Here is a 230,686-nt window from a genome sequence, read left to right as displayed (position 1 = left end):
CCGGCCCCGCCCGCCCCGGTCTACGCGGACAACCTCGACGGTTGGATCCGTCAGGCGCTCGACATCATGGCCGACAAGGGCATCCCGGGCACCTATCAGGGCATCCACCGCAACATCATGCGCGAGTCCACCGGTAATCCCCAGGCCATCAACCTCTGGGACTCCAATGCCGCCGCGGGCATCCCGTCCAAGGGCCTGCTCCAGGTGATCGACCCCACTTTCGCCGCATACCATGTCGACGGCACTCCGTTCGACGTCTGGAACCCGGTCTCCAACATCGTGGCCGCGTGCAACTACGCCGCCCACCGCTACGGCTCGATGGACAACGTCAACTCCGCGTACTGAGTCCGACCGCACGAGCCCCCGCGCCATCGACCGATCGGCGACGGGGGCTCGCGGCGTACGATGCCGGACGTGGCCGATTACGCGCACACCGACGCGTCGGTCAGCCGCCGCGCCGAGAAGGCCCGCCGTTTGGCCGCTTACCTGTGGGACCGCGATATCAGCGGCCCGGAACTGCTCGGCTTATCCGCGGCGACTCGGCGCAAACTGGCTCGCGCGGCGGGCGCCAACCCGCCGAGCACCGAAGAGACGTGGTCGGCGGTGGCGGAACTGCTCGCGGCGAAGCTGGCGTGGTCGGCACGCAATCCCGGACATCCGGCCGCGCGCCGTCCGCACGCCGAGGAGAAGATCCTCTGGGTGAAGCCTCCGGTCACACCGTGGACGTCGTGACCTGCTCGGCCTGCGGGATCACCCGGTCGGCGAGGGAGCGCAGCGCGGTCGCCTCCGCTTCGGTCATCGGCTCGATGAACAGCGCGCGCACCAGTTCGACGTGATTGGGCGCGGCGCGTTCGATGGCTTCGCGCCCGGACGGGGTGAGCTGGATCAGCACGCCCCTGGCGTCGTCGACGGCCTGGCTGCGGTCGACGAGGCCGCGAGCGGCCATGCGCGCCAAGTGTTTCGACAGTCTGCTTTTCTCCCAGCAGACCTCGGCGGCGAGGTCCTTGGCGCGCAGGCGGTCCTCGGGCGCGGCCGAAAGCGCCACCAGCAGTTCGTAATCGGCGAGGGACAGGCCGTCGCGCGCCAGTCCGGCGGTGATCGCCGCGTCCATCCGCTGGCGCAGCCGCACGTATGCCTGCCAGGTCCGCTGCTCGTCATCGCTCAACCACTGCACCACGGGAATGATCCTAACCGTCAATTAGTTGACATGGACACCAACACGCTCCCAGGAGGTGCGCATGCCCGCCGTCACCGTCTCCGATACCACGATCCTGCCTCGCCTGCCGCGACCAGCACGCACCGAGGCCGAACGACCGGTCACAAAAGTGGTCACCGCGCACCGGCAACTCGAAGGCGCGGGCTTCGAGGTGCGCAGACCCTTTCCCAGCGCCGACCTGCGCTCGGCCGACCCGTTCATCCTGCTCGACCAGATGGGTCCGGTCGCCTATGAACCGCACGAAGCCAAGGGCGCGCCGTGGCATCCGCACCGCGGCTTCGAAACCGTCACCTACATGCTCGACGGCGCGATGGTCCACCACGACTCGCACGGCGGCGGCGGAACCATCCGCGAGGGCGACACCCAGTGGATGACAGCGGGGTCGGGCATCCTGCACGACGAGGTGCCGCCGGAAGATCTGGTCGTCACCGGCGGGCTGTTCCACGGCATCCAGCTGTGGGTGAACCTGCCGCGCGCGTTGAAGATGGCCGCGCCGCGCTACCAGGATCTGGACGCCTCGCGACTCACCTTGGCGAGTTCGCACGACGGCAGCGCGCTCGTTCGGGTGATCGCGGGCGAGATCGGCGGCCTGCGCGGCCCCGGCTCGACCTACACGCCGATCGCCTACGCGCACGCCTCGATCACTCCGGGCGGCAGGCTGGAAGTGCCGTGGCCGCAACACTTTACAGCAATGGCATACGTTTTATCCGGTGCCGGAACCGCCGGTCCGCAGCACCGTCGGATCGCCGAAGGACAGCTCGCCGTCTTCGGCCACGGGGCCGCTATCAGCCTCACAGCAGACAAGGAGCAACAATCATCGACCGGCGCTATGGAAGTTCTGCTGCTCGGTGGCCAACCCATCCGTGAGCCGGTGGCACAGTACGGTCCCTTCGTGATGAACACCCGCGACGAGATCATCCAGGCCGTGGAAGACTTCCAAGCCGGACGAATGGGCAACATTCCAGCGGAACACCTCGGGGGCACTCCGATCGGTGAATGAGACCCGCGCGCGGGCGAGTCGGTCATTCCGAATCACACTGCGCGCGGTTGACAACGGGCAAACGTGTCACGAAGGTGGATGCGGCGTCGCCCGACAAGACGCCAATTCCACCGCGCAGACATAGAGGATTACATGAACGTTCGACGGCTCACCGTCAGTGCCGCCGCCGCAGGTCTGGCCCTTTTCGCGGCCCCGGTCGCGATGGCCGCACCCACCGGTTCGGCGGGTACCGGCTCCTCGGCGATCGACACCGGCGTGGCCGCCACCGGATCGGCCGGTCTCACCCAGACCGGTTCCGCCGGAGGCGCCTTCAACAACTGTGACGACGCCAGGGCCGCGGGTCGCGCACCCCTGTTCCGCGGCGAGCCCGGGTACGGGCCGCACCTGGATCCCGACGGCGACGGATTCGCCTGCCCGACGGTCTGATACCACCGAAACGAAGGCACCCGGTGCGGCCACTGGCCACACCGGGTGCCTTTTTGCACCAGCACCGCCCGAAACAGCACCGCTCGAACCGGCGCCGTTCGAACCCGCTCAGCGGAAAAGCTTGAGCAACACCAGTCCGACGACCACCGCACCCGCGCCGATCAGGCTGTACTTCACCTTCGGCTCGTTGAGCTTGGCCAGGACCAGGTGTTTGGTGTCGTCCGCGATCCGCTGCGGATCGGCACGTGTCGCGAGCTCGTCGAGTGTGCCCGCGAGGCGGGTACGGGCCTCCTCGATGTCCCGCTCGATCCGCTCGGTATCCCTTGCCACGTAAATGTCCTCCTGTCGGATTGGCGGGCCGCCGGGCGCGGACCGGGCGCTGACCCGCGTCCTCCGCGCACACCGGGGCTCGCGCACGAGTGTATCCGTCCGCGCGATACGCACCGCTCGGGTCGTGGCCAACGCCGAATGTCGGTCGGTTCGATTACCGTGCATGGCGTGACCGACAACCAACGACTCTCCCCCGGAGACACCGCCCCCGCGTTCACACTGCCCGACGCCGACGGCAAGGAGGTCTCGCTCGCCGACTACCGCGGCCGCAAGGTGATCGTGTACTTCTACCCCGCCGCGAGCACCCCCGGCTGCACCAAACAGGCCTGCGACTTCCGCGACAGCCTGGCCGAACTCGACGGCGCGGGCATCGACGTGGTCGGCATCTCCCCCGACAAACCCGCGAAGCTGGCCAAGTTCCGCGACGCCGAACAGCTCACCTTCCCACTGCTGTCGGACCCGGAACGCAAGGTACTCACCGCCTGGGGCGCGTTCGGCGAGAAGACCATGTACGGCAAAACCGTCACCGGCGTCATCCGCTCCACCTTCCTCGTCGACGAACAGGGGAAGATCGAGGTCGCGCAATACAACGTGCGCGCCACCGGTCACGTGGCGAAGCTGCGTCGCGAGCTGTCGGTTTAGTCGCGTCGAGGATCGAGTAGTCGACGATTCGGATCGGGCCTGAGCAGCATCTGTTCACACATATGGTCGCTCGAGAGACTATATGTGCGGATGGGCGAGACGACCGCGGTACCGGCAGCCGAGGTTCTCGAAGCATGCCTCGGTTCGGTTCAGCGGCGGGTGCGGATGAAGTGTTCGTAGCCGTCGAGCAGGCGGTCGAGGCCGAATTCGAAATCGGCTCGGTGCCAATCTATTTCGTCTTCGGAAGGGTGTTCGGTGGCGAAGGCGGCGATCACGTTGGGGTAGCGGGCGGGATCGACGAGTTGGCTCATCACGTCGGCGAAATCGTCGTCGTCGACGGAGTCGGTCAGCATGCCGCGCGCTATTCGCATGCGTCCGATCACGTAGAACGACAGGTTGAGGACCAATTGCAGACGTAGGGGCTGCGCTATCTCGGTGGCGGCGATCCTGCTCAGGCCCGCTTCCAGCCAGGCCATGTTGTTCGGTCCCATGGGTGGGCCGATGAGCGGGATCTCCAGCCACCACGGATGGCGTTCGATGGCGAGGTATTCCGCGACGGCCCACTGGCGCAGGCCCTCTCGCCAAGTGGCGCCGGGCTCGATGTCGGGGGGTTCGCCGATGACCCAGTCCAGGAGTAGATCGATCAAGGTCTGTTTGCTGTCGACGTATCGGTAGAGCGACATGGCGGTGAAACCGAGTTGCCGGGCGACCCGGTTCATCGACAGCGCCTGATATCCCTCGGCGTCGGCCACCTCGACGGCCGCGTCGAGTATCCGAGCCAGGGTGAGTCCGCGTTTGGGGCCGCGCCCGCCCGGCTCCTCGAGCCCCCACAGCAGCGCCAGGGACTTGGGCACCACCGCCCGCTCGGATTCCGCGGGCCTCCCGGCGACCACGGCCTGGACGCTCGCCGCCTGTTCGGACTTCGCCATGGCGTTCCCGACTCCTCTCCGTAGCCCGCGTTCCTCCCATTCTCGCGGGTCGCCCCCGCCGCACCGCATCTCGGCGTCTCCTCTTGCGCCGAGGAACTGTTTATCATATAAACTCAGTTTATAGTCTAAACAGTTTCGAGGAGTGCTCATGCCACCCGAACCGCAGCCCGCCCTCACCACGCGCGGCCTCACCAAATCCTTCGGTGACCAGCCGGTACTCACCGGCATCGACCTGTCGGTGCGCGCGGGCACCGTCTTCGCCCTGCTCGGGCCCAACGGCGCGGGCAAGACCACCCTGGTCCGCATACTCGCCACGCTCAGCAAGCCCGACGGCGGCGAGGTGCGGGTGTTCGGCCACGATCTACGGCGCGAACCGGCCGCGGTGCGCGCTCGTATCGGCGTCACGGGGCAGTATTCGGCCGTCGACGATGTGCTCACCGGCGTCGAGAACCTGCGGCTCACCGGCAGGCTGCTGCATCTGGATCGCGAGGTGATCGCCGCGCGCGGCGCCGAACTGCTCGAGCGCTTCGACCTCGTCGATGTCGCGGACAGACGCGCGGGCACCTACTCCGGCGGGTTGCGCCGCCGCCTCGACCTGGCAATGAGCCTGATGGGCAGCCCGGATCTGATCTTCCTGGACGAACCGACCACCGGACTCGACCCGCGCAGCCGCCGCGACCTGTGGCGGGTGATCCAGCGGCTCACCGCCGACGGGGTCACGGTCTTCCTCACCACCCAATACCTGGAGGAGGCCGATCAGCTCGCCGATCGCGTCGCCCTGCTCGACCACGGCGCCATCGTCGCCGAAGGCACCCCGGAGGAACTCAAACAGCGCGCGCCGGGCGGGCACATCCGGCTGCGATTCGGTGACCAGCGGGTACTCGCCGCCGCCGCGCGAGCGCTCGAAGGACGCGCCGCGGTCACCGATGTCGACCAGCTCACCGTGCAGGTGCCCTCCGACGGGAACGCGGGCGATGTCAAACGCCTGCTCGATCACTTCGAGGACCTCGACATCACCGTGGAACAACTGACGGTGCACATCCCCGACCTCGACGACGTCTTCTTCGCACTCACCGGCCACCCCACCCAGCCCGCGCCGGTCGCCTGACCGCCCGAACGATCGAGAACCCGCGATGACAACCCTGTCCCCCGCCCGCCGGACCGTGCGCGCCGCGCAGGACGCCGCCACCATGCTCGACCGCAATATTCGCCACACGCTGCGCAGCCCGGACACCATGATCATGACGATCGCGCTGCCGGTGATGATCCTGCTGATGTTCGTCTACGTCTTCGGCGGCGCGATGAACGTCGGCCCCGGCGCCTACATCGACTACGTGGTGCCAGGCATCATCCTGCTGTGCGCGGGTTTCGGCGCCGCGACCACGGCGGTGAGCCTGTCCACCGACCTGACCGACGGCATCGTCGACCGGTTCCGCGCCATGGACATCGCCCGCTCGGCGGTGCTCACCGGCCACGTCGTGGAGAGCCTGATCCGCAATATGATCACCACCTGCCTGGTGATCGGCGTCGCGGTCGCGCTCGGATTCCGTCCGACGGCCGATCCGGCGCGCTGGCTCGGCGCGCTCGCGATCATCGCGATCTTCGTGCTCGCGCTGTCCTGGCTCGCGGCGGCGCTCGGGCTGCTGGCCCGAAATCCGGAGGCCGCCAACGGATTCACCTTCGCCTTCATGTTCCTGCCCTATGTCAGCAGCGCTTTCGTGCCGACCGAATCGATGCCGACCTGGCTGCACCGATTCGCCGAGAACCAACCCGTCACACCCGTCATCGAAACCGTGCGCGGTCTGCTGATGGGCACCCCGATCGGTGACAGCGCGATCACCGCGATCATGTGGTGCGCCGGTATAGCGCTCGCCGGCTATCTGGCTGCGGGCGCGCTGTTCGCACGGCGCACCGCGGACTGACCGAACGCGAAAAGTCCGGCCGGACGCAGGTGTCGGGCCGGGCGCGAGAATCGAACCGTGGACCATATCGAATGGATGCATCTCGATCCGGTGGCGCAACCGAGAGTCCGCCTGCACCCAGCGTCGGGCCGCACGCCGGAGTCGGCCATGACGCCCGAGTCCACACGCACGCGAGAGTCCGTCACCATGCACAAGTGGCCAGGACGCGAGAGTCCACACGCACGCAAAGGACCGCACGCACGCGAGAGTCCGGTAGCCGCATGGACTACCGGACTCTCGTGCATCACCTGTTCAGTGGTCTCGACGCGCCCATAATCCGGACACCTCAGCGAATTCGTCCGTGCTTCCCCGGCGCATCCCCGAGCGAATACGACCGATTCGAATCTCCGACAACCACCGGATCCCCGAACTCACACCGCCGCAGCGTGCCGACCCGCGGCGTGGCGACCCGACGCAGTGTGTATGGCGGTGCGCTGTTCGAGCGTCGACTGCTCGGACCGCGCGGGCGCCTGGTCGACCCCTCCGGGCGCGGGCGAGGTCGGAGCAGGCACCGCCGCGTCCGGCGCGGGCGGATCGGTGACCGTCTGATCCGCGGTGAACTGTTCGGACGCCCACTGCATGAGCAGCCGGAAATGGTTGTCCCACCAGTGCTGGGCCTCGGGGGTGAACGCGGCGGGCGGCGGGGTCTCGCCGGGGAACAGCATTGAACCGTCGGGCGCGCCGACCTTGGTCGATTCCGGAACGCCCGCGCCCGGCAGCAGCGCGGCGGGCACTTCCTCGGCGCCGCGGGTCGGCGTCGACTGGTCCAGCGGCAGCGCATGCGCACCGCGCGGTGCGAAACGCGGCGTGGAGACGCCGGTGTCGATGGTGCTCGGCGTGAAATCGCCGAAACGCGGTTCGGGGGTGAGTACGACCGGAGCGCGACCCGCGTCGAATCCAGGCAGCGGCGCGGTGGCCGGCTTGCGTGCCGCGGTGTCCTCGGCGGGGCGGCGCACATCGGTGATCGGATGCGTCTCGACGACGGCGGCGGTGTCGGTGGTGGTCATCGAGTCGATGGTGTAGACGCCGCCCGCGATCATGCCGCAGGCCAGCACACCGGCGGCGGCCAGCAGCGCGGCGGTGCCCCGCCCGTAGCGCATGGGCTCCTCGGACGAATCGATGGTGTCTTCCATGCCGGGCACATCCGACATCGCCGACATGGCGGCGCCCGCGGCGGGCGCGGCGATCGCGATCGGGCACGGCAGCACCGGCGCGCCGAATCCGGCCAGCGCCTCGCGCACCACCTCGCCGTCGGCGGCGGAACCGATCAGGACCACCGCGTCCGGTTTGGCCGCGGCAGCCTCGAGCTGATCCCAGGCCGCCGTCACCGCGATGGCCAGCGAATCCGTGGTCGCGACACCCGATTGCGAGGTCGCGGCGAGCACCCGGCTGCGGTTGCGATCCACCAGCGTGAAGGACTGGTAGCCGGGCACGATCTCGCAGATGAGCAGGTGGTCGTAGCGGTCGAGCCTGCTCATCATGCCCGCGAGGCTCAGGTGCGCGGATTTCGTCGACACCATCGAGGTGGAATGCCACGGCCCCGAGGCCAACCGGGTGACGATGGCGCGGCGTTCGGCGGCGTCGCGGTAGACCACGGCGGTGCCCGCGATCCACTGGCGCGGACCGATTTCGGCGGCGACCTCGTCCATCGCGGCCTCCACCGCGGCGGCGACGTCGGCTTTCGAGTCGCCGCGCGGGCGAGCGACGCGGTGCATGAGCACGCGCTCCGGTAGCTGTTCGCCGGAGTCGGCCAGCACCACCGCGTGTACAGCGCCGCGTTCGGTCGAGACGCCGAGAGTGACCACAGATCGAGCTACCACAGATATGCCTTCCGTGTGCGACGTAGAGGACGCCATCGGTCGGTGTCCTTGCCCAGCTCGAGGACAGGTGAAACCCCGAGACCCTTCGCTTTCGACCCCGCCTGCGCGGGATGCCCCGTGCCACGCGCGCGCGGGATGCGAATCCACGCACGCTCGGTTGTGTGTTCGACACCAGGACGGTTACGGATGGGTCGGGAAATGTGACAGATCCGAACGGGCTTGGCAAGTGCGCGTGTCCTGTGCGTGTCGGTACCGCTAGCCTGAATGGGTGGATGTGCACACGGAGGCCAGGGCGAAGCGGCACCTGGACCCCGCGTTGGAGCTGCAAGACGACCCGCAGGAGCTCATGCCGCGACGCCGCCCGACGCAGGAACGCAGCAAGCGGAAATTCGACGCGCTGCTGCAAGCGTCGCGGGAACTGCTGGTCGAGGTCGGTTTCGAATCGTTCACATGTGAGGAAGTCGCGGCGCGGGCCGAGGTGCCGATCGGCACCCTCTACCAGTTCTTCGCCAACAAGTACGTCATCGTCTGCGAGCTCAATCGCCAGGACCTGGTCGCGGTGTCCCAGGAACTCGCCGACTTCCACGGGGAGATCCCGTCACTGGACTGGCTGCGGCACATGAACCAGTTCGTGGATCACCTGGCCAACCTGTGGTTGACCGACCCGTCGCGGCGCGAGGTCTGGCTCGCCATGCAGTCCACCCCGTCCACCAGGGCCACCGGCGCCATCCACGAGAAGGAATTCGCCGAGGTGGTGTCGCAGATGCTGCGACCGCTCACCCCGCGCACGCCGCGCGCACGCCGCACCATGATGGCCGAAGTGCTTGTCCACGTGGTCTATTCGATGCTGAACTTCTCCGTCCAGGACGATCAGAGCAACGCCGAGGCGGTGTCGGAGCTCAAACGCCTGATGGTCGCCTATCTGCTGGTCGCCGAGAAGGAATCCCGCACCGCCAGCCAGGGCTGAATCGGCGGACGGACCTTTCGGTCCGCCCGCCGTCGATGGATGTCAGCCCGCGCGGCCCTCGATGAGGTCGGCGAGTTCGCCCGGGTCCTCGAGCACAACCATGGCCGCCGCCGTGTCACCGTCGTGGGTCAGCGACAGATGCACCCGCACGCGCGGCAGGAACTCCGCGGCGAGGCCGTGCAATTTGATGCTCGGCCTGCCCCACGCGTCGTTCACCACCTCGATCAGCGGATACGGGTTGTCGCCGATCTGCGGGCTGCGGGCGAACCGGGACGATGCCCAAGCCTTGAGCACCGCCTCCTTCGCCGCCCACCGCGCCGCGTAACTGCGTGCCGGATCGGTGCCCTTGCTCTGACAGTATCGCCGCTCACCGGCGGTGAAACTCTCCCTGAGCATGGTGGTCCCGACACGTTCGAGCTGTTCGGAGAACTCGGAGATGGTCACCAAGTCCAATCCGATACCGAGGATCGTCACAGACCGGCAGCCTACGACGCCGCGGGGCCGACCGGGGCGGAACCATCCACCCCGAGTTGTCCGGCGCCGCACCCGAAACCGTCCGCCCGGTACACACCTTCCCCGGACAACCGCGCCCGCGCCGACAACAGCACATCCGCCTCGAGCTGCCTGCTCGTCGCGGCGGGCGTGCCGTCACCGCCGAGGCGACGGTCGGCGGGACGCTCGTAGAGCGCGGAGCCGCCGCACATGGCCTCGGCGAAGCGCTGCCTGCCCGCGAGCTGCCGCTCCTGCGCCCGACGCTGGTACTCCTCGCGCCGCCCCGGCTCGATGGCCCGCACGAACGCCTCGGGATGCACGATCGCGAGCAGACCCGACACGTGGCCGAAGCCGAGCGAGGTCACCAGACCCGCCTTCAGCGGGAACCGCGCACCGAAGCGCAGCGGTTCGCGCGCCCACACCAGGTGCGGGTAGGCGAGCATCTTGTCGTCCACGCAGTCCAGGCTGCGGTTCGGCGGCACCACGCCCTGTTCGAGCACCTGGCACAGACCGATCATCTGGAACGCCGCCGCGCCGCCCTTCGCGTGTCCGGTGAGGGACTTCTGCGAGACGACGAACAGCGGGGCGCCCTCGGAACGACCGATGGCCGTGGCCAGCCGCTCGTGCAGTTCCGACTCGTTCGGATCATTGGCCGCGGTGGAGGTGTCGTGCTTGGAGACCACCGCGATATCGTCCGGGCCGACCCCGAGTTTGCGCAGTTCGGCGGCGAATCGGGAGTCACGCCCGCCGCGACCCGCACCGAGCGCGCCGAGTCCGGGCGCCGGGATCGAGGTGTGCACGCCGTCGGCGAAGGACTGCGCGTAGGCCACGACACCGAGCACAGGCAAGCCGATCTCGAGCGCGACGTCGCCGCGCGCCAGCAGCACCGTGCCACCGCCCTGCGATTCCACGAAGCCGCCGCGACGACGGTCGTTGGCGCGGGAGAAGTACCGGTCACTGATGCCCTTGGCGCTCATCGCCGCCGAATCCGCGGTCGCCGACATGTCGCCGAAGCCGACGATGCCCTCGATGCCGAGATCGTCGAAGCCGCCCGCGACCACCACGTCGGCCTTGCCGAGGCGGATCTTGTCCACGCCCTCCTCGACCGAGACCGCCGCGGTCGCGCACGCCGCCACCGGATGCACCATGGCGCCGTAGGAGCCGACGTAGGACTGGACCACGTGGGCCAGCGCCACATTCGGCAGCGCCTCCTGCAGGATGTCGTTGGGCCGCGACTCGCCGAGCAGGTTGTCGATGTAGAGCGAGCGCATCGAGGACATGCCGCCCATGCCGGTGCCCTGGGTGTTGGCGACCAGGCTCGGATGCACCCAGCTCATCAGCTCGGCCGGACTGAATCCGGAACTCACGAACGCGTCGACCGTGCAGGCGATGTTCCACAGCGCCACCCGGTCCACCGAGGACGCCATGTCGGCGGAGATGCCCCAGATGGTCGGATCCCAGCCGGTGGGGATCTGCCCGCCGACGGTGCGCGACAGCTTCGCCTTGCGCGGCACCTTGATCTCGGTGCCCGCCTTGCGGGTCACGGTCCAGTCGCCGGAGTCGGCGACCGGGGTGATCACGGTGTGCTCGGGATCGCTGGCGTGGAAGGCGCGCGCCTCGGCCTCGCCGCCGACCGTGAACGACAGGTCCTGATCGAGGAAGACCGAGGTCATCAGCGGCGCGGTGTTGTCGACCATGGCACCGTCGTCGACGTAGCGGCGCACGCCGCAGCGGGTGACCACCGCGTCGTGGTAGCGCTCGACCAGTTCGGATTCGGGGACGTAGTCACCGGATTCGGCGTCGTACCACCCCGGTTTGGGATCGTTCTCCCAGGTCACCATGCCGGTGGTCCACGCGAGTTCCAGCACGCCCGCCGCCGAGAGCCGGTCCTCGACCTCGACCTCGAAACGGGTGCGCGAGGAACCGTACGGGCCGAGTTCGCCCGCGCCGACGATGACGACCATGTCGGACAGGTCGACGCTCACCTCGCCCCATTCCGGAACGGGCAGCGCCGAACTCAGGGTCGGCGGTGCTGGCAGCGCCGCGATGGTCGCCGCGGCGGACTCCGGCGCGACCTCATCGGCCGCTTCCTCGGCGGCCTGCTTGGCCAGCGCGGGCAGGTCGAGCTTGGCCCTGGCGAGTCCGCCGGTCAGATCGATCTGCTGCGGCCCGGACGAGGTGACGAGGCGGGCGCGTTCGGTGCACCACTTCAGCAGTTCGTCGGCCATCTCGACGGTCGACCAGGTCTGCACGCCCGCCTTCTCGACGGCGTTCACCATCGGATCGTTGTGGCCCATCAGACCGGTGCCGCGCACCCAGCCGATCAGCGCGTGCACCAGGGTGACCCGCGCGGACCACGACTTCTCGGCCCGCCACTTGGCGACCACCGCGTCCAGCGCGGCCTTGGACTCGCCGTAGGCGCCGTCACCGCCGAACATGCCGCGGTTGGGCGAACCCGGAAGCACCACATGCAGTTTCGCGTCGACATCGTGGTCGGCGCCGAGCGCGGACAGTCCGCCGATGAGGCGTTCCACCGACCACAGCAGGACCCGCATCTCCATCTCGGCGCGCGCACCGGCGTCGGACAGGTCGCCCGCGACCCGCGGCGCCGCGAACGGCAGCAGCATGGTCGGCGTCATGGCGTCCTTGGTCTTGACCTTCGCGCCCCCCGCGTTGTCGACCTGTTCGGCCCCGACCCACTCGATGAGCGCGTCGATGTCCTGGTAGGACGCCATATTCGCGGGCACGACCCACAGCGCCGCCCCTTGCCTGGCGTGCTCGCGGTACAGCTTGCGGTAGAAACCGAGCCGCTCGTCGTCCAGCCGCGAGGTGGTGACGATCACGGTGGCCCCGCCGCCGAGCAGCCGACCGGTCACCGCGGCCGCGATGGATCCCTTGCTCGCGCCGGTGATCACGGCGATCTCGCCTGCCCACACGCCGGGCGCCTCGGTGCTCGTCGCGACCTCGGCGATGCTCTCGTAGACGCCCGCCAGTACCGACCTGGCCTCGTGCTTGGCCCGCTCGCGCCACCAGTTCGCCTGCGCGGCAACGGCTGCACCCGCACCGACGAATCCGTCGATCGCAGTATCCACGGTGTCCTCGCCGAGCCACAGCCGGGCGAGGTCCTCGCGGGCGGTGGCCCAGCGGTCGTCGATCAGCACCGCTTTGCGCGCGTCGAAGGCCGGGGCGACCAGTCGCGGCCAGTCCGAGCCGAGTTCGGCCGAGACCAGGTCGACCAGCGACTCGTCGGTCTTCTCGCCCGCCGAGACCTGCTCGGCCAGACCGAGTTCGTTCAGGATCACGCGGGCCGCCTTGGCGAGCACGCCATCGCGCCCGGTGATCTGCTCGGTGAACTCGCCGAGCGCCGCGGCGTCGACCGTGCCGCCGCCACCGCCACCGGCGGCGGGCAGGGTCACGGTGACACCGCGCCGCGCCGCGACCGCCTGCACCGCGGCGTCGATGGCCGCGTCGACGCTCGCGGCGTCGGCGAGCGCGCCACCGACGAGTCCGCCGAGGTCGCCGCCGCGCACGCTGGCGCCCTCACGGGTGCCGAGCGACACTTCGGCGGTGACGTGATGTCCCCATCCGTCGCCGAGCTCCCACACCTTCTTGACGCGTTCGGCGATCGCGGCCGGACGCTTGCCCGAGGGGCCGAACACCTTGCGCAGGTGGTCGCCGATGGAGTCCGACAGCACCGAACCGAACGGCTTGTAGGTGCGGGCCAGACGCTCGACGGTGACCGAGAGCGCGCCCATGTCGGCGTCGGCGGCGCCGTCGATCGCACCGAGCGACAGTTCCGCGCCGAGGTCGACCAGCAGCTGGTTGCGGCGCGACGACACGCCGTCGCACAGTCCTTCGATGGTGTCGACCGGGCCGATCTGATCGAGCCGCAGCTTCGTCCACAGCGCGATCAGCACGCGGGTGGCGTCGGCGGCGCTGAACACGATGTCGTCGGGACGCGGACCACCCGAGGCGGCCACGGGGGCCGGGGCGGGAGCTGTGGCTGCCGCGGGAGCGGCGGTGGCGGTGGGCTCGACAGTCTCCTCCGGCTCGTCGGCGGGCGCCGGATCGGTATCGGTGGAGTAGACGACCCCCGCCTCGCGCTCGATATTGAGCACCTCGACGGTGACGGTGCCGAAGCTCGGCAGCTTCAACGTCTGGCTCGCCAGGTTCGCCACGGTCGGGGTGGCGCCGAGACCGATCTCGACGAACCGCTCGACCCCGAGTCCGCCGTGCGCGGCGTCGGTGAACAGCAGGTCCTGGGTCTCGATCCAGCGCACCGGGCTCGCGAACTGCCAGGCGAGCAGCTCGATCAGCACCACGCGGCACAGCTCGGTCGGGCGCGCCGACCAGCTGTCGAAGTCGGCGAGCACCGCCGCGAGCGGCTCCGAGGGCACCAGATCGGCGATCTCCTGCACGAACGCGCGCTCCAGCGAGAACGGCCTCGGCACCAGGTTCGGGATGTAGCGTCCGACCAGGATCTCCGGGTGCAGGTCCTCGGGCAGCAACTGCGCCAGCTTCTGCCGGAATTCCGGCACGCCCTTGCGCAGCACCGTCGAGTGGAACGGCACGTCGATGCCCGGCACCAGGATGAACGCCCGCTTGCCGCCGAATTCCGCACGGCGACGGTCGATCTCGGCTTCCAGCGCCTCCAGGCCGGCGACCGTGCCCGCGATCGCGTACTGCGAGCCGCGCAGGTTCAGGTTCACGACCTCGAGGAATTCACCGGCCGCCGCGCCGACGCCCGCGACGAAGGACACGACGTCCTCGTCCGGCAGGCCGATCTGCGAGGGACGGATCGCGGCCATCCGATAGTCGCTGCGGCCCTTGGCATCACGCGGCACCAGCTGGTGCATCGCGGAACCGCGCTGGAACACCACCTCGAGCACCGCCTCCAGCGGCAGCACGCCCGCCACCGCGGCCAGCGCGTTGTATTCGCCGACCGAATGTCCGGCGAGCATGGCGCCGTCGACCATGGCGCCCGCCTCGCGCAGTTCGGCGACCTGGGCGACGCCCAGGACAGCCATCGCGACCTGGGTGAACTGGGTCAGGTGCAGCACGCCATCGGGGTGCCGGTGCTCGACACCGCGGGCCTTGAGGTAGACGGGGTTGTCGCGGACCACGGCAAGGATCGAGAACCCGAGCGCCTCGCGGGTGTGCTTGTCGGCACGGTCCCACACCGCCTTGGCGGCCTTGGAACGGGAACGCGCGTCCAGACCCATGCCCTTGCGCTGGATGCCCTGGCCGGGGAAGGCGTAGACGGTGCGCGGTGCGGCGGTGCGGCCGGTCGCGGTCATCACCAGGTCGCCGCCGACGCGGCAGGACACCTCGACGATCTCGCTGCCCGCGTCCACCGCGATCCGCTCGACGCGCACGTCGATCCGGTCGCCGAGGCGGACCATGCCGAGGAACCGGGTGGTCCACGCCGTCAGGGTGCGAGCGGGCACCGAACTCTCCGGGTCGACCGCCGATACCGCGTGCTGCGCGGCGGCCGAGAGCCACATGCCGTGCACGATCGGGCTGCCGAGTCCGGCCAGTTTGGCGGCGGATTCGCTGGTGTGGATCGGGTTGTGGTCACCCGAGACCGTGGCGAACGCGTGCATGGCGCGCGGCGCGACGATCGTGACATCGCGACGCCTGCGCCGCGGGGTGTCGGCGGCCTGCTCCGAAAGTGTGCCCGCGGCGCGCGGCGGATCGGACAGTTCACCCGCGCCGGTGCGGCCGCGGATGGCGAAACGCTCGGTGAGGGTCGCCACGGTGGGCATGGAAAGGCCGGTCTCGACCTTGTCCAGCATGCCGGTGATCCGCACCCGAACCTCGACCACGCGACCGAGGTCGGTGTCGACGGTCTCGCCCGCCTCGGCGCGCACCACGAGCACGCTGGTGTCGGCGGGCAGATCGCCTTCCAGGCTGATCCGGTGGTCCAGATGGACCAGGTCGAGCATGCCCTCGATGACGCTCGCGCCCTCGGCGGTGCGGGTGGCGCCGAGCACCGCGAAGACAGCGGGCCAGCAGGCGCCGACGAGCACGTCGGGCACGGTGCGACCGAGAGTGCTCAACGCGGCGGGCAGACCCGAACCGGTGACACCGGCGTGGTCGGCGATCAGATCCGGGGTCCACGCCACGTTCAGGTGCGCGATCCCGCCCTTGACCTCGGGCAGGTCCTGTCCCGCCGCGACCGCGAGCAGCGCCGACATGGCCGCGTCGGCGTCCTCCTCGGTGACCACGGGCGCGCCGCCGTTGTAGGCCGACACCGGGACGGTCAGCCTGATGCGCACGGTGTCGCGGCCGAGCAGCGGCACCGCGAGTTCGACATAGGACTCGTCAGCGGCGGGTCCGGTGGTCTCGACCAGGGTCGCGCCGGTGCGCGGATGCACAGCGCCCTTGCCGTCGACCGTCCATTCGGACACCTCGCCGAGGCGGTGCACCGGGTTGATGGTGGTGCGTCCGGCCCACTGCACGTCGGGCGCGGCCAGCACGGTGCCGATCGACCCGCCGGTCAGCGCCGCGCGTCGCGCGTCGACAACGGCGGGCACGACACCCGCGCGGACCAGGCTGTACGCGGTGTCCTGTTCGAACCGGTCGAGCAGCTCGCCGACGGGCTCGTCGACGCGGGTGATGCCCGCGACCGCGACGGTGCCCGGAATGACGCACACCTGATCGGCGCTGTAGCGGGGATCGTGGGCCTGCCACAGCGAGTCCGAACGCCACCAGCGACGCACGTCGGCGTCGACCACGGGGACGAAGTTCACCGGCTTGCCCGGGATCTTGCACAGGGAGACGAAGAACGGCACATCGGCGGGATGCAACAGGGTCTTCTCGGTGGACGGATACCGCTCGCGCAGACGGCAGATCGCGTCGACCGGCCGCTCGAATTCGGTGTCCGCGGCGAACAGCGACTCGATCTCGCCGTGATCGGCCGCGTTCAGGCGGGATTCGGTGCGCCGCACCATTTCCGCGAACCGGTCGCGCCAGGTGATGTCCAGCCACACCGAACGGGTGGCGTCGATGATGGCGTCGCCGATATCGCTGCCGCAGTCGAAGTCCTTGCGCCGATCCAGGCCGACGGCCAACTCGACATAGCGCTCGAGCCATTCCAGGTAGGTCATGGTCGCGACATCGCCGAAGTACGGCTTGGCGGTGGAGTTCAGCGCGGCGACGATCTCCTCGCGACGCCGCGCGACCGCGTCGGCGTCGCCCGCGACCTCGTCGAGCAGGCGCCCGGTGCGCGAGGCCGCGTTGTCGATCTCGTGGATGTCCGCGCCCAATTGGCTACGGCCCGAAGCCATGCCGCCGACCGCCGTACCGGCGCCGACCCATTCCGGCGTACCGGGCGTATCGACGAGCAGCTGCTTCACCTCGGGGGTGGTGGTCGCCTCGAGGGTCGCCATGGCGGCGGTGCCGACCAGGACGCCGTCCAGCGGCATCACCGGGTAGCCGTGGGCGGCCGACCATTCGCCGGTCAGGTATTCGGTGGCCCGCTCGGGCGTGCCGATGCCGCCGCCGACGCACACCACGACATTGTCGCGAGAGCGCAGCTCGGCGTAGGTCTCGAGCAGCAGGTCGTCGAGGTCCTCCCAGGAGTGGTGGCCGCCCGCCTTGCCGCCTTCGATGTGCATGATCACCGGGTAACCGGGGACCTCGTCGGCGATGCGGAGCACCGCGCGGATCTGCGCGACCGTACCCGGCTTGAACGCGACGTGGCTGATCCCGACCTCGGTGAGCTCGTGGATGAGCGCGACCGCTTCCTCCAGCTCGGGAATGCCCGCCGTGACGATCACGCCGTCGAACGGTGCGCCCGCGCCGCGCGCCTTCTGCACCAGGCGCTTACCGCCGAGCTGCAACTTCCACAGGTACGGGTCGAGGAACAGCGAGTTGAACTGCACCGCCCGCCCCGGATGCAGCAGCGTCTTCAGCTCCGCGACCCGATCGGCGAAGATCTGCTCGGTGACCTGACCGCCGCCCGCCAGCTCCGCCCAGTGCCCCGCGTTCGCGGCCGCCGCGACGATCTTGGCATCCACCGTGGTCGGGGTCATGCCCGCGAGCAGGATCGGCGACCGGCCCGTCAGCTTGGTGAACGAGGTCTCGACCACGATGCGCCCGTTGGGCAGTCGCACCGGACGCGGCGCGAACGCCGACCACGGCGCGGCCACCGTCGGCGCGGCGCCCGGCGTCAGCAGACTCCGCTGCCCCGCGCGCGTCGCCGCCGCGACCACCCCGACACCCGAACCCTTGAGCGACCCGCCGGTCACCCGGCTGAGCAGATCACCCGGTCCGAGGTCGAGAATCCACTGCGCCCCCGAGGCGACGACACCGTCGACGACCTCGACCCAGTCGATCGGATCGACCAGGATCTCCTTGGCCAGCTCCTCGGCCAGTTCCCGATCGAGCCCGCACTGCGCGGCCCAACCGCCGACCAGGTCGACGGTCTCCCCGAGCGCCGGATGGTGGAACGCCACATCCACGGGCAGGTCCTCGAACACCGGCGCGAACACCGCGCCGCCGAACTGCTTCGCCTCACGCGCGCGACTCTGCTCGTCGTGGATCTCCGCGCAACGCGCACGCACCCGATCGATCTGATTCGGCGTACCCGACAACACGACTCGCCTGCGCCCGTTGCGGATCGAGATCACCGCCGCGGCGTTCGGATCGACGCCCTCGGACACCTCGGCCAGCACCGCGCGCAGCCGCTCAGGATCAACATTGGACACCGCGACCATCGATGAACGCTCGCCCACCGGCATCAGCCCGCGCCGCCGCGCCACCAAACCGCCTGCCGCACCGATCAATTGGGCGAAAGCGAGCAGTTCCGCGTCGCGCGCGCCGCCGGTGGCCACCGCGGTCGCGGCCAGCACACCCTGCGAATGCCCGACCACCGCGACCGGCGCGTGCTCGGCCGGATCGAGCCCCTGCAACCGCAGCGCCCGCAGCGCCGCCAGCTGCGCGAGCAGCACGCCGGGCATCGACACCGCCGCACTGCGCAGCACCGTGTCCGAAGGCGCTCCTGATCCCTCCGCCGCATCGGGGTCGGCGAGCTCCTGCTCCAGCATCCACCCGATGGGGTCGAATCCGACCGGCCGAACCACGAGCAGTTGCCGCGCAACGGGTTCCAGCAGCGCGGCCGCCTCGTTCACCAGCTCGGTCAGCTCCGGCTCGAGCGCGCTGTCACGCCCGATCTCCTCGAGTTCGCCCAACCACTGCGCTCCCTGTCCCCCGAAGGCGAGCGCATACGGCGCGCCGCCCAGAAGACGATCCAACAGCGGCGCCCGCACCCCATCCTGCTGGGCGGTGACCTTGGCGCTCGCTCCGGTCCCGGTCTCGGTGCTCTCGTTGATCGTCAAGGCGCTATCGACTTTCTCTCTCGGCGACCTGCCCCGTCCGGCACGTCGCTCCCTCCGGTTCGCATCCACTTGCGCGACCTTCTAGGTCTGTTATCGGCGAGGATTCCACAAAATCATGAGGAAATCCTCACGTTCTGCCCGTCGGCGAGCCCCCTACCCCCGGTATTCGAGCACGCCCGTACCAGAACCAACAGAAACATGACCCCTCCTCATGTTTGAACCCGCTGGTCCATCCGGTTACCAACGCGTACGAAACATGAGCACCCCTCATATTGACCGTTATCAAACCGTTATAATCCCAGGTCGGGTTACCGACGAGTACGACACTCGCCACATGTTCTTCGCGATCCCGGTCAAGCCCGGTAGAGTTTGCACGGTCGTACCATCAAGCGCGAGTGGCGAAATTGGCAGACGCGCCAGATTTAGGTTCTGGTGTCCACGGACGTAGGGGTTCAAGTCCCCTCTCGCGCACAGCTCCCCGTCATCCACGACGGAGGCGCGCGATCCCCTCTTCGCCACCACGGCCGATCAGAGATTCCACCACCTGACCTGCGCCGATCGGCAACACACCCGCGATTCCACGCCGCCGCCAATGTATGCCGAATGCTTGCTGACGGAAGCGATGAGCGATGATCTCCCCGGTCATCCCGTTATGGCAACAGTTGCAGGAACCTGTTCCAGGACCACAGGTCACGAACCGCGTGGTCCGTCCCCCCGACAGCGAGTTTCGGCTACGGAACCCGCACCGCGGGCACCAACGAGCCGAACCATGACCGACACCATCCTCAAGACGCTGGACTAGCAACCGAACACCCGTCCCGAATTGACATGCCGCGACACCAGTGCTTTGCAAGCCCCCTGCTCCCGGCACCGAGGTCATGGTCACGGAGAGCGAACTTCCTCCAGCACAATCTCGAATACCAGGTCGACGACCGCGAGCGCCCACACCACATCGGCAGGCACGGCCGCGCCCCCGACACCCGGGTATCCACCTTGCGGATCGTCACTCACGAAGTTTCGCTGGAAGCCGGGAGCAGAGGCGCCATCGCGTCCTGTCGAGATCCGCTGTCAGGATATGGATTTCGATACGGATCCCACGGATTCACTCGGACCGACGACCGGTCGACGGCATAATCGATCGGTGGGGGAAGTACACGAACATCAGTCGACGATCGCGATGCTACGAGCACGTCGGATCGACACCGACCCGCACGAGATTCTCAGGGCCGAGGATATCCCGACCAGACGGCACGAGTGGACGGACGCACCGCTGCGGTGCTCGGACTGCGACGCCGTCGTGCAGCCGGTCTACTCCCCGCCCAAGGAACGCCGCCCGCCCGTCCGGCCGTACTTCCGTCGCAAGCCATATCGCGACGGCGGCAACGAGCACGAAGCGGGCTGCATCTTCAACATCGACGAGCGGATCCGCGTGATCAGCGACAGCAGTGCCGACACTCTGGTGCGGGATCGGCCACGTGACGGCCGTCCGCAATACCGGCTCGTGCTACCCGAGGCGTTCGGCCCGTCCGCTCGATACGAGAGCATCGGCGGCGGAAGCCGAACAGTCGCCGACAAACTCACCACCGTTCTCAACACCGCGACGAAGATCGCCGCCCTCATCGAGGACTACGCCGATCGCGATGTCGACCCGAACATCGAATGGGTCGCCGAATGCCGCGGCGAACGGGTGCCATGGCTGCACTTCCTCTACACCCCGCAACGGATCTTCAACCTACGCAGCCGATTACGACCCGACGGCACGGACTTGGCCCATCCCGTCGCCGTCATCTTCCTCGCACAAAAGTCCCCGCGGAACAAGTCGCCACGCCCCCGATCGGACAGCTACCGCGCCGCTTCCTACGCCTTGCTGCCCGAACCCGACGAGCCCCATCAGGAAAGGCTCTACGTCACCGGGAAGAGCGATCTGATCGAGCACGCCTTCGCAGACGGACTGGGCCGGTTCTACATCGCCTACGGTATGTGGCGACGATCCACCCACCAGTTCCTCGACGCACCGCGACTGAGACTGCGGGTGGACCACCTCACCCAGGTCGCCCGCATCCCGGACACCATCGGCAGCGTCGCACCCACACGGTGGAAAGACTGGCGCCGCACCCGAACCTGACCACCCCGGCGCTGAAATGTCTACTTCAGCTTCCCCCGCTCTCACGGAGGGCTCCGATTCGTGGTCCATACGACCGGAACGGAATTTTCAAGGTGGATGAGACCAGTCGGCTGGTACCAGGGGCGCATCGCGCCAGGACCTCGACGACCGGACAGCCTTGGGTATCATTCGTAACACGAAGTGCCGCAATGGAAGCGGAGCAACTGAGTAGCGACTGATCTGTTCCGATCGTCGCGATGAGGGGGATGACGTGGTCGATCCGGGTCTCATAGCCGTGCTGATCCGCGATTCACCCGATGCGCCCTTCCGGGATCGCACCGCGGATGTCTCGGATGCGCACGGGGAAGCGAATGCGATTCGGGTCACATTCAAGGACGGCGGAAGCTTTCGTTATGGCCGACAGCGTGTGCTGATTCTGAGCAATCCCGATGTGATTGCCGCAGGGCCGGAGTTCCGGATCGAGGTCGACGGGCGGCTCGTCGAAGATGCGACCTCGGCCTGCTATTTCAATGGGTGGGGGCAGGGATCGTGGCATGTCTTCTACGGCACGGCAGGCAGATTCAGCGTGCGGGCGCCGGATCAGGTACGTATCGTCCGGGACGGAGGCTTCGATGACGGCCCGGCGGCGATACTCGCCTATTGGAAGGCTATCGCGGTGCGGTTGCCCGAAGGCGGGCGCACTTTGCGTGACATGCACGGCAAAGGGTTGCCGGTGCATCCTGACAGCGCGTTGGCCAGGTATCTCGATGCCGCGCCGATCGAACCTGTCGAGCGCCCCGACTCACCGCCGCTGTACCCGTTTCACACGAACCTGAGTCAGCGCGCGGCCATCGATTGCGCACTGCGACACACGATCTCGGTGATCGATGGGCCGCCCGGTACGGGCAAGACACAAACCATACTGAATCTCATCGCCAATATCATCGTGGACGAGTCCAAGACGGTGGCCGTGGTCTCGTCCAACAATGCGGCGGTGGACAACGTCCACACCAAACTCGTCAAGGCCGGATTCGGTTACGTCACGGCCAATCTCGGGAACCGTGAGAAGAGGATCACCTTCCTGGGGACGCAGGACAGCCGGAATCAGGTGGTCGAGCAGCTGCGGGGATCGCCCGCGCGGGCGGTGCGTCGCGCCGAGGAGATGGCCGCGCTCGACGGCCGCCTACTCGGTCTGCGCGAGCGCGAGCGCGAACTCGCGGAGTTGCGGACCGAACTTGCCGCGTATCGGTTGGAGTACAGCCACTTCAGTGGATACCTGGAACGTCACGAGCTGCCGGATCAGGAGCGACTCCCGGTCCTGCGGTGGCGATCGGCCAAAATCCTCGCATTCATCATCGCCACCGATCCGGACTTGGCGCGCACCAGCGGGATCGCAGGGACGATCCAACGGATCGGGAACTTCTTCCGGTATCGCTCGATGCGGTTCGCGGACGCACGCGACATCGATGTGATCCTGCGCCTGCAGCAGCTCTACTACGAGAAGAAGATGGCCGAGCTCGAACAGCGGATCGACTCGATCCAGAAGTCGTTGGAACACCGAGAGTTCGATCGGCTGGCAGAGGAGCAACGCGAGCAGTCCGAGGAATGGCTGATCGAACAACTACGTCGACGCTACGAGCACAGCCCTACTCGCCGCTACGACTCCCGATACCAGAGGAATTGGCATACTTTCAGCCGCGACTATCCGGTGATCCTGAGCACCTGCCACTCCTTGCAGAACAGCATCGGAGCGGGTCGTCTCGTCGACTACCTGATCGTGGACGAGGCATCGCAGGCCGATTTGCTCTCCGCCGCAGCGGTATTGGCCTGCGGCCGTAATGTGATCGTCGTCGGTGATCTGCGCCAGCTGAAACCCACCATCGATGAGGAGAAGCCCTATCCGCTCGCACCGAACGCCGCCTACGACTACCGAGAACACAGTCTGCTCTCCTCGTTGACAGCCCTGTACGGCGACCGACTGCCGCGGGTGATGTTGCGCGAGCACTACCGATGCGATCCGGCGATCATCGGCTTCTGCAACCAGAAGTTCTACGACGACCGCCTGGTCCCGTTCACCCGTGTTACCGACGGCTACCCGGCGATGATCCTCGCTCGCACCGCCGAAGGTAATCATATGCGACGGGTCCGAGGAAGTGACAAGGTCGAGCGGATCAACCAGCGGGAGATCGACGTCATCGAGCGCGAAGTGCTGCCACGGTTCTGCACGGAATTCTCAGCCGACCAGATCGGAGTGACCACACCGTATCGGAAGCAGGCGAACCGCGTGACCGACGCGCTCATCGCGAGTATCGAATCGGATACCGTGCACAGCTTCCAGGGCAGGGAGAAGGAAGCGATCGTGATGACCACGGTTCTCGACGAAACTCGCAGCGGCCGTCGCGGACTGGAGTTCGCCGACAGACCGGAACTGGTCAATGTGGCGGTTTCGCGAGCGATGAAACGCTTTGTCCTGGTGACGAATTACGACATGCTGCCCACGAGTCGAAATCTACGTGACCTGATCGGCTATATCCGATACCAGAACCCGAACAAGGAGATCTTCGACAGTTCGGTGGTGTCGGTCTTCGATCTGTTCTATCGCGACTACTCTGCCCGCCTGCTACCGATAGCCTCCCGAATCAGGGAAGAGTCGCCGCATCAGACGGAGAACATCATGCGAGCCGTGCTGGAAGAGGTCCTGGAGGACGACCGATTCCAGGGGATCCGCTTCGCCGAACAGGTGATTCTGAAGAATCTGCTGCCGGACACCGAGCGACTCACGACCGAACAGCGTCGATTCGTCGGACATCGAAGTGCATCGGTGGATTTCGACGTATTCAACAGCGTCACCAAGGAACGCGTCTGTGTGATCGAGGTCGACGGCTTCAGTTATCACGAGGCCCGGCCCGAGCAGCTTCGCCGCGATGCGATCAAAGACGCGATCTGTGCCGCGTACGGAATTCCGGTACTTCGGTTTCCCACCACCGGCAGTGCGGAGATCGAACGGCTGCGCCGTGAACTCGCGATCCTGACAACGGCTCGCGCGGGGACAAGCGCCGAGAGGTGACGGTCCCGGTCTGCGATCGTACCCAGGCAGCATCGTTCACCGGCCGAAGCCCGTCGCGTACCTGCTCACGTTGATCGGCCAACGCACCCGCTTGTCCGACGGCGAAATCGCTCACTGCGAACTGCCTCAACTGCGTCATCTGAGCCGCTGCCACCCCCGCGAAAACTGCCCCGCGATCACTTACCGGGGGGAATGACGCAGCGCTTTCAGATTTCGCAATGCCATCGCGGCGTTGTCCGACAACTCTCGCCCCGACGACTCTACGATCTCGACGACCGGCACCTCACCGCCCGCGTCGAGTTCATTCAGCCGGTATGCCATGTAATCGGCGTCGGGATCGTCGCGGCGACGGCCCAGCACTTCGAGGACTGCGAGGATGCCGGTTGCTCCGCCTTTCCTCGCCAGCACCTCCGCCGCATCGACCTCCATCGTGACGATTTCGTCGTCGAGCAGTTCTGTCAACCTGTCGCGCGCCCTGACATCGTCCATGAAATCACCCAACTCGGGGATCGCGTTCACTCGCGTCAAACCATCACCGCTTCGCGACCGCGCGAGAACAGCTTCCAGCCGACTGTTATCCACCGGTAGGTTCATCAGGGGATCTCCTCCGCTGTCGCAGGCCGCACACTGTCACTATTGGTGCGGGCAAATACTTCACCGGTCTTGGGATTCACGTTCTTCTGCACCTACCTACGACACCCACTTCACCCACCTGCTGACAGGTTTCGGCGACCGGCGCTTGGACGAGCCGGACAAGACCGAGTTCGAGGACATGGTCCGCCGCATCCAAGCCGGGGCGCACACCAACCGCGCCTCCCGCGGCGGCAACCAGCGCCGGTGTGCATTTCGTCAGCGCCCTGCGTTGCGTGTACCGGTTCGCCGAGGACTCCGGCTGGATCCGCCCCGCCGACAACCCCGCCCGCCACCTGACCCGCCCGGTCCGCCGCAAATCACACCGGTACGCGATTCCCCGTCCAATCAGTTGACCGAGATCTTCACCGTCGCCGCCACCAGCGGCGACGATGCAGCATTTGCACGAGCACGCCACCGAACGCCGAAATCCGCGCTCGGAACAGTTGCTGCATTACCACACCGGCAAACCCATCACCTCACGGCGTTACGACTACATCTGGAATCACCTCGGCGAAGAATTGCCGTGGAATCGCCAACAATCTGGACCAGGTTCTTTCGGCGGCTCTCGATCGGGTGTCGAGCTGCGACTGCGGTGAGGAGACTTCCTGCTACGGGCGCCTGCGAAGCTTCGGCAACCAGCAGTATCATGACCAGCTCAGCGATACCGACTGCAATCTGCACGAACGGAGAGAGCGTCAGACTGCGCCCGTGTCGGGTCGGGCGAACATCGCGATGTCATCGAGGGCATCTTCTGCACGCCCTGCTGTCTCGGGGTCGTCCAGAAGGCGTTGCAGGGTCGGAACGACGCGCTCGCGGTCGATACCGCGGTGGATTCGGGCGATGTGTCCCAGGGCGGTGGCGGCGCTATTGCGTACGTCGGCGCTCGGGTTGTCGATGAGGGCCAATGCACGTTCGGTGACCCATTCCCCGTCGGGGTCGTGCAACGCGAGACGGAGGATCGTCTCGACGACCACCGGCCCCTCAGCGGACTCGAGGAGCGCAGTCGCTTCGTCGCGCTCGATCGGATCCAGCCGTTGGTAGGTGCTCATATCGGCTTACCCTTCCTGTTCACCACTCCTGCTTTCACCGGGGCGTTCTGCATCTCCTGGTGTCACCGACCGAGGGGACCTTGTCGAAATTCGTCACGACAGCGGCGGCGCCGGTCGCTGCGGCGGCGGCCGCGAGAACCTGCCAGATCTTGATGCTGTCGTACACGGATTTGATGGTTCTGACGGTATTGCCGACCACCACGACCACCCCGCCCGCAGCGGCGACATCACTGAGGCAGGCGGTGAACAGTGACGCCGCGATACCGGTGATGACGATGGCGCCGGCCGCCCACAACGCGTTGCTGATCGCCCTGTGGATACCGTTTCGCTGGTCCTCTCGAAATTGACATGTCGTGCGTGGCCGTCGAATCGAGATCGGGGGTGCAGTCGACTGGTCGGTCAGAGTTCCTCCTCGAGGGAGGCGGGGATTTTGTAGTGGGCTTCGGGGGGATCCTGGCCGGGGACGTGGATGCGGAGGAACAGTCGGAGTTCGTCTATGTGGTCCTGGAGGGCTCGGATGAGGCGGATGGCGTCGCGGAAGCGTCTCTTGTCGTCGACGGCCTGGGCCTCGAGGGATTCCACGCGGGCGCGGAGTTTGTTGACCTCACGGGCTTGCCAAGCGGTGACGGCGCCGATCACCGTGGCCATCGCCATGCCGGATGCCTGGACCAATTCGGGGCTCAACCATGAGGACGTCGTCACCTGCCACCGTCCTGGCGCGTGACCGGTGTCACCGCGGGCCGGATCAGCACGCCCGCGATGATCGGGGTCAGCAGGCCGTAGATGGTCAGTACGCCCTCGATCCACGCGGTGTCGACGGAATGGCCGAGGAAATAGGCGAGTACGCCGGTGACGGCGACGAGCACCGACCGGATCAGGGCCGGTTCGGGCAGACGATCGATGCGCATCAGCGTTTCTCCTCGACGGCGGTCGACAGCAGTCGATCGATCTTCAGTTCCAGTGCCTTCAAGCGCTGTTCGGTGCGGTAGTCGGCGGCGTCGGCGTTGAGCACGTAGCCCGCGACGGTGTCGCGATACTCCGAATCGGATACCCGCGATTGGAATCCGTAGGTCAACTCGAAATGCACCCGGCGCAACTTGTCGAGCAGCTCGCGCTGCTCCTGATCGGAAAGTGCCATCAGCACACCGCCTTTCAAACGCTCCGCGATATCCGCGCGGAATTGGTCCATATCCATGGCGCCGGGATCCCATTTACCTTGTTTGGGTCCGGCCCATTCCTTGTGGCCGATCACGCGATCGGCCCCGTAGTCGAGCTTGCGCAGAATCGCCGCGCAACATCCCACGTAGGCGTCGTATTGCTCCGTCGACCAGCCTTCGGTGCCGTTGTTGGCGGCCTCGATGCCGATCGTGTGGGAATTGGCGTCGTCCTCCGGCAGACCCGGCCACGATCCGCGGCCCGCGTGCCAGGCCACACCTGCGGCGACCACCGTCACCACGCCGTCCCGCGCGAGATGCAGTTGCGACAGTGGCCCTTCCAATGTCGGTAGGCCGTAAGCGATTTCCGACGGAGGTGTGGTGGAGCCGCCGGTGTGGTGCGCGATCACCCCCCAGATGTCGCCGAAATCTCCGTGGCCGCGTTCGCGCCAGCCGGGGAATTCGACGACGCGCAAACCCTCTTCGCGCAACGCGTCGGCCAGCCATACCGGATCACCTGTCCACGACATGAGTTCTCCGCCTTTCTTCCGGGGGTGCTGAAAATCAGGTGACGCGCACGTAACTGGTGGCCGCGAGAGTGACCATGAACGACGTCTGGTCGGTCCATGCCTCGACGGTCACGACCGATCCGCCGCCCACGTCGACGGTCGCCGACGCGGTCAGCGTTCCCGACGTGCCGGTCACCTGGGATCCGGTGGCGACCACGGCGCCGTCCACCAAGATTCGGGCCTGCTGTTTCGCACTTCCGGAGAAGCCGCCCGAGAACGGCAGATTGGCCTGGATGAGCGCCGCCGACTTGTTTCCGGAGATCTGCAACGCGTTGCCGACGACCACCGAGCCGGGATAGCCGGTCGTGTCGGCGGTCCAGGTCGGCACCTGGGTCCAGACGCTGCCGCCGATCAGCTGCCAGGTGCCGTTCTTGTTCATCGAGGTCGCCTCGAACGGGACCGTCCCACCCGCGATCACGAACGGCATCAGGACGTCACCCCTTTGAGGCTCGCCTGCAGCCCCTTCCCGGCCGGGCTGTCGGCCGTGGTGACGTAGACGGTGATCCGGTCGCCCGCGTTGAACACCCACGTTCCGGTGACCGTGGTGTCGGCGGCGTGATTGGCGGCGGCGATGGTCGCCGACGTGCCCGACACCGCGGCGCCGTTCTGGCGCAGTTCCACCACGAGGTTGCCGGTGCCCGCGGTCTCGCCGCGGTAGGTCACCGAACTGACGGTGACCTTGCGTTCCAACCGCAGGCCCTCGGGCATGATGTTCCCGGCGCCGGTGGCGCGATTGCCGCCGTGCGATTTGAGGGCGATGTCGTAGATCTGGCCGGTGAGGGTCGGGGTCCTGGTGTCGGTCAGCCGGGTGTCGGTGCTCGCGATGGTGCCGATGGCGGTGCGGGCGGCCGCGGCGTCGGCGGCGGTCAGCACGGAACGGCCGGTCGCGGTCGAATCGGAGATCTGCGCGGCCGGGTGGGTGTGCGAGACGGGGGTGCGCGCGTTGGTGAGGCGCGGATCGTCGCCCGCGACCGCGGTGGTCGCGGTGGCGCCGATGATCGGGGCGAATGTCGTTGGCTTACCCGAGATGCTCGCCCAGTCGCTCGCGCCGATGGGTCCGCGGATGACGACTCCCTGGCCGTTGGGCAGCCACCCGCCCGCAGCCGCGTGATACACGTAGAGCAGGTTGTCGGCGGCGACCACGTACTGCGCGCCTTCGGCGGGGGTCGCGGGCAAAGCCGAATAGGTGGCGACCCGGCCGTCGATCTTGAGGCCCTCGCCGCGCGGTCCGAGGACCACCGCGTCACCCGCGGAGGCGGGGACGGGCGAGACCAGGGTGAGATCGACCAGGCCGATCGACCCGGTGTCGGGATTCTCGGCATCCGGTCCCGCGACATATTCGGGCACGTGAAAACTGAAGGACTCCAGCGGAACCCGCGCACCGTCGTAGGACAGGTCGAAGGTGACCCGCCAGGTCCAGTCCGAGGGGTTGGTGTCGGCGCTCGGTGCGACCAGCCGCACCCCGCGGCGTCCGCGCCAGGTGAGGTAGCCGAATTCGTCGAGCGAGCATTCGTAGTGCTCGGGCAGCTGGACGTAGGTCGCCGGGGCGGGTTGCGCGGCGGCGACCAGCACCTTCGGCGCTTCGGCGAGGAAGGTCACCGTTCCGCTCAGCGGCGGGAATTCGGGCAGGTCGCCGATGTCGGGGCCGTCGCTGATGTTGGCGAGGAAGCGCCCGACGACCTTTCCGTATTTCAGTGGGGGCAGATCAGCCATGGATCAATGCCTTTCGGACGGCGGGCAGTCGCGCGCGACTGCCCGGTGACTCGGTGGAAGGCGTTCGCCGCTAGACCGTTTCGGCGTAGACGATGAGCTGCGCGCCGGTGGTGACGATGCTGTAGTTCGCGGTGCCGACCCGGCGCACGAGGACGTAGAGCGTGGTCGTCTGGTTCGCGGGGACGACGCCGAGCGTCGAGGTGGGTGCGAGGACGTACTCGAACCGAGGGAGGATCGGCGAGCGGACGATATTGCTTGCGCCGAGGGCGTAGCCGTAGCCGACCAGTTCGCCCTCGGGACTGCCGATGCGCACCTCGATATCGCAGCGCGCGGCGCCGAGGGCGGCGACGTGGGTCTGGACGGTGAGCCCGCCCTCGACGCGCGGTCGCCACGGCACCGGCTGGGCCGGAATGGTCGCGGTGGCGACGGTCCGCACCGCCTCGGAAAGGTTTGTGCCGCCGGTGAACTGGTTGCTTGCGATGGCCCACGGCCCGGCGGGCGCCGGACTCGGCACCGGACGGAACTTGCCGAGCGCGGTGCTCCAGGACAGCACGTAGTCCTGACCGAGCGGATGGTCGTCGTCGATCAGGATATCGCTGGAATCCTGAATGCGGCCAGGGCCGCCGGGTGCGCCCGCGTCGCCGGTCGCACCGCGCGGGAAGGTGATGCGCAGCTGCTGATTCGGTGCGGCGCCGATGATCTCGGCGGCGGCCGCAGATCCGGTCGCGCCCGTGACACCCGACCCGGTGAGCACGTTCGGCGCGCCTTTGCGTCCGGCCGCGCCGAAAGCGTCGGCGAACGCGATGAATTCGAGTCCGGTCCAGTAGTAGACACTGTTCTCGGCGACCACCCGCCACGCCTTGCGCGCGTCGGCGGTGGTCGGCGCGAGGGCGAAAAGAGACGCGGTGTCGGCGATATCGCCCTGCCACAGCCACGGCCACGCCGGGTCGCCGTCCGGTCCGACCTGGCCGGTCGGGCCCTCGCGGATCTCGACCAGGGCCTGACGGTCAACGATCTCCATCGGGTTCACCGTGTAGGGCAGACCGACCGAGTCGGACACCCCGCGCATGGTGATCATGATGTCGTCGTCGAAGACGATGTTCTGGTCGTCGGTCATGATGCCGCCACTGGTTGTGCCCAGCACACGATCTGCGCGCCGGTCCGGTTGTAGGTGTAGTTGGAGCTGCCCTGCCCCCGTCGCAGCACGACGTACAGGGTCACCGCGGTGCCCGCCGTGATCACGCCCACCGACCCGGTCGGATCGGTGATCCTGGCGCCGAAGTAGGGGCGCAAGCGGTTGTAGTTCTCCAGTCCGAAGGGCCAGCCGATGCCGATCCCGACCAGTTGGCCGCTGTTGGATCCGATCCGCACCTCGGCGTCGACGCGCGTGGTGAAGCTGCTCGACGCCTCGGTGGTGCGCACCGCGACACCGCCGGACAGGACCGGTCGCCATGCTGTGTCCTGCGCCGGGATGTTCAGCTGCGCGATGGTGTTGGGCGAGGTCGCGACATTGGTCTGCGAGGCGGCGAAACCCGCGCCGCCGTCCCAGGCCGTGGCCTCGACGAGCGACCACGGGCCGCGCAGACCCGGATACGCGGCGGGCGTCCACTTCTGGGTCACGTCGTTCCACACCGGGACCGCGCGATCGATGTGGGTGCCGTCGGCGTAGTCCGGGGCCTGGCGCAGCGGTCCGGGCGGACCGTCCGCACCCGCGAGGCCCTTGACCCCGCGCGGAACGGTCAGCGAGAGCGTGAGATTCGGCGGGGCGCCGGTGACGGTGACCTGGAGATCACTGCCGACGGGTCCGGTGTCGACGGCCCCGATGGTGATCGAACACGGTTGGCCGTCCGGGCCCATACCGCCGAACGCTTCGGCGAAGGAGTCGAAACTCGTTCCGTTCCAATACATCAGGGTGTTGGTTGAGACCACCCGCCACGCCTTGCCCGCGTGCGCGAGACCGAGTCCGGCCGCGAGCGCGTTGAGTGCGCCCCGGTCCGCGATATCGCCTTCCCAGCGGAACGGATATCCCGCCGGGCCCGCGTCTCCCCCGGGGCCCGCGGTGCCGGTCATGAGCTCCAGCGCACCGTCGCGCGGGGTGCCGTGCATGGCCTGCACCACACCGGGCGTGCCGATCCGCTCGTCGATGCCGCGGATGATCGTCGATTCGAAATATTCACCTACTGTGGACATTTCACCTCCTTGCCTGGGTCGGCACGGCGTAGGCGACCAGCGAGGCGCCCGCGCGCTGATAGCCGATCTCGCCGGTGCTGGTCGTGCTGACATTGATCCGGTCGACCGTGAGGACCAGGTTCATGGGCTGTCCCGCCGGAACCGTGGCGAAGGTCGAACTCGGCGACAGCGATTTCGCCATGTCCTCGTCGCTGTAGGTGGGCGAGAACGGCACCATCAGATAGCCGCTGCCGCTGACGCCGGGCAGCGCCGTCGCCACGATCTGCCCTTCGGAATGCATGAGCCGCACGCTGATCTGCGTGGCCTGCTGGCCGTTGTTCTGGCAGTAGGCGAGCAGGTGGCCGTGGACGACCGGCCGCCACTCGAACGGCTGCGCGGGCATGGTGAAGGTGCCCGCGACGAGTTGGGCCGAGCCACCGGCCTGGTCGGCGGCGAAATCGGTGTCGTACCAGGCCCACGGGCCGCGGGCCAGCGGGGCGGCCAGCGGCCGGAACTTGCGCGAGCTGCGCTGATAGCCGAGGACACCGCCCGCCGACCGACCCGAGGTTCCGTCGTAATCGGCGGCGTCTGCGATGGCGCCGGACGCACCGGGCGGGCCCTTGGGTCCGCGCGGTCCGGCCGGAACGGTGACCGAGAGTTCCTGGGCCGCGGTCGATCCTTCGAAGACCACCGCGGCATTGGTGAGTTTCGCCTCGTGCTTGGTCTGCGTGACGGTGATCACGTTCGCGTCGGCCGCCGGCCCCGTCGCCCCGACCGCGCTCGGCGAATGCTGCCATGCCGTACCGGTCCACACGTCCATACCGGCGTCGTCGAGCCGGTGCCACCATTTGCCTCGATCCTCGGGACCGAGACCGCTCGGGCGGGCGGCCGCGTCGGCGATAGCGCCCATCTTGCGAAAGGTGCTGCGCGGCAGACCGAGTCGCCCGCGCTCCCCCTGCGGCCCGGTCGGCAGCGGCAGGTCGATGGCGTCGCCCGCCACCGCGACATCGGCGGTGATGACTGGCACGCCGTCGGGGTCGGGATCGCTGCGAACGGTGATGTGCGCTGGAAAAGTGATGTCTGCCAATGTTTTCTCCTCACGGCGACAAGGTCAGAAGATGAGCAGGTCGAGGTCGGCGCCGACATCGGTGGCGAGATCCTTGATCGCGGCGGCCACCCGGCCGAGCCGCTGCCACGCCTTGACGACCGAATCCTCCTCGTCCGAGCCGTCACCGACGGTGATCTGCCAGGTCGCGGGAGTCTCGCGATCGTCGACGAAGGTCAACTCGGTCACGTAGTCGGTGAAGACCAGCTGATCGAGGGCGAATCCGATCTGGTCGCCGAGCCCGAAATCCCTGCCGAGCAGGTACGGCGCGTTGTCCTCGACGGTCACCTTGTGGCTGGTGTAGCCGCGGGTCAGGTGCAAGCCCTGGCGGGCGGCGACGAGACCGTCGAGGGTGAAAGCCTTGTCGCTGCCGGTGATGTAGAGCTCACGGAAGGCGTAGGGTCCGGCGCGCCGGACCCGGTCCATGTCCCGGTAGACCATCCAGGCCAGGAACACGTCGTTGAGCTGACCGCGATACAGCCAGCCGAGGCCGATCAGCGACAGCAGACCCTTGATGGCGATCTCGATACCGGCGTTCACCCAGCCGGGCGAACGTCCGCCGACGATGACATCGGTCGCGGTCGGCTTGTGCAGCGCGACCTCCGACGGCCCGATGCCGGAGTACTCGCCCTCGAAATACCAGACCCACGGAAAGTTCTGGACGGTGCCGAGCGGCCCGGTTCGGCCGTAGACCGCCTCGTATTCGGTGGTCGAATCGAGATTCGGGTACCGCTTCGGGGTGGTGCCGTCGTCGAGGAATTCCTCCAGCCAGGAGGTGATGCCGTCGATCAGCGTGCCGGTCGGGCCGGTGATGCCGGATTTGTCGACTGTTTCCAGGACGACGGTCGGCCGGTCGAGGAAGAACCAGTCCGGCGCGGGCTGTTCGTCCTCGCCGGGCAGGAAGAACCGGGCCGTCAGCATGACGCCCGAGTCCTCGAGCATGGGCATGAACAGTTTGTCGGCCATGTCGAAGCGGGCCGAGGCCGCACTCCACCGACTGGTGTCGGTGGACGGATCGACCGGGACCACCGCGATCGGGAACAGGGTGCTGCCGACGCCGTCCCAGTCGGGATCGTCACCGACATCCGTCGGCGCCCAGCCCGGCGCCTGCAACCGCATCAGATTCACGGTGAGATAGGTGGTGACCAGTGTGCGTACCGGGCCGAACTGGATCATGTGCCGCGGGAACTGCGCGAGGATCGGCGCGAACGGGGAGGCCCAGCAGCAGATGGTCGCGATGTGGTTCCAGGCGTGGATGGCTTCGATGTCGACGGTCTCCACACCGTTCTCGTCGCGCACCAGCGAGGCCTTGGTGATGTAGCCGTCCCAGCGGAAACCCTTGGTGTTCACCGTGATCGGGATGGTCGCGTCTTCGCCGTCCTTGTTGTTGAACAGGTGGTCGAAGTGGACCATGTCGCGCGGACAGATCATCTTCAGTCCACCCGCGGCATTGCGCGGATAGGTGAACTCCAACGACAGATAGCTGTGCTCCTCGCCGATCTCGCGCAGGGATTTGTCCCAATAGCGCACCAGCACTTCGTTGTCGCGGGCCTGCGCCTGCTCGGACCGGTAGGCGTCGTCCATCCGCCGCGCCTCGGCGTGCGGATCCCAGGTCTCGCTCATCAGAACGGCCTCGACGATCGCGGCGAAACCGAGACGATCAGACTCGACGCGGTCGTCCCGCCCTCGACCTGCACGGTGATGTCGGTGGCGCTCCACGGCGGCAGCGATGCCAACCAGTGCCGACCGGCCAACTGCGCCCACACATTCCGGCCCGCGGGCGCGTCATCGGTGTAGAGCCGCGCGGTGCGGCGCCGAGGATGGGTGTCGATGCGCAGCGTGTCGTTCGCGCCGAGCAGCGGGGTCTGCACCAAACGGGGCGTGTCGCCGCCGACCGGGTCCAGAATCGACCAGCGACCCGGTCCGTTCATGGTGTATCGGGGCCAGGCGGGCTGATCCGCGGCATTGCGCGCGCGGACCACGCCTTCGCCGAGCCCGGCGGTGTCGGTCCACACCGAGGTCTCCTCGAAGTGGTGCTCGAGTGGGTCCATCGCGGTGGCCGACATCTTGTAGACCGCGAACGCGTTGCGCGCCGGATCGACATCGCCGACGGGTTCGGGCGCCGCGTCCAGCTGCGCCTGCTGGAAGCGCCAGCCCTGATGACGGGTGTAGTAGCCGACGGTCACCGGTTTGTCGGTGGACCAACCGCGGAACCACGCGTCGTGCACCGCGAGGAAATCCCGAACCGGCACGGCCGCGGCGGATTTCGCGGTCGGCGAGATCACGACCAGGAAATCCCATTCCTTCTTCGAACGCACCGAGCGCTGGAAGGTGGCGCCGTCCTGGCGCGCGCCCTCCGAAACCAGCAGCTGCACCGGCGTGAACATGAAGCCGGTCTGTTTGGACAGCCGCACTCCTTCGCGTCCGGCGTTCACCCCGGACAGATGCCACACCCTGCCGTTGACATCCCACACGACGACCTTGGTGTCGTGTGTCTCCAATAGTTGGTGGGTCATCGACCGAGCCCTCCTCCGCGTTGCTGCGCCAGCGTCCGGCGCCGATTGACCCGCTCCACCGCTATGGCGGCGCTCTTGGGGTCCATGCCGTTGAAGTTGTAGATGTCCTGGCGAGCTGTTCGCGCACCCGGACCTTCGGCGAGATCGGTGAGACCGAATCCGGTGCCGATCACCTCTTTCGCGGACTGACCCAGATACTGGATCGGCACCGCGAGCGCCTGCGCAGCGGTGCTGCCGACCATCGATCCGAGCATCTGTCCGATAACAGGCGCCAAAGGCGCGGCGAACCCGAGGGCGGGCGCGACCGCGGTTCCGATCGCCATACCGATCTGACTGCCCGCGGACGCGGCGAGTCCACCGAGTCCGCCGGTTACGGCGCCAACCAGACCGCTCTGTCCCGCACCGGCGAGCGCACCGCTCAGTGCACTGCCCGCGATTCCCGCGATATCGACACCCGGACTCGCGGTCGCACCCGAGGCGTTCGAGCCGAGCGCCGACGCGACAAGCGTCTGGGCTCCCGCGGCAAGGTCTCCCGCCAACTGCATCGGCCCACCGCCCGACGTGACCGCCGGAGCGCCGACACCGAGATACGGCGCCAGATCGGAGAGGCCACCGACGGGTGTCGTGAACGATCCCGCGTCCGAACCGGGCGATGCCGATGTGGCGGGACCGAATGGGAATACGCCGCCGGGGATCACGTCCGTGGGGGCGGACAGCTCCGGTGTCATCATCGGAATCGCCGTGGCGCTCGATGAACCACCCGCCGTGGCGTTCCCGCCCCCGGTGAGCAGTCGGGCGACATCGACCCCACCCGGCATGGACCACGTCGGCGTGGCACTCGATGTCGATCCGCCTGTGGCGCCGCCACCGGCCTTGGTTGTCGACGCGACTGTCCGCGCCGCCGAACCGGTCGACGGCGCCGCTTGGAACCAACTGTCGCCCGTCATCCGGGCGAGGCGGTCACTCGCGTCGCCGATGAATCCACCGACCGAGAGCACCTGGGCCGAGAAGTCCGTGAGCCCGGAGCCGAGCTTCTGAATCGCGTTGTTCGCGTCACCTGCGTACAGATCGGTGGTGGCGAGCCCATCGAGTCGGCCAAGAGCGGCGGCCACCGTGATGTCGGCCGCCGACGAAAGCAATGTATCGCGATCCCCCATCGCCGCCGAGCCCGATGCCGTCTGCCCCGCTCCCGACACGCCGGAGACCATGTCGACCAGATCCGGTATGGCCCCCGGCGACAATTCGTCGACGAGCGCCCTACCGGCAGATCTCCCATCTACCATGATGAATTGAACCCTTCACTTGCCTGGCAAAACCTTCGATAAAGTGAGTGAGAAATGGCCGCGGTGACCTACTACCAGCCGAGGAAGTCGTCCATATCCACGATCGATGCCGCCGTGCCGTAACGTTCAGCGGTCGACTTCAAACCCGGCCGGGGTATGCGCTCGGGCTGGTTGCGGCCGCGCTGCGCATCCTTGGTCTTCGCCCAGACAAGCCAGCGCAGTGAATCCGCCATATCGGCCAGCAGGTGTTGCTCCAACCCCCACTGGTGCTCATCGGGTCGACGCACCCGCGCCAACGCGGAATCAGTTGGCGCGCAGACGATCACCGCTTTCAGATCACGCCAGGTCAATTCTTCGGTGCCGAGCATGCGCAACCGCAGACCGAGCGATATCAAATCGAATTCGATTGCCTCGCTGTGCTCTTCGACGAGCACATCGAGGCCTAGGATTCCCCCAGGTTGACCCCGGAATGTGCACGCCAAGCATCCAGGAACAGCCGGTAGTCGTCCGGATTCATGTCATCGACGGCTGCCAGAGCATCCGAGGGCAGCACCAATTCCAGCAATGTGTACAGGGCGTCGACGTCACCGAGTTTCCGAATCCGTCGAATCAGCCCCGGCCGCAGATAGGACAGCGACGGCAAGCGCACCTCTACGCCGTCGATGTCGCGGACGAAGTCGTATTTCACGGCGGCGGGGTCAGCCGTCCCCGTACGGGTGGTCGCGGACATATGTCGCAGGCCCTTTCTCGATAGGTCGCGCAGGTATGGATCGAAAGGCCCAGCGGCGGCGGCCGGGCCTGCGCGTAGGTTTGTGAACCGCCGCCACTGGGGGTCTGTCAGGCGCTCAGAACGCCGTCGTCGAGGTAGCGGTACGCTTTCACGCCCGCGTCGTCCTTGAACGCCTCGACGGTGATACGGAAGCCCGCGAGTTCGTCCGACACGAAACGGTTCTCGGTGATCTCGGAGATCTTCGCGTTGGGAAGGACGATGCGCAGCTTCTTGGTGTCGTGGAGCATGTCGAAGATCCACGCGCGCTGCGGCAGGACCGAACCGGTCTCCTCCACCTTGACCAGGGTGCCGCTGGTCGGCGTCGCGGCGGTGACGGTCAGATTGTCGGCGCCGAACACCTCACCGAGGACATCCTTGTCCCACACGGCGTAGAGGGTCAGCGCGAAGCGGACCGAGTGCTCGACCTGGAGCTGGGCGATGATATCGGCGTTCCAGTCCTTCACGGACTCGACCTTCCGCTCGCCCTTGGATTCGATGCCGTCCTCGGAGACGTATCCCAGCGCCTTGAACGCGCTGTTGATACTTCCGGACGCCGATGTCGGCAGTGCGGTGGCGATCGGCGCGACCAGGACACCGCCCGTAACGGCGATATTCGGCGTACCGGCCCCGATGAACTTACTGGAGGGCAGTGCCATTGTTTTCTCCCTTGGATCTTTGCGCAGGCCCTCGGGATGAATTATTCAGTTGTCACTCCGCGAATTTCGGGAGTCAGGCGAGGACAGTGCCCCGCACACACAGGTCGGCGGTGATCACCTGCCGAGGTTCCGATGTCGCCGGGTCGATTTCACTCACGACGCCCGCGTCATCGATGAAGTCACACCAAACCGTTCCGATATATCCCGGCGACGCGCCCGCCAGAATCGCGCGCACCAGCGCCGCCAGATCCGCGGCAGCGCCGCCGTCGGCGTAGCACTCGAAGACCACACGGGGACGATCCAGGATCAGCCGCGGTCCGCGGCTGCCCTGATCGTCCTCCCGATCCATTCGCCGCCTGCGATCGTCACGGCGCACCCGAACCCACCTGGCCGGCCGCGGATCCGGTACGACTGTCGTGACCTCCGCACTGTCGGATGCCGCGGCGAGTTCCGTGACGAGATACGCGACCAGCGCTTCTTCTATATCGGGGAACAGGATTCGTTCATTCATCCCATGACTCTTTCCTTCAAACCATTGGTCAAATACCGAAGAACTGGAAACCTCGCCTGCGTCAGCCCGACGAGCCGCGGCGCTCTCTCCTCCGGTCGATCAAGGACTCGACACCCCTTGCCGCGCCACGGAAAAACCTGGTCACCGAATCGATTCGATCGACGCTGCCATCCTCCGCGATCCACCAGACCGGCGGATCCGGCTCCGTCAACCGGGCACCGTCTATCACCGCCGCAGCCGAGCTCTGGTAATCCGCGATCACCAGCATGTGTTCCGAGTCCTCGAATGGGCGACGCTCCACTGGAACCTCGTCCCAGAATTCGAGAACCTGAGATTTCCATTCCGTGTCGAGCGCTCCGAGATAGAAGTCACCGACGATTTGAAAATCCCCCTGCTTGGCGCCGATCGCGCGCATCATCGCACGGACAGCCGCAGGAACCGCAGGAGCGTTCTGCTCCGCCGCCATCGCATCGATCTCGACATCGGTAACTCCACGCAGGCTTTCGGGTTCCATTCCATATGCGACCAGCTGTTCCAGAATCTCATTGATCGCGGCAATAGCCACCATCTCACCCCTGGTGCAATCCATTCCGAGCTTCCTTCGAATTATTCGCCGATCATGTGATCTTCAGAAGTCATCCTCGATCATAGGGATGCAAGGCGACAGATGAGTATCGCGAACGACAGCAGTCACACCTTGCCTCATAACCAGGACTTGAAACTCGTTGCCCAACCCTGAGCGATCTTCATCGTCCCGGATATACATCATCCCGTACGAACCGGGTGCCACAGTTCCGATTCCGCAAAAGGAATCAATAACTTCCTCACCCTCACATCCACGGCGGTTCAGAAACCCGGCCAGGTGTACTTGAGCCACACCATTCACTATTCGAATATCGGCCAATCCTCGCCCCGACATCAGACTGCGGACGATGTCCTCCGCCGCGCGATAAGCTCCTTCAAGTTGAGCGTCACTCTCGTCGCTAGCGGAGTGCTGGACTGTAACCCAGCCGTGGTATTCGAACATTGTATCCCGCCATGGTCAAAAGGGAGTTGCATCATCGGGCGCATCAGTTTCGGTCTGCAAGCTTTGGCCTTCAGTGTCGGCGCAGCGCATCCTGACGTTTCCGTACCAGGTCGATAAGGTCTTGAACGCCTTGGGCTGATTCTCGGAAGAATTCTGTGACGGAGTCGTAGCGAACGATGTCACCATTCTCCCAGATTCCCCACACCGGCGGATCCGGGTCCGTCAGATGCGCGCCGTCGACGACGGCGGCGTACGCACTCTGGGAGTCCATGATCACCAGCATGTGTTCCGTGTCCTCTAGCGGGTACCGGTCCGCGGGCACCTCGTCCAGGAATTCGAGCACCTGAGATTTCCAATCGGAATTCAGCGCACCGAGATAAAAGGCACCGACGATGTGGAACATCCCCGGCTGGATACCGATCGCCCGCATGATGGCGCGAACGGCGGCTGGTACGGCGGACGCGTTCTGCGCCGCCGCCACGGCATCGATCTCGGCGTCGGTGGCGCCCCGTAATTCACCGGGCCCCTCGCCATAGGAGATCAGTCGATCCACTATGGCGCCGATCTCCGCTTCCGCAGTCGCTTCGGCCGCGCTCTCCGCCACGCCGGGACCTCCAAATAATCATCGACATCTTTGGCAGTAGTATCGAATGGACCTTTCAGAAGTTCCGCGTCCTCGACTGTTGACGATCTACCGAATTCTTGATCTCTACCGCACACCCTCGAAAGAAAGAGGTAACCGATTCATATGCGACAATCATTCCGGACTCCGAGACGCCCCACATCGGCGGGTTCGGATGGCTCAGATCAGCACCGTCCACCACAATCGACCACTCTCCCTGATATGACACCGCGACGAAGAGATTACCCGGATCCTTAAGCGGGCTGTCCCCGGCAGGAATTTCCTCGACCGACTCCAGCGCAATACGTTTGGCAGCATCATCAAGGCCTGCCACCGAAAACGAGCCTATAATATTGAACTTATCGGCCCGACAGCCTATTAGACGGTAAACCTCCCTGAGCGAAGCCGGAATTTCGGAAACATTCTGCGAACGGGCCATAGCATCGATATCTGCATCACCGACTCCGCACACAAGCGAGCTATCCATTCCAAACGCGATTAGCTCACGAAAGATCGAACGGATCTCCGAAGAAGCAGCCTCGTCACCGTAGTCCCCTGGCACCGCAATCCTCTCATCTAGGAATATACTCGAAAAGTCGTCTTCCGTACATATCGCGAATGTCGATACTAACACGAGGAAATTCTCTTGTGAACTGCGCCAGAACGCCCTGACACGAGGAGCAGATAATATCCTCACCGAGGTGCATCTTATCCCCACCGGGATAATCGACCACCATTCGAATCCGTCCACCGGAGTCCGGCCTGAGCTTGGTTCGCAAGTCTTCGAGAATCTTCAATTCCGCATCGGCATTTCTGGGGACGCCGTTTACTGTCGACCAGTCGAATCGATCTACGGCTTCGCCCGGTTCTCGTGCCCCCCCTGGCATCTGAACGTTTTTTCTATCGAGAAAGCTGTCTTGTCCACTCGAGGCTCGAGAGGGGATCTTCGTTCCGTCCCCGGACTCGTATACCGCAGAAGCATGTGTCCGCTGCTTCGAAGCCGGGGTATTCGGAATACTGTCAAACGCTTTTTCCAGATCTTCTCGCAGATCATCGAACCCATCCCCGCTGCGTTTCCATACAGGTTTCCGGCGGGGACCATTATTCGGCTTCCATTGATCAGATCTTTCCAGGGCCTCGCGCCACTGCTGCTCCGCGAACTCCTCCTGAGCCCGGCGGGCCGCATCGTCGGCCGACTCCCTACCTCCGGACCGGAATATCCCACCAAGGACTTCTTTGGCTTTGTTGTACGCGTTCCCGATACCGTTCTTTGCGGCCTCGGCGGCTTTGCCGATGCCTGCGCCGATGCCCTCGACCATTCCGGCCAGAGCCTTTCCGATAGCGGCAGGATCTCGCAGCAGGGTTTGGCCGAGTTTCCACAACAGCTTTCCACCGACCGTGAACAGGCTCTTGACCAGGAACAGATCGCTGATCGCGAAGGCGACGTTGATCAGACCCCAGACCCAGCGACCGTTCTTGAAATCGGCGTACGCCTGTAGTGCCGACCCGACGACCGGGACGAGACTGAGCAGGAACCCCGGCCCCTCATACGGCTGCGGCTCCTTCGATTCGGGGTTCTCGGGTTGCGGAGCCTCCTCTGCGGACGGTGCCTGCTGCGGGGCGGACACTGCCGGTTCGGCCCCGTCCGCTCCCGGCGAATCCCCACCATTTTCGGAAGGATCGGTCGTGGACGGTGTTCCGCCGCCGGGGGTCTCGCTTGTCTGCGGTGTCGGCTGCGACTGCGACCCCCCTGACCCTCCCGCCCCCGGCTGGGCGGGCGTGGTCGGCGTCGCCGATTCCGCAGGCGATGGATTCTGCTGGGCCTGTTTGAGGTCTGGCTCGGCGGACAACGACGGATCGGGCAGCGTGTGCTCGGAGGGAACCGGTACCGGATCACCGTGCGGATAGCGCTCATCCCAATTGCCTTCGGGATCCACGTGTGTGTACGGTTTGCCCTGTTCGGTGCCCGGCTGTGTTCCTGGCGGCCCGATATCGGCGCCGTTGTTCGGCCACGGCGGCTTGGTTTGTTCGCGGTTGCCGTTGCCGTTGCCCTTCGAACCGCCCTTGCCCGAACCACCGGCCGCGCCGCCGCCCGCACCGCCCTTGTTGTCGTTCTGATCGGGCGGCGGGGGTGGACCGTCCTCATAGCGATAGGGCAACTTCGTGTTGCCGTTCTCGTCGGGCACCTCCGGCACCCGGTGCGTGCCCGGCGGAATGTTCGGCGGTACTTCGGGCATCTTGTCGCCGGGGAAATCTCCACCGGGTGCGACGATGCCGGGATCGCCGTACCCCGGAGACGCCTTCGAGACGAAACCCGCGTGTTGTTGCGACACCGGCCGGGGCGCGAGCACCGATTCCACCATCGCTCGCCGCGCCTCGATCCGCTCGATCATGCGCGCGGCGGTGGCCGGGGTCATGCCCGGGAAATTGTGGACCTTGCGGCTCGCATCGGGAACGCCTGCGATATCGGGGGTTTCCCGGGCCGAGGCATCCAGAACTATCGATGAGAACCAATTCTCCCGTTCACGAATCCACGTCGGATCCACGGCAGTTCCTCTCTGAGTCAGCAACGAATACACACCCGCCCCGACCGGGTGGACGTGCGGACCGGTGTCGAAAGGCCCGCCGAAGGTCGACATCCGAGGTCAGCCGGGTTGTCGCCGCGCTCGCACCGGTGATCGGAACCGCACTTGCACAGGCGATTCCGCCAACGGCCGAGAGCGCGCCGTGGCGGCCCTCGGTCACCTCCGGGCTGCTCGACGCTTCGCTCCATCGAAGATCCGGCGGACAGGGATACCAGGGCTGCGCAGGTCGACGGCAATATGCGCACAACGCCCTCGGCAAGGATTCGGGCGCACGTCAGGAACGGGACCGAGTCGGGGGTTGAGCCGAAACCGAGCGGCGCGGGCCGGATTCCCGGAGTGCTTCGGCGAGCGGGATCTTCACAGCGAACGCACGACTGTAGGACGTGATCAGTTCACGCCGAAATGCTGTCAATCGCGGCGTGACCGGGCTTGTTCGATACGGACGCGAAGTTGGGCCAGCATGCCCGCGTACGCCTCCGATTTCGTCGGCGCCTCGAAGGCGAGACCGCGGGGATGTACCGCACACCAGGTGCCGTCCTCCACCTGCGTGACGTCGATATCGTCCACGTCGTAGAAGCTGTCCGGGTCGGGCACGGGCCAGTGACCGTTCTCGTCCCGGTGGATGTGCAGTCCGGTGTCGAAGGCGCCCGGCTGCCCTCCGGGGGTCGGCGTCCAGCGGATCTCCTCGAGTTCGGGATGTACCCGAACCCCGCGCCGCACAAGATATTCCGCGACCCGCGCGGCCTGCTTGATCCCGGTCACCGTCGGGTCGGCCGTCGTACCCGCCCCGCGCTGCCACGCGGGCAGGTGGATCACCGACAGTTCCTCCGCCAGCGCCTTCACCTCCGGATCCAGTGCCTCGCTCTCCGGCATCTCCTGCAACCGCCCACTGAGCACATTCTGGATCAGCGCCAGGAACTCCGGCGTAACCAGCTGCCCCCCTTCGGTTTCCGTGTACCGTGGCACCATCTGCGACCCCGCGAACTCGACCGACTCGATGATCTCCCTACCGGACATGACCTAACCTCACCAACCTCGATATGAATGCCGGGCGATTCCCGGAGAAGATATTTCGCGCGGCGCGATCCGCGACCACGCGAAGAACTGTCGGCCCGGAACTGTTCCCAAGGCGGTCAGAGGGCGGCGTAGGCATCGAGGCCGGCTTGGCCGAGTTTGAGTTGGGGGGTGGTGCCGGTGGCCATGTGGTGTTCGTTGGCGGCCACGACGACCTGTTTGGCGCCGTCGTCGGAGGTGAGCCAGAGGCTGTAGTAACCGAGGACGCCGCCGGTGTGCTGCCAGACCGGGCCCGCGGCGGTCTCGGTGCGGAGCACGCCGAGGCCGTAGGAGGCTTTTCCATTCGAATTCGGCACGGGAACTGTGGTTTTAAGTGCTTCCTGCTGAGTGGCAGGCAGGAGTTGGCCGCTGATCAGTGCGCTGGTGAAGACGGACAGGTCGTCGAGGGTGGAGACGATGGCGCCCGCGGCGCCGAAGGCCTGGACCTGGGAGGCGGTGACGAAACGGTAGATGCCCCAGGTGATGGAGTGGCCTTCGAGGTAGTTCCCGTAGAGCTGGGGATCGTCGGTCGGGAAGGAGGTGTCGTCGAGGGCGAAGGGGGTGAGGATGCGGGTGCGGATCTCCGCGGCGGCGGTGTTGCCCGTGACGGCCTCGATGACCATGCCCGCGAGGACGTAGTTGGTGTTGGCGAACGCGAACTTCTGTCCCGGCACGCCGAGCGGCGGCTGTGTGAGGGCGATATTCACCAGATCCTGTGGCGCCCATGGCTGATACGGCTCGAAATTCAGTGTGTAGCTGGTCGTGAACGTCGGGCTCGCGGAGTACTCCGGCAGCCCGGAGGTGTGATTGAGCAACTGGCGCACCGTGATCGCGGCCCCGTCGTTGCCATTGGCGGCGACCGCGCCCGGAAGCCAGTGCTGCACGGTGTCGTCCAGCGACAGTGCGCCTTCGGCCTCGAGTTGCAGCAGCACCGTCGCGGTGTACGCCTCGGTATTGCCGCCGATGCGGAATTGCGCGGACGAGTCCGCGGCGATCTGGGTCTGGTACTTCTTGAAGCCGACCGCCACATACTCCCGGTAGGGATCGTTGCGGACCATGCCGATCACGCCGGGGAAGCCGCCCCCCGCGGCCACCCGGGCGCCCGCGAGCAGGATCTGCGCCGGACTGGCGGCGACGCCGGGAACGGCGGTGGCCGGTGGATTTCCACCCGCCGACACGATGGTCGACGGCAGGGTGAATTCGCTCATGAAAGCTCCTGAAAGAGGTTTGGGCGCAAGACAAGTACGGAAACAACCGCGTCGTCCGAGCGTGCATCCGAGTCGAACGGCGCGAGCGGGTCGCGGTCGAGGGCGGCGAGAAAGACGTCGCAGCGGCTCGGCCGAGGCGATGCGCTCGGCGACATCCGCGCCGACGCGTTCGATGATCGCGTCGATCTCCGCAGCGTCGAAATGGAAGGCGAACGAGAGTATCCGGTGACGTGGACGCTTCCTTCGAGCTGATTCCGACGATCCCCGGCGTCCCTACCCATCGTGTCGATCGCCCCGACAGCCCACGTCAGCGGCCTGCCGGGGACTGCATCAATACTTCCGTCCGGAATTCAGCCGAAGGTCACTGTCGCGGTTCACAGTCCGAACAGCGGCAGGATCACCGGGAGGACCAGCGGCGCGATCCGGCAAACCAGTTCCAGGACGTCGAGGACGAGAGTCAGCATCATTCACCTCCTTCCGCAGTAGGCAGTTCGGTTGCCCCACCCCCGGTTCCGAGCGAACCGGGGGTGGGGCGGGGGCGCCCCGACGCTCACATCGTCTGCGACCGCGGCGGTCTGCCTGCGGGAAACGGAGTGTGGTCGAGGCGAGTTCGGTTGCCCCACCCCCGGCCGAGGGGTGAACCGGGAGTGGGGCACAGCGCCCCGATTCGCCGATGAGTTCGCGACCGCGCCTGCATCGGCGGGAGTCGGCGGAGAATCGAGGCGGGTATGCGGCGAGCTCTGTCCCGCGTGTCAATGGACATCGAAGGGTTTCGGGGGCGTGCCGCACGCTTGGAACGCGAGGACCGATTCGGCCATCACGCTGAGAAACAACTGTGACCTCGAATACCGGCGGTATTCGAGGTCACTGGGATACTGATGCGATATATGGAATGGGGAGCCAGTTTTCGGTTCTAGCGAGATCCGGGCACAGCTCTGGCGCTGCGCCAAGTCTCACCTATCAACACACCGTTTGTCAACACCCACTTCGCCGATGCTTCGAAGATGCTGGTCAACAACTATTTTCGAAGACTATCGCAGCAACATTCATGGCCCACAACGACAATCGCCCCACCTCGTCTGAGAGGCGGGGCGATCCGAGGACGCGCATCGAGTGAATGAAGAGCGTTGTGTCCGATCGGTGGACGGGGCGGCTTCGCTATCGGTCGACCTTGGTTCGGCGCGTTCGACGCGGATGAGCGAGATGACCTTCGAGGACGTCCCCGACGAGGTACTGCTCGGGCCATCCCGGCGCCCAGGGGCCGGGCAGCGGCGTGATCAGGCCCGCGTCTCGCAGTGTCTGCACTCGCCGCACCGTCAGTCCGCGATACTCCCCACCCAATTCTTCGGCCAGAGCGGCTATTCCGGCCGCATTGAGCCGACAGGTAAGAGCCTGTGCCACTGTCGAGTCGTCCAGAACGATCGCCGCGTCGGGCGGGCAGATCACCCGCCAAGCCGCCTGGGTGGCCGCTCGGATTTCGGCGGGTGCGCCCTGCACTCCCTCGGTCATGGCGAAGGCGATGATATTGCGATCGAGCCAGCGCGCCAGTCCCGTCGTCGTCGGCGAATCACGATATTCGAGTCCGCGTTGTTCGCACACCAACCGAACCCAAGACACCAGCACCGCATGCAGCGAGTCGGCGACTCGCAGCGCTCGGGGGTCATACGGCAGCGGTTGGGCGGTCGGTCGACGGTGCGCGCGCACATTTCCGCCCGCGCCGGTTCTCGCCTGATTGGTCGAGGTGATAGTGAGATCCTCGACCAGATCCGGTATCTCGCGGAGCAATTCGACCAACGCGCGCAGGTCGATTCGGTCGAGATAGAGGTGGTCGACATGCTCGTTCACAGTGCGCCCGATGACTCGATGACCATGGGGTTGATCGCCTCGGTGAGCGCGACACGGCCGGGATGCAGCCCCTTGGCCATCACCAGATCTAACTGTTCCATAAGGCACATATTATGGTCCGTTTGGACTATTTGCAAGTCCAAAAAGAGTCACGCCCGCACGGCTGGCACGACATGACGAGGTTGCGGTCGTCCAAGACAGAATCGAACCCGGATCCCAGGATCAGGCAGTTACGGATACAGTTCCGGAAGTCCGATGAGTAGTACATCCGAGTCCTGATCCGCCCGTCGACGGAGTGCGTCACTGAATCCAGCCCCGCTGAAGCAGGCAAGGCGACAATCCGACATGTCCGAACCGCTCGCGGCCAACACTTCTCGTGCGCGAGTCAATCGATCCAGATGGCCGATGCCCATGGTGGCGCCCCACTTCGCCTCGCCGAGCATCGATACGGCAGCTCGGCGCCCGCCATCACCCGAGCGGGTGACCGCCACATCGATCTGTATTTGTTTGCGAGCCGTCGGATCGGTGACGACGCCGGAGCCGATCTCCCCGAACATCGCCTCCGGGCCGAGTAGCTCGACACCGTCGCCGAGCATGTATTCCCGGCATATCGCCTCGAAGTGCGGTCCAACGACCTGGGCCGCGAACCGCTCCTTGGACCGGTCCCACACCTGTCGCCCCTGTCCACTCTCGAGTCGCGCCCACGCCGGTCGCATGACGGCCTCGTAGAAATTGATCAATGGTTCGGTGATCCGATAGACCGACTTCCCGGTCCGGAACACATCCTGCTCACGCGCCAGCAGGTGACAATCCTCCAGGACGGTGAGCGGGTGCGAGATATCCACGGCTTTGCGGCCGATGTAGCCCGCGATCCCACCGCGCGTGGTGTTGCCGTGCGCGACCAGCCCCGAGTGATACAACGCGGTGTCGCGGAGATCTTTACTCGATAACCGCGCGTCGCGAACTCCGTCGCCCGCTCGCCGATACCCGCCGTTGCCGCACCTGCCCGGATCGGGCGGCGGTTTCGGCTCCGGATCTGTTCGGCGTGCGCGTGGCGTCGCCTCGGCCCCGACGGGCCATCCGATCGCTCCCATCAATAGCGGCACCGGGCCGATGGCCAGGACCACCGGCACTGCATCCGTGTCCGTTCGAATACCGCCGACGGCGTCAACGTGCGCGACCGGGGAGAACGGGAGCGTCGTAGACCAAGGTGTATCGCCAGAACAAGCGGCGCCGGATTCGCGCACCGGGTAATTCGAGCGCGGCCGCGGCTCGGATTTCGGCCAAGGTCTCTTCGGGGTCGGCGGTGGGGGCCCTCATGTGCGGTGGCGGCGCGGCGGCGCGGGTCGGATGCTTGATCATTCCCATGATCGGGTTGGCGGCGACGGCGGGCAGGTCGAGGAGCAGGTCGGCGAGCCCGGTCCCGCGATAGCAACCCACCACGACCAGACGTCCACCCGGTGCGAGGCAGGCGCGCAGGTCGCGCAAGGTCGGCACCAGCGGAAGGTGATGCAGGACGGCGACGAGGACGACCGCGTCCCAGCGCCGTCGCGGATCGCGACCGGCGAAGTCCGTATGAATGACTGACACCGCTGGATCGTCGGTGAAACGCCGCATCGCAAGGCGAGCCATCGTGGGATCGGGTTCGAGCGCGGTCACGGTCGCGGAGTGGCAATTCCGCAGGCGAGCGATGAGATTGCCGGTGCCGCAACCGACGTCGAGGACATGCCGGGCTCGCGACTTCGCCACCCGGTCAACGACCCACCGACCGTAATGATCGTTGTGGCTCCAAGGATGCCGCTGGTTGAACCGGTCGAGTCGAGACGTCATCACCGCATCCTCTCGACCGCAACTCGCGAAATCATCAGAACCGAAGCTACATCCGAATTCCCGCAGCCATCCCCGAACACCGCGATGGACATCCGACAAGACAGCAATGACGCCACTCACTGACGGCGACTCGTCGGTAGCGGAAAGGGCATCACACAGAGGAATTCACCAGTCCGGTTGGACGTGAATGGATTCGCGGATCGCTGGGACGCCTGCGGGCGTGGGAATCTCGGGTGGGATAGCGTCGAGGTCGTGAATTCTCTGGATTCGGAAGCGGTGCGGGAAGCGCTGCTGACCGAGACCGATCTGTTCGCCGAAATCTATCGCGACTGCGATCCGAGTCTGCCGGTGCCGAGTTGTCCCGGCTGGACGATGGCCGATCTGCTCGCGCATGTTGGCGGCGACCACCACTGGACCGCGGCACTGGTGCGGCGGCGCAGCACCGTCGAGATCGATGACGCCACCGTTGACATGCGGCCGCCGACTGATCAGCGCGCCGCGGCCGAATGGTTGCGTGCGAGTGCGCGCCGGGTCGTCGCCGTGGTGGACGCGGCAGGTCCCGATGTGCCGGTGTGGACACCTTTCGAAGTGCTGCGGCCCGCGCGATGGTGGATCCGGCGGCGGCTGCACGAAGGGACCGGACATCGGGTCGACGCACTGCTGGCGTTGGACCGCGAGGTGGTCATGGCGCCCGAGATCGCCGCCGACGGCTTGTCCGAACTGTTGGATCTGATCGCGATCGGATCCCGGTGGTTCGCCGAGCCGTTGGCGGACGGGAACACCCTCACTCTGATCGCGACCGACCGCGCCGCGACCTGGTCCGTGGCCGGTCACGGTGACGCTATCGCGTGGACCGGGACACCAGCTCCCGCGTCGGTGACCGTCGCGGGCACGGCGGTTGATCTGTACCTGCTTGCGCTGCGTCGGATATCGGCCGACGACGCGCGAGTGGCGATCTCCGGCGACGCGAAGGTACTCCTCACCTGGCTGGACCGCACCGCCTTCTGACTTACTCCCGCTCGAACCGGTCGCGGGATGCGTCCGGCACGCGAGCCAGACACGGCACTTGGTGCGCGCCGTTCACCGTGAGTTCAAGTAGACAGCGTGCACGACACCGACACGTGGTTGCGGTGGGGAGCGATGTGATGATGTTGATCGGGCTTTCGCCGCGCCCCGACGACCGGTTGGTGCCGCTCACTGTGATCACCACGCTGTCGGAACGCGAGTTGTCCGGCAGGTGAGCGGCCGATTCTTCCCGACGCGAGGCCGCCTCGGCATCGACACGAGCGCTACTTTCTCGGTCGAGTCCGTGTCCGCGGCGCAATCCTCTGGTTCACGTCTCGACGCGGCCGCGTGAGAGGGGAATATCCGGGCGAAGGAAGTTGTCGCGTAGGTCGGCCAACAGGAGGGGCAGGATCGCCTCCTCGTGCAGGTCCTTGCCGTGTTCGGCGTGGAGGTCGGCCGGCCAGGATGCAGTACGCCCCTCGAGTCCGAAATGGCTTGCGTAAGTGGTGGTGTCGAAACGCCACGGACGGGCGGTCGGGACGACCGATCGCACGGTGCGGAGGATGGAGAATCCGGCGGAATCGATGTCCGCCCGCGCTCGGACGGCTGTCCCGGCTTCCGCGGCGCCCGACAGCAGGTCGAGTGCGGCCAGCGTGGGCATGCCGTCGGTGCAGACCAGCGGCGGGCACAGGTCGCCGAGTTCGTCGGCTGCGGCTTCCACTACGGATGGGTTCTCGCAGACGAACAATGTCCGCGGTGGGTGCGTGAAAGACCAGGGCGTCAATAGATCTCGCAGGGTCAGCCACACCGGGGTGCCGCCGCGCAGCCCGGCGGTGAGGTCCAGCGGCACGTTCAGTACCAGCACGCGGGAGGAAACGGTGTCACATCGCACGCCGGCTGAGGCCCAGGCGGCGCGCCATTCTCGGCCGGGTCGAGCGGGCGGTGTGATGCCGCCCGCGATGGCCACCAAGCGCGCGACCGTACGGCCCAGTTCGGTGGAGTGGTCGAGCGCGTGTGCGTCGCCGGTGGATTCGGCCGCGAGTTGCGCGAGTCGCTTGGGCGGGCCGGTCCACGGGAGCAGCGGCCACACGACGGCGGCGCGTTCCGCCAGTTCCAAGGCTCGTCCGGTACCGAGCTTGGGGGCTCGTGCGCCGGAAAGCCAGCGGTCGCAAACCTCGCCCGGCAAACCGGCCGCGCCGAAAAGATCCAGTACCGCGCGACGTTCCCGCTGTTCCGCCTCCTGACGTGTCGCCCGCAGTTCCCGGCCGACCGGGAGCGGGCCACCGTGCAGTAGTTCCGCGAATCGGGCGACGGTGAGTCCGTGTTGGGCGAGCGCCGAACGCAAGGCGGGCAATGTGACCGGCTTGCCGGAGACCTCCCAGTCCACACCGAGCAACCGCCCGACTTCGCGCCGCTGCTCGACTGTCAACGTGACGTTCAGCGGGCCACGCTCCAGCCCGCCGCCGCGGTGCACGCGACGCTGTATCGCGCGGACCACCAACGCGGGGCCCGCCAGGACCGACCAACCGCGCAACCCGGCGGGCAGTTCATCCATCGTCGAGCCCGAACAAGCCGTCCGTCGGCAACGACGCGGGCACCGAACCGAGCCGGTCCACGTCGACCTCGGTCAATGTTCCGCCGCACCACAGGTAGGGGAGCACATCGACGCCGGGCAGGTGCTTCTCCCTGGCGAGTTCGTAGATCGCCACCGCGGGCACCGTCTCGTAGTTGCACCATTCGTCGTGGGCGGTGAGCATGATGTCGAGTTCGAAGTCGACGGTCAGTCCCATGAACGATGCCTTCACCTGGGCGTCGACGCCGGTCATCGCCTCATCGAGCCACACCCAACGCGGCGCGTGCGCGGCAGCCGCGTCGTAGGCGACCACCGCGGCGGCGAACAAGGGCTGCGACAGCAGGACCACTTTCTCGCCGCCGGATTTCGCGCCGTGCTTGGCCGCATCGAACGGCGCCCAGCGGCCCGCGCTGCCGGATCGGTAGTGCAGGCCGATTTTCAGCCAGCCGCGGTAGTCCAGCGCCCGCCCGAGCTGATGCTTCCAGTCCGCCGCACCGTCGGCCGCGGCCTCGGAACGAGCTTCATCGATCTTGCGGGCCAGATACTGGCGCACCATCTCCTGCCGGTCCACCGACAATTCGGCGTATCCCTGCCCCAGCGCGTTCAGAACCGCGGCCGCGTCCGGCTCGGTCGGATCCGCCTCCCACATCACCTTCACCGTGTGTCCCTGCCGGGTCGGGCGGGCCGCCAACTGGTTGTTGATGCGGGTGAAGGTGCGTCGTGTGTAGTCGAGGCGTTCCTTGAGATGTTCGATGAAGGTGGATCCGAGCAGCGTCGCCAGCACGCGTTGCTGTTCGGCGTCGAAACTGTCCCGTTGTTCGCGTACCCGCTCGGCGAGGGTGTCGGCGGCGGCGGGCGGGAGTTGGAATCCCGCGTCGGCGTCGGTGTGGATCTCCACCCTCGGCAGGGTCTCGTCGTCGTCGAGGATGCGGGCGTCCTGTTGCGGCAGCAGGGCCTGGCGCAATTCCTCCAACTTGTTCACGCATGCCCGCCATGCGCGGTCCACGTCGGCGGGCTCGGCCTTCACATCGACTTCCCGCCGCACCGCCGTCGCCAGATCCCTTGCCGCCTGGACGTTTCGACGTTCGGGCAGCGCCATCGCGAGCGACTGGGCCAACCCGTGGTCGAGGGTCTCCCACAGCCGCGCGATCGCCCGATCTCGTGCCTGTTCGGCCTCGGCGCGCTTCTCCTCGTGGTTGGTCAGCACCTCTTCGGCGCGCGCCGCGGCCACGCTGGCTGCGCCGAGTTTCTTGTCGTAGCTGTCGCGCTCGTTCTCGAGATGCGCGATGCGGGTCTCGAGTCCGGTCTTACGGTCGAGTTGCTGCTGCTGATCCGTGTCGAGGGTGGATTCGGCGGTGCGCAGCTTCACTTCGAGTCTGTGCCGCTCCTCGGCTATCACCTCGCGTGCGGACTCGGCGTCGACGCGCCGCTCGACGGCCTCCTCGAGGAAGACTCGCGCGTCGGCGTGAGCGTCCTCGGCCGCGGCGAATTGTCGCAAGGCCATCCGGTAGCGGTCGATATCGCGGCGCACGGCGTTCAGCGCGTCCGCCTGAGCGTCCAACTCGGTCTGCGAGAAGTTGTGCGCCGCGGCATATTCAGCGAGAGCGGCGCGTGCGACATCCAGTTCCGACACCGCGTCGGCATGAATCTTCGCCGCGGCGGCGAGTTCCGTGGCACTCGCGATCGTCGCACGCGTGCGCTCTCCCCACAGCACGACCGCGAGACCGACCTCGCGCTCCTCGGATTCCGGCAGCGCCCGCTCCTCGGCCGCCAACCGATCCAATGCCGTTGCCGCGGCTGCGATGCGGATATCGAGGGCCGAAAGCCTGTCCGTCAGTTCGTCCCGCTCGGCTTCGAGCGCGGCGATGCGCCGCATTCTGGCCGCCGCCCTGGCAGCGACGCCGAGATAGGCAGCGAAACCGACCGTTTCGGCCCGACCGGCGAGCCGACCCACCCGCCAACAGCCGTCCGCTCCCAGCCAATCCCCTTCGGGTTCGGGGTGTCCTTCGGCGCGCCATCCGAATCGGGCGAGTATGCGCCGCACGAGCTCGACGCGCACGCCGCCCGCTTCGACCGGTTGGAGTACCATCAGGAGATTCGGACCCGCCTCGACACCGTCGGTCGGATCGACTGTGCCGATGTCGGCGGCCTCGAAGTCGACAGCGCCGTGCGGGGTGATCCACGCGTCCAACAAACCGGATCCGGCCAAGGCCGCCTCCAGGACCGCGAGTGCCGTATCGTCCACTTCCGGAGCGGGATCGACAAGGCGCCACAGCGGAGCGCCCTCCCCCGCCGAAACCTCGGGCCGACTCCGCCTGCGCCAGGTCGTCGGGAGCGGCGGCGCCGCATCGGTTTCGGCCCGCGCCCGCGCCAACTCCGTGTCGACCTCCTCGAGCCGCCGCGCGATCGGCGCGCGGTCGAGCAGGGCGGACTGCCTGCGGTCCTGCCATTCGGTGCGCCGCGCGGAAATATGGTGGCGCATCTCGGCCGTGACCGACGGGTGGGCCGCTGCCTCGCCGGTGTCGTCGATCACCGTCAGTTGGGGGATCAGATCGCACCAGTCGGCGAGTGTCTCGTCGGTCGGCGCGGCGACCTCGACATCGGCGGCCCAGGCGCGTACCCGCGTTTCGAGGGTCTGCGCGGCTTCACGCACATTCGTCAACGCCGCCGCCTCGGCCTCCCGCGCGGCGACGCTCCTGGTCTCGGCCTTCTCGACCGCATCGCCGGTGCCTTCTACCCGCCGCACCGCCGCACGACGTTTCTCGTCGAGCCCGCGTAGATGACGAAACCGCTCCTCCCGCGACCGATGATCGCCGACCAGCGCGTCCACATCACGAGCGGCCAGGTGCCGCCGCGCCGATTCCGCCAGACCGGCGGGCACGGCGTTCTCGGCCAGCGAATCCTGCACACCGCGCAGTTCCTCGCCCGCCTCGCGCACCCTCGTTGCGGCCGCATCGGCCTTGCGTTCCGCTTTGCTCTCCGAATCGAGTTCCCGTTCAACCGCTTTGCACAGATCCGCGTGCTGACCACGAACCCGGCCGTACTCCCGGCGCAGCGATTCGATGCGCCCGGCCGCGGCGACGGCGTCGCGGTAGGAGTCCGATTCGAGCAGTTCACGCAAGGCCGCCGTCGCATCGCCGACTCCGCGACGGGTTTCGGTCAACCGGGCTTCGGCCGTGTCGCGCGATTCGACCGCTTCGGCGAGCGTGCCCTCGGCGGCCTTCTTGTCGCTGGTTGTCCTGTCCAGGCTGGTCGTGGACGATGCCATCTCGTCGGACCGCAGCCGCAGCACCCGCCGCGCCCACGGCTGCCATCCCGACCGAACGAACTGCGCGATGGCGTGCGCGGACTCCTCGGTGCGCGCCATCGTCATTCGCAACTGCTCCAGATGCTCCCAGCCGTCGGCGAGCTGATCGACCTCGTGACTTGCCAACGGCGGCAGCGCGTCCCGCAATGTCGTGGCCAGACTCGCCGGGTTGAGCCGCTCGCCAAGTTTCGGTTTCCGCAACTGCTTGAGCAGTTCGGTCAGGTTGTCGTAGGACTCGGCGTTCAGTCCGTAGAGTTCTTCGGCCAGCCGCGCCCGATAGGCAGCGGCGCTGCCCGGCAGCACCATGGCGTCGATCTGCTTGAGATCCTTCAATTCCCGCGCTCGACCGGCCTCGAGCAGGGTGAAATCCCGGCCGACCCGTCCCCGGGTGACGAAATGCCAAGTGTTGACCGTGGCGGTGCCGCTGCCCGCCCGAGCCGACGCACCGAGCCCGCAGGTGAAGTAGGCCGTCGCCCCGCTCTCGGTGACACGCCCGAATTCGGCCCAGGCGTATCCGAGTCCGGCGTCGGCGGGTTCGCGCGGATCGTCACCGTCACCGGTCGGCAGCAAGTTGAAACGCATACTGCGATGCTGCGAACCGAACGGGTCGAGTACCGACGGCGCGATCTCACCGCGCAGCAGCATCAGCGTGGTGAGTTCGAGCACTTTGGTCTTGCCCGCGCCGTTGCCGCCGCGCAATACCAATCTGCCATCGGCGAACCAGAATTCGGCGTCGTCGTATTCCCACAGGTTCACGATGCCCACCCGCAGCGGCTGCCAGCGCAACCGTCCCGGCTCGGGAAGTTCGCGACTCTGCGCGGCCCGCAACCACTCCTGTCCGTGGAAGTGGCTGCCGACGAGTTCGACTGTCATCGAATCTCCTCGATGCTTGCGGTTTCGGCGAGAATGCGCGGCGAACGGTAGCGGGCGGCGGCGGGAGTGAGTCGCCACAGTCCGGGACGCGAGCCGGGCCGCAGCAGATCGAGCGCGCGCAACAGTTCGACCGCCCGGTCACGGCGCGCGGCGGGCGTGGCGACCTCGGCCGTGATCGACTTCGGATGCCGCACGGCCACCTCATCCACCGCGGCCAGCAGGTCCGTCTCGGTCACCACATCATCGTCGTCGCGGTCGCGATACAGCTCGCCGAGGATGACCAGGGTCACGAAATCGACTGCGCGCAAACGAGGGAAGGGCAGATCGGTCGCCGATTCCGCACCGGCGATGAGCGCGAGTCCCTCGGCGCGCTGTTCCAGCGTCCACCCCGTCATCTCGGTGCACCAGCCGACCACCCTGCCGCGCTGCCGGATCAGATATGTGCGCTCGGCTTCGGTGAGGTCGCTGTAGAGACATACCGGTAGCTCGATGATCCGCCGCATCACCGCGAACCGCTCCGCCGCGTCGGTGAATACCGCGCCGCGCTGCCGCAGCGCGGCCCCGAGCGCGGCCGGATCCGCCATGCGCAGCAGCATTTCACGCCGCACCTCGAAAGTGCCACCGACCTTGTCGGCCTGCCGGGCCCAACTGTCGCGGCGGTCTACCGCATCCCCGCCGACGGCGGCCAACGCTCCCGCGGAAACCAGCAGGTCGAGGGCGGTGATGAACAGTTTCCGCTCGGGGAACCGGTCGGGTTCGTAGGCGGTGACCGGGCAGTCCTCTCGCGCCGAGAGCACCCGCGCCCGGTCCGACAGATCCTGGGTCGAGGTGATGTCCTCGGCTTCCTCCGCGGCGGCCGCGGCCAACAACGCCAGTATCAGCGCCCGGCGCGCGGGCGGATTCACCCGACGCGGCGCGATCACGCTGTCGCCCAGCGGAAGTCGGAACAGGCGCGCCGCAGTGTCGGTGACCACGAGGCGGTAGCCGAGGCGGGAGGAGAACCAGTTCACCAACTCCGGCCGGTGGCGGGGGCTTCGCACGAGGCCGAACAGTTCACGGTGGCGCACGCGGTCGACCACCGGGTTGGCGAGCAACCCCGTGAACGCGCGGCGCCGGTCCACCGCGTCCCGATCGTCATTCAGCACGGCGAGCACCCGCCGGTTCCAACGTGAAAACCCAGTTACGCGTGACGAATCGACCGTGCGGACAGTCCAAGGTTGTGGTGCCCGCGATCGCGGGTTCGGTCAAACCGACTCGCCACTGACCATCCTCGGTCACCCCGGCGCGCTCGGGTTCCCCGCGGCGCGCCCGTGCCGTCGCCAATAGATCGAGCAGCAAACGCAATTCGGGCTCCGAAAGCGCACCCCAATCCGCCAACTCCGTTCCCGAACGCGCCCGCAACGCGGCCTCGGCTTCCCGACGCTGCGCCAGCGCGGCAACCCTGGCGCGCCGTGCCGCGTCGCGCCCCACCGAGTTGTTCATCGCCTTCACCCGGCGTCCGACCGCGGCGCGCTGGCCGTGTTCGCGATAGCGCGCCGAAATCGGTGCGGCGGCGGCGTCGGACCAGGCCACGGTGTGGTTGTCGGCGTCCTCGGCCGCGATCAGCAGGTGCCGCGCCGGGAACACCCCGATCGCCGTATCCCACATGGCCAAGGCGGTTTCGTCGTCGGGCGCTTGTTCGATCGCACCGGCGAGTTCGAGCAACTCCCCGCGGCGGGTCAAGGCGCCGCCGGTGTCTAGGAGTATGTGCATGTTGCGCGCCCACGGTGCGACCAGGTCGCGCAACTGCCTGCGCAACCGCCTGGCCTGCCCGTCCGAGCCACCGAACCAGTGCCCCAACGATTCCCAGACGTGCGTCCACCGCCGCACCTGCGGTTCGACCACCTGCTCGGGGGCGTCGTCGGCGAGCGCGCCGCGCACACAGGCCCGCCACACCGAATCCGTCAGTCGCGGTTCGACTTCCGCCATCAAGCCTGCCACGGCGGGGGTGTGGATATCCACCTGCTCGCCCCACATCCCGACATAGGATTGCAAGGTCCGCCACAGGACTTCCTGCTTGTCCGGGTCGGGTCCGCCCGACAACGCGTGCGCCAGGCTCCGCTGCCACGACCGCGCCGCCACCGCCATTCCGTGATGCAGGGCGATGACCTGCTGGAACTCCGCCGCAGCCGCCGGATAGTCCTGCTCGCGCACCGCCTCGGCGAAACCACGCAAACGATCGTGGATCGCGCGCGGCGCCAAGGTGAGATCCGCCGCGGTGTCCTCGTCGGCGGCCAACTCCACCGTCCAGAACGCGTGCAGCCGAGCCGCGACCGGTGTCAGCTGGAAACGATCGCGCCGCCGCAGGAAATCCTCACCGGTGCGCGCGGGTTCCTGCCACCGGGTCAGCACCGCCCACCGCACCAGACTGGTGAGCCGGGCATCGAGCGCGAAGACGTCCTCGTCCAGCAGCCGATCGGCCACCTGCCACCCGGCGCGCTCCCCCACCCACGCCCGCAACCGCGTCGCGATCTCGTCGAACGACATTCCGGTCAGACTGGTGTCCTGGGCCTCGACCAGCACGTCGACGATCGCCCGATACTGCGCGGCGAACCTCGAAACCAGATAGGCGGGCACCAGTTCCTGCCCGGGAAGGTGGGCGGCCCACGGGTCGACGCCCACGGATTCGACCAGCTCATCCCCGTCACCCATCCGGCCAGGATAGTCCGCCGCACGTCGCCGGACGCAACTCGGCGCCTGTTCGAAGGTGGCGTGCACCCGCCCCGGCGGGGGTGTCGCCGTACCGAGTTCGTGCGGGCCGGTCCGCTCGGGTCGACTGTTCGAAGATCACGTCCACGGTGCGGAGATCGTGCCCGCGTTCCACTGCGCCAGGACGGTGTTGTCCACCAGGCGAACGCCGTTTCGTTCGGCGGTCTGACGAGCTGATTTCGTGAAACGGGACGTGGTGACCAGTACGGCTACGTCGTAGCGGTGCCAGGTTCCGATCCCGCCGACGAACTGCTGCATTTCCCTGTCGCCGACGGGATGGCCGATGTTGTACCGCTTGGCCTGCACGATCATCCGACGACCATCCGGAGTGGTCGCGAACACGTCGGCGCCGCGATCACCCGCGCCGCCGTTGACTTCGACATCCCGACAACCCGCGGACCGGCACAGCGAGGCCAGGGCATGCTCGAATTGTTTGTCGTTCATCGCGTGGAACGGCAGCACCGCGCGCAGATGATCCTGTTCACGCTCGACGCTACGGCGACGATGGCGCCGCCGGGCATACAGACCGGCAGCCACGACGGCCGCCGCCGCGATCACGACGGCGACGATCGCCACGGCATGATCGCGAACGATTCGTACCGCGGGCGCCGCGACGACCAACACCGCGATCCCGCCCATGGCAAGCACACCGATGCTCGGTGTACGACGACGTCCACCCACTCGCACTCCCCCTTGTTCGCGCGAACCCCTGTACCGCCACCATAGCCCGAGCCACCGACACCTTCGATCGAAACCGCCTCGAACACTGTGCATTTGCCCGCCGACAACGGAATCCCCAGCGGCGATATGACGTCGGCGAGCAAGCGATCGGCCGCGCCATTTCTCGATGGCGCGGCCGAGGTCGTCGGTGCGAGCGCGGAGACCTCACGGAGCCGCGAGCAGGTATGGCCTCCCCGCGGCGTCAGTGGTCCGCCTGCTACGAACAGGCGGTGTTCAGGTTGCCGAGCGCGCCGTAGACCGCGCCCGCGGACTCGGGACCGGTGGCGCCCTGGAGGGCGGTGATCAGGGCTTCGATGTCGGCTTGCGCTTCCGGTGAACTGACCTGGCTCTGCTGGGCGCGCAGTTTGGCGATGTAGGCCGCCATGCCCGCGGCGGCCTGATCGGGGGGAAGGGCTTGTAGCGGGCCGAGTGTGCCGACTGTCGCGGGGCCGATCTGGCTCAGGATGGCGCAGTCGCTCGCGGGTAGGTCGACATAGGCCGCAGGCGCGGCGGCGGCGGTGGTCCAACCGGCGCCGATCGCGGTCGCCATGGCGAACGACGCGGCGATGACTGTGGGACGGATCTTCATTGACAGCTCCCGGTAGTGCGGGCTGGAATCGGTGGAGACGAGCGGCTGGAGGCAGCGCTCGGCGGCGACGGTGCGCGCACACGCTTTGTCGCGAGGTGGGTCCGCTCCCCGGTCGGAGTGGACCGCCACCGGTCCCGATACCGGATCGCAGGAGGGAATACCGGCGCCGGGCTGTGGACCGGAGGCCTGAGGCGCCGCAGCGGACAGATTCTGCTGAACACTGACGGTGACCTGCTGAGATGCGACCGGTGGACAGCAGAATACAGATCGATCAGTGCGAGAACAATATTTCCATAGAAGGAAATTAGACTCTTATCGCTGCGTCGTCCTCGGGTCCGCCGAACCGGTCCGCACGCCGATCATCGACGGCGACCACCGAGACGTCCGGCCGGTTTCATCACTGCGACCCCTCGACGCGATAAGTATCAACCGGACGTCCAGTTCGCTGCACGATCTCCGCCGGAGAGATCGATGCGCGAACGGGAACCACTGTCGTCGCCACCTCCGTCCGTGGGTCAAGGCACTACTCCCAGCATCCTTCCGGACACCACGCGGACGGAAGAGGTGGCCCGTTGCCAACACAGGTGACAACCCCGGCTCACCGACGGGCGAGCTGAGTCGCGTCCACCGACTTCCGTATCCGACCAAACCAGAGGCGTAGGCAACGCGAACCCCTTCCGAAGCAGTTCACGACGCGGGCAGGCCGAACTCGGCGCAGGCAGCGTCGACGACCAGGACGGAGAGTTCGTGGTGAAAGCACGGCGATCGTTACGAATCGGTGCGCGTCTCGCGCTCGCGGGCGCGCTTGCCGCGGTCAGCATGGTCGGCGCGGTGAGCGCGACGGTGCGGGCCGAGGCGCCAGGTGTCGTTTCGGCGCGCGACGTCGGCGATCGGCAGCAGGTGGTCGAGGTGTTCTCGGCCGCCATGAACCGGCCGATTCCGGTTCAGGTCATCCGCGCCGAAGCCGCCGGTCCGCGGCCGACCGTGTACCTGCTGAACGGGTCCGGCGGTGGGCCGAACGGCAGCGGCTGGGATGCGCAGACCGATGCCGTCGACTTCCTGCGCGCCAAGAACATCAACGTCGTCACGCCATACGGCGGCGCGAACTCCTACTACACCGACTGGATTCGCGACGACGCCACACTCGGGCACAACAAATGGCAGACCTTTCTCAACGAGGAACTGCCGCCGGTCATCGAAGGATTCCTCGGCGCGAACGACAACCGCGCACTGGTCGGAGTGTCGATGAGCGGCACATCCGTCCTGAACCTGGCGATCGCGAAACCCGGTTTCTGGCACGGCGTCGCCTCCTACAGCGGATGCGCGCAGACCTCCGACCCGATCGGACACGAATTCGTGCGGATCACCGTCGAGAACTGGGGTGGCGGACAGAGCGTGGACAACATGTGGGGACCGGCCGACAGTCCGCTGTGGCGGGCCAACGATCCGCTGCGCAACGCCGATGGCCTGCGCGGCACCGACATCTACCTCAGCACCGGCAGCGGCCTGCCGGGACCACACGACACTCCCGCCGACCCCCGCGTACAAGACGGACGCATCCCCCTGCCCGTGCAATTGGCTTTCGGTGGCCCCATCGAAGCCGCCATCCGATACTGCACGATCAACCTCACCAACCGCCTGCGCGAACTGAATATCCCCGTGACACTGGACGACCGGCCGACCGGCACGCACTCCTGGGGCTACTGGGAAGACGACTTGCGCACCTCGTGGCCATTCCTTGCCCGAACCATCGGCGCCGCGTGAGCGTAGGTCGTTCCGAATATCGAGGTCTATCGGGCTCCGACCGTCCCGGAGCGCCGACTTCGCGCCGCATGGCGCATGTGACGCGCCAGGTCAGCTGATGGACTGATGACCTCGCACCCGGCGGCCCGTGTGGGCGGGCAGGTGTTCGTAACCGTGCAGAGTGTGGAACGGACGGCGGACGGGGGGTTCGGTGAGTCGGAGGTCGGGAAAGGCTTCGAACAAGGCACGCAGGGCATGGGCGGCTTCCAGGCGGGCGAGGACACCGCCGAGGCAGACGTGGATGCCACTGCTGAACGAGAGGTGGGTCTTGGCGTTCTCCCTGGTGATGTCGAAGCGGGAGGGGTCGGGGAAGACCGCGGGGTCGCGGTTGGCGCCCGCGAGGGACAGGACGACGGTGGAGCCTCGGCGGAGGCGCAGGCCGCCGACTTCGACGTCGGTGCGGGTGGTGCGTGCGGTGGCTTGGACGGGCGGGTCGATGCGCAGGATCTCCTCGACCGCGTTGGGCCACAGGTCGGGTTCGGCGCGCAGGCGATCGAGTTGGTCGGGGTGGCGCAGCAGCCAGGTGATGCCCTTGCCGATCAGGTTGACGGTGGTTTCGAAACCGGCGGCCATGAGCAGGGTGGCCGACGCGCACAGTTCGTAGGTGGACAGGTCGCCCGCGGTGACCATGCTGCTGAGGATGTCGTCGCCCGGGTCCGCGCGCAGGCGTTCGACGTGTTCGACGAGGTAGGTGTGCACGCGTTCGGAGGATTCCATCGCGCGCTGGTGGGTCCGCCAGGAGATGCCGAGGTCGAGCAGGGGGCTGATGTCGTCACCCCAGCGCAGGAACATCTCGCGGTCGGCGTCGGGGAAGCCGAGCATGTCGGAGATGATCGCGATGGGGACCTGGGCGGCGTAGCGGGCCACCAGGTCGGTTGGGCCGTTGTCGGGGAGTTCGGCGAGCAGTTCTTCGGTGACAGTTTCGATCCGCTCGCGCAGCCGGGCCACGGCGCGCGGGGTGAAGGCGGCGGTGACCGGTTTGCGCAGTCGGGTGTGTTCGGGCTGGTCGAGTACCAGCATCGAGGGGCGGTCCACCGGATTCGGTGGCAGGGGTCTGCGCTCCAACGCGCGGCGCACGGGACGCGGCATGGTGAGCACGGTTGGCACGCCGACACCGAAGCGGTTGTCGCGCAATATGTCTCGAACCATGTCGTGGTCGAAGGTGATCCACACCGGCAGCGCGCGGTGCAGTCCGCCCGCGCCGCGCATCTCCTCGATCAAGGCGTAGGGGTTGTCGATGCCTTCGCGGCTGCCGTTCAACCGGGAGAACGGGTCGCCGCGCAGTAGCAGTATCTTCTTGAACAGGCGGATCACCCCGTGGTTGTTGACCCACCGGTAGACATACTGCGGTTTCATCGAGCCCCTCCGTCGTCGAACCATCGCCTGCTGGACGTTACGAAAATCCCGGACTATCCACAGCCCTGATCGAACCGGCCGGATCGAGATCGCGAGACCTACCGCGGCAGCGGGCGCGCAGACCTCGGCGCGCCTCGCGTCCGGAGCGGTTGTCCAGGTGGGACCGGCGTTGGGCAAGTCCCGTGACGTGGTCGGTCGTCGCGACGATCTGGTCGGCACGCAGGGCGAAGAGTGCGCCGATACGATAGCAGGTCGGTATCAGTGCGGGCGCTCCCGTCGAGACGGGCGGTACGCGAACGCGGCCGGCTAGGATGGTCGCGTCGCGGACGGGAGCGGTACCGCCCGGCTCGCGGCCGACCGGGTCGGTAGGAGGTCGACATGGCTGACGCGCGAGCGCGGTTCGGGGTGCTCGGGCCGGTGGAGCTCGTGATCGACGGTGAGACCAGGGCGATCGGCGGGCCGAAACAGCGGGCGGTGCTTGCGTATCTGGCGATCAACGCGAACCATCCGGTGTCGGTGGAGACGTTGGCGCACGCGGTGTGGGGGGAGAATCCGCCGGAAGAGGTGCGCTTCAGCCTGCATACGATCGTGTCGAACCTGCGGAAGCCGTTGCGTGCGGCGGGAATCGACTCCAGGGCGGTGCTCGCGCAGGCGGGTGGGGGTTATCGGCTCGCGGTCGCCGAGGGCGGATGCGATGTGCAGCGGTTCCTGGCTCGCAAGGAGGCGGGCGTTCGGGCATTGGCCGCCGGGCGTTTCCGGGAAGCGAGCGAGGCGCTGTCGAGCGCGCTCGGACAGTGGCGCGGGCCGGTGCTGTCGGATCTGCGTGGACTCGCGTTCGCCGACGCCTACGCGGCGGCGCTGGAGGACGACCGCATGGGCGTGGTCGTGGCGCGGGCGGAGGCGGAGACCGCTCAAGGGCGCGCCGCGGCGGTGATTTCGGAGCTGTCGCACCTGGTCGGCACGCACCCGCTGCGGGAACCGTTGTGGGAGCAGCTCATCACCGCGTTGTATGTCGACGGCAGGCAGTCCGACGCGCTCGACGCGGTGCGGCGGCTGCGCGAGACGCTGGCCGATGAACTCGGGATCGATCCCGGTCCGGCGATACGCGAACTGGAGCAACGCATTCTGCGCCAGGAGCCGCTGACCGTCGCCGCGGCGGGCGTCGCGGCGGTGACCAGGGTGACCACGATCATCGACCACGAACCGGGTGATCGTTTCGCGGTGCTGCGCCAGGTGGGCGGCCCGAGTCATCCGGTGCGCGGGGCAGTCACCCGGATCGGGCGGCTGCGCGACAACGACATCGCGCTGGACGACGGGCGGGTCAGCCGCCATCACGCGGCTGTCGTCGACACCGGACTCGCGTATGTGATCAGGGATCTGCTGTCCTCCAACGGGGTGTTCGTCGACGGGACGCGCGTGATCGACAGTGTGGCGCTGCGCGACGGTGCGGTGATCCGCATCGGCGACAGCGAGCTTGTGTTCGCATTGGCATCGAACGAGACACCGACACAAGGGGATTCGACGCAGGGGTGAAGTCGGATACCCGCGGCTGCCGTCCGACGCGATCGTGCGGGCGCCTGCACCCGGCCGGACGCACGCGGATCGCTAGCCGAACCGGTGGTGGAACCAGGTGAGGAGTTCCGGTTCGGTTTTCGGGCCGTTCTCCGGGTTGTCCTCGGCCAGTGTGCAGACTTCGAGCAGGAGTGTGCGCTCGTCGTGCGCTCCCACGAGGCAGGTGCGTGCGGCGTCGGGGTAGCAGAAGAGGCGACCGACCGGCCCCGACGCCGTGCGCCATTCGCTGTCGGCGCCTTCCCCGCCACAGGTCCGGCCCGTCAGTTGGTTGCGTACGGCCTGGTACATGCGGGTGGCGGCGGCGCGGTCCGGGAAGCCGAGGAACTGGACCGAGGGTGAGCCGAGTGGGGAACCGCACGCCACGGTGGCGTTCATGAAGCCGACCGGCGGATCGATGTGGCGGCAGGTGGCGGGGCCGTAAGGCGCGCCCGCGCGGTCGAGCAGTTCGCGGTCGGCGTCGGTGAATTCGTCCGGATCCGTTGCCGCCGAACCGGTTCGGAATTGCAGCAGGCCTGCTTTCGCGGCGTAGTCGCGCAGCGGTGTCTCGTCGGGGCCGGACCAGAAGTAGTACGCGAGCGAGAGTTGAGCCTCGTTCGTGAGGGCAAGGCCCGGTTTGGGGACGGCGGGGTCGTCCACGATATTGCTGAGGCAGGCCCGGCGTCCGACTTCCTTGCCGCCCGACAGCGACGGCGCGTCGCGGGCGGGCGGATCACCCGGACAGCCGGTCGCCTTGAATCCGTCGAGGACGACATCGTTGTAGTACTCGCGCAGGGCGTCGAGATCGCGGAAACGCAGGAAGCGGCCGACGGGGGCGGAGACGGCCGGGTTGGCGTCGCAGAAGACGGCGGCGGTCGTGGTGGCGTCGGGGTCGAGATGCGCGCAGGTGGCGCGGCGATATCCGGCTCCCGGCATCGAGGCGAGCAGTTCGAGGTCGGCGCCGCGAAGTGCCGTACTGTCGGAATCCGGTGTGCTGCCGTCGCGCCCGACGAACGCCAAGACGCCGAGAATCGCCGCGGCGACCAGGATCATGGCGGCGATCAGCGTAAGCACCCTTCGGCGAAGAGGGCCGGTCACACCAGTCGCGATCTCCTCCGATGATTCTGTCCCACTACCGTTCTCGGGCACTTCCGATCCGTCCGGCATCCGCGTCGCGGTGACCGCCTCCTCGGGTCCGGTTCCTTCCGCATCGGATGGCGTTGGCATCGTCCCCGGTCGCGACCCCGAGGAATACCGACCCGGCGGCGCGGCACGCTCGGTCGCCACCGGCGCACTGCCCAGCGTCGGCTGGTCGTTCACCTGCGCGGCGGTCACGGTGCGCAGCGCGGTCTCGGCGGCGTCGGCCAACTCTCCCGCGTCGGGGTAGCGGTCTTCGGGGCTCTTCGCCATGCCGCGCCCGATGACGGTGTCGAAACCGATGGGCACGTCGTGGCGGATCATGCTCGGGCGCGGCGGCGGCTCGCCGAGGTGGGCGCTCATCACCTCGGCGTCGGTGCCGACCGGGAAAGGTCTCGCGCCGGTGAGACATTCGTAGAGTACGCAGGTGAGCGCGTAGACGTCGGCGGCGCCGGTCACGGTGCGGGCGGTGAATCGTTCCGGCGCCATGTAGTGCAGCGTGCCGACCGCCCCGCCGTCGGAAGTGAGTCCGGTGTCGGCGTTGGAATGCGCGATGCCGAAATCGACCAGGTAGGCGAAACCGTCGGCCGTGACCAGGATGTTGTCCGGTTTGACGTCGCGGTGCACGAGGCCGTCGGCGTGCGCGGCGTCGAGGGCCGCCGCGACCTGCCGGACCAGGGCGACCGCGCGCGGCGGCGCGAGCGGCGCCTCGGCCCGCAGCACCGCACGCAGGTCACGGCCATCGACCAGGCGCATATCGATGAACAGGCGACCGTCGATCTCGCCGTAGTCGTGGATCGGGATGACATGCGGTTCCTTCAACCGCGCCGCGGCGTGCGATTCGCGGCGGAACCGCTCCCGATAGGTTGGGTCGTCGGCCAGCCGTTCCGGCAGCACCTTGATCGCGACGACCCGGTCGCGTTCGAGGTCGTAGGCCTCGTAGACCTCGCCCATGCCGCCGCGACCGATCAGGCGATCCAATCGGTACGGGCCGAACCGGGATCCCACCGCGAGCGGCGGGCGCTGGGCTGTCATCCACTCCTCCCGCGCGACAGGAGTCACCCGAACTTGTCGATCAACTGTAGAGCCCGCGCGCCCGCCGCCGCACTACAGGCTCGCGGGAATCTGCCTCAGCATTCCCGGGGCGCGGGCTCGCCGCGCAGGCGACCGTCGATCCACCCGCTGAGTTCCGGGTAGCCGGAGAGGTAGCCGATCAGGTGTTCGCCGCCGACCACGCGGAAGACCGAAGGCACGCCGCGGGCGCACTGTTGGCGGTGTGTGCGTTCGGCGTCGCCGAGCGGGATCCACGGGTCGTGCAGGCCGTGGTAGATGAACAGCGGCGCCGTCGAGGTGCGGTCGGACAGGTCGAGTCGCTGGAACATGGCCTGGGCGAACGGGCCGTCGAGGGTGTTGGCGGTGTCGGCCGCGATGTCGATCGGCAGGCCGACGATGCCGAGCGGGCCTGAGGCGTCGCCGCAGATGTCGCGCAGCGGCGAGGTCGCCAGCCATTGGGCGAGATGGTTTGTGTAGGAGAGCATCTCCGGATGTTCGCGGGCGACCGCGAGTGCGACGGTGAGCAGGATTCCGGAGGAGATGTTGCCGTTGAACTGGTGGGCGACGTTCGCGTTGTTCGTCACGACGCCGCCCGCGGCCACGCCGACGAGCGCGCCCGTGAGATCCGGCGCGTACTCGTCCTGCAGCATGGCGGTGGCGTAGGCGGCGATGCCGCCGCCGGAGTAGCCGATGGCGACGTAGCGGCTGTCGCCGAAGTCGGCGGGCTGGTAGGCGCGGGTGGCGCGGATGGCGTCGAGCATCACGTGCCCGGCGATATTCGGTTCCGCGTAGGCCATCAGCGGGCCTTCGTGGTCGGGCAGCAGGACGGCGTGTCCCTTGTTCAGCGCCAGCCACATCGAGGGCAGGAAGACCGGGAGATCGGTGTTCGGATGGTCGAGCAGGCCGTGCGACATCTGGAAGCCGGGGGTGCAGTGCGCGCCGAGCGAGTTGATCGGCATCGCGTTCACCTCGACCGGTCGCGGATCGGGTCCGGGCCAGGCCGTGGCGGGCACGATCAGGGTCGCCGTGCCGAAGGACGGGGCGCCGGTGGCGGAGGTGGTGCGGAACTTCAGCAGGGTGGCACGGGCGACCGGCGCCGCCATACGCAGCGCGGTCGTCGCTGTCACGTCCCGTGTTTCGATGATCCGGCCGGGCGCAAGGCTTTCCAGGTCGGCGGGCCAGGAATCGAAGATCGGATCGCCGGTCGCCGCGGGAAGTACCCCGCGCCAGAGTGTTTCGTAGTTTCCGTCACCCGGCGCGGGCGGCACGACTCCGTCGATCCACTGCTGCAGCGGGGAGGAACCCGGCGTGCCAGGCATCGGGGGCGCGCCGAGACCATCGGGCGGCGGAGGCGGATCGGCCAGTGCGCGAACGGGTAACCCGCACAACGACGCGCCACCGACGAGCACTGTCACCATTATTGCCAGAAGCGGCTTCACGGACCCTCACCATCGAAATCGAGCGAATTTCGGTGAGTATCGAACGTCGATCCCGAAGTCGGACAATCGTTCGCGAGGTTCTTGGTCGGTCACAGCGAGCCGCGCGGTGAGACTGTGGTTCTCACAACGAGCAACCGGGTTACCTGGGGTTTGCGGACACGTAGGAGCAGAGACCATACTCGAATGCGACGAAGTTTGCTCGAGTCATCTGGCCGGTTTGTCGCGGCCCGATGGCGCACCGTCGGTGCCACGGAAAATCCGATAGAACGTTCGTACTCACACCGACCCGCCGCTCGTCCTGTTTGCGATCGACGACAGGAGGTAGTGAACGACAATGAGACTGTTGTGCCCGCCGGGGGTGTACCGCCCGCAAGCCGACACCCGACTGCTCGCGGACGCCGCCGCCGACGCCGCACTGCCCGCGCGACCGCGGGTGCTCGATCCCTGTACCGGCACCGGCGCCCTCGCGATCAGCGCGGCCAAGCACGGCGCGCGCAGCGTCACCGCGGTCGACGTCTCCCGCCGTGCCGTCGCGGCGGCCTGGGTGAACAGTCGGGCGCGTCGCCTGCCGATCGAACTCGTCCACGGCGATTTCCGCAGGTCACTGCGCGGACGCCAGTTCGATGTCGTGCTCGCCAACCCGCCCTACGTGCCAGGCGGACACCCGTGGACCGCGCGCGGCGCGGCACGGGCTTGGGAGGCGGGTCCGGACGGACGAACGCTGCTCGACGCGCTGTGCGCCATGCTGCCCGCCGTGCTCGCGCCCGACGGGGTGGCGCTGATCGTCCAATCCGCGCTGTGCGGCGAGGACCAGACGCTGGTGGCTATCAGGAACGCGGGACTGAAGGCGGCGACGGTCGCGCGCAGCACCGTCCCGTTCGGCCCGGTGCTGCGAGCCCGGATGCATCTGCTGCGCTCGCAGCAGCTCATCACCGACGACCAATTCACCGAGGAACTGCTGGTCATCCGCGCCGACCGTTCCGTGCCGAGCGACGCGCTGCCCAACCTTTAGCGGTACCTTCTCAGACAGCTCGCAGGATCCCTACAGTCGCGGCGCCTGCGCGAGCAGCGCAGGCGCGCCGTTCGGCTTCGGAAGCTCACCCGGTGGTGGGTCACTCAGGCATCACGCCGGTACGGCTCGCGACCCGCGGGCAGTTTCGGAGCCTTGCGTGATTCGCGCGGCGGCACCTTCAGCACCACCGGATCCGTACCGAGGGTGAACGCCTCGTCGTGATGCCACAACTCCACCTGCGCGCCGGAAAGCAGTCGATAGCGGGTGCTCTCGCCGGTGATCTCCACCTCTACCCTGCTCTCGCGCCACAGGATTCGAAACGACAGCCGCCGCAACGCGGGGGGCAGCCGGGGCCGGAACCGCACCTCGCCGCCGCACACCCGCATACCGCCGAATCCGGCGACGCAGGACAGCCAGGTGCCCGCCAGCGAGGCGATGTGCAGGCCGCTGGTGACATTGTCGTGCAGATCGTGCAGGTCGGTGAGTCCGGCTTCGACGAAATAGTCGTAGGCCCGCTCGTGGTGGCCGACCTCGGCCGCGAGCACCGACTGCGCGCACGCCGACAGCGAGGAGTCGCGCACCGTCAGCTGCTCGTAGTAGTCGATGTTGCGTTCCTTCTGCTCGGCGCTGAACCCGTTGGGGCACAAGTACATCGCGAGCGTGAGATCGGCCTGCTTGACCACCTGCCTTCGATACAGGTCGAAATACGGGTAGTGCAACAGCAGCGGATAGTGATCGGCGGGGGTTGCGTCGAAATCCCAGCGGGCGTGGCGGGTGAAACCCTCGGACTGCTCGTGCACGCCGAGCGCCTCGTTGAACGGCATGGCCATGGCGTCGGCGCTGGCGCACCAGTCCGCGACCTCCGCCTCGTCCACATTCAGCCGCTCGGCGAGATCGGTTCGGCGACGACAGATCTCGGCGGCCTCCCAGAGATTCTGGCGCGCCATCACATTGGTGTAGACATTGTTGTCGGCCAGCGCCGAATACTCGTCGGGACCGGTGACCCCGTCGATGCGGAACAGTCCGTCTCCATTGAAATGTCCGAGACTGGCCCACATCCGCGCCGTCTCGACCAGAAGTTCGGCGCCGCATTCGGTTTCGAATTCGGTGTCGCCGGTCGCGGCGAGATACTGGACGGTGGCGTGCGCGATATCGGCCGACACGTGTACAGCGGCCGTGCCCGCGGGCCAATAGCCGGACCCTTCCTCGCCGTTGATGGACCGCCACGGGAACATCGCGCCCGCTTGGCGGAGTTCGTGCGCGCGACGTTTGGCCAGTTCGAGGGTGGAATGTCGCCAGCGCAGCGCGTCACGCGCGGCCACCGGCATGGTGTGGGTGAGCACCGGGAGCACGAATATCTCGGTGTCCCAGAACGAATGGCCGTCGTAACCGGGACCGGTCAGGCCCTTCGCCGGAATCGCGCGGGTCTCGCCGCGCGCACCCGCCTGCAGCACGTGGAACAGCGCGAATCGCACCGCCTGCTGCATTTCCGGGTCGCCGTCGATCTCGATGTCGGCATTGGACCAGAACGTGTCGAGATACGCGCGCTGCCGTTCGAGCAGTCTGTCCCAGCCGGTTTCCATGCCCGCGGCGAGCGCGGCGTCGACCTGGGCGCGCAGCGCGGGCACCGACCGTTGGCTCGACCAGCCGTAGCCGACGTACTTGGTGAGGCAGATCCGGTCGCCGCGCGCCACGTCGACGGCGATCGTCAGGCGGGCGAGGTCCTCCTCGGCGTGGACGTCGCAGCGCGGTCGCTTCGCGGCCTCGAGTTCGTGGTCCATGCCCGCGGCCATGCGCAGGCCCGAGGCGGCGGTGTGGTGCGCGAGCAGCGCCGAATAGTTGCGTGCGACAGCGAAATCGGCGATCAGCGGGCGGTCGAGCACGGCGGCGATGCGTGGGTCGCCGCCCTGCGAGTCGATCGGCTCGTTGGCGAGCAGGTCGGACTGGATGACCAGATCGAGATCGTCGTCGAGGGCTTCGACCTCGTACCGGATGGCGACCAGCGCGCGTTCGGTGAACGACACCAGCCGTTCGGTGCGGATGCGCACCCGCCGCCCCGTCGGCGAGGTCCACACGGTGTCGCGCCGCAGTGTGCCGGAACGGAAGTCGAGGACGCGTTCGTGCTCGCCGGTGTGCCCGTAGCGCACATCGACCGGCTCGTCCTCGACGAACAGTCGGATGATCTTGCCGTCGGTGACGTTCACCAGGCTCTGGCCGTGCTGCGGATAGCCGTATCCCGGTTCCGCGTAAGGGAAGTCGCGTTTCTCGTAGAACCCGTTGAGGTAGGTGCCCGGAGTGCCGACCGGCTCGCCCTCCTCGAGTCCGCCGCGCAGCCCGATGTGCCCGTTGGACAGGGCGAAGATCGACTCCGTTCGCGGCAGCGCGTTCAGATCGAGTCCGCGCCAGCGCAGTTCCCACGCGTCGATGTCGAATCCGTGCAACCGCTTGGTCATTCCCCGGCTCCCAACTCGGACAGATCCGTGACCACGACATCCGCGCCCGCCCGCGACAACTCCCTCGCGTGCTGCCCGTCCTGAACCCGGTCCACGCCGACCACGTAACCGAATCCGCCCGCGTGCCCGGCCCGCACCCCGGACACCGCGTCCTCGAATACGGCCGCCCGCGCGGGTTCAAGACCGAGTTCGGCCGCGCCCGCCAGGAACGAATCCGGTTCGGGTTTCCCACGCAGATCCCGGTCGGCGATCGTGCGACCGTCGACGCGCGCCTCCACGTATTCGTCCAGCCCCGTCGCCGCCAGCACGGCTTCCGCGTTCGCCGAGGAGGTCACCACCGCCACCCGGAGCCCGTGTTCCCGCGCCCGCCGCACATACGCCGTCGACCCGGGATACGCGCGCACCCCCTCGCGCTCGATCAGCGACAGCAGCAGCTCGTTCTTGCCATTACCCAACCCCCACACCGTGCCCGCGTCCGCACCGTCACCGACATCCCCTTCCCGCACCGTGATCCCCCGCGACCGCAGGAACTCCCGCACACCGTCCTGCCTTGGCCGACCGTCCACGAACTCCAGGTAGTCGCGCTCTTCGAACGGCCGGAACCCGGCACCGTCGCGCGCTTCGAGGAATCGGTCGAACACCTGCTTCCATGCCCGCCGATGCAGCACCGCCGTACTGGTCAGCACCCCGTCGAGATCGAACAGCACCCCCGTCACCGAATCCGGCAGTCCCATCACCGCGTCAGCACCCCCATCGGTAGCGATCTCAGCTGTGCCCATGTCCGCGCGATACCCCGAAACCATAGGCCCCAACCGTCGCGCCACGCCCGCGACGCACCACTATCGCCCGTTCTCCAGGCGGGTCTCGAGGCCCGCGATGATCACGGCGAGGTCGAATTCGAACTGCAGGCCGGTTCGGGTGACGGTGTCGCGGGCGGCGGCCACCCGGCGGATGGTGGGGAAACGGTCGGTGGGGACCTCGGTGAGGGCGCTGACCACATTGTGGGCCTGCGGGTCGAGCAGGCGGCCGGTCACCGTGACGGCCTCGCGCGCCGCGGTGTGGGCGATCTCGGAGAGCATGGTCATGGTGCGGCCCGCGTCGTGCGGGTCGAAGCCCGCCGCGACCAGTGCGGCGAAGACCCGTTCGATGGTGACGAGGGCTTCGGCGCCGCTGACGCCGCCGAAATCGACCGAGGTGATCTGCACTCGGACGCTGATCAGGGCTTCCCGGATGGCGACCGCGATCAGGCGGAGCAGATCGCGCCAGTCGGTGTCGGCGCCGAACTCGACGCGGCCGATCTCGGACTCGAAGGCGTCCATCGCCACGAGTTCGAGCAGGCCGTCGCGGTCGCTGACGTAATAGTTGAGCGCTTTGCGGTCGACGGCGAGCGCGTCGGCGACCGCCTGCATGGTGAGTGAGTCGGGAGCAAGGGCGCGGGCGGCCGCGACGATCCGCTCCCGACTCAGTTTGGCGGGCCTGCCGCGACGTCTCGGAGGTGGTGTCCCCGATAGGTCCCCCACCTCTGCTTCGGCCGAACCTTGCCCGTCACCCACGAACCTCAGCCTACGGCCGTGCCGGTTGCCATCGCGATGCGGGCGGTCCGCGCCGCGCCCGGACGGACCGCCGTGACGTGGGTCACTGGACCTCGCTCATCGATTTGCCGACATCGCCCAGCGTCAGCGGCTTGCCGTAGTCGCGCTGGAAGCGGTACGGCTCGACATCGCAGCGGTACGGCCCGGTGTCGGGGCGGAAATCGGCCGGTTTCCAGCCCGCGGCGGTGGCCTGCTCGATGTTGAAGCAGACCGTGGTGCCGTCGCGGTCGGACAGGTCGATGGGCGCCTGCAGACCGCCCGCGGTCCACGCCTTCTCCGACAGCGCCGCCTCGTAGACGCAGCGCGCGGTGAGCGCGTCACCACACTTGGACGCGGACTCGGCGAACAACAGCCAGGCCGAAATCGACCGCAGCTGCGGGAAACTGAGGTCCTCACCGGGAGCGTAGGCGGCGAACAACGCCCGCACCTGCGCGACCGCGGGAATGGAGTCGGCCTTCTCGAGCGGCGCGACACCGCCGAGGTCGGCGACATTGTTCTGGGCGCCGAGCGAGGATCCGGCTTCACTGAGGAAGGTCGAGGAGTAGTTGTTGTTGGTGGCGTCGATCCAGTCCGGCTTGTAGCCGATCGCGGTCAGCGCGTCCTCCAGTTTCACCAGCTGCCGGGGCTCGCCGTTGAAGATCAGGCCGCGCACCCCCTTCTCCTTGATCGACTGCGCGTACGGAGTCCAGTCCGACACGCCCGCGATCGGATACAGGTCGTCGTAGACGATGCTCGCGCCCTGCGACTCGAAGCCTTCTTTACCCTTGTCGCCCAACACCTTCGAGACCGGCGAGTCGGCGCTGACGAAGCCGATCCTGGCCTTGGACTCCGGATACGCCTCGCTGGTGAGCCAACGCCGGTACCCGGTGTAGATGTCGTGGTAGGGCAGGGTGGTCGGCGACGCGCTCACCTCGAGATCGGCTCCGACGCTACCGACTTGAGCCACCTGCGCGGGGAAACTCGGCAGCAGGCACGAGAGCCGGTCCTTTACGCCGAGCGAGTCCAGACCAGCGCCGCCGCCGACGAGCGCGAAATCGTCGCGGCAGGCGTCGCGCATCCGCTGCCGCACCTCGGTGAGTTTGGTGTCGTGCACGTCGACGACGATCTTGCGCCCGGCGATGCCGCCCTTGTCGTTACACCACGCGGCGAAAATCTCCGAGGCGCGGATGAATTCGGGATTCTTGGTGAAGCCGAGATCACTGAACACCCCGACCTTGACGCTGTCGGCGGTGACGCCGCGCGCCGAGGCCGACTTGGGACTGCCGCCGCCGCAGACCGCGCCGAGGTTACCGAATTCGGCGGGGACATTGGGTTTCGCGCCGCCCTCCTCGGAACCCGCGGTGCCGCTGTCGCGACCGCACCCGCCGAGTAACAGCATGGGGACCGCGAGTAGTGGCACCGCGGCCGCGACGGCGACGGTGCGTAGGAGCGACATCACGCGCCCCTGACGATGCCGCGCGGCGTGGTCAACCCGATGTCGGTGTAGGTGGCGATGCCGGGCGCGGCGGCCACAACGGCGGGCAGCGCGTGGATCGGCGGCATGGCGGTCATGATGTGGCCGAGCACCATGAAGTCGGCGATGGTCTCGGCCTGGAAGTCCGGCGGCGGCAGGAAGCCGACGTTCATGGTCACGGTCGGACGGCCCTCGATGGTGATCTTCCAGCCGTCGTGGTCGAGTTTCCAGTCCGGTTCGAGCGTCTGCCCCTTGCGCCAGCGGACATTCACGTCGATGACGGTCTTGCCCCCGACGCGGCCCTGCCAGCTCGCGGCGACCCCGGCCACGCAGCCCGCCGGGATGGTCCACGATCCGAGGTCGAGATCGGTTGTGGTCGCGGCGTATTCGGCCTCACACACGATGTCGTCGAGTTCGACGCCGAGCGCGTCGGCGAGCAGGCGCACGGACTCGGCGAAGATCGCGGTGCCCTTGGCCGCCATGCCGGGCAGATCGGGGTCGTCGATGGGGACGCCGAAGCCGACCGGGCGCTCGGTGTCGGGCGAGTCGTAGAAGGTGGTGTCGGCGGCTTCGGCGATGACCACCTTGTCGACCTGGTCGCAGACGTTCGCGGTGACGATCGCCAGCAACTGGGTGAAGCCGGGGCTGACGCCGGACCCGAACATCGTCGAATTGCCCTGCGCACAAGCCTTCTCGATGCGGTCGCGGCCTTCGGCGAGGTTGTGGCCGGTGATGAAGGAGGCCGTGCTGACCACGTTGACGCCCGCTTCGAGGATGCGCACCAGCTCGTCGACGTCGATCCACATGGGGTTGTAGACGACACAGTCGGGTTTCAGGCCGAGCAGGGCGTCCACGTCGTTGGTCGCGATGACGCCGATGGGTTCGACGCCGCAGAGTTCGCCCACGTCGAGACCGCTCTTGTCCGGCGACCAGGCGTAGCAACCGATCAGCTCGATTTCGGGGTGGGCGATGAGCGCGCGCGCCGAACTCTTGCCGATATTGCCGGTCGTCCACTGCACGACTCGAAGGGACGACTGTGGGGTCGCTGACATCAGAACCTCGTTCTTACAAATCGACTACGGGCTTACCGCTATTGCCTACACCCACCCGAGTGCGATCGCCATGGTTTCGGCACATTTTTTCCCTATGGGAAAATTGTTGACCGAAAACCTCGACCGGACACACTGTCCCGAAAGTTACCGGCCGGGAAAAACTCTTGACCTGCATGGAAGCGACGTGCTAAGCATGCGCTCAGCACTTCCGCTCGTCCACAGGAAGGACCACCATGGACGACGACGCGACGCTGCGCGAGATCAACGCGATCACCACCCTCAAGGCGAGGTACTGCCGCTACCTCGACACCAAGCACTGGGATGAGTGGCGCGCCCTGTTCACCCACGACTTCGTGAGCGACACCTCGAAGGCGGGCGGCACGATCATCATCGGCGCCGACGAGTTCGTCGGATTCGTGCGCGGTGCGCTCGGCGCGCGACCCACCGTGCACCAGGTGCACGCGCCCGAGATCGAAATCACCTCGGCGGTCTCGGCCACCGGGGTGTGGGCGCTGCACGACATAGTCCGCCTGCGCGCCGGCTTCGACCTGCACGGGTACGGCCACTACCACGAGACCTACAGCAAGGTGGACGGCAACTGGCTGATCAGCGGCTCCACCCTCACCAGGGTCCGCGAGGACATCGTGACCCCGCTGCTCACCGTCCACGTCTCCGCCAGAATGCGCGGGTACGGCGCCGCACTGGCCCGCCGCCTGGGGCACTGATGTCCGCCACACCCGAAGTTCCCGCCACCGCAGCGCCCGCCGACACAGCGTCCACCGCCGAAACCCCCACCACCGCAGCATCCACCACCAGAGCGTCGTCCACGACCGCAGCGCCCGCCGACACAGCGTCCACCGCCGAAGTCCCCACCACCGCAACGCCCACCACCAGAGCGTCGTCCACAACCGCAGCGCACACCGACGCAGCGTCCACCGCCGAAGTCCCCACCACCGCAACGCCCACCACCAGAGCGTCGTCCACAACCGCAGCGCACACCGACGCAGCGTCCACCGCCGAAGTCCCCACCACGGCAGCGCCCACCACCAGAGCGTCCACGACCGCAGCGCACACCGACGCGGCGCACGCCACCGAAATCCCCACCACCGCAGCGCCCACCGTCGAACCGCACAGCGCCGAAATGCGCGCGGCCGAAGCGCACGGCATCGAGAAAGGACCGGCGATGACCGCGAAGACGGTACTGGTGACCGGCGCGTTCGGCCAGATCGGCCGCCGTTGCGTGCGACTGCTGCTCGAGCGCGGTCATACCGTGATCGCCGTCGACCTGCACAACGACGGCACCGACGCCGCGGCCGCCGAACTCGCCGTGACGTCGGGCACCTTGATCGCGGTGTGGATCGACCTGCTCGACCGCCCTTCGGTGACCGCCGTGGTCACCGCGCACCGCCCCGCGGCCATCGTGCATTTCGCGGCGATCCTCGCCCCGTTCTCCTACCGCGACCCGCGCACCGCGCGCGAGGTGAACGTGGTCGGCACCGCCAATCTGGTCGAAGCGGCCGCGGACCTGCCGACCCCGCCGCTGTTCGTCTTCGCCTCCAGCGCGGCGGTTTACGGGTCGCGCAACCCGTATCGGCATCCGGACCGGATCACCGCCCGCACCCCGGTGCACCCGGTCGACCAATACGGCGAGGACAAGGTCCGCGCCGAGGCCGTGATCACCGAAAGCTTGCTGCCGCATGTGATTCTGCGCCTCGGCGGGGTCATCTCGCCCGACGGCGCGGGCCGCATCGACACCGACGCGCTGCTGCTGATGCGAGCGATGCCGCGCGACAACCGCATGCACGCCGTCGACGCGCGCGACGCGGCCCTCGCCTTCGCCAACGCGGTGGACCGCGCCGAGTCCGCGGCGGGCAAGGTGCTGCTCATCGGTGGCAACGAGACCTACGTCCTGCTGCAACGCGACCTCGAGGACGACATGATGGCGGCCGCGGGCATCGGCAGGCTCGGGCCGCGCACCGGCCTGCCCGGCGATCCCGACGACGAACTCGGATGGAGTTTCACCGGCTGGTTCGACACCACCGAATCCCAAGCGCTACTGGACTTCCAGCGCCACGACTGGCCGCAGACCGTCGCCTGGGTCGCCGAGGCGCAGGGTCGGATCCGCCCCCTGTTGCGCGCGCTCGGCCCGCTGTTACGCCCGACGATCCGGCTGCTGCTGCGCGCCGAGCAACGCCGCGACGGACGCGGCGCCTTCGCCGATCCGTGGACGCTGATCGCAGGCAGATACGGCCCCGATGTGCTCGCGCCCACCGACTTCTGACCGCACCGACTTCTGACCGCACCGAACCAAGATCGCACAGCTCGTAGTGAAGGAGGCCGTCATGTCGGTCACCGTGTCCACGCATCAGCGTCCGGCCGTCTGTGGTCGCCCGTCGACGGCCATGCCGCGCGCGGTGTCGACGGCCGCGGACCGGATGGTCGCCTGTTTCATGGACGCACTCGCGGGCGAGGTCACCAGCGAACTCGCGCGCGCGGCCGTACCCGCGGTCACCGAACACTTCCTCGACTGCGCGAACCGGGTCGCGGCCGGGCGCGACCGGCCCGAGGGCTTCCCGCACCTGGAGCGGACGGCCGAGCGCTGGGCGCGCGCGAACGTCGCGCTGGAACTGGTGCTGCACGCCGTGCACGCGGGCTTCAAGACCGGCATCGACCTGCTCTGCCGTCCACCCGACCGGATTTCCGAGCCGGGGGCCATCGACGGTCTCGGCGCGCGGCTGCAGCTGGTCGTCGATCTGCTCGACCGCAGCACGACCGCCGTCACCATGGCCTATGTCCGGAATATGCGCGCCGACGCGCAGCCGCATCACACCGCGGCGCACACCCTGGTCTCGGCGCTGTTGAGCGGGCACGCCACCTCGGCGCAGGCGCGCGAATGCGGTATCACCATGGCGGCGAGCTATACCGTCCTCGCCGTGCACATTCCGCCGCCGCAGTCGAATCCGGGCAATGTCGTGGTGGCCAGGCGCGCGCTGCGCCGCGTGCAGGCCGAACTGGCGACCCGGTATCAGGGCCGCGCGCTGGCGCTGCTGAGCGTGGACGGCGGCACCGTGCTGCTGCCGCGGCCCGAGCACGACGACGACGGTGACGATCTCGACGAACTGATCGCGAAACTGTCGGAGGCGGGCCGTATTCCGGTGCTCGCGGCGACGCTGACCGCCGAGCGCGGCGATATCCCCGAAGCCGCCGAGCACGCTCACCAACTGCTCGACTCGGTGACCCGGCTCGGCTATCCCAGCGGGGTGTACCGGTTCGATCACATGGCGCTCGAGGTGCAGTTGTCGCGGCCCGGCCCGGCGCGCGACAGCCTCGCCGCCCTGCTCGCCCCGCTCGACGGGCATCCCGAGCTGACCGAACTGTTGCGAATCCACCTCGGCAACAACATGAATCGGCAGAGCACGGCCAAACATTTCGAGATACACGCCAATACCGTCGACAACCGCCTCAAGCGGATCACCGAACTCACGGGCTTGGACCCGGTCACCGGCGACGGCGCGTGGATGTTGCGCTCGGCATTGATCGCCCGCGGCCGCGCTCCCGGTCTGCCGCCGCTGCCCGCGTCGACCTAGGTTCGGTCCGTGTTCGGATTGCGCATGCCGCGCAGCGCGGTCGCGATGTAGTTCTCGATGACTTCCTCGCGCACCGACCGCTCCTCGGGAATGGTGATGAGCAGGGCGTAGAGACCGAGCAGGAAGAACACGCCGCTGTAGAACACCTCGTTGGCGGCGGGGATCTCGCCGCGCTCGCGCGCGCGCTCGAATTCGCCGACCACCGCGACGATCACCGGATGGCCGCGCCATTCCTCCTGCGGCGGGCGCGTGGTCGAGAAGTGCAGGGCGAGAAAGTCTTTGAACAGCCTACTGCCGAGCCGCTGCTCGAGTCCGGTGATCACGCGCACGATCTCGGTGAGCGCGGCGGGCAGATCGGGCGAGGTGCGGAAGAAGCGGGACAGCTCGTCGGCCATCCGTTCCTCCTCGCGCCGTTCCAACTCGACCAGCACGTGCTCCTTGGTCGGAAAGTGGAAGAAGAAAGTGCCGTGCGCGACACCGGCCGCCGACACGATCTCGCCGACCTCCGCCTCCACCATCCCCTTGCGCCGGAACTCGCTGATGGCGGCGCCGAGCAACCGCTCACGCGTCTGACGCCGCTTGATCTCCCGCGCCGGGAGGCCGCCTTCGCTAGGCATACTTCCTTCCGATCCGGATCCGCCGTCGCAAACCCGTAGAACGCTATCAATCGTTCGCGTCCCGCCGGACACTCCCCGGCCCATTTCACTGATACAAGTCAATCGTATACGCACTCAAGCGTCGTTGACACGCGCTTTCGACAGCTAAAATTGACTTTTTGCAGGGAGTATTCGGTCTACGTGGATCAACACAGTTGACTAACCATTGACTTGAGTCAGTTATCTGGTTTAGAACTGACCCACCCCCGGATGCCGACCGACGCACCCGGAAGCCGCGCTCGCGGCAACAGACCCTCGGGAGGTTCGACCATGTGGCAGGACATCGTGCGGCTGGTCACCAGCTGGCTCGCCATGGGCGCGGTCATCGGATTCTGGTACTGGGTGATGCGCAATATCGGGACCTTCTGAACGCGCAGGCCCGTCGCCGGGCGTTACCCCGATTCCCCTACACACCAACCTTTTTCGAGGAGGTCCACGTACCCATGAACGAACAGGATCGCAGGCGTCGCCGCGCCCTGATCGCCGTCCAGATCTTCGCCTACGGATTCCTGCTGGCGATGTTCCTCATCCAACTGCACATGTATTCGGTTCGGGACTGGTAGGAGTCACCGTGAAACTGTCGACCTTCACCCTGCGCCGCGGCGCCTCCGACGCGCCGCGCACCGATGCGTACGACGAACACCACGAGCAGAGCAAACGCGCACAGCGCGAAGCGGACTGGTGGCTCACCGCGGGCACCCTGCTCATGGGCACCCTGGTCCTCGGCATCGTCGGGCTGCCGATCTTCCTGCGCGGCGTCTGGCTCCAGCGCAACGCGCAGCGGGCGGGCCTGTCGGTGCGGCCGATCATCGTGACGCTCATCGGATACCTGGTCATCCTCGACGCGGCCCTCAACAGTCTCGGCTGGGCGCTGGACCTGATCGCCAACCACACCCTGATCGCCCGCGTCATCCTCACCGCGTGGGGCAACTTCTTCGACGCGGGCTACTTCTGGCACTACAACGAACTGTGGATCGGCGGCGCGGGCGCACCGGGTGAGAAGAGCTGGGAAGTCGCGCTCATGCTCACCGTGTTCCCCATGCGCATCGCCGCGGCCATCGCCTTCCTCCAGATGAAGCGGTGGGGACACCAGTGGATGATCGTCACCTGCTGGTTCGGCCTGGTCATCTGGGTCGGCTACACGTTCAACATGACGATGTACGCCGACATCCGCTACGACGGCGTCGTGCTGCCCGTCATCGGCTGGTGGCTCTACGACATCTTCTACATCACCCCGTTCCTCGCGATCCCGTACCTGCACACGGTCAATCGCGAGATCTTCTCCGACTGAGCACCGACGATCCGAGGAGCGATCCGATGAGCAATTCCACACTCGCACAAGGACATCAGGACAACCCCGACCTTCCGCTCGGCACCACCCCACCGTTCGCCAGGATGCACCGCTGGCTCAAACGCGCGATCTTCGTCTGCCTGTTCGCCCTGGTCATCGAGGGCGCGTTCACCGTACCCGCGCTCGCCCTGTGGTACGGCTGGCCGACGCTGTCGTTCACCGAGATCTGCAGCGAACTGATGAAAGTCCGCTACTCCGACGACACCGTCGACTGCGAACACCCCTACCCTCTCGGCGGAGCGCCCTTCGGCGGCCCACCCGAGGCGGCCGGTCAGACGACCGCCCGCGACGAATGGGGCATCCAACCCAAACCGGGATGGGAGCGCGTCGGCTTCCGGGAATTGGTACGCAAACACGACGAACGCATCGCCCGCGAGGAAGCCCGACGCGAGGCGACACAACCCCGCTGAACACCGAGGGCGGTCGAGACAGCGGACTCGACCGCCCGTTTCACGGCGGCGGTCAAGCCAGGGCGACGCCGAGTTCGGCGGCGAACACCTTGATCATGTGCTGCACGCCGATCTCGTTGCGGCCGATCAGCATATGGTCGTGCTGCCCCTGCCGCACACCCTCACCGCACTGGGGCAGCATGGCGAAATCCTCGTCGCGGACCGCGGCGTGGACCTGGGCGTAGATGCCGTCGTACGCGGCGCGTTGCTGCTCGTCGGTGGCCGGAATCCTGGCCATCCAACTGTGGCGCACCGTGCACCGAGTAGGTGAGCCCGCCGGGAGCATGTCGAGGATCTCGACGCCGACGGGACTGTTGGCGAGGATGAGATTCGGATAGATCCAGTAGATCACCCCCATGTTCATGATCGGATCCCAGGAGCCGGTCGGATCGGCGTCGAGTCCGGTGATCCACGTGAACGGGAAACCCATGCGGTGGTGGCGGCCGAACATGTCGTGTGTCGAGGTGTTCGCCACGGTGTTCTGGCCGATCACACTCGAACCGTGCACGAACGGGAAGTGATAGCTCTCGGCGAAGGCCTCCAGCGCGCCCTTCCAGCTCACCTCGGATTCGAATTCGCGGTCGTCGTGGTAGCCGTAGGAATCGTAATCCAGTTGGGCCAGTTCGGGTCCCATGGCGCCGAGATGATCGTCGACATCGATGCTCCCCTGCGCCGACAGCACCGCCCAGACGAAACCGTGGCGCTCCTGCGTCGGCAATTCGACCAGCCCGTAGCCGCCGCGGTCCATGCCGTCGAACCCCTCCTTGCCCGGTACGCCGACCAGTTCACCGGTGTTCTTGTAGGTCCACGCGTGATACGGGCAGGTGAAGCGGGCGGCGTTGCCCGAGCCGCAGGCCGGTTTCGCACCGCGATGGCGGCAGTAGTTGAGCAGGACGTGCGCCTGCCCTTGACGATCGCGGGTCACGAGCAGCGAGTCACCGAGCACGGTGCGCACCACATAGTCGTCGGGTTCGCGGATCTGCGCACTCGGCACGATGGCCAACGGGGTGCGGCGCAGGATCTGTGATTCCTCGATCTCGGTGATCTTGGGATCGCGGTAGTAGTGCAGCGGGACACGCAGCGTCGACTCGGCCATCTCGGTGGTGCGGTCGAGGACGAGGCGCAGGGCGCGACGGGTGAGCGAGTCGGTCAGTCCGGGCGAGACTCCGGGGTGCTGAATGGTCATGGACGACTCCTTTCCCCTTAGACCATACATATCAATCCACATGTATGGTCTAAATCGGCGCACACCACCAACCCATCCCCGAGCCGGTAATGTCGATCGACCGATGCGACGAGGAGGGCGATGCGCACGCACGGATGGTCGGGCGCGACACCGGCCGACGACACCGAAGCCGTCGCACGCATCATCGCCGCGGCCAAGACCGCGATCGACCGTTCGGGCGCGGACTTCACCATGGCCGAGATCGCCCGCGACCTCGGCGTCACCCGACAGACCGTGTACCGCTACTTCCCCAACGCCGAAGCGCTGCTGACGGCCACCGCGATCGACGAGACCGCGCATTTCCTCGACGTGCTCGCGCGACATCTCGGCGAATACACCGACCCGGCCCGCGCCGTGGTCGAAGGCATCGCCTACACGCTCGAACGACTCCCCCAGGACAAGTATCTCGGCCTGCTGCTCGGCCCCGGCCGGGCAGGCGCGTTCTCCGTGACCGTCACCTCCGACACCGCGCTCGCGTTCGGCCGAGCCATCCTGGAACGGTTCGCCGTCGACTGGCGCGCGGCGGGCATCGGCGACGAAGACCTCGACGACCTCGTCGAACACATGCTGCGCATCGTGCAGTCCTTCGTCATCGATCCGGGCCGACCACCGCGCCGCGGCGCGGAACTACGCGCATACCTCGACAGCTGGGTGGCTCCCGCCCTTCGACACCGCGGCGCCACAGCCCTCCCCCAGCCACTCGCCGGTCCGTCCCCTCCACGAACCGGCGAGTGATCCGCGCGCGGAGCGAATCCGCGGCGCTATCGGGGATGGTCCATCGGCTACCTCGCGAAGACGGGGATCGCGGAGGCGAGCGCCAGGCAATACCACGCGGTATAGAGCAGATAAGTGTGGTGATCGGCGCGCCGCGAACGCAGCGCGAGCACCCGGAACGCGATCAGCGACAGCACGCACGCGCCGACACCGCCGATCAGCACCGCCGCCGTCGGCGCTCCGTCGTAGAGCAGCACGTACAGCAGCACGGGGTAGACGGCGAAAGCCACCGCGAGCACCAGCCTGGCCTGCGCCTCGCCCAGCACCACGACCATCGTGCGGCGGCCGACCGCGAGATCACCGTCGCGATCACGCAGATCCTGCAGCGAGACCAAACCGGCCAGCGGCACCGCGATCGCGAGAATCCAGGTCCACGCGGTCGCGGTCGGCCCGGTGACGATCTGCCAGGCGGCGGCGAGCTGGGCGATCGTGCCCGCCACCATCGCCAGATTCTTGCCCCACCAGAACTTCGCGCCGCCGAGATGGTTGTGGAACACCCAGGCCGCCACCCACAGCACGGTCCATTCGAACACGCCGAGCGCGGCGCCGAGCGCGAGGAAGGCCACGGTGGTCACAATCAACCGGACTCTGACCTCGGCGGGCGTGACCAGCCCGGTGACCAGCGGCCGGTGCGGTTTGTTGATCCGGTCCTCATCGATGCCGGTCAACTGATTCGACAGGTCGAAGGTGTAGATGTAGAGCCAGAAATACGGCACGCAACGCAGGAGCAAACCCGGCAGCGCGTCCAGGGTGAGGCCCGCCGACATCGCGGCCGCCATCGTGAACACCGTCGCGGGCAACACCGTCGCGCTGAGGTCACCGCGCGTGAACGCCCAGCAGATCCGCAGCTCACGCACGGTGGCGGCGAGCGGGCGAACGCGATCGGTCCGCGCGGGCGGAATCAGGTCGATGGCCATGCGAACACTCCGCTACGTATGCGCGATTCGCGAGGTGTCGACGGCGGTGCGCGCCGACAGCCGCATGGGCAGTGTGCGCGGCGCGGGCAGCTCCCGCAGGGTGATCGCCAGCGGCGCGTCCTGCGCGGACTCCAGCTGCCAGCGAGAGACGATGGTGGCCAATGCGATTCCCGCCTCGACCAGTGCGAACCGGTCACCGATGCAGCGACGGGCGCCCGCGCCGAAGGGCAGGTAGTTCGTGCGGTCCGGCGCCACGCCGATCCAGCGGTCGGGGACGAAATCGTGCGGCCGGTGATAGAGGGCGGGATCGCGGTGCACGGTGTGCGGGCTGACCGCGATCGTGGTGCCCGCGGGCACGACGGCGCCGTCGAGCGTGGTGTCGGCCGACACCACGCGGGTGAGCAGCCAGCCCGGCGGATACAGCCGCAAGGTCTCGGTGAGCACCCGGTTCACCACCGGCAGGTCGTCCAGATCCTCGACCCGCGCGATGCGGCCCGCGAGCACCGCGTCGACCTCGGCGCGCACCGCGTCGGCGGCCTCGGGATGGCGGCCGAGCAGATACAGCGACCAGGTCAGCGCGGAGGCGGTGGTCTCGGCGCCGGCGAGGAAGAAGGTGAAGACCTGATCGACCAGCTCGCGGTCGGACAGTTCCCGTTCGGCCGCCGAACTCTCCACGGTGTTGTCGCGCGCGGTGAGCAGCGCCGACAGCAGGTCGCCGCGATCGGTGGCGGCGGCGCGACGCTCGGCGATCAACTCAGCGGCCCGCCCGCGGATCCGCCGCCGGGCCGCCCAGAACCGGCGGTTGCTCGGCGTCGGGAGGGCGTTCACGGCGGCGGGCAGCACCGTGCGCCGGAACAGGCCCTCCGCGATCACGCCCAGGTCGTCGGAGGCGGAGCGGATGGCGTGCTCGGACAGCGAGGCGGAGAACATCGAGCGCACCGCGATATCGACGCCGAGTTCGACCATCGCGGCGCTCAGGTCGATAACCGCGCCGTCGCTCCAGACCGTCAGCGCGTTCTCGACCGAACTCGACATGGTGTCGGCGTAGCCGGTGATCCGATCCTCGCGAAAGGCGGGTTGACACAGCCGCCGCTGCCTGCGGTGCTGCGAATGCGGGCAGCTGCCGAGCCCGTTGCCGGCGACATCACGGGAACGCTCGTAGAAGGGGCCGCCCTTGTCGAAGGTGCGATCGTCGAGCAGTACGCCCCTGGTCAGCTCGCGATCACCGACAACGACCAACGTGGTCGGGCCGAGCTGGATGCGGCACAGTCTGCCGTAGGCCGCCAGTGAGGCGACGAACCCGATGGGATCGTCCAGGAATGCGGGCGCGTGGCCGACGAACGGCCTGCGCCCCGGCGCGAACGGAATGCTCTCCAGATCCGACACAGCGTGTCGCCCCCTCGCCGCTACCGCTCCGCCACCGGGGGCAGCCCCGGTGTACGGGCATCAAGTACCGACACGCGGGGGCGCGCCGACGCGCCGACGTTCGCCGCGCCGCGCCGGGCAACCCCGAGTCTCCCGGCGCGACGCGGCTCGACGGTAGCCGGCCCGGCCGATTTCCGCAGGTAAACGAGGTACACGGCTGGTCGCCGCTCGGCGATGTTCGAGTTCGGCATGTTGCTCGCCCTGCCTGTCATAAGCGTGACCTCGATCAGCTCTGGATTCGCCACTCGGAACCGCACGGTCCTGGCCGTGGGATGCCGCGCCGGAATCCCACTGAGATGATAACAACATCTGAATGGCTACCGCATCTCGAGTCTGTTTCGAGCATCCCGTTGGCGACCACCGCGCCGAAGCGGGCGAAGGTGCGCGGACCGAATGGCAGCTACCGTGCAAGCACAACCGTCGGATACTGGACGCGGACGTCCGCAGATAGCGAAGGAACGGATGGGACGGCTCAGCAGAGCGCAGCAGCAAGAGGTGACCCGCAGGAAGGTCCTCGACGCGGCCGAAGCGGAATTCGTGCAGCGTGGCTTCCGCGGCGCCACGGTGGACGCTATCGCCGAACGCGCGAACCTGACCCGAGGCGCGGTCTACTCGAACTTCCCCGGCAAACGCGCGCTATACCTCGAGGTCCTGGCGCGCGGGGCCGAACTCGCGCCGCCGCCCGCCCCGCGCGCGCCCGGTCGCACACCGGCCGAAGCCTTCGGCGTATTCGCAAGCACCTGGGCCGAGCAATTACCCAGCACCGACGACTACGACTACGACGCGACCGAACAGCTGAGCTCACCCGCCATCAGCATCGACCTGATCCCGCAGATCCAGACCACGCCGCGACTGCGCCACTCGTTCTCGCAATTGGTGAAACTCGACGCGATCCTGCTCGGGCTCGCCGTCGAAGGCGTCGCCGACGACGGTGGCGCCGCTCGCGCGCGCTGGATCGGCAATGCCGAATCGGTGCTGACCATTCTCTACGGCGCGACCCAACTCTCCTTCGCCGCAGCGGATTTCGTCGACGGCACGCGGGTGATCACACTGTGCGAACAGATCGCGGGGCTCGAACCGGGCCCGCGTGAACCCGGCCGGACGCCCCTCGTCCAGCCCGCGGTGCTGCCCGCCGCGTCGCACTGGTCGCCGCCGCCGAGCATGGACGTCGTGCGCCACGCCCGGGCGCACCTCGACGACGACCGCATGGTGGTCGTCCTCGGCATGCATCGGCTCGCGAGCGTCGAGCGACTGCTCGAGGTGTGGCCGCGCGCGGCCGACCTCACCCTGGTACTGGTCACCGACGACGAATCGGGCGAGTTGATTCCGCTGGCCAGGCTCGCGCTGGCCGACCTGAGCCGGTCGCTGCGCTTCGCCTTTCCCCGCGCCGCGCTCCCGCGCATCGAGATCGTGGTCGACGTCGACGGCGCGCTGGCCGCGGCCTGCGGGGTCGCGGCGCCGAACAACAACACCGAAGTCGCGGTGCTGCTCGGCGCGGGCACGCCGACGCTACGCGCCGACGGACCCGGCGCGGCGCGGACGCTGGCCGAATGCGCGAACGCGCCCGCACCGGTCGACGGTTGAGTCGACCCAGCACGCCGCAGGCAGCACCGGGACGCACGCGAAGGCAGTACGCGACCCTGCCTGGTCGGCGACCCGCTTCAGTTGCCGCTGAGCCAACGCTCCTTGAGCGACCAGTGGTTGTCCCACCACTGGCGCTCGGCCTCGGGATTCGAGCCCGCGGCGGGCGGCGGCGACTCACCGGGGAACAGGCCGCCGCTGCCGGGGGCGCCCACCTTCGACGGGGCGGGCGGGGGCGCGGGAGCGGGCGGCGGTTCCGCCGCGGGCGGCTCTTCGACCGGCGGTTCCTCCGTGGTCGTCGGCGCGGGTGACGGCGTGCGCCGGGGCGCGTGCGCGGGGGCCGTATAGGCCGGTACCACTGGCGGCGCTTCCGGGGCGGCCGCAGGCTCGGGTGGCGGCGGATCGACCGGCGGCGCGGGTTCGGGCGGGGGCGCAGGCGCGATGACCGATTCGGTGGTCGGCGCGACGGTGGTGGTCGACGCCACCGAGGACGCCACCGAACTCGAAACGGTGCTCTCCGTGTTCTCGGGATGGTCGGAGCGGATCTGGGCCATGGCGAAACCGGTCGCGCCGAGCACCGCGGCGACCGCCACCGCCACCGTCGCGATCAGGACCGGGCGGCGCACCCGAATACCGCCCACCGCCACCGCGGCGGGCGCTTCGGACTCCTCGTCGACCTGTCCCCCGGCGATCAGCGCCGCACCCTTGGCCGCCGCGTCCGCCGGGTCGGGAGCGATCACGACCGGGATCCCGAGGCCGTCCTCGAGCGCTGCCGCCACGGCCGCGACCGCGGCCGCGCCGCACAGCAACACCGCCTCCGGAGCGCCCGTCGCGTCGTCCCACCACTCACGCACCCGCGGCAGCGCGGCCCGCGCCGAATCGGCGTCGGCGATGCCGGGGGTCCAGGTGTCGGAGGCCAGCACCCGCGCCCGATCGGGACCGAGCAGCGCATAAGAGGCACGCGTGTCGAGGACCTCGAGGACGAGCACGCTGCCGTACCGCGCGAGCCCCCGCACCTGCCGCGCCGCCGCCGACAGCGCCGAACGCGAGGAGACCAGCGAGGCCGAACGCCAGCCGCCCTCCGACAACTCCCCGACGAACGCCTTGCGTTCCTCGGCGGTGCGATAGACGACGGCCACGTTCTCGATCCGCACATCGGGGCCCGCATCGGCCACGATCGCGTCGAGCGCGCGCGGTACGGCGCCCTCGACCTCGGTGACCTGTTCGGTGAACGTGCGCGGCTCCGCGACAGGCTCACCCTCCTGCGGCCCACACGACACCAGAACCCCGCGCACCACCGACTGTTCCGCGGATATCCCGACAGTTGCCCTCATGAACTACCTCGCTTCGACGAACACACTCATTGGAAGTTCGCGGCGAGCACCCGGAACGATCGGTGGGTAGGCGCGGCGTTCTCACAACGATTCGTGCAACCGGGATTCCCACACGACGGCGACTGTCGCATTCGATCGTCGCCACCGTGCGGAACGTCCCCGGTTCACCGAACCGGATGGGCTTCCGATTCGGCGGTGGCCTGCACGGATGCAGCATATGACCACGGACACGGAAGTTCTATCGCTGCGAAAATAGAAATGATTCACTCCCTCCCAATTCGCCCTTCGAGCGAGTCGGGCGCACGGATGGGCAACGGCCACCGACCCACGACGCCTGTCGTTCCACTCGCGATTCCCGACCCCTGTCACACGGCATCGCCCCGGCAGGCCGACAGTTCGCTGAACCGCTGCCGGGCCGCCGCGTAAACGGGCCTTCCCACCGGCCGTGCGGGTTATCCGCCTCCATCCGCGAACGAGCTCACGATTGTTCCGCACAGAATGTCAAGAGTTGGTGTGGTGCGTTGTCGCAGGCTGGTGGGCGCCGGCGGGCGAGCGTCGGTCACCGAAGGAAAGGCGCCAACATGACCGAGCAGCAGATCGACGAGCGTGAGACGTGGGAGACGTACGCGGCGTCGTGGAAAGCGGCGTCCGAGACGGAGAAGAAAGCGCTCTTCGCCGAGTCCTTGGCCCTCGACTGCGTCTATACCGACCCGATAGCTCGTACCGAGGGGTGGGACGAGTTGACGGCCTACATGGTCGACTTTCATCGGCAGGTACCGGGCGGCCATTTCGTCACCCGAAGCTTCCAGGTCCATCACGGAGTCTGCCTGGCGCAGTGGGACATGGTCGCCGGCGACGGGACAGTACTCGGGGACGGGATCAGCTACGGGCAATTCGGCGACGATGGCAGGCTGATCGCCATGACCGGCTTCTTCGATACCCCCGACCAGTGATCCGGTGAGCTATCTCGACCAACTCCAGCGCGGAGTAGACCATATCGAGGCCAATCTGGACTTCGAGCTGTCGTCGGTCGAGGTCGCTCGGGCGGCGGGGGTGAGCCGGTGGCATTTCCAGCGGATCTTCTCGGCGGTAACCGGGGAGACGCTGAAGACCTACATCCGCTCCCGTCGCCTTGCCCGGTCGCTGGAGCGACTTGCCTGCACCGATATGCGGATCATCGACGTCGCCATCCTGGCCGGGTTCGAGTCACAGGAAAGTTTCACTCGCGCCTTTCGCAAGGCGTTCGATATGACCCCCTACCAGTTTCGCAAGCTGGGCCGCCGCAATCTTTTCCTCCGCAAGGTCCAGTTCGATGCCGAATACCTCGGTCATATCACCACCAATCTCAGCATGAAACCGGAGATCGTCGAGCGGGAGCCGATGATCCTGGTCGGGATGCGCACCCGGTTCTTCAGCGTCGACAGCGAGAAGAACAATATCGCCGACCAGCTCCCGCCCTTGTGGGACGCTTTCCTCCCACGCCTGGACGAAGTGGAGCACCGCGTCTCCACCGTCGGCTACGGCGTGGTCCGCCCGGAGAGCCCCGACAGCGACCACCTCTGCTACGACGCCGCCGTCGAGGTATCCGGGATCGACACACTGCCCGAGCACATGGTCCGACTCGACCTGCCCGCCGCCACCTACGCCCACTTCACCCACCGCGGCCCGGTCACCGACCTGAACCTCACCGTGAACTACATCTACTCCACGTGGCTGACCGGCTCCGACCACCGCCACACCTACGGCCCGGACCTGGAGATCTACGGCGAGGAATTCCACCCCACCAGCCCCGACTCGGTCATCGGCTACGCCATCCCCATCAGTGCGAGACCATGACGAAGCGGTGCGGCAGCCTGTGTGCCGAATGGTCTGTCCTGTATGCCCGAGTGCGGCAACGAGCGCGCAGTCACGCCATACCTACTCGCGCAGCCTGTCTGCCACCATCAACAGCACCGAGGCGAACTCCGCGCTCTCGGCCTGAACGCACAGAACAGCGGCTATCTTCGCTTTCCGGCTGCTCGACAGCCCGTGATGCTTCGCTTTCACCCGAGCGATCTCGCGCAGTTGTGCGGCGATCACAGCCTTACGCGCTGCAACCAGGTGCTCGGCGTTGAGGTTGAGGATCGTCTCGACCACTGTCGTGGCGTGTATCGGAAGCCCACTGCTCGGAATCGCTCGACCGCCACGATCCACCTCGAGCACCTGTTCGTTCCTCCAGTTCTTCGGATTGCGAAAAACGGCGCAGATGTCGGTGGCCTCCTTGGATTTGTCGCACGTGAACACCGATCCTGCCCTCTCGTTGCCATCGCAGCAGAGCAGCAGATTCGTCCATGTGGTCGGCGCGTGAAGATCGTCGGAAGCGCCACTGCACAGCGCACAGTCCTTGGTCCACACTCCCCCTGCCTGTGGGTGGAAGTGCTCGATCCTTGTCCGGTGATCGTCTCGTAAGGGATCTCTAAGTGTTCGCTCGCAGTATGCGCAACGCCCGTTCTGTTCCTGCCACAGCGCTCGACGGATGGTCCGATCCGACGACAGCATGGCATAGGCGGCTTTCGATGCTCGGTGGAGGCTGAAGCTCGACGGGGGTGTGGCGGCGTGGATCCGACGCATCACTCGTCCATGTCGAAGAAGGCGATGCTGGCGTCCGCGTCGGCCAATTGGGGAACATTGACGATGCCCCCCAGCGCGTCGTCCAGTCGTCGACGCAGGCCAACGGCCTCATCGGAACGCCCGAGCCCTCGATCGACCAGATCGAGATAGCGGTCCAGATCCGCATTGATCGCCAGCTTCGGTTCCGGATGCGTGTTCATGACGTGGCCCAGCACCACATCACTACGCAAACCCGCCGAGAATGGAACCATCCGTACGTCGGCGTTATCCAGCACCCTGATGCAGCTCGCCTCCACAGTGGACAGCACCTGTGGACTGTGCGTGGTGACGATGAACTGCACGCGGGGGAAAACATCGGTGAGCAAGGGGATGATTCGCTGTTGCCATCCGGGGTGCAGGTGCAGGTCGACCTCGTCGATCAGGACGATTCCCGGCACCGTGGACAGCAAGCGCTCCGCTCCCAGTGCCGGGTTCGCTCGAGCCATGCGGCTCACCAGGTCGATCACCAGCCCGGCCGTGATCTTGATCCCGCTGGACAGAAAAGACAACGGGAGTTCGCCACGGTCCTTGTGTCGCAGAGTGAGTTCGTTGACGATCGGATTCCAGGTCGGGTTGCGCCAACCGGTGCCCTCGAGAATCCTGTTGCAAGCCAAAGTGATCGCGGTGAGCTGATGACGAGCGGCGAGAGCGTCGTCTCCCCGGACGTCCGCTACGAAGTCGGCCAACGTCAGAGCCTCGATGAACCGCGATAGAGCCGACAGGTCGGACTTCCCGTCGAGTGCGGAATCGTAAGCCCCCGATCGCGATCGTGCGATCGCGCCCGCAGCCTTACGGACCCCGATCAGCCGCTCCACTCCGTACAACGCCAAGACCGGCAGCGTCGACTGAGGCTGATCGACTTCGCCGGGTGGTCGCTCCGAATCTCGCCACATCCGCGCGACAGCGCGTCCCACAGGGCTGTCCTTGTCCCCCCACGAGGTACGTCCCTTCGCGCTCACTCTGTCTCGACGCCATTCAAAGCGCTGACCGGCCACCGTCGCCTCCACTCTGGCCCAAACCGGATACTGCGCTTCCATGCGGGCCACCGAGGACCGGGATTCGAGATCGTAGGCGACTTCGCGGGCGTCCTCGGTCGCGAAGCTGCGGGTACCGGCCTCGAAATGCCGGATGATGGTGGAAAGCATGATGGCCAGCGCGTCCAAGACCGCGGTCTTGCCGGTGCCGTTGACACCGACCAGCACTGTCAGCGACGGATCCAGAGATAGAGCGAAACGCTCGAAGCAGCGGAAGTTCGCGACTTCGAGCCGGTCGATATGCCAGTCGCTCGGTTCGGACATGTTGCTCAGGCTACCCACCAGGCCGCACAGCGGTCCTGACCGAACCACCTGGTTCGTGGGTCTCTGATCACTACGTCTACCAGCTGCGTATCAAGGGGTTCTGGTACCCAGCCGGGTCGCGTGTGGCCGATCACCCACGTCTACGTCTACGTGAACTCCACCACGCCCATCGCCTCTCCGACGACCCCGCCCTCACCGTCCGGACCGAACTACTACTACTGCTCACTCACCTCCGCGCACGAGTTCCGAGCGGTCGTGCGGTGCAGGGCCGTGGACACCCCGTGGTGGCCACGGCCCCATCACTCATGCCCGCGCACCGTCCGTCTCGGCGGCCAGCCGGTCGCGGGCCGGGTCGACCAAATGGTGCGGCGCGTCCGGACCGGCGGCTACCAGGCTCGGATGGGTGGGCGGATCGCTGGGGACGTGTGCGGGACGGCGGTTCTCGAATTCCGTGCGCAGGATCGGGATCACCTCGTGGCCGAGGATCTCGATCTGCTCCAGCACCACGTTCAGGGGCAGGCCCGCGTGGTCCATCAGGAACAGTTGGCGTTGGTAGTCACCGGCGTAGTCGGCGAAACCGAGGGTTCTTTCGATGACCTGTTCCGGGGTGCCGACCGTCAGTGGGGTGAGATCGGAGAACTCCTCCAGGGACGGGCCGTGGCCGTAGACCGGCGCGTTGTCGAAGTAGGGGCGGAAGAATTTCTTGGCTGCCGCCTCGGTCTCGGCCATGAACACCTGTCCGCCGAGGCCGACGATCGCTTGATCCGCGCCGCCGTGTCCGTAGTGCTCGTAGCGCTGCCGGTACAGGCGCACCATCTGCTCGGTGTGCTCCTTGTTCCAGAAGATGTTGTTGTGGAAGAAGCCGTCGCCGTAGTAGGCGGCCTGTTCGGCGATCTCCGGTGAGCGGATCGAGCCGTGCCATACGAACGGCGGCGTCGCGTCCAGCGGGGCGGGTGTGGAGGTGAAACCCTGTAGTGGCGTACGGAATTCGCCTTGCCAGTCCACTCGGCGCTCGCGCCACAGGCGGCGCAGCAGGTGGTAGTTCTCGATGGCGAGCGCGAGTCCGTCGCGGATGTCCTTGCCGAACCATGGGTACACCGGGCCGGTGTTGCCGCGCCCGAGCATGAGATCGGTTCTGCCGTCGGACAGATGCTGCAGCATCGCGAAATCCTCGGCGATCTTGACCGGGTCGTTGGTGGTGATCAGGGTCGTAGCGGTGGACAGCACGAGCCGCTCGGTGCGGGCCGCGAGATAGCCGAGCATGGTGGTCGGCGACGATGGCACGAACGGCGGATTGTGGTGCTCGCCGGTGGCGAAGACGTCGAGTCCGACCTCTTCGGCCTTCTCGCCGATCGCGACCATGGCCTTGATGCGCTCGGCCTCGGTGGGCGTCCGGCCGGTGACCGGGTCCGCGGTGACATCACCGACGGTGAAGATTCCGAACTGCACGTGGCCCTCCTCGGGTCGACATCCACACATTGTTGATATGGCAACCAACCCAACGGCGCACCGGTCACCGATATTCCGCACCGCAGACACCGCAGACACCGCAGACACCGCAGACACCGCAGACACCGCAGACACCGAGGATGGTTACCGCACTCGCAGCGCCGCCAGTCGCCACCCCGCCGAATCGGTGCGGGTGATTCGGGCGGCGAGGGCGAAATGGCGTGTGCCACGGTCGTATCCGGCGCACACCTCGGCCGTGTGGACGTCGACCGGAATTACCGTGACCCGCCCCAATATCGCCACACCGAGTTGCTGCCCCGGAACCAGTCCCGACGTGATCACCGTGCGCACCGCCGCGACCACCCGCGGATCGGCCAGCGCGGTCAATTGCGCCGCGGGCCTGCGGTGGTCGAGGATCTCCAGCACCACCCGCAGCGCTCGCTCGGCGAATTCCCTGGCCGAACCCGCCTCCCGCCCCGCGGCGTCGACCACGGACTCGGCGCGCACCGCGGAGCGCACGCCGCCACAACGAGACCGCCGAGCCGAGGCGCGCGCGGGCGACGCCCCTGACCCACGCCGGTCGATCCGGCACATCCGCAACCCCGGCTCCGACGCGGGTGCGTAGGACAACGCCCGATCCCTCGACGGCCTACCGTCCCCTTCGACCGGAACCCCGTCGGCCGAAACCTTCTCGACCGGTGTCTCGCCGACCGTTGCGCCATCGAACAATGCCAGCCCCCTCGATTTCGGAATTCGTCATGGTTACGCGCTCTGTCGGGACCGATTGTGCCGTGGTGCGGCGTGCGCACACGCGTAGTGCACTACCCGAAGATCGACATCGCCCCGCACCGCCGTGGACCACCCGCTGTCCATCCTTCGTCGGCGCACCGGAACACGGCGCGAAATATGGCGGGCCTCACAGTCTCCACGTCGGATCCGTCCGGGCGAGGGCGGCGTCGCTGCAGGTCCCCGACCCGATCGCACGGTTGCGCCGGTCGAGGGTGCCGTTCGCGACGTCGAGGGTGATGCGGTCGCTGTTACGGACGAAAGCGAGCGGAGGCGAATCCCGAGGAGAACGTTCTCGATCGATGAGCACCACCCTCGACCGGCGCCGCATCGCCGAAGTTCATCCACCGCGCCGACGCCGACCTCGCGGACTTCGACCGGCCGAGCGGAATATCCGCGCGGCGCGTGGCGTCGAGGTGACTGTCGGGCGCTTTGCGGACCGGTCCGACGAGCGGATGAAAGGGATCACCCCATGCGGATCGGAGACCTGGCCAGGCGCGCGCAGACCACGACGCGCACGCTGCGCTACTACGAATCGCGCGGGCTGCTGACCGCGCGCCGCGACGACAGCGGCTACCGGGTCTACGACGAGGCCGACGTGCTGGTGCTGCACCAGATCAAGACGCTGCAGGATTGCGGGTTCGACCTCGAGGACATCAGGCCCTTCGTCGACTGCTTGCGGGCCGGCTATCCGAGCGGCGATTCCTGCCCCGCGTCCTCGGAGGTCTACCGCCGCAAACTGGTCGAGATCGAGGATCGGATGGCGCGTCTGCGCGATGTCCACGACTGGATTCGAACCCGACTGGACGGCACGGATTTTCCCGCGTCGCTCCTCGACGGCACGCGGCGCCCGCCCGCGGACCCGCCGCGCTGCGAACTCGCACCGGATCGATTCCGGCGCAACGGGTGACGCCGCGCGCGACGGCGTCCGCGCGGCAACCGACTGCGGACCGATTTTCCGAACCCCGTGTGCAGCGCCCGGAATCGGACGCGATACCTTTGACGTGTGGTGACGAAGCAATCCGTACCGACGCAGGCGGGAGCACGACGAGCGGTCGACGGGGCGGCGGTGCCGTTCCGGGAGGCCACGGTGGCATGGGCCTTGGCCGCGCACGCGGAACTGGCCGAAACCGCCACCGGTTATGGACATTTCATCACGGTCAACGATCTGGCCGAACGGGTGCAGCAGACCTCGGGCGTCTATACCGACACCCCGACGCGCATGTGGATGGACGCCATCCTGCGCAAGGTCGCCCGGCGCTGCCACAACGCCGGTGAGCCTCCGCTCACGGCACTGTGCGTCCGCCAGAACCACACCGTCGGCGACACCTACCGCTACGTTCTCGAACTGGCGGCACTCCCCATCCCCGACGATCTGGAACTGCACGCCGCCTACGCGCGCTGGCAGTGCTACCAGCATTTCGGCGCGGGCATGCCCGCCGATTTCACCATCCCGCCGCTGACCCCGAAGGTCGCCGCCCGTCGCGGCAAGACCGCGCAGACGCGCCGGTCGGCACCGCAGGCCGAGGCGGCCCCGCGCACCGCGGCGATGGTGACCGAGGCGCAGACCGAACTCGAGGTCGACGCAGAGACCGAGACCGAACCGCAGGTGCGCGAACGCGTCTGCGAGCAGTGTTTCATCCAGCTACCGGCCAGCGGAACCTGCCACTACTGCGGCTGATCGGAACGGGTCGATCCGCCACGCCGAGTCGGTCATTGCTTTAGTGACCGCGATTTCCCAGGCTTGACAACTATGTCCGCCGTGTGTCCGAGCTGCTCCTGGCCATCACCGATGCGTGTGTCGTCCCACGGCTCGGTCCACTATCTGCGCTGTGTGTGCGGTCAGTGGCTCGCCTCCCATCGCGGCGGCGTCAGCCCGGTCTCCGGTGTCGGCGCGTGCCTGCCGCCGCCCGGCGACCATTTGGAGCTGATTCCCCTACCCGAGGAGTGACGGTCACGGCGCGGAGCCGAGACCGTCCGAGGCGGGGTCCGCGCACAGGTCCTCGATGGAATCGAGCACCGGGGACAGCGAACGCAGTGACGTGCGCACGCTGTCGATCATGAGGGTCGCCCTTGTGCGCAGCGCCGCCGCGTCCGAGTCGCCGAGCACCTCGGCCAGATCGCCGAGCAGGGCATCCATGGGGCCGAATGCCGCTGCGCCGCTGTCGAATCCGATGATCGTGCCGGAATGCGGGGTGAGCGCGTCGTACAGTTCGCGCGCCGCGTCGAGCTCCCGCAACGCCAGCGCGGCCCACCCGCGGAAGGCCGCCATCACCGGCCAGTGGAAATACGGTGCGACCACCGGGTTCTCGTGGAAGACCTCGCGCGCCCGCACCGCCGAGCCCGCGTGCAGCAGCGCCACTACGTAGACTTGGGCCACCAGCGCCGGTTCCCGCTCGTACCACAGCGCCAGCCGATCGAGCAGCACCGACAGGTCGCCGCGCGCCCACGCGAGGGTGAGCGCCGCAGTCAGGCGCACGAACTCCTCGTTGGCGACACCCGGTCGGATCGTCCGGGTGACATAGCGCCGATACCGGCGTTCGGCGGCGTCCAGATCGCCGAGCAGCACCGCCGCCACCGCGGGAAAGGCGAGCAGCTGATCCAACGGCTGCCGGAATTCGGCACTGATCGCGCATTCCAGCGCGCGGATGGCGTGCCGACCGGCCGCGGCCAGGTCGACCTCGTGGCAAGCCGCGCGGAAGCGCAGGAAATGCGCGAGGGACTGATAGTCCAGCGACCTGCCGCCGCGCGCGGCCCGCATCAGTTCGTCCGCCACCGGCCGCCAGCCATCCAGCCGCGCCGGACCCGACACCGTGTGAGCGAGTGCGTGCAGTGCCGCGCAGATCAGCGGGAGATCGCCGGTGGGGCTCGCCAATTCCAGTGCGCGCCGCGCGTGGCCGCGGGTGACGTCCGGGTCGGCGTCGAGTTCGGATTCGAAGACCAGGGTCACCAGCAGCCACGCCTGGTCGCGCGGCGAGTGCGCGCCCGCGAGCACGGCTTCCACGGCCGTGCGGACGCGGTCGCCGCGCAGACACCAGTCACGCACGCCGTGCAGGGTCGGCGCGCGCCAGCAGGTGAGCGCGCGCAGCAGTTGTTCTGGTTCGGAAAGCGCCTCGGCGACATCGAGGGCGCGGTCGCGCACCGCCCGCGCCGAGCGCACGCACCCTTCGTTGGCCAGCGCGCCGGTGAACGCGCACAGGGTGTCCAGCAGCATCTCGCGATCCGCGCGCGGCGCCGACGGCACGGTGTGGTCGGCCAATTCGTGCAGTCCGACCGCGGTGCGCCACCAACGAGTGGCATCCGCGCGCATGCCGAGGTTCTCGCAGGTGCGTGCGGCCGCGACGACCCGGCCGAGCGCGTAGGCGGCGGTGGTGCGGGTGGCGCCGCGCGCGGCGTGATGGGCCAGCGCGGTGACCTCGACCAGGTCCGAATCGTGTCCGGTGGCCCGGTGCTGGATGAATTCCACGGTGTTCCAGTGCATCCGGCTGCGCCGCAGCGGCGCGATGCTGTTGTACACGGCGTCCTGGATCAGCGGGTGGTCCGGCACCATGCGACCGCGCGCGTCGAAGACGAGTAGATCCGCGGCCACCGCGGTATCGACCAGATCGACCAATTCCTCCTCGCCGACCCCCGACAGCTCGGCGAGTGTGTCCAAGTCGATCGCCTTGCCCCACACGGCGATATGTTGCAGCACCGCGAGCACACCGGTGGGCAACCGCTCGATCCGCTCGATCAGCACCGCACGGATACTTTCCGGCAAACCCTTCGGATCACCGCCCGCCACCAGCAGTTTCGACAGTTCCCTGATGAAGAGCGGATTGCCGCCGGTGCGCCGGTGCAGCGCGCGCAGGCTGTCCTCGTCGAGGTCGGTGAGTCCGATCTGTTCGGCGACCTCGCGGGTGCCCGCCAGATCGAGTCCGGCCAGCTGCACCCGCGCGGTCGCGCGGTCGACCAGGGCCGCCTCGGTGGCCCGCAGGGCCGGTGTCGGTTCACCGCCGCGCACCGTGAGCACCACGAGGATGGGTTCGCGGTGCAGCCAGGTCGCGAGCTGCCGCAGTACTTGCAGGGTGGCCGCGTCCGCCCGGTGCGCGTCCTCGACGAAGATCGCCAGCGGCATACGCGCGGTGATCTCGCGACCACGCGCCGTCACCGCTTGCACGATGGTGAACGGATCGAGCGGCGCGGGACGCGAATCCGGTACCGCGGCGAGCCGCGAATCCGGTACCGCGGCAAGCCGCGAATCCAGTACCGCGCCTTCGAGTTCGGCCAATATCTCGGTCCACACCCAGGCGGGCGGCGCACCGTCGACCTCGGGGCAGCGCCCGAACGCGGTGGCCCAGCCGTCCTCGGCAAGTCCGATCGCGATCCCGGACACCAGAGCCGTTTTCCCGGTGCCGGATTCACCCATCAGCCAGATCACCCGCAAACCGTCGGCGCACGCCTCGGCGGCGGTGGCGTTGATCATTCGCCGCTGCGCCGGATAGAACCTCGGCGAGGTGGCAACGCTCGCCCGGCCCGGCCGTTCGTCCCGGCTGATCGGAATGCGCGGCCGCACCGGTTCCTCGGGGATGACCGGCACACATTCGCGCCCCTCGTCCACGGTCTGGTTGAGAATGGCCGATTCGAGTTCGCACAATCGCTGCCCCGGATCGATCCCGAATTCCGACCGCAGATAGTCGCGGGTGCGGCGAACCGTGGCGAGGGCCTCGATCTGCTGGCCGAGCCGGTGTTGGGCCAAAGCCAGCAACCGCGCGCTCTCCTCCCGTCCCGGATATTCCTCCACCTGCTGCCGCAATACCGCCACCACTTCCCCGACACGGCCGAGCTCCAAAGCGGCTTCGGCGCGCATCTCGGTGGCGGTAATCCGCAGATCGGTCAGGCGGGCCACCTCGGCGGTGGCCCATGACGCGCTCGCGAAGGATTCGAACGCGGTGCCGCGCCAGCAATGCAGCGCCTCGTCGAGCATCCGATACCGCTCGCCCGCGTCGGGGCGTGCGGCGGCGTGCGCCTTCTGCTCGTATTGGCGCAGCAACTGTTCGAATCGCCACGCGTCCACATTCGTGGCGTCGAGTCGCAGCGCGTAACCGCCCGCCTCCGACACCAATATTCGCGCGGGTGTCCTAGGTCTTCGATGCGGTTCCAGAACCCTGCGCAGATTGTGCACCTGCACTTGGAGCACCGAGGACGCGTGCGGCGGCGGTGCGCCTTCCCACACGTCCTCGGCCAGTCGATCGGCCGCGATCGTCTTTCCACCGGCGAGAACCAATCGCCCGAGTACGGCCTGTTGCCTGCCCGCACCGATGCGAGCCGCGTGACCGTCCAGTGAGACTTGTAGCGGGCCGAATACTCGAACCTGTAGCTGTGTCATGGCACGACGCCCCTCCAGCCGCCCGATCATTAAAAAACTACCGTTTAGTCTGCAAGATCTCCGTCAAATTACCGCCGCGTACCCGAATTGACAAACGGTGCTCCTCCGGATGTGTCGGCAACCACGTTGTTACACAACAACATCTGCCTGTCACCCAATCCGGGCAAATCCCGACGGCAACACCTACCGGGCCCGGATCGGCGGCCGATACTTGACACATCGACTTTCTGGATTCGCCGCCCGGCGTACCCCGTATAGCCGATACTGTATTCAGACGATCCGGGTCCGAGGGCCCCGTGGATAATCACGAAACGTTATCGAACCACGGTGGAAGTCGTGCGGAACCGATGCGAAAGCGATTCGAAAGACGGCTCGAAAATAATCGCCGCATCGCATTTCCTTCGACATAGGAGCACCCATGACGGATTCATCCGCCGCGCACACCGCCCCCGTTTCCGGCGACTCGGATCGCGCCACCATCCTGGCAGGCCTGCTCGGATTGGCCGAGCAGACCGTCGCACTCACCGACCGCCTGCTGGCTTGCGCTCCCTTGATCGAATCACGCACCGGCACAACATCTTCCGAAGATTCCACGGAGACGGTCGAGCCCGCGCGTCCCGGCATCTACCGTGACCGCGACGGCGACATCTGGCACAAGACGAGCGCGGGCTGGCGGCTGTGCCTACAGCACGGGGTCGACGTCGACAGCACCTCGGTGTGGGAGTGGCTCGACGGCCACGTGCGCGACTACGCGCCGTTCATCCGCCTGGCCCACGCCTGACCGCGTGCCTCGTTTCCGCGCGGAAATCGCACGGAACCGAGGCGAAAGCGCCCTGCTCGACACTGATTCGGCGGGATCGGCGACCCGCCGATCTCCCGATTCGACGCCGAAGGGGCGCACATGTCACACGCATCGGATCCCCGGCCGACACCGACCTTCTCACTGCGGCAGCGCGTCGCGGAGGGAACCTCCCTCGCGGTGGCGGTCCTGCTGTTCACCGTGGCGGTCCTGTCGGCCTTCGAAGGGCTGTCCGCCCTGTTCTCCGACGAGATCTACGTCACGGGCACCCGCTACACCTACCGATTCGACACGACCGCATGGGGCTGGATCCACATCGTCCTCGGACTGGTCCTCGCCCTGTGTGCGGTCGGGTTGCTGATCGGCACGATGTGGGGACGCTACGCGGCGATCTGCCTGGCGGCGCTGTCTATCGTGATGAATTTCCTGTCGCTGCCCTACTATCCGGCCTGGTCGATCCTGGTCATCGGGATGAACACCGTGGTCATCTGGGCCATCGCGACCTGGCGGCCCGATCGCGACCTGGCGGACTGCCGCGCGGCGCACGAGTCGCAGTAGCGGCGAATCTCAGGCGTGCACCGCGACTTCGGCGTAGAAACGCAGGTGGGCCGCGGCGGCGCGGTCCCAGTCGTATCCCCGTGCCAGCGCCCGCCCCTGCGCCGCACGCACCGGATCGGGGCGCAGGGCTTGCGCCAACCGCTCGGCCATCTCCGCGTGCGTGACGGCGTAAGTCACGGCGTCGCCGAATACTTCGCGTAGCACCGGCAGATCTCTGGCGACCACAGGCACGCCCGCGGCCAGCGCCTCCATGGCCGCGAGCCCGAAACCTTCCTTGGTCGAGAAGAACGGGACCACAGCCGCGCCTGCCACCACCCCGGGCAACTCCTGGTGCGGCACCGCGCCGAGTACGGTCGCCTCGATGCCGAGTTCGTCGGCGCGCGCGTCGAATCGGGCGCGGTAGTCGCGGTAGTCGAACAGGGTCTCGCCGCCCGCGAAGATCAACCGCAGGTCGGGCCGGTCGAGCAGCGCGAAGGCCTCGAGCAGGTCGATACTGCCCTTGCGCGGTTCGATGCCGCCCACCGCGAGGACGTACCGGCCCGCCGCGGGCCTGGCCGTGGCGAACCGCTGGTATTCGACACCGTTGGGAATCACGGTCGGCTCGAAACCCCAACGGGCGCGCACTTCTTCGGCCACGGCGCGCGAGACGCAGATCCTGGCGTATGGATCGACGATCGCGCGTTCGTGACAACGCGCGAGTTCGGGGGTGGTGAAATCATCGAGGTGGTGGATCGTGCGGACGCAGTCGCCGACGGCATTGGCGCTGATGCAGTCCTGCGCGTGCACCACGTCGTAGCTCTCCGATCGGAAGCCCTCTCGTAATGTGCTGATGGATCTCAGGATTCGCGCACCGACCGTCTCGTCGGGGTCGGCCGCGAAAGGCACGATCTCCACCCGCACCGACGGGTCGACCGGCCGGAAGAACGCGGTGTCCCCGCCGCGGCCGAGGGTGACCACCGTGACCTGCGCACCCGCCCGCGCCAGCGCCTCGGCCAGATTCAGCGTGTGCACCACGCCGCCGCGCGGTTTGGTGGAGTAGGTCAGCAGCGCTATGCGCATCATCGGTTCGCCCTGTCGCGCAATAGGTTGTGATAGGTGTCGGTGCGGCGTTCGTCCAAGTGCCGCAGTACCCGGCGGGCGCGGTCCACCTCGGCGTCGATATCGATGTCGGCCACCGCCAGACCGCCTTTGGACCAGGTCTTGGCGAGGATGTCACCACCGGGGCCGACCACCTTGGCCTGGCCGAGGAATCGCAGCGACCCGGTGACCCCGGTCTGGTTGGAAGAGGCGAGCACCACCTGGTTCTCGGCGGCGCGCGCCTGGTCGTAGAGGTCGAACAGGCGCGACTGCCGGTCGTTGGGCATGCGCGAGGCCCGATCGGTGACGCTGGCGGGCCAGGCCGACAGCGCCGCGATGGTGCGCGCACCGTCCAGTGCGAGGGTGCGCGCCGACTCGGGGAAGGTCTTGTCGTAGTCGATCAGCATGCCGAGGCGGCCCACCGGCGAATCGAAGGCCGCGAACCGGTCTCCCGCCGCGTAGGCCAGGTGTTCGCCCGCGGGCTGGTGCACCTTGCGGTGGCGGCCGAGCACGCCGTCGCCGGTGAGGCACACCGCGGCGTTGTATCGCCGCCCGCCCGCGGCGGCCTCCGCGTAGCCGACGCAGACCGTCATGTCCCCCGCCATCCGGCACAGCATCCTGATCTCCGGCCCGTCCGGGTCGATGGCCTCCGGCCAGCTCGCCGGATCGGGATTGCGCAGGTCACCGAGGTAGCCGCCGAGCGTGGCATCCGGCAGGACGAGCAGATCGACGCCGTCGGCGGCCAGTCGCTCCACGATGCCCGCGAGCTTGTCCAGCGCGCGACCGATATCCGCGCCGAAATGTCCGGCGACAGCCGCGATTCGAGTAGTGCCCATCGGAATCCGTTCAGGCCGCCGCGATATCCATGGCGCCGAGCGCGATGCGTTCGCCCAGGTATTCGGCATCCCTGGCGATGGCCGCGAAACGCCCTGAGCCCCAGGTATGCAGCCACGGGAGCCCGAGGAAGTAGAGCCCGGCGACGCCGGTGACCCCGCGGTTGTGGCAGGGATGACCCGCCCCGTCGAAGACGCCGACCCGCAGCCAGCGGTAATCGGTGCGGAAGCCCACCGACCAGATCACCGCCGATATGCCCGCCGCGGCCAGGTCGAGGGAGGTCGGTTCGCGCTCGGGCCGCCACACCGGGCGGTACCGCGCCTCCGTCGGCGCGGTGATGCCCGCACGGTCGATATAGGCGTCGATGCTGTTCTTGATGCCCTCGGCGACGGCATCGGCGGCGTCGAGTGAACGTTCCAGCGTCGGATCGAAAATCGCGGCGCCGCCGTCTACGTCGACCATGCGTCCGTAGAGATGCATGCCCTCCGACGCGAAGCGGCGCAGGTCGATATCGCGGCCGCCGCCGCGCCCGGTGACGTAGTGGTTGGTGTTCTCGCGTTTGCCGAGCCCGCCGGGCTGCTGCTGAATGGGAATGTCGTAATGGCCCATATCGTGCAGCCACGCCACGCAGTCCCGGCCGCGGTAGAACCGTGCGACCCTCGGCGCGTTCCCCGTGGCCAGATGGACCGTGCGACCTTCGAGGTGCAGATCCTCGGCGATCTGCGCACCGGACTGCCCGGTCCCGACCACGAGCACAGCGCCGTCGGGAAGCGCGGCCGCACTGCGGTATTCGGCCGAATGCAGCGCGACGATATCGGGCGGCAACTTCTCGGCGAAGCGCGGAATCGTCGGGATGTGATAACCGCCGACCGCGACCACGACCTGATCGCAGCGCAGCGGCCCGGCGGTGGTCTCGATGTCGAATCCACCGCCCGGCGCCTGCGTGACCGCGCTGACCTCGACGTGTTCACGCACCGGAGGATCGAAGGTGTCGGCGTAGCCGCGCACCCAGTCGTAGACCTCGGCGCGGGTCATGAAACCGTCGGGATCACCGCCCGCGTAGGAGTAGCCGGGGAGCGCGCACTGCCAGTTCGGGGTCACCAGCGTGAAATTGTCCCAGCGCCCGTCACGCCATTCGTGGGCGACGGTATCGCGTTCGAGGACAACGTGATCGATGCCGCGCGCGGTGAGATGCCAGCTCACCGACAGTCCCGCCTGACCGCCGCCGATCACGACGACCTCGCGATGTTCCACGGCCGCCGAAGAATTCGCGCTCACGGCAGCACTCCCGCGGACACCAGATCCGGCGCGTCCGGGCGCCCGACCACCCCGTGCCGCTGCACCACCCGGTGGTACAGCTCGGGTCGCCGGTCGCGCAGGTTGTACATGCCGCCGCCGCGCGCCTGTTCCAGAGCCGCAGCGACATCGACGGCAGCCGTGGCCAATCCGGGTTCGACACCGGTGTCGGCCAGTACCTCGCCGCCCGGTCCGACCACTTTCGCGCTGCACACGAAACGCAGCGACCCGAAGGTGCCCGCCTGATTCGAGGCGACCCACACGACCTGGTTCTCCACCGCGCGGGCCCGGTCGTAGATGTCGAAACGCTGCTTCCAGCGGTCCTCCTCCATCCGTTCGACGGTCGCCGTGCGCGCGGTCGGCCACGCCGAGAGCGAGGTGATGATCTCGGCGCCGTCGAGCGCCAGGCTGCGCGCGGCCTCCGGGAACGCCTTGTCGTAGCAGATCTGCATGCCGAGCCTGCCGACCGGAGTGTCGAAGGCCCGATACTCCGAACCGGCCGCGTAGCAGAGGTTTTCGCCGAGCGGCTGGTGCACCTTGCGGTAGGAGCCGAGGATGCCGTCACCGCTGAGGGTCACCGCCGCGTTGTAGCGGGTCTCCCCGTCGGCCTCGCAGAAACCGAGGGTGACGACCAGATCACCCGCCATGGCGATGACGCGGCGCAGTTCGGGTCCGTCCAGTTCGAGGGCGGGCGGCAGACTGCGCAATCTGCGCTGTTTGGCCTCCTCGGTCTCCGCGCCGCCGCCGAGGCTCGGCAGGTAGCCGCCGAGGCATGCCTCGGGCAGGACGAGCAGACCGCTGCCGCGCGCCCGCGCCTGTTCCATCAGCGCACCGATGGTGCGATAGCACGCGTCCATGTCGCGGCCGAATTCGGCGGCGGCGACGGATATCGTGAGCTCGCTCATGATTGCCCCAATCCGGTGACGGCGCCGGGCACCGCGACCGTTGTCGTCCCGTCGGGCCAGCGCAAGCCGACCCCCGGTGTCGAGGTGAGTACTCCGCAGAGCGCGGAAGTGGCGGGTCCGGCCTGCGCGACGGACGCGCCGGGCCGGTCGGCGGTGATCATGGCGAAACCCGGAAAGCAGGTGATCCATTCCGCCACGGTGGTATTCGACGGTCGCGGAATACGCGCGACCTCCAGTTCGGCGCCTACGCCGCTCGCCTCGGCGAGCATGCCGATGGTGCCCGCCAGGCCCGCCATGCTGACGTCCTTGGCCGCGTGCGGCGCGGTGCGCGCCACGAACCGGCCCATCGCGCGCAATTCCGCGCCGTCCCGATGCGAGGACGAATCCCATTGCCGCCCCGTGTATCCCGGACGCCAGCCGCCGCTGAGGTCGGCGGTCAGTCGGATCTCGTCGCCGAGCCGACCACCGCCGCCCGGCACCGGCCGCTCGGTGCGGCCGAGGGCGGTCACCGACAGCGCCGCGGGCACGCCGAGTTGGGTGTGTCCACCGAGTACCGGCACGTCCCAGGTGCGCGCCGCGCGGGCCAGACCACGCAACACCCTGGTCAGCAGCGACTTGGTCGGCGCGCCGACAGCGTCGAGCATGCCGACCGGATGCGCGCCCATAGCGGACAGATCGTTGAGATTGACCAGCGCCGCGCACCATCCGGCCCATTCCGGATCGCGTTCGACCATGGACGGGATGATGGCGTCGCAGGCCGCGATCAGGTCGCTGCCCGGCACCGGTGCACCGTCATCGCCGCGAAATCCGTTGCCGCCCAGCGTCATGGCGTGGCCATCCAAGGGCGCGAGCGCCTCGGACAGAACGGACTTGGTGGCTTCGACCAGCCGACGCACCCGGTCGATGGGCCAACGCATACTCCGGTGTTCGACACCGCCGACTTCGCACCTGCCCAGATCGGTCCAGCCGAGGCGCGTGAACAGGGGCGCGTACCGGCTCTGCACCGTCGCCTCGAAACGCAGCACATGCTCGGTCTCGGCGCACGCGCAGGCCGCGCGGACCAGCGCCTGCCCGACGCCGCGAGTGCGCAGGCGACCGTCGACGACCAGCCTGCTGCCGGTCCACCAGCCGATATCGGTCTCGGTAGCGGGCGCGAGCCGCACCCCGCCGAGCAATTCACCCTCGGGGGTGAGAGCGACCAGTACGCGGGCGCGCGGGTCGTCATCGATGTCGTCGGCATCGGAACCGGTGAACAGACCCTGCTGGACCACGAAGTTCTCCCGACGCAGCGCCCGGTAGGCCGCAAGCAACGGCCGGTCGGCCACGCGTATCAGGAACGGCGGACTCGGCGCGCGGCCGGAAAGGACGCAGTCGGCCGCCGATGAGACCGGTTGCGCGGCAAGATGATCTGTCCAAGCGCCCGATTCCGCGCCGCTGCGCGCCGGGAACTCCGCGCGAAGCACTCCCGTGCGGGCCGCCTCTGTGCGAGCCATGGTCAGCCTCCCGCCGCGCCGAGAACACTGCAAGCGCCACAGGCCGCGCAGCCCGCCTTCTGCTCCGCGCCGAGCATGCCCGCGCGCCGCAGCGCCGCGCCCACCCTGCGACTGACCTGTTCGAGCAGCGCCGCCGGTGGCGCGACCGCGCCGTCGACGTCGACCGCCAGCGTCCCCGCCAACGGCCGGAACGGCACAACGAACGGGTACACGCCCATGTCGATGAGTTCGATCGCGCCCGCGACGAGTTCGTCCGGATCCTCGCCGAGACCGACCAACAGATACGTGGAAACCTGGTTGCGGCCGAAGATCCGAACCGCCTCCGTCCACGCCGTGCGGTATTCGCTCAGCGGCACCGTCGCCTTGCCAGGCAGCCAGCGCCCGCGCACCTCGTCGTCCAGTGACTCGACGTGAATTCCGATGGAATCGGCTCCGGCCGAACGTAATTCGGACAGTGTCGCCAGATCGCGTGGCGGCTCGCACTGCACCTGGATCGGTAGGTCGGGCACCGCGGCCCGCACCGCACGCACACAGCGCGCCAGATGCCGCGCCCCGCGATCGGCCGCAGCGGAGGTTCCGGTGGTCATGACCATCTGCCCGACCCCGTCGAGTTCCACCGCCGCCGCGGCCACCTCGGCCAGTTGGTCGGGACGTTTGACGGCGATGGTGCTGCCCGCCCGCAGCGATGCCTCGATCGAGCAGAATCGGCAGCGCTGGTCCTCGCCGTAGCGGATGCAGGTCTGCACCACGGTGGTGGCGAGCACGTCGGCGCCGTGTAGTTTGGCGATCTTCTCGTAGGCGATGCCGTCGGCGGTGCGCAGGTCGTAGAAGCGAGGGCGGCGCACCGGCTCGATCGCGACGCCGAGGTCGGCGCCGTCGAGAAGCAGTCGGTCGGAACGGATCTCGTACGGGCTGTCGGAGCGGATGGGGATGGCAGCGCCCGCACCCCCGATCAGGACGTGACCGTCATCGCTCGGCCCGGCCCCGGATCGGCGCTGCACCGGTACCTCGACGCGAATTCCGAGCAGTGCGAGATCTACTCGTGTGGACAGGTCGGTCATGGTTGGCGCCTAGAGTTGGTAGGTCGAGTTGATGATCGCGCCCTTGCGCGCGTAGTGGATCAGCGCGTCCTGCACGTCCAGCGGATGCGCCGGTATCACGCCTTCGATCAGGTCCTCTTCCCGCGCGCCGTGCAACGCGAGGCCGAAGCGGCAGGCGAAGACCTTGCCGCCCTCGCCGATGAAGGTGGACAGCGCCTGGTTGATGTTCTGTTCGCCGGGGAAGCCGCTGTCGCCGGTGGTCGGGAAGCCGCGGGTGGCAACACAATTGATGGCGCCGGGGCCGTAGAAGTAGATCGCCGAGTCGAAGCCCTTGCGCAGCGCGCGAGTGGCCTGCAGGATCGCGACGAAGCTGACCGAGGACTCGTGCGCGATGCCGTGCACGAGGGTGAAATAGGTTTCGCCCGCCTCGGCCTGGTAGTCGGGGAAGATCTTGGTCGAGCCGTAGATGTTGGTGCCCTTGGGCAGTGCCGGATGCGGGATCTCGGCGAGGGATTTGGCGATGTTCTCCTCGATCTGCTTGTCGATCTCCGCCGTCGATGTGGTCGGTGCGGCCATGGGTGCTCCTGATGTCCTCGAATGCCGCGCGTGGGAACCGATGCCGTGCGCGGCGCTGAATGCGGTGGAAAGGTATGGCTGCGTCCGTGTCCGGTACGAGCCGATGCCTATGAGTTCACGCCTGCGGCATTGCCGTTTGGTCACATCGGGACGAATTGGGCATTACCGGACGCTCACCACGCCGATCCACCCCGACAACACGGAAAGATGCTGTCCAGCAGCATAATTGGATCAGAACAAGTACGCCCGCACACGTCCCGCGACACGCACGAGTCGCTACCGGTTAACCATTCTCCTGGGAGTTCGCGGACCCGTGTTAACACCGTGCGCACACATTAGGCCGCGACAGTTACCCAGCCGAAACACCCTGGAATTCGTCAGAACCCCTCCGGCGCGGGCAGACACAGCGCCGCGCCATCCCCGAGATCGAACCAGCGACCCGACGGCGTGGCGGTGAGCCGCAGCACGATCGCCGAACAGGACGCGCACCGCACCACCGCGCCCGGACCGTTGAGATACACCATGGCCCGCGCCAGCGGCTCGGTCGCGCCGCAGGCGCCGCACCGGCACGCGCACACCGTCACATCGCCGACGAAGACCTCCGACAGCGGACCCGCCAGCGCATTGCCGTCGACGTGGATATCGTCCGCATAGTGCCGTGCCGACTGTTCGCGCATGACTATCTCCCACTCGGTCCGAAACGCTCGGTTCTGACCCGCGCCGGATCGTGGCCAACGGAAACCAGTGCGGCGGCGACGGATTCGACGAATCCCGTGGGCCCGCACACATAGCAGGTCACCCCGGGCGCGGGCGCGAGTCCGTGCTCGAGCAATTCCGCGGTCGACAGTCGCCCCGGCGAGCGCGGGTCACCGGGCGGCGCCAGACGCGAATAGGCGAGGAACAGATCGGGATCGGTGACCAGTTCCTCGCGGTAGTACAACTGCCCCGGATCACGCAGCGCGTAGACGGTCCTGACCCGCGCGTCCGCCGCCGAGAGCCGCCGCGCCCGCAGCATCGCCATGATCGGCACGATGCCCGAACCACCCGCGACCAGCAGCGCCGAGCCGCCGTCGGCGGGATCCCACACGAACCAGCCGCCGACCGGCCCCCTGATCTCGATGCTCTCCCCCACCTCGAGCCCGTCCACCAGATATCCCGACACCTCGCCGTCGGGCACCCGCTGCACGGTCAGCTCGATCAGGTCGTCCTCGGCGGGCGCGGCGATCGAGTAGCTGCGCTCGGCACGGTAGCCGTCGGGTGCGGTGAGCCGCACGTCCACGTGCTGACCGGGCAGATGGCCCGGCCAGCGGTCGACGCGCAGGGTGAGGGTGCGCGCCGCGGCGGTCTCGAATCGCGCGGCGACCAGTTCGGCCGCGCGCCACCCGGTCAGTCGCCCTGATACCGCTGCTCGCGCCACGGGTCTCCGTACTCGTGATATCCGGCGTTCTCCCAGAATCCGGCCTCGTCCTCGTCGAGCAGGCGGATCTCGGTGACCCATTTGGCCGACTTCCAGAAATACAGGTGCGGAACCAGCAGCCGCGCCGGGCCGCCGTGTTCCGGTGCGAGGTCGCGTCCGTCGAAGCGGTGCACGATCCACGCCTTGCCGTCGGTGAGGTCCTCGAGCGGCATATTCGTGGTGTAGCCGCCGTAGCTCACGGCCAGCGCGTAGTCGGCCTGGGTCGGCACCCGGTCCAGCAGGGTGTCCAGGGAGACGCCGACCCAGTCGGTGTCGAGTTTGGACCAGCGGGTCACGCAGTGGATATCGACGTGCGGACTGCTCTGCGGCAGGTCGAGGAATTCCGGCCAGGTCCAGCGGTGCCTGCCGCCGGTCTCGTCGACGATGGTGAACGTCCAGGTGTCGAGGTCGACGCGCGGTGTCGGGCCTGCCGAAAGGACCGGGAAGTCCTCGGTGCGGTATTGCCCAGGCGGCAGTCGGTCGTCGGCCGGGCGGGCGTGGCCGCGGAATCCCGGGGAGAAGACGCTCATGCCCCGCTCCTTCCGATCCTCCGGCACGGGACCGACCCGCGCCATGATCGACATCCTATGCCCGCTCCAACCGGGGCGCGCGGTTTGCCGAATAAGGACTGGACCGTAGCTACTGCCCGGAATCGCCGCATTTTCCGTACGACACGCCGGTGTCGCCTCCGACAACTGTCAGATAACTCCTGTTTTGCTCGGATATGGACATTCCGCGAAAGGAGCGTTCTCCGATGAAGCGTTTCCTGCTCGCCGCGATCACCGCCTGCGCGGGCGCGTTCTGCGTCGCCTGGCTCACGTCCGTGCCCGCCTCGGCCGCGCCATCGCCTACCCAGGCGCCGGGCGTCCTGGAGGACATTCCCCTCGCCGAGGCCGACATACCGGCCACCGACCTCCCCCGCACCGACTACCCCGTCGACGATCTCCCCACCGTCGAATCCGAACTGCCCGTCGAGGAGACCGACGGCGGAAAGACCACCGAATCCGCGGGCTTCCTGCTCCGCAACAGTCTGCGCGGGCTGGCGCTGACCGTGGTGCCACTGCCCCAATTCCCGGCCTTCGACGCCGTCATCACCAGGGAGAGCGGCTGGAACGTCTTCGCCATCAACCCGAGCAGCGGGGCATACGGCCTCGGCCAGGCGCTGCCCGCGTTCAAGATGTCCACCCACGGCTGGGACTGGCCGTTCAACCCGCTCACCCAGATCCGCTGGACCTACGACTACATGGTGCAGCGCTACGGCGGCCCCGATCAGGCGTGGGAATTCTGGCAGCGCAACCACTGGTACTGACCGGCGATTCCGCCGACAGCGTAACCGGCCGCCGCCCACCGACCCCGGCCATAGGATCGAGACATGACCGAGCATCCGCGACTGCACGCGATTCCCGGAGGACGCGAGGAAGACCGCCGGGACGCGCGGGAACCGTTGTGGCGCGAGGTCCTCGGTGCGCGGCTGCGCGAACTGCGCAGACTGCGCGCCGAGACGCTCGCGGAAACCGGTGGGCGAGCGGGGATCTCACCGCAGTACCTGTCCGAGGTCGAGCGCGGGCGCAAGGAGCCGTCGAGCGAGATGATCGCCGCGCTCGCGGGCGCGTTCGGCGTCAGCCTCGGCGAACTCACCGAACTGGTCGCCGACGACCTGCGAACCCGACGGCCCTCGGCCGTGCCCCGCGCGAACCTCGCCGCGAACCCCGTACTGCTCGCGGCCTGAAACCCTCTGTCAGCTCCGCGGTTCCATCACATAATCGGCCAATCCGTACGCCACCGCCGCCTCCGCCGTGAACACCCGGTCCCGATCGGTGTCGTGGCGCAGCCGCTCGACCGTCTGACCGGTGTGCCTGGCCAGCACCGACTCGATCTCCGCGCGCATCCGCACCAATTCGTCGGCCTGGATGATCAGGTCGGGAATCGCGCCGTGACCGCGCGCGGCGGGCTGGTGCAACACCACCCTGGCGTGCGGGAGCAACGCGCGCTTGCCCGCCGCGCCGCCCGCGAGCAGCACCGCGCCCACCGCGATGGCCTGCCCGACGCACGTGGTCTGCACCGGCGACGAGATGTGCTGAATCGTGTCGTACACCGCGAGCATCGAGGACAGGTCGCCGCCCTCGCAGTTGATGTAGAACTGGATGTCCTGCTCGGGACTCTCCGACTCCAGGTGCAGCAGCTGGGCGATCAGCGCGTTCGCGACACCCGAATCGATCGGGGTGCCGAGATAGACGATGCGCTCGGCCAGCAAGTGCGAGTAGATGTCGGTGATGCGCTCGCCGCCGCGCGGATGCTGGGCGATGACATTGGGAATCGTGTAGCTGCTCATGAGATTCCGATCCGGTGTCGCGGGGGCACGATCTGGGCGAAACTGTCCACGATGTGGTCGATGAAGCCGTATTCCGCGGCCTCGGCGGCGGTGAACCAGCGGTCGTGCAGCGAATCGTCGTAGACGCGGTCGAACGGTTGGCCGGTGTCGTCGGCGATGATGCGCAGCAAGGTGTCCACGGTGTAGCGCAGATCCTCGGCCTGCACCTCGACATCGACGGTGCTGCCGCCGATCCCGGCCGAACCCTGGTGCATGAGGATGCGCGCGTGCGGCAGCGCGAACCGCCTGCCCTTGTCTCCCGAGGACAGCAGGAACTGTCCGGCGCTACAAGCCAATCCGAGTGCGAGCGTGGACACCTCGCACGGGATCAGCCGCATCACGTCGCGGATGGCGAGCATCGCGGGCACCGAACCGCCCGGCGAATGTATCCACAGCGCGATACCGGCGTCCGGATCCTCGGCGGCGAGGGTGAGCAGTTGAGTCATCAGCAGGGTGCCGTTGTCGTCGTCGAGCGGACCGTCGAGCACCAGGATCCGGCGGCCGAGCAGTTGCTCTCGGGCGCGCCAACCGAACAGCGGGGTCTTGTCGTCGTGAGCCATGTCTCCACCGTGCCCGCTCACACCCCCGCCGCGGGTGCAACGCTGCTGTGAGCGGATCTGCTGTGAGCAGCGCGGATTCGCCGCTCAGCCGCAGACCGCGCCCACCGAGGCCGAACCGACCAGCTTGGTGTACTTGGCGAGTACGCCGCGGGTGTAGCGCGGCGGCAGCGGTTCCCAGTCGGTGCGGCGGGCGACGAGTTCTTCGGCGCCGACCTCCAGGTCGAGGGTGCCGTTCGCGACATCGAGGGTGATGCGGTCGCCGTCACGGACGAAAGCGACCGGTCCGCCGTCGACCGCCTCGGGCGCGATGTGCCCCACGCACAGTCCGGTGGTGCCGCCGGAGAATCGGCCGTCGGTCAGCAACAGCACTTCTTTGCCCAAGCCCGCACCTTTGATCGCGGCCGTGATGGCCAGCATCTCCCGCATCCCCGGCCCGCCCTTCGGCCCCTCGTACCGGATGACCACCACGTCGCCGCCGGTGATGGTGCCGTTCTCCAGCGCGTCCAACGCGGCCCGCTCGCGTTCGAAAACCCTCGCGGTGCCGGTGAACACGCTCGAATCGAAACCCGCCGACTTGACCACCGCGCCGCCGGGAGCCAGCGACCCGCGCAGGATCGTGATACCGCCCGTCGGATGGATGGGTGAAGTGATGGCGCGCAACACTTTTCCATCCGGATCCGGCGGGGCGATCGCGGACAGGTTCTCCGCCACCGTCTTCCCGGTGACGGTGAGGCAGTCACCGTGCAGCAGGCCCGCGTCCAGCAATGCCTTCATGGCCACCGGCACGCCGCCGATCCGATCCACATCGGTCATCACATAGCTGCCGAACGGTTTCACATCGGCCAGATGCGGCACGCGCGCACCGACTTTCGCGAAGTCGTCCAGGCTCAAAGGCACTTCGGCCTCGTGCGCGATGGCGAGCAGATGCAGCACCGCGTTGGTCGAACCACCGAAGGCCATCACCACCGCGATCGCGTTCTCGAACGCCTCGCGGGTCAGGATGTCGCGGGCGGTGATCCCGCGCCGCAGCAACTCCACCACCGCGAGGCCGCTGCGCCGCGCATACCCGTCGCGCCTGCGGTCGGTGGCGGGCGGCGCCGCGCTCCCCGGCAGCGACATGCCGAGCGCCTCGGCCGCGCTCGCCATCGTGTTGGCGGTGTACATGCCGCCGCACGCGCCCTCACCCGGGCAGATCGCACGCTCGATGGCATCGACATCCTCCCGCGACATCAACCCGCGCGCGCACGCGCCGACCGCCTCGAAAGCGTCGATGATCGTGACCTCGCGCTCGGTGCCGTCCGACAGTTTCGCGATACCGGGCAGAATCGAACCCGCGTACAGGAACACACTGGCCAGATCCAGTCGCGCCGCCGCCATCAACATCCCGGGCAGCGACTTGTCGCACCCCGCGAGCAGCACCGAACCGTCCAGGCGTTCGGCCTGCATCACCGTCTCCACGCTGTCGGCGATCACCTCCCGCGACACCAGCGAGAAATGCATGCCCTCGTGCCCCATGGAAATACCGTCCGACACCGAGATGGTCCCGAACTCCAGCGGATAACCGCCGCCCTCGAACACCCCGTCCTTGCACGCCTTCGCCAACCGGTCCAGCGACAGATTGCACGGCGTGATCTCGTTCCACGACGACGCCACCCCGATCTGCGATTTCGCGAAATCCGCGTCCCCCATCCCGACCGCCCGCAGCATCCCGCGCGCCGCCGTCTTCTCCAATCCATCGGTGACATCGCGACTGCGCGGCTTGATGTCGGCGCCGGGCCGGTTCGAGGTCGTCATGTTCGCAACCTACTCCCGCCGCACCCGCGCGGCGACGCCTTCGACGCGGGGTGTCGACACCGATACCGTCGCACCTATGGCGACACCCGATTTCATCCACACCATCCGCGCGAGCGCGGGACAGCAACTGCTGTGGCTGCCCGGCGTCTCCAGTGTGGTCTTCGACGACACCGGGCGCATCCTGCTCGGCCGCCGCGCCGACACCGGACGCTGGGCGGTTCTGGCGGGCATGCCGGAACCCGGCGAACAACCCGCCGCCTGCGCGGTGCGCGAGGTCTACGAGGAAACCGCCGTCCGCTGCGTGGTCGAACGCGTGGTACTCGTACGCGCCCTGCCCGCCCACACCTATCCCAACGGCGACATCTGCCAGTTCATGGACATCACGCTCGCGTGTCGCGCGGTCGGAGGGGAAGCCAAGGTCAACGACGACGAATCGCTCGAAGTGGGGTGGTTCCGCCCCGACGAGCTGCCCGAACTGCGTGAACACGACCGGTTCCGTGTCGAACGGGCGCTCGCCGACGAACCGACGTGGTTCGAGTCGGCGGGCTGACAGCCGAGCGCGGCGCACGCGGGCGCTGTCGGGGCGCCCGACTCAGCGCCGGATCAGGCGATGCCACCGGCGCGCTCGTCCGCAGGCACGAGACCTACGACAGGCGCGCCGATCGGTTCGAGACGTCGGAGCCGGATCCGCGGTCGGTCCCGACTCACCCGCGCGCCGCGACCCGCGCCTGCACCTCCGGCCTGCGCAACGGCGGCACCGTCTTCGGCGGCGCCTTCCGCTCGGGCAACCTGTCGAGCAGCCGATGCGTGGCAGCCGCGATCTCGGCCACCGCTTCCTCGACCACTACCCGATTCGAATCCGACACACTCGACAACCCGCCGACCTTGCGCACGTACTGCAACGCCGCCGCCTCGATCTCCGCCGAGGTAGCCGCAGGTTCGAGCCCACGTAGAGGTGTGATGTTCCGACACATACCCCGAGGCTAGCGCGCACCCCCGACACCCGCCCCCACCTCGCCCGATCCCCCGCCCCTCGGTCCGAGCCGACCGCCGAAGGTGGATGGGGTACGGCGCCGGATCAGGCCGGTTCCTCCGCGGTCGGTCGGCCTTGTGCGAGGATCCACTCGACCTGGAAGTCGGTCGAGGTGATTCTTTCCATTACGGCACCGGGGTACAGCCTCGCGTAGTCGGGGAGTTCGGCGGTGTCCGTGGAGGTCGGCTCGGCGGTGCCCACAGGGCCCGCTGCGGAATGTTCCACTCGGCGGCATTCGTAGCCGCCTGCGTCGAGTTCGACGAAGATGCGCAGCGGGCCGGTGGGTTCGGCGCGGGTGGTGATCTTGCGGTAGCGCATGCCTGGTTCGTCCGGTTCGAAATCCTGGGCGGCGGCGATCGCGGCGGCGCGGGTGATAGTGGGCTCACCGCGACCGCGAGCGTATTCGGAACCGTTCGTGCCGCCGGTCGAGCTGTCCGTACCTGACGGGACGGCGTCGGGGGGCGGCAGCTGGAGTTCCATGGGCCGCAATGTACTACGTGCCGCCGACAGGTTCTCGAAGCGAGGGCGGAGCGGGGCGAACAGGTCGGGGAACAAACGGGCAGCGTTGCGTGTTGTCGAGGATGGCGCTACCGTAGAGGCGTCTTCATTTCGCGGATGTAGGTGACTACTTCCCACCCGCGAGAGTTCACATTCGCCACGGCGGTCTCACGGTTCGTGCAATTCGGCGAGGTATCCGGCTCCGACGAGTCCGTACCGCCGCTATCGGCACGAGCGTCGAGCGCCATTCCCGGCGGCATTCATGGCGGCCGCTCACACTCTCATCAGGAGAAAAATCATGCGTAACAACACTGTTCATACCGAGGAATACCTGCTCGCGGAGAATCCCGCGGCCGCAGTCACCGAGATACTCGATATCGTCGACAATCGCGCGACCTTGCGGGTCGAGGGGTATCTGCCCGGTCCCGACGATGTCCACGTTCCACCGCGCCTGATCCGCGAATACGGATTGCGGCGCGGCGATATCGTGACCGGTACCGCCGGAGCCAAACGCGACACCGCGAAGTTCGCGCCGCTGGTCGGCGTCATCGAAATCAACGGGCTACCGCCCGGAAATGCCTCGCGGCGGGCGCATTTCGCCGATCTGACGCCCATATACCCGAGGGACCGCCTGCGGCTGGAGACCGAACCGCACGAGCTGACCACCCGTGCCGTCGACCTCGTCATGCCGGTCGGCAAAGGACAGCGCGCCTTGGTCGTCGCACCGCCGAAAGCGGGCAAAACCTCTGTCCTGCAAGCGATCGCGCACGGCATCGCCAAGAACCACCCGGAATGCCTGTTGATGCTGGTCCTGATCGGGGAACGGCCCGAAGAGGTGACCGACCTGTCCCGCGCGGTGCCCGCCGAGGTCGCCGCAGCGACCTTCGACCAGCCCGCCCACGAACACATCGCCCTGGCGGAACTCGCCATCGAACGCGCGAAACGCCTGGTCGAAGCCGGTAAGGACGTGGTCGTGCTACTCGACTCGCTGACCCGCCTCGCCCGCGCCTACAACCTCGCCTCCTCCGGGTCCGGCCGCATCCTCACCGGCGGGGTCGACGCAGGCGCGCTCGCCCCGCCGAAGAAATTCCTCGGCGCGGCCCGCAATATCGAGAACGGCGGCTCGCTGACCATCATCGCCTCCGCGCTCGTCGAAACCGGTTCGGTCGCCGACACCGTGATCTTCGAGGAATACAAGGGCACGGGTAATGCCGAACTCAAACTCGACCGCCATATCGCCGACCGCCGCCTGTTCCCCGCTGTCGACGTCGATCGTTCCAGCACCCGCAAAGAAGAACTGCTGCTGTCCCCCGACGAACTCACCGCAACCCGCACCCTGCGCAAAACCCTCGCGGGCCGCGATCCGCAGCAGGCGCTCGAACTACTGCTCACCGGTCTCCGCCAAACCGAGACGAATTCCGAATTCCTCACCCAGATCCGCACGGCGAGCTGAGAAGTCACGCGTACCACCGCCCATCCTCCGAACGACGCACCCACCTGCCGCGGCGTTGTCCATCGAACAGACGACCTCGAATCACGCCGTAGGATCTATAGTGGGTGCTCGAATCCGCTGATGTGAGAGGCAGACCACAGTGGTAGGGGAGGTCAGGATCTCGGTCGTGTCCGCGACCGGTCACAACGACCTGGACGGTATCGAAAATCTCGCGGCATGGCTGCGCGGTGAACACGAACTGGCGGGCCGCGTGCGGCTGTCGCGCGCCGCGCCGCGCCCCGGCGAAATGGGCACGCTCACCGACGCGTTGATCGTCTCGGTCGGTGCGGGCGGCGCGCTGACGACGCTCGCCTGGTCGCTACGGGCATGGTTCGCGCAACCACACCGTGCGAATGTGTTCGTGAAAGTCACCGGCGCGGACAACCGTGTCGTCGAAATCGACGCAGAAAGCGCGCGCACCAAGGACGTCCAGAAACTACTGGCGACCGCTCTGGAGGCGGGCCACGCGCCACGCCCGGCGAATGGTCTCGAAGCGCCGACAACACCGAACGCCGTGGAGCCGACCACGTGAAACTCCCCGACGGACACCGATCCCGCGGTGTTTTGATCGGTACGAGCCAGTATTCCGACGACCGGTTGCCGCCCCTGCACGCGGTGACCGCGACCGTCGACGCCCTGCGCGCCGCGCTGACCGATCCCGACTACGGCATTCTGCCGCCGGAGAATTGCACGGTGCTCGCCGACGAGGGTGATCTGCGGCAGGTCGGGATCGCGCTGCGCACCGCGGCGCGCCAAGCCGAGGATCTGCTGCTGATCTTCTACTCGGGCCACGGATTGACCAGCGGCCTGCGCCACGACCTGTATCTGGCGTTGCGCGACAGCGATTTCGCCGAACCCGAGTTCAACGCCCTCGAGTACGACAAACTGCGCGGCGCGGTGCTCGACAGCCCGGCCAAGACGAAGGTGATCATTCTCGACTGCTGTTTCGCGGGCCGCGCGGTCAGCCAGACCATGGCCGCCGCGGACGCCGCGTTCACGCAGCAGACCGAGGTCGGCGGCACGTATGTGCTCACGGCCGCGCCGCGCGACAAGGTGGCGCTGGTTCTCGACGGTGAGGAGCACACCGCGTTCACAGGTCGATTGCTGCGTTTGCTTACCGACGGCGTGCCCGAGGCGTCGGAACTGCTCTCCATCGATGACCTCTACCGCCATCTGTACCGGACCATGCAGGCCGAGGGCCTGCCGATCCCGCAGAAGCACGGCACCCTGAACGCCGATGAACTCGCTCTCACGCGCAATCGCGCGTTCGCCGCGACGGCCGCACCCGAATTGCAGGCGCGGCGTTCGGAAATCCGGAAACGCGCGTTCGAAGGCGAATGGAGCGCCTCGATCGCCGAGTTGCGCGATATTCACACGCGACAAGCCCGGATACTCGGAGCCGAACATCAGGACACACTTCTGACGCTGCAACTCATCGGGCGGTGCGAAAGCGCGTCGGGCAATCCGGAACAAGGGATTGTGACACTATCCGAATTGCTCCGAGTCGAGAGCGCCACGCTCGGTTCCGAGCATCCGCAGACTTTGACGACCCGTCAGATCCTCGCCGTCGCCACCGGAGAGTCAGGGGCGCGTGGCGAGGCCGTCGATATGCTCCGGATTCTGCTGCCGGTCCGTCGTCGGGTACTGGGTCCCGACGATGACCATGCGTGCCGCACCGCGCACATGTTGGCACGCAACCTGATCGCCATCGGTGAGCTCGCCGAGGCCGAGGCGATACTTTGCGAGGTCGTGGCCGTTCGGGAGCGGATTCTCGGTACCGAGCACCCGCACACCGTCCGCACCCGCCGCGATCTCGACTCGTTGGTCGCAGCGGGTGTCTCGGATCACGAACGCGGATGAGCCGGCTGGATACCCGAGGGAGAGTCGACAGTGTTCGAGAGATTCAATGACGAAGCGCGGCACGCCATTATCCTGGCTCAGGAAGAAGCCCAGGCGCTCGACCACCACTACATCGGCACAGAACACCTCCTGCTCGGTCTGATCTTCGACCCCGGGTGCATGGCGGCCAAGTCGCTGGAATCTCTCGGAATCTCGCTGATCGAGGTGCGCAGCCAGGTCGAGGACATCATCGGCCGAGGTCAGCAGCCCCCCTCCGGCCACATTCCGTTCGCCACGAGCGCCAAGAAAGTACTCGAACTCAGCCTGCGCGAAGCGCTGGCGTTCGGCCACAACTACATCGGCACCGAACACCTCCTGTTGGGAGTGATTAGACAGAACGACGGCGTCGGGGCATCGGTGCTGACCGAACTAGGAATCAGGCTCTCCGTCGCGCGCGAGACGGTCGTCGGTTTGCTGGCTGGACACACGAAGACGACCTCCACGAAATTCGAGGAAGAACCAGCCGAAGCCTCCCGACCTGCGACCGAGGCCCCACGCCGCGCGGCGACTACCCGGCCTTCACTGTTGCTCGACGAGTTCAGCCGTGATCTCACGCAGGCGGCCCGCGACGACGAACTGGACCTGGTCATCGGCCGCTCGCGAGAGATCGAGCGAGTCATGCAGGTACTCGGTCGCCGAACCAAGAACAATCCCGTGCTGATCGGCGAGCCCGGCGCGGGCAAGACGGCTGTGATCGAAGGACTGGCCCGCGCCATCGCGCGCGGCGAGGTGCCCTCGACTCTCGAGGACAAGCGAATCCAGGTTCTCGATATCCCCGCACTGTTCAGTGGCACAAGCGATCACCGAGCGGCCGAGGAACGGTTGGGCATGGCGCTAGCCGAGGCCGACGCGAAGGGGGAGTTCATCGTCGTCATCGACGAGTTGCACAGCGTGCCGCACGCGCGAGGCGCCCACCGTATCGGTGAGAGCGCACCGCTACTCGCACTCACGATGCGCTACAACAATATTCGTCTAATCGGCACCGCCACAGCGGAGTTCTACCGTGAGCACGTGGAAACCGATGTCGTGCTTGCCCGCGCACTGCAAACGATTCCGATCGCCGAGGCGTCGGTGGCCGAGACGGTCACGATCCTCCACACGGTGCGGCAGCGCTACGAAGCGTATCACGGGGTCGCCATCACCGAGGGCGCGCTCGCGGCTGCGGCGAGACTTGCCGAGCGGGACACCGCCGGACGGGTCCGGCCGGGCAGCGCGGTCGCCTTGATCGATGAGGCGGGATCGCGAATTCGTGTCCGCCACAGGATCGAGGCGCCGGAAACGCAAGCCCTGGACGCGCGGATCGCGGAGAGGCGGCGTGCGAAGGAAGCGGCCATCGATGACAGGAACTTCGAGGAAGCCGCGCGCCTGCGTGACAAGGAGAAGGAACTCGTCGCCGAGCGCGCCGAACAACTCGAGCAATGGCGCCAGACCAAACAGTCCTCGCCCTTGAACGTCGACGCCACCCTCATCGAGGAAGTGCACGCCGAATCGCTGCCCGCATCGATGAACCGGCGCGGTCGGCGCGCGCAGGCGAGCCTGCCCGCCGATATCGCCGCGACACTGATCGACGCCGACGCCGAGATCTGGTCCATGGTGTAGCCCCGAACCCTTGCCTTGACCTCGACGTCAAGGTCTACCTTCGGTTTCGAGGAGGCGAATCCTCCTCGGAATCGAGTTCGGGAGGCACGCATGACGCAGACGAAGACCGTGGGAACCGTGACGGACGCGACATTCGCCGAGGAGGTCATCGAGGCGGACCGTCCGGTGCTGGTGGAGTTCACCGCGTCCTGGTGCCCGCCGTGCAAGATGATCGCGCCGGTGTTGGCGGAGATCGCGCAAGAGCAGGCCGACCGGTTGACCGTGGTGGCATTGGATGTGGACGAGAATCCGGAGACGACGGCGGCCTACCGGGTGTTGTCGATGCCCACGTTGATGGTGTTCCGCGCGGGCGAGCCGGTGCTCACGGTGGTGGGGGCGCGGCCGAAGCGGCGGTTGACGGCCGAACTCGCCGAGGTGCTCTGAGCCGCTCCGAAAACCGAACGGTCAGTCTTTTCGGGCCACGCCGCCGTAAGCGCCGGATTCCCACGGGTTCTCCGGGATGTCGTCCGGGTTGTCGGGGCGCCACAGGGGCAGGTGCACGAGGCCAGGGTCGACGAGGGACCATCCGTCGAAGTAGGACTCGACCTGGTTACGGGTGCGCAGCACGATCTCGGTGGCGGTGCGGCCGGAGAGTTTCTGGGCTTCCAGCACTTCGGCGGGTTGTCCGTCGGAGGTGGCGTGGGTGATGGCGAGGTAGCTGCCGGGGGCGACGGCGTCGCGCAGGCGGGCCACGCAGCCCGCCGGGTCGGCGGCGTCGGGCACGAAATGTAGGACGCCGAGCAGCAATACGGCGATCGGACGCTGGAAGTCGAGCAGGTCGGTCACCCTCGGGTGCGCCAGAATGCTCGCGGGATCGGCGGCGTCGGCCTGGATGACGGTGGTGTTCGGATCGCCGTCGAGGATGGCGGCGCTGTGCGCGACGGCGACCGGATCGATGTCGACGTAGGCGACCCGCGCGCCGGGATTGCCCGCCTGGGCGACCTCGTGCACGTTGCCGACGGTGGGGATGCCGGAGCCGATGTCGAGGAACTGGTCGATCCCGGCCGCGACGAGGTAACGCACGCAGCGGCGCAACAGTTCTCGGTTGGCGCGCATGGTCTCGGCGATATTGGGCGTGAAGGCCGCGATCTGCTCGGCGAGCTGCCGGTCGATCTCGAAATTGTGCATGCCGCCGACGAAGTAGTCGTAGACCCGCGACGCGCTCGGGCGGTCGACGTCGACGCCGGAAGGCGCCCAACTCGGTCTCGTCATGGATCGCCGAATCCTTTCGCACCGCCCCGGTTTCGCCGACTCCGCGCCGGCCAGAGCATCCTATCCCAGCGGGTGTCGCGAATCTCCCCGGAACGCGTTCCCACGAGACGGAAAGTGTCCACTAGTATGTTTCCCCATGGGATGGGATGCCGGGCCCGCACCACATCCTGTCGGCCCGCACGCCGACCTCGCAGGCCGCTGGTCGGCAGCACTGCGAGAAGGGGCTCGTGATCACATCGTGCCGATGAGTGCGGCCGAAGCGCACGCGCTGCTCACCGAGCTCGCGGGCGAACTGGGTGCTGCGGCGGGCCGTTCACCGATACCGGCCGACCGGGTCGCGGCCGCGGGCGCACGGTTGGCGCAGGCGCATTTCGTCGGCAGCGAGGTCCTCGGCCGCAGTATCGCCGTGCTCGCGGAGTACTTCGGGTCGGGGCACGCAGATCTGCTCGCGGCCTTCGCCACCGGCTACCTGCGCGCGTTCCGCGGGTGGCTGCTGCACGAGCAGGAGAGCGTGCGCACCGCCGAGATCACGGCGCGGCGCACCGCCGAGGAACAGTTGCGCGCCAGCGAGGCTCGCCTGCGCGCGGTGTTCTCCCAGGCCGGGATCGGCACCGGGTTGTCGAATATGTCGGGCCGCATCATCGAGGTCAACATGGCGTTCGCGCGCATGCTCGGGTATCGGCCCGAGGAGATGTGCGCGATGTCGGTCACCGACCTGACCCATCCCGACGACGCGCCAGGCATGTGGGAGCTCTATTCGGCGCTGCTGCGCGGCGAGATCGACAACGTGCAAGTAGAGAAGGCGTACGCGCATCGCGACGGGCACGCGGTATGGACGAATCTGAACGTCTCGCTGATCCGCGACTCGAGCGGCAAACCGCACTACACGCTGGTGCTGGTCGAGGACATCTCGGAGCGGCGCGCGCTGCGCGAGCGGCTCGACTACCGCGCCAACCACGATCAGCTCACCGGGCTGCCGAATCGGTCCTGCTTCTTCGACGCGCTGCGCGGCGCCTTCGCCGATCCGTCGGCGGGGGTCGGGCTGTGCTACGTCGACCTCGACCATTTCAAGAGCGTCAACGACACCTTCGGGCACGCGGCGGGCGACGAACTTCTTGTCCAGACGGCAGCCCGCCTCACCGCCTGCGCCGCGCTGCCGGGGCAGCTGGTGGCCAGGATGGGCGGTGACGAATTCGTCATCCTGGTGCCGCGTCCGCGTGTCGCGGGCGAAGTGTCGGCGCTGGCGCGGACCGTGCTCGACGCGCTGGCCAGGCCGTTCGATGTGCAGGGCAGACATCTGACGGTGACGGCCAGCATCGGCGTGGTCGAGGATCGCGGCGAGCACGCGACCGCCGACGACCTGCTCAAATCCGCCGATACCACCATGTACTGGGCCAAGGCCGCCGGACGTGACCGCTACTCGGTCTTCGATCCCGATCGCGGCAGGCGCGAGCACACAAGGGCCGAATTATCGGCGGCCATGCCCGCATCCTTCACGCGCGGCGAGTTCTTCCTCGACTACCAGCCGATCGTGGCGCTACCGGATCGCAGCCTGGTCGCGGTGGAGGCGCTGGTGCGGTGGCGACATCCCGAACTGGGGGTGTTACCGCCGGGCCGGTTCGTCGACCTGGCCGAGGACAACGGGCATATCGATGCCCTCGGCGCGCTGGTACTGCAACTGGCCTGCCACGACAGCAGACGCTGGTACGACCGCTTCCCCGAGCACACCCCGACCGTCAGCGTGAACGTCTCGGCCGCCGAGGTCTCCGATCCGACCTGGTTGGAGCGGGTGCAGCGGATCATCGCGGAGACGGGGATACCGCCGGACCGGCTGCAGCTCGAACTGACCGAACGCACATTCATGGAAACCACCGGACGTCCGCTGGAAGCGCTGCGCACCCTCGCCGAGGGCGGCGTGCGCATCGCGATCGACGATTTCGGCACCGGATACTCGAATCTCGCCTACCTTGGCCAACTTCCGCTGCACGTGGTGAAACTCGCAGGCCCGTTCGTCCAACGCATCCGCACGCCGGAGACGGTGAACCGCACCGACCTGCTGGTGTTGGAGACGATCATCGGGCTCACCCACGCGCTCGGGCTCACCGTCACCGCCGAATGCGTTGAGACCGGATATCAGGCCGAGCGGCTGCACGCCCTCGGCTGCGATTCCGCGCAGGGCTGGCATTTCCACCGCCCGATGCCCGCGCAGCGGATCACCGACCTGCTCGCCGAGCCCGCGGTGGAGAACATTCGCTGAGCGCGGCCCGCGCCGGAAATACGCCGGGCGCGAAAGCCCGGACGCCGGCATGCTGACGAGGTGGACACCGGGGAGATCACCGTCGACTTCGCGACCGAGTTGGAGCTGTTCCTCGGCGCCGCGCGGCGTGGCGCGCCGATCTCGATCCGGGTCGACGGGATGTCGACGCTCGGCCACCTGGTCGAGTCGCTCGGGGTGCCGCTGACCGAGGTCGGCGAACTGCTGGTCGACGGACGCGGCAAGGCGCCTTCGCACATCCCCGCCGCGGGGGAATCGATAGCGGTGCGCGCGGTGTCGCGGCCGCAGCAACGCAGCGAACCGGTGCGCTTCCTGCTCGACATCCATCTCGGCACACTGGCGCGACGCCTGCGTCTGCTCGGGGTGGACGCCGCCTACGAGAATCCCGATATCGGCGACGCGGCGTTGGCCGCGCGGTCGGTGGTGGAGCGGCGGGTGCTGCTGTCTCGCGACCGCGGGCTGTTGCGACGGCGCGAGATCTTCGCGGGCGCCTACGTCTACAGCCACCGTCCCGCCGATCAGCTCGACGACGTGCTGTCTCGGTTCGCGCCTCGGCTGGCGCCGTGGACGCGCTGCACGGCATGCAACGGCGCGCTGCGGGTGGCCGACAAGGAGTCGATGCGAGGTCAGTTGCGCGGCAACACCGAACAGACCTACGACACCTTCGCCCAGTGCGTCGAATGCGGGCAGGTGTATTGGAAGGGCGCGCATCACGCGCGGTTGGACGAGATCGTCGCGCGGGCGCTGGCGAAGTACGGAGTCTGATTCCGCCACAGCGATTCCCGGACATTCCGATGTCTTCGATCCATCCGCCGCACGGTCTCGAATACCTGACTGACCGCCATCGGCGGTCGCGTATTCGGCGCCGAGGAAGGGTGAAACACCGCCATGGCACAGGAATTGATCGTCTCCCTCATCGCCGCGACGCTCGCGCTCGGCGCGCTCGTCATCGGTGATCGGCTGCGCCCTCGATCTTGGCGGCAGGCCGACGACGAGTCCTCGGGCACACTGGTTCTCGACCTGATCAAGACGTTCTTCACCGCGGTGGTCGCGTTCGTCGTCGTCATCAGTTGGCAGCAGTATCAGAACGCGCGCGGTCACACCATCGCCGAATCCAAGGCCCTGGTCGACGCCTACTGGGCGGCCGAGGCCATGCCCGAACCGGAGCAGGTTCTGATCCAGAGCGGGATAAGGGATTACACCGACGAGGTGATGAATGCCGAATGGGCGGTGATGAATCGGGAGAGCGGGCTCAGCGGCGACACCCAGCGCACCTTCGACAACCTGCGCGCGACGGTGACGGCGATGGCGCCGAGCGACACCGAGTCTCGTGATCGTCGCGACGAGACCGCCGAGGCGTTGAAGCGGGTCGCGCTGGCCCGCCAGGACCGCGCGATCGACGCCAGGGAGGGACTGCCCGGTTTCCTCTATGCCGCACTGATATTCGGAACCGCCCTGTTGTTGCTCAGCCCGATACTCTCGGGGGTGCGGATCAGCAGGCGCAGTGTCGTGATGACGGGGCTGCTCGGCATCGTGGTCGGTTCGGCGCTGTTGCAGGTCCACAATCTCGACCATCCGTTCTCCGGTGGCAACCTCGTCTCCCGCGAGGCTTTCGAGCTCGCGGTGACGCGATATCAGCAGATCGAGGTTGCCCGTTATCGGTTGGCGAACTAGTCGGGTGGGGGCGATGAACACACGGACCGCTTGCGTGCTCGCCGGCGAATTCGCGATAGCTGCACTGTTGCCAATCTCCGTGCCTGCGCAGGCGCAGGCGCCGATCTCGCTCGGCGACATCGTCTCCGGCAGCGCGGGGGGCGAGGGTGTCTCGACGGGAAGTTCAGCTTCCGGAGACGAACTCGCGCTCGCGCCGTCGTCGCAGTTCACGATGGGTGGGGCGCTCGCACCGACCGCGCCTTCGGCACCGCGGACAACGCCGGGCGACGAGCTCGAGTCGCCCGCGGTTCCGGAGCGGAGCACGATGGTCGAGGAGCAGGCCCCCTCGCCGTCGAGTTCAGCCGAAACGCTCGGACTCGACGGCGGCAGCGTCGCGGCGGCGTGCACCGGCAGCGCCCTGGTCGGCGGCGGTGCCATCCTGCTCGGCTCGGCCACCGGGAGCGGATCGGCCGGACCGTGGCCGATCGGGCCGGGATCGGTCGCGCCGAGCCTGATCGGGCCGGTGCTGGTCGCGCCCGGCTCCAGCGGTTCCGGGCCGGGTTCCAGCGGCTCAGGACTGGGCAGCGCCGCGGTCGGCAGCGCGGTCACGGGCAGCGCGGTCACCGGCAGTGCCCTGCTCACCTGCTTGTTATCGATTCCGGTGCAGGCGCCGCAGCCCGGCATACCGCTGCGGCTCGACCCGCTGCCGCCGCCGCGACCCGCGACAGCACCGCCCACGTTGCCCGCGCCGCCCCTCCCGTTACCGACGGATACCACGGCCGCCGCACCGGAACCGCCCGCGCCACGCGCCGTCGACACCGCGGCCCGACGCGAGCGCCTGCCGCTCGCGGTCGATCCGGTGGACGACCCGGTCGCGTGGAACGTTCTCGAATTGGTGACGGTACTGCTCGTCACAGTTGTCGCGGCGTTCAGGATGCGCACCGCGCCGCGGGCGAACAGCATGGTCGGGCCATCCCCCGACCGGGTCTGAACTACCGAACGGAAGAGATTCACCGCCCGGTGCAACCCCGCCCGCCGATGGCGTCGGGAGCCGTTGCGTTGTAGCATCGGGCCGCTCAGCAGTTCGTACTAGGCGGGACAAAACGTGACCAGTGGTGTGCAGCGGGCCGCGTCGTCGCGCCGGACCCGACCGCGGCGCCGCACGGAAGTGCAAGTACCGACCCTCGCGGCATTGCTCGGGGCCGCGGCGGAGGCCAATCCCGATGGGATCGCGGTCCGCGACGGCGACCGCACGCTCACCTATCGCGCGCTCGACGTCCGCTCAGCGCAATTAGCCAGAGTTTTGCTGAAGCTCGGCGCCCGCCCCGAGACCACCGTCGCCATCGCCATGTCCCGGTCCTTGGAATCGATCGTCGCGGTGTGGGCGGTGGCGAGGACCGGTGCGGCCTTCGTCCCCATCGATCCCGGATTCCCGCGTTCGCGCATCGAATACCAGGTCCGTGACTGCGGGGCCGAACTCGGGCTGACCGTCCTCACACATCGGGACACGCTGCCCGCCGGAGTCGACTGGCTGAGTCTGGACGATCCCGACCTCGCGGCCCGCTGCGCCGACGAGCCGACCAACCCGCCGTCGTACCTGGACCAGATCGCGCCCGCACGGGTGTCGAATCCGGCGTATGTGATCTACACCTCGGGCTCCACCGGGAATCCGAAGGGTGTCGCGGTCACGCACGCGGGCATCGCCGCCCTGTGCGCCGAGCAGATCGCCCGGTACGGCGTCACCGAGGGCGACCGCGTCCTGCATTTCGCCTCCCCCAGCTTCGACGCCTCGATCCTGGAGATGCTGCTGGCCTTCGGGCCGTCGGGCACGCTGGTCGTGGCGCCGCCGACGGTGTACGGCGGCGCGGAGTTGGTGGCGCTGCTGGCCGAGCGCGAGGTCACCCACGCCTTCCTGACCCCGTCGGCGCTGGCCTCCATCGAACCGGCGGAGCTCACGGCGCTTCGGGTGGTGATCGTCGGCGGCGAACCCTGCCCGCCCGCCCTGGTGCGGCGCTGGGCCTTCGGCGCACGCCGATTCCACAACGCCTACGGACCCACCGAGACCACCATCGCCGCCACCCTCAGCGCGCCGCTGAGCGCGGGCATGCCGGTGACCATCGGTACGGCGGTGCCCGGTGTGCGCCTGCGGGTGCTCGACGCCAGGCTGCGACTCGTCGGCGTCGGGGTTGCGGGCGAGCTGTATGTTTCGGGTCCGGCCGTGGCGCGCGGATATCGCGGGCGCCATGACCTCACCGCGCAGCGCTTCGTCGCCGATCCGCACGGCGGTCACGGCGAGCGCATGTACCGCACCGGAGACCTGGTGCGCTGGACCTCGCAGGGCGAACTGGAATACCTGGGTCGCGGCGACGACCAGGTGAAGATCCGCGGGTTCCGCATCGAACTAGGCGAGATCGACGCGGCGCTGGCGGCGCTGCCCGGCGTGCGGTCGGCGGTGACCGTCGACCGCAGGACCGCCGCCGGTGAGACCGAACTCGCCTCCTTCGTCGAACCCGACTCCGCGACCCGCCCCGATCCCGCCGAACTCGCGGCCGAGCTGGCAGGCAGGCTGCCCCGCTTCATGCTGCCCGCCGCGATTACCGTCGTCGATCGAATCCCGTTGACCCCCACCGGGAAGACCGATCGGGCCGCGCTGCGCGCCACGGTCGGCGAACAGCGCGCCGCGCGCCGCCTTTCCGGACTGGGCGAAGAACTGGTCGCCGCGGTGTTCGCGCACGTGCTCGGCCACGAACTCGTCGACGCCGACGCGGATTTCTTCACCGCGGGCGGCAATTCGATCCTCGCGACCCAGGTGGCGGCCAGGCTCAGCGACACCTGCCGACTCCAGATCCCGGCACGACTGGTGTTCGACCACCCGAGCGTGGCCGCGCTCGCCAAGGCCATCCAGTCACAGCGCTTCGACACCGCGCGGCCCGCGCTGCTGGCTCGCCAACGGCCGGAACGGATTCCGCTCTCGCCCGCGCAGTTGCGGTTCTGGCTGCGCAATCAATTCGACACAGCCTCCTCGGTGGACAATATCGGGTTCGCCATGCGGGTCGCGCGCGAACAGGTCGACGTGGCAGCGCTGCGGGCCGCGTTCGCCGACACCATCACTCGGCACGAGGCGCTGCGCACCCGCTACCCGGCCGACGAGCACGGACCGCGCCAAGAGGTGCTCGACACCGCGCACGTACTCGGCGAATTCGCGGTGGAGGAACTGCGCGCCGACGCGGTCGAGGACCGGGTGCGCGACATCCTCGGGCGCGGTTTCGATGTCGCCGCCGAGGTGCCGCTGCGCATCGGGCTGCTGCGCACCGAGGACGGCTATGTGCTGGTGTTCACCGTGCACCACATCTGCGCCGACGGTTCCTCGCTCGCGCCACTCGCCCGCGATATCGCGACCGCCTATGCCGCACGATGCGCGGGCGCCGTGCCCGCCTGGCGTCCGCTGGAGGTGCAGTACGCCGATTACGCACTGTGGCAGCGCGAGGTGCTCGGCGAGCGCGAGGATCCGGAGTCGGCGTTGGCGCGCCAACTCGACTACTGGACAACCGAACTCGCCGGTCTCCCCGACGAGTTGGATCTGCCCACCGACCGGCCGCGGCCGCCGGTCGCCTCGCTGCGCGGTGCGGCGGTGCAGAATTCGACCACGGCGGACCTGCACCGGGGACTGCTCACGGTCGCGCGATCCCAGCGGGCGACCCTGTTCATGGTGATGCGCACCGCGCTCGCGGTGCTGCTGGCGCGGCTGTCGGGCACCTCCGACATCGCGATCGGCGTGCCGATGACCAATCGCGCCGAACCCGCGCTGGACCGGATCGTCGGCATGTTCGTCAACACCACGGTGTCGCGGACCACGGTGACGGCGCAGGAGAGTTTCACCGAACTGCTGACCCGCACCCGCGACCGCGACCTGTCGAATTTCGCGCACGCCGAGGCGCCGTTCGAGCACATCGTCGACGCGGTCGACCCGGTGCGCTCCCCCGGTCGACACCCGCTCTACCAGGTGGGATTCGCGTTCCAGAATTTCGCGCAGGCCAGTCTGGAACTGCCGGGCCTCAGCTTCTCGTTCGTGGATGTGGACGCGACGACCGCCAAGACCGATCTGCACATCGTGGTGGTCGACACCGTCGGCGTCGACGGCGGGCCCGGGCCCATCATCATCCGGTTCTGTTATGCGACGGACCTTTTCGATGAGCCCACGGTTCAGCGGTTCCTGGACGGGTACGTGCGGGTGCTGCACGAGGTCGCGGCCGCGCCCGAGGCGGCCGTCGGCGATCTCGACATCATCGCGCCCGAGGAACGGCGGCGGCTGATCGACTGGTCGCGCGGTGAAAGCCGCGCGGTCGCACCGGAATTCCTGCATTCCGAACCCGAACGGCACGCTGCGGCGACTCCCGATTCGACGGCGCTGGTGCACGACGGACGGTCGCTGACCTACGCGGAGCTGTTCGCCCGGGTGAACAGACTGGCCCGCAAGCTGATTCGCGACGGTGTCGGCCCGGAGACGGTGGTCGCCATCGCCATGCGGCGCTCCGTCGAGCAGGTCGTCGCCATGTACGCGGTGGTGGCGGCGGGCGGCTGCTGGGTGCCGATCGACCCCGACCATCCGGCCGACCGGGTGCGCTACGTCCTCGAAGCCGCCGCGCCGCGCCTGGTCCTCAGCACGGTCGCCGACGAGTTCACGGTGGCCGAGACGACGCTGTCGGACACCCTCGACCTGTCCGCGTTCGACCAAACGCCGGTGCGCGCGCACGAGCGGGTCGCGCGACTGCGCGGGGACCATCCGGCCTACGTCATCTACACCTCGGGGTCGACCGGCCGCCCCAAGGGCGTCGTGGTGACGCACGACGCGATCGTCAACCAGATGACCTGGATGCGCGAGACCTACGATGTGCGGGCGAGCGACCGCTACCTGCACAAGACGCCCGCCACCTTCGACGTCTCCCTGTGGGGCTACTTCCTGCCGCTGTGGGCGGGCGCGACCCTGGTACTCGCGGGTCGCGACGACCATCGCGATCCCGCCGCGCTGAGCCGCGCGGTCGCCGAACACCGGATCACGCTCACCGATTTCGTACCGTCCATGCTCACGGTGTTCGCCGCGCACGCCACCGCCGCCGAATTGGCATGCCTGCGCGCGGTATTCGTGATCGGCGAGGCGCTCCCGCCGGAGACCGCGCTTGCCCTCGACGCGATCTGCGCCGCCGAGATCCACAACCTGTACGGTCCGACCGAGGCCGCGGTGAGCATCACCGAGCATCGGTTGCGGCCCGCCGACCTGACCGCCGCGTCGGTGCCGATCGGTGTGCCGCAGTGGAATTCGCGCTGCCACGTGCTCGACGAACGCCTGCGGCCGGTGCCGGTTGGCGCGGTGGGCGAGTTGTATCTCGCGGGTGTCCAGCTGGCGCGCGGGTACCACGCGGCGCCCGCGCTCACCGCGGGGCGGTTCGTCGCGAATCCGTTCGACGGCGAACGGATGTACCGCACCGGCGACCTGGTGCGCTGGACGCCGACCGGTGTGCTGGAATACCTGGGGCGCACCGATTTCCAGGTGAAGGTACGCGGGCATCGCATCGAGCTCGGTGAGATCGAGTCGGCCCTGCTCGCCGATCCGACCGTTGGTCAGGCGGCGGTGACGGTGCGGCCGTCGGAGACCGGCGACCGGCTCGTCGGCTACGTGGTGCCCGCGGCGGGCGCGACGGTGGACACCGACGACCTGCGCCGCGCGGTGTCGCGCACGCTGCCGGGCTACATGGTGCCCGCGGCGGTGCTGACGCTGCCCGAATTCCCGGTCAACACCAGCGGCAAGCTCGACCGCGCGGCGCTGCCCGACCCGGTCTTCGCCGCACGCGCGGGCACGCCGCCCCGCACGGAACTCGAACACGCTGTGGCGGAGGTCTTCTCGGAGGTGCTCGGCGTGGCGCCGATCGGGGTCGAGGACGACTTCTTCCAACTCGGCGGGTCCTCGCTGCTCGCCTTCACCCTGCACCAGCGGCTCTCGGCCCGGCTCGGTACCGATGTGTCGATGTCGGCGCTGCTGACCTACTCCACGGTGGGAGCGCTGGCCGGCCACCTCGACGGCGCGACGCCGCTGCGGTCCGCGCCGACGCCCGCCGAGGACGCCGTCCTCGAAACCGACATCACCGCCGACGGACGCACTGATCTTCCGACCGGTGACCCGCGCGCGGTGCTGCTCACCGGCGCCACCGGATTCCTCGGCGCGTACCTGCTGCGCGAACTGCTCGACCGCACCGAGGCGCGGGTATGGTGCCTGGTGCGCGCCGACGACGCGGAGACCGCCGCGCACCGGATCCGCCGGGCGCTGACCCGATTCCGGCTGTGGGATCCCGCCTTCGCCGACCGCGTGATCGCCGTGCCCGGCGACCTGGCCGCGCCGAATCTCGGTCTGAGCCAGGAAGACTACGAGCGGCTCGGTTCGACGGTGGATGCGATCTACCACAACGGCGCGCGAGTCAATCACATCGATCCGTACGACCGGCTGCGCGCCGACAATGTCGAGAGCACGCGCGCTGTGCTGCGGCTGGCGACGACACACCGGCTCAAAGCGGTGCATTTCGTGTCGACCATCGGCGCGACGGTCGGCCTCGCGCCGGTCGCGGGCGCGATCGCGGAGACGACCCGGCTGCGCGCCGACGACCTGCCCGACAACGGGTACGCCCGAACCAAGTGGGCCGCCGAGGAATTGGTGCGGCAGGCGGGTGCGCGCGGCGTCCCGGTCGCGATCTATCGCCCCGGCACCATCTGCGGCGACCCGCACGCCGGGCTGAACAGTGCGGACGACTCGTTCTGGAACCTGGTCCACGCCGCCGCCGTGCTCGGGATGGCTCCCGACGTTGGCGCGGCGAGCGTGTCGCTGGTCCCGGTGACCTACGTGGCCGCCGCCATCGTGGCGATCTCCCGCCGCGACCGCGCGGACACCGTCTACCACCTGGTCAATCGCGTCCCGGTGCCGGTGCGGGAGATCTTCGCCTGTCTGCGCGAACACGGGATGCCGGTGGCGACAGCCGATCTCGCGACCGTGCACGCGGCGCTGGAACACGAGTCCCGGCTGCGCAACGCCGCGGGCGACGACTCACTGGTGCGTGCCGCGCTCACCACCGGCAACTACGCCGGATTCGCCGCCCAGCACACCTGGGACGACGAGCACAGCACGCGCGCTCTGCGCGACAGCGGCGTGGTGTGCCCGCCGGTGGATCGCGCGGCGATCGACGCCTACGTTCGCGAGTTCGTGGTCTCGGGGTTCCTACCGCAACGCTGAGCGCGGGCCGAGCACACCGCCGAACGGCCACCGGTCCGCGCCTACCCGATGAACGCCGAACCACCGGGCCCGAGCCGCACCCGGCGCCCCGGTGACGCCCGCGGCGGCGGCGGACTCGACGCGAGCAGCCACGGCGGATCCAACACCCGGTTTCGGGGCGGCCGCGCCGGCGGGAGCGGGGTCTGCGGCGGAGGCGGCGGTGGATGCGGTGACGGTGGCGGTGGCTGAGCCGGGAACGGACACCGCCGGAGACCCGCCGCACTCCGACGAGAACAGCACCCGCCGGACCCGGCGCCACGGCCACCGCACCGGGAGCAGGCGAGCTCAGCGTCGGGCGCTCGAGTGGACCCCGGAGTCGAGCGAGCAGCAGGGCCGTGTTCTCCAGCCAACCGGGCGCGATCCAGGGTGACGGGCCGGGCGCGCGGCGAGGGCGCGCTCACAGCAATCGGTATCCACTGGTCGGCACCACATCGATATCGCGGTCCGCGCCGAAACTCGCGACGCTGCGCATCATGGTCTCGATGCGGCGGGACAGTTCCCCGGCGTCGCCGCCGCTGCCGTAGAACGCGTGCGGGTCGGTGAGCGCCTCGATCGGGAAGTGCTCCTCGACTATCGCGGCGATCTCGGGGGCGTCGGGAGTCACGGGTTCGATCACCTGGTTCTGGATGTAGCCGAAGGTTGCCTGGGTTTCGATGGCGACCGGGGTGTGGCGGACCAGCCAGTTCTCCAGCCATCGCTGGTACGACAGGGTCGCGGGGCGACGCAGGAAGGCGATGTTCACCAGGCCGGGCGTGCGTTCGCCGAGGGCGACTGCCGGTGGTTCGATCGGACGGCGTTCGCGCACCAGCCAACCCGCGCACTCGGGCGCGGCTGCCGCGACGGCCGCCGTGATCGCGTCCCGGTCGCCGTCGGGGGCGGTCTCGACGGCGACCACCGCGTCGACGGGTGCGGGGAAGCTGGTCAGGCGCAGCATGGCCGTGGCCACGACGGCGTCGGAGATGTTCAGGTGCACCGCACGCGCGCCCGCCGCCGCGCAGCGGGCGACGAGGTCGGGCGCGAGCCGGTCGGACACGCCCCACAGTGCGAATATCAACTTCGTCGCGCCCATCGGACCACCCACATTCTGCAACAGGTTTCAGTTCGCTCGCGCAGCGTAGGACGCGGCATACCCGGCGGTCAACGGCATCCGCTTGGACACGGACGCCGGTCGATGACATGCGGCGGACGACCATGCGGGCGCACCGGTCGACGGCTCGCGAGGGCTGAAGGAGGAACAGGCTCAACGGCATGCGGCGGCAGCCCGGACGGGGTGCACGACGCGCGGCGGGTGACGTTCGGGCGGTGGGTGACGATGCGCGCTCGCGGATTCGAGTAGCCCCCTCCGACAACTCGAATCCGCGAATCGGACGTCTCGCTCGGCGCAACACCGAGCCGAGCGAGACCGCACGCGGCGCCGATCCCGACCTGTTCCGATGCGGCGGTATTCGACTCCGCCGCACAGTGATTCGGATGCACCGCCCGGGCGATCGGGCCGCGCGCTCTACGCTAACATGAACATGACTCAGGTTCATATACAGAATTCGGAGGAAGATACCGGCTGTGGCATTCGAGGAACCGACGCGTAGACGCGATCCCGTCCAGCGCCGCAGCCGCGCGCGGGTCGAACAGATCCTGACGGCGGCGCGCGATCTACTGGACGAAGGCGGCCCGGCCGCGGTGACGACACGCGCGCTCGCGGCCCGCGCCGAAGTGCCGATCGGGACCCTGTACCAGTACTTCGCCAACCGCGAGGCCGTGCTGCGCGAACTCGCCCTGCGCATCATCGACCGCGCCGACGACGAACTCGCCACCCGGTTGGCCGCCATCGAGGCGAGCGATCTCGACGACGCGGTGCGGCGCGTCCTCGTGCTGCACCAGTCCCTCTACCGCGCCCACCCGGAACTGGTGACCGACTACTACACTCGGCGCGACGCGGCGCTCGTTCCCGACGGCTACCAGCACCGGATGCGCATGGCGGGCGCGATCCACGAGTTCTTCCTCGCGCGCGGACTGCTTCGCCCCGATACCGACCGTCTCGTCACCGAAATCGCGGTGGAGATCGGCGACCGCGTGCTCGAACTGGCCTATCACCGTTCCCCGGAAGGAGATCCACGAGTACTCGCCGAAGTTCAGCGCGCGATGTCGAGCTATTTGAAGACCTACGCCTCTTGACGCGAACCCGTCGCGGTCGCCTCGGGAGGTACCCGACCGGTGTTGCCTCCGACGGCGTACAGCTAGTGTCGTCCACGACGTAGCGGACGCGGGCCGGATCGACCGGCGTCCGAGGGGTGTGGCGTTGGGCGCGCGATACCTCCTGCGGCCAAAACTGTTGACCGAGAAGGCTATCGATAGGTGACCGAAGATGACCGCGGAGGCGAGAACGCCCGAGCAGTGGGCCCGACTGTATGTCTCGTGCGGACTGCGCGGAACACATTCCACAGCACCGGGATTCGTCATACTTCCGCTCACGGGCGAAGTGACCGCCGTCAACACCCCTGGCGCACTGGGTGATCGGATAGTCGGGCTGATGCCCGCCGCGCGCATGTACGGCCCGGTGCTCGCTCGCACGAAACCCGCGCGCTGCACCTTCCTGACCAGATTCGACCAATCGCCGGAACCGGAGACCGTGGCCAGGCTGGTACGCCACAGCGTCGACGTCGGACCGCACCGCGCCAATGTCATCCTACCCACCGGATTCGGCCCGGTCACCCGCGAGGACCGCTACTGGCTGTGCTCACCGCGCCAGGGCGAACCGCTACCGGTGCTCTCGGCACTGCTCGACATGATCGCCGACCACCTCGACAACCCCGCCTGACCTGCGCGCCCACCTACCGGTACGGCCCGACAGACCGCGCCGCGTTGGAAGCGTACGCGCACGTCCGGACCCCGCCCTGCGACAGCCGACCGAGTCACATCCATCCGCGCCGGAGGTACGCCTGAACGCCGGGCCACCGCGCGACGATGGGTGACGCGGTCGTCGGCGTCAACCGCGGAGCCCGAGCAGCCGCGTGAGGAGCACGCGCAGAGCCGCGTCGATCCCGGCTCGCGCGCGCAGGCGGGGTATGAGCGCGACGTCGTTGGCTATCGTCTGGGCGGCTTGCACACGGACGCGCGCCGTCACCGGATCCCACTCGGGGTGCACCCGCGTGGCCAGGTGCATCCATTCGGCGATGTAGCTGTGTTGGGTGGATCTGGCGCGCTTGCGGTCGCTTTCGGGCAGGTGCGCGGTCTCGGAGAGCAGCAGTTGGATGAGGTCGGGTTGTTCGAGGACGAACCGGACGTAGCTGTCGACGAGTCTGCGCAGCCCGTCCTCGGCATCGGTGGCGGCGGCGAAGACCCGATTCATATCCATCCACAGCCATTCGTCGCCCCGGTACATCACGGCGGACAAGATCTCGGTCTTGGCGGCGAAGTGGTTGTAGAGGCTCGGACCCGCGATTCCGACGCTCGCGCCGATATCGTCCATGCTCACACCGGCGAAACCGCGCCGGGCGAACAGTCGAGTGGCTTCGGCGAGGACGGCCTCCCGCCGTGAGCGGGTCGCCAGCGCGCGCACCCGGTTCGGGTTCGCGGCGGCGGGCAGAGCTATCGGAGCGTCGATGGTCTCGGTGACCAACTCGGTCAGCAGTGCGGTGAAGCCCGGTTCCGGCGGAGCGAGGCGGTGAAAGGACACGCTGGTGGTGACCGCGAGCGCGCACCAGGCCAGCAGCGCGGCCTCGTCGGCGGTGAGTTCGGGACGGCGGCGGGCAAGGAGTTCGGCCAAGCGCGCCCCGATCCTCTCGGTAGCCGCGCGCAGTTCGGCGAGCCGGTCGGCGTCGAGATGGCGTGCCTCGCGTTGCCACAACACCCCGACGTGGCGGTGCTCGAGTCCGAGCACGGCAAGCCTGCGAGCGATGTCGTCAGGCGCGGCGACGGCGAGCTCGTCGGTCATGACACCCATGGCCTCACCGACCACAGTGCCCAGCAGATCCTGTTTGCCGCGAAAGTGCCGGTACAGAGCGGATGGCCCGATACCAACCGCCTCCGCCACCTCCCCCATACCCACCTTGGCATAACCCCGGCGGTAGAAGAGGTCGGCGGCGGCGAGCACAACGAGCTGCCTGCGATTGGCAGGCCGCGTTCCGCGCGCGGGCGCGCACGTCGATTCGGCCCGCCCCTCAGTCATCGACATCTCCTCGCTCCACCCGAACCTTCCATCGATCATTCTAACTAATCCAAATTCACTTATTTTAGCCATAAGAACACTCAAACCACGTTCAATGGCCCGACTGTTACACTATCTACGCTTCACATAAGCGGGCTAAGACCCACATCCCCCACCCCGCCGCACGACCACAAAGGAAGTACACCGATGTACCTCACCCAGGGCCTGCACCGCGCGGTGCAGCACGATCCCAACGGCATCATGACCATCTGCGGTGAGCGAACCAGGACCTACCGCGAAACAGCCGACCGGGTAGCCAAGCTCGCAGGCGGGTTGCGCGAGCTCGGGGTGAACTCCGGCGACCGAGTGGCGATCCTCGCACTCAACTCCGACCGCTACAGCGAATACCTACTCGCGGTCCCATGGGCGGACGCGGTGCTGAATCCGGTCAACATCCGTTGGAGCCCCACCGAGATCATCTACAGCTTCCAGGATTCCGGCACCACCGTACTGTTCGTCGACGACGCCTTCGCGCCGATGCTGCCCGCCATCCGCGCCGCCTACGACGGCCTGATCGCGGTGGTCCACTGCGGCGACGGCCCGACGCCGGACGGCACGCTCTCCTACGAGACCCTGGTCACCGAATCCGCGCCAGTCCCCGACGCCCGACGCGGCGGCGACCAGCTCGCCGGCCTGTTCTACACCGGCGGAACCACCGGATTCCCCAAGGGCGTCATGCTCAGCCACGCGAATCTGTACGCGTCCTCGCTGGGCTCGGTGGCCAGCGGCTACCTCTACGGCGCGGGCGGGGTCTACCTGCACGCCGCGCCCATGTTCCATCTCGCCGACCTGGCGGGCTGGATCGCCAGGGTCGCGCTCGGCGGCACGCACGTCACAATTCCGGCCTTCGACCCGGTGGCGACCATGAGGGCGATCGCAGCACACCAGGTGACCGACACCCTGCTCGTGCCGGTGATGATCCAGATGCTCGTCGACCATCCCGAGGTCGGCGACCACGACCTGACCAGCGTGCGCCGGGTCGTCTACGGCGCTTCGCCGATCGCGCGGTCGGTGCTGGAGAAGGCTATGAAGGTGTTCCCGAACGCGGGCTTCGTCCAGGCATACGGTATGACCGAGCTCGGTCCGGTCGCGACGCTGCTCGGACCCGACGATCATCACGGCGAACTGCTGCGCTCGGCCGGACGTTCCGCGCCGCACGCGGAGGTGCGCATCGTCGACCCGGCGGGCGCGGAGGCGCCGCGCGGCACGGTCGGCGAGATCGCGGTGCGCGGCGACCACGTGATGCTCGGCTACTGGAATCGGCCCGAGGAGACCGCCGCGGCGGTGCGCGAAGGCTGGATGCACACCGGCGACGGCGGCTACATGGACGACAACGGCTATGTCTACGTGGTCGACCGGATCAAGGACATGATCGTCAGCGGCGGCGAGAACGTGTACTCGGCCGAAGTGGAGAACGCCGTGTCGTCGCATCCCGCGGTCGCGGCCTGCGCGGTGATCGGCGTCCCCGACCCGGAGTGGGGCGAACGGGTGCACGCGGTGATCGTGTGCGTGCCGGGCGCGAGCGTCACCGCCGAGGAGATCCGCGAGCACAGCAAGGCGTCGATCGCCGGATACAAGGCGCCGCGGTCCGTCGAACTGGTCGAGACGCTACCGGTCTCGGGCGCGGGCAAGGTCCTCAAACGCGAACTGCGCGAACAGTACTGGGGTGACACCGAGCGCCAGGTGCACTGAGCGCTCAGAACAGTGTCATGGGTTCGGTCTCGACCGGGCTCGGCAGCGGCTCCAGTTCGGGCAGCCGCTCGCGGACCGCGTCGTGGAAGCGGCGGGCGAGCGGCAGGGCGCTCGCGTTGTCGGGGGTGTGCACGAACACCGTTGGCGAGCGACCCTCGCGCAGCCATTCGGTCACCACGTCGAGCCACGGCGTCCAGCCCGCGACGGTGCGCTCGACATCGTCGCGCCCGTGGTAGCGCACGACCGGGAATTCGGTCAGCGCACGCGTGCGCCGCGGCAGCCCCGGCTTCTTGGACCGCGCCTCCTGTTCGGCCGCGCTGGTTGGCGGGCCGTCGAAAAGCACCGTCGTGTCGAAGCTCACCCATTCCGCGTCCGCCCGCGCGAGCACCCGCTCGAGTTGGACCGCAGCCCGCTCGTCGGCGAAGAACGCGGGATGGCGCACTTCGACGGCCGCGCGACAGGTGGCGGGCAGGCGCCGCAGGAAACCGTTGAGCGCGCCGAGGTCGGTGGGGCCGAAGGAGGCGGGCAGCTGCGCCCACCAGGCGTGCACGCGGGGTCCGAGCGGTTCCATCGCCGTCAGGAACGCGCGCAGTTCCGCGTCGATGTCGACGAGGCGCCGTTCGTGGGTGATCGGCTTGGGCAGTTTCAGCACGAACCGGAAATCCGGATTCGACTGCGCCGCCCAAGAACTCACCGTCTTGGTCGACGGCGTGGCGTAGAAGGTGGTGTTGCCCTCGACCGCCGTGCAGGACCGCGCGTAGACGCGCAACGCCTCGCCCGCCGCGAGCTGACCCTCCTGCCAGGCGGCGTGTCGCCACATCGCGCATCCCACATGAAGCCGCATGGTTCCGACGCTAGCGCACCACCGACCGGTGCGCGGAAGACGCCGTGCCCTCGGTCAATTCGCGGCGCGACCCGAGAACAGCGCGGTGACCTTCGCCGTCATGACCTTGGCCGACAGGTCGGGCCACGGCGGGCGGCGCAGCAGCGCGAGGGTGGCGATGACGCCGGTCACCAGGCCGATGAGTTCGCCGAACAGCGCCGCGCGCGAGGTGGTGTCGGCGGCCTTCCAGGTGACCTCGCCGCCGCGAATCACGAAGATGCCCAAGGGGACCACGCTGTATCCGCAGTCGCCCGCGAGGTCGTGCACGCTCGACGCGGTGATGACGGTCGAGCCGTCGGCGGTCTCGTAGGGTTCGCCGAAGATCCGCGCTGTGCCGTCCGCGCGCGTCCGATCACCGAATGCCATGGTCGTCCCTGCCTTTCGAGGTCGGCCCCCGATATCGCGGGAGCGCTTCGATCCTCGCACGCGATCTTCGCGCCCGCGACGAAGTCACCGTCGTCGAAGGCGGACAGCGGCCTGCCCCTCGACTGCCGCATCCGCTCCGATCCCGAGATTCTCCCCGCGGCCGTCTCGATTCGCGGCGCGCTATTTCGTGACCAACGAGAGCTCCGCCGGTTCAGGTTCGACTACGGGGCGGCGGCGCAGGATCAGCAGGTTCGCCATACAACCTGCGGCGATCGCCAGCGCGGTCAGGCCGGGCGTGGCGTTGTTCAGGGCCAGCTCGGGATCGGTGGTGAACATCCGTCCCTTCATCGCGACCACCACGCCGGGTACGAACAGCAGCGCGACGCCGAGCATGACGCTCGAACTGTGCTTCGGCAGCGCCGCGGAGAAGCAGTATCCGGTGATGAACGCCAAGACTATGGTGCCCGCGATCGCCGCGCCCGGCACCGGATCGGTGGGCGAGGTCGCCGCCACGCCGAACACGGCGAGCGCCATGAGCATGAGCATCGCCGCGACCGGTGAACCGCGCCACAGTCCGGCCAGCAGGCCGAGCAGGTTACCGAGGATCGAGAACGGGATGATCCACAGCGGCAGCGGAATGGGCACGATCACGATGCCGACCGTGCCGAGGGTGATGCTGAGCTGGAACAGCATGCCGTCGCGCCCGGGCAGCAGCCTGCCCGCGACCAGCGCCGCGAGCACGGTCAGGATGGTGGCGAACACGATGTCGCCGGTCTCCGTGCCGTTGCGCACCATCCACTCCGATCCGAGCACCGGAATGTTCACGCCGATCACGGCGGCCAGGATCGGGCTCAGCGGCAGATCGACAGAGATGGTCGCGTAGCGTTTGCCGTGCCGATATCGCATCGTGCACCACGCCATCGCCACGGCCGTCGGCCAGATCAGCCACAGCGGCGGCGAGTCGACGAACCAGGAGGCGATGCCGTGCGCGGCCATGCTGCCGTAGCCGGACACCGCGCTGATCTGTCCGACGGAGACGCTGATGATCGAGCCGAGCAGGAAGGCGATCGTCAGCACCAGCCGCACCGATACCGCCGCGACGAGCCCGCCGAGCAGTATGCCGCCCGCCAGCGAGTCGATGTAGTTCAACGTGGTCAGCGGTGCGATCGAGGACAGACTTCGTCCGAGCAGGTGATTGAGCAGCAGCAGGCCCATACCGCTGAGCGCGCACACCCACGGCACGATCAGTGATTCGGCGATACTGGCGAACACCGCGACCACCACGCCCGCGATGCAGCCGATCGCGGCAGCTCTCGGCATATTCGTCGCGAGCAGTTCGATCTGCACCGTGGCTGTGCTGCCGCGCGCCCAGGCCAACGAGACCGGGGTCGACAACGCCAGACCTCCGACCACGGCCGATACCAGCGCCGTGATCATTTCGATCACACGGGTGCAGCGGTGCACTCGATCAACCTACCCAACTCGAGATCGTTTCCTCCCGCGTTTGCACGAGAGAACGGACTGTTCTGTTCGTTTCGAGACCCGTCCGCGACCTACGAGCGGATCGGCTCCGGTACCGCGCACGTCATATCGTCGGCGGCGGGCGCGGGCGTTTCGCGGCCGGAATGCCCTGCGCCACCGGGACGGCGGGCGCGGGCGCGATCCGGCGGACAATCCCACCCGACCCGCGCGACGGCGGGATACACTCACTTTCAAGGTTAGTTCTCCTATCAAATGCTCGAGGGGATCCGCCGGCAGCCGCGACAGCCGCCTCCGGTACCATTCTCTCGAATAACACTGGGGGACAAGGTGATCCACCGGAAGCAGCATCGACCGGAAGCAGCCGGGGCACCGGACCACCACGGAGGTACAGGATGGGCGAGGGTTCACAATCGGCCGAATCAGGCGATTCGACCGAACCTCACCCTCGTGCGCATCCCGCGGGCCCGACCGTCCGCTCCCCCGCCAACCACATGTGGACCGTCTCCGCGGTAGTCATCGAAGGCGACGACCTCGAACCGCGCCACGGCGTGGTCTCCGCCGCCGACCTCGGCGACGCCGCCGAACAACTCTGCGAATACCTGCCCGAGACCGACCCCGACGACGGCGACTACTACCTGGTCGCCAGGGAGGTCCCGCTGCTCGCGGGCGGACGGCGCGGCGGGGGGCAGCATCCGCGCCGCACCTGGGTCAGCCCCATCCGTCGCGACGACGACACCGGCCGCACCACCTACGGCGGGTGGACCGTCGCCGACGATCATCCCCGCTTCCACGGCACCGGCTACCTGAACTGACCGGGCCCGAACAGGCGCCTCAGATCAGATCGCGTCGCATCCGCCGCCGACCGCCGCGCGACTTGTTGCGGTACATGGCCGAGTCGACCGAATGCATGAGCGCGTCCACCTCGGGCAGCCGCTCCGCCACGAAGACCGTCCCGATGCTCGCCCCGACCACGACCGGGAAACCCGCCACCTCGATCGGCGCCGCGAGCGTGTCGTGCAGGCGGTCGGTGATGGCCGACAACTGGTCCGCGCCGTCGCACTGCTCGATGAGCGCGATGAATTCGTCGCCGCCGATCCTGGCCACGAGACCGCCGCTCGGCTCGATCGCGGTGCGCAGCCGCTTGGCCACATCGCGCAGCACCCGGTCGCCGAAGGTGTGCCCCCATTCGTCGTTGACCGCCTTGAAGCCGTCGAGATCCAGGTAGCAGAGCCCGAGCGGCGGTGTCGCGCCCGCGAGCCGGGCGAAGAACAGGACCCGATTCGGCAGGCCGGTGAGATTGTCGTGATTGGCGTCGTGCCAGAGCCGGTCGGACAGTTGCCGCCGCTCGGTCACGTCGACCGCGACCCCGATCAGGAATTGGATGGCGCCGCTCGCGTCGCGCACCGCCGACATGGACAGGTCGATATAGGCGAGTCCGCCGTCGGGCCGCACGTGCTCGGTCTCGAGCCGGAACCGGTCCGTCTCGCCGACCAGCATGCGCTGGAGTTGGGCGAAGGCTTGGCCGATATTGACCGGACCGAGCAGTTCGGCCACCGAACGCCCCGGCATCACCTCGGCCGGGATGCCGAGCATCTCCCCGAAGGCGGAATTGACGTCGAGCACCTCACCTCGAGTGTTGAGGATGCCGATACCGACCGACGCGCCCGCGAACACCGCCTGGAATCCGGCTTCGGAGAGCTGGCGGCGGACCTCGGATTCCTGGGCGGCCTCCAGCACCGCCATCAACGTGGTCTCCTGCTCCCCCAGCGCCGCCGAGCGCAGCGCGCCGGTGAATCCGGCGGCGAATTCCGAGGCGACCACCAGCGAACGATCACGCACCGCGCGATAGTCGGGGTCGGAAGGGTCGGGGCAGACGGCGTCGACCATGTCGTGACAGATCACCAGCATCGAGCGACTCACCGCGCTCGGATCCCGGTAGTTGGCCGCGACCAGCGCGGCCGCGGCCTCGTGCGCCACCGCGGGATCGGCGACCCCGCGCACCGCGCTGATCAGATCGGCTCCGAGTTCGGCCAGCAGATCCTCGATCTGCGTGCGTGTGAGCACGGGTGCGACGACGCCGTCGAGCGCATCGGCCCACCGCTCGGTTACCTCACGCACACCCACTCGGCAACTCCCTGCCGCCGCCCGCGCGAGCCGCCGCCGCTGCCCCCGTCATCCCTTGCGGCCGACACCCGCGAGGCCGAGCGAGCGCCCCGGAGTCTCGTGCTGATCGCGCTCGGATTCGGGCCGCCACAACGGCAACTCGACCACCCCCGGCTCGACCAGCTCCCATCCTTCGAACATAGCCTCGATCCCGGCGCGCGGCCGGAAATGGATGCCGACCCGGCTGCTGCCCGCCGCGCTCGCACCGAGTCGGTCCGCGTCCTCCGGGCGCAGTTCCGAGGTCAGGTGCGAGATCGCGACGTGGCTGCCCGCGACCACGGCCTCCCGCAGGACCGCGACCCGCTCGACCGGCCGGTCCTCGTCGGCGAGCAGGTGCAGGACGGCGACGAGCAGCAGGCCGACGGGTCGCTCGAAGTCGATCAGCCCGGTCTCGCGCACCTTCGCCAGCAACTCGTCGGGTCTGCGCAGATCGGCCTCGATGGCGCCCGCGCGGTCGTTGCCCGCGAGAATCGCACCGGCGTGCGCGACCGCGACCGGGTCGATGTCCACGTAGAGCACGGTGACGGCCGGATCGATGTCCTGGGCGATCTCGTGCACATTGCCCGCGGTCGGGATGCCGGAACCGATGTCGAGCAACTGGGTGATGCCCGCATCGACGAGGTGACGCACGGCGCGCCGCAGGAAGGCGCGATTGCTCAACGCCAGGCGCGGCAGGTCGGGAACCAGCTGTTTGCCCATGGCGGCGGCTTGCCGGTCGACCTCGAAATTGTGGGAACCGCCCAGTAGGGCGTCGTACATCCGTGCGGGGCTCGCCCGGTGCACATCCACGCCTTCGGGCGCCCACGCCGGCCTGTCCATTCGAAACCCTTCTTGCCGCGACGTTCATCGGGTCGCCCCGGACCGGTGCGACCGCCACCGTTCCGGGGAGGTCGTACCGACCACCCGGATCGTGCTGTCCGAATAGTAATCGCGCCGGTGAGGCCGGTGTATCGCACTTGATCACGTTTGAGCGGCGGTCCTGAGCGAGCCAGAGAGATGCAGACATGCGCATGTCTGCACTATCGGTTAGGCTGTGCTCTGGTAGTCCGACGACGAGAGGCATGGATCCATGGGAGAGCAGTGCGTGTCGCCCGACCGGTCCGTCACGAGGACCGCCGACCGCGGTCCGCTGACCGGATCGAGCCACGGCTGTACCCACGATCACCCATCCGCACCCGATCACGGTAGAGCCATCGGTCACGGCGAAGGCCACCATCCCGGCAAAGACGCGCACGGGCACGGCCACGATCACGGCGTCTCCGCCGACTCCGATCCGCGCTGGCTGTCCATCGCGCTCGCGCTGATCGTCGTGTTCATGGCCGCCGAGGTGACCGTCGGCCTCGTCGCGCAGTCGCTGGCACTGATCACCGACGCCGCGCACATGCTCACCGACGCCGCGTCCATCGTGCTCGCGCTCATCGCCATCCGGCTGTCGAAGCGACCGGCGAGCGGGCAGTACACCTACGGATACAAGCGCGCCGAGATCCTTTCCGCGCAGGCCAACGGCATCACCTTGCTGCTGCTGGCCGCGTGGTTCGTCTACGAGGGCATCGCCAGGCTGATCGACCCGCCCGATGTCGAAGGTCCGCTCGTGCTCATCACGGCGCTCGTCGGCATCGCGGTCAATATCGCCGCGGCGTGGAGCATCAGCCGCGCCAACCGGACCAGCCTCAATGTCGAAGGCGCGTTCCAGCACATCGTCAACGACCTCTACGCCTTCATCGGCACCGCCGTCGCGGGCACCGTGGTGTGGCTGGCGGGCTATCCGCGCGCCGACGCCATCGCCGCGCTGGTGGTCGCCGCGCTCATGCTGAAGGCGGGCTGGTCGCTGGTGCGCGAATCCGGGCGGATCTTCCTCGAAGCCGCGCCCGCGCACCTCGACCCCGACGAGATCGGAGCGGGCATCGTCGGCATCGGCGGCGTCGCCGAGGTGCACGACCTGCACGTCTGGCTGATCACCTCCGGTGAGCCATCGCTGTCGGCGCACGTGCTGGTCGACGACGGCGCGGACTGTCACGCGCTGCGATCCGCGGTCGAGCGCCTGCTGACCTCGGACTTCGGGATCGCGCACACCACGTTGCAGGTCGACCACGTCGGCGAGGTCGAGCACCCGCCAACGGACCGCTGCGCCGAGACGCACAATCATGGCAGCGCCGAGGCGCACATTCCACACTGCGCCGAGGCGCATATTCCACACTGCGCCGAGGCGCACGGTCCCGTGCATCGGGCATGATTTCGCGCATGGGCTTGACCTTCCAGTTACCTGATGGCGCATGCTGGACGGGTGACTGACAGCGAGTCCGACGACCTCATCACGATCGGCGCGGTGGCGCGGGCCAGCGGCCTGACCGCCAGCGCGCTGCGGTTCTACGACGACAGCGGCCTACTCGCGCCCGCGCACGTCGACGCCGCGACCGGATACCGCTACTACGCGCCCGAACAGTGTGAACGCGCCACCCTAATCCGTCAGCTGCGCGAGATCGCGATCCCGCTCGGCGCGGTCGCCGAGATACTGTCCGGCGACCCGAACGCGGCGGGCCGGATCCTCGACGACCACGTCCGCACCCTCACCCGCCGTGCCGAGCAGGCCGCGCTGGTCGCATCGGCGGTCAAGCTGGCCATCGGCGCGACCACGGTGACAGTCGCCGGATCGTTGCTGGCCGAGGCCATCGGCCAGGTGGTCGGCGCGGCCGCCCGAGACGACGCCATCGCGATCCTGGCCTGCGTCTACCTCGAGGTCCACCCCGACTCGGTGACCCTCACCGCCACCGACCGCTACCGTCTCGCCACCCGCACCCTGGTCCCCGACATCGCGGCGGCCGCACCGTGGCGGCGGATCGTGCGCGCCCGCGAACTCGCCGAGCTGTGCAGTCCGCTCGGCCGCGAGGGTGCGGTGGCGGTGTCCCGCACCGAACACGGGATAGCGCTGCGCGGTCCGGATTTCGAAGCCGAATGCCCGGCCGTCGACGGCGAATACCCGGACTACCGCACGATGCTCGCCGACCTCACCCCCGTCGCGACCCGAATCGTGGTCGACCGCGCCGCGCTGCTCGAAGCCCTCGAGACACCCGCCGACCTCGTGCTCTGCACCGCCGAACCCGACGCACTGGCCCTGTCCTCGATGGTCCCGACCGGGCCGACCGAATCCCTCGCGGCGTCGACGCGCACGCACCCGACCGAGCAGGTGGGCACAACCACCTCACCCACGCAGCCGGTGACACACACCCGCGACGCCGAGGACGCGGATCCGGTCCAACCGACGGCGTACCGCCCGCACCCGGCGGGGCACACTCGCATGTCCGAGGACATCGGGCGTCACAGATCAGTTTCAACCGTGTCCGCACGGGCGCAGGCCGTCGCTCCGGAAGCGATCGCTTCGACACCCGCGTGCCACGGGCCGGTCGCGGACACCGAGTCGGTGCGCGAGGTGTCGTGGTGGTCACGACCGCGGATTCGACGTATTCCGGCAATGGGCAGCGGGCCGCGCGTCGACCTCGCCTTCGCTCCGGAAACCCTGCGGCCCGCGATCGCGGCGGCCCTCGGGCCCGACATCATGCTCGACATCGCCGGACCGGATCAGCCGGTCGTGGTCCGGTCCGCGACCGACGGGGACCTGACCAGTCTGGTGATGCCGAGAGCTCTTCCCGCACAGATCGACACGAAGGAAATCGCATGACCGAGGATTCGACCATGACGGCCATCAACGACGCCGTCACCCTTGGGCGCTCAGGAGACCACATCGCCGCGCGCATCACACTCGACGCCATCTGGCATTCGATAGGACCGCTCGGCGACCCGCTGCACCGCTGCACCCTCGCGCACTACATGGCCGACCTCCAGGAGGACCCCGCCCAGGCCCTGGCCTGGGACATCCGCGCCATCGACGCGGCCGACGGACTCACCGACGAACGCACCAGGCGGCACGACCGCGACCTCGACGTACGCGGCTTCTATCCCTCTCTGCACCTGAATCTGGCCGACAACTACCGCAGACTCGCATCCTTCGACGCCGCCCGGCGCGAGATCCGCAACGCTCGCGACCGCCTGACCCATCTGCCCGAAGACGACTACGGCACCCTGATCCGCACCGTTCTCGACGAGATCGAGGCATCGATCGCGGCGGGCGACACCACCGCGAGACCGTCGGCGCCGCACTGAATTCGCCGCTCGGCGCGCCTGCGCGGTTCTCGCACCGCGGACGAACCGAGCAGGCGCACACGGTCACGTGACGACACCGGACACTACCTCCTGTATTACGGGAGGTACGCGCGCGAAGCCCCGCAGGCGCGGCCGAGTCCACCGACGCGAGTCGGCGCGGATCCACCGGAAACTCACAGGGAACCAACAAGCGGGCGCGGCAGGATGGTCGCGTGCGAGTTCTGGTGGTCGAGGACGAGAAATTGCTGGCCGATGCCATCGCGGCCGGATTGCGCAGGCACGCGGTGGCCGTCGATGTGGTCTACGACGGTGACGCGGCACTGGAACGCGCCACCGTCAACGACTACGACGTGGTCGTGCTCGACCGCGACCTGCCTCGCGTGCACGGCGACACGGTGTGCGCCACCCTGGTCGCATCGGGAACCGACACCAGAATCCTGATGCTGACCGCGGCGAGCGCGGTCGCCGAACGCGTCGCCGGACTCGGTCTCGGCGCCGACGACTACCTCGTCAAACCGTTCGCCTTCGCCGAATTGGTCGCGCGCGTCCAGGCATTGGGCAGGCGTTCGCGGCCCGCGCCGCCACCGGTGCTGGAACGCGCGGGCATCCGCCTCGACCAGCACCGGCGCGTAGTCACCCGCGACGGCGCCCCGATCACCTTGTCGCGCAAGGAATTCGCGGTATTGGACGAACTGCTGCGGGCGAGCGGCGGCGTGGTCTCGGCGGAACGCCTGCTGGAGAAGGCGTGGGACGAGCACACCGACCCGTTCACCGGCGTGGTGCGCTACACGATCATGATGCTGCGTCGGAAATTGGGCGATCCGCCGGTGATCGACACCGAAGCGGGCGTCGGATACTGCATCCGATGAGCGCCCGCGATCCGGAAAGCAGGCGTGATCAAGTGCGGCGCAGTCCCGGGCAGCACGAACCCGAAATTCAGCGCATCTCCGACACGCGAAACGCCCTCGAAACACATCACACGCCCGACAGGCAGCGCACTTCCGAAACACAGCGCACTTCCGAAACACAGCACGCCTCCGATAGGCAGCACCACTCCGATAGGCAGCACGCCTCCGGCGAACGGCGCACCTCCGAGGGACAGCGCACCTCCGAGGGACAGCGCACCTCCGAAGGACAGCGCACCTCCGAAGGACAGCGCTCCACCATCCGCCTGCGGCTCACCCTCCTATACGCGGGCGCGTTCTTCCTCGCGGGCGCGGTGCTCATCGGGCTCATGTACTTCTACCTCGACCAATCCCTGGATCGCCGCACCGGTCTCGGCTCCCAACGGCTGATCCGGGAATTCCTGTCCAGGCCCGCGCGCAGCCGACAGGAACTGCTCGAGGTGGTCGCCGCTCAGAACGAGCAGTACCGGCGCGAAACGCTGGAAGCCGCGTTGATCTGGTCGCTGGTGGCGCTCGGCGCGGTCGGGGTCGCGGCGGGCGGACTCGGTTGGGCGCTGGCCGGGCGCGCGCTGGCGCCGTTGCAGCGCATCACCGCGACCGCGCGCCGGGTGGCCGACCGCAGCCTGCACGAACGGATCGCGCTGCGCGGCCCCGACGACGAGATCAAGGATCTGGCGGACACCTTCGACGCCATGTTGGAGCGGCTCGACCACGCTTTCGACGGGCAACGCCGTTTCGTCGCCAACGCCTCCCACGAACTGCGCACCCCGCTGACCATCAACCGCACTCTCATCGAGGTCGCGCTCGATGATCCCGACGCCACGGAGCACCTGCGCGCTCTCGGCGCGACCCTGCTCGAGGTCAATCGCCGACACGAACGGCTGATCGACGGACTGCTTGTGCTCGCGGGCAGCGAACAGCGGCTGACCACGACCGTCCGGGTCGACCTCGCGGGCACGGCGCGCCAGGCCATCGCGATCTCGGGCGACGACGCCGCGCGCGGCCGCATCGAGATCCGCGCCGAGATCGCGGCCGCCGAGGTGCGGGGCGACCCGCTGCTGCTGGAACGGCTGGCGCAGAACCTGATCGACAACGCGGTGCGCTACAACCGCACCGACGGGTGGGTCACGGTGCGGGTCGGCGTCGACGGCGACCGCGCGACGCTGAGCGTGGAGAACACCGGCCCGCTCGTTCCCGCGTTCGAGGTGGACGGACTGTTCGAGCCGTTCCGCAGGCTGGCGACCGCCGAACGGCTCGCCGAAACCTCAGCGCGCGGCGCCGGACTCGGACTGTCGATCGTGCGCTCGGTCGCGCACGCGCACGGCGGCGCGGTGCGCGCGCGGGCCCGCCCCGAGGGCGGGCTGATCGTGACCGTCGACCTGCCGCGCCTGGACGGCTAGGTCGACGGTCACGAAGGATCAGTAGTTGTGGCAGGTGTTCGCGACGACGCCCAACTTCTCGCGCAAGGCCTGCCCTTCGGGCGAGTCCTTGCGTTCCTGGATCCGCTCGCGCGCGCCGGGATGCTCGGCGAGCCCCTGCTGCACGCGAGCGCGACGCTGATCGACCGGCAGCGCCAGGAATTCCTGGATCTTCGCTTTGCGGTCGGGGTGCGCGTCCAAGCGCGCCGCCAATTCGGGGGCGCTCGCGTGCATGGCGGCGTCCACCTGCGCGAAGGTGCAGGTCGTCTCGATCAGCGCGCCGCCGACACCCGGTTGCGCGAGAGCCGTGCCCGGCGCGAGCAGTGCGGCGGCCGCGGCGGCGGCGCCGACCGCGAGCGCGGCGCGGGTGATGCGGATATGTGCCATGAGAGTTGCCCTTTCGTGGACGGGATCCGGGTTCGATCGACCCGCGACCAAGTCCACCAGCCGAGCCGTTGGGTCCGCGCTAGGTCGAGTCGGGCCTCGACACACGCCCGCCGCCCGCGTCCGTGGCGCGGACGCGGGCGGCGGGTCGGCCGAATTTATCGGACGGTGTCCGGATTCCAGGTGGAGACCGCCCAGATCACCACGATGCTGAGCGCGATGACGAGGATCGACCACCACGGGTAGTACGGCAGCCACAGGAAGTTGGCGATGATGGTGAGCGCCGCGATGACGATGGCGCCGACCTTGCCCCAGGTGCTTCCGGTCATCAGGCCGATGGCGCAGATGATGAGGATCGCGCCGAGCACGATGTGGACCCATCCCCAGGCGGTGGTGTCGAACTGGTAGATGTACTCGGGTCCGACGACGATGAGGTCGTCATTGGCGACCGCCGAAATCCCTTCGAGGATCGACAGCACGCCGACGGTGAGCAGCAGTATCGCGGCGCCGACGGATGTGCCCGCCGCGATCCCCTGACGGACCGGGTGCGCGGTCTCCGGTTTCTGAGTCGTCATTGTCATCCCTTCCGCGATAGAAGAATCTGATTCGATCTCAGTCCACGGACGACGCGGGTTCCTCACCCGCTACGGGTGATCCGGGTACAGGTTCCGGATCGTGCGCTTTGGCGCTGATCAATGTGTTCACCCACCGGGTGGTCGGGTCGATGTCCAGCAGCAGCGCCTTGACGAGCAGGGTCAGCGGGACCGCGAGTATCGCGCCGAGCGCGCCGATCACCCAGGACCAGAAGACCAGCGACAGGAACGTCATGGTCACGCTGAGCCCGACCGCGTCGCCCACGAATTTCGGCTGGATGATCGACTGGATGACGAAGTTGATGACGCTGTAGAGCACGATCACCCACAGCATCAGCCACGGTCCGCCGTCGAGCAGCGCGAGCAACGCGGGCGGCAACAGGCCGATCACGAAGCCGATGTTGGGGATGTAGTTGGTGATGAAGGACAGCAGCGCCCACAGCAGCGGCAGCGGCACACCGAGCAGCCACAGCGCCGCACCGTCGAAGACCGCGACGATCAGGCCGAAGACGGTGGACACGATGAGGTATTTACGGGTGCCGTCGGCGAAGGCGTTCAGCGCGTAGGCGATCTCGGGTCGTTCGCGGGCGATGATGTCGAGTTTGCGCCCGATGCTCATGCCGTCGAAGGCCAGGAACAGCAGCAGCGCGAGCACGAAGAAGAGGTTGGAGAAGATGCCGAGCAGGCCGCGCAGGGCGTCCTGGATCACGCCGACGAGTTTGCCGATGTCGATCTCGCTGAGCAGGTTCTGGATCTGGGTCTGGTCGACGCCGAGCTCGGCCAGTCGGTCGCGGGCGACGGCGAGCAGGTCGTCGACGCGGTCGGTGTACTGCGGCAGTTCGGTGGCCAGTTGGGCGGCGGAGACGACCAGCATCCCGATCATGCCGATCACGATGGCCAGCGCCGCGATCAAGGCCAGTGCCATGCCGACCCATGCCGGTTTGCCGCGCCGCTGCACGATGGTCTGGATCGGCTGCACCGCGATGGTGAGCATGAGGGCGAGGAACAGCGGGCCGAGCAGACCCGATGACACCTTCATACCGCCGATCGCGACCACACCGCCCGCCGCGGCGAGCAGGACGATCAGGCCGCGCGGTATCGCCCATGCGGTCGGGGTGAGGCCGGGCGCGAGGGCGCGCGGCTGTCCAGGCGTTGACATCGGCCCCTCTTCTCTCGCCAGGATGCACGGCCCGGCGCATCCGAGGGTAGGGCCGGCCGCCGCGCCGGACGTCATCCATATCGGATGAGTCGCGGAATGTTTGCTGCAAACCAAAAAGGCTGTTCGGTCGGTATGCTCGGATTTCCGAAAGCAGACGGCGAGAGATGAGGCAGTACCGTCCCAGGAGGCTAGGGTGCACTCTTCGCGGCGACTCCACGTGGTACCTGATCCGGCGACGACCGCCGCCGACGACATGGCGGGCGGAATACCGTCGCCACTGTTCACCCCGCTCGTCCTTCGCGACACCCATATACGCCTCGACCAGGCCGTCGCCCCTTCCGCGGGGCGCACCGTGCTGATGTGCTCGCCCGCGGGCAGCGGCAAGACCGTGCTCGCCGCCGAATGGCTGCGGCGGCATCTACACGCACACCCCGGCGTGCGGTACCACTGGATCACCGTCACCGAGACCCTCGACAACGCGACCCGGCTGTGGGCGGAGATCCGCGCCGGACTGGAGTTGCCCGCCGAACGCGGGCGCGAGTCCCCCGACCCCATCGGCGCGGCCGCCGACCTGGTCCATGACATCGGCGACACCCCAGCGGTACTCGTCCTCGACGACGCCCACCTGCTCACCGACCCGCTCGCCCTGGCCGGACTCGAACACTTCCTCGACTACGCGCCCGCGCCGCTGCTGACCATCGTGACCGGCCGCTACGAGCCGCCGCTGCGCTGGCACATCCTCGACATGGCAGGTCGGCTGGTGCGGCTCGGCGCGGCCGATCTCGCCTTCGCCGACGAACACATCGCCTCGGTCTTCGTCGAACACGGCTGCCCGCTGGAACCCGAGGAGATCGGCTCCATTCAGCAACTCACCCGAGGGTGGGCGGCACTGGTCAGGATCGCCGCGCTCTACACCGCCATGCACGGCTCCGAACGCGCCTGCGCGCTGGCCATGCTCGCGCACGCGCCGCATCCGATATCGGATTTCCTGGTGGGCGAACTCATCGAGGTACTCGATGACGACGTGCGCGAATTCCTGCTCGCCACTTGCGTTCCCGACTCCTTCACCGACGCGCTCGCCGAGGAACTGGCCGGGCCGCGCGCGCCACGCATGCTGGACGACCTGGCGCGCATCAACTTCCCGGTCCAGCACACCGCCTACGACAACGCGCTGTGGTACTCCTACCACCCGATGCTGCGCGCCTACCTGCTCGCCGAACTGCAACGCGCCGCGCCGCAACGGATTACGGAGCTGCACCGAAGATCCGGGCGCTGGTACCTTTCGGCGGGTGAACCCATCGCCGCGCTCTCGCACCTGCTCGCCGAGACCGGACAACCCCAATTGCCGGGATTCCTGAGAGAATACGGCCTGCGCATCGTGCTCGACGGCGCGGGGCCGATCCTGTTCCAGAAGCTCGACGCGGCGAGCGCGCGCGTACTCGACGATCCCGTAGTCGCACTGCTGCGTGTCATCGACGCCGTGGAACGCGGCGACACCGCCTCCGCGTCCGCCTATCTCGACCAGATCGACGCGCGCGACCCCACCGGCTCGATGATCGTGCCGACCTCGTGGCTGGCGGCGATGCGTCTCGCGGCCACCGCGGCCGTCGCCGTGGCCGTCGGCGCGAGCACACCGGAAGACGTCGCGCCGCTTCCGCTCTCGACCGATCCGCCGACCACCGGACAACCCGAACTCGACTGCTACCTCGCGATCGCGCTCGGCAGCGCCCGTGTGCTCGCCGACGCGATCATCACCGGCGAACAAGCACTGCACCGCGCGCTCGCGCTCGCCGAACAACTCGGCAACCACCGGCTGCAACTGCGAGCGGTGACCCGGCTCGCGGCCGCCGCCGCGGTCACCGGCCCGGTGCCGCTCATGCGCGACCGCGCGGCGCGGGCCGTCGACCTCGGCGTCACGCACGGGCTCACCACCTCGCCCGACCACGTGCACGCGGTGGCGCTCGGCGCGCTCGCCACCCACCTGCAAGGCGAACCCGTCGCCGCGGCGGACCTGGTGACCCTCGCGCAGACCCGGCGCGGACTCGACGGCGCCGCCGAACCCGTCGCGGGCAGACACGCCTACCTCGTCGGACAGCTCATCGGCTTCGAGACCGCCGCCGACAAACACGCCGCGGCCATGGCCATGCACGGCCAGACCCAGCGGCTGCTCACCGAGACGCCGCACCCGAATGTGGCGGGGCGACTACTCGTCCCGGTGGTGTCGATCCTGCTGCGGCTGCACGAACGCGATATGGCCCAGCACCTCGCCACCGCCGGGCACCGCGCACTGCACGGCGCGCCCGACGCGGTCCTCGCGACCGCAACCGTCGCCGAGGCGGCCAACAAACCGCTCGACACCATCGACATGGTGAGCCCACTGCTCGAACGCGCCGCCGCGCTGCCCGCCTGCACCGCGGTCACCGCCTGGCTGCTCTACGCCTGCGCGTCACACCGTCTCGACCGGCCGGTGAAGTCCTACGAGGGTTTCGCCGAAGCGGTGCGACTGGCCGCACCCGACCGGCTGGTCCGCCCCTTCTTCGACATCACCGCCGCACTTCCGCTGCTGCACGACCACGCGGGGCGATTCGGGCCGGGCAACGCGTTCGTCGAGGCGGTGCGCGAGCACTGCGAGGCGCGCCGGGAACCGATGACGCCCGCGCTCACCGACGCCGAACTGACGGTGCTCAAACAGTTGCCGAGCGGGCGGACCGCGCTCCAGATCGCCCACGACCTCGGCGTGTCCATCAACACCGTCAAGACCCACCTGCGCGCGATCTACGCCAAACTCGGCGCGAACTCGCGGGCCGACGCCATGCTGCGCGCGCGCCGCATCGGACTGCTCTGAGCAGGTCAGCGCATCTCATCCGCCTCGGGTGAGGACATCGATACCCCGGTCGGAGCAGGCTCGACGGATAGGCCGACGAGTTCAGCGCCGAGCCACGCCCGCCGCGAGAGGAGCGTTCATGCCGGTGCGATACCAGTTCATCATCGACGGCACGCTCTCCGAACGCGCGCTGGCCGCGTTCCCCGAACTCACCGCATCCGACCGGGCGCCCGGCGATGTGACCACCCTTTACGGGCCGGTCGGCGATCCGGTCGCGATGCGCAGCATCATGGCGCGGATCGATTCGCTCGGACTCACGCTGCTGGAGATGCGCCAGATGCCCGACTGACGCCCGGTCACATGACGGCGCTCAGCGCACGGCGACATCACGGCGCTCAGCGCACGGCCACCGGATTGAGTACCGCCGCACGCGGAGTGGGCTCGAGGGTCTTGGACAGGTCCGTGCGCAGCGTGGTCACGGAATCGAGGACGTAGTTCTGCCTGACCTTCCACGGATGGCGATCACCCTGGCGCGGGAAGTCGGCGATGGAGCGCTGGACATAGCCCGCGGCGAGGTCGATCAGCGGGCGTTCGCCCAGTGGGCCGCGCGGGCGTGGCACCACAGCCGCGTAGTCGTGGCGGTCCATGTGCCGCAGCACCCGGCACACCAGCCGTGAGCTGAGGTCGGAGCGCAGGGTCCATGATGCGTTGGTGTAGCCGACGCAGACCGCGAAGTTCGGGACGCCGGTGAGCATCGCGCCCTGCCACACGTACTGGTCGGCCAGCCGCACCGGCGCGCCGTCGACCCGAGGGACGATGCCGCCGAAGGCCAGCAGCTGCAGGCCGGTCGCGGTGATCACCACGTCGGCGGGCAGCACCCGTCCGGACTTCAGCCGAATGCCTTCCGGCACAAAGGTTTCGATATGGTCGGTGACGACCTCGGCCTTGCCCTTCTTCATCGCCTTGAAGAAGTCGGCGTTGGGCACCGCGCACAGACGCTGATCCCACGGGTCGTAGGTCGGGGTGAAATGTTCGGCGACGAGCTTCTCGTCTCCGAGGATGCGGGTGGTGAGTCCGGTGAGCAGTTTGCGCGCGGCTTGGGGCCTGCGACGGCAGTACTGGTAGAAACCGATGCCGAACAGGATGTTCTTGATGCGGATGATCCGGTGCGCCAGTTTCGGCGGCAGCAGTTCGCGAATCCGGTCGGCGCGCTTGTCGCGTGCGGGCACCGCGCTGATCCAGGTCGGCGTGCGCTGCAACATGGTGATCATCTCGGTCTGCTGAGCCATCGCGGGCACCAGCGTGACGGCGGTCGCGCCGCTGCCGATCACGACGACGCGCTTGCCCGTGTAATCGAGGTCCTCCGGCCAGAACTGCGGGTGCACGACCCGACCGGCGAAGTCGCCGATACCGGGGAATTCCGGTTCGTAACCGTGGTCGTAGTTGTAGTAACCGGCGCAGATGTAGAGGAAGTTGCAGGTCAGCGTGATCTCTTCGGTCGCTCCCGCGCCGTCGGAGCGCGCGATGGTGAGCGTCCACCGAGCTTGCGCGCTCGACCAGTCCGCCGAGGTCACCTTCATCCCGTACCGGATGTGCCGGTCGATGCCGAACTCCGTCGCCGTCTCGGTGACGTAGCGCAGGATCGACGGGCCGTCGGCGATGGACTTGGCGTCGCGCCATGGCTTGAACGGATAGCCGAGGGTGAACATATCCGAGTCGGAGCGAATTCCGGGGTACCGGAACAGATCCCAGGTGCCACCGAGGGCGTCGCGCGCCTCGAGGATCGCGTAGGACTTTCCCGGGCATTCGGTCTGCAACCGGTAGGCCGCCCCGATACCCGAAAGCCCCGCGCCAACGATCACGACGTCAAGGTGCTCGGTGACAATATCCGTCTCGGTCATACTCCCAGTCTCCAGGGCGAACGCCCACATCGCTTGTCTTCACACGACAAGTATTTGATTCCATACGACACAGTCGATCGTACCCGCCGAGATGGACGCCGCGAGATCCGCGCCGGGCGGGCTTCGGGACACGATGCGGGTTCCAATCGGAACCACACTCGGTTCCATTCGAGTGCGCAGCGAATAGTTTTGCGGCAGTTGTCTTTTCGGCCCGATGATGACGTAGAGTGAGATCACCTCCTGCCGAGGGGCGATGGATCTTGGTCCAGACATCGCGCCCAGGGAGGAGGTGGTGGGGATGGCGAAACATCGCCGTAAGAAGAGCGAGACCCCGGTCGACTACGGCATCCTGCTGATAGCGGGTGCCGTGATCGCCGGGGTACTCGTCTCGGTCCGTCGAGTGCGGGCTAGGTAACTCCACCAGGTAGGGGCGGCGTATGGAGCGCCGCTCTTACCGCTCGACATCACTTGCGTGACAGTCACATGGTAGCAGGCCGACGGCACTCGGTCGATCTTTCGAACAGCATTACCCGGCAGCGGACCCGGAATGAGTTCGCCTGCGCGCGAAACACTCTCGGCTACTTCGAACCTTCGGCGCCACCCGAGGCGTTCTGGGCGAGCCATTCGGTGAGGGAACGCCCGGCCTCGAGGACGTGATGTTCGGCCGTCGCGCGGGCTCGCGCGGCGTCGCGCACTCGCAGCGCGTCGAGTAGTTCGTCGTGTTCGCGCAGGGAGTGTTCCTCGTGTTCGGGGAACAAGCGCAGGAAGTTCGACGGGACGACGCGGGCGGCCTGGCGGATCTGGGTGAGCAGTCTCGTGGAGTGCGAAGCGCGGTGGATCTCCTGGTGGAGGCGCCAGTTGGCCTCGGCTATCGCGTCGTCGCCGGATCGCGAGGCGACCTCGGCGGCGAGCGCGCGCAGCGTCCGCAATTCCTCGGAGGTGGCGCGTTCGGCGGCCCAGGCCGCGGCCTGACCGGTGAGCACGCCGAGGATGGTGAAGCTGTCCATGATGTCGGCGGGGCTGATGCCGATGACGGTGATGCCGCTGCGGGGCGCCACCTCGACCAAGCCCTCGTAGGACAGTTCCAACAGCGCCTCGCGCACGGGGGTGCGGCTGGTCGCGAATTCCTCGGTGATGGCATCGAGGTCGATGCGCGTGCCCGCGGGCATGGCCCCGGTGAGGATGCGGTCACGCAGTTCGCGAGCCGCCCGTTCGCGGACCGTCCCCGCGATATCGACCGAGCGCGTTGCCATCGGCGCAGTCTAGCAGCGCCTCGATGCCAGATTTGACATCTGATACCTCACCTTGCCCGACCTCCGACGCTTGACTTCGAGCGACCGATATTTGATCCTAGGCGACATGTCGGTGATACGTTCCGCGGGACTGCGCGGATTCCGCGCGACCGTGGCCGAATTGGGCGGTGACGCCGAGGTATTCGCACAGGCCGTCGGCCTGCCGCGCGCCGCGCTCGACGCCGACGACCTGCTGGTCGACGACAAGAAGGTCGCCGCGGTGCTGGAACTGGCCGCGCACCGACTCCAGCGGCCCGACCTCGGACTCCGCATCGCCTACCGGCAGGACCTCGACATGCTCGGCCCGCTCGCGCTGGCCATCCGCAACTCCCCCACCCTCGCCGACGTGCTGGAATGCACGGAACGCTACCTGTTCGTGCACGCCCGCGCGCTGCGCCTGACCATGGAACCCGACCCGTACGGCGACCGCGGCGTGGTCGGCCTGCGTTACGGCGTCGACGCCGGAGTGCCGAGTCCGGTCCAGGGCACCGATCTCGGCCTCGGCTTCGTGCACCGGGCCATCCAGCGGCTCGTCGAGGACCGGTACGGACTGCGTTCGGTGGAACTGCCGTACCGACCGCCCGCGCCCGTCGCCGAATACGAACGATTCTTCGGGGCGCCCGTGCGCGTCGACCGGCCATCGGCCATGCTGCGGATCCCGAGCAGCCTCGGCGCGAGGCCACTGTCCGGCGGCGACGAGAATCTGCACCGCCTGGCCATGGCCTTCCTCGCCGAGCAGACCGACGCCGCCGACGCCTCGCTGATACCGCAGATCCGCGCCACCGTGCAACGCCTGCTCGGCACGACCCCGCCCGAGATCGGCGTGGTGGCGGCGCTGCTCGCCATGCATCCGCGCACCGTGCAGCGCAGGCTGGCCGCCGAGGGCACGACCTTCGCCGCGATCCTCGACGACGTGCGCAAACACGAGGCGCGCCGCTACCTGACCACCACCGACATGCCGATGAGCCAGATCGCGTCGCTGATCGGACTGTCCGAACAGGCCACCTTCACCCGCTGCGCGCGCCGCTGGTGGGGATCGACCCCGACGGCCGTGCGCCGCGCCGCCGCACGTTAGGCGGCCTTGCGAACCTTATCGACCGCGTCGGTGAAGACTCCCGTGAACGCGGCCTCGTCCACCGTGTCGCGCAGGCTGCTCACGCGTACCGCGACCGTGGCGCCGCGCACCACGGCGATGCCCATGTACGCGGTGGTGGTCAGCGGCTTGCCCGAACCGACCGTCGACACCGAGGTGGAGCGGTAGACGATGGCGTCGACGCCCTTCAACCCGGCGGGGGCCGAAAGGTTCTCGACCTTGGAGACCGTGGAGATGGCGCGGCCCTCGACGGTGGTGGTGAGGCTCACCTCGGGGCAGGTCTTGTTGCCTTCGGTGATGCGGGCGAGTTCTCCGGTGCGGCCCGCGACGAATTCGGTGTACATCACGCCGGACTGTTGATCGGCGGCGCCGATGATCGCGGACTGCGCGAGCAGATCCTTGGTGGCGTCGCTCAGTTGCTGCTGGGTCGCGGCGCATTCCGGCGGGGTGAAGGTCGCGTTCTGCTGCACGCCGGCGAGGTCGGCGGTCGCGGCCTGCAAACGGTCCTGCGGCACGTCGATCTTCTTGACGCCCGCCGGGAATTCGGCCTCGGTGAGCAGCAGTTGTTCCCTCGGCGTGCTCGGCGGCGCCGAACTCGACCCGCCCGCGTCGTCGTTCGCACCGCATCCGGCGACGAGCGCCCCGCCCGCCGCCACCGCCATCGCACAGCGTGCGACCCTGCCCCGCAGATCGATCATGCCGCCCAGCATGCCGGCCGTGGTCGCGCCCGCCGAATCCGCACCGGGCGAGCGCCGTTGGATCGCACGCTCCGCGTTTGCGGGATGGCGTCCCGACCGGTCGGGCCCGTTCGACACCGGACCCGACGGCGCGATCGCGACCCGATCGCCTCTAGGAACGCCCGCGACGGCGTCATAGACTTCACGACCGGTTGTATCGGGAAGGGATCGCATGGACACGGTCAGAGAGGTTGCCGAGGAGGGCAAGCGGCTGATCGACCGGGCCTGGCTCGGCGAATTGACCCGCGAGGAGGCCGTGCACCGTTTCGTCCAGGTCGGCGACGGCCTGGTGTGCGCGGTGACGGCGGGCGAGATCATCGATGACGGCGTGCGCTGGCTCGACACCAACGCCGCGCGTCTGCGGGTCCTTGCCTGGTGCGCGGTCCTGGAGATCCCGTTGTTCGGCGGATTCGCGGTGCTCGCCTACATCCTCGACGATTACTCGACCTGCGCACTGTCGGTCGGCCTGCTGCTTGCCCTGCAGGTGCTGCACCGCAAACTGCTGCCGCACCCGGTGCCGCGGCGGCGGTGGTGAGGACCAGCGAAGGCGACGGCAAGCGTCGTCCTGACGCCGAGACCTGCGGCTTCGACGGGTGTCGGCGCCGAAAAGTGATATCGGCGACGATGGCGGATGGCGCGCGGTGACGGCGGATAGGGTTCGGCACATGGTGGATTCGAGCAGCCCGACCCAGCAGTCCCATCCGCACGAAGCACACGCGGGCGGATTGGCGACCCGGCTCAATTGGCTGCGCGCCGGGGTGCTCGGCGCCAACGACGGCATCGTCTCCACCGCGGGCCTCGTCGTCGGTGTGGCGGCGGCCACCACCGGCACCGACGAGATATTCACCGCGGGCATAGCCGGATTGACAGCGGGCGCCATATCGATGGCGGTCGGCGAATACGTCTCGGTCAGCACCCAGCGCGACGCCGAGCGGTCACTGCTGGCCAAGGAACGCAGGGAATTACGCGACGATCCCGACTGCGAACTGAACGAACTGGCCGACATCTACGAGGCCAAAGGGCTGACCAGGGAGACCGCGCGCAAGGTGGCCGAGGAGCTCACCGCGCACGACGCGTTCACCGCCCACGCCGAGGCCGAACTCGGCCTCGACCCGTGCGAATTGACCAACCCGTGGCAAGCCGCGGCCTCTTCGGCGGTCGCGTTCACCCTCGGCGCGCTGCTGCCGCTGGTGGCGATCCTGCTGCCGCCGGTGAGCGCGCGTATCCCGGTGACCTTCGGGGCGGTGCTCGTCGCTCTCGCGCTCACCGGTTCGGTGAGCGCGCGCCTCGGCGGCAGTCGTCGCGGGCGCGCCGTGGTTCGGGTCGTGATCGGCGGCGCGCTGGCCATGGGGGTCACCTACGGCATCGGTCAACTCGCGGGCGTGGCCGGAATCTGAGGTCCGCGCGGTCGCATGTTCACCTGCGACTCTGCTATTCGGGCGGTCGGGGGCGTAAAGTACGAGTCCTCGACGGGTCCCGATGGTGTGGCTCCGATTCACCGCGGTACTCGAGCGAGGAGGACCGACATGCCTTTCCATGATCGCCGCGATGCCGGTCGCCGTTTGATCGGGCGATTGCGCGGATTCCGATTCCAGGACGACGATGTCGTTGTGCTCGGCATCACTCGGGGCGGCATGCCGGTCGCCTACGAGGTGGCCGTCGCGCTGCGCGCGCCGCTGGATGTCGCTGTGGTGCGTAAACTTCCGGTGCCGTTCCAGCCGCGCTTGGCATTCGGCGCGATCGGCGAGAACGGCGTCAGGGTCATCGATGACGATATCGCCTGCCGCGCGTTCGTATCCGGCTCCGAACGCGTCAGGGTGGAGACCGAGGCGCGCCGCGACATGTCGCGAAGCGCCCTGCGCTATCGCGCCACGCACGCGCCGATTCCGCTGGCCGGGGTCACGGTGATCGTCGTCGACGACGGCGTCGCCACCGGCGCTTCGGCGCGTGCGGCCTGCGCGGTGGCGCGGGCGCAGGGGGCGAGGCGGGTACTGCTCGCCGTTCCGGTCGGCTCGCCGCGCGCCATCCGCGTACTCGCCGCGCACGTGGACCATATCGTCTGCCTGGAAACGCCGGAATTCTTCCATTCGATCGCGCAGTGGTATCAGGAATACGACGAGGTGAGCGATCGAGAAATCATCGACCTGCTCGACCGCGCCGCGAACTGCCGTACCGATTCCGGACTGGCCGCGCCCCCGGTCGGATAATTCCGACCGGGGGCGCGGGCCACCTGTTTTCGAGTGTCAGTAATAGTGTCTGCGTCCGGCGACCGGGCGGCCGACCGAGCCCGCGATCCAGAGCACCGCGCCGACGAGCAGGACGACGATGCCCGCGGTGGTGAGCAAGGGGATTCCGACGAGCCAGCCGACGAGCAGCAGAACGAGTCCGAGAACGATCATGATTCCATCCTTTGTGTGACGATCGACGGTCGATCGTTATTTCGCGGACGCGTCGGCCGTGGGGCGACGCGAGCTCTGTGTGGTGTCCGATCCGGCCTTCGGCAGGAACCGATTGAGGCTCCACACCGGTTTCTGTTCGGTGGTCGCGGTGGCCGGAATCGGCTGCTTCGGCGGCTGTTTCGGCTGTTCGGGCGACTTCGGCGGTGTGGCGTCGCGGACCGCGGCGTCGTCCGCGCGGCGTGCCTGCGCCGCCTCCTTGCGCGTGCGGCGCAGTTCCCGGCGGGTCTCGCTGTTGCGGCGCGAGGACTTCCAGAGTCCGGCCAGCAGCAGGGCGAGGCCGAGCATTCCGATGGCGCCGACCGCCATGCCGTAGAGGAACAATTCACCGGCCGATGCCGTGAAGTGGTAGTCGAAGACCCCGAAATCGCTGGTGTCGGTGCGGACTTCGCCGGTGTTCGCCGCGACACCGGCGACCCCGACGACCACCGCCGCGATCAGAACCAAAAGCCCCAAGATTATGATCATGGTCAATCCCGTGCGCTGAAGTGTGTAGTGACATCGACCGCAATTCCCCGCCCCGAGGAACCCAAACAACGGGAGTCGAAAATACTTCCGAGATATTCGGGCGTTCGGCGGCCGGGGCGGGGCGGGCGCCGATTGCATACCGATCGGTCCGCGTACCGCGCGGCGAGCGCGTTCGGCTCCGGGTAGGTTGGTGCGCACGGAACGACACCGAGACTCATTGCCGGACAATGCGAATGGGGGTCAGGCGTGCTCGAGGTCTTCGATGCGGGATTCGCGGCGAATCCGTGGCCGGTACTCGACCGGTTGCGCCGCCGAGGCGGCGTCCACCGGGTCAGAACCCCCGACGGACCACCAGCGTGGCTGATCACCCGCTACGCGGATGTGCGTGCGGGACTGGCCGATACGCGCCTCACCACCGACGTCGGCGCGGCGGGGGCGCGCGACTATCGCGGCGCGAGCGAGCCCGCACCCGCCGTCCCGCGCGAGCGCGGCCACTGGCGCGAACTCTTCGGCGCTGAGTTCACCGCGACGCGGCTGGCCGAACTCGCCCGAGGCGTGCCCGATCTCATCGACACCCTGTCCAAGAACCCGGACGCCGACGGCACCGCCGACCTGGTCGAACGCCTCGCGGTGCCGCTGCCCGCGGCGATACTCGGTGAACTGCTCGGACTGCGCGGCCCAGAACGCGAAGCGCTGCTCGACTGGGCGGGCGCCACCCTGCTCCCTGCCGCCGACCGCGCGAACACCGACGAGATGCGCACGGCGCTCGTCGAGGCGGTCATCGAACGTCCCGAGTCCTCGGACACCATGATCGCCCGGCTGGCCCGGCGCGACCCCGACGCACTCGCCGACCTGCTGCGCTACCTGATGTTCGCCTGGTACGAGGTACTGACCGACCTGCTCGCGGGCGCGATCCTGACCCTGCTGACCCGCCCGGACCAGATCCGGGTGCTGCGGCGCGGCCGGAACAAGTCGCCGATGGTCGACGAACTGCTGCGCTACATCTCCCCGCAGGTGCTGGCCGGTCCGCGTTTCGCCACCGAGGATCTGCGCGTCGGCCGCTACGACATCAGGGCGGGCGACACCGTGCTGCTGTGCCTGGCCTCGGCCAATCGCGATCCCGACCATTTCGACGGCCCAGGCAAGCTGGATCTGGCGCGGACCCGCAATCGCCAGCTCGGCCTCGGCTACGGCAAGCACGCCTGCGTCGGCGCGGCACTGGTGCGCGCGGTGACGCTGAGCGCGCTCGACCACGTCTTCACCAGGTGGCCCGCCACGACCTTGACGGTGTCCGAGCGCGATATCGGATGGCGCTGCGGGTTCCGACATCGCGGCCCGCTCACCCTGCCGGTTCATCTGGCCTGAGGCGCTCCACCGGAACTTTCCCCGCGGGAGAGCTCACTCACAAATACTTCATGCACTAACTATTAACACGCTATCGTTAGGTGCGACCGCGACCCGAGGAGACCGTGTGGACACCGAGGACGACCCGCTGCGCCTGGACAGGCAGGTGTGTTTCGCACTCGCCGTCGCCAACCGGGCGGTACTCGCGGTCTACCGACCGCTGCTGGAACCGCTCGGGCTCACCCACCCGCAATACCTGGTCATGCTGGCGCTGTGGGGCGAGGCGCCGATGTCGGTGAAGGCCATCGCCGAGGCGATCCAACTCGACTCCCCCACCCTGTCCCCGCTGCTGAAACGCCTGGAGGCGGCCGGGCTGCTGACTCGTGACCGCGATCCCGACGACGAACGCACCCTCGTGGTGAACCTGACCCCCGAGGGCGCCGCGCTGCGCGCCGAGGCGGAGAAGATCCCACCCGCCGTGGTGGAAAGACTCGGCGTGCGCCTCGCCGATCTCGAACAGCTGCGCGACGTGCTGACCAACGTCAACAAGGCGGCCCGGCACGCAATGCTCAACGAGAACCCCTCCGACACAACCGGAGTCACCGCATGAAACGCCGACGCCCCACCCCGTGGCAGTGGATCGGCTACGCCTTCGGCCGCCGCCTGCCCGACTCCCTGCGCGACTGGGTCCGCGAAGACCTCACCGGCCGATACGCCACCGCCCGCCACATCGTGCGCGGCCTCGTCCCCTTCACCCCGCTGTTCGCCGCGTTCCTGCTGTTCCCGGGCGAACTCTGGCTACGCGGCTCGATGATCCTGCTCGCCGTACTGCTCGCACTGTTCTACACCGCGGCGTTCCTGCCCATGAACCGCGCGCACCGTCTCACCGCCCACGGCCTGCCCGCCGACCTGGAGAATCCAGCACGAGCTCGACGTCGAGCCGACGAACGCGCCCGCTACGCCGCCCGCTATCCACACTGATTCGTAGGGCGATTTCGCTCAAGAGAGGCGGCGATACGGGCGCTTGCCGTTGGATCGTCCGGGCGGTCGGGTCACCGTCGTGCACGAACGGCGACGATCCCGCCACGGAACATGTGCCGGTCGCGCGATGTGTCGATCCCGCCGTCGCCACCACACGCGCTCAGCCCACCACCCTTGTGCTCGGCGCCCACGGCGCGACGACCTGCGCCGCCGACCGGCGCCACGAGGTCAGGATGGTGCGAGTCGGTCGCAGGCGACTCGTGTACTCGGCGACCGGGTCGGGCAGGCCCGCGACCCACGCGCGCGCCTGCTCCCCCGCACCGCGTGCCAACCGCTCGGCGAAGAACTCCGGAACATCGATCACCTTTCGAGCATCGCAGCCGCGTCCACCGATTTTCCGGTGCTCCTTCCCGAACCCCGCTGGATCACGGCGTTGGCGACCGTTCGCACATCGGCTGCGTCATGCCGGAGCGTGCGGACGGATCGACGCCTTTCACGAACGCGGCGAGAACAACCACGGCACTCCAGGCTCGGATGCCGTCGCCGCCTGGCGCGCGGCACGAAGACGCTCGTCCACCGCGCCTCGTCGTCACGACTCGGCGATCCGCGACCTGCGGCGCAGCACGGCAGGCTCACCGCGGGGGTTGGGGCATCCAGGGCAGCGGCGGCAGTTGCGGGAGCCACGGCACCGGTGGCGGGGCGGGTGCGGGGACCGGGGCGGGTGCCGGGGCTGGGGCAGGCGGCTCGTAGGTGGGCTCGTATGCCTCGGCGGGCGGCGCCACCCACGTTTCCTGCTGGACCGGGGGCACGTACGAGGGCTCGGGCTGCGGGGCGGGTGCGGGCTGTGGCGCGGGTTCCGGTTCGGGTAGCGGACCCGGCTCGGGGGGCGGTGGCGCCTGCACAGTTGCGGCGGGTATGCAGGTCCAGCGGCCTTCGGGGAACTGCCAGTTCGCGGCGATGCCGTCGTGGGAGCAGTCGTCGCCGACGCGGTGCGCGGTCGGGATGCGGTCGCGGGCGACGCAATTCAGTTGTCCGTCGCGCAGATCCCACTGGGCCGAGATGCCGCCCGCCGAACAGTCGCCGCCGACCTGATAGATCGGTGCGGGAGCGCCCGCGCTGGGGGTCGCCGCCACCGGGCGCGGGGGTGGTGCGTCCAGATTCGTGCGCAGCGTCAAACCGATCGCCACCACCAGTCCGAGCAGCGTGCACGCGCCCATCGCGACGGCAAGGACTCGGCTGCCGAGCGCGTTGTCGTCATCGATCGTCGTCCTACCGGTTTCCATGGCACCGCCTTCGATGGTCGGTCAGGAACTCTCGGAAGTCGGCGCCTCCCTTCGGAAACAGCGCCCTTCGGAAGTCAGCGTTCTCCCAGGGGAGGCGCGGTGCTCGGGACGACCGGGACGCACACCCAGCCGCGGCCCGTCACCACATCCCATCGGCCGGTCACGTTGCCGATATCGCAGCCGTCACCGACCCGATGCGCCGGTTGGGTCGGCATCGGAGAGGTGTTGGGCGCCGAGAACACGGGGTTTCGCGACACGGTCACCGTCGGAGCGAGTGCGGGGGTGTTCGTCGTCGTCGGCGCGGGTGCGTCGGCGGTGTCGTCGTCGGTGCTCAGCACCAGACCTATCGCGACCGCGAACGCCGCCACCGCGGCGATCGCGGCCACCACGGCGAGAATCCGGGTGCCGTTGTCCGATTCGCCGTTCGCCGATTCGCCGTTCGCCGATTCGCCGTTGTCCGGCTCGCCGTTGGGATCCGCCATCGCACACCGCCTTCTTCACGCCGGCAGGGACGCTGTCACGAGAGTCGATCTTTTCGGAGGCTACCCGAATCGGACACCTCACAAGGTCACCATTCGCCAACGATCCGTACCGCGACCCGACCGGACGGTGCGGCATTCCAGCAGGTCAAGGGATGGAATCTCGACAGATCCAAGGCCAGGAGTTCGGAGACCGCAGGCTGTGGACTCGGAGGCTAGAGACTCGGAGGCTAGGGACTCGCGGCCAAGAAGACGAAGGCCGAGAACAGCGCCAGATGCACCCCGCCTTGCAGCAGGGTCGCGCGACCCGGCACGACGGTGAGCGCGCCGACCACGACCGTGATCGCCAGCAGCACCATCTGCGTCGCACCGAGACCGAGCACCAGCGGACCGTCCAACCAGATCCCGGCCACCGCGATGGCCGGAATCGTGAGACCGATACTCGCCATCGCCGAACCCAGCGCCAGATTCAGGCTGATCTGGACCTGATCGCGGCGCGCGGCCCGCACCGCGGCGAGGGTTTCGGGCGCGAGCACGAGCAGGGCGATCACCACGCCGACCGCCGCGTGCGGCAGTCCCGCCGACGCCACCCCCGACTCGATGGCCGGTGAGACCACCTTCGCCAGCCCGACCACACACACCAGCGCGATCGACAGCATCGCCAGCGCGAGCAGCGCCGCGCGCGGCGTCGGCCGGTCACCGCCATGCTCCTTCGCCGCGGCCGCGTCTTCGGCCACCCTGACGACCTCCACCGGCATGAAGTCGTCGCGGTGGCGCACGGTCTGCACCATCACGAACAGCCCGTACAGCGCCAGGGACGCCACCGCGGCGAAAGCCAGTTGCGCGGGCGAGAATTCGGGGCCGGGCTTACTCGAGGTGAAGGTCGGCAGCACCAGGCTCAAGGTGGCCAGCGTCGCCACCGTCGCCAGCGCCGCGCCGGTGCCTTCGGCGTTGAACACCGCTATCCGCCTGCGTAACGCGCCGACCAGCAGCGAAAGCCCGAAGATGCCGTTGCAGGTGATCATGACCGCGGCGAAGACGGTGTCGCGGGCCAGCGTCGCGCTCTTCTCGCCGCCGGAGATCATCAAGGTCACGATCAGGGCGACCTCGATCACGGTCACCGCGACCGCGAGCACCAGCGACCCGAACGGCTCGCCCACCCGGTGCGCGACCACCTCCGCGTGGTGCACGGCCGCGAGCACCGCCCCGACCAGCGCGGATGCCGCGATCACCACACCGAGCCACGGCAGTGTCCGACCCCAGGTGCAGGCGAGTACGACGACCGCGAGTAGGGGCAGGGCGACGGTCCAGCGAGACAGGAGCGCACGGATCATGCCTCCATGGTCCCGCAAAAATCGGACATCAAGATCGATTCTCGGCCTTGGGTATGATCGCGCGCGTGCATCCGCGACTCCCTTCGGCCGTTCTCGCGGGGACAGCCCTGCTCGCCCTCACCGGATGCGGCGACGGCGGTGACGGCGAGCCATCGGTCGCGCCCGCACCGGAGAACGCGGCGATGACCTTCCCCGTCGAGGTCGCGCCGGACACCATGACCTGCACCGGCGTCGCCACGAAACAGTGTCTGCAGATCCGTCGTTCGCCCAACGGCGCGTGGGAACTGTTCTACGACACCATCGAAGGCTTCGACTTCCAGCCCGGCTACCGTTATCACCTGAAGGTGCAACAGATTCCGGTGCGGAATCCGCCCGCCGACGCCGCGCCGGTCAAGTGGAAGCTGCTCACCGTGGTCGACAAGCAGCCGCGGAACTGAAACCGTCAGTCGTCGAGATCTATTCGGATGGTGAGCAGGTCGGTGCCGACCGCCGCGACCACCGAACTGTTGCCTCTCGGCAGGGTCGCCAGTCGCGCCTTCGGGTCGTCGTCGGGCAGCGGATGCGCGGTGCCGGTATGCCAGTGGCCGTGTAGACGCAACCGAACCCGATTATTCGCCTTGATGTTTCGCACGTACTGTGAGCGCTCGCCGAATTCGGAGACCAGCCAGAAGTGCGGGCCGTCGCGCCGCCCGCCGATCGGGGTGACGCGCGGCTGTCCGCTCACCCGCCCGATCGTCTCCAGCAACTGCTGACCGGGCAGACGGCGCAGCAGCGGATTGCCGATCCGACGTTGGAACGCGGTGATCAAACGGTGCTGGACATCGTTCTTGGAGGCCACGGCCCGACCGTAACACCGGGGTGCGCGCTTCGGCACCGTTGCGCGCACGCCGATCATGAGCGTTCAGCCCATGGTGATCGACGCCGATCCGTCGTCCAGCGGGAGCGGACCGTCGACGAAGGCGTTGACCCACAGGGTGTGCACGTAGATCTCGCCGCCGTGGTTGTCGAGGAAGGCGGTGTCGGAGGCGTCGCGACCGGTCGCGATGCGGACCAGGCTCGAGCGCGGTGCGAGGCCGGTCGGGTCGAACACCCGCCAGCCGCCGTCCACCCAGACCTCGACGACGGCGTGGAAGTCCATCGGGTAGCAGCCGGGCGCATACACAGCGACCACCCGCGCGGGCACCTTCATCGCGCGCAGCATCGCGACGGTGAGGTGGGTGAAGTCCCGGCACACGCCCGCACCGGTCAGCATGGTGTCCACGGCTCCGTCGGTATGGTCGCTGACACCCGCGGCATAGCGCAGCCGCCGCGCCACCCACGCCGACACCAGCGCCGCGCGTTCGCCGTCCGATATCGCGGCGCCGAATTCGGCGGCGGCGAAGGCGTGGAACCGGTCCGACTCGGCGTAGCGGCTCGGGCGCCGATACAGCGCGAGGTCGTAGTCGGAGGCGATATCCGGCTCGGCGACACCGAACACCGTCGCGCGGTAATCGACGCGAAGGGCGCCGGGGCTCACGTCGAACCGATGGATTCTGGTGCCGTGCGGACCGGCGATCTCCCAGGGCTGAATCCGCCGGCCGTCCACTTCGAAGACCAGCGACTCGTCCAGCTCGATTCCGGGCCGCCGGGCGACGGCTATCTGGAACTCGAGGGTGGTCGGTGCGGAGATCGCCACCTCGAGGTGAGCCGAGACATCACGCTTCACACCGTAGATCCTGCCCGAATACCGCCCAACCGTCCTGCCGTCGCAGTCGGGCCGAGATTACTGTTCTCGTCCGAGACTCCATAGGAGAGAATTTGCGGGTGCGAACCCAGTTCACTCACGAGCTCATCGCGTTGACGAACGACCTGACGCTGATGTGCCGAATCGCCCACGACGCCGGAGAACGCGTGGTCGATGCCCTCGTCGACGCCGATCTCAGGGCAACCTACGAGGTATTCGCGCTCGATGAACAACTACAGAAGATGTTCGGCGCGTGCGAGGCGCGCGGGGTGGTACTGCTAGCCCTGCAGGCGCCGGTCGCCCGTGATCTTCGTCACGTGGTGACCGCGATTCAGATCGCGAGCGAACTCTCCCGCATCGGAACACTGTCGAGCCGAGTGGCCGACCAGATCTACCGCAACCATCCCCGACACGTCGGACCGCAACCCATCGTGGACGTACTCGCGGAGATGGGCAGGCTGGCGGCCCACCGCACCACCCTCGCGGGCAGTGCCGTCGCCACCGGATCCGACATCGTCGACCTCGAACCCGCCGCGAAACCCATGGCGGCGCTACAACGTCGGTTACGCGCCGAACTCACCGCCGCCGACCCCGCCCACTCCACCGACACCGCGATCGATCTCGCGATGCTCGGCGACCACCTGCGACGCTGCGTCGAACACACCGACCACATCGATCGGCTCATCCGTTTCTTGGACACCGGAGTGCCGCCGACCGCGCAGGAACGCGAGGAGCCCGTGCGCGAGGACTGATCACCCTCGCGGGCAGCGAGGTTCGGATCACCGCGGCGCGCACGAGCGACAAGGCGAACGGGCCGGGGCGTTCGAGGCGGTAACGCGGACAGGCGCGAAGCGCTCGAACCACCGTGACGAGTCGGAGTTCTCCGGCGGAAACACGGGCAACGGCTCGAGCCGGAACGAGACACGCGAGTGGCCTCGGTAGGTAGCGGCGCTCCAGCAGCCGACTCGTGCCGCATGTCCGGGTCAGGTCGACGCGCTGGAGTCGCCCGGCGCGAGGCGGTCGAGCAGCCAACGCGGGCCGACCGTCTCGGCGCCGAGCGCCTCGACCCGCGTCCGCAGTTCACGATCAGCGGTCACCACCGTAATCGGCGCCGCGCCACGACGCATCGCGGCATCGACCACCTCGACGATGGCGTCGTCGCCGGAACCGCGTGCGGTCACCACCCGCAGACCCGCGCGATCCGGCGCGCCATCGGCCGCGGCATTGGCCGCGCCTTCGAGCACGACGATCACCTCGGCGGGCAGGTGTGCGCGGTGCAAGCCGTCGAGCAGTCGCCGTGCCGCGCCCGCGCGGTCGCGCCACCAGCCGTCCGGGCGCGAGCCGACGACATTCGCCGCGTCCACCACGAGGAGTTCTCCCGTATCCGTCCCCATCACACCAGTGTGCTATCCGGCGCCGCGGTTTCGAGCGGAATCATCCGCGCGCGCCTGCCCCGCGCACGGTGGCGCGGGGCAGGCGGGCGCGTGGCCTGCTACACCGTGCGCGGCGGCGCGGGTTGGCCCTGGACCACGGCCGTGACCAGATCGGACCACTGGGCGGCCAGGTAACCGACCCGCGACCACGCGTGGTGCAGTTCGTCGCGGGTGTGTTCGGCGTTGAGGACCGATTCGGCGTGTACGTAGGCCGCGGCCAACTGGTCGACGGCGACTCCGGGCCGGATGTCGGGTGCGCAGGCGCGCGGCGGCGCGGGCACGTGGGTGCGGATCCAGTGGTCGACGGCGTCCACGAGTTCCGTGCGACGCTCGTCGACACGATCGGATTCCGCGCGCACCAACCGTATTCGATGCAGGCGCGCCAGCACCCGCGCGCAGCGCAGCACATAGTGCACGACCTGCCGGTCGGAATCGTCCGCGCGGAACGCGGCGAGCACCGCGTAGCAGTCGGGCAGCGAGCCACTGCGCGTCGCCGGATAGTGCGAAACACACTGTTCCATCACGACTCCCGTTCGCGCGCCACCCGACGTTCGATCTCCTGGACGGTCGGCCCGCTGCGCCGCGCGGGCCACACCGCCGACGCGATGACGACCAGAAGCCCGAATGCCGCCGCCCCCGCCGCGATCCACACGAAAACCATCGCCATCACCCCCGCTCGTCGGCGCCACGGCGTTCGACCGTCTCGAATTCCCGGCCAATTCGGCTCCGGGCGGGTCCGCTACCCCTGTCCAACGACAACATCGATCTCCCCTGCCTCATTCGGATGCACCGTCGGCGCCGGAGCCGCCCGGACCCGAACGCGCCGAACCGACGCATCCGAGCCCCGACCCGAGCGGCCCGACCCTCATCCCGAGGTGCACTATCGAGCGTGCGCCACCGGCACCCCCACATACCAGCCCTCAACCCGGACATAAAGGGCTAAGAGTAAGTAATTTGCCTCTTCCGCAACGGTTTCGGAGAGAGGGGTCGGTTTCACTTGGGCTGGGCTTTGGCGCCGTTGGGGGCCACGGCGAACCAGGTGCCGCCCACGCCCTGGCCGAGGAGGTCGCCGGGCTTCTGGTCCTTGGAGAAGTAGTAGACGGGCCAGCCGCCGATGGTGATCTGGCAGGAGCCGTCGGCGCGTTCGATGAAGCCGACGGACTGGGGATCGACGCCTGCGGCGTAGACGACCTGGTCGCGGTTGACGGTGAGCGGGGGCCAGGTGACGGCGCACTGGCCCGCGCAGTTGGAGACGGAGGGCTGGGCGGTGTCCTTGTCGAAGCGGTAGAGAGAGCGGCCCGCGCCGTCCGAAACGTACTGGCCGACAGCGGGACTGTCGGTGGCGGTCAACTGGACGGCGTTCACGCCCGCGGGGGCGGTGCCCGCGTAGATCTTCAGCCAGCCCTGGGTTTTCGCCACGGTGGGAGCCTGGCCCGCGACCGGAGCCCCGGCCGAAGCGCTCGCGGCCGCCGTCGCCGAAGCGTTCGCCGCCGCCGTCGCCGGTGCGCTCGCCGTGGCCTGCGCGGCGGGACGGGCGTCGCCGTTCTCCTGTGCGCCGCACGCACCGACCAGGCCGACCAACGCGACAGCCGCGACGACCGGACCGAGGGTGCGCCGAAATCGCTTGCTTGTGAACATTTTTCGTCCTCCCGAGGATCGGTGCGGCGCCGTGCCGCACCTTGTCACCCAATCCACGAGCCGAACGAGCCCCCGGTTCAGCCACGCGCTGAGAGGAGTCTCACAGCCGATCCGGCGAACACGTCGACGCCACGCCGCGATCCGCCCGCGACGCGGGGGCAGGCTCCCATCGCCCGTGCCGAACCCACTTTCTCCGTCCTGTCCATCCGGTCACGGCGGCTACCATGTCTGTCGCAACGGATTCGGGGAGGGGCGCGGATGTCGGCGGTGCCGGGAAACAGTGGTTCGACCGCGGGCGAGCGGTCGAGCGGGGTCACGGCGATCTGCGCGGGGATACTCGCGATCCTCGGCGCGCTCGGCAATCTGTACTCGTATGCGCTGCTGTGGTCGATTCCGGAGGACAGCCCCGAATACGCGGCCATGACGACGGTCCCGCACGACGAAGCGGTGGGGGCGGTCCTGTTCTGCACCGATATCGCCGTCACCAGCGCGCTACTGGTCGGCGGCATCCTGCTGCTCCGCCGCCGCGTCGCGGGGCGAGCGCTCGTGACGACGGGCGCGGCACTGACCGTGCCGCTGTTCGTCGCGGCGGCCGTCCCCGCGATCACCAGCCCCACCGTCCCGGTGACCGATCTGTGGGTTCTGCTCTTCCCGGTGATCACCCTGGTGCTGGCGGCGGCGCCGGAAACGGCACGCTGGCTCGGGGACGGCGGGGCGAGCTAGACGTGGCGATCTAGGCTGCGCGTCATGGCTCTCAGCGCGACAGTGCACACATTCACCGTCCAGGTCGCCGACGTGGATCGCGGCGTCTACGCGGATCTGTCGCTGCGGTTGGCGCGACACCCGTCCGAGACCGCCGAATTCATGGTGACCCGGCTGCTCGCCTACTGCCTGGAATACCGCGACGGGATCGCGTTCAGCGACGGCGGTGTCTCCTCCACCGACGAGCCCGCGGTGCTGGTGCGGGATTCGACCGGTCGGATCACCGGGTGGATCGAGGTGGGCGCGCCGGATGCCGAGCGGGTGCACCGCGGCAGCAAACTCGCGGAGTACACCGCCATCTACACCCATCGCGATCCGGCCAAGGTGCTCGCGCAGCTGACCGGCAAGCGGATCCATCGCGCCGAGGACATCCCGTTGTTCGGGTTCGACCGCGAGATGGTCGCCGCGGCGGCCGCCGCCATCGACCGCCGTAATACGGCCACGCTCTCGGTCACCGAACGCCAGGTCTTCCTCGAGTTCAACGGCGCGAATCTCACCACGCCGGTGCTGGAATTCCGACTCGGCTGATGCCGGCGACAGCCGCTGCGCGCCAGCGCTTTTCGACACCCTCCGACCGAACACCCGCGCGCGGCGACGGTAGCCTCACGCGCGAGAGGAGGACCAACGCTCACCGGGCCCGATGCCGAACCGCTGCGGCCGGTGGCGCTGTCCGCGGTCGTGCACGACGTGGTGGTCGGCGCGCGGGAGGACGACGATATCGAGCTGATCGCGCTGTGGCACGCGCGCGGCGCCGACGCGCTGCTGGCGGAGGCCGCCACCGAGGATTCCGCGAAGGTCCGGTCCGTGCGGGCCGTCCGGGAGATCGCGGTCGACACCGGCGCGGTGACCTACGAGCTCTACGACGGGATTCGTCCGCCGCCGGATTTCTGCGGATACGGCGGCGAACTGGGTGCGTGGTGGGCGGGCGAGGACGGCCACGACGATGTGCTCCCCAAGCCGTGATAGCCACCGGATGTGATGCTCACCACCCCGCGGTGCAGTCATCGGGACCTCGGCGGCCGAGCGTCACGACCGAAAGCCCTGCGTGACCACTATTTACGTAGTGCACTAGTAAAGGCTTCAAACATCCTGCCCAATTTAATATGAATGTCGCGCGCGGGTAATCTAGTTGCCATCACGGAGTCACTTATCTACTATCTAACTACGTAGTCAAACGAGAACTTCACGGGCGGGAACCCCTCCGACGCGCTGCGTCACCACGGGACGTACCCTCATCAGCCCCGTGGTGGCGCGCGTCGCGGCTCGGCCTGGACAACCGGCCTCGACGCTCGCGTCCGACGGCGTGTCTCGTTCGTGATCCACCGCCCCCGAGTCGGCGCCGGCACGGCGACTCGGGGGCGGTCAGGAATTTCCAGGACTTTCGGTCCGAGTCGCCTTGCCGCACAATTGTGGTCGCCGCAATTGTGCCGAATCTCATACCCGGTGCGACCTTTCCACAAGGTCGCGTCCAGGTAGCTTGACGCCCGATTCGGTTTTGATCGAGTGCAGTTCTTTTCGACGCAGCGTGGCGTGCGCGGCATGGTTGCGGTCCCGTTCGATGGAGTGTCGTAGTGAAGTGGTTTACCTCCCGCACCGCCCGTAGGGTTTTCGCGGTGACGGCCCCGATCTGCCTGGCGGCGGCGGTGTCAGCGGCGTGTTCCTCGGTCGATGAGCCCGGCGCGGCGGTCAACGGCAAAGGTCCGGCGTCGGCGAATACGACGCAGTCGGCCGCGGATATCAGAGCGCAGGTGGAGAAGCTGGTCGAAGCGCCCGAGGCGTCGATGTCCGGGTACAGCAGGGAGAAGTTCCCGCACTGGGACACCAACAAGCCCGAACACGGATTCGGCGCGGAGTTCGCCCAGTACGGCAAGTGCACCAGCCGCGAGGTGATGATGCTGCGCGACGCCACCGGACCGGTCACCCTCGACCCGAAGACCTGCGATCTGAAGGTCGGCAACGGCGGCGGCTGGCAGGATCAGTACGGTTTCCTCGACTCGAAAACCGGCCAGCTCAAGCCGTACAAGTTCATCACCGACCCGGCGGGCGTCGACGCCGAACACATTGTCGCGCTTGCCGAGGCGTGGCGTTCGGGGGCGAGCAAACTCGATGAGGACACCCGACGCCGCATCGCCAACGACTCGCTGAACCTGGAGGCCTCGGACCCGTCGGCCAACCGCTCGAAGGGTGACCAGGACGTCGCCAACTATTTGCCGCCGGGTAAGTTCCGGTGTGTCTATGTCGAACGCTACGTTACAGTCAAAGTAAAGTACGCGTTGAATGTCGATCCCGCGGAGCGCAATGCTCTGCGCGCCGCGGTCGAAGACTGCGCAGGACGAGGAGAATTCAGATAAACGACATCGTCGAGCTCACCGTGAAGACGTCGATCCTTACCGAAGAGGAAGGAACGATGTCGGGTGAGCTCGACGTCACCCTCGACGACTCCGGCAAGGGCATGGTCCGCTACCGCGAGACCGAGGACTGGTACACCATCGGCAATTTCGACGCCGAACCCCCGCGCACCTGGAGCGCGGTCGCCGAACTCGTCGCCGCGGTCGAGGCCGCGGCGGGCGCGAGGGACGCGGCGGGCAATACGATCCCGTTCGAAGCGCCGCCCGCCGGAAGCGTTTCCGACACCGCGACGGATGCGCCCTCCCCGGCTCCGGACGCCGGTGCGGCAGAATCGGTACCGCAGAACGCATCCACCGCGCCCACGCAGCCGGGTCCATCCGAATCCACGCGAACAGACGAAGCTCCGAAGGCAGCAGGCTCCTCGGAGGCGAGCGCACCCCCGCAAGCGACCGAGCCTGCGCAAGCCATCCGAGCCGCGGAATCGGCGGCGTCACAGTCGACCGAAACCGCCGAGCCTGCCGAATCTGCACAGGTCACTTCGGGTTCGCAGCCGTCTCCGGATGTTCCGCAGGCAGCCGGTTCCTCGGACGCGACCGCGCCATCACAGGCCCCGCGGTCAGCCGCGCCCGCCCAATCCGCCGAGCCATCACAGGCGGCCGAATCTTCACAGCCGATTCCGGGTTCGCGGCAATCTCCGCCCGCTCCGTAGCGCGAACCGCCGCCCTCCGCGGGAACCGGAACCCCCACCTTTCGCCGCGCACCAGAAGCTACGCACATCCGGGAATCGGCCGGACCGCCGACCGATTCCCGGACCTGACACCCCTCAGCGGCGACTCGCCCTGCGGTATCCGATCACCGCGGGCACCGCGAACACCACGATCGCGCCCGCCGACCACAGCGCGGTCATCCGCAGCGGATGCGCGAGCGGGCCACCCAGCGACAGCGCCTTCATGGCGTCGACCGCCACCGAAAGCGGCTGGTTGCGCACCACGGGTTGGATCCATTCCGGATAGGCGGCCAGCGGGACGAATCCGGTGCTGAAGAACATCAGCAGCGAACTCAGGATCATCACGCCTTCCACCAGTGTGGCTTTCGCCGAGAACACCGCGATGGCGGTCACCATGGTCGCGAACGCGAGTCCGAAGAAGACCGGGATCGCGATGAACAGCACGGCCGCGGCGAAACCCTGTTGGAAGCGGAATCCGAGCAGGTAGCCGACGAATACGACGGCGAGGGTGCCGAGCAGGATGCGGAAGCCCTCGGCGAGGATGCGCGAGAGCAGGCCGGAAGCCCGGTGCACGGGCAGCACCCAGAATCGGGCGAGCAGGCCCGCGTCGCGTTCGCGGCCGAGCATGACCCCGCCCGCGACCGCGCCCGACAGCGCGCCGATGATCGCCACCATCGGCACCGAGCCGTAGAGGGCGTTGCTGCCGACGAACTTCTCGATCTGGCTGCCGATCACGATGTCGAGCATGAACAGCAGCAGGCACGGGATGATCAGGGTTTCCAGCAGCGCCACCGGATTGCGCGACCAGCGCAGCAGCAGGCGCTGGGTCTGCACGGCGGTGTGCCGTACGAGCGCGACGGGCGCGGATTCGGAGTACGCGGCGCGCACGGGGGTCGCGGAAGTGTTCGACAGTACCGTCATCATGCCTTCCTAGAGCTCAGCCGCACCGCCAGCGGCGCGCAGACCAGCAGAATTCCGAACGCCCACAGCAGCGGCGGACCCATGAGCGACCAACTCACCTCACCCGCATTGCCTTTGGTGTCCCCCGCCAGCGCGCGCAACGCGATCACCCATTGGGAGATGGGCTGGTTGCGGACGAAAGGTTGGACCCACTCCGGGAATTGGCTCGCGGGCGCGAGTCCGGTGGACAGCATGCCGAAGATGAGCGGCGGCAGCACCAGGGCTTGGGTGGTCGCCTCGGGACTCTTGGACACCGTGCCGATGACATCGGCGCCGAGGGTCAGCGTGATGCCGATGAGCATGCTGAACGCCAGGAATCCGATGGTGTGCGCGGTGTCGAGGCAGAAGCGGAATCCGATGATGTGCCCGCAGATCAGCGCCGCCGTCATGGCGATGGCGAGGCGGAACACATTGCCGGACATGCGCGCGACCACCGGAACCAGCGACCCGATCGGCATGGAACCGAAGCGGCGGTCGAGTCCGGCGACCGCGTCGGTGGCCGAGCGGAACGCGGCGCCGATGGCGGTGAACGCGGCCGCCTGCATGATCACGATGGGCATCATGTACTGCGCGTAGCTACTGAATCCGTTGCCGGAGAACATCATCACGGTCTTGAGCGGGATGTAGAAGCTGGCCGTGAAGGCGGCGGGCGCGAAGACCGAGGTCAGCACCTCACCGGATTTGACCGCGGGCGTCACCAGCCGCGAGGTCAGCACCCACCACTGCTGGGCGCGGACCGGGGCGGCGCGGACCTCGGCGAGCCAGGCGCCGGTACTCATGCGACCTCCTCTTCGGCGTTCGGGGATTCGGCGAGATGTCCGGTCAACTGGAGGAATACGTCGTCCAGGGAGGGGCGGCGCAGGGCGATGTCCACCAATTCCAGGCCCGCCGCGTCGAGTCGGCGCAGCACCTCGGCGAGGGTTTTGGCGCCATCGGGGGCCGGAATGGCGATGCGATCGGAGTCGGGGGTGAGCGCGGCCTTGTTGTCCTCGGGCAGCAGCGTGCCGAGCGCGGTGACGATGGCGGGCAGCTCCTCGAGGCGCACCGGCACGACTTCGCAGTAGCTGCCGCCGGTGCGCGCCTTCAGTTCGTCGGCGGTGCCCTCGGCGATCACGACGCCGTGGTCGATGACGATGATCCGATCGCACAGTGCGTCGGCTTCCTCGAGGTACTGCGTGGTCAGCAGGGTGGTGATGCCGTGTTTGCGGAAGCCGGAGACCAGGTCCCAGACGCCCTGCCTGCTGCGCGGGTCGAGTCCGGTTGTCGGTTCGTCCAGGAACACGACATCGGGACGGACCACGAGTCCGCAGGCGATGTCGATGCGCCTGCGCATGCCGCCGGAGTAGGTGCCGACCCGGCGGCCCGCGGCGCGGGTCAGGTCGAATTCGGCGAGCAGTTCGTCGGCGCGCGCACGGGCGGCGCGCTTGCGCAACCCCATCAGCCTGCCGAACATCACCAGATTCTCGAAGCCGGTGAGCATGTCGTCGAGGGCGGCGAACTGTCCGGTCAACATGATCGCGCGGCGCACCGCGGCCGGATCGGCGACCACGTCGTGGCCCGCGACCACGGCCCGGCCCTTGTCCGGCGGGATCAGGGTGGACAGAATGTTCACGGTGGTGGTCTTGCCCGCGCCGTTGGGGCCGAGAATGCCGAGCACCTCCCCCTGCGCGGCGACGAAATTCACCCCGCGCAAGGCGTGGACGTCGCCGAAGGATTTCTCGACACCCTCCACCACTACTCCGGTCTCAGCGCTCACTGCTTTGCCTCCTGTGTCGGGCGGTCGCTCCGCGCCGTCAAATGGTCGTCAACCGCACGCGCGATGATCGGCAGTACGTGCGGTGCGGTCAGTTCGTCGTGGGTGACCTCGACGTCGACATTGGTGATCTCCCCGGTGACGTAGGGTCGCCAGCCCCGCGGTCCGAAGATGTCCGAACTGTCCACGGTGGCACTGACATACAGCACGTCACCGTGGTACACGGGCCGTACGTACCCGGTTCTGGTACGCGCGGAGGCGTTGTAGGAGCCCGCCATCCGCTCCAGGGTGTCCGCGTCGACCAGCGCCGCGCCCATCCGCTCGGCGATCAGATCGGCGGCCTCCTGCGCGGTGGCCTCGGCTGGTACGTCCTCGATGCCGAATACCGCGCCGAAGGTGCTGATGAAGGCGCCCGCGGTGAGTTTCTCGATGCTTTCGCCGTCGATGTCGGCGGTGTCGGCGTCGAGCAGGGCAAGCAGGCCGACCTCGTGTCCCGCCTCCGTGAGCCGGGTCGCGACGGCGTGTGCGATGAGACCGCCGAAGGACCAGCCGAGCAGGTGGTACGGCCCGTCCGGCTGGACGGCGAGGATTTCGCGCACGTAGCGGTCGGCGAATTCCTCGATGCTGCGCGCCGAGGGTTCGCGTCCGCTCAGGTCGGGCGCCTGGAGACCGTAGATCGGTCGTCCCGGCGCCAGCGACTCCGCCAATCCAAGGTAGGTCCAGGACATTCCGGAGGACGGGTGCACGCAGAACAGCGCGGGCTCGGCGCCGTCGGCGCGGATCGGCAGCAGCACGTCGAGCCCGAGTCCGCCAGCGGCAGAGCCGGTTTCGGCCGCGCGGACCGCGAGCGCCTCGGCCATCGCGCGTTCCTCCTCGGCGGCCGCCGCGGCGGCTTCCGGCGAATCGGCGAAAGCAGTAGCAGCGGTGAGTGTTTCGACCCACAACCGGGCCAGTTCCGCGACATCGGCGCGGTCGAACAGGGTTTCGGGGTAGCCGAAACTCGCCTCCAACCGGTCGCCGACGACCACCGCGTTCACGTCGATCTCGACTTGGACCGGCACGTCCGGGTATTCGGTGGCGGGCAGGTCGCCGAGTTCGTCGGTCGGCAGCCAGCCGAGACCTTCGAGTCCGGCGGGGATGTCGCCCGTCGAATAGCGGCCGAGGTAGTTGAACGCGATCCGGCCGGGCAGCCCCGGCGGCAGCGACCGTGCGCTGTCCTCGTTCAAGTAGCGCAGCAGTCCGAAGCCGATGCCCTTGTCCGGCACCGCGAGCAGGGCGTGCTTGGCCGCCCGGATCGCGTCGCCGAAGCCGTCGCCGTGCGGGACTCGCACCGGGTAGATGCTGGTGAACCAGCCGACGGTGCGGGAGAGGTCGGCGCCGGGCACGATCTCCTGTTGACGGCCGTGGCCTTCCATCCTGACGAGCAGGTCACCGGTGCGCGCGGGTCGCCAAGTGCGCACCGCCCGCGCCAGGCAGGCCAGCAGGGTGTCCTCGACGCCGCCGTGGAACAGGGCGGGCAGGGTGGTGAGCAGCGCGGAGGTGACCTCGCTCGGCACCTCGACCTCGACCTGGCGGACCGTGCCGGACAGGTCGATGGCCGGATCGAGTTCCCTCGTGCCGAAACCGGGATCGGGTTCGGCGACGACCTCGCGCCAATGGTCGAGTTCGGCGACCCGCGCGCTCGCGTGCGCCGCCTCGGCCAGCGCGTGCGACCAGCGCCGCACCGAGGTGCCGACCTCGGCCAGCACCGGCGTCGCCCCCGTGGACACCTGCGCCCACGCGGCCATCAGGTCGGGCACCAGGATGCGCCAGGACACGCCGTCGACAACCAGGTGGTGCGCGACCACGATCAGGCGACCCGCGCGACTGCGGGATCCGGCGTCACCGACCGGGTCGAGCCAGATGAAGCGCAGCACGAACCCCTGGGACGGACGCAACTGGTTCATCGCCGCGTCCAGTTCGGTGATGGCGAATTCGCGCAGGTCGACGGAGTCGGCGTCGGCCGCGAACTCGACCCTGCGGATCAGCCGCGACACCTCGACCGAGCCCGGCGCACCGACCTCGAGTCGGTACTCGCCGTCGGCGTCGCGATGCAAACGCGAGCGCAGCATGTCGTGGCGGTCGACCACGGCGGCGATGGTGGCGACGAGTTGGTCGCGGTCGATGCCGATCGGCAGTTCCAACACGGCGGTCTGCGCGAAACGGTCGTAGTCGCCGCCGCGTTCGAGCATGTACCGCACGATCGGCGGCAGCGGCATCGTGCCGACCCCGCCGCCGGGCAGTTCCTCCAGAACCAGCGCCGCACCCGCGGTGTCGGCGGCCTCGGCCAGCGCCGCGACCGTGCGGTGTTCGAACACCTGCAACGGGGTGATCGTGACACCCGCCGACTTCGCCCGCGAAACGAGCTGGATCGCCAGGATGCTGTCGCCGCCGAGCGCGAAGAAGGAATCGCGGGCGCCGACCCGGTCGCGCCCGAGCAGTTCGGCGAAGGCGTCGGCGAGTGCGCGTTCGGTGGCGGTCGCCGGCGCGACGTATTCGGTCTCCTCGTCGGCGAACACCGGCTCCGGCAACGCTTTTCGGTCGAGTTTGCCGACTGCGGTGAGCGGGATCGAGTCCATGACCGTGATCGCGGCGGGCACCATGTACCCGGGCAACTGCTCGGCGGCGTGCGCGCGCAGCGCGGCGACATCGAGGTCGACGCCGGGTTCGCGCACCACGTAGGCGGCCAGCGCCGTCGAGCCCGCAGGCCCGCGAACGCCGAGGGTCACCGCGAATTCCACGCCGTCCGCGCGGCCGAGCACGGCGTCGATCTCGCCGAGTTCGATGCGCTGACCGCGCACCTTGACCTGGAAGTCGGTGCGGCCGATGTATTCGATACGCATCTCGGCGACGCTGCCGCCGCGCACCCAACGCACCAGGTCGCCGGTGCGGTACATCCGCTCCCCCGGCTTGCCGTAGGGGTCGGCGACGAAACGGGTGGCGTTCAGGTCGGGACGCGCGTGGTAGCCGCGCGCCAGCGCCGGACCGCACAGATACAGTTCCCCCGCGACCCCGACCGGCACCGGACGCAGCCGCTCGTCGAGTACCAGCACCGCCGCGCCGCGAATCGGATTGCCGATGGTCACCGGCTCGTTCGCCCGCAGCGGCGCCGAACCCGTTGCCCAGATGGTGAATTCGGTGGGTCCGTACAGGTTGACCATGGTCCGCCCGACGGACCAGCGCTGCACCAGTTCCGCGCCGACCGCCTCGCCCGCCACGGCAAGCACCCGCACACTCGACACCCGGTCGGGGTCGACGGTGGCCAGCGCAGACGGCGTGATGACCATGTGCGTCACCCGCTCGGTCGCGAGAAGTTCGGCCAGCGCGTCGCCGCCGAAGACCTCCGGCGGCGCAACGACGGCCGCGCCACCGGAACCGAAGGCCATGATCGCCTCGAAGATCGAGGCGTCGAAACTCGGTGAGGCGACCTGGAGTACCCGCGACTCGTGATCCAGCCGCAGCGACTCCTGTTGCGCCGCGACCAGATCGGCCAGACCGCGATGGGTGACCGATACGCCCTTCGGCGTTCCGGTGGATCCGGAGGTGTAGATCATCCAGGCCGGGTGGTCGGGCCGGATGGGGGCGCGCAGGTCGGTCGAGCACACCGGGCGCGGGTCGACGGTCCGCAGGTCCTCGACGAATTCGGGATCGTCGAGGACGATCCAGCGCGTGTCGTCGGGCAGCGCCGCGCGGTGCGTGGACACCGTGAGCCCGAGTGCCGCACCGGAATCCGAGAGCATGTGCTCGATGCGGTCGATCGGGTACTTCGGATCGACGGGCAGGAAGGCCGCACCTGCCTTGGCCGCCGCCCAGACGCCGGACAGCAGCGCCGCACCGCGCGTGAGGCCGAGCGCGACCACGGTCTCCGGACCCGCGCCCGCCGCGATCAGCACGCGGGCAAGGCGATTGGACCAGCCGTCGAGTTCGCGGTAGGTCGTGGTGATGCCGTCGACCACCATGGCGGGGCGATCGGGATGGGCCGTCGCCGATTCCGCGAGCAGCCACGGCAGCGGCACCGTCCCGATGCCGCGCGGGCCGCGCACCGGCACCAGCGACGCGCGTTCGGCCCGGTCGAGGATGTCGATATCGGCGATGGTCACGTCGGGATCGGCGACCACCGCGGCGAGCACGCGCTGCCAGCGCTGGGCCAGCACGGCGACGGTGTCGGCGTCGAACAGGTCGGTGGCATAGGTGAGGACGCCCTCGATGCCGTCCTGCCCGGATTCGGAGATCCGTTCGCGCAGGTCGAGCGACAGGTCGAACTGCGCGGCGTCGCGGTCGAGGTCATGCACCTCGATACGCAGGCCGGGCAGTTCGAGCACCGGTTCGACGAAGTTCTGCAACGACAGCGACACCTGGAACACCGGGTGGTGCGCGGTCGAGCGGGCCGGATTCAGCACCTGGACCAGGCGCTCGAACGGCACGTCGGCGTTGGCGAACGCGTCGAGGTCGCTCGCGCGCACCCGGCCGAGGAAGTCGCGGAAGCCGAGATTCGGGTCGACCGGCGTGCGCAGGGCAAGCGTGTTCACGAACATGCCGACCATGCCGTCGAGCGCGGACTCGCCGCGACCCGCCACCGCCGTGCCGACCACCACGTCGTCGGTGCCGCCGAGCCGGGCCAGCAGCACCGCGAGCGCGGCGTGCACGACCATGAACAGGCTGACTTCGGCGCCCGCGGCCAGTTCGGTGACGCCGCGATGCAAGGCCGGGTCGACAGTGAACGCCAGGTCGGCGCTGCGCAGGGACTGCACGGCCGGGCGCGGCCGGTCGGTGGGCAGTTCGAGCAGGTCGGGTGCGCCGGTCAGGGAGCCGGTCCAGAACTCGATCTGGTGCGCGGCCAACGACTCCGGATCGGATTCGTCGCCGAGCAGTTCGCGGTGCCACAGCGCGAAGTCCGCGTATTGCACCGGCAGCGGCACGAATTCGGCCGCGACGCCGTTGGCGCGGGCCGCGTAGGCCGTCATGAGGTCGGTGGCCAGTGGGGCCATCGACGCGCCGTCGGCGCTGATGTGGTGCACCACGAGCAACACCACGTGCACCGGAGGAGCGCCGTCGGCTGCGCCGTGCCAGTGACCGGCGCCGCGCCCATCATGCGCGCCACGGGTATGCAGCCGGAACAGCCCGACCCGCAACGGGGATTCGGTGCCGAGGTCGAAACCGACACCGGCCGATTCGGCGATGCGTTCGCGCAACTCGGCGGCGTCGGCGACCTCGACGGGCAGCAGCCGCGGCGCGGCGATCTCGGCCGCGACCACCACCTGACGCGGGCCTTCCGCGTCGGCGGGGTACATGGTGCGCAGGCTCTCGTGCCGGTCGACCACGTCGGCAAGCGCCAGGCGCATGGCCTCGGCGTCGAGGTCGCCGGTCAACCGCAGCGCGACCGCGATGTTGTAGGCGGGCGAGAGCGGTTCGAGCTGGTTGAGCACCCACATGCGCTGCTGCGCGGGCGAGAGCGGCACCCGGTCCGGGCGGATGCGCCTGGCCAATTCGAAGCGGGCGCGCTGCCCTTCGCCCGCGGGCACGATGCGGCTCGCCAGCTGCGCCACGGTCGGCGCGTCGAACAGGTCGCGCAATGCGATGGTTGAGCCGAGGGCCGCGTTGATCCTGGCCACCACCTTGGTCGCGCTCAGCGAGTTGCCGCCGAGTTCGAAGAAGGAGTGGTCGATGCTGACCCGCTCGCTGTCGAGCACCTCGGCGAACACCTCGGCCACCGCGGCTTCCACCGGGGTGCGCGGAGCGAGATACCGCCGTTGGAATTGCTCGAAGTCCGGGATCGGCAACGCTTTACGGTCGAGTTTGCCGACCGGGGTGAGCGGGACGTCGTCCAGCGCGATCAGGTACGCGGGCACCATGTAGCCGGGCAGAGCGCCCGCGATCCGCACCCGCAGCCGTTCGGTGTCGAATTCGGCGGCAGCGCGCGCGGTCGTGTCGGTGCCGGCGCCCGCAGCCGCGTCAGTATCAGCGCTCGCAGCCGTGCCGCTACCAGCGCCCACGATCGCGTCAGCATCGACGCTCGCGGTCGCGTCGGAACCGGCACTCACAGTCGCGTCGATAGCCGCGCTCCCGGTCGCGTGGTTACCGGCGCTCGCAGCAGCGCCAGTATCAGCACCCGCAGCCGCGTCGTAACCGGCGCTCGTGGCGGCGCGCCACTTCTGGGTCGGCACCACATAGGAGACCAGGACGGTCTCTCCAGCCGGTCCGGGGCATCCGATGGTCGCCGCGTACTCGACGTCCTCGTCGGCGCCGAGCACCGCGTCGATCTCGCCGAGTTCGATGCGCAGACCGCGGATCTTGACCTGGAAATCGCTGCGCCCCAGGTACTCCAGTTCGAGGACGCCGTCGGTGTAGACCCAGCGGACCATATCGCCGGTCCGGTACATGCGCTCGCCGGGCGCGCCGAACGGGTCGGCGACGAAACGCGAAGCGGTCATGCCGAATCGGTTGAAGTAGCCGCGCGCGATCGCGGGACCGGCCAGATACAGTTCGCCTTCGACACCGACCGGAACCGGCCGCAGCCAGCCGTCGAGCACCGTGACCGCCGCGCCGCGGATGGGTCCGCCCATGGTGATCGGCGCCCCGGGGCGCAGCTCGCCGGGCCCGGTGGCCCAGATGCTGAATTCGGTGGGCCCGTAAAGGTTCGCCATGCGGCGGCCCACCGCCCACTGCGCGGTCAGCTCCGGCGTCGCCGCCTCGCCCGCCACCGAAAGCACCCGCAGGTCGGGCAGATTCGTCGGATCCATGGTGGCCAGCACCGACGGGGTGATGACGGCGTGGGTGACCTGCTGTTCGCGCAGCAGCGCTTCGAGTTCGGCGCCGCCGTAGACCTGCGCGGGCGACAGCACGAGGTGCGCGCCCTGGGCGTGCGCGGTGAGCAGTTCGAAGACCGAGGCGTCGAAACTCGGGGAAGCCACCTGCAACGCACGTGCCGAGGGGTCGATGTCGAGCGTTTCCCGTTGTGCGGTCACCAGATTCGCGATGCCACGATGGCTGAGCAGCACGGCCTTCGGCTTGCCGGTGGAACCGGAGGTGTAGATGAGGTAGGCGGTCTGGTCCATCCTGATCGCGCCACCGCGTTCGGCGTCGGTGACAGGCGCGTCGGAGACGGTCATCACGCGGCGGATGGTGTTGAGGTCGTCGAGCAGCAGCCAGTCGATGGTGCCGGGCAGGGTCTCGCCGGTCGCCCGGACCGTCACGCCGATCGGCGCCTTGGAGTCGGTGAGGATGTGCTCGATGCGCTCCACCGGGTAGTTCGGGTCCAGCGGGGCGAAGGCCGCGCCGGTCTTGGCCAGCGCCCACACCGCGACCACCGATTCCACCGACCGGGTCAGGGCAAGTACGACGAACACCTCGGCGCCGATGCCGCGGCGCAGCAGCACCCGCGCGAACCGGTTCGACCAGGCGTCGAGTTCGCCGTAGGTCATACTGGCGTCGCCCGCGCTGACCGCGATGGCGGACGGGTCGATGGCCGCGCCCGCGCTGAGCACCTCGGGCAGGGTGCGCTGTCCGACCGATTCGACGCCGCGCACCGGCAGCAGCAGCGCCTGTTCGACGGGATCGCAGTGCTGCAACCGGGCGACGAGCGCGTCGGGCTGTTCGGCGATCTGGGTCAACAGCAGCACGAACCGCTCGAGCAGCCGTCCGGCCTCGGCCTCGTCCAAGTGATCGCTGAGGAATTTGATGGTGATCCGCAGCGTGTCACCTGCGCCGGGCAGCCCGTGCAGCGGAATCACCATGAGGTTCAACGGATACGGCGTCGCGTCGGTGCCTTCGACGTCGATGATGCGCATGCCCGCGATGTCCATGGACTGCGACAGCGCCTCGCGGTCGATCGGGTACGACTCGAAAACCGTGAGGGTGTCGAACAATTCGGCGAGCCCGACGGCCTCGTGGATCGCCGCGAGCCCGACGTGCTGATGGTCGAGCAGCCGCGCCTGCTCGGATTGCACGCGCGCCAACAGATCCCGCACCCGTTCGGCGGGCTCCAGGCGCACCCGCACCGGCAGCGTGTTGATGAAGAGGCCGACCATGTCCTCGACGCCCGCCAACTGCGGCGGCCTGCCGGAGACCGTACCGCCGAACACCACGTCGGGGCGGCCGGTGAGCATGGCGAGCAGCAGCGCCCAGGCGGACTGGACGGCGGTGTTCACCGTCGCGCCCGCCGCGCGGGTCGTGGCCTCGAGTCGGGCGATCAGATCGGCGGACAGGTCGACCGAGACCATGCCGGATTCGGAGGAGGTGATGTCGGCCAGACTCGGGATCGCCCTGGTCGGGGTGTCGATGCCCGCCAACGCCTCCCGCCACACGGCGATGCCCGCCTCGCGATCCTGTTCGGCCAACCAGGCCAGGAACGCGGCGTAGGAGGGTGCGGGCGCGAGCACGTCGGAGACGGCGGCCCCCGCGCCGGTCGCGATGTAGACGGTCAGCAGTTCCCGGACCAGCAGCGGGGTCGACCAGCCGTCCAGGATCAGGTGGTGGTTGGTCATCAGCAGGGTGCAGGTCTGCTCGCCGGTACGCAGCAGCAGGAAACGCAGCAGCGGCGGGCGGGTCAGGTCGAACCGCGTGCTCGCGTCGACGGCGATGCGGCGAGCGAGTTCGGCCGCGCGCTCCTTCGGGTCCGCGATGCGGGTCAGATCCAGTTCCTGCCAACGGACTTCGGCCGTGCCGAGTACCAGCTGGCGCGGACCGTCCTCGGTCTCGACGAAGGCGGCGCGCAGATTGGCGTGCCGGTCGACCAGGGTCTGGGCGGCGCGGCGCAGCCGTTCGGCGTCGACACGGCCCGCGAGGTCGAGCCGGGTCTGCACGGTGTAGCCGTCTGCGGTGTCGGTGTCGTACCAGGCGTGGAACAGCAGGCCGTACTGCAGCGGCGAGAGCGGCCACACCTGCGACAGTTCCGGATAGGTGCGCTCCCACGCGTCGATCCGCTCCTGGGTCACCTTGGTCAGCGGGAAATCCGACGGGGTGTGACCGCCCGCGTCCGGTGACGCCACGTGCGTGGCGATGGCCGCGAGCGCCTCGCCCCACGCCCGCGCCAGCTCGCCGACCTGGTCGGCGTCCACGATCCGGGAGGCGTAGGCCCAGGTGATATCGAGTCCGTCCGCGCCCATGATGGCGTTGACGTCGATCACCGCGGGCAGCGGGGCGCGATCGTCCTGCGTCGAGGCGAAACGGCGCGGCATCCACGGCTGTTCCGCGCCGCCCTGCGCGCGCCCCAGGTAGTTGAAGCTGATCTGCGGCGTCGGCCCGGCGCCGAGCGCGGCCATGCCCTCCTCGTCCAGATAGCGCAGCATGCCGTAGCCGACACCGCGATCCGGAATCGCCCGCAGCTGTTCCTTGGCGGCGCGCACCGCGGCGCCCGCGGCGGGACCGCCTTCGAACGCGTCGACCAGATCGACGCCGGTCAGGTCGATGGCGACGGGGTACACGCTGGTGAACCAGCCGACCGTGCGCGCGATATCGGCGCCGGGCAGGATCGACTCCTCGCGGCCGTGCCCTTCCAGCGTGAACAGCGCGCGCTCGCGGCCACGCCACCGGCCGACGGCCATGGTCAGCGCGGCGAGCAGGACATCGTCGGCGCCGCAATGGAATCGGGCGGGCGCGGTGTCGAGGACGGCGGTCGCGACATCGGCGGGAACGGTCGTCGTGACCTGCGCCATGGTCGCGACCACGTCGCGGGCCGGGTCGGCGAGGCGTGCGCCGAGTGCCGGGTCGGGGGTCTCGAACATCCGCTGCCACACAGGCAGTTCCGCGCGCCGCGACGGGGCCTGCTCGATGATCGCGTGCGCCCAGCGACGCACCGAGGTGCCGACCGGATCGAGGGCGCCGCCGAACCAGGCGGTCGCCAGATCGGGCAGCAGGATGCGCCAGGATACGCCGTCGGTGACCAGGTGGTGCAGGACCGCCCACAGCAGGGTCGGGGCGTCCTCGTCCCGCGGGCGGATCAGCACGAACCGCGCGAGCACGCCCGCGCCTGGATCGAGTGCGTCGGCCGCCCTCTGCAATTGCGTCTCGACGAACTCCTCGGCATCGCCGGTCGCGGTGACCACCTCGACAAGCGACCCGGCGTCCACCGAATCTGCCTCTCCGACAACCCATTCCCACCCGGACTCGCCCGCGCGCAACACACCGCGCAGGATGTCGTGCCGTTCCAGCAGCGCCGCGACGGCGCCGGTCAGCGACGCGGCGTCCACCTCGGCGGGCACCGTGATCAGCACCGCTTGGCTGTAGCGCCGCCAGGTGTCGCCGCCCTCGAGCATGGCGTGCACGATCGGGGTCAACGGCACCGGACCGACACCGCCACCGGGCAATTCGACCACGGCGGTCTCGGCGGCGTCGGTGGCCGCGACCGCGAGCGCCGCGACGGTCTTGCGCTCGAAGACATCGCGGGCGGTGAAGTGCAGACCCGCCGCGCGGGCGCGCGAGACCAGCTGGATCGAGATGATGCTGTCACCGCCGAGGGTGAAGAAGTTCTCGTCGACGCCGACCCCGTCCAGGCCGAGCACTTCGGCGAAGATCGCGGCGAGTATCTCCTCGCGCGGGGTCGACGGCGCGCGCCGATCGGTCACGCGCGCGGTGAAATCCGGTGCGGGCAGCGCACGCCGGTCCACCTTGCCGACCGGGGTCAGCGGCAGATGGTCGAGCACCATCACCACCGATGGCACCATGTAGGACGGAAGATGTTCGGCCAGAGCCGCTTTCACCTGCTCGGGGACGAGTTCCGCGCCGGGCGCCGGGAGCAGGTACGCCACAAGCGCGGTCGCGCCCGCGGGCGTCGTCGCGCCGATCGTGAGGGCGAAATCCACGCCGGGCTGCCGTTGCAGCGCCGCGTCGATCTCGCCCAGTTCGATGCGGTAGCCGCGCACCTTGACCTGGAAATCGCCGCGACCGGCGTACTCCAGTTCCAGCCCGTGCTCGGTGTGCCGCCAGCGCACCAGGTCGCCGGTGCGGTAGAGCCGCTCGCCGGGCGCGTACGGGTCGGCCACGAAGCGGCTCGCGGTCAGGCCGTTGCGGCGGTGGTAGCCGCGCGCGACGGCGGGACCGCCCAGATACAGTTCACCGGCCGCGCCGGGGGCGACCGGGCGCAGCCACGGGTCGAGTACCACCGCGCGCACGCCGCGGGTGATGCCGCCGATGGTGACCGGCGCGTCGGGGGTCAGCGGCGCGCTCAACGTCACCGTGATCGTGGTCTCGGTGGGACCGTAGCCGTTGAGCAGCCTGCGGCCCGCCCATTTGGTCACCAGTTCCGGCGGGCACGCGTCGCCGCCGACGACCACGGTGCGCAGCTGCGGCAGCGTCGCGGGATCCAGCGAATTCACCACCGCCGGTGTGACATTCAGATGCGTGACGCCGTGCTCGCGCAGCACCGCCGCCAATTCCTCGCCCGCGTAGGCCGACGGCGGCACGACCGCGACCGTCGCGCCCGCGTCGAAGGCGACGAGCAGTTCCTCGATGGAGATGTCGAAGCTCGGCGAAACTGCGTGCGCCACTACGGATTCGGTGTCGACACCGAATCCGGCGCCGGAATTGGCGACCAGATTCGCCAGCCCCCGATGCGAGACCATGACGCCCTTGGGCAGCCCGGTCGAACCCGAGGTGTAGATCAGATACGCGGTGTGGTCGGGACGCAGCGGCGAGATCCGGTCCGCATCGGTGACCGGGACAGCGGGGCGCGCGACCACCGCGGCGGTGGTCTCATCGTCGTCGAGAACCGTCCAAGCTACCGAATCCGGCAGCGCCGCAAGCGCGTTCGCCACCGTCATGCCCGCGACCACCGCGCTGTCGCGGATCATGTACTCGATGCGATCGGCGGGATAGCCTGGATCGATGGGCACGAAGGCCGCGCCCGTCTTGGCGACCGCCCACATGGCGAGCACCGATTCGACCGAACGGGGAATCGAGATCGCCACCGCGCGTTCGGGTCCCGCGCCGCCCTCGATGAGCAACCGGGCCAGCCGGTCGGTGTACTCCTCGACCTCGCGGTAGGTCATGGCGCGCTCGCCCGCCCTGATGGCGACCGCGTCGGGCGCTTTCGCCGCACCGTCGGCGAGAATGGCGGGCAGGGTGCGCACCGGCAGGTCGGGCAGGCCGCGCGCGGGCGCGAGCAGCTCGGTCTCGTCCTCGAACAACACCGAGATCTCGGCCAGCGCCGCCGCGGCGCCCCCGGCGAGGAAGCGGTGCAGGAAGTTCAGGAAACGCCGGTGCTGGCCCGCGAGTTCGGCGTCGGTGTAGAGGTTCGGGTTGGCCTGGAAATCGACGTGGGTGCTTTCGCCGCCCACCCCCGGATACAGGTTGAGGAACAGGTCCTCGATCAGTCCCGAGGTGAGCACGTGCATGCGCCCCACCACCGGACCCAGCGCGATCCTGGTGTCCACCATCATCAGGTTGACGGTCGGGCCGAAGGAGGCCGCCTCGTCCACGGCCCAACCGAGGTCGCGGACGATGTCCTCCTGCCGGTAGCGCTGCCTGCGCAGCGCCGAGGTCAGTTCGCCCTGCGCGGCGCGGATCAGCGACCCGACGGTGGCGCCGGGGTCGAGGGTCAATCGCAGCGGCACCACATTGGCCACCATGCCGCCGGAGCGGCGCAGCGAGGCCGTGGTGCGCCCGGACACCGGCAGGCTCAGCGTGACCTCCGACGCGCCGGTCATCGCGGACAGGTACGCGCCGAACGCCGCGACCACGACCGGCGCGACACTCGAATTCTCGGCCGCCGCAAGTTCTTCGAGCAGCCGCCCGGTGTCGCGCGCCAGTTCGCCCGCGACCAGGCTCGGATGGGCGTCGACGCCCGCCGCGCGACCGGCCAGACTCACCGGTTCGGCCATCCCGGCCAGATGCTCGCGCCAGTGCCGCCCGTCGGCGGCGAAGCGCTCGGACTCGCGGTAGGCGGCGTCGGCGGCCACGATGGCGCGCAGGTCGTCGGCCTTGGCGGGCGGTTCGGGCAGCCCTTCCAGTTCGGCGTTGTAGAGCTCGGCGATGCGCTGCAACAAGGTCATCGCGCCGAAGCCGTCGAGCACGATGTGGTGGATGCGCTGATACCAGAACCAGCGCTGCTCGCCCAAGCGCAGCATCGTCACCGCGGCCAGGCGGTCGCGCAGCAGATCCAGCGGCGCGGAGTACTCCGCGCGCATCCAGGCGTGCGCCGCGGCCTCGGGATCGGGTTCGGCGCGCAGGTCGATGACGGTGAGCGAATCGTCGAGCGTCGGGTCGACCACCTGGAACGGGAATCCGTCGACCTCGACCAAACGCAGATATCCGGTGCCGAATTCCCGGCCCGCCCGGCGCGAGGCCGAGGCAAGCAGCTCCAGGTCTACGGGACCGTCCAATTCGGTGTACTGCGCGATGGACACCGGGGTCGCGCCCGCGAAATGCTGGGCGAACCAGATGCCGCGCTGGGCGGCGGACAGGGGGAAGGCATCGGCGGGCGCGAGGCTGTCCGACGCAACCGGCGAGGCAGATCGCTGTGGCATAGATGATTCCTGCGGGCTCGGGCGGGGCAGAGAGGACAAGACGGAACGCGCGCCGCACCCAGACGGGGCAGGCGCGCTGTCGGCCGCGGGAAACGACTCGATCGAGGGGAACGAGTCTTCGGCGGTGATTCGACCAGCGTGCGCATGTTTCTTCCCGTCGAGAAGTCTATCCCGGGGTGGCGCGTCGCTCTCTGCGATTCAGGTGGTGGCGGGTGTATCCCGCCGGGGGGCACATCACGACCGGAAATTCCGCCGAAAACCGGGAATCGACGGACGAATTTCGTCTGCCGATTCCCGGTCGGTGGGTCGGTCGCCGCACTCGGGGAAGCGCAGCGCTCAGGAAGCCTGGCGGGCGGGCATCCGGTCGGCGTCGGTGATCGGCGCGTCCGAACCGGTCATGTAGCGAACCAGGGTCGAGCGGTCGTCGAGCACCAGCCAGCGCACCGAATCGGAGAGCGCGGCGCGGCGCGCCTCGGTGGTGACGCCGAGGTCGACGCCGAAGGGAGCCAGATCGCCGTCGACCTCGACCGCGCCGGTCTTGGCGATGGCCATCCGGGTCACGGCCGCCTCGATGGCGGGATCGACGGCGACGGCGATACGGACGCCGGGGCCCGCGCCGAGTTCGAGCAGCACCCGCGCCAGCCGGTTCGACCACGCGTCGAGCTCACGGTAGGTGAGGTCGCAGTCGACGGTGGAGACCGCGACGGCGGCCGGATCGATGGTCTCGACCAGCGCGAGGGCGGTGGTGCGGATGGTGGATTCGGCCGTCGTGTTCATGTGGTGCTCCCTCTGGAAAATCGTCCTTCGGTTTTCGGTATGCATTTACTTTCCCTCTCGGGAGCCTCGCCCGACAGCACCCCCAGTGCTGCCCACCCACCCTCCGAGGGTGCAGGAATCCCCACCTTGGGCACCCTGTCGACCTGCGGAAATGCCGAGAGGTAGCGGAAACGAGGGGGTGGTGCACCACCGCCACCCCCTCCGGCCGCGCCCTTGCCTAGGCCGCCATCGACGGCCGCGCGACCCGCGCGTCCCAGTCGATCCGGTAGCGCTGTTCCTGTCCGATCGTCTTCTCCGGATCGAGCACCGTGCGCGACATCAGCGGCATCATCAGCCCCATCACCCGGCGCAACACCGGCCCCGGCGTCTTACTCCGGTTGATGCGCGCCGCGCGGGCCGCGACACCCTCCACCCGCGCCCGGCGCAGCCCCTCGTAAGCGGCGAAGGCCGCCGCGGGTTCGAGGTCGCGCAGGCACCGCGCGACCTCGACGGCGCTCTCGATCGCCAGCGAAGCGCCCTGTCCCGAACTGTTGGACGGTGCGTGCACCGAATCGCCGACCAGCGCCATGCGCCCGCGATGCCAGTGCCGCACCGGCGGCATGATGTGCAGCGCACCGGTCACCTCCAACTGTTCGGCGGTGGTGCGCCTGGCGAGTTCCCCGCCGGGATCGTCCTCGCCGTAGACCTCGCGAATGGTGCGCAACCAGTGCTCGGCCGGGATCGCGCGCGCCTCGGTGAGCGAGAGATACCGCTTGTGCGGCAGGTTGACACCCCAGGCGATCCGGCCGTCGTCGTGTCGCCAGTACAGGTAGTAGGCGCGTTTGCCGAACGCGAAGGTCATGGTGGACGGTTCGACATCGATATCGCATTCGGTGAGCGCGCCGAAGCCGAGCATCCCGGTGTAGTCCGGGCCCTTCGCGGCCGGATCGATCAGTCCGCGCACGGTCGAACGGATGCCGTCGGCGCCGATCAGCGCGTCCGCGGTGGCCACGCCGCCATCCGCGAAGCGCGCGGTGACACCCGACTCGTGTTCCTCGACGTCGACCAGTCGTTTGCCGTACTCGAACTCGACACCCGCCGCGACGGCGTGTCGGTGCAGGGTCCGATGCAACTCACCTCGGTCCACCACCTGCAAGGGCGGCATATCCGGCAGGCCGGGCACCGGCAGCGTGCGGTGGCCGAGCGACATGCGCATACTCGCGACCGGTATCGCGATGTCGCGGACCGGATCGCCCGCGCCGATGATGTCGAGCGCGGCCAGGCCGTTCGGCGCGAGCGCGAGACCGCTGCCGATGGTGTCGGACGAACTCGGGTACGCCTCGTACACGCGGGCGTCGATGCCCGCTTTCAGCAGGGCGGTGGCCGCGACCGGACCGGCGATGCCGCCGCCGACGACGAGTGCGCTTCGAATGATTTCGGGCATGGGGTAACTCCCAAGGGTTCGATGAATTCCCCGAACCGCCCTCGACGCCACCCGGTTATCCTGTGGTTGCCAAACCTCGTGGCCGGGTGCGCGTACGCGGGCGCGGTTCGAGACGGTGGAAATCGGGCCCGACGGCGGTGTTGCCGCACCACCGTCGGGCCTGTCTCGTGATCAGTCGGCCGATGGCCGCTTCGATTCGGATTCGGGTGCGCTCCCCCCTTCGAACATCTCGAAAACCTCGGCGGGATCGACGCCGTCGGCGTGGAATCGTCGCCAGAGTTCCAGGTCGGGGAAGGTGCCGTCGATCAGTTCGGCGCGCCAGGAGCGCGCCCAGTCGAGTTCGGCGCCGAGGCGGGCCATCCCGTATTCGGTCTCGATGAGGAACAGGCGGGGCAGACCGGTACTCCTGATCGCCGCGAATTCCGCGTTCCCCGCGGCCACGGTCGCCTCCAGCGCGGCGATGCGGACGCCGAGCGCGTCGATCACCTCGTCGGGCGGCAGTGCGCCGACCACCGAGAGCCCGGCGGTGAAGCGGTCCAGCTCGGGTTCCGGCGTGGCGATCAATTCCCTTGTCCAGTCCGAGAATTCGGCGCGGCCCTCGGGGGTGATCCGATAGATCACGCGTTCGGGGCGTGTACCGTCGCGCTCGCTGCCGATGATCTCGAGGAAGCCCGCCTTCTCCATGTTCCGCACGACGGTGTACAGCGAACCCCATTTGATGGCCATGTCGCGGTCCTTGCCGCGACCGCGCAGCTTGGCGGCGATCTCGTAGCGGTGCATCGGACCCTCGACCATCACCGAGAGCACCGCGAGGGCGAGCAGATTGTCGACCTTGCGCTTCTTCGCCACGAACACCTCCTTACTCGCCTACGAATATACGTACGCGAGTAAGAGGTCACAAGGACTAGGCTTGCGAAGTGTGCGGAGGCAGGTGGAGTCTGCCTCCGCACACCCCTGTCACCCGTGCGATACGCGGCTCACGCCGCGCGCGTCACGCGGCGGCCAGACTCACTCGATGCCGCTCGTCGTCGATCGCGAGGATCCGCACCGACATGGCGGCGCCGACCTCGGGATCGAGCGCATCTTCGCGCCATTCACTGCGGTGCCACAGACCGTGCACGCCGGGAGCGACCTCGAGGAACGCGCCGAATGGCACGATCTCGACGATGGTCGCGTCCAGTACGCCGCCGACAGCGTGCGCGCCGACGAAACGACGCCACGATTCGATGGAGAATTCCGTGTGGGACATCTTCACCTCCCTTCACTGTCCCGGAAAACCTTGCGGTATCAGGAAATTCAGCGTGGGAGGGGCGGGGCTCTCGCCCGCCGCGGGGTCACCGGGCGGCCGGGGAACCCGTCTGTGCGCGGCGCAAGGCCGACCCGGCAGTCACAGCGACAACAGTAGGCAAGTTCCGCGAATCGGGCAAGATCAAGGGGTTTCGACCAAGGCGATCGCGACCGGAACCAGCAACTCGACCAGCGCCTCCACGGGCGGACGCGGCCGCGCGAGCAACCATTCCTGGGTGAGCCCGTTGATAGCGCCGATGAGCGCGCTCGCGGCCATACCGGGCAGACCGCGCACGCGACCGCCCGGCGAAACCATCGGCACCACGGTGGTCTCGATGACCGCGCCCCACGCGTGCCGCCGCGCCCTGCGATGCCGCTCCATCCGTTCGCTCACGCCGACGACCTCGATGAAGGCGAGTTTGGCGCGATAGGGGTCGCTGCCAATGGACCCGACGTAGGCGGTGACGATCGCGCGCAGGGCGCTGTCGAGATCGAGGCGCGGGTCGAGTTCGCCGAGTGCGGCGACCACGGCGGCGACGGCCTCGTCCTGGACCCGGTCGTAGGCCGCGACCAGCACGTCTTCCCTGGTTTCGAACTCCTCGTAGAACTGCCGCTTGGACAGTCCGGCCGCGGCGCAGACTTCGGCGAGCGAGCATTCGGTGTAGCCGCGTTCGGCGAACAGCCGGGTGGCGGCCTCGAGGAAACGGGACCTGCGCTCGGCTTTGCGTTCGACGACGGCACGTCCGCCGTACTGCCTGCCCACGATCGTCACATGTTCACGGTATCCGAGTGCGACGACCGGCGTCGGCCCGCAAGACTCGAATCGTGCGAGATGATTCCGGCGCTGCGCCTTCCCAGCGAACTTACCGCGAAGTAAGGTTGCCCCCATGGCGTGGAAACCTGCAGAGATCCCGGACCAGACCGGGCGCACCTTCGTGATCACCGGGGCGAACGGCGGCATCGGCGCCGAGACCACCAAGGTACTGGCCGCCAAGGGCGCCACCGTGATCATGGCCTGTCGCAACGCGGCCAAGGCCAAGGAGGTCGCCGCCACCATCCCCGGTGACGTCCGCACCGCCGCGCTCGACCTCGCCGACCTCGCCTCGATCCGCCGATTCGCCGAGGACACCGCCGAATTCGACGTGCTCGTCAACAACGCGGGCCTGATGAACATTCCGTTCTCCCGCACCAAGGACGGCTTCGAGACCCAGTTCGGCGTCAACCACCTCGGGCACTACGCGCTCACCGGACTGCTGCTCGACCGCGTCCGCGACCGGGTGGTCACCGTGTCCAGCATCGCCCACAAGCAGACCCCGAAGCTGTGGATCGATGACCTGAACTACGAGAACCGCCGCTACCAGCGCAACCTCGCCTACGCGCAGGCGAAGCTGGCCAACCTCATGTTCGCCAGGGAGCTGCAGCGCAGGCTCGCCGAAGCCGGATCCGCCACCCGCTCCTACGGCGTGCACCCCGGCGTCTCGGCCACCGACCTGTTCGCCCGCACCGAAACCCCGCTCGACCGGATCAGCAAACCGTTCATCCGGCTGATCGGCCACGCCCCCGCCAAGGCCGCGCACTCCTCCCTGTTCGCCGCCACCGTCACCGACGCCGACCCCGAGACCTACTGGGGCCCGACCCGGCTGATGCAGAGCCAGGGACCGGTGCAGGCGTCCCCGTCGACCGGCCTGTCGCGCGACACCGAACTGTGGCGCAGGCTGTGGGAGGAATCCGAGCGCCTGACCGGGGTCGCCTACGCGTTCTGAGGCGGCCACCTGCTACTACGGCCGCCGTAGTAGACGGGTACCGTGGTAGTCGTGTCCGCATCCCCCCGCCGCCCGGCACACAATCGACCGGCGCTGATCGCCCTGGTCGCGGTGGCCGCGATCGCCTGCCTCGGCCTCGGCTGGTGGCAGTGGGAGCGCTTCGAATCGGCGAGCGGAACCGGGCAGAATCTGGGGTACGCGCTGCAATGGCCGCTGTTCGCCGGATTCGCGATCTTCGCCTACTTCCGCTTCGTGCGGCTGGAGCGGGAACAGGAATCCGACCCCGCGACCGCACGCGGGCCGGTGCACGGCGCGGCGCCGCGTGAGATCCCCGCAGGCATCCTGCCGCAACGGCCGAAAGCGGCACGCGACACCGATCCGGCCATGGACGAATACAACAGATACCTGGCGGCGCTGCACGCGGACGATATCGACGACCAGATCCGACGGGCGAGCCACAGCACTCGCGACACCGAGAGGAGCGGCGGTTGAGCGCCGACAACCCGACCGAGACCGCGGTCTCCCCAGCCCCGGCCGCCACCCAGTCCGGCGCTCCCGCCAAGATCGCGGGCGCCCTGCTGCGCTATCGCGCGCTCGCCTGGTTCACCGGCCTGTGGCTGCTGCTGCTGACCGGCGAGATGATCGCCAAATACGGCTTCGACGCGCACACTCCGAGCTGGATCGCCGTCGTGCACGGCTGGGTGTATTTCGCCTACCTGCTGGTCACCGCCGACCTCGCCGTCAAGGTCCGCTGGCCGATCGGCCGCACCATCGGCACCCTGATCGCGGGCACCGTGCCGCTGCTGTCCTTCTTCGTCGAACACGTCAACGCGAAGCAGGTCAAGCAGCGGTACGCGCTCTGAGTCAGCCGCCGAGCGCGGCCAGTTCCGCAAGCAGCAGTGCCAGCGCGCGACCCCGGTGCGAGACGGCATCCTTCTCGGCCGGGGTCAACTCGGCCGCGGTGCCCGTACCGCCCTCGGGCACGAACAGCGGGTCGTAGCCGAAACCGCCGTCGCCCACCGGTTCCCGGTTCACCGTTCCCGGCCATTCGCCGCGCACCACCGTCTCCGATCCGCCTGGCGTCACCAGCGCGCAGGTGGAAACGAAGCGCGCGCCGCGGCGCTCGTCGGGAACGTCGCCGAGTTGGGCGAGCAGCAGCGCGTTGTTGGCGCCGTCGTCGCCGTGGCGACCCGACCAGCGCGCCGAGAGCACACCGGGCATCCCGTTGAGGGCGTCCACCTCGAGGCCGGAATCGTCGGCGACACACGGCAATCCGGTGGCCGCCGCGCCGTCGCGCGCCTTGGCCAGCGCGTTCTCCTCGAAGGTGGCGCCGGTCTCGGGGGCCTCCTCGTAGGGCGGCACATCATCGAGACCCACGATCTCCACACCCGCCACCCCGGCGTCATCGAGAATGCGGCGCAACTCCTTCAACTTCTTGGCATTGCGGCTCGCGAGCAGAATCCGGGTCATCACTTCTTCTTCGGAGAGTCGCCGGGCTCGGGCAGCACACCCGGATACGGCAGGGCCAGCGCTTCCTTCTGCACCGCGAACAGTTGCTCACAACCGGCCAGCGCGGAATCCAGGAGCTTGTCCAACGTCGAGCGCGGGAAGGTGGCGCCCTCGCCGGTGCCCTGCACCTCGACCAGGGTGCCGGTATCGGTGGCGACCACGTTCATGTCGACCTCGGCGCGCGAATCCTCCTCGTAGGGCAGATCCAGGCGCACCCGCCCGTCGACCACCCCGACGCTGACCGCGGCGATGGCGCACGAGATCGGCTGCGGATCGGCGAGTCCGCCCGCGGCGGCCAGATAGGTCACCGCGTCGACAAGCGCGACATAAGCTCCCGTGATCGCGGCGGTGCGGGTGCCGCCATCGGCCTGCAGCACATCGCAGTCGATCGCGATGGTGTTGTCGCCGACGGCCGCCAGGTCGATGCACGCGCGCAGCGACCGGCCGATCAGTCTGCTGATCTCCTGGGTGCGCCCGCCCACCTTGCCCTTGACCGATTCCCGGCCGGAACGGGTGTGGGTGGCCGCGGGCAACATCGCGTATTCGGCGGTGAGCCAGCCGAGTCCGGATTCGCGGCGCCACGGCGGCACGCCGTCGGTGACGCTCGCGGTGCACATCACCCGCGTCCCGCCGAACTCGACCAGCACCGAACCGGCTGGATGCGTGGTGAATCCACGGGTGATCCGTACCTCGCGGAGCTCATCGTCCGCCCTGCCATCGGCTCGTCTCGACACGCGCCAATGGTACTGGGTGCTCAGATGTCGAACGTCTCGCCCGGCGCCACGGCGTGTACCGGCCCCGAGAACTCCGCCTTGGCCTCGGCGATCACGTCCTCGCGCGAAGTCCACGGCGGGATGTGGGTGAGCAGCAGTTCCTTGACGCCCGCCTCGGTCGCGATGCGGCCCGCCTCGGTGCCCGAAAGGTGGATGCCGGGAGGGCGATTGGCCGGATCGTGGGTCCAGGACGCCTCCGCCATGAGGAGGTCGGCGCCCTGCGCCAACTCCCGGACCGAATCGCACACGGCGGTGTCGCCGGTGTAGACGAACACGCGTCCGGTGTTGGTGACGATCCGCAGGCCGTAGGACTCCGGCGGGTGGTACATCCGCCGCGCGAGCACGGTGTGGCCCGGCCCGAATTCTACGGTCTCCCCCTCGGCCCACGGTTGGTGGTCGATCACGTCGGACCAGTCGTCGCATTCGCCGCCGACCTCGGCAGAGGCATTGCCGATCCGTACCGGGGCGTCGGAAGGTCCGCGCACGATGGCGCGGCCGACCGGGGGCTGCGGGTGGTAGCGGCGCCACACCAGCAGGCCGGGCAGGTCGAGGCAGTGATCGGCGTGCAGATGGGTCAGGAAGATGTCGACCTCACCGGGATCGGCGTAGCGCTGCAACGCGCCGAGTACGCCGGGTCCGAAATCGATGACGACCGGATTCATCTCCGGACCGGACAACAGGTATCCCGACGCTGGGGAGTCCGGGCCGGACACACTGCCCGAGCACCCGAGGACGGTAAGGCGCATTCCCCAATGCTGCCACGACGAATTCTCGGTCACGAACCGATCCCCCAAAATCCCGGGCGGGTCACATTCTCACCGTGGCGACGCAACTTCTCCGACCTCGTCCCCTCGGCGTTTCCGGCGTGCATCTCCAGAGAGTACCCATCCCGCGAGCACTCCACCCATAGCCCCGAAAAGGTGTCCCTGCCAAGATATTCCGGGTTGGCCAGGCAATACGCCCCACAGCAGCGACCCGTAAACCGCTCCGACGACGAGCCCGATCAGGATCTGGCCGACATTGCGAGCGAACCACCCGCGACAGATCAGATAGGTCAGCCAGCCGAACACCAGCGACGACGCGCCGATGTGCACCGTGCCCGACGCTCCGGTCAACCAGGTGCCGAGACCCGCGACCACCCAGATGACCGCGGTCGCGGCCAGCCCGCGCAGGATCCCCGACAGCAGCACGAGGAAGCCCAGGATGAGCAGCGGCAGCGTGTTGCTCATCAGGTGATCCCAGCCCTGATGCAGGACCGGCGCCCACACGATGCCGGAGAGTCCGTCGAGCTCGTGCGGTTTGATGCCCGCCTGGTCGAGGCGCCGGTCGTCGATCTGGTCGACGCCCTCGATGAGATAGAGCGACCCGACGAAACCGAGGATCACCGCACCCGCGCGCGGCCAGATCTGCCGGAATCCGGCGACCGCGTCCGGCCCCGTCGGCGCGACCACGGGTGGCGCACCACCCGGGTTCCCGAAGCGGGCACGCAGTGCCGCGATCCGATCGGGGTCGAAGGACGCACCCGGTCCCGCACCACCGGTCATGGTGAACCTCCTCGTCCGCGGGCTGCTCCGCTGACACCGAGGGTACCCACCCGTGACCGGGCAGGCGGCGCGACAACGCCGCCCCGACCCCGACTCCGATCGCGCGTCAGGCCCAGAGTTGACCGTCGAGACGCTCCTCGGCCTCTTCCAGGGTGCCGTCGTAGGCGCCGGTCGACAGGTACTTCCAGCCGCCGTCGGCGACCACGAACGCGATATCGGCCCGCCTGCCCGCCTGCAGCGCCTTACGGCCGACGCCGAGCGCGGCGTGCAGGATCGCACCCGTCGAGATGCCGGCGAAGATGCCCTCCTCCAGCACCAGTTCACGGGTCCGCTTGACCGCGTCGAAGGGACCGACCGAGAAACGGGTCGTCAACACCGACTCGTCGTACAGCTCGGGAATGAAACCCTCATCGATATTGCGCAGGCCGTAGACGAGTTCCCCGTACCGCGGCTCGGCCGCGACGATCTCGATATCGGCCACCTTCTCGCGCAGGAAACGCCCGGTGCCCATGAGCGTGCCAGTGGTGCCGAGACCCGCCACGAAATGCGTGATCTCCGGCAGATCGGCCAGGATCTCCGGACCGGTGGTCTCGTAGTGGGCGAGCGCGTTGGCGGGATTGCCGTACTGGTAGAGCATCACCCAGTCCGGATGCTCGGCCGCGATCTGCTTGGCCAGCGCCACCGCCTGATTCGACCCGCCCGCCGCGGGCGAATCGATGATGCTCGCGCCGAACATGGTGAGCAGTTGCCGTCGCTCCACCGAGGTGTTCTCCGGCATCACGCAGACCAGACTGTAACCCTTGAGTTTGGCGGCCATGGCCAGCGAGATACCGGTGTTCCCGCTGGTCGGTTCCAGGATCGTGCAGCCGGGCGTGAGCAGGCCGTCGGCTTCGGCCTGCTCGATCATCCGCAAGGCGGGCCGGTCCTTGACCGACCCCGTCGGATTGCGATCCTCGAGTTTGGCCCACAGCCGCACATGGTCGTCGCCGTCCCAGCGCGGGGACAGCGTGCGCAACCCGACCAGCGGGGTGTCGCCGAGGGTCGCGATCAGCGATTCGTAACGCGCCACGGCGTGGATCAGCCTCCGGCTACGGCGGGCAGGATGGTCACCGACGCGCCCTCGGGCACCTCGGCCTCGAGACCACCGGCGAAACGCACGTCCTCGTCGTCGACATAGATGTTGACGAAGCGGTTCAGCTTGCCGTCCTTGAGCAGGCGCTCGGCCAGTCCGGGATGGTTGGCGTCCAGATTCTGGATCAGCGCCGACAGCGTCGCGCCGTCGGCCTGCACGCGCTTCTCGCCTCCGGTGAGTCCGCGCATGATCGTCGGGATGGACACGGTTACCGACATGGGTGCTACTCCTCGATTTCGACCGTCTGTGAGTGTCGACCGGCCCGGCCGACGGATGGAAAACAGCTAGGCGGACTCGGACGCGTCGTAGGTGTCGACGATCCGCACCGGCTCCTCGGTGACCTCCCCGTCCACGATCCGATAGCTGCGCAGCTCGTGCACCTCGGGATCGCGGGTGGAGATCAGGACGTAGTGCGCATAGGGCTCGGCGGCGTAGGAGATGTCGGTGCGGCTCGGGTACGCCTCGGTGGCGGTGTGCGAGTGGTAGACGACCACCGGTGTCTCGTCGGCGTCATCCATCGCGCGCCAGACCTTCAGCTGCTCACCGGAGTCGAAGCGGTAGAAGGTGGGCGAACGTTCCGCGTTCATCATGGCGACGAAGCGCTCGGGACGGTCGGAACCCTCGGGACCGGCGATGATGCCGCACGCCTCGTCAGGGTGATCGGCACGGGCGTGCCGAACCATCGCATCGACGAGGTCGGATCTGATCACCAGCACGAGCACAACCCTTCCACGAACCACCACGGCCGACGCCTCGTGGTCGACAACCTCACAGAATATTCGGCTATTCCCCCGGGTCCGACTCAGGGCCTGCGCGGACCGGGCGGGAACAGGTCGGTGTAAGTCGGGATGTCCGCGACGGTGGTCGCCGACAGGATCGCGTCGACCACGGCGCGCTCCACGCACACCGCGGCGGCCGTGCAGATCGCGTCCAACGCGAGCAGATCGGGCGGGAAGGCGGGCGGCAGCGGCTGGTCCTCGGTCGGCGCGGTGCCGGTGGCCAGCGCGAACAGGGTGTCGCCGTCCAGCGGGGAATGCGCGGGACGGATGGCGCGGGCGAGTCCGTCGTGGCCGGTGGTCGCCATCCGCCGACAGCCCGCGGTGTCCAGTTCGGCGTCGGTGGCGACCACGCCGACGGTGGTGTTGAGCACCGTCCCCTTCACCGGCAGCGCGACCGCCCGCGCCACCTGCTCGGCCGTCGGCGTGCCGAGACCGAAGAACTCCGGGCCGTCGGTGCCCGCGCCCCACGGCAGACCGGTGCGCGGATCGAAGACCGAACCCACCGGATTCGCGACGATCAGCGCCGCGACCGTGACACCCGCCGCGGGCCCGCCGCCGAGCACCACGCTCGCGCTGCCGACGCCGCCCTTGATCGACCCGGCCCGCGCGCCGACGCCCGCGCCCACCGAACCGCGCGCGAAATCCGCCGCAGCGGCCGACGACGCGAGATAGCCGAAATCGGCGTCCGGCCGGATATCCCACGCGCCGACCGGAAGATCGAAGATCACCGCGCCCGGCACGATCGGCACCACCCGGCCCGCGTCGCTCGGGTCCATCGCGATGCCCTCGCCGTGTTCCTCCAGCCAGCGCATCACCCCGTCGGCGGCCGCGAGTCCGAAGGCGCTGCCGCCGGTCAGCAGGATCGAATTCGCCCGGCGCACAGTGTTGCTCGGATCGAGCAGGTCGGTCTCCCGGGTGCCGGGTCCGCCGCCGCGCACATCCACCGCCGCGGTCGCTCCGCCCGGTACCCGTACGACCGTGCATCCGGTGGCCGCGCCGGCGCCGATCCGCGCGTCGGGGTCGAGGAGGTGATGGTGGCCGACCAGCAGGCCCGCCACATCGGTCAGCGCATCGCGTGCTCCTGGTGTCGCGTTCATCGGGTCACCTCTGTTCGCGCGGCGGGTTTCGGGTCAGGGAGCCAGTGCCTGCAACAGCGAATCCTGCATCCAGGTCAGCCAGTGATAGACGTCGAGATGCGGGCCGCGCGGATCGTCGGGGTCGAGATGGTCGGGGGTGTCGGCGTCGACGCCGAGCACGGTGCCAAGCGCAAGACGGACATCGGTGAGCGCGGCCAGCCAGGCGTCGGCCTGTTCGGGGGTGAGCACGATCTTGCCGCCGTCGGTGGGCAGGGTGTCCAGCACCACCGAACCCGCGGCGAGTTTGCTGTCGATGATCTCCGGCTCGTGCAGGCCGCGCAGCGCGCTGTTCAGACCTGCGCGGTCGGCGTCGGGCGAACCGGGTTCGCTGCGATGGAAATCGGGCAGCAGCCTGCGCAGTCTCGGATCCTCCGGCGGTTCGGCATTGCCGGTGCGCATACCGGTGAGCGCGGCCAGTTCGTCGTCGGGCGCGGACTGGGCGCGTTCGTTCAGCAACCCGGTCACCGCGCCGATCAGCGAGCGCAGCACACCGGCCTCACGCGCGTCCATCTCGGTCCGCAGCTTGAGGCCGCCCAGGGAATTCTTTCGGCTCCACTTACGCACGGCGCAGGCTCCAGTTCGGCACGGCCTCGAGGGTAGTCCTACCGCCTAGTCGTCCCGCTGCATGGTGGCCCACAGTCCCGCGGCGTGCAGCCTTCGCACGTCCTGCTCCATCTTGTCGCGGGAGCCGGAGGACACCACGGCCTTGCCCTCGTTGTGCACCTGAAGCATCAACTCGGTGGCCTTCGCCTTGGTGTAGCCGAAAAGCTTCTGGAAGATGTAGGTGACGTAGTGCATGAGGTTGACGGGATCGTCCCAGACCACGGTGACCCACGGGCGGTCCTCCGCCTCGAGGATCTCGGTGTGCTCGACCGTCTCCGGGGTCGCCTGTGCCGCCGACAGCGTCATCCCTGTTTCGCACAAGCCCATGCCGTCAAGGGTACGACTCGACCGCACGAGAACAACACCCCGCACCCCGCTCGCGGCCGCCGCGAGCAGGTCGGACCGTGGGAAGTCCCGAGCGGCCGAATCGCCGGCTACAGTGACTCGCGTGGACACCAGGGACGGCCGCGCCAGCACCGCGTTACTGACCGATCAGTACGAACTGACCATGCTGGCCGCCGCGCTCGCGGACGGCTCGGCGCACCGCCGATGCACCTTCGAGGTATTCGCCAGGAGATTGCCCAACGGCCGCCGCTACGGCGTGGTCGCGGGCACCGGCCGCCTGCTCGACGCATTGCGCCGATTCACCTTCGGCGAATCCGAGCTCGCGGTAATCGCGCCGTTCCTCGACCCTTCCACCGTCGACTGGCTGCGCGAATTCCGCTTCACCGGCGATATCGACGGCTACCGGGAAGGTGAGCTGTACTTCCCCGGCTCCCCCATCCTCTCGGTGCGTGGCAGCTTCGCCGAATGCGTCGTGCTGGAGACCCTCATCCTTTCCGTCCTCAACCACGACAGCGCCATCGCCGCGGCGGCCGCCAGGATGGTCAGCGCGGCGGCCGGTCGCCGCATGATCGAGATGGGCTCGCGGCGCACCCACGAACTGGCCGCGCCCGCCTGCTCCCGCGCCGCCTACCTGGCGGGCTTCGACGCCACCTCCAACCTGGCCGCGGTGCGCGAATTCGGCATCCCCGGCGCGGGCACCAGCGCGCACGCCTTCACCCTGTTGCACAGCGGCGCGGACGGGGAGCACGAGGCCGAGGCGTTCCGCAGCCAGGTGCGCGCGCTCGGCGTCGGCACCACGCTGCTGGTCGACACCTTCGACATCACCCGCGGCGTCGCGACCGCCGTCGAGGTCGCGGGCGCCGAACTCGGCGGAGTCCGCATCGACTCCGGCGACCTCGGCGTGCTCGCCCGTCAGGTCCGCGACCAACTCGACGCGCTCGGCGCCACCCGCACCCGCATCGTGGTCTCCGGCGACCTCGACGAATACGCGATCGCGGCACTGCGCGCCGAACCGGTCGACGTGTACGGCGTCGGCACCTCGCTGGTCATCGGGTCCGGCGCGCCGACCGCGGGCATGGTCTACAAGCTGGTCGAGGTCGACGGCATACCGGTCGCCAAGCGCAGCAGTCACAAGGAATCAAGGGGCGGCACCAAGAAGGCCGTTCGGCTCGCGCGCGACACCGGCACGATCGTCGAGGAGATCGTCTACCCCGCGGCTGGTCCGGCGCCCGACGCGGGTGTGTTCGAGGCGCGCGAACTGCTGATCCCGCTGGTGCGGGCGGGGGCGGTCATCGATGACGCGCCGAGTCTGGCGAGCGGCCGCGACCTGGTCGCGCACGGATTGGTGAGCCTGCCGTGGGAGGGGCTGAAACTGTCCGCGGGCGAACCCGCGATCCCGACCACCTTCGCGAGCTGAACGCGCCGAGGACCGCGAGCACGGACGCGACGAATATCGCGCCCGTGCCGAAGTACACGATCGACAGCGACAGCACCGCGAAAGCCGCCCAGTAGAGCGCGAATCCGGCGGCGACGCGGCCGGTCGTCATCGTCATCGTTCCGACGTCTCCTGGGCCGCCTTCGACCGTTTGCGCCGATTCAGCCATTCCACGGTGCCCGCGGCGAGTGCGATCACCCACAGGCTCTTGATGCCCGCCGAAAGCCATTCCCCCGCGGTGTCGGGCCTGCCGCCGAGCAGCAGGCCCACCCCCGCGTAGACGCCGAAGCCGATCAATACGGCCAGTCCGAGCCTGAAGACGCTGTTGCTCATCGATTTCCTCCGTTCCACGCCCGCGATCGCGGCGGCATAGGGTTATCACCGAAGGGACCGTCCGGCGTTTACGTCCGCGGGGTCCGGATCCGGGCGAAAGGTCGAGCCGCATGAACCGGGCGTTGATCGTGGTCGATGTACAGAACGATTTCTGCGAGGGCGGATCGCTGGCCGTCGCGGGCGGCGCGGCGGTGGCGGCGAGTATCAGCGCCTACCTCGCCGACGCGCGATACGCGGCCGTGGTCGCCACCCGCGACCACCACATCGATCCCGGCGCGCACTTCTCCGACACTCCCGACTACGTCGACAGCTGGCCGCCGCACTGCCGCGTCGGCACCGACGGTGCGCTCTTCCATCCGAACCTGGATCTCACCCCGGTCACCGCGATCTTCTCCAAAGGCGAATACAGCGCCGCCTATTCGGGATTCGAAGGCGCCACCGACGACGGCACCGGCCTTGCCGACTGGCTGCGCGCGCACGACATCGCCGCCGTCGACGTGGTCGGGATCGCCACCGACCACTGCGTGCGCGCCACCGCGCTCGACGCGTCCGCCGCCGGATTCGACACCACCGTGCTGCTCGACCTCACCGCCGGCGTCGCCCCCGACAGCACCGCCGCCGCACTCGACCTACTCCGCAAGGCGGGCGTGACGCTGTCCGGCACGCACGGCTAGCTCCTCCCGTATCCAGCCGGCGCACGCGGCCGTCGGGACGCCGCCGGGCACGCACAGCCAGCTCCTCCCACAACCAGCCAGCGCACACGGCCGCCGCGACGTCGCCGGGCACGCACAGCCGGCTCCTCCCGTAACCAGCCGGCGCACACGGCGGGCGTGACGCTGTCGGGCACGCAACGGCTAGCTCGCCGCGAGAAGTGTGTCGGTGCCGCGCAGTAGGCTGCTCACGTGCCCGAACTGCCGTCTGCCCATGAGCTGTTGTCCACCGCCGTCACCGCGCTCGGCGGCAAGGAGCGCACCGGGCAGATCACCATGGCGGCCGCGGTCGACCACGCCATCGACACCAAGGAACACCTCGCGGTGCAGGCGGGCACCGGCACCGGGAAGTCGCTGGCCTACCTCGTGCCGAGCGTGCGGCACGCGGTACGCACGGGTCGCACGGTAGTGGTGTCCACCGCCACCATCGCCCTGCAGCGCCAACTCGTCGATCGCGACTTGCCACGCCTTGCCGAGGCACTGCGCGCACCGCTGGGCCGTGCGGCGAAGTTCGCGATCCTCAAGGGCCGCAACAACTATCTGTGCCTGAACAAGATCAACAGCGCCATTCCGGACGAACCGGCCGAAGCCGAACTGTTCGACGCGTTCGCCATCTCCCGACTCGGCCGCGAAGTGCAGCGGCTCAACGAATGGGCTTCCGACACCGAAACCGGCGACCGTGATGAACTCGCGCCAGGGGTCACCGACCGGGCCTGGCGCCAGGTCAGCGTGTCCTCGCGGGAATGCCTCGGCAAGTCGCGCTGCCAGTTCGGGCAGGACTGCTTCGCCGAGCGGGCGCGCACCGAATCCGCGCAGGCCGACATCGTTGTCACCAATCACGCACTGCTCGCCATCGACGCCATCAGCGGCGTGCAGGTGCTGCCCGAACACGATGTGGTCGTCATCGACGAGGCACACGAACTGGTCGACCGCGTCACCGGCGTCGCCACCGCGGAACTCGCGCCAACCGCCATCAGCGCGGCCGCGCGCCGCTGCGCCAAACTCGTCGACGAACAGGAACTCGACCGCCTCGATGGCGCCGCCGAGGCTTGGCACGAAGTCCTCGACAATCTGCCCGCCACCCGCTGGGACAGCATGCCCGACGGCGTCGCGCCGGTGCTCGCGCTGGTCCGCGACGCGGCCTGGAACACCCGCACCGCACTGAATCCGCCGGGCAGCACCAACGCCCAGGGCGATCCCGAGGGCGCCGCCGCCCGCACCATGGCGCTGGCCGCCGTGGACGAGGTGCACGACACCGCGGTGCGGGTGCTCACCGCCTTCGAAGAATCCGATCCGGCCACCCGCCGCGACGTCATCTGGTTGTCCGCCGAGGAGATTCGCGGAGTCGCGCGCAAAACCCTGCGGATGGCCCCGCTCTCGGTCGGCGGTCTGCTGCGCAATCGCCTGTTCGGCGCGTCCACGGTGGTGCTCACCTCGGCCACCCTCCAGATCGGCGGCTCCTTCGACGGTCTCGCGATCACCTGGGGACTGCCCGCGCAGACGCCGAACCGCCCCGACACCGGCACCGCCAACGGATCCCAGGCCCCCGCCGACGCCGAAACCATCCGGTGGAGTTCGCTGGATGTCGGATCGCCGTTCGACCACGCCAAATCGGGCATCCTCTACGTCGCCAAACACCTGCCCGCGCCGGGCCGCGACGGCCTCGCTCCCGCCTACCTCGACGAGATCGAACGGCTCATCGAGGCGGCGGGCGGGCGCACCCTCGGCCTGTTCTCCTCGATGCGCGCCGCCAAGGCGGCCACCGAGGCACTGCGCGACCGCCTGAAGACCCCCATCCTGTGCCAGGGCGACGACGCGACGAACGCCCTGGTGCGCAAATTCGCCGAGGATCCGGCGACGTCGCTGTTCGGCACCCTGTCGCTGTGGCAGGGCGTCGACGTCCCCGGCCCGTCGCTGAGTCTGGTGATCCTCGACCGCATTCCGTTCCCGCGCCCCGACGATCCGCTGCTCGCCGCGCGGCAGCGCGCGGTGGAATCGCGCGGCGGCAACGGATTCCTCACGGTGGCGGCCAATCACGCCGCGCTCCTGCTCGCGCAGGGCACCGGAAGGCTGCTGCGCAGCGTGGACGATCGCGGCGTCGTGGCGATCCTCGATTCCCGGCTCGCCACCGCACGATACGGCGGATACCTGCGGGCCTCCTTGCCTCCGTACTGGGAAACCGCCGATCCCGAAGTCGTCACAAAAGCATTGCGCCGCCTGGTCTCCAACTAATTGTGACACCGCTCACAAATGCTGGATTCAATTCCAGATGGAAGTAGATTGCTTTTCAGGGCGCGGCCGGTGTCAACCCAATTCCCACACCGGCCGCACCCGCATTCCCCGCACCGAGTCCCGGTCCCGCGCCGGAGCCCTTCGCGCATCGGCTCTCGCACATCGACTTTCGCAGTCGGGCGACTCGTGAGAACGTGTGCGGATGACGCACCCGACCGATACCGACGTACTCGGCGAATTCCTGATCAGCGCAAGATCTTCGGCGGAGTATCGCGCTATCTTCGCGCTCACCGACACCGATCTGCGAGACCGCAGCATTCTCGACTGCCCGGGCGGCGCAGCGAGTTTCACCGCCGAAGCCAGTGAACTCGGAGCACATGTCACCGCCGTCGACCCCATCTACCACCGCACCCCCGCCGAACTCCGCACACTCGCGCGCGTCGAATCCGATCGCGCGAATACGTGGGCGAGAACACATTCCGACCGATACCGGTGGGACTGGTACGGCTCCCCCGACGAACACCACCGACTACGAAGAATCGCGGCCACCCGATTCGGCGAAGACGTCACCGCCAACCCCCACCGCTACATCCCCGCCGCCCTGCCCTCACTCCCCTTCCCCGACAACACTTTCGACCTGGTCCTCAGCTCCCACCTGCTGTTCTCCTACGCCGACCGACTCGACGCGGAATTCCACCTCATGGCACTGGTGGAACTGTCCCGCGTATCCCGCGCCCAAACCCGGCTCTATCCCCTCCTCGACCACATCGGCCGACCGCGGCACGAGTTGATCGCGGGCCTGCGCACCGAATTGCACGACAAGGGAATTCGCACCGAGATCCGCGAAGTCGACTACGAATTCCACCACGGCGCCAACACGATGCTCGTCCTGCACGCTCCCGGCACGGACTGATCGGGGACCGCGCCACGTACCGGTCCGATCCGCACGCGTTCAGGCCGACTACCGGGCTCGGACACCGGCCGTCTCGCGGTGGGTGGTTTCGATGAGTTCGTACAGTCTGCGCGTGATGTCCTCGTTCGACGCGGGCGTCAACGTGAACTCGTCGCTGTCGTGGTTGTGCAACAGATAGCGGCCGTCCACCGGCAGGTAATCCATCCAATGGAAGCCACGCCCGTCACCGGTTGGCCTGCTGTCGATGGCGCCACCGCGGAACACATTGATCTCCCCGAGTCCCGAACGGGGCCTGCGCACGATCCGGTCGATCTCCTCCAAATACGGATCGCGGCTGTAGGCGGCCCGATCCATATCCGAACGCCGACCCGTGACCGGTTCGATCCGACCGGCCGCACACCCCGGCAGCGCCGCGACGATCCGCGCCGCCGCCTCCCGGCCCGTCGTCCTCGTCAGGATCACATCACGCCCGTACGCCTGCGTCGGCCCGGGAAGCTGCACCGCCACCGTCGCCGACTGCCCGACGATACCGGCGTGCACCCGCACGACTTTGCCGAAATCGCGCCCGAAGAACCCGTGCACCTCCACCCGCACCCTCGGCTCCAACAGCACCGTCAACGCGTCGAACAGCTCCCGATTCGCGAACCCCGCCAGCTCCCGCACGGTCCGATCCCGCAACCGCTGATAATCCTCCGCGGTCTCCACCCCCTGATCATCGGCGATATACCGAATCGGATAAGGCAACCGATCCCGCCCGAACCCCTCCACCGCGATCTGGAACATCAATCCGCTGACATGCCACCGAAAATCACTCATGCGCGCCCGCCCACCACACTCCGTCTCTCATCCACAGCCGTCGCCGACCGCGTCATCCACCGATCACACCCCCCGGCGGCAACGCGGGCGGCTGCGTCCCGAGCAGTTCATCCCCCCGGTCGTACACAAGATAATCCGGCGTCGAATGCTCATCGTCATCATCACCCTTCCCACGCCCACCCCCCATCCCACCCATCCCCGGCGTACCCGACCGCCCACTGGTCCCCGACCGCCCCGACGACGACCCCTTTCCCGCAGCCCCCGAATTCGTCCCCCCTCCGCTCCCGGCGACACTCTTCCCCGCCCCCGGTGACGTCCCCGAAGACCCCGGCACACCCGAACCCCCCAAACCGGGCGACCCAGACGACGGCACACCCGACCCCGGCGTACTCGGACTCGTCGGAGTACTGGGCGAGGTAGGCGACGCCGACTGCGGAGTCGTAGGCGACCCGGTACCCGCCGAACTCGGATTCGTATCCGTATTCTGCGGATTCGACGACTTCGGATTGCTACTCTCCGACGACTTCGACGTCGGATCCTCCCCCTTAGGATCCGACGACTGCGGAGAACTCCCCGAAGGATTGGCCGACTGCGGATTGGTAGGCGACCCGGACTTCGAAGGATCCCCACTACCACCGGGCACCTTCGGATTCGACCCCGCATCATCGCTCGTCTGACTCTTCGGCTCCGCGAACGTCGGAGTCTGCCCGTCTACTTCGCGCACTTTCGGCTTGTAGTAATCGTTCATCACGCGCTTGGCGTCCCCCTCCGCCTCTTGCGCACGATAAGTCGGCCCTTTTACAAGGTTCTGCAACGGCAAGGCATCAATGACCTTGTCGCCGAACGTGTAATTATCCGGTTTCCCGACCGATGCCTTGGCTTGCGCCAGATACCCTTCCATCATGTCGAGCCCGTGGCCCACGAGTTGGAATCCCGCAGCGAGACTCGTGAACGAAGTCGCGAAAGCGCGCGTCGCCTCTATCGCCTTCGAGCCCGACTGACCATTCCAGTTTTCGCTGATGGATTGCTCCACACCGGTCGAGAATTCGTTCACCGCAGCACGCGACTTCGCCGCGAGATCTCGCCAACCATTCGCCGCGAAGTTGACCATATTGGAGTCGACGCCGGACAGCGCATCGTATATCTGCTGATGCGTCATGGTGTCGAAATCGTCGTCGGCGGTTATCGCCCTCGGATCCATACCCGCGCCGGATTCCGACACCAGGCTGTCGAACTCACCACTGAGTATACGGCGGTCATTACTCCAGATCTGGTCCTGCTGCTCCTCGACCTGCTTATCGGTATTGCTGTTTTCGTCGGCGGCTCTGCGCGACTCAGCAATCGCAGACGATATGTTCGTCGGTGTCATAAGAATATTCGACCATTGCATGAAAGACACCATCGCTACTTGCCCCCCAATTCAACGTTGGCCAGCTTCTGCGAATTCGCCTGATCAGTATCCTCGATCGTACGAACAGCCTTCTCATAGGTCTCGGCCATCAAGGTCAGCACTTCGACACTCTGGAGCAGCCGTTGCACTGCGGAACCGTCACCGGCGACAGCCTTGTTCTCGAACTTCTGCTGCATCGTTGTAGCGGTTTGCAGGGCGCCGAATCCACTCAGCGCACCCAACTGCCTCGCTGCAACCAGCATGTCATCCAGTTTGGTTTTCATCTGTTCGGCCTGCGCTTTCAACGCATTTCCGACCGCGGGGTCCAACCTCAGATCTCCAGATTCGGCCTGAGTGTTCAGGTTGCGCCACTGCGCGACAAGACTCTGCATCTGCTCGCTCACCCGGTATTTCCCTCCCTAGCGACAATCAACGCCGACCGGCCGGGCAGATCAGCGACCCTCTTCGGACCTGGAACGACCGACTCCATGCGACTTACTTCGGGAGATACGGTTCGAGATCCTCGGCATGAACAACCGCCAAGCCACAGGGCGGAGCTTCTTTCATTTTGGCGCGTTCGCTGGTGCGCCAACCAACCGAGATCTCATACGAACCCTCAGGAGAAGGGATGTTCACGTAGCACAAGATCTTGGTGTCATCGGACGGATCGTAGTGAACGAAACCGGGCCTCGGCCCGATCCGCGCCTCTCGCACCACAGTCAGGTTGGTGTTCTGGCGCGCCTCGTCCTGTGTATAGACGGTCGCGGCCACACCGACCAGATACGGCCCTTCGGTGGAGGTCCAGTTGCAGAGCCGGGCGGAGGTCGCGCCGGTCGGCGCGTCACTGACTACGGATCTCGTAGCAGGGTCGACCCGCGTCGCGCGCAACGCCGCGTCCGAGAGCTGCGTACACGGATTCCATACCACGTTCCGATCCCCCCTCGGCACCGTCGGACCCGCCGTTTGTGCGGCACCATCGACGGTGGTGCCGCACCCCGCCACCACCCCGACGGTCGCGATACCCACCACGAGCGCGGCCATCGAAGCACGCCTCCTCGACACCACCACGGCCGTCTGCCCCTCTCCTGTTCGCGAGGTAACCCGTCACAAGACTTGGACGCACCGGATCCCCCATCGGTTCCCATTGGAACGCAACCCAGCCTAACCGACCGGTAGCCCCATGCGCGCCCCCGCGTCCTACCGGTCAGCGCCTACTCGGCGAGAAATAAGAAGTAGCACAGGAATACGACCGTGAGGCCCCACATGGCCGGATGTACCTGTCAGGCACGCCCCTTTGCCACCATGACCACCGGGTAGAAGAGCAGGACATGGCGAGGGGATGAAGTATTCGAAGTGGTTCCAGTCTATTTCGCCCAGGGCGCGGGACATGAGTATGCCGACGACGATGAGGACGGGAGCGGTCACCTCAGGGGATGCGGCGATGGTGGCGAAGATCGGGGAGCGGAACAGCGCGACGGTGAACCAGCCCGCCCAGTGCGCCCTGATCGCCGAGGACCGCGGGATTCACCGCGGATCAGGCGCTCGGCGCGACCACCAACCCGAGTTCGGCGTCGGTGTCGAGCAGTTCGTTGTGCGGTAGTACCCGCACCGTGTATCCGACCGCGCCCGACAGCGGCACCGGGGTGCGCACCTCGAACATCTCCGCACCGGATTCGGTTCCGGTGTGATTCATGGGCACCACGGTGGTGTCGGACAGCTCGTCGGCGGTGGAGACGCGTCCGAGTACGGCTTGCACCGCGACGTCGGACACGCTCAACCCGCCGAGGTCGATCCGTGCCGTCAGTGACAGTTCGGCTCCGATGACGGGAGTATCGGGCAGACCGGCGCTGTCGACTTGCAGCACCTGCACCGAGGACCACGCCGATTCCACCCGCCGCCGGTATTCGGCGACCGCACGCGCACCGGCGAATTCGTCCGCGACCACCTTCCGATAGGCCGCCGCGGCGGGCGCGTAGTACTGCAGCGCGTAGTCGCGCACCATGCGGGAGGCGAGCACCTTCGGGCCGAGGGTCTGCAGGGTGTGGCGCACCATCTCGACCCAGCGCACCGGCATTCCAGCGGCATCGCGATCGTAGAAGCGCGGGGCGACGGTGCGTTCGAACAGCTCGTACAGTGCCGCGGCCTCGAGGTCGTCGCGGCGGTGTTCGTCGGAGACGCCGTCGGCGGTCGGGATCGACCATCCGTTCTCGCCGTCGTACATCTCGTCCCACCAGCCGTCGCGGATGGAGAGGTTCAGTCCGCCGTTCAGCGCGGATTTCATACCGGAGGTGCCGCAGGCTTCGAGGGGGCGCAGCGGATTGTTCAGCCACACATCGCATCCCCAGTACAGGTACCGCGCCATCGACATGTCGTAGTCGGGCAGGAAGACGATGCGGTGGCGGACCTCGGAATCGTCGGCGAATCGGACCACCTGCTGGATGAGCGATTTGCCGCCGTCGTCGGCCGGGTGGCTCTTACCCGCTACCACCAATTGCATCGGGCGTAGCGGGTCGAGCAGCAGGGAGCGCAGACGTTCCGGGTCGCGCAGCATGAGCGTGAGGCGCTTGTAGGTGGGCACCCGCCGCGCGAATCCGACGGTCAGCACGGTGGGGTCGAAAACCTCGTCGACCCAGCCGAGTTCGGCTTCGGCCGCGCCGCGTTCCTGCCAGGACGCGCGCACCCGACGGCGAACTTCGGCGACCAGGCCCGCGCGCAAGGTGTTGCGGGTGGACCACAGCTCGCCGAGCGGCACGTCACGCAGTTTCTCCCAGCCGCGCGCCTCCTCGACCAGTTCGGCGCCGATGTGCTCGCGCGCCTTGTCGATCCATTCGCGCGCCGCCCAGGTGGGGGCGTGCACCCCGTTGGTGACCGACCCGATCGGCACCTCGGCGGCGTCGAACCCCGACCACAGCGGCGCGAACATCGACCGGCTCACCTCACCGTGCAGGCGGGATACACCGTTGGCGCGCTGCGCCAGTCGCAGACCCATATGTGCCATATTGAAGACCGCCGGATCGGCCTCGCGACCGAGCGCGAGTATGCGATCCACCGAAAGCCCTTGCAGCAGAGTTGATTCCGATTCACCATTGGCGCCGCCGAAGTAGCGGCGCACCAGCGGCATCGGGAAGCGGTCGATGCCCGCGGGCACCGGCGTATGCGTGGTGAACACGGTGCCCGCGCGCACGGCGGCCAGACCGGTCTCGAAATCCGCTCCCGCCGCGATGTATTCGCGAATCCGTTCGACGCCGAGGAAACCCGCGTGACCCTCGTTCATATGGAACACGTCGGGGTCGGGCAGCCCCTCGGCCGCGGTGTAGGCGCGCACCGCACGGACGCCGCCGACACCGGCGAGGATCTCCTGTTTGATGCGATGGTCCTGGTCGCCGCCGTAGAGCCGGTCGGTGACCGCGCGCAGTTCCGGATCGTTCTCCGCGATATCGGAATCCAGCAGCAGCAACGGCACCCGCCCGACCTGTGCGATCCACACCCTGGCACGCAACACCCGCTGATCGGGCATCGCGACGTGCACCAGCACCGGCGACCCGTCGACGGTGAGCAGCCGCAGCGGCAACCCTTGCGGGTCGAGCGCCGGATAGTGCTCGAGCTGCCACCCGTCCGCGGACAGCGACTGCCGGAAATACCCGGACCGGTACAGCAATCCGACGGCGATGAGCGGCAGCCCGAGATCCGAGGCGGCCTTGAGATGGTCGCCTGCGAGAATCCCGAGTCCGCCCGAATAGTTCGGCAGCACTTCGGTGACGCCGAACTCCATCGAGAAGTAGGCGATACCGCCGACGCCGGGCTCGGCCCGCTGGAACCATCCCGGCGCGTCGAGATAGGCGCGCAGGTCGGCGGCGGCCGCGTCGACCCGGCGCACGTAGTCGGCGTCGGCGGCGAGCTCGTCCAACCGGCTCGCGGGCACCTCGCCCAGCATCCGCACCGGATCGTGCCCGACCTCGCGCCACAATCCCGTGTCGAGATCGCGGAACAGATCCTGCGTCGGCCAATGCCATGACCAGCGCAGATTCGTGGAGAGCTCACCCAGGGCCGCGAGTCGCTCGGGCAGATGGGCGCGGACGGTGAAACGACGGAGGGCCTTCACCCGGCGAACCATACCGAATTCCGGCCCGGCTATCGCCGCGGGCGACGCAGGTCACTTCGACGCCATCGAGTGGCCGAAGTCCCGCACCCGTGACAGCATCTGCTGATGCCGCTCCGGTTCGACCTTCTCCCCGAATATTCCCTGCTCTACCTGCTGCTCGCGGCTCTAGCCGGTCCTGTTACGACCCTGTTCCTTTTATGTTCCGAACACGGGTCGGCCGCGCCCGCGCGGCACGGATCCGTCGGGCGGACCCTCGGCATCGACCGCGCGACCGATGCGCACTGAGCGGCGAGCGAGCGTGGTCGGACTGTCGATCACCTCGCCGCGTCGCGGTGCCGGTAGGTTGGTCCCCGTGACCGGCCGCATCGCCATCGACGACACCGCCCCGTCGACCGGACCGGGGCACTACCCGGCCAAGGCCGCGATCGGCGAGGTGTTCCCGGTGCGCGCGGTGGTGTGGCGCGAAGGACACGACGCCGTCGCGGCCACCCTCGCGGTGCGCGCGCCCGGCGCGTCGCGCATCACCCGGATCCCGATGGCGCCCGACGCCGAACCCGACGTGTTCAACGCTGTCTTCACCCCGCACACGGCAGGCACGTGGACCTTCCGCGTCGAGGGGTGGAGCGATCCGATCGCCACCTGGCGGCACGCGGTCGAGGCCAAACTCGCCGTCGGGCAGAGCGCCGCCGATCTGGCCAACGACCTGGAATCGGGCGCGCGCCTGTTCGAACGCGCCGCGCAGGCGGTGCCGAAGAAGCAGTTCGAGCGATTGCGCGCGGTGGCCGCGGCCCTGCGCGGCGACGAGCAGCTACCCGCCCGCGTCGCACCCGCGTTCACCGAGGAGGTGGCCGAGATCCTGCGGGCGACCCCGCTGCGCGATCTGGTCACCCGTGGACCGCAGCATTCGGTGTACGTGGAGCGCCGCCGCGCCCTCTACAGCTCCTGGTACGAATTCTTCCCCCGCTCCACCGGCGGCCGCGACGCCGACGGCGCGCCGATCCACGGCACCTTCGCCACCGCCACCAAGGATCTGGCGCGCATCGCCGCCATGGGTTTCGACGTGGTTTATCTGCCGCCGATCCACCCGATCGGCGCGGTGAACCGCAAGGGACGCAACAATTCGCTGACCGCCGAACCAGGTGACGTGGGTTCCCCGTGGGCCATCGGTTCCGCCGAGGGCGGCCACGACGCCATTCACCCCGCCCTCGGCACCGAAGCGGATTTCGTGGATTTCGTCGCCGCCGCACAACGCGCAGGTATGGAAGTGGCGCTCGATCTGGCGTTGCAGTGCGCACCCGATCATCCGTGGGTGCGCGCGCATCCGGAATGGTTCACCACGCTGCCCGACGGCACCATCGCCTACGCGGAGAATCCCCCGAAGAAGTATCAGGACATCTACCCGGTCAATTTCGACAACGACCCGGACGGCCTGTACGCCGAGGTGTTGCGCGTGGTCAGGCATTGGATCGGGTTGGGAGTGAAGATCTTCCGGGTCGACAATCCGCACACCAAACCCGCCGACTTCTGGGAGTGGCTGATCGCGGCCGTGCGCCGCACCGATCCCGATGTGCTGTTCCTGTCCGAGGCGTTCACCCGCCCGGCGCGGCTGTACGGGCTGGCGCGGCGCGGATTCAGTCAGTCCTACACCTATTTCACTTGGCGGGTCGCCAAATGGGAGCTGACCGAATTCGGCAACGAGTTGGCCGCGAAGGCCGATGAAGCGAGGCCGAATCTGTTCGTCAACACCCCGGATATCCTGCACGAAAGCCTGCAGCACGGCGGTCCGGGCATGTTCGCCGTCCGCGCGGTGCTCGCGGCGACCCTGTCCCCGACCTGGGGCGTGTACTCCGGATTCGAGCTCTTCGAACATCAATCGGTCCGGCCGGGCAGCGAGGAATACCTCGATTCGGAGAAGTACGAACTGCGCCCGCGTCCCTTCGCCGAGGCGAATGCCAAAGGCGAATCCCTGGAACCGTGGCTGACCAGGCTCAACGAGATCCGGCGCAACCATCCGGCGCTGCAACAGTTGCGCTGCCTGCATTTCCATCACGTCGACAACGACGCGATCATCGCCTATTCCAAATTCGACCCGATCAGCGGCGACGCGGTGCTGGTGGTGGTCAACCTGAATCCGTTCGGCGCCGAGCAGGGTCTCGTCTCGATCGACCTGCCCGCGATCGGCCGGGAATGGCACGACCATCCGGTGGTGGTCGACGAGGTGAGCGGGGAGGAATACCACTGGGCCCAGACGAACTACGTGCGCCTGGAACCCAGCCGCGCCGTCGCGCACATCCTGGCGCTACCCGCGGTGCCACAGCGGGCGCGCACCGAACTGGCGTACCGGAAGTCGTTCACGTGAGCGCGGCGGTCACCATCGATCGCCGCGACCTCATGCTGCTGGCGGCGGGCACCCACGCCGATCCGCACACGGTCCTCGGCGCGCACCCGCACCCCGACGGCACGGTGGTTCGGGTGCTGCGCCCGCACGCCGAGACGGTGTCGATCCGGGTCGGCGGCGTCGACCACCCGCTCGACTCGGTGGGCCACGGCGTATTCGCCGCGGCGGTCCCCTATCCGGAACTCATGGACTATCGGGTGGTCACCACATATCCGGGAGGTCAGCGCATCATCGCCGCGGACGGTTACCGTTTCCTGCCCACGGTCGGCGACCTCGACCTACACCTGATCGGCGAGGGCCGCCACGAACGTCTGTGGGATGTGCTCGGCGCGCACCCGAGGCGCTACACCACCCTCGACGGCGAGGTGGCGGGCGTCTCGTTCGCGGTGTGGGCGCCCAATGCCCGCGGGGTCAGCGTGATCGGCGACTTCGACGGCTGGAGCGGTAATTCCGCGCCCATGCGCGCGCTCGGCTCGTCCGGGATCTGGGAGGTGTTCGTCCCCGACATCGGTGTCGGCGCGAAATACAAATACCGGGTGCACGGCGCCGACGGCCGCACTGTCGACCACGCCGACCCGCTCGCCTTCGCCACCGAGGTGCCGCCCGCGACCGCGTCGGTGGTCGCCGAGAGCACCCACCGCTGGCGGGATCGCGAGTGGATCGAACGCCGGGAGAGCATCGACCCCACCCGCGCGCCGATGAGCGTGTACGAGGTGCACCTCGGCTCGTGGCGGCCGGGACTGTGCTATCGCGAATTGGCCGATCAGCTCGCCGATTACGTCACCGACGCGGGCTACACCCACATCGAACTGCTGCCGGTGGCCGAACATCCCTTCGGCGGTTCGTGGGGCTACCAGGTCACCTCGTATTTCGCGCCGACCGCCCGTTTCGGCTCCCCGGACGATTTCCGCGCCTTCGTCGACCACATGCACGCCGCTGGCATCGGCGTCCTGCTGGACTGGGTGCCCGCGCATTTCCCGCGCGACGAATGGGCGCTGGCGCGTTTCGACGGCACCCCGCTCTACGAACACCCCGATCCGCGGCGCGGCGAGCAACTGGACTGGGGCACCTACATCTTCGATTTCGGCAGGCGCGAGGTCCGCAATTTCCTGATCGCGAACGCGCGGTACTGGATCGAGGAATTCCACATCGACGGACTCCGCGTCGACGCGGTCGCTTCCATGCTGTACCTGGACTATTCGCGCGGCGAGGGCGACTGGGAACCGAATGTGCACGGCGGCCGCGAGAATCTGGAAGCCGTCGCCTTCCTGCGCGACCTGAACGACACCGTGCACCGCCACCATCCCGGCGTCGTCACCGTTGCCGAGGAATCGACCACGTGGCCCGGCGTCACCAGCGGCACCGATGTCGGCGGACTCGGTTTCTCCATGAAATGGAATATGGGCTGGATGCACGACACGCTCGGCTTCCTGCGCCGCGATCCCATTCACCGCGCCTGGCACCACAACGAGATCACCTTCTCGCTGGTGTACGCGTGGAGCGAGAACTACGTGCTGCCGATCAGCCACGACGAAGTGGTGCACGGCAAAGGCACACTGTGGACGCGCATGCCCGGCGACGATTTCGCCAAGGCGGCGGGCGTACGCGCGCTGCTCGCCTACATGTGGGGCCATCCCGGCAAGCAATTGTTGTTCATGGGGCAGGATTTCGGCCAGTTCCGCGAGTGGTCACACGATCGGGGACTCGACTGGTCCGAACTCGACAACCCGCTGCACCGCGGCATCACCGACGCGGTGCGCGCCATGAACCGGGTCTATCGCGCGCATCCGGCGCTGTGGAGTCAGGACACCACGCCCGGCGGTCACTCCTGGATCGAGGCCGACGACCGCGACAACAACGTGCTGGCGTTCCTGCGCTACGGCACCGACGGCTCGGTGGTGGCCTGCGTCCACAACTTCTCGGGGTCGACGCACGGCGAGTACCGGGTCGGACTGCCGGTGGCGGGCGAGTGGAGCGAGATCCTCAACACCGATGCCGCCGACTACGGGGGTTCCGGCGTCGGGAACATGGGCGCGGTGCACACCTCGTCGACGCCGTGGCACGGGCGACCGGTGTCGGCGACCGTGGCGTTGGCGCCCAACAGCGCGATCTGGCTGGCCGGTCCCGTCTCGTGACGTATCGGTCCGGTCGTCCGAGGACGACCGGACCTCGGCTCAGTACAGTGCGGTGGCGAGTTTGCGACGGGCGGCCACCACGAACGGTTCCGCCGGATCGAACAGCTCGAACAGTTCGAGCAGACGCGTGCGCGCCTTGGTGCGGTCGTCGCCCGCGGTCTTCTTCACGGTGGCGATGAGCCGGTCGAAGGCGGCTTCCGGCTGCTGGTTGAGCAGTTCCAGATCCGCTGCGTCCAGGGCGAGGTCGACATTGGACAGGTCGGCGTCGGACTCGGCGACGACCGACTCCGAAAGTCCCTGCGCGCGAGCCAGGAACCGCAGCTGCCGGAGCGCGCCTGCGGCCTGCTCGTTGCCGGGCTCGGCGGCGAGGATGGCCTCGTAGGCGGCCTCGGCCCCGGCCATGTCACCGCGTTCGAGCGCGTCCTCGGCCGCGGTGAACCGGGGGTCCTCGGGCGGCTCCGCGCTGTCGGCGGCGCCTTCGAGCTTGCCCGCGACCGCGTCGACGACCGCCGTCAGCCACTGCCGCACCTGCGGTTCCGGTTGGGCGCCTTCGAAATCGGCCAGCGGCTGACCGCCCGCGATGGCGACGACCGTTGGAATGCCCTGCACCCGCAGCGCCTGGGCGATCTGCATATTATTCTCGGCCTCGACGGTGGCCAGTTCCCAGGCGCCGCCGCCGTCGGCGTGCAGCCGCTCGAAGGTGCGCACCAGTTCGACGCTACCGGGGCTGCGTTGCGAGTACAGCACCACCACGACCGGAATCTGCATCGAGCGGCGCAGCACCTTGGTCTCGAAATCCGCGACCGACACCGAGTGGTCGGCGCCGGGAGCGCCCGCGGGCGGCTGTTTGAGACCGGACAGATCGACGGCGCCGGACATGGCTGCGGCGACGGCGGGTGAAGGACGGCGTGCGGCTGGTCGAGTCACAGGTTCCAGTTTGTCACGAGGCAGCGCGAGCGGCTTCCGCGGTATCGCCGGACGCGGTCGCCGCGGTATCGCCGGACGCGGTCGCCGCGGTATCGCCGGACGCGGTGTCGAGCTTCCCGGTGCGCGCCGCCCAGATCTCGAAGACCACGGTGCAGAACGGCGGAATGCTCGACCCGAGCGCCAGCACGGTCGTCTTCCAGTCCCAGTTCAGTTCGCGCGCGGCCAGCAGCGCGCTGAGCAGGAAGAGGATGAAGATGCCGCCGTGCACGGGCCCGAAGATCTTCACGCCGATCTCGTTGCCCGGGTCGGGGATGTACTTGAACGCCATACCGGTCAGCAGTCCGAGCCAGGACAGCGCTTCGAGCACCGCGAAGATTCGGAACCTGCCCGCGACGGTGCGCAGATCATAGAAACCCATGGCCACCATTGTGCCGCACCACTACGACACCACGTAGTTGAACCGGTCACATACGGACGAAACGGACAGCGTCGCCGGAATGCCTCGGCGACGCTGTCCGCACGGGGAGAACTACGCCGGAACCCGCACGATCAGCGCGTCACCTTGACCGCCGCCGCCGCACAGTGCCGCCGCGCCGACACCGCCGCCGCGCCGCTTCAACTCCAACGCCAGATGCAGCACGATGCGCGCACCCGACATCCCGAGCGGATGACCGACGGCGATGGCGCCGCCGTTGACATTCACCTTCGCCGGATCGATGCCGAGCTTGCGCGTCGACGCGATGCCGACCGCGGCGAATGCCTCGTTGATCTCCACCAGATCCAGATCGGCGGGCGAGATCCCCTCGCGCGCGCACGCCTTCGCGATGGCATTGGCGGGCTGGTCCTGAAGGGTGGAATCCGGGCCCGCCACCACACCGGCGGCGCCGATCTCGGCGATCCAACTCAGTCCGAGCTCTTCGGCCTTGGCCTTGCTCATCACCACGACGGCGGCCGCGCCGTCGGAGATCTGCGAGGCGCTGCCCGCGGTGATGGTGCCGTCCTTGCTGAACGCGGGACGCAGCGCGCCGAGCGATTCCGCGGTGGTGTCGGCCCTGATGCCCTCGTCGGTGCTCACCAACACCGGATCGCCCTTGCGCTGCGGCACCGCGACGGGCACCACCTCGTCGTCGAAGACGCCGTTCTTCCACGCGGCGGCGGCGCGCTGATGGGAGGCGGCGGCGAAGGCGTCCTGATCGGCGCGGCTCACGGGTTCCAAGCCGTTGCGCTGCTCGGTCAACGCGCCCATGGCCTGATCGGTGAAGATGTCGTGCAGACCGTCGAAGGCCATGTGATCGCGCAACGTGACGTCGCCGTACTTGAAGCCCTCGCGACTCTTCTCCAGCATGTGCGGCGCCTGGCTCATCGACTCCTGACCGCCCGCGACCACGATCTCGTACTCGCCCGCGCGGATCAACTGATCGGCGAGCGCGATGGCGTTGATGCCGGACAGACAGACCTTGTTGAGTGTGAGAGCGGGCACATCCATCGGGATGCCGCCCGCGACCGCGGCCTGCCTGGCCGGGATCTGCCCCGCACCCGCGGTGAGCACCTGGCCCATGATCACGTAGTCGACCTGCTCGGGCGCGACCCCGCCCTTATCGAGCGCCGAGGCGATGGCGAATCCGCCCAGGTCGGAGCCACTGAAGCCCTTCAACCCGCCGAGCAGCCGCCCGATCGGGGTACGCGCACCGGAGACGATCACGGTAGTGGTCACGACGAGCCTCACATTCGATAGTCCACGCATGGTCCACGCCGCCGCTCGCCGGTCGGACGGACCTCCGACCTGCCACGTCGAGCGTTTCGTACTCAACGGTAGCTTGTCCGCCCCCGTAGGCCCGCGCCGAGGTGCGCGCTACCGTCGAGTAGTGAGCACCACAGAGACTTCCGCATTCATTCCCGGTGACTACGTCGTAGCCGTGGACCATGTCGGCATCGCGGTTCCCGACCTCGACACCGCGATCGCCTGGTACGCCGAGCATCTCGGCATGGTGGAAACCCACCGCGAGATCAACGAAAGCCAGGGCGTGCACGAGGCCATGCTCTCACTGCCCGGTGCACCGGACGGCGCGACTGCCGTACAGTTGCTGGCACCCCTGGACGCCGATTCCACGATCGCCAAGTTCATCGACCGCAGCGGGCCGGGACTGCAACAACTCGCCTATCGGGTCACCGATATCGAGGCCGTGTCGACATACCTGCGCGACCGCGGGATCCGTTTGCTGTACGAGGCTCCGCGCCGCGGAACCGCCGATTCCCGCATCAATTTCATTCACCCCAAGGATGCTGGAGGTGTGCTGGTCGAGTTGGTTGAGCCGAACTCGAGCGCGACGCACTAGTATCAAGATCGGACCAGGAAAACTGATGCGAATCACATTCCCGGTCGACTCACCATCATCTGGTCATAGGCTGTAGTTTGTGTGCCATGTCGTCACCTGAGTCCGATCGCAATCGCTTCGTTGCACTGCCCTTCACCGTTGTGCGCAAGGGTTATGCGCAAGACGAGGTACGCAACTACTTCGACCGCTTCGACGCGGAGCTGAGGGTCACCGCCACCGACCGCGACGCCGCTGCCGCGCAAGCACGTAACCTCGCGAGCCAACTGGAGGACGCGCGGGACGAGATCGACGAACTCCGCAAGGAGGTCGACCGACTCTCGGTCCCGCCGACCACCGCGGAAGGCATGTCCGACCGCATCTCCCGCATGCTCCGCCTCGCCTCCGACGAGGCGTCCGAGGTCCGCGCCCTCGCGCAGGCCGAGGCCGCCGAGATGGTCTCCATCGCGGAACAGCAGGCCACCGAGATGCGCGGCAAGTACGAGTCGCTGCTCGCGGAGACGAAGGAGAAGCGCGAGGCGCTCGAGATCGAGTTCGAGCAGACCCTCGCGAACGCGCGTACCGAGTCCGCCAAGATCATCGAGGCCGCCCAGGCCGAGGCCGATCGCCTCGGCAAGGAAGCCGATGCCAAGCGCAAGGCCACCCAGCAGGACTTCGAGGCCACCATGGCGGAGCGGCGCACCAAGCTCACCCGCGCGATGGAGGAGCTCGAAGCCACCAGCCGCGCCGAGGCCGCGCAGCGCATCAAGGACGCCACCGACGAGGCCAACCGCCTCATCACCTCGGCCACCCAGACCTCCGATCGCAAGATCGCGCACGCCAAGGAACTCGCCGAGGAAATGCGCGTGCTGCGCGGGCGCGTGCTCGCCCAGCTGCTCGGCATCCGCGGCCAGCTCGACTCGGTGCCCGCGATGCTCGCCGCCGTCAACCGGGAGAGCGAACTGCTCGACGGTGTTCCCGACCAGCGCAAGTCGATCGGCGGCGGCACCAAGTCGGTCACCGGCGCGCGCGCCAAGGCGATCCACGAGGTCGCCCACGACGACGATGACATCGACGCAGAGGAGCGTGAGAACGCCGAAATCGCCAACTGACGTCCGAACGCATCAGGCGACGACGCTCCACCGCTCCGAGTTCATCCGAAGGCCGCTCCCGACACGGGGGCGGCCTTCCCTGGTTTTTCGGAGCCGTCCACCGATTCGAGCGCCGCCTTTGCGAATTCGTTACCATTCCTCGGCCGAATCGAAAGCTACCGTGAAGTGCGATTGCCGGACAATAACTGCACCATAAGTCGGCGTCGGAAATCAGGACCAGCGACGCGTGATCCGGCGCGTTTTACGACCGTTCCAGCAGCCGCTGTGCCAATGTCTGCGATCGTCTCCGCCACCGTCGAACGCCCACGCCACGATATGCGCGACGCCCGGCGCGATTTCGTGGTCGCAGCCGGGGCACCGATATATCTTGACCGCGCGATTGCCGGGAACCGTTCGGACGATATAGCTCTCGTCGTCGGGTCCCGATTCGGTACGGCCGAAGACATCACCGAGCGGCGTGGATCCCGACCGAGAATTCCGGTCGCGGGGTCGCGGTTTCCGACGGGGCATCCGTCAAGGGTAGAGGCGTGCTCAGGCGGTGATACGAGAGAGGCGCGCCCGCACCGGGTTGTGGTCGGAGAGCCCGTCCGCGGAATCGACGACGGCCTCGCGCACCACGGCGTCGCGCACCACCACGTGATCGATGAACTGGCTCTTGGTCCCCGAGGACCTCGGTCGCGTCGGCGGACCGTCCTGCGACAACTCGTAGACGCCGAACCCCGGGCCGAGCTGCTCGGCGACGCTGTCCCGACCGATATTGAAATCACCGAGCAGCACCACCGGACCCGGTTGCGCTGCGGCCAGCGCACGCAGCCGCTCCAGCTGCTCCCAGCGCCGCGAATCACCCGTCACATGGGTGGCGACCACCGTCAGCTCGTCGGTCCCGATCACCAGCGCGCCCTTGCCGCCGTCACGCTCGAAGGACTCGGCCGCGATCTCCCGCGCCTGCCCGTCGACGACGAGCACCAGATACTCGGTGCGGTCGGTGAGCACGGTCGGGTGGTGCCGCGGACGTGGAATGCGCGGGTAACGGAGAACGTGGAACTCCCGGCCGGGCAGGGCATCACGCAGGGCCGCCAACTGGTCTCCGCTGACCTCCTGCAGGGCGATCACCCGCGCGGGCAGTTTCGCCACCCGCGCCGTGATCGCGGAGATACGCTCGGCTTCGTCGGGCCACCGGGTGGCGACGTCCTCGTACCAGTTCTCGGCGTGCACGCGATGCAGCACATTCCAGGTGGCGACCGTGATCATGAAATATCGCTCGTTTATCAGAAGAGACGGAACTCGTTGCTCTCGGTGCCGCGCAGGGCATCGTAATCGAGAGTGAGACAACGGATGCCGCGGTCCTCGGCGAGGGTGCGGGCTTGCGGCTTGATCTGCTGCGCGGCGAAGACACCAGCGACGGGCGCGAGCAGCGGATCGCGATTGAGCAGCTCCAGGTAGCGGGTGAGCTGTTCGACGCCGTCGATCTCGCCGCGCCGCTTGATCTCAACGGCGACCGTGGCGCCGTCGGCGTCGCGGCACAGCAGGTCCACCGGCCCGATCGCCGTCATGTACTCGCGGCGGATCAGCGTGTACCCCGGCCCCAACGTCTGCACGTGCTCGGCGAGCAACTCCTGAAGGTGCGCCTCGACACCGTCTTTCACCAATCCCGGATCGATGCCGAGATCGTGTGCGGAGTCGTGCTCGATCTCCTCGATGGTGATGCGCAGTTCCTCGGCGGCCTTGTTGGTGACCACCCAGAACGCCTTCGCCCCCTCGGGCGCCTCATCGGGCCGCTCCTCGAGCCAACAGGGCGGACTCATCCAATTCAACGGCTTGTACGAACCGCCGTCGGAATGCACCAGTACCGAACCATCGGCCTTGATCATCAACAGCCTGCGGGCCATCGGAAGATGGGCGGTCAGACGACCGACATAGTCGACCTGGCAACGAGCAATCACTAGGCGCACCCGGTCGAGTGTAGGCCCTCACCACCCGCTGTCCCGAATCGCTCGGGCGAACAGTCGACTACTCCTGAAGGCGGAATAGCCATGAAGGCGGAAATGGTCTTGAAATGGGTGTGGCCCCCGACCAGAAGGTCGGGGGCCACACTCGAATGATGTTCCGGCGGTGTCCTACTCTCCCACACCCTGTCGAGTGCAGTACCATCGGCGCTGGCAGGCTTAGCTTCCGGGTTCGGAATGGGACCGGGCGTTTCCCTACCGCTATAGCCGCCGTAACACTGTGAAACCAACCACCACCCCACCACGACACCGGGTCGACACGAATCCTCGGATCCGTGCACCCCCGGCCGGGGGGATGATCGTGTGTTGTTTCAGATACCACACAGTGGACGCACATTCTTTGTCTTGGTAAGCCCTCGGCCTATTAGTACCAGTCACCTACACCCGTTACCGGACTTCCAGTTCTGGCCTATCAACCCCATC

At 68.2% G+C, this 230,686-nt stretch carries 209 protein-coding genes, 1 tRNA gene and 1 rRNA gene (1 of these 211 cut by a window edge); 80 read left to right on the top strand and 131 right to left on the bottom strand.

From position 1 onward, the window contains the following. Positions 1-345, top strand: partial view of a transglycosylase SLT domain-containing protein gene (locus IT779_RS12135; protein ID WP_196149369.1) — the 3' portion only. It extends 270 nt beyond the left edge of the window; 345 of the gene's 615 nt are visible here — the last part of the coding sequence; its start codon lies off the left edge, out of view; the stop codon is at positions 343-345. 60 nt (positions 346-405) lie between these two features. Further along, complete coding sequence (locus tag IT779_RS12130; RefSeq protein WP_196149368.1) at positions 406-732, top strand: hypothetical protein; 327 nt, start codon at positions 406-408, stop codon at positions 730-732. On the opposite strand, the gene IT779_RS12125 is transcribed toward IT779_RS12130, so the two are convergent. Continuing rightward, positions 713-1,177, bottom strand: coding sequence for a MarR family winged helix-turn-helix transcriptional regulator (locus IT779_RS12125; protein WP_332838762.1), 465 nt, complete (start codon positions 1,175-1,177; stop codon positions 713-715). The genes IT779_RS12130 and IT779_RS12125 overlap by 20 nt on opposite strands. Before the next feature lie 61 nt (positions 1,178-1,238). Here IT779_RS12125 and IT779_RS12120 point away from each other — a divergent pair, with 61 nt between their 5' ends. Further along, positions 1,239-2,216: a pirin family protein gene (locus tag IT779_RS12120; protein WP_196149367.1), complete on the top strand. Its 978-nt coding sequence runs from the start codon at positions 1,239-1,241 to the stop codon at positions 2,214-2,216. Between the two features lie 132 nt (positions 2,217-2,348). Then, positions 2,349-2,642, top strand: a complete 294-nt coding sequence (locus tag IT779_RS12115) for an excalibur calcium-binding domain-containing protein (protein WP_196149366.1) — start codon at positions 2,349-2,351, stop codon at positions 2,640-2,642. 108 nt (positions 2,643-2,750) lie between these two features. Here IT779_RS12115 and IT779_RS37690 read toward each other — a convergent pair whose 3' ends face one another. Next, on the bottom strand, positions 2,751-2,972 hold the full coding sequence (locus IT779_RS37690) for a DUF3618 domain-containing protein (RefSeq protein WP_196149365.1): 222 nt from the start codon (positions 2,970-2,972) through the stop codon (positions 2,751-2,753). Between the two features lie 168 nt (positions 2,973-3,140). Between IT779_RS37690 and bcp the strand changes: the two genes are divergently transcribed. Further along, a complete protein-coding gene (gene bcp, locus IT779_RS12105; RefSeq protein ID WP_196149364.1) occupies positions 3,141-3,614 on the top strand; it encodes a thioredoxin-dependent thiol peroxidase in 474 nt (157 codons plus the stop codon). A gap of 149 nt (positions 3,615-3,763) precedes the next feature. Here the strand turns inward: bcp and IT779_RS12100 are convergent, their stop codons facing one another. Then, positions 3,764-4,543 (bottom strand): TetR/AcrR family transcriptional regulator, encoded by a 780-nt coding sequence (locus IT779_RS12100; protein ID WP_196149363.1) that lies wholly within the window; start codon positions 4,541-4,543, stop codon positions 3,764-3,766. 148 nt (positions 4,544-4,691) lie between these two features. On the opposite strand from IT779_RS12100, the gene IT779_RS12095 reads away from it, so the two are divergent. Next, positions 4,692-5,651, top strand: a complete 960-nt coding sequence (locus tag IT779_RS12095) for an ATP-binding cassette domain-containing protein (protein WP_196149362.1) — start codon at positions 4,692-4,694, stop codon at positions 5,649-5,651. A 25-nt stretch (positions 5,652-5,676) separates the two neighbouring features. Continuing rightward, positions 5,677-6,465: an ABC transporter permease gene (locus IT779_RS12090; protein WP_196149361.1), complete on the top strand. Its 789-nt coding sequence runs from the start codon at positions 5,677-5,679 to the stop codon at positions 6,463-6,465. Between the two features lie 410 nt (positions 6,466-6,875). Here IT779_RS12090 and IT779_RS12085 read toward each other — a convergent pair whose 3' ends face one another. Then, positions 6,876-8,324 (bottom strand): hypothetical protein, encoded by a 1,449-nt coding sequence (locus IT779_RS12085; RefSeq protein WP_196149360.1) that lies wholly within the window; start codon positions 8,322-8,324, stop codon positions 6,876-6,878. A 346-nt stretch (positions 8,325-8,670) separates the two neighbouring features. On the opposite strand from IT779_RS12085, the gene IT779_RS12080 reads away from it, so the two are divergent. Then, positions 8,671-9,291, top strand: coding sequence for a TetR/AcrR family transcriptional regulator (locus tag IT779_RS12080; protein ID WP_232541712.1), 621 nt, complete (start codon positions 8,671-8,673; stop codon positions 9,289-9,291). A 42-nt stretch (positions 9,292-9,333) separates the two neighbouring features. Here IT779_RS12080 and acpS read toward each other — a convergent pair whose 3' ends face one another. Continuing rightward, the gene (acpS, locus tag IT779_RS12075) at positions 9,334-9,765 is read right to left on the bottom strand and encodes a holo-ACP synthase AcpS (RefSeq protein ID WP_196149359.1); all 432 of its coding nucleotides are present in this window, start codon (positions 9,763-9,765) and stop codon (positions 9,334-9,336) included. 11 nt (positions 9,766-9,776) lie between these two features. Further along, the gene (locus IT779_RS12070; RefSeq protein ID WP_196149358.1) at positions 9,777-19,124 is read right to left on the bottom strand and encodes a type I polyketide synthase; all 9,348 of its coding nucleotides are present in this window, start codon (positions 19,122-19,124) and stop codon (positions 9,777-9,779) included. A 389-nt stretch (positions 19,125-19,513) separates the two neighbouring features. Between IT779_RS12070 and IT779_RS12065 the strand changes: the two genes are divergently transcribed. The 3 genes from IT779_RS12065 (at position 19,514) to IT779_RS12055 (ending at position 24,295) form a co-directional block, all read left to right on the top strand. Beyond that, positions 19,514-19,595, top strand: a tRNA-Leu gene (locus IT779_RS12065). 670 nt (positions 19,596-20,265) lie between these two features. After that, on the top strand, positions 20,266-21,249 hold the full coding sequence (locus IT779_RS12060) for a hypothetical protein (RefSeq protein ID WP_196149357.1): 984 nt from the start codon (positions 20,266-20,268) through the stop codon (positions 21,247-21,249). A gap of 406 nt (positions 21,250-21,655) precedes the next feature. Further along, the gene (locus tag IT779_RS12055) at positions 21,656-24,295 is read left to right on the top strand and encodes an AAA domain-containing protein (RefSeq protein WP_196149356.1); all 2,640 of its coding nucleotides are present in this window, start codon (positions 21,656-21,658) and stop codon (positions 24,293-24,295) included. 180 nt (positions 24,296-24,475) lie between these two features. Here IT779_RS12055 and IT779_RS12050 read toward each other — a convergent pair whose 3' ends face one another. From IT779_RS12050 to IT779_RS11915, 28 genes are all read right to left on the bottom strand, one after another. Continuing rightward, complete coding sequence (locus IT779_RS12050) at positions 24,476-24,889, bottom strand: hypothetical protein (protein WP_196149355.1); 414 nt, start codon at positions 24,887-24,889, stop codon at positions 24,476-24,478. Between the two features lie 734 nt (positions 24,890-25,623). Further along, entirely contained in the window at positions 25,624-25,977 is a 354-nt protein-coding gene (locus IT779_RS12045) for a hypothetical protein (RefSeq protein WP_196149354.1), read from the bottom strand. Positions 25,978-26,011: 34 nt separating this feature from the next. Then, on the bottom strand, positions 26,012-26,272 hold the full coding sequence (locus IT779_RS12040; protein ID WP_196149353.1) for a hypothetical protein: 261 nt from the start codon (positions 26,270-26,272) through the stop codon (positions 26,012-26,014). Between the two features lie 104 nt (positions 26,273-26,376). Next, positions 26,377-26,679: a hypothetical protein gene (locus tag IT779_RS12035; RefSeq protein WP_196149352.1), complete on the bottom strand. Its 303-nt coding sequence runs from the start codon at positions 26,677-26,679 to the stop codon at positions 26,377-26,379. Further along, positions 26,676-26,885 (bottom strand): hypothetical protein, encoded by a 210-nt coding sequence (locus tag IT779_RS12030; protein ID WP_196149351.1) that lies wholly within the window; start codon positions 26,883-26,885, stop codon positions 26,676-26,678. The genes IT779_RS12035 and IT779_RS12030 overlap by 4 nt, the downstream gene beginning before the upstream one ends. Next, positions 26,885-27,661 carry an N-acetylmuramoyl-L-alanine amidase gene (locus IT779_RS12025; protein ID WP_196149350.1) on the bottom strand — a complete coding sequence of 259 codons (777 nt, stop codon included), beginning with the start codon at positions 27,659-27,661 and terminating at the stop codon, positions 26,885-26,887. The genes IT779_RS12030 and IT779_RS12025 overlap by 1 nt, the downstream gene beginning before the upstream one ends. A 34-nt stretch (positions 27,662-27,695) precedes the next feature. Further along, on the bottom strand, positions 27,696-28,127 hold the full coding sequence (locus tag IT779_RS12020) for a hypothetical protein (protein ID WP_196149349.1): 432 nt from the start codon (positions 28,125-28,127) through the stop codon (positions 27,696-27,698). Beyond that, positions 28,127-29,413 carry a hypothetical protein gene (locus tag IT779_RS12015; protein ID WP_196149688.1) on the bottom strand — a complete coding sequence of 429 codons (1,287 nt, stop codon included), beginning with the start codon at positions 29,411-29,413 and terminating at the stop codon, positions 28,127-28,129. Before IT779_RS12015 ends, IT779_RS12020 begins: the two co-directional genes overlap by 1 nt. A 70-nt stretch (positions 29,414-29,483) precedes the next feature. Continuing rightward, positions 29,484-30,530, bottom strand: a complete 1,047-nt coding sequence (locus IT779_RS12010) for a hypothetical protein (protein ID WP_196149348.1) — start codon at positions 30,528-30,530, stop codon at positions 29,484-29,486. Then, a complete protein-coding gene (locus IT779_RS12005; RefSeq protein ID WP_196149347.1) occupies positions 30,527-31,603 on the bottom strand; it encodes a hypothetical protein in 1,077 nt (358 codons plus the stop codon). Before IT779_RS12005 ends, IT779_RS12010 begins: the two co-directional genes overlap by 4 nt. Position 31,604: 1 nt before the next feature. Beyond that, positions 31,605-32,669, bottom strand: coding sequence for a hypothetical protein (locus IT779_RS12000; protein WP_196149346.1), 1,065 nt, complete (start codon positions 32,667-32,669; stop codon positions 31,605-31,607). Positions 32,670-32,693: 24 nt separating this feature from the next. Beyond that, positions 32,694-34,310: a Gp37-like protein gene (locus IT779_RS11995; RefSeq protein ID WP_232541663.1), complete on the bottom strand. Its 1,617-nt coding sequence runs from the start codon at positions 34,308-34,310 to the stop codon at positions 32,694-32,696. Next, positions 34,310-35,203 (bottom strand): phage tail protein, encoded by an 894-nt coding sequence (locus IT779_RS11990; RefSeq protein ID WP_198428416.1) that lies wholly within the window; start codon positions 35,201-35,203, stop codon positions 34,310-34,312. The genes IT779_RS11995 and IT779_RS11990 overlap by 1 nt, the downstream gene beginning before the upstream one ends. Then, positions 35,200-36,486 (bottom strand): hypothetical protein, encoded by a 1,287-nt coding sequence (locus IT779_RS11985; protein WP_196149345.1) that lies wholly within the window; start codon positions 36,484-36,486, stop codon positions 35,200-35,202. The genes IT779_RS11990 and IT779_RS11985 overlap by 4 nt, the downstream gene beginning before the upstream one ends. 71 nt (positions 36,487-36,557) lie before the next feature. Continuing rightward, entirely contained in the window at positions 36,558-36,920 is a 363-nt protein-coding gene (locus tag IT779_RS38495) for a DUF5361 domain-containing protein (protein WP_198428415.1), read from the bottom strand. An 8-nt stretch (positions 36,921-36,928) separates the two neighbouring features. After that, on the bottom strand, positions 36,929-37,216 hold the full coding sequence (locus tag IT779_RS11975; RefSeq protein WP_196149344.1) for a hypothetical protein: 288 nt from the start codon (positions 37,214-37,216) through the stop codon (positions 36,929-36,931). A gap of 107 nt (positions 37,217-37,323) precedes the next feature. Continuing rightward, complete coding sequence (locus IT779_RS11970; protein ID WP_196149343.1) at positions 37,324-37,911, bottom strand: phage tail tube protein; 588 nt, start codon at positions 37,909-37,911, stop codon at positions 37,324-37,326. 73 nt (positions 37,912-37,984) lie between these two features. Then, positions 37,985-38,422, bottom strand: a complete 438-nt coding sequence (locus IT779_RS11965; protein WP_196149342.1) for a hypothetical protein — start codon at positions 38,420-38,422, stop codon at positions 37,985-37,987. Positions 38,423-38,483: 61 nt separating this feature from the next. After that, the gene (locus tag IT779_RS11960; protein WP_196149341.1) at positions 38,484-39,011 is read right to left on the bottom strand and encodes a hypothetical protein; all 528 of its coding nucleotides are present in this window, start codon (positions 39,009-39,011) and stop codon (positions 38,484-38,486) included. A 39-nt stretch (positions 39,012-39,050) separates the two neighbouring features. Beyond that, positions 39,051-39,449 carry an Imm7 family immunity protein gene (locus IT779_RS39050; RefSeq protein ID WP_196149340.1) on the bottom strand — a complete coding sequence of 133 codons (399 nt, stop codon included), beginning with the start codon at positions 39,447-39,449 and terminating at the stop codon, positions 39,051-39,053. Positions 39,450-39,519: 70 nt separating this feature from the next. Further along, complete coding sequence (locus tag IT779_RS11950) at positions 39,520-40,053, bottom strand: hypothetical protein (protein ID WP_196149339.1); 534 nt, start codon at positions 40,051-40,053, stop codon at positions 39,520-39,522. 55 nt (positions 40,054-40,108) lie between these two features. Beyond that, positions 40,109-40,633: a hypothetical protein gene (locus tag IT779_RS11945; RefSeq protein WP_196149338.1), complete on the bottom strand. Its 525-nt coding sequence runs from the start codon at positions 40,631-40,633 to the stop codon at positions 40,109-40,111. Positions 40,634-40,643: 10 nt separating this feature from the next. Continuing rightward, positions 40,644-42,617, bottom strand: a complete 1,974-nt coding sequence (locus IT779_RS11940; RefSeq protein WP_196149337.1) for a hypothetical protein — start codon at positions 42,615-42,617, stop codon at positions 40,644-40,646. 447 nt (positions 42,618-43,064) lie between these two features. After that, on the bottom strand, positions 43,065-43,673 hold the full coding sequence (locus IT779_RS11935) for a hypothetical protein (RefSeq protein WP_196149336.1): 609 nt from the start codon (positions 43,671-43,673) through the stop codon (positions 43,065-43,067). Positions 43,674-43,789: 116 nt separating this feature from the next. Then, on the bottom strand, positions 43,790-44,917 hold the full coding sequence (locus IT779_RS11930; RefSeq protein WP_196149335.1) for a serine hydrolase domain-containing protein: 1,128 nt from the start codon (positions 44,915-44,917) through the stop codon (positions 43,790-43,792). A 1,158-nt stretch (positions 44,918-46,075) separates the two neighbouring features. After that, positions 46,076-46,762, bottom strand: coding sequence for a hypothetical protein (locus IT779_RS11925; protein ID WP_196149334.1), 687 nt, complete (start codon positions 46,760-46,762; stop codon positions 46,076-46,078). A gap of 230 nt (positions 46,763-46,992) precedes the next feature. Further along, the gene (locus tag IT779_RS11920; RefSeq protein ID WP_196149333.1) at positions 46,993-47,895 is read right to left on the bottom strand and encodes a hypothetical protein; all 903 of its coding nucleotides are present in this window, start codon (positions 47,893-47,895) and stop codon (positions 46,993-46,995) included. A gap of 34 nt (positions 47,896-47,929) precedes the next feature. Continuing rightward, a complete protein-coding gene (locus tag IT779_RS11915) occupies positions 47,930-48,511 on the bottom strand; it encodes a class I SAM-dependent methyltransferase (RefSeq protein WP_332838786.1) in 582 nt (193 codons plus the stop codon). Here IT779_RS11915 and IT779_RS38765 point away from each other — a divergent pair. Beyond that, the gene (locus IT779_RS38765; protein WP_332838791.1) at positions 48,431-48,715 is read left to right on the top strand and encodes a hypothetical protein; all 285 of its coding nucleotides are present in this window, start codon (positions 48,431-48,433) and stop codon (positions 48,713-48,715) included. The genes IT779_RS11915 and IT779_RS38765 overlap by 81 nt on opposite strands. A 129-nt stretch (positions 48,716-48,844) precedes the next feature. Beyond that, positions 48,845-49,600, top strand: coding sequence for a maleylpyruvate isomerase family mycothiol-dependent enzyme (locus tag IT779_RS11910; protein WP_196149331.1), 756 nt, complete (start codon positions 48,845-48,847; stop codon positions 49,598-49,600). A 325-nt stretch (positions 49,601-49,925) separates the two neighbouring features. Here IT779_RS11910 and IT779_RS11905 read toward each other — a convergent pair whose 3' ends face one another. The 6 genes from IT779_RS11905 to IT779_RS11880 form a co-directional block, all read right to left on the bottom strand. After that, positions 49,926-51,152 carry a DUF2399 domain-containing protein gene (locus tag IT779_RS11905; RefSeq protein ID WP_196149330.1) on the bottom strand — a complete coding sequence of 409 codons (1,227 nt, stop codon included), beginning with the start codon at positions 51,150-51,152 and terminating at the stop codon, positions 49,926-49,928. Further along, positions 51,145-55,350 carry a TIGR02680 family protein gene (locus tag IT779_RS11900; protein ID WP_196149329.1) on the bottom strand — a complete coding sequence of 1,402 codons (4,206 nt, stop codon included), beginning with the start codon at positions 55,348-55,350 and terminating at the stop codon, positions 51,145-51,147. The genes IT779_RS11905 and IT779_RS11900 overlap by 8 nt, the downstream gene beginning before the upstream one ends. Further along, positions 55,347-56,495, bottom strand: a complete 1,149-nt coding sequence (locus IT779_RS11895; protein WP_332838761.1) for a DUF2398 family protein — start codon at positions 56,493-56,495, stop codon at positions 55,347-55,349. Before IT779_RS11895 ends, IT779_RS11900 begins: the two co-directional genes overlap by 4 nt. Further along, complete coding sequence (locus IT779_RS11890; protein WP_196149328.1) at positions 56,485-58,041, bottom strand: DUF2397 domain-containing protein; 1,557 nt, start codon at positions 58,039-58,041, stop codon at positions 56,485-56,487. The genes IT779_RS11895 and IT779_RS11890 overlap by 11 nt, the downstream gene beginning before the upstream one ends. A 135-nt stretch (positions 58,042-58,176) precedes the next feature. Next, the gene (locus IT779_RS38760; protein WP_196149327.1) at positions 58,177-58,779 is read right to left on the bottom strand and encodes a restriction endonuclease; all 603 of its coding nucleotides are present in this window, start codon (positions 58,777-58,779) and stop codon (positions 58,177-58,179) included. Between the two features lie 256 nt (positions 58,780-59,035). Next, the gene (locus IT779_RS11880) at positions 59,036-59,407 is read right to left on the bottom strand and encodes a hypothetical protein (protein ID WP_196149326.1); all 372 of its coding nucleotides are present in this window, start codon (positions 59,405-59,407) and stop codon (positions 59,036-59,038) included. Between the two features lie 750 nt (positions 59,408-60,157). Between IT779_RS11880 and IT779_RS11875 the strand changes: the two genes are divergently transcribed. Continuing rightward, positions 60,158-61,171: an alpha/beta hydrolase gene (locus tag IT779_RS11875; RefSeq protein ID WP_408637751.1), complete on the top strand. Its 1,014-nt coding sequence runs from the start codon at positions 60,158-60,160 to the stop codon at positions 61,169-61,171. A gap of 90 nt (positions 61,172-61,261) precedes the next feature. Here IT779_RS11875 and IT779_RS11870 read toward each other — a convergent pair whose 3' ends face one another. Beyond that, on the bottom strand, positions 61,262-62,566 hold the full coding sequence (locus IT779_RS11870; protein WP_196149325.1) for a cytochrome P450: 1,305 nt from the start codon (positions 62,564-62,566) through the stop codon (positions 61,262-61,264). Between the two features lie 378 nt (positions 62,567-62,944). On the opposite strand from IT779_RS11870, the gene IT779_RS11865 reads away from it, so the two are divergent. Next, positions 62,945-64,099, top strand: coding sequence for a BTAD domain-containing putative transcriptional regulator (locus tag IT779_RS11865; protein WP_196149324.1), 1,155 nt, complete (start codon positions 62,945-62,947; stop codon positions 64,097-64,099). A 72-nt stretch (positions 64,100-64,171) separates the two neighbouring features. Here IT779_RS11865 and IT779_RS38490 read toward each other — a convergent pair whose 3' ends face one another. Together IT779_RS38490 and IT779_RS11855 are read right to left on the bottom strand one after the other, a co-directional pair. Further along, positions 64,172-66,286: a serine/threonine-protein kinase gene (locus tag IT779_RS38490; RefSeq protein WP_198428413.1), complete on the bottom strand. Its 2,115-nt coding sequence runs from the start codon at positions 66,284-66,286 to the stop codon at positions 64,172-64,174. A 95-nt stretch (positions 66,287-66,381) separates the two neighbouring features. Then, on the bottom strand, positions 66,382-67,743 hold the full coding sequence (locus IT779_RS11855) for a lipase family protein (protein WP_332838759.1): 1,362 nt from the start codon (positions 67,741-67,743) through the stop codon (positions 66,382-66,384). 334 nt (positions 67,744-68,077) lie between these two features. Between IT779_RS11855 and IT779_RS11850 the strand changes: the two genes are divergently transcribed. Further along, complete coding sequence (locus IT779_RS11850) at positions 68,078-68,755, top strand: HemK2/MTQ2 family protein methyltransferase (protein WP_196149323.1); 678 nt, start codon at positions 68,078-68,080, stop codon at positions 68,753-68,755. A gap of 104 nt (positions 68,756-68,859) precedes the next feature. On the opposite strand, the gene IT779_RS11845 is transcribed toward IT779_RS11850, so the two are convergent. From IT779_RS11845 to IT779_RS11825, 5 genes are all read right to left on the bottom strand, one after another. Further along, positions 68,860-71,208 (bottom strand): glycoside hydrolase family 65 protein, encoded by a 2,349-nt coding sequence (locus tag IT779_RS11845; RefSeq protein ID WP_196149322.1) that lies wholly within the window; start codon positions 71,206-71,208, stop codon positions 68,860-68,862. Further along, entirely contained in the window at positions 71,205-71,942 is a 738-nt protein-coding gene (locus tag IT779_RS11840; RefSeq protein WP_198428449.1) for an HAD family hydrolase, read from the bottom strand. The genes IT779_RS11845 and IT779_RS11840 overlap by 4 nt, the downstream gene beginning before the upstream one ends. Before the next feature lie 105 nt (positions 71,943-72,047). After that, complete coding sequence (locus IT779_RS11835) at positions 72,048-72,761, bottom strand: TetR/AcrR family transcriptional regulator C-terminal domain-containing protein (RefSeq protein ID WP_196149321.1); 714 nt, start codon at positions 72,759-72,761, stop codon at positions 72,048-72,050. An 82-nt stretch (positions 72,762-72,843) separates the two neighbouring features. After that, on the bottom strand, positions 72,844-74,235 hold the full coding sequence (locus IT779_RS11830) for an ABC transporter substrate-binding protein (protein WP_196149320.1): 1,392 nt from the start codon (positions 74,233-74,235) through the stop codon (positions 72,844-72,846). Continuing rightward, positions 74,235-75,305 (bottom strand): NAD(P)H-dependent amine dehydrogenase family protein, encoded by a 1,071-nt coding sequence (locus tag IT779_RS11825; RefSeq protein WP_196149319.1) that lies wholly within the window; start codon positions 75,303-75,305, stop codon positions 74,235-74,237. Before IT779_RS11825 ends, IT779_RS11830 begins: the two co-directional genes overlap by 1 nt. A gap of 233 nt (positions 75,306-75,538) precedes the next feature. On the opposite strand from IT779_RS11825, the gene IT779_RS11820 reads away from it, so the two are divergent. The 3 genes from IT779_RS11820 (at position 75,539) to IT779_RS11810 (ending at position 78,892) form a co-directional block, all read left to right on the top strand. Beyond that, positions 75,539-76,030, top strand: a complete 492-nt coding sequence (locus IT779_RS11820; RefSeq protein WP_196149318.1) for a nuclear transport factor 2 family protein — start codon at positions 75,539-75,541, stop codon at positions 76,028-76,030. Positions 76,031-76,488: 458 nt separating this feature from the next. Next, positions 76,489-77,586, top strand: coding sequence for an NAD-dependent epimerase/dehydratase family protein (locus IT779_RS11815; RefSeq protein ID WP_196149646.1), 1,098 nt, complete (start codon positions 76,489-76,491; stop codon positions 77,584-77,586). Positions 77,587-77,647: 61 nt separating this feature from the next. Then, on the top strand, positions 77,648-78,892 hold the full coding sequence (locus IT779_RS11810; RefSeq protein WP_196149317.1) for a PucR family transcriptional regulator: 1,245 nt from the start codon (positions 77,648-77,650) through the stop codon (positions 78,890-78,892). Here the strand turns inward: IT779_RS11810 and IT779_RS11805 are convergent. Beyond that, positions 78,889-79,509, bottom strand: coding sequence for a TetR/AcrR family transcriptional regulator (locus IT779_RS11805; RefSeq protein ID WP_196149316.1), 621 nt, complete (start codon positions 79,507-79,509; stop codon positions 78,889-78,891). The genes IT779_RS11810 and IT779_RS11805 overlap by 4 nt on opposite strands. Positions 79,510-80,125: 616 nt before the next feature. Here IT779_RS11805 and IT779_RS11800 point away from each other — a divergent pair. Both IT779_RS11800 and IT779_RS11795 read left to right on the top strand, forming a co-directional pair. Continuing rightward, positions 80,126-80,839 (top strand): hypothetical protein, encoded by a 714-nt coding sequence (locus IT779_RS11800; protein WP_232541704.1) that lies wholly within the window; start codon positions 80,126-80,128, stop codon positions 80,837-80,839. Positions 80,840-80,865: 26 nt separating this feature from the next. Next, positions 80,866-81,309: a hypothetical protein gene (locus IT779_RS11795; protein WP_196149315.1), complete on the top strand. Its 444-nt coding sequence runs from the start codon at positions 80,866-80,868 to the stop codon at positions 81,307-81,309. A 52-nt stretch (positions 81,310-81,361) separates the two neighbouring features. Here the strand turns inward: IT779_RS11795 and IT779_RS11790 are convergent, their stop codons facing one another. Continuing rightward, positions 81,362-82,534, bottom strand: coding sequence for an aromatic ring-hydroxylating oxygenase subunit alpha (locus IT779_RS11790; RefSeq protein WP_196149314.1), 1,173 nt, complete (start codon positions 82,532-82,534; stop codon positions 81,362-81,364). Positions 82,535-82,654: 120 nt separating this feature from the next. On the opposite strand from IT779_RS11790, the gene IT779_RS11785 reads away from it, so the two are divergent. After that, positions 82,655-83,308, top strand: coding sequence for a TetR/AcrR family transcriptional regulator (locus IT779_RS11785; protein ID WP_196149313.1), 654 nt, complete (start codon positions 82,655-82,657; stop codon positions 83,306-83,308). A 47-nt stretch (positions 83,309-83,355) separates the two neighbouring features. Here IT779_RS11785 and IT779_RS11780 read toward each other — a convergent pair whose 3' ends face one another. Then, a complete protein-coding gene (locus IT779_RS11780; RefSeq protein WP_196149312.1) occupies positions 83,356-84,264 on the bottom strand; it encodes a UbiA family prenyltransferase in 909 nt (302 codons plus the stop codon). A 12-nt stretch (positions 84,265-84,276) separates the two neighbouring features. After that, positions 84,277-85,650 carry a cytochrome P450 gene (locus IT779_RS11775; protein WP_196149311.1) on the bottom strand — a complete coding sequence of 458 codons (1,374 nt, stop codon included), beginning with the start codon at positions 85,648-85,650 and terminating at the stop codon, positions 84,277-84,279. Between the two features lie 432 nt (positions 85,651-86,082). Between IT779_RS11775 and IT779_RS11770 the strand changes: the two genes are divergently transcribed. Next, positions 86,083-87,273, top strand: a complete 1,191-nt coding sequence (locus IT779_RS11770) for a TetR/AcrR family transcriptional regulator (RefSeq protein WP_198428412.1) — start codon at positions 86,083-86,085, stop codon at positions 87,271-87,273. Between the two features lie 77 nt (positions 87,274-87,350). On the opposite strand, the gene IT779_RS11765 is transcribed toward IT779_RS11770, so the two are convergent. Further along, positions 87,351-88,604: a hypothetical protein gene (locus IT779_RS11765; RefSeq protein ID WP_196149310.1), complete on the bottom strand. Its 1,254-nt coding sequence runs from the start codon at positions 88,602-88,604 to the stop codon at positions 87,351-87,353. A 581-nt stretch (positions 88,605-89,185) separates the two neighbouring features. On the opposite strand from IT779_RS11765, the gene IT779_RS11760 reads away from it, so the two are divergent. Together IT779_RS11760 and IT779_RS11755 are read left to right on the top strand one after the other, a co-directional pair. After that, positions 89,186-89,557 (top strand): nuclear transport factor 2 family protein, encoded by a 372-nt coding sequence (locus IT779_RS11760; RefSeq protein WP_196149309.1) that lies wholly within the window; start codon positions 89,186-89,188, stop codon positions 89,555-89,557. A gap of 4 nt (positions 89,558-89,561) precedes the next feature. Beyond that, complete coding sequence (locus IT779_RS11755) at positions 89,562-90,440, top strand: AraC family transcriptional regulator (protein WP_196149308.1); 879 nt, start codon at positions 89,562-89,564, stop codon at positions 90,438-90,440. 81 nt (positions 90,441-90,521) lie between these two features. On the opposite strand, the gene IT779_RS11750 is transcribed toward IT779_RS11755, so the two are convergent. The 4 genes from IT779_RS11750 to IT779_RS11735 form a co-directional block, all read right to left on the bottom strand. Beyond that, entirely contained in the window at positions 90,522-90,998 is a 477-nt protein-coding gene (locus IT779_RS11750; protein ID WP_196149307.1) for a hypothetical protein, read from the bottom strand. 215 nt (positions 90,999-91,213) lie between these two features. After that, positions 91,214-92,551, bottom strand: coding sequence for an AAA family ATPase (locus tag IT779_RS11745; RefSeq protein WP_196149306.1), 1,338 nt, complete (start codon positions 92,549-92,551; stop codon positions 91,214-91,216). Between the two features lie 303 nt (positions 92,552-92,854). Next, positions 92,855-94,000 (bottom strand): LLM class flavin-dependent oxidoreductase, encoded by a 1,146-nt coding sequence (locus IT779_RS11740; protein ID WP_196149305.1) that lies wholly within the window; start codon positions 93,998-94,000, stop codon positions 92,855-92,857. A gap of 144 nt (positions 94,001-94,144) precedes the next feature. Continuing rightward, the gene (locus tag IT779_RS11735) at positions 94,145-94,519 is read right to left on the bottom strand and encodes an Rv3235 family protein (protein ID WP_196149304.1); all 375 of its coding nucleotides are present in this window, start codon (positions 94,517-94,519) and stop codon (positions 94,145-94,147) included. Positions 94,520-95,258: 739 nt separating this feature from the next. On the opposite strand from IT779_RS11735, the gene IT779_RS11730 reads away from it, so the two are divergent. The 3 genes from IT779_RS11730 (at position 95,259) to IT779_RS11720 (ending at position 96,737) form a co-directional block, all read left to right on the top strand. Further along, entirely contained in the window at positions 95,259-95,696 is a 438-nt protein-coding gene (locus tag IT779_RS11730; protein ID WP_196149303.1) for a MerR family transcriptional regulator, read from the top strand. A 96-nt stretch (positions 95,697-95,792) separates the two neighbouring features. Next, positions 95,793-96,467, top strand: coding sequence for a hypothetical protein (locus tag IT779_RS11725; RefSeq protein WP_332838758.1), 675 nt, complete (start codon positions 95,793-95,795; stop codon positions 96,465-96,467). A gap of 111 nt (positions 96,468-96,578) precedes the next feature. Continuing rightward, positions 96,579-96,737, top strand: coding sequence for a hypothetical protein (locus IT779_RS11720; protein WP_196149687.1), 159 nt, complete (start codon positions 96,579-96,581; stop codon positions 96,735-96,737). 3 nt (positions 96,738-96,740) lie between these two features. On the opposite strand, the gene IT779_RS11715 is transcribed toward IT779_RS11720, so the two are convergent. Continuing rightward, positions 96,741-100,154: a BTAD domain-containing putative transcriptional regulator gene (locus IT779_RS11715; RefSeq protein ID WP_196149302.1), complete on the bottom strand. Its 3,414-nt coding sequence runs from the start codon at positions 100,152-100,154 to the stop codon at positions 96,741-96,743. 418 nt (positions 100,155-100,572) lie between these two features. On the opposite strand from IT779_RS11715, the gene IT779_RS11710 reads away from it, so the two are divergent. Beyond that, positions 100,573-100,935, top strand: a complete 363-nt coding sequence (locus IT779_RS11710; RefSeq protein WP_196149301.1) for a hypothetical protein — start codon at positions 100,573-100,575, stop codon at positions 100,933-100,935. 120 nt (positions 100,936-101,055) lie between these two features. Next, on the top strand, positions 101,056-101,511 hold the full coding sequence (locus IT779_RS11705; RefSeq protein ID WP_196149300.1) for a DUF7144 family membrane protein: 456 nt from the start codon (positions 101,056-101,058) through the stop codon (positions 101,509-101,511). Between the two features lie 9 nt (positions 101,512-101,520). Here IT779_RS11705 and IT779_RS11700 read toward each other — a convergent pair whose 3' ends face one another. The 10 genes from IT779_RS11700 to IT779_RS11655 all read right to left on the bottom strand — a co-directional run bounded on the left by IT779_RS11700 (position 101,521) and on the right by IT779_RS11655 (position 110,718). Further along, positions 101,521-102,570: an MSMEG_0565 family glycosyltransferase gene (locus tag IT779_RS11700; RefSeq protein ID WP_196149642.1), complete on the bottom strand. Its 1,050-nt coding sequence runs from the start codon at positions 102,568-102,570 to the stop codon at positions 101,521-101,523. Then, positions 102,570-103,424, bottom strand: coding sequence for a carbon-nitrogen hydrolase family protein (locus IT779_RS11695; protein ID WP_196149299.1), 855 nt, complete (start codon positions 103,422-103,424; stop codon positions 102,570-102,572). Before IT779_RS11695 ends, IT779_RS11700 begins: the two co-directional genes overlap by 1 nt. Positions 103,425-103,434: 10 nt before the next feature. Continuing rightward, complete coding sequence (locus tag IT779_RS11690) at positions 103,435-104,700, bottom strand: MSMEG_0569 family flavin-dependent oxidoreductase (protein ID WP_332838757.1); 1,266 nt, start codon at positions 104,698-104,700, stop codon at positions 103,435-103,437. Next, complete coding sequence (locus tag IT779_RS11685) at positions 104,697-105,623, bottom strand: carbon-nitrogen hydrolase family protein (protein ID WP_196149298.1); 927 nt, start codon at positions 105,621-105,623, stop codon at positions 104,697-104,699. Before IT779_RS11685 ends, IT779_RS11690 begins: the two co-directional genes overlap by 4 nt. Beyond that, entirely contained in the window at positions 105,620-107,116 is a 1,497-nt protein-coding gene (locus tag IT779_RS11680) for an MSMEG_0567/sll0787 family protein (protein WP_196149297.1), read from the bottom strand. The genes IT779_RS11685 and IT779_RS11680 overlap by 4 nt, the downstream gene beginning before the upstream one ends. 2 nt (positions 107,117-107,118) lie before the next feature. Next, complete coding sequence (locus IT779_RS11675; protein WP_196149296.1) at positions 107,119-108,177, bottom strand: MSMEG_0568 family radical SAM protein; 1,059 nt, start codon at positions 108,175-108,177, stop codon at positions 107,119-107,121. 9 nt (positions 108,178-108,186) lie between these two features. Beyond that, positions 108,187-108,732 carry an MSMEG_0572/Sll0783 family nitrogen starvation response protein gene (locus IT779_RS11670; RefSeq protein ID WP_196149295.1) on the bottom strand — a complete coding sequence of 182 codons (546 nt, stop codon included), beginning with the start codon at positions 108,730-108,732 and terminating at the stop codon, positions 108,187-108,189. Between the two features lie 377 nt (positions 108,733-109,109). After that, positions 109,110-109,409: a DUF6510 family protein gene (locus IT779_RS11665; protein ID WP_196149294.1), complete on the bottom strand. Its 300-nt coding sequence runs from the start codon at positions 109,407-109,409 to the stop codon at positions 109,110-109,112. A 2-nt stretch (positions 109,410-109,411) separates the two neighbouring features. Then, positions 109,412-110,149 (bottom strand): ferredoxin reductase, encoded by a 738-nt coding sequence (locus IT779_RS11660; protein WP_332838756.1) that lies wholly within the window; start codon positions 110,147-110,149, stop codon positions 109,412-109,414. Then, entirely contained in the window at positions 110,119-110,718 is a 600-nt protein-coding gene (locus IT779_RS11655) for a sulfite oxidase-like oxidoreductase (protein ID WP_196149292.1), read from the bottom strand. Before IT779_RS11655 ends, IT779_RS11660 begins: the two co-directional genes overlap by 31 nt. Before the next feature lie 224 nt (positions 110,719-110,942). Here IT779_RS11655 and IT779_RS11650 point away from each other — a divergent pair, with 224 nt between their 5' ends. Further along, positions 110,943-111,497 carry an aggregation-promoting factor C-terminal-like domain-containing protein gene (locus tag IT779_RS11650; protein WP_196149291.1) on the top strand — a complete coding sequence of 185 codons (555 nt, stop codon included), beginning with the start codon at positions 110,943-110,945 and terminating at the stop codon, positions 111,495-111,497. A 63-nt stretch (positions 111,498-111,560) separates the two neighbouring features. Further along, on the top strand, positions 111,561-111,917 hold the full coding sequence (locus IT779_RS11645) for a helix-turn-helix domain-containing protein (RefSeq protein ID WP_196149290.1): 357 nt from the start codon (positions 111,561-111,563) through the stop codon (positions 111,915-111,917). 9 nt (positions 111,918-111,926) lie between these two features. On the opposite strand, the gene IT779_RS11640 is transcribed toward IT779_RS11645, so the two are convergent. From IT779_RS11640 to ilvD, 3 genes are all read right to left on the bottom strand, one after another. Next, the gene (locus IT779_RS11640; RefSeq protein WP_196149289.1) at positions 111,927-112,520 is read right to left on the bottom strand and encodes a ClpP family protease; all 594 of its coding nucleotides are present in this window, start codon (positions 112,518-112,520) and stop codon (positions 111,927-111,929) included. Next, positions 112,517-113,119 (bottom strand): ClpP family protease, encoded by a 603-nt coding sequence (locus IT779_RS11635; protein WP_196149288.1) that lies wholly within the window; start codon positions 113,117-113,119, stop codon positions 112,517-112,519. The genes IT779_RS11640 and IT779_RS11635 overlap by 4 nt, the downstream gene beginning before the upstream one ends. 84 nt (positions 113,120-113,203) lie before the next feature. Then, complete coding sequence (gene ilvD, locus IT779_RS11630) at positions 113,204-114,913, bottom strand: dihydroxy-acid dehydratase (RefSeq protein WP_196149287.1); 1,710 nt, start codon at positions 114,911-114,913, stop codon at positions 113,204-113,206. A gap of 76 nt (positions 114,914-114,989) precedes the next feature. On the opposite strand from ilvD, the gene IT779_RS11625 reads away from it, so the two are divergent. Further along, a complete protein-coding gene (locus IT779_RS11625; RefSeq protein WP_196149286.1) occupies positions 114,990-115,463 on the top strand; it encodes an NUDIX hydrolase in 474 nt (157 codons plus the stop codon). A gap of 154 nt (positions 115,464-115,617) precedes the next feature. Here the strand turns inward: IT779_RS11625 and IT779_RS11620 are convergent, their stop codons facing one another. After that, positions 115,618-115,887, bottom strand: a complete 270-nt coding sequence (locus tag IT779_RS11620; RefSeq protein ID WP_196149285.1) for a DUF2277 domain-containing protein — start codon at positions 115,885-115,887, stop codon at positions 115,618-115,620. A 104-nt stretch (positions 115,888-115,991) separates the two neighbouring features. Beyond that, positions 115,992-116,426, bottom strand: coding sequence for a hypothetical protein (locus tag IT779_RS11615; RefSeq protein WP_196149284.1), 435 nt, complete (start codon positions 116,424-116,426; stop codon positions 115,992-115,994). 316 nt (positions 116,427-116,742) lie between these two features. Between IT779_RS11615 and IT779_RS11610 the strand changes: the two genes are divergently transcribed. From IT779_RS11610 to trxA, 5 genes are all read left to right on the top strand, one after another. Continuing rightward, positions 116,743-117,897 carry a transcription termination factor Rho, short form gene (locus IT779_RS11610; protein WP_196149283.1) on the top strand — a complete coding sequence of 385 codons (1,155 nt, stop codon included), beginning with the start codon at positions 116,743-116,745 and terminating at the stop codon, positions 117,895-117,897. Between the two features lie 166 nt (positions 117,898-118,063). Continuing rightward, positions 118,064-118,468, top strand: coding sequence for an effector-associated constant component EACC1 (locus IT779_RS11605; RefSeq protein ID WP_196149282.1), 405 nt, complete (start codon positions 118,064-118,066; stop codon positions 118,466-118,468). After that, positions 118,465-119,796: a caspase family protein gene (locus IT779_RS11600; RefSeq protein WP_196149281.1), complete on the top strand. Its 1,332-nt coding sequence runs from the start codon at positions 118,465-118,467 to the stop codon at positions 119,794-119,796. Before IT779_RS11605 ends, IT779_RS11600 begins: the two co-directional genes overlap by 4 nt. A gap of 30 nt (positions 119,797-119,826) precedes the next feature. Next, a complete protein-coding gene (locus IT779_RS11595) occupies positions 119,827-121,434 on the top strand; it encodes a Clp protease N-terminal domain-containing protein (protein WP_196149280.1) in 1,608 nt (535 codons plus the stop codon). Positions 121,435-121,524: 90 nt separating this feature from the next. Beyond that, positions 121,525-121,857 carry a thioredoxin gene (gene trxA / locus IT779_RS11590; protein WP_196149279.1) on the top strand — a complete coding sequence of 111 codons (333 nt, stop codon included), beginning with the start codon at positions 121,525-121,527 and terminating at the stop codon, positions 121,855-121,857. Between the two features lie 21 nt (positions 121,858-121,878). Here the strand turns inward: trxA and IT779_RS11585 are convergent, their stop codons facing one another. Then, positions 121,879-122,685 (bottom strand): SAM-dependent methyltransferase, encoded by an 807-nt coding sequence (locus tag IT779_RS11585; RefSeq protein ID WP_196149278.1) that lies wholly within the window; start codon positions 122,683-122,685, stop codon positions 121,879-121,881. Positions 122,686-122,821: 136 nt separating this feature from the next. Between IT779_RS11585 and IT779_RS11580 the strand changes: the two genes are divergently transcribed. The 5 genes from IT779_RS11580 to IT779_RS11560 all read left to right on the top strand — a co-directional run bounded on the left by IT779_RS11580 (position 122,822) and on the right by IT779_RS11560 (position 133,889). Further along, positions 122,822-124,942, top strand: a complete 2,121-nt coding sequence (locus IT779_RS11580) for a putative bifunctional diguanylate cyclase/phosphodiesterase (protein ID WP_196149277.1) — start codon at positions 122,822-122,824, stop codon at positions 124,940-124,942. Between the two features lie 60 nt (positions 124,943-125,002). Then, on the top strand, positions 125,003-125,725 hold the full coding sequence (locus IT779_RS38755; RefSeq protein WP_196149276.1) for a Mut7-C RNAse domain-containing protein: 723 nt from the start codon (positions 125,003-125,005) through the stop codon (positions 125,723-125,725). 123 nt (positions 125,726-125,848) lie between these two features. Then, a complete protein-coding gene (locus IT779_RS11570; RefSeq protein ID WP_196149275.1) occupies positions 125,849-126,634 on the top strand; it encodes a bestrophin-like domain in 786 nt (261 codons plus the stop codon). A gap of 304 nt (positions 126,635-126,938) precedes the next feature. Then, positions 126,939-127,604: a hypothetical protein gene (locus tag IT779_RS11565; protein WP_196149274.1), complete on the top strand. Its 666-nt coding sequence runs from the start codon at positions 126,939-126,941 to the stop codon at positions 127,602-127,604. Between the two features lie 177 nt (positions 127,605-127,781). After that, positions 127,782-133,889, top strand: a complete 6,108-nt coding sequence (locus IT779_RS11560) for a non-ribosomal peptide synthetase (RefSeq protein WP_196149273.1) — start codon at positions 127,782-127,784, stop codon at positions 133,887-133,889. Between the two features lie 436 nt (positions 133,890-134,325). Here the strand turns inward: IT779_RS11560 and IT779_RS11555 are convergent, their stop codons facing one another. Beyond that, on the bottom strand, positions 134,326-134,997 hold the full coding sequence (locus IT779_RS11555; RefSeq protein WP_196149272.1) for a hypothetical protein: 672 nt from the start codon (positions 134,995-134,997) through the stop codon (positions 134,326-134,328). A 491-nt stretch (positions 134,998-135,488) separates the two neighbouring features. Between IT779_RS11555 and IT779_RS11550 the strand changes: the two genes are divergently transcribed. Both IT779_RS11550 and IT779_RS11545 read left to right on the top strand, forming a co-directional pair. After that, positions 135,489-136,100 carry a TetR/AcrR family transcriptional regulator gene (locus tag IT779_RS11550; protein ID WP_196149271.1) on the top strand — a complete coding sequence of 204 codons (612 nt, stop codon included), beginning with the start codon at positions 135,489-135,491 and terminating at the stop codon, positions 136,098-136,100. Between the two features lie 190 nt (positions 136,101-136,290). Beyond that, positions 136,291-136,743, top strand: coding sequence for a hypothetical protein (locus tag IT779_RS11545; RefSeq protein WP_196149270.1), 453 nt, complete (start codon positions 136,291-136,293; stop codon positions 136,741-136,743). A 168-nt stretch (positions 136,744-136,911) separates the two neighbouring features. Here IT779_RS11545 and IT779_RS11540 read toward each other — a convergent pair whose 3' ends face one another. Continuing rightward, a complete protein-coding gene (locus IT779_RS11540; protein WP_196149269.1) occupies positions 136,912-138,093 on the bottom strand; it encodes a TetR/AcrR family transcriptional regulator in 1,182 nt (393 codons plus the stop codon). A gap of 186 nt (positions 138,094-138,279) precedes the next feature. On the opposite strand from IT779_RS11540, the gene IT779_RS11535 reads away from it, so the two are divergent. Next, positions 138,280-139,824 (top strand): acyl-CoA synthetase, encoded by a 1,545-nt coding sequence (locus IT779_RS11535; protein ID WP_196149268.1) that lies wholly within the window; start codon positions 138,280-138,282, stop codon positions 139,822-139,824. 4 nt (positions 139,825-139,828) lie between these two features. Here IT779_RS11535 and IT779_RS11530 read toward each other — a convergent pair whose 3' ends face one another. The 3 genes from IT779_RS11530 to IT779_RS11520 form a co-directional block, all read right to left on the bottom strand. Continuing rightward, positions 139,829-140,668: a DUF72 domain-containing protein gene (locus IT779_RS11530; protein WP_196149267.1), complete on the bottom strand. Its 840-nt coding sequence runs from the start codon at positions 140,666-140,668 to the stop codon at positions 139,829-139,831. Between the two features lie 54 nt (positions 140,669-140,722). Beyond that, a complete protein-coding gene (locus IT779_RS11525; protein ID WP_196149266.1) occupies positions 140,723-141,073 on the bottom strand; it encodes a hypothetical protein in 351 nt (116 codons plus the stop codon). 180 nt (positions 141,074-141,253) lie between these two features. Continuing rightward, complete coding sequence (locus tag IT779_RS11520; protein ID WP_196149265.1) at positions 141,254-142,510, bottom strand: hypothetical protein; 1,257 nt, start codon at positions 142,508-142,510, stop codon at positions 141,254-141,256. A gap of 437 nt (positions 142,511-142,947) precedes the next feature. On the opposite strand from IT779_RS11520, the gene IT779_RS11515 reads away from it, so the two are divergent. Continuing rightward, the gene (locus IT779_RS11515) at positions 142,948-143,367 is read left to right on the top strand and encodes a hypothetical protein (protein ID WP_196149264.1); all 420 of its coding nucleotides are present in this window, start codon (positions 142,948-142,950) and stop codon (positions 143,365-143,367) included. Between the two features lie 19 nt (positions 143,368-143,386). Here IT779_RS11515 and IT779_RS11510 read toward each other — a convergent pair whose 3' ends face one another. Together IT779_RS11510 and IT779_RS11505 are read right to left on the bottom strand one after the other, a co-directional pair. Continuing rightward, a complete protein-coding gene (locus IT779_RS11510; protein ID WP_196149263.1) occupies positions 143,387-144,679 on the bottom strand; it encodes a diguanylate cyclase domain-containing protein in 1,293 nt (430 codons plus the stop codon). A 48-nt stretch (positions 144,680-144,727) separates the two neighbouring features. After that, positions 144,728-145,537 carry an SAM-dependent methyltransferase gene (locus IT779_RS11505; RefSeq protein WP_196149262.1) on the bottom strand — a complete coding sequence of 270 codons (810 nt, stop codon included), beginning with the start codon at positions 145,535-145,537 and terminating at the stop codon, positions 144,728-144,730. A 496-nt stretch (positions 145,538-146,033) separates the two neighbouring features. Between IT779_RS11505 and IT779_RS11500 the strand changes: the two genes are divergently transcribed. From IT779_RS11500 to IT779_RS11480, 5 genes are all read left to right on the top strand, one after another. Further along, on the top strand, positions 146,034-146,951 hold the full coding sequence (locus IT779_RS11500) for a cation diffusion facilitator family transporter (RefSeq protein WP_232541692.1): 918 nt from the start codon (positions 146,034-146,036) through the stop codon (positions 146,949-146,951). A 51-nt stretch (positions 146,952-147,002) separates the two neighbouring features. Continuing rightward, entirely contained in the window at positions 147,003-148,394 is a 1,392-nt protein-coding gene (locus IT779_RS11495) for a DNA polymerase III subunit beta family protein (protein ID WP_196149260.1), read from the top strand. Beyond that, positions 148,391-148,876 carry a hypothetical protein gene (locus tag IT779_RS11490; RefSeq protein WP_196149259.1) on the top strand — a complete coding sequence of 162 codons (486 nt, stop codon included), beginning with the start codon at positions 148,391-148,393 and terminating at the stop codon, positions 148,874-148,876. The genes IT779_RS11495 and IT779_RS11490 overlap by 4 nt, the downstream gene beginning before the upstream one ends. A 212-nt stretch (positions 148,877-149,088) precedes the next feature. Continuing rightward, entirely contained in the window at positions 149,089-149,745 is a 657-nt protein-coding gene (locus IT779_RS11485; protein ID WP_196149258.1) for a response regulator transcription factor, read from the top strand. Beyond that, positions 149,742-151,181, top strand: a complete 1,440-nt coding sequence (locus IT779_RS11480) for a sensor histidine kinase (protein ID WP_232541662.1) — start codon at positions 149,742-149,744, stop codon at positions 151,179-151,181. The genes IT779_RS11485 and IT779_RS11480 overlap by 4 nt, the downstream gene beginning before the upstream one ends. An 18-nt stretch (positions 151,182-151,199) precedes the next feature. Here IT779_RS11480 and IT779_RS11475 read toward each other — a convergent pair whose 3' ends face one another. The 3 genes from IT779_RS11475 to IT779_RS11465 form a co-directional block, all read right to left on the bottom strand. Further along, positions 151,200-151,586, bottom strand: a complete 387-nt coding sequence (locus IT779_RS11475) for a hemophore-related protein (protein WP_196149257.1) — start codon at positions 151,584-151,586, stop codon at positions 151,200-151,202. A 155-nt stretch (positions 151,587-151,741) separates the two neighbouring features. Further along, complete coding sequence (locus tag IT779_RS11470; protein WP_408637748.1) at positions 151,742-152,164, bottom strand: DUF7144 family membrane protein; 423 nt, start codon at positions 152,162-152,164, stop codon at positions 151,742-151,744. A gap of 31 nt (positions 152,165-152,195) precedes the next feature. Then, the gene (locus IT779_RS11465; RefSeq protein ID WP_196149255.1) at positions 152,196-153,335 is read right to left on the bottom strand and encodes an AI-2E family transporter; all 1,140 of its coding nucleotides are present in this window, start codon (positions 153,333-153,335) and stop codon (positions 152,196-152,198) included. A gap of 193 nt (positions 153,336-153,528) precedes the next feature. Here IT779_RS11465 and IT779_RS11460 point away from each other — a divergent pair, with 193 nt between their 5' ends. Beyond that, positions 153,529-156,180 carry a LuxR C-terminal-related transcriptional regulator gene (locus tag IT779_RS11460; RefSeq protein ID WP_196149254.1) on the top strand — a complete coding sequence of 884 codons (2,652 nt, stop codon included), beginning with the start codon at positions 153,529-153,531 and terminating at the stop codon, positions 156,178-156,180. Between the two features lie 118 nt (positions 156,181-156,298). Further along, complete coding sequence (locus tag IT779_RS11455; RefSeq protein ID WP_196149253.1) at positions 156,299-156,508, top strand: hypothetical protein; 210 nt, start codon at positions 156,299-156,301, stop codon at positions 156,506-156,508. 46 nt (positions 156,509-156,554) lie between these two features. On the opposite strand, the gene IT779_RS11450 is transcribed toward IT779_RS11455, so the two are convergent. Together IT779_RS11450 and IT779_RS11445 are read right to left on the bottom strand one after the other, a co-directional pair. Beyond that, positions 156,555-158,060, bottom strand: coding sequence for a flavin-containing monooxygenase (locus tag IT779_RS11450; RefSeq protein WP_196149252.1), 1,506 nt, complete (start codon positions 158,058-158,060; stop codon positions 156,555-156,557). Positions 158,061-158,638: 578 nt separating this feature from the next. After that, positions 158,639-159,313 carry a GntR family transcriptional regulator gene (locus IT779_RS11445; protein ID WP_196149251.1) on the bottom strand — a complete coding sequence of 225 codons (675 nt, stop codon included), beginning with the start codon at positions 159,311-159,313 and terminating at the stop codon, positions 158,639-158,641. Between the two features lie 106 nt (positions 159,314-159,419). On the opposite strand from IT779_RS11445, the gene IT779_RS11440 reads away from it, so the two are divergent. Then, complete coding sequence (locus IT779_RS11440; protein ID WP_196149250.1) at positions 159,420-160,427, top strand: AraC family transcriptional regulator; 1,008 nt, start codon at positions 159,420-159,422, stop codon at positions 160,425-160,427. Here the strand turns inward: IT779_RS11440 and IT779_RS11435 are convergent. Continuing rightward, the gene (locus IT779_RS11435) at positions 160,424-161,143 is read right to left on the bottom strand and encodes a hypothetical protein (protein WP_196149249.1); all 720 of its coding nucleotides are present in this window, start codon (positions 161,141-161,143) and stop codon (positions 160,424-160,426) included. The genes IT779_RS11440 and IT779_RS11435 overlap by 4 nt on opposite strands. Before the next feature lie 211 nt (positions 161,144-161,354). On the opposite strand from IT779_RS11435, the gene IT779_RS11430 reads away from it, so the two are divergent. The 3 genes from IT779_RS11430 (at position 161,355) to IT779_RS11420 (ending at position 163,389) form a co-directional block, all read left to right on the top strand. After that, a complete protein-coding gene (locus tag IT779_RS11430; RefSeq protein WP_196149248.1) occupies positions 161,355-161,717 on the top strand; it encodes a hypothetical protein in 363 nt (120 codons plus the stop codon). A 130-nt stretch (positions 161,718-161,847) separates the two neighbouring features. Continuing rightward, positions 161,848-162,579 carry a VIT1/CCC1 transporter family protein gene (locus IT779_RS11425; protein ID WP_196149247.1) on the top strand — a complete coding sequence of 244 codons (732 nt, stop codon included), beginning with the start codon at positions 161,848-161,850 and terminating at the stop codon, positions 162,577-162,579. 129 nt (positions 162,580-162,708) lie between these two features. After that, positions 162,709-163,389, top strand: a complete 681-nt coding sequence (locus IT779_RS11420) for a phosphoribosyltransferase (RefSeq protein ID WP_196149246.1) — start codon at positions 162,709-162,711, stop codon at positions 163,387-163,389. A gap of 36 nt (positions 163,390-163,425) precedes the next feature. Here IT779_RS11420 and IT779_RS11415 read toward each other — a convergent pair whose 3' ends face one another. Together IT779_RS11415 and IT779_RS11410 are read right to left on the bottom strand one after the other, a co-directional pair. After that, a complete protein-coding gene (locus tag IT779_RS11415) occupies positions 163,426-163,581 on the bottom strand; it encodes a DUF6131 family protein (protein WP_196149245.1) in 156 nt (51 codons plus the stop codon). A gap of 36 nt (positions 163,582-163,617) precedes the next feature. Next, positions 163,618-164,106 (bottom strand): hypothetical protein, encoded by a 489-nt coding sequence (locus IT779_RS11410; RefSeq protein ID WP_196149244.1) that lies wholly within the window; start codon positions 164,104-164,106, stop codon positions 163,618-163,620. Between the two features lie 246 nt (positions 164,107-164,352). Here IT779_RS11410 and IT779_RS38750 point away from each other — a divergent pair, with 246 nt between their 5' ends. The 3 genes from IT779_RS38750 (at position 164,353) to IT779_RS11395 (ending at position 166,431) form a co-directional block, all read left to right on the top strand. Beyond that, positions 164,353-165,471: a cytochrome P450 gene (locus tag IT779_RS38750; RefSeq protein ID WP_196149243.1), complete on the top strand. Its 1,119-nt coding sequence runs from the start codon at positions 164,353-164,355 to the stop codon at positions 165,469-165,471. A 106-nt stretch (positions 165,472-165,577) separates the two neighbouring features. Then, a complete protein-coding gene (locus IT779_RS11400; RefSeq protein WP_196149242.1) occupies positions 165,578-166,060 on the top strand; it encodes a MarR family winged helix-turn-helix transcriptional regulator in 483 nt (160 codons plus the stop codon). Then, positions 166,057-166,431, top strand: a complete 375-nt coding sequence (locus tag IT779_RS11395) for a DUF5313 family protein (RefSeq protein WP_196149241.1) — start codon at positions 166,057-166,059, stop codon at positions 166,429-166,431. Before IT779_RS11400 ends, IT779_RS11395 begins: the two co-directional genes overlap by 4 nt. A gap of 160 nt (positions 166,432-166,591) precedes the next feature. Here IT779_RS11395 and IT779_RS11390 read toward each other — a convergent pair whose 3' ends face one another. The 4 genes from IT779_RS11390 to IT779_RS11375 all read right to left on the bottom strand — a co-directional run bounded on the left by IT779_RS11390 (position 166,592) and on the right by IT779_RS11375 (position 169,527). Then, positions 166,592-166,795 (bottom strand): hypothetical protein, encoded by a 204-nt coding sequence (locus tag IT779_RS11390; RefSeq protein WP_196149240.1) that lies wholly within the window; start codon positions 166,793-166,795, stop codon positions 166,592-166,594. A gap of 268 nt (positions 166,796-167,063) precedes the next feature. Beyond that, positions 167,064-167,714, bottom strand: coding sequence for a hypothetical protein (locus IT779_RS38480; protein ID WP_196149239.1), 651 nt, complete (start codon positions 167,712-167,714; stop codon positions 167,064-167,066). A gap of 74 nt (positions 167,715-167,788) precedes the next feature. Beyond that, entirely contained in the window at positions 167,789-168,196 is a 408-nt protein-coding gene (locus IT779_RS11380; RefSeq protein ID WP_196149238.1) for a hypothetical protein, read from the bottom strand. 227 nt (positions 168,197-168,423) lie between these two features. Beyond that, positions 168,424-169,527 carry a calcium:proton antiporter gene (locus IT779_RS11375; protein WP_196149237.1) on the bottom strand — a complete coding sequence of 368 codons (1,104 nt, stop codon included), beginning with the start codon at positions 169,525-169,527 and terminating at the stop codon, positions 168,424-168,426. A 65-nt stretch (positions 169,528-169,592) separates the two neighbouring features. On the opposite strand from IT779_RS11375, the gene IT779_RS37660 reads away from it, so the two are divergent. Continuing rightward, positions 169,593-169,964, top strand: coding sequence for a DUF4377 domain-containing protein (locus tag IT779_RS37660; RefSeq protein ID WP_196149236.1), 372 nt, complete (start codon positions 169,593-169,595; stop codon positions 169,962-169,964). Between the two features lie 5 nt (positions 169,965-169,969). Here IT779_RS37660 and IT779_RS11365 read toward each other — a convergent pair whose 3' ends face one another. Both IT779_RS11365 and IT779_RS11360 read right to left on the bottom strand, forming a co-directional pair. Next, positions 169,970-170,365, bottom strand: a complete 396-nt coding sequence (locus IT779_RS11365; protein WP_196149235.1) for a nitroreductase/quinone reductase family protein — start codon at positions 170,363-170,365, stop codon at positions 169,970-169,972. 63 nt (positions 170,366-170,428) lie between these two features. Next, on the bottom strand, positions 170,429-171,232 hold the full coding sequence (locus IT779_RS11360) for a transglutaminase-like domain-containing protein (RefSeq protein ID WP_196149234.1): 804 nt from the start codon (positions 171,230-171,232) through the stop codon (positions 170,429-170,431). 98 nt (positions 171,233-171,330) lie between these two features. Here IT779_RS11360 and IT779_RS11355 point away from each other — a divergent pair, with 98 nt between their 5' ends. Beyond that, the gene (locus tag IT779_RS11355; RefSeq protein ID WP_332838755.1) at positions 171,331-172,002 is read left to right on the top strand and encodes a phosphate signaling complex PhoU family protein; all 672 of its coding nucleotides are present in this window, start codon (positions 171,331-171,333) and stop codon (positions 172,000-172,002) included. 231 nt (positions 172,003-172,233) lie between these two features. Here IT779_RS11355 and IT779_RS11350 read toward each other — a convergent pair whose 3' ends face one another. From IT779_RS11350 to IT779_RS11335, 4 genes are all read right to left on the bottom strand, one after another. After that, positions 172,234-172,644 carry a PIN domain-containing protein gene (locus IT779_RS11350; RefSeq protein WP_196149233.1) on the bottom strand — a complete coding sequence of 137 codons (411 nt, stop codon included), beginning with the start codon at positions 172,642-172,644 and terminating at the stop codon, positions 172,234-172,236. A 98-nt stretch (positions 172,645-172,742) separates the two neighbouring features. Further along, a complete protein-coding gene (locus IT779_RS11345; protein WP_196149232.1) occupies positions 172,743-173,204 on the bottom strand; it encodes a hypothetical protein in 462 nt (153 codons plus the stop codon). Continuing rightward, complete coding sequence (locus tag IT779_RS11340) at positions 173,204-173,344, bottom strand: hypothetical protein (protein ID WP_196149231.1); 141 nt, start codon at positions 173,342-173,344, stop codon at positions 173,204-173,206. The genes IT779_RS11345 and IT779_RS11340 overlap by 1 nt, the downstream gene beginning before the upstream one ends. A 332-nt stretch (positions 173,345-173,676) precedes the next feature. Continuing rightward, a complete protein-coding gene (locus IT779_RS11335; RefSeq protein WP_196149230.1) occupies positions 173,677-174,321 on the bottom strand; it encodes a hypothetical protein in 645 nt (214 codons plus the stop codon). Between the two features lie 258 nt (positions 174,322-174,579). Between IT779_RS11335 and IT779_RS11330 the strand changes: the two genes are divergently transcribed. From IT779_RS11330 to IT779_RS37655, 5 genes are all read left to right on the top strand, one after another. Then, on the top strand, positions 174,580-175,044 hold the full coding sequence (locus tag IT779_RS11330) for a hypothetical protein (RefSeq protein WP_196149229.1): 465 nt from the start codon (positions 174,580-174,582) through the stop codon (positions 175,042-175,044). A gap of 24 nt (positions 175,045-175,068) precedes the next feature. Continuing rightward, on the top strand, positions 175,069-175,611 hold the full coding sequence (locus IT779_RS11325) for a YaeQ family protein (protein WP_196149228.1): 543 nt from the start codon (positions 175,069-175,071) through the stop codon (positions 175,609-175,611). 132 nt (positions 175,612-175,743) lie between these two features. Beyond that, the gene (locus IT779_RS11320; protein WP_196149227.1) at positions 175,744-176,046 is read left to right on the top strand and encodes a hypothetical protein; all 303 of its coding nucleotides are present in this window, start codon (positions 175,744-175,746) and stop codon (positions 176,044-176,046) included. A gap of 650 nt (positions 176,047-176,696) precedes the next feature. After that, complete coding sequence (locus IT779_RS11315) at positions 176,697-177,434, top strand: HNH endonuclease family protein (protein WP_332838754.1); 738 nt, start codon at positions 176,697-176,699, stop codon at positions 177,432-177,434. 56 nt (positions 177,435-177,490) lie between these two features. Next, positions 177,491-178,141 carry a hypothetical protein gene (locus tag IT779_RS37655; RefSeq protein WP_232541661.1) on the top strand — a complete coding sequence of 217 codons (651 nt, stop codon included), beginning with the start codon at positions 177,491-177,493 and terminating at the stop codon, positions 178,139-178,141. A gap of 114 nt (positions 178,142-178,255) precedes the next feature. Here the strand turns inward: IT779_RS37655 and IT779_RS11305 are convergent, their stop codons facing one another. From IT779_RS11305 to IT779_RS11260, 9 genes are all read right to left on the bottom strand, one after another. After that, the gene (locus IT779_RS11305; protein ID WP_196149226.1) at positions 178,256-179,080 is read right to left on the bottom strand and encodes an ABC transporter permease; all 825 of its coding nucleotides are present in this window, start codon (positions 179,078-179,080) and stop codon (positions 178,256-178,258) included. Continuing rightward, entirely contained in the window at positions 179,080-179,898 is an 819-nt protein-coding gene (locus tag IT779_RS11300) for an ABC-2 transporter permease (RefSeq protein ID WP_196149225.1), read from the bottom strand. Before IT779_RS11300 ends, IT779_RS11305 begins: the two co-directional genes overlap by 1 nt. Then, complete coding sequence (locus IT779_RS11295; RefSeq protein ID WP_196149224.1) at positions 179,895-180,875, bottom strand: ATP-binding cassette domain-containing protein; 981 nt, start codon at positions 180,873-180,875, stop codon at positions 179,895-179,897. The genes IT779_RS11300 and IT779_RS11295 overlap by 4 nt, the downstream gene beginning before the upstream one ends. Further along, positions 180,872-194,371 (bottom strand): non-ribosomal peptide synthetase, encoded by a 13,500-nt coding sequence (locus tag IT779_RS37650; protein WP_232541660.1) that lies wholly within the window; start codon positions 194,369-194,371, stop codon positions 180,872-180,874. The genes IT779_RS11295 and IT779_RS37650 overlap by 4 nt, the downstream gene beginning before the upstream one ends. Before the next feature lie 336 nt (positions 194,372-194,707). Further along, positions 194,708-195,148, bottom strand: a complete 441-nt coding sequence (locus IT779_RS11280) for an AMP-binding protein (RefSeq protein WP_196149223.1) — start codon at positions 195,146-195,148, stop codon at positions 194,708-194,710. A gap of 217 nt (positions 195,149-195,365) precedes the next feature. After that, a complete protein-coding gene (locus IT779_RS11275; RefSeq protein ID WP_196149222.1) occupies positions 195,366-196,571 on the bottom strand; it encodes an FAD-dependent oxidoreductase in 1,206 nt (401 codons plus the stop codon). A 171-nt stretch (positions 196,572-196,742) separates the two neighbouring features. Further along, complete coding sequence (locus IT779_RS11270) at positions 196,743-197,420, bottom strand: PadR family transcriptional regulator (RefSeq protein ID WP_196149221.1); 678 nt, start codon at positions 197,418-197,420, stop codon at positions 196,743-196,745. 142 nt (positions 197,421-197,562) lie between these two features. Next, positions 197,563-197,820 (bottom strand): S1 RNA-binding domain-containing protein, encoded by a 258-nt coding sequence (locus tag IT779_RS11265; RefSeq protein WP_198428409.1) that lies wholly within the window; start codon positions 197,818-197,820, stop codon positions 197,563-197,565. Positions 197,821-198,000: 180 nt separating this feature from the next. Beyond that, complete coding sequence (locus IT779_RS11260; RefSeq protein ID WP_332838753.1) at positions 198,001-198,630, bottom strand: TetR/AcrR family transcriptional regulator; 630 nt, start codon at positions 198,628-198,630, stop codon at positions 198,001-198,003. A 115-nt stretch (positions 198,631-198,745) separates the two neighbouring features. On the opposite strand from IT779_RS11260, the gene IT779_RS11255 reads away from it, so the two are divergent. The 3 genes from IT779_RS11255 to IT779_RS11245 are packed head-to-tail and all read left to right on the top strand — an operon-like array spanning position 198,746 to position 200,484. After that, positions 198,746-199,621 carry an oxidoreductase gene (locus tag IT779_RS11255; protein WP_196149219.1) on the top strand — a complete coding sequence of 292 codons (876 nt, stop codon included), beginning with the start codon at positions 198,746-198,748 and terminating at the stop codon, positions 199,619-199,621. A 51-nt stretch (positions 199,622-199,672) separates the two neighbouring features. Next, positions 199,673-200,113, top strand: coding sequence for an SURF1 family protein (locus IT779_RS11250; protein WP_408637747.1), 441 nt, complete (start codon positions 199,673-199,675; stop codon positions 200,111-200,113). After that, positions 200,110-200,484 (top strand): DUF3817 domain-containing protein, encoded by a 375-nt coding sequence (locus IT779_RS11245; RefSeq protein ID WP_196149217.1) that lies wholly within the window; start codon positions 200,110-200,112, stop codon positions 200,482-200,484. The genes IT779_RS11250 and IT779_RS11245 overlap by 4 nt, the downstream gene beginning before the upstream one ends. Position 200,485: 1 nt before the next feature. Here the strand turns inward: IT779_RS11245 and rdgB are convergent, their stop codons facing one another. The 10 genes from rdgB to clpS form a co-directional block, all read right to left on the bottom strand. Then, positions 200,486-201,091, bottom strand: a complete 606-nt coding sequence (gene rdgB / locus IT779_RS11240) for an RdgB/HAM1 family non-canonical purine NTP pyrophosphatase (protein WP_196149216.1) — start codon at positions 201,089-201,091, stop codon at positions 200,486-200,488. Continuing rightward, positions 201,091-201,864, bottom strand: coding sequence for a ribonuclease PH (gene rph, locus IT779_RS11235; RefSeq protein ID WP_196149215.1), 774 nt, complete (start codon positions 201,862-201,864; stop codon positions 201,091-201,093). Before rph ends, rdgB begins: the two co-directional genes overlap by 1 nt. A gap of 20 nt (positions 201,865-201,884) precedes the next feature. Next, positions 201,885-202,649 carry a cyclic nucleotide-degrading phosphodiesterase gene (locus IT779_RS11230; RefSeq protein WP_196149635.1) on the bottom strand — a complete coding sequence of 255 codons (765 nt, stop codon included), beginning with the start codon at positions 202,647-202,649 and terminating at the stop codon, positions 201,885-201,887. Positions 202,650-202,718: 69 nt separating this feature from the next. Beyond that, positions 202,719-203,447 (bottom strand): rhomboid family intramembrane serine protease, encoded by a 729-nt coding sequence (locus IT779_RS11225; RefSeq protein ID WP_196149214.1) that lies wholly within the window; start codon positions 203,445-203,447, stop codon positions 202,719-202,721. Between the two features lie 106 nt (positions 203,448-203,553). Beyond that, a complete protein-coding gene (locus IT779_RS11220; RefSeq protein ID WP_196149213.1) occupies positions 203,554-204,516 on the bottom strand; it encodes a cysteine synthase in 963 nt (320 codons plus the stop codon). A gap of 8 nt (positions 204,517-204,524) precedes the next feature. Further along, positions 204,525-204,797: a MoaD/ThiS family protein gene (locus tag IT779_RS11215; protein ID WP_196149212.1), complete on the bottom strand. Its 273-nt coding sequence runs from the start codon at positions 204,795-204,797 to the stop codon at positions 204,525-204,527. A 66-nt stretch (positions 204,798-204,863) separates the two neighbouring features. Beyond that, positions 204,864-205,295 carry a M67 family metallopeptidase gene (locus IT779_RS11210; protein WP_332838784.1) on the bottom strand — a complete coding sequence of 144 codons (432 nt, stop codon included), beginning with the start codon at positions 205,293-205,295 and terminating at the stop codon, positions 204,864-204,866. Between the two features lie 86 nt (positions 205,296-205,381). Further along, positions 205,382-206,455, bottom strand: a complete 1,074-nt coding sequence (locus tag IT779_RS11205; RefSeq protein WP_196149210.1) for a P1 family peptidase — start codon at positions 206,453-206,455, stop codon at positions 205,382-205,384. Between the two features lie 33 nt (positions 206,456-206,488). Further along, entirely contained in the window at positions 206,489-207,058 is a 570-nt protein-coding gene (gene aosR / locus IT779_RS11200; protein WP_196149209.1) for an oxidative stress transcriptional regulator AosR, read from the bottom strand. Positions 207,059-207,103: 45 nt separating this feature from the next. Then, positions 207,104-207,424 (bottom strand): ATP-dependent Clp protease adapter ClpS, encoded by a 321-nt coding sequence (gene clpS / locus IT779_RS11195; RefSeq protein WP_196149208.1) that lies wholly within the window; start codon positions 207,422-207,424, stop codon positions 207,104-207,106. 121 nt (positions 207,425-207,545) lie between these two features. On the opposite strand from clpS, the gene IT779_RS11190 reads away from it, so the two are divergent. Further along, complete coding sequence (locus IT779_RS11190; RefSeq protein ID WP_332838752.1) at positions 207,546-208,859, top strand: nicotinate phosphoribosyltransferase; 1,314 nt, start codon at positions 207,546-207,548, stop codon at positions 208,857-208,859. Between the two features lie 132 nt (positions 208,860-208,991). Here the strand turns inward: IT779_RS11190 and IT779_RS11185 are convergent, their stop codons facing one another. Beyond that, a complete protein-coding gene (locus tag IT779_RS11185; RefSeq protein WP_196149206.1) occupies positions 208,992-209,210 on the bottom strand; it encodes a hypothetical protein in 219 nt (72 codons plus the stop codon). Between the two features lie 110 nt (positions 209,211-209,320). Between IT779_RS11185 and IT779_RS11180 the strand changes: the two genes are divergently transcribed. The 3 genes from IT779_RS11180 (at position 209,321) to IT779_RS11170 (ending at position 213,065) form a co-directional block, all read left to right on the top strand. Then, positions 209,321-209,884, top strand: a complete 564-nt coding sequence (locus IT779_RS11180; RefSeq protein ID WP_196149205.1) for an isochorismatase family protein — start codon at positions 209,321-209,323, stop codon at positions 209,882-209,884. 228 nt (positions 209,885-210,112) lie between these two features. Further along, positions 210,113-212,152 carry an ATP-dependent DNA helicase gene (locus IT779_RS11175; protein ID WP_332838751.1) on the top strand — a complete coding sequence of 680 codons (2,040 nt, stop codon included), beginning with the start codon at positions 210,113-210,115 and terminating at the stop codon, positions 212,150-212,152. A 202-nt stretch (positions 212,153-212,354) separates the two neighbouring features. Beyond that, positions 212,355-213,065: a methyltransferase domain-containing protein gene (locus IT779_RS11170; RefSeq protein WP_196149204.1), complete on the top strand. Its 711-nt coding sequence runs from the start codon at positions 212,355-212,357 to the stop codon at positions 213,063-213,065. Between the two features lie 48 nt (positions 213,066-213,113). Here IT779_RS11170 and IT779_RS11165 read toward each other — a convergent pair whose 3' ends face one another. The 5 genes from IT779_RS11165 to glgP all read right to left on the bottom strand — a co-directional run bounded on the left by IT779_RS11165 (position 213,114) and on the right by glgP (position 219,373). Beyond that, the gene (locus IT779_RS11165) at positions 213,114-213,881 is read right to left on the bottom strand and encodes an ESX secretion-associated protein EspG (protein ID WP_196149203.1); all 768 of its coding nucleotides are present in this window, start codon (positions 213,879-213,881) and stop codon (positions 213,114-213,116) included. A 52-nt stretch (positions 213,882-213,933) separates the two neighbouring features. After that, entirely contained in the window at positions 213,934-215,271 is a 1,338-nt protein-coding gene (locus IT779_RS11160; protein ID WP_196149202.1) for a PPE domain-containing protein, read from the bottom strand. 14 nt (positions 215,272-215,285) lie between these two features. Continuing rightward, positions 215,286-215,675, bottom strand: a complete 390-nt coding sequence (locus IT779_RS11155) for a hypothetical protein (RefSeq protein WP_196149201.1) — start codon at positions 215,673-215,675, stop codon at positions 215,286-215,288. Between the two features lie 91 nt (positions 215,676-215,766). Further along, on the bottom strand, positions 215,767-216,312 hold the full coding sequence (locus IT779_RS11150; RefSeq protein WP_196149200.1) for a DUF3558 domain-containing protein: 546 nt from the start codon (positions 216,310-216,312) through the stop codon (positions 215,767-215,769). 493 nt (positions 216,313-216,805) lie between these two features. Then, a complete protein-coding gene (glgP, locus tag IT779_RS11145; RefSeq protein ID WP_196149199.1) occupies positions 216,806-219,373 on the bottom strand; it encodes an alpha-glucan family phosphorylase in 2,568 nt (855 codons plus the stop codon). Positions 219,374-219,478: 105 nt separating this feature from the next. Between glgP and IT779_RS11140 the strand changes: the two genes are divergently transcribed. From IT779_RS11140 to glgB, 3 genes are all read left to right on the top strand, one after another. Further along, positions 219,479-219,658: a hypothetical protein gene (locus IT779_RS11140; protein ID WP_196149198.1), complete on the top strand. Its 180-nt coding sequence runs from the start codon at positions 219,479-219,481 to the stop codon at positions 219,656-219,658. Between the two features lie 67 nt (positions 219,659-219,725). Next, positions 219,726-221,732 carry an alpha-1,4-glucan--maltose-1-phosphate maltosyltransferase gene (locus tag IT779_RS11135; protein ID WP_332838750.1) on the top strand — a complete coding sequence of 669 codons (2,007 nt, stop codon included), beginning with the start codon at positions 219,726-219,728 and terminating at the stop codon, positions 221,730-221,732. A 32-nt stretch (positions 221,733-221,764) separates the two neighbouring features. Then, positions 221,765-223,906 carry a 1,4-alpha-glucan branching protein GlgB gene (gene glgB, locus IT779_RS11130; RefSeq protein WP_196149633.1) on the top strand — a complete coding sequence of 714 codons (2,142 nt, stop codon included), beginning with the start codon at positions 221,765-221,767 and terminating at the stop codon, positions 223,904-223,906. Between the two features lie 39 nt (positions 223,907-223,945). Here the strand turns inward: glgB and IT779_RS11125 are convergent, their stop codons facing one another. From IT779_RS11125 to IT779_RS11115, 3 genes are all read right to left on the bottom strand, one after another. Next, the gene (locus tag IT779_RS11125) at positions 223,946-224,785 is read right to left on the bottom strand and encodes a tetratricopeptide repeat protein (RefSeq protein ID WP_196149632.1); all 840 of its coding nucleotides are present in this window, start codon (positions 224,783-224,785) and stop codon (positions 223,946-223,948) included. A gap of 61 nt (positions 224,786-224,846) precedes the next feature. Beyond that, entirely contained in the window at positions 224,847-225,260 is a 414-nt protein-coding gene (locus tag IT779_RS11120) for a DUF3817 domain-containing protein (RefSeq protein WP_196149196.1), read from the bottom strand. Between the two features lie 102 nt (positions 225,261-225,362). After that, positions 225,363-226,547, bottom strand: a complete 1,185-nt coding sequence (locus IT779_RS11115; RefSeq protein ID WP_196149195.1) for an acetyl-CoA C-acetyltransferase — start codon at positions 226,545-226,547, stop codon at positions 225,363-225,365. A 151-nt stretch (positions 226,548-226,698) separates the two neighbouring features. Between IT779_RS11115 and mce the strand changes: the two genes are divergently transcribed. Continuing rightward, positions 226,699-227,169, top strand: coding sequence for a methylmalonyl-CoA epimerase (mce, locus tag IT779_RS11110; protein ID WP_332838749.1), 471 nt, complete (start codon positions 226,699-226,701; stop codon positions 227,167-227,169). Positions 227,170-227,255: 86 nt separating this feature from the next. Further along, on the top strand, positions 227,256-228,257 hold the full coding sequence (locus IT779_RS11105) for a coiled-coil domain-containing protein (protein ID WP_196149193.1): 1,002 nt from the start codon (positions 227,256-227,258) through the stop codon (positions 228,255-228,257). Positions 228,258-228,467: 210 nt separating this feature from the next. Here the strand turns inward: IT779_RS11105 and IT779_RS37645 are convergent, their stop codons facing one another. The 4 genes from IT779_RS37645 to rrf form a co-directional block, all read right to left on the bottom strand. Then, positions 228,468-228,767, bottom strand: coding sequence for an ATP/GTP-binding protein (locus IT779_RS37645; protein ID WP_232541657.1), 300 nt, complete (start codon positions 228,765-228,767; stop codon positions 228,468-228,470). 21 nt (positions 228,768-228,788) lie between these two features. After that, a complete protein-coding gene (locus tag IT779_RS11100; RefSeq protein ID WP_196149192.1) occupies positions 228,789-229,508 on the bottom strand; it encodes an endonuclease/exonuclease/phosphatase family protein in 720 nt (239 codons plus the stop codon). Between the two features lie 17 nt (positions 229,509-229,525). Next, a complete protein-coding gene (gene nucS / locus IT779_RS11095; RefSeq protein ID WP_196149191.1) occupies positions 229,526-230,209 on the bottom strand; it encodes an endonuclease NucS in 684 nt (227 codons plus the stop codon). 152 nt (positions 230,210-230,361) lie between these two features. After that, positions 230,362-230,478: ribosomal RNA gene (gene rrf / locus IT779_RS11090) — 5S ribosomal RNA — on the bottom strand. Positions 230,479-230,686: the final 208 nt, after the last annotated feature.

It is taken from the genome of Nocardia bovistercoris, from assembly GCF_015674855.1.
In the GTDB taxonomy this organism is placed as follows: Bacteria; Actinomycetota; Actinomycetes; order Mycobacteriales; family Mycobacteriaceae; genus Nocardia; species Nocardia bovistercoris.
The sequence above is the reverse complement of the archived record's forward strand: the minus strand, read 5'-3'. Positions and strand labels throughout refer to the sequence as shown.

Bases quoted from the DNA above. Each gene is read 5' to 3' on its own strand.
- IT779_RS12130 (WP_196149368.1), top strand. From the start codon at position 406: ATGCCGGACGTGGCCGATTACGCGCACACCGACGCGTCGGTCAGCCGC.
- IT779_RS12120 (WP_196149367.1), top strand. From the start codon at position 1,239: ATGCCCGCCGTCACCGTCTCCGATACCACGATCCTGCCTCGCCTGCCG.
- IT779_RS12115 (WP_196149366.1), top strand. From the start codon at position 2,349: ATGAACGTTCGACGGCTCACCGTCAGTGCCGCCGCCGCAGGTCTGGCC.
- IT779_RS12100 (WP_196149363.1), bottom strand. From the start codon at position 4,543: ATGGCGAAGTCCGAACAGGCGGCGAGCGTCCAGGCCGTGGTCGCCGGG.
- IT779_RS12095 (WP_196149362.1), top strand. From the start codon at position 4,692: ATGCCACCCGAACCGCAGCCCGCCCTCACCACGCGCGGCCTCACCAAA.
- IT779_RS12090 (WP_196149361.1), top strand. From the start codon at position 5,677: ATGACAACCCTGTCCCCCGCCCGCCGGACCGTGCGCGCCGCGCAGGAC.
- IT779_RS12080 (WP_232541712.1), top strand. From the start codon at position 8,671: ATGCCGCGACGCCGCCCGACGCAGGAACGCAGCAAGCGGAAATTCGAC.
- IT779_RS12050 (WP_196149355.1), bottom strand. From the start codon at position 24,889: ATGAACCTACCGGTGGATAACAGTCGGCTGGAAGCTGTTCTCGCGCGG.
- IT779_RS12045 (WP_196149354.1), bottom strand. From the start codon at position 25,977: ATGAGCACCTACCAACGGCTGGATCCGATCGAGCGCGACGAAGCGACT.
- IT779_RS12030 (WP_196149351.1), bottom strand. From the start codon at position 26,885: ATGCGCATCGATCGTCTGCCCGAACCGGCCCTGATCCGGTCGGTGCTC.
- IT779_RS12025 (WP_196149350.1), bottom strand. From the start codon at position 27,661: ATGTCGTGGACAGGTGATCCGGTATGGCTGGCCGACGCGTTGCGCGAA.
- IT779_RS12020 (WP_196149349.1), bottom strand. From the start codon at position 28,127: ATGCCGTTCGTGATCGCGGGTGGGACGGTCCCGTTCGAGGCGACCTCG.
- IT779_RS12015 (WP_196149688.1), bottom strand. From the start codon at position 29,413: ATGGCTGATCTGCCCCCACTGAAATACGGAAAGGTCGTCGGGCGCTTC.
- IT779_RS12010 (WP_196149348.1), bottom strand. From the start codon at position 30,530: ATGACCGACGACCAGAACATCGTCTTCGACGACGACATCATGATCACC.
- IT779_RS12005 (WP_196149347.1), bottom strand. From the start codon at position 31,603: ATGTCCACAGTAGGTGAATATTTCGAATCGACGATCATCCGCGGCATC.
- IT779_RS11995 (WP_232541663.1), bottom strand. From the start codon at position 34,310: ATGAGCGAGACCTGGGATCCGCACGCCGAGGCGCGGCGGATGGACGAC.
- IT779_RS11990 (WP_198428416.1), bottom strand. From the start codon at position 35,203: ATGACCCACCAACTATTGGAGACACACGACACCAAGGTCGTCGTGTGG.
- IT779_RS11985 (WP_196149345.1), bottom strand. From the start codon at position 36,486: ATGGTAGATGGGAGATCTGCCGGTAGGGCGCTCGTCGACGAATTGTCG.
- IT779_RS11975 (WP_196149344.1), bottom strand. From the start codon at position 37,216: ATGTCCGCGACCACCCGTACGGGGACGGCTGACCCCGCCGCCGTGAAA.
- IT779_RS11970 (WP_196149343.1), bottom strand. From the start codon at position 37,911: ATGGCACTGCCCTCCAGTAAGTTCATCGGGGCCGGTACGCCGAATATC.
- IT779_RS11965 (WP_196149342.1), bottom strand. From the start codon at position 38,422: ATGAATGAACGAATCCTGTTCCCCGATATAGAAGAAGCGCTGGTCGCG.
- IT779_RS11960 (WP_196149341.1), bottom strand. From the start codon at position 39,011: ATGGATTGCACCAGGGGTGAGATGGTGGCTATTGCCGCGATCAATGAG.
- IT779_RS39050 (WP_196149340.1), bottom strand. From the start codon at position 39,449: ATGTTCGAATACCACGGCTGGGTTACAGTCCAGCACTCCGCTAGCGAC.
- IT779_RS11935 (WP_196149336.1), bottom strand. From the start codon at position 43,673: ATGTCCGGTAGGGAGATCATCGAGTCGGTCGAGTTCGCGGGGTCGCAG.
- IT779_RS11930 (WP_196149335.1), bottom strand. From the start codon at position 44,917: ATGAGCGAATTCACCCTGCCGTCGACCATCGTGTCGGCGGGTGGAAAT.
- IT779_RS11905 (WP_196149330.1), bottom strand. From the start codon at position 51,152: ATGGATGAACTGCCCGCCGGGTTGCGCGGTTGGTCGGTCCTGGCGGGC.
- IT779_RS11900 (WP_196149329.1), bottom strand. From the start codon at position 55,350: ATGACAGTCGAACTCGTCGGCAGCCACTTCCACGGACAGGAGTGGTTG.
- IT779_RS11890 (WP_196149328.1), bottom strand. From the start codon at position 58,041: ATGGGTGACGGGGATGAGCTGGTCGAATCCGTGGGCGTCGACCCGTGG.
- IT779_RS11880 (WP_196149326.1), bottom strand. From the start codon at position 59,407: ATGAAGATCCGTCCCACAGTCATCGCCGCGTCGTTCGCCATGGCGACC.
- IT779_RS11870 (WP_196149325.1), bottom strand. From the start codon at position 62,566: ATGAAACCGCAGTATGTCTACCGGTGGGTCAACAACCACGGGGTGATC.
- IT779_RS11865 (WP_196149324.1), top strand. From the start codon at position 62,945: ATGGCTGACGCGCGAGCGCGGTTCGGGGTGCTCGGGCCGGTGGAGCTC.
- IT779_RS38490 (WP_198428413.1), bottom strand. From the start codon at position 66,286: ATGACAGCCCAGCGCCCGCCGCTCGCGGTGGGATCCCGGTTCGGCCCG.
- IT779_RS11850 (WP_196149323.1), top strand. From the start codon at position 68,078: ATGAGACTGTTGTGCCCGCCGGGGGTGTACCGCCCGCAAGCCGACACC.
- IT779_RS11845 (WP_196149322.1), bottom strand. From the start codon at position 71,208: ATGACCAAGCGGTTGCACGGATTCGACATCGACGCGTGGGAACTGCGC.
- IT779_RS11840 (WP_198428449.1), bottom strand. From the start codon at position 71,942: ATGGGACTGCCGGATTCGGTGACGGGGGTGCTGTTCGATCTCGACGGG.
- IT779_RS11830 (WP_196149320.1), bottom strand. From the start codon at position 74,235: ATGTCGCTCCTACGCACCGTCGCCGTCGCGGCCGCGGTGCCACTACTC.
- IT779_RS11825 (WP_196149319.1), bottom strand. From the start codon at position 75,305: ATGTCAGCGACCCCACAGTCGTCCCTTCGAGTCGTGCAGTGGACGACC.
- IT779_RS11820 (WP_196149318.1), top strand. From the start codon at position 75,539: ATGGACGACGACGCGACGCTGCGCGAGATCAACGCGATCACCACCCTC.
- IT779_RS11815 (WP_196149646.1), top strand. From the start codon at position 76,489: ATGACCGCGAAGACGGTACTGGTGACCGGCGCGTTCGGCCAGATCGGC.
- IT779_RS11810 (WP_196149317.1), top strand. From the start codon at position 77,648: ATGTCGGTCACCGTGTCCACGCATCAGCGTCCGGCCGTCTGTGGTCGC.
- IT779_RS11805 (WP_196149316.1), bottom strand. From the start codon at position 79,509: ATGCCTAGCGAAGGCGGCCTCCCGGCGCGGGAGATCAAGCGGCGTCAG.
- IT779_RS11795 (WP_196149315.1), top strand. From the start codon at position 80,866: ATGAGCAATTCCACACTCGCACAAGGACATCAGGACAACCCCGACCTT.
- IT779_RS11790 (WP_196149314.1), bottom strand. From the start codon at position 82,534: ATGACCATTCAGCACCCCGGAGTCTCGCCCGGACTGACCGACTCGCTC.
- IT779_RS11785 (WP_196149313.1), top strand. From the start codon at position 82,655: ATGCGCACGCACGGATGGTCGGGCGCGACACCGGCCGACGACACCGAA.
- IT779_RS11780 (WP_196149312.1), bottom strand. From the start codon at position 84,264: ATGGCCATCGACCTGATTCCGCCCGCGCGGACCGATCGCGTTCGCCCG.
- IT779_RS11770 (WP_198428412.1), top strand. From the start codon at position 86,083: ATGGCAGCTACCGTGCAAGCACAACCGTCGGATACTGGACGCGGACGT.
- IT779_RS11765 (WP_196149310.1), bottom strand. From the start codon at position 88,604: ATGAGGGCAACTGTCGGGATATCCGCGGAACAGTCGGTGGTGCGCGGG.
- IT779_RS11760 (WP_196149309.1), top strand. From the start codon at position 89,186: ATGACCGAGCAGCAGATCGACGAGCGTGAGACGTGGGAGACGTACGCG.
- IT779_RS11745 (WP_196149306.1), bottom strand. From the start codon at position 92,551: ATGTCCGAACCGAGCGACTGGCATATCGACCGGCTCGAAGTCGCGAAC.
- IT779_RS11730 (WP_196149303.1), top strand. From the start codon at position 95,259: ATGCGGATCGGAGACCTGGCCAGGCGCGCGCAGACCACGACGCGCACG.
- IT779_RS11720 (WP_196149687.1), top strand. From the start codon at position 96,579: ATGCGTGTGTCGTCCCACGGCTCGGTCCACTATCTGCGCTGTGTGTGC.
- IT779_RS11715 (WP_196149302.1), bottom strand. From the start codon at position 100,154: ATGACACAGCTACAGGTTCGAGTATTCGGCCCGCTACAAGTCTCACTG.
- IT779_RS11710 (WP_196149301.1), top strand. From the start codon at position 100,573: ATGACGGATTCATCCGCCGCGCACACCGCCCCCGTTTCCGGCGACTCG.
- IT779_RS11705 (WP_196149300.1), top strand. From the start codon at position 101,056: ATGTCACACGCATCGGATCCCCGGCCGACACCGACCTTCTCACTGCGG.
- IT779_RS11700 (WP_196149642.1), bottom strand. From the start codon at position 102,570: ATGCGCATAGCGCTGCTGACCTACTCCACCAAACCGCGCGGCGGCGTG.
- IT779_RS11695 (WP_196149299.1), bottom strand. From the start codon at position 103,424: ATGGGCACTACTCGAATCGCGGCTGTCGCCGGACATTTCGGCGCGGAT.
- IT779_RS11685 (WP_196149298.1), bottom strand. From the start codon at position 105,623: ATGAGCGAGCTCACGATATCCGTCGCCGCCGCCGAATTCGGCCGCGAC.
- IT779_RS11680 (WP_196149297.1), bottom strand. From the start codon at position 107,116: ATGGCTCGCACAGAGGCGGCCCGCACGGGAGTGCTTCGCGCGGAGTTC.
- IT779_RS11675 (WP_196149296.1), bottom strand. From the start codon at position 108,177: ATGACCGACCTGTCCACACGAGTAGATCTCGCACTGCTCGGAATTCGC.
- IT779_RS11670 (WP_196149295.1), bottom strand. From the start codon at position 108,732: ATGGCCGCACCGACCACATCGACGGCGGAGATCGACAAGCAGATCGAG.
- IT779_RS11665 (WP_196149294.1), bottom strand. From the start codon at position 109,409: ATGCGCGAACAGTCGGCACGGCACTATGCGGACGATATCCACGTCGAC.
- IT779_RS11655 (WP_196149292.1), bottom strand. From the start codon at position 110,718: ATGAGCGTCTTCTCCCCGGGATTCCGCGGCCACGCCCGCCCGGCCGAC.
- IT779_RS11650 (WP_196149291.1), top strand. From the start codon at position 110,943: ATGAAGCGTTTCCTGCTCGCCGCGATCACCGCCTGCGCGGGCGCGTTC.
- IT779_RS11645 (WP_196149290.1), top strand. From the start codon at position 111,561: ATGACCGAGCATCCGCGACTGCACGCGATTCCCGGAGGACGCGAGGAA.
- IT779_RS11640 (WP_196149289.1), bottom strand. From the start codon at position 112,520: ATGAGCAGCTACACGATTCCCAATGTCATCGCCCAGCATCCGCGCGGC.
- IT779_RS11635 (WP_196149288.1), bottom strand. From the start codon at position 113,119: ATGGCTCACGACGACAAGACCCCGCTGTTCGGTTGGCGCGCCCGAGAG.
- ilvD (WP_196149287.1), bottom strand. From the start codon at position 114,913: ATGACGACCTCGAACCGGCCCGGCGCCGACATCAAGCCGCGCAGTCGC.
- IT779_RS11625 (WP_196149286.1), top strand. From the start codon at position 114,990: ATGGCGACACCCGATTTCATCCACACCATCCGCGCGAGCGCGGGACAG.
- IT779_RS11620 (WP_196149285.1), bottom strand. From the start codon at position 115,887: ATGTGTCGGAACATCACACCTCTACGTGGGCTCGAACCTGCGGCTACC.
- IT779_RS11615 (WP_196149284.1), bottom strand. From the start codon at position 116,426: ATGGAACTCCAGCTGCCGCCCCCCGACGCCGTCCCGTCAGGTACGGAC.
- IT779_RS11610 (WP_196149283.1), top strand. From the start codon at position 116,743: ATGCGTAACAACACTGTTCATACCGAGGAATACCTGCTCGCGGAGAAT.
- trxA (WP_196149279.1), top strand. From the start codon at position 121,525: ATGACGCAGACGAAGACCGTGGGAACCGTGACGGACGCGACATTCGCC.
- IT779_RS11585 (WP_196149278.1), bottom strand. From the start codon at position 122,685: ATGACGAGACCGAGTTGGGCGCCTTCCGGCGTCGACGTCGACCGCCCG.
- IT779_RS11580 (WP_196149277.1), top strand. From the start codon at position 122,822: ATGGGATGGGATGCCGGGCCCGCACCACATCCTGTCGGCCCGCACGCC.
- IT779_RS11570 (WP_196149275.1), top strand. From the start codon at position 125,849: ATGGCACAGGAATTGATCGTCTCCCTCATCGCCGCGACGCTCGCGCTC.
- IT779_RS11565 (WP_196149274.1), top strand. From the start codon at position 126,939: ATGGTCGAGGAGCAGGCCCCCTCGCCGTCGAGTTCAGCCGAAACGCTC.
- IT779_RS11555 (WP_196149272.1), bottom strand. From the start codon at position 134,997: ATGGGCGCGACGAAGTTGATATTCGCACTGTGGGGCGTGTCCGACCGG.
- IT779_RS11545 (WP_196149270.1), top strand. From the start codon at position 136,291: ATGACCGCGGAGGCGAGAACGCCCGAGCAGTGGGCCCGACTGTATGTC.
- IT779_RS11540 (WP_196149269.1), bottom strand. From the start codon at position 138,093: ATGACTGAGGGGCGGGCCGAATCGACGTGCGCGCCCGCGCGCGGAACG.
- IT779_RS11535 (WP_196149268.1), top strand. From the start codon at position 138,280: ATGTACCTCACCCAGGGCCTGCACCGCGCGGTGCAGCACGATCCCAAC.
- IT779_RS11530 (WP_196149267.1), bottom strand. From the start codon at position 140,668: ATGCGGCTTCATGTGGGATGCGCGATGTGGCGACACGCCGCCTGGCAG.
- IT779_RS11525 (WP_196149266.1), bottom strand. From the start codon at position 141,073: ATGGCATTCGGTGATCGGACGCGCGCGGACGGCACAGCGCGGATCTTC.
- IT779_RS11520 (WP_196149265.1), bottom strand. From the start codon at position 142,510: ATGATCACGGCGCTGGTATCGGCCGTGGTCGGAGGTCTGGCGTTGTCG.
- IT779_RS11515 (WP_196149264.1), top strand. From the start codon at position 142,948: ATGGGCGAGGGTTCACAATCGGCCGAATCAGGCGATTCGACCGAACCT.
- IT779_RS11505 (WP_196149262.1), bottom strand. From the start codon at position 145,537: ATGGACAGGCCGGCGTGGGCGCCCGAAGGCGTGGATGTGCACCGGGCG.
- IT779_RS11500 (WP_232541692.1), top strand. From the start codon at position 146,034: ATGGCCGCCGAGGTGACCGTCGGCCTCGTCGCGCAGTCGCTGGCACTG.
- IT779_RS11490 (WP_196149259.1), top strand. From the start codon at position 148,391: ATGACCGAGGATTCGACCATGACGGCCATCAACGACGCCGTCACCCTT.
- IT779_RS11480 (WP_232541662.1), top strand. From the start codon at position 149,742: ATGAGCGCCCGCGATCCGGAAAGCAGGCGTGATCAAGTGCGGCGCAGT.
- IT779_RS11475 (WP_196149257.1), bottom strand. From the start codon at position 151,586: ATGGCACATATCCGCATCACCCGCGCCGCGCTCGCGGTCGGCGCCGCC.
- IT779_RS11470 (WP_408637748.1), bottom strand. From the start codon at position 152,164: ATGACAATGACGACTCAGAAACCGGAGACCGCGCACCCGGTCCGTCAG.
- IT779_RS11465 (WP_196149255.1), bottom strand. From the start codon at position 153,335: ATGTCAACGCCTGGACAGCCGCGCGCCCTCGCGCCCGGCCTCACCCCG.
- IT779_RS11455 (WP_196149253.1), top strand. From the start codon at position 156,299: ATGCCGGTGCGATACCAGTTCATCATCGACGGCACGCTCTCCGAACGC.
- IT779_RS11450 (WP_196149252.1), bottom strand. From the start codon at position 158,060: ATGACCGAGACGGATATTGTCACCGAGCACCTTGACGTCGTGATCGTT.
- IT779_RS11445 (WP_196149251.1), bottom strand. From the start codon at position 159,313: ATGGCAACGCGCTCGGTCGATATCGCGGGGACGGTCCGCGAACGGGCG.
- IT779_RS11440 (WP_196149250.1), top strand. From the start codon at position 159,420: ATGTCGGTGATACGTTCCGCGGGACTGCGCGGATTCCGCGCGACCGTG.
- IT779_RS11435 (WP_196149249.1), bottom strand. From the start codon at position 161,143: ATGATCGATCTGCGGGGCAGGGTCGCACGCTGTGCGATGGCGGTGGCG.
- IT779_RS11430 (WP_196149248.1), top strand. From the start codon at position 161,355: ATGGACACGGTCAGAGAGGTTGCCGAGGAGGGCAAGCGGCTGATCGAC.
- IT779_RS11425 (WP_196149247.1), top strand. From the start codon at position 161,848: ATGGTGGATTCGAGCAGCCCGACCCAGCAGTCCCATCCGCACGAAGCA.
- IT779_RS11420 (WP_196149246.1), top strand. From the start codon at position 162,709: ATGCCTTTCCATGATCGCCGCGATGCCGGTCGCCGTTTGATCGGGCGA.
- IT779_RS11415 (WP_196149245.1), bottom strand. From the start codon at position 163,581: ATGATCGTTCTCGGACTCGTTCTGCTGCTCGTCGGCTGGCTCGTCGGA.
- IT779_RS11410 (WP_196149244.1), bottom strand. From the start codon at position 164,106: ATGATCATAATCTTGGGGCTTTTGGTTCTGATCGCGGCGGTGGTCGTC.
- IT779_RS11395 (WP_196149241.1), top strand. From the start codon at position 166,057: ATGAAACGCCGACGCCCCACCCCGTGGCAGTGGATCGGCTACGCCTTC.
- IT779_RS38480 (WP_196149239.1), bottom strand. From the start codon at position 167,714: ATGGAAACCGGTAGGACGACGATCGATGACGACAACGCGCTCGGCAGC.
- IT779_RS11380 (WP_196149238.1), bottom strand. From the start codon at position 168,196: ATGGCGGATCCCAACGGCGAGCCGGACAACGGCGAATCGGCGAACGGC.
- IT779_RS11375 (WP_196149237.1), bottom strand. From the start codon at position 169,527: ATGATCCGTGCGCTCCTGTCTCGCTGGACCGTCGCCCTGCCCCTACTC.
- IT779_RS11350 (WP_196149233.1), bottom strand. From the start codon at position 172,644: ATGGGGACGGATACGGGAGAACTCCTCGTGGTGGACGCGGCGAATGTC.
- IT779_RS11345 (WP_196149232.1), bottom strand. From the start codon at position 173,204: ATGGAACAGTGTGTTTCGCACTATCCGGCGACGCGCAGTGGCTCGCTG.
- IT779_RS11340 (WP_196149231.1), bottom strand. From the start codon at position 173,344: ATGGTTTTCGTGTGGATCGCGGCGGGGGCGGCGGCATTCGGGCTTCTG.
- IT779_RS11335 (WP_196149230.1), bottom strand. From the start codon at position 174,321: ATGTTCACAAGCAAGCGATTTCGGCGCACCCTCGGTCCGGTCGTCGCG.
- IT779_RS11330 (WP_196149229.1), top strand. From the start codon at position 174,580: ATGTCGGCGGTGCCGGGAAACAGTGGTTCGACCGCGGGCGAGCGGTCG.
- IT779_RS11325 (WP_196149228.1), top strand. From the start codon at position 175,069: ATGGCTCTCAGCGCGACAGTGCACACATTCACCGTCCAGGTCGCCGAC.
- IT779_RS37655 (WP_232541661.1), top strand. From the start codon at position 177,491: ATGTCGGGTGAGCTCGACGTCACCCTCGACGACTCCGGCAAGGGCATG.
- IT779_RS11305 (WP_196149226.1), bottom strand. From the start codon at position 179,080: ATGACGGTACTGTCGAACACTTCCGCGACCCCCGTGCGCGCCGCGTAC.
- IT779_RS11300 (WP_196149225.1), bottom strand. From the start codon at position 179,898: ATGAGTACCGGCGCCTGGCTCGCCGAGGTCCGCGCCGCCCCGGTCCGC.
- IT779_RS37650 (WP_232541660.1), bottom strand. From the start codon at position 194,371: ATGCCACAGCGATCTGCCTCGCCGGTTGCGTCGGACAGCCTCGCGCCC.
- IT779_RS11280 (WP_196149223.1), bottom strand. From the start codon at position 195,148: ATGAACACGACGGCCGAATCCACCATCCGCACCACCGCCCTCGCGCTG.
- IT779_RS11275 (WP_196149222.1), bottom strand. From the start codon at position 196,571: ATGCCCGAAATCATTCGAAGCGCACTCGTCGTCGGCGGCGGCATCGCC.
- IT779_RS11265 (WP_198428409.1), bottom strand. From the start codon at position 197,820: ATGTCCCACACGGAATTCTCCATCGAATCGTGGCGTCGTTTCGTCGGC.
- IT779_RS11255 (WP_196149219.1), top strand. From the start codon at position 198,746: ATGGCGTGGAAACCTGCAGAGATCCCGGACCAGACCGGGCGCACCTTC.
- rdgB (WP_196149216.1), bottom strand. From the start codon at position 201,091: ATGACCCGGATTCTGCTCGCGAGCCGCAATGCCAAGAAGTTGAAGGAG.
- IT779_RS11230 (WP_196149635.1), bottom strand. From the start codon at position 202,649: ATGCGCCTTACCGTCCTCGGGTGCTCGGGCAGTGTGTCCGGCCCGGAC.
- IT779_RS11225 (WP_196149214.1), bottom strand. From the start codon at position 203,447: ATGACCGGTGGTGCGGGACCGGGTGCGTCCTTCGACCCCGATCGGATC.
- IT779_RS11215 (WP_196149212.1), bottom strand. From the start codon at position 204,797: ATGTCGGTAACCGTGTCCATCCCGACGATCATGCGCGGACTCACCGGA.
- IT779_RS11205 (WP_196149210.1), bottom strand. From the start codon at position 206,455: ATGAACGCGACACCAGGAGCACGCGATGCGCTGACCGATGTGGCGGGC.
- clpS (WP_196149208.1), bottom strand. From the start codon at position 207,424: ATGGGCTTGTGCGAAACAGGGATGACGCTGTCGGCGGCACAGGCGACC.
- IT779_RS11185 (WP_196149206.1), bottom strand. From the start codon at position 209,210: ATGAGCAACAGCGTCTTCAGGCTCGGACTGGCCGTATTGATCGGCTTC.
- IT779_RS11180 (WP_196149205.1), top strand. From the start codon at position 209,321: ATGAACCGGGCGTTGATCGTGGTCGATGTACAGAACGATTTCTGCGAG.
- IT779_RS11170 (WP_196149204.1), top strand. From the start codon at position 212,355: ATGACGCACCCGACCGATACCGACGTACTCGGCGAATTCCTGATCAGC.
- IT779_RS11165 (WP_196149203.1), bottom strand. From the start codon at position 213,881: ATGAGTGATTTTCGGTGGCATGTCAGCGGATTGATGTTCCAGATCGCG.
- IT779_RS11160 (WP_196149202.1), bottom strand. From the start codon at position 215,271: ATGCAATGGTCGAATATTCTTATGACACCGACGAACATATCGTCTGCG.
- IT779_RS11150 (WP_196149200.1), bottom strand. From the start codon at position 216,312: ATGGCCGCGCTCGTGGTGGGTATCGCGACCGTCGGGGTGGTGGCGGGG.
- IT779_RS11140 (WP_196149198.1), top strand. From the start codon at position 219,479: ATGCCGCTCCGGTTCGACCTTCTCCCCGAATATTCCCTGCTCTACCTG.
- glgB (WP_196149633.1), top strand. From the start codon at position 221,765: ATGCTGCTGGCGGCGGGCACCCACGCCGATCCGCACACGGTCCTCGGC.
- IT779_RS11125 (WP_196149632.1), bottom strand. From the start codon at position 224,785: ATGTCCGGCGCCGTCGATCTGTCCGGTCTCAAACAGCCGCCCGCGGGC.
- IT779_RS11120 (WP_196149196.1), bottom strand. From the start codon at position 225,260: ATGGTGGCCATGGGTTTCTATGATCTGCGCACCGTCGCGGGCAGGTTC.
- IT779_RS11105 (WP_196149193.1), top strand. From the start codon at position 227,256: ATGTCGTCACCTGAGTCCGATCGCAATCGCTTCGTTGCACTGCCCTTC.
- IT779_RS37645 (WP_232541657.1), bottom strand. From the start codon at position 228,767: ATGCCCCGTCGGAAACCGCGACCCCGCGACCGGAATTCTCGGTCGGGA.
- IT779_RS11100 (WP_196149192.1), bottom strand. From the start codon at position 229,508: ATGATCACGGTCGCCACCTGGAATGTGCTGCATCGCGTGCACGCCGAG.